General features: G+C 58.7%; 220 protein-coding genes, 3 tRNA genes, 4 pseudogenes and 1 riboswitch (1 of these 228 cut by a window edge). Of the genes and pseudogenes, 118 read left to right on the forward strand and 109 right to left on the reverse strand.

Annotated elements, in window-relative coordinates; all coding sequences use genetic code 11:
• Positions 1-204 precede the first annotated feature (204 nt).
• Positions 205-1496: pseudogene (locus MN186_RS11440) on the reverse strand (IS110 family RNA-guided transposase).
• Positions 1497-1634: 138 nt separating this feature from the next.
• On the opposite strand from MN186_RS11440, the pseudogene MN186_RS11445 reads away from it, so the two are divergent.
• Positions 1635-1988, forward strand: a pseudogene (locus MN186_RS11445) (integrase core domain-containing protein); the annotation flags it as partial.
• 219 nt (positions 1989-2207) lie between these two features.
• Here MN186_RS11445 and MN186_RS11450 read toward each other — a convergent pair.
• The gene (locus MN186_RS11450) at positions 2208-3155 is read right to left on the reverse strand and encodes a tyrosine-type recombinase/integrase (protein ID WP_242114505.1); all 948 of its coding nucleotides are present in this window, start codon (positions 3153-3155) and stop codon (positions 2208-2210) included.
• 295 nt (positions 3156-3450) lie between these two features.
• Positions 3451-3852 (reverse strand): helix-turn-helix domain-containing protein, encoded by a 402-nt coding sequence (locus MN186_RS11455; RefSeq protein ID WP_242114506.1) that lies wholly within the window; start codon positions 3850-3852, stop codon positions 3451-3453.
• Positions 3853-4037: 185 nt separating this feature from the next.
• Between MN186_RS11455 and MN186_RS11460 the strand changes: the two genes are divergently transcribed.
• The 5 genes from MN186_RS11460 (at position 4038) to MN186_RS11480 (ending at position 8350) form a co-directional block, all read left to right on the forward strand.
• Complete coding sequence (locus MN186_RS11460) at positions 4038-4529, forward strand: hypothetical protein (RefSeq protein WP_242114507.1); 492 nt, start codon at positions 4038-4040, stop codon at positions 4527-4529.
• 434 nt (positions 4530-4963) lie between these two features.
• Positions 4964-6334 carry a sensor histidine kinase gene (locus MN186_RS11465; protein ID WP_242114508.1) on the forward strand — a complete coding sequence of 457 codons (1371 nt, stop codon included), beginning with the start codon at positions 4964-4966 and terminating at the stop codon, positions 6332-6334.
• Positions 6335-6363: 29 nt separating this feature from the next.
• Positions 6364-6753: a response regulator gene (locus MN186_RS11470; protein WP_242114509.1), complete on the forward strand. Its 390-nt coding sequence runs from the start codon at positions 6364-6366 to the stop codon at positions 6751-6753.
• Between the two features lie 230 nt (positions 6754-6983).
• Positions 6984-7967 (forward strand): response regulator, encoded by a 984-nt coding sequence (locus MN186_RS11475; protein WP_242114510.1) that lies wholly within the window; start codon positions 6984-6986, stop codon positions 7965-7967.
• A gap of 11 nt (positions 7968-7978) precedes the next feature.
• On the forward strand, positions 7979-8350 hold the full coding sequence (locus MN186_RS11480; RefSeq protein WP_242114511.1) for an Hpt domain-containing protein: 372 nt from the start codon (positions 7979-7981) through the stop codon (positions 8348-8350).
• A gap of 578 nt (positions 8351-8928) precedes the next feature.
• On the opposite strand, the gene MN186_RS11485 is transcribed toward MN186_RS11480, so the two are convergent.
• The 18 genes and pseudogenes from MN186_RS11485 to MN186_RS11570 all read right to left on the reverse strand — a co-directional run bounded on the left by MN186_RS11485 (position 8929) and on the right by MN186_RS11570 (position 22232).
• Positions 8929-10055, reverse strand: a protein-coding gene (locus MN186_RS11485) for an IS3 family transposase (RefSeq protein ID WP_242114512.1) whose coding sequence is annotated in 2 segments (ribosomal slippage) — positions 8929-9791 and positions 9791-10055 — 1128 coding nt in all. Because the reading frame shifts where the segments join, the coding sequence is not laid out codon by codon here.
• A 62-nt stretch (positions 10056-10117) separates the two neighbouring features.
• Positions 10118-10264 (reverse strand): annotated as a pseudogene (locus MN186_RS11490) (transposase domain-containing protein); the annotation flags it as partial.
• Positions 10261-10670 (reverse strand): annotated as a pseudogene (locus tag MN186_RS11495) (transposase); the annotation flags it as partial. The pseudogenes MN186_RS11495 and MN186_RS11490, both read right to left, overlap by 4 nt.
• 733 nt (positions 10671-11403) lie before the next feature.
• Positions 11404-12042 (reverse strand): recombinase family protein, encoded by a 639-nt coding sequence (locus tag MN186_RS16565; RefSeq protein WP_242114513.1) that lies wholly within the window; start codon positions 12040-12042, stop codon positions 11404-11406.
• Positions 12043-13056: 1014 nt separating this feature from the next.
• The gene (locus MN186_RS11505; protein ID WP_242114514.1) at positions 13057-13593 is read right to left on the reverse strand and encodes a hypothetical protein; all 537 of its coding nucleotides are present in this window, start codon (positions 13591-13593) and stop codon (positions 13057-13059) included.
• Between the two features lie 206 nt (positions 13594-13799).
• The gene (locus MN186_RS11510; RefSeq protein WP_242114515.1) at positions 13800-14072 is read right to left on the reverse strand and encodes a hypothetical protein; all 273 of its coding nucleotides are present in this window, start codon (positions 14070-14072) and stop codon (positions 13800-13802) included.
• A gap of 306 nt (positions 14073-14378) precedes the next feature.
• Positions 14379-15335 (reverse strand): hypothetical protein, encoded by a 957-nt coding sequence (locus MN186_RS11515; protein ID WP_242114516.1) that lies wholly within the window; start codon positions 15333-15335, stop codon positions 14379-14381.
• Between the two features lie 388 nt (positions 15336-15723).
• A tRNA-Phe gene (locus MN186_RS11520) sits at positions 15724-15798 on the reverse strand.
• A gap of 80 nt (positions 15799-15878) precedes the next feature.
• Positions 15879-16073, reverse strand: coding sequence for a DNA gyrase inhibitor YacG (locus MN186_RS11525; protein ID WP_242114517.1), 195 nt, complete (start codon positions 16071-16073; stop codon positions 15879-15881).
• Complete coding sequence (locus MN186_RS11530; protein WP_242114518.1) at positions 16070-17113, reverse strand: ribonuclease E/G; 1044 nt, start codon at positions 17111-17113, stop codon at positions 16070-16072. The genes MN186_RS11525 and MN186_RS11530 overlap by 4 nt, the downstream gene beginning before the upstream one ends.
• Complete coding sequence (locus MN186_RS11535) at positions 17110-17697, reverse strand: Maf family protein (protein ID WP_242114519.1); 588 nt, start codon at positions 17695-17697, stop codon at positions 17110-17112. The genes MN186_RS11530 and MN186_RS11535 overlap by 4 nt, the downstream gene beginning before the upstream one ends.
• Positions 17698-17711: 14 nt before the next feature.
• Complete coding sequence (gene infA / locus MN186_RS11540) at positions 17712-17930, reverse strand: translation initiation factor IF-1 (RefSeq protein ID WP_021101650.1); 219 nt, start codon at positions 17928-17930, stop codon at positions 17712-17714.
• Positions 17931-18023: 93 nt separating this feature from the next.
• On the reverse strand, positions 18024-18500 hold the full coding sequence (locus tag MN186_RS11545; RefSeq protein ID WP_242114520.1) for an arsenate-mycothiol transferase ArsC: 477 nt from the start codon (positions 18498-18500) through the stop codon (positions 18024-18026).
• 2 nt (positions 18501-18502) lie between these two features.
• Complete coding sequence (locus tag MN186_RS11550; RefSeq protein WP_242114969.1) at positions 18503-18979, reverse strand: UPF0262 family protein; 477 nt, start codon at positions 18977-18979, stop codon at positions 18503-18505.
• Positions 18980-19001: 22 nt separating this feature from the next.
• The gene (hisD, locus tag MN186_RS11555; RefSeq protein WP_242114521.1) at positions 19002-20303 is read right to left on the reverse strand and encodes a histidinol dehydrogenase; all 1302 of its coding nucleotides are present in this window, start codon (positions 20301-20303) and stop codon (positions 19002-19004) included.
• A 3-nt stretch (positions 20304-20306) separates the two neighbouring features.
• Entirely contained in the window at positions 20307-20795 is a 489-nt protein-coding gene (locus MN186_RS11560; RefSeq protein ID WP_242114522.1) for a DUF2948 family protein, read from the reverse strand.
• Positions 20792-22057 carry a UDP-N-acetylglucosamine 1-carboxyvinyltransferase gene (gene murA, locus MN186_RS11565; RefSeq protein ID WP_242114523.1) on the reverse strand — a complete coding sequence of 422 codons (1266 nt, stop codon included), beginning with the start codon at positions 22055-22057 and terminating at the stop codon, positions 20792-20794. The genes MN186_RS11560 and murA overlap by 4 nt, the downstream gene beginning before the upstream one ends.
• A 13-nt stretch (positions 22058-22070) precedes the next feature.
• Complete coding sequence (locus MN186_RS11570; RefSeq protein ID WP_242114524.1) at positions 22071-22232, reverse strand: hypothetical protein; 162 nt, start codon at positions 22230-22232, stop codon at positions 22071-22073.
• A 90-nt stretch (positions 22233-22322) separates the two neighbouring features.
• Between MN186_RS11570 and MN186_RS11575 the strand changes: the two genes are divergently transcribed.
• The 5 genes from MN186_RS11575 to MN186_RS11595 all read left to right on the forward strand — a co-directional run bounded on the left by MN186_RS11575 (position 22323) and on the right by MN186_RS11595 (position 25777).
• A tRNA-Thr gene (locus tag MN186_RS11575) sits at positions 22323-22397 on the forward strand.
• Between the two features lie 80 nt (positions 22398-22477).
• Positions 22478-23221 carry a DUF6538 domain-containing protein gene (locus tag MN186_RS11580; RefSeq protein WP_242114525.1) on the forward strand — a complete coding sequence of 248 codons (744 nt, stop codon included), beginning with the start codon at positions 22478-22480 and terminating at the stop codon, positions 23219-23221.
• Positions 23222-23689: 468 nt separating this feature from the next.
• Positions 23690-24301 (forward strand): autoinducer binding domain-containing protein, encoded by a 612-nt coding sequence (locus MN186_RS11585; RefSeq protein WP_242114526.1) that lies wholly within the window; start codon positions 23690-23692, stop codon positions 24299-24301.
• A gap of 56 nt (positions 24302-24357) precedes the next feature.
• Positions 24358-24945, forward strand: a complete 588-nt coding sequence (locus MN186_RS11590) for an acyl-homoserine-lactone synthase (protein ID WP_242114527.1) — start codon at positions 24358-24360, stop codon at positions 24943-24945.
• A 247-nt stretch (positions 24946-25192) separates the two neighbouring features.
• Positions 25193-25777, forward strand: a complete 585-nt coding sequence (locus MN186_RS11595; RefSeq protein WP_242114528.1) for an outer membrane protein — start codon at positions 25193-25195, stop codon at positions 25775-25777.
• A gap of 90 nt (positions 25778-25867) precedes the next feature.
• Here MN186_RS11595 and MN186_RS11600 read toward each other — a convergent pair whose 3' ends face one another.
• On the reverse strand, positions 25868-27760 hold the full coding sequence (locus MN186_RS11600) for an acyl-CoA synthetase (protein WP_242114529.1): 1893 nt from the start codon (positions 27758-27760) through the stop codon (positions 25868-25870).
• 155 nt (positions 27761-27915) lie between these two features.
• Complete coding sequence (locus MN186_RS11605; RefSeq protein ID WP_242114530.1) at positions 27916-29712, reverse strand: ABC transporter transmembrane domain-containing protein; 1797 nt, start codon at positions 29710-29712, stop codon at positions 27916-27918.
• A 216-nt stretch (positions 29713-29928) separates the two neighbouring features.
• Here MN186_RS11605 and MN186_RS11610 point away from each other — a divergent pair, with 216 nt between their 5' ends.
• Together MN186_RS11610 and MN186_RS11615 are read left to right on the forward strand one after the other, a co-directional pair.
• On the forward strand, positions 29929-30273 hold the full coding sequence (locus MN186_RS11610) for a hypothetical protein (RefSeq protein WP_242114531.1): 345 nt from the start codon (positions 29929-29931) through the stop codon (positions 30271-30273).
• Positions 30270-30764 (forward strand): YdcF family protein, encoded by a 495-nt coding sequence (locus MN186_RS11615; protein WP_242114532.1) that lies wholly within the window; start codon positions 30270-30272, stop codon positions 30762-30764. Before MN186_RS11610 ends, MN186_RS11615 begins: the two co-directional genes overlap by 4 nt.
• On the opposite strand, the gene MN186_RS11620 is transcribed toward MN186_RS11615, so the two are convergent.
• From MN186_RS11620 to MN186_RS11640, 5 genes are all read right to left on the reverse strand, one after another.
• On the reverse strand, positions 30742-31182 hold the full coding sequence (locus MN186_RS11620) for a hypothetical protein (protein WP_242114533.1): 441 nt from the start codon (positions 31180-31182) through the stop codon (positions 30742-30744). The genes MN186_RS11615 and MN186_RS11620 overlap by 23 nt on opposite strands.
• Before the next feature lie 126 nt (positions 31183-31308).
• Positions 31309-31896 carry a rhodanese-like domain-containing protein gene (locus MN186_RS11625; RefSeq protein WP_242114534.1) on the reverse strand — a complete coding sequence of 196 codons (588 nt, stop codon included), beginning with the start codon at positions 31894-31896 and terminating at the stop codon, positions 31309-31311.
• Positions 31897-31918: 22 nt separating this feature from the next.
• Positions 31919-32239 carry an antibiotic biosynthesis monooxygenase family protein gene (locus MN186_RS11630; protein ID WP_242114535.1) on the reverse strand — a complete coding sequence of 107 codons (321 nt, stop codon included), beginning with the start codon at positions 32237-32239 and terminating at the stop codon, positions 31919-31921.
• Positions 32240-32336: 97 nt separating this feature from the next.
• Entirely contained in the window at positions 32337-32708 is a 372-nt protein-coding gene (locus tag MN186_RS11635) for a TFIIB-type zinc ribbon-containing protein (RefSeq protein ID WP_242114536.1), read from the reverse strand.
• Between the two features lie 93 nt (positions 32709-32801).
• On the reverse strand, positions 32802-33209 hold the full coding sequence (locus MN186_RS11640; protein ID WP_242114537.1) for a universal stress protein: 408 nt from the start codon (positions 33207-33209) through the stop codon (positions 32802-32804).
• A 317-nt stretch (positions 33210-33526) separates the two neighbouring features.
• Between MN186_RS11640 and ffh the strand changes: the two genes are divergently transcribed.
• The 20 genes from ffh (at position 33527) to MN186_RS11740 (ending at position 49628) form a co-directional block, all read left to right on the forward strand.
• The gene (gene ffh / locus MN186_RS11645) at positions 33527-35035 is read left to right on the forward strand and encodes a signal recognition particle protein (protein ID WP_242114538.1); all 1509 of its coding nucleotides are present in this window, start codon (positions 33527-33529) and stop codon (positions 35033-35035) included.
• 4 nt (positions 35036-35039) lie between these two features.
• Positions 35040-35594 (forward strand): GNAT family N-acetyltransferase, encoded by a 555-nt coding sequence (locus tag MN186_RS11650; protein ID WP_242114539.1) that lies wholly within the window; start codon positions 35040-35042, stop codon positions 35592-35594.
• Positions 35591-35887, forward strand: coding sequence for a chorismate mutase (locus tag MN186_RS11655; protein ID WP_242114540.1), 297 nt, complete (start codon positions 35591-35593; stop codon positions 35885-35887). Before MN186_RS11650 ends, MN186_RS11655 begins: the two co-directional genes overlap by 4 nt.
• Positions 35888-35933: 46 nt before the next feature.
• On the forward strand, positions 35934-36308 hold the full coding sequence (rpsP, locus tag MN186_RS11660; RefSeq protein ID WP_242114541.1) for a 30S ribosomal protein S16: 375 nt from the start codon (positions 35934-35936) through the stop codon (positions 36306-36308).
• 140 nt (positions 36309-36448) lie between these two features.
• Complete coding sequence (locus tag MN186_RS11665; RefSeq protein WP_242114542.1) at positions 36449-36598, forward strand: hypothetical protein; 150 nt, start codon at positions 36449-36451, stop codon at positions 36596-36598.
• Positions 36595-37107: a ribosome maturation factor RimM gene (rimM, locus tag MN186_RS11670; RefSeq protein ID WP_242114543.1), complete on the forward strand. Its 513-nt coding sequence runs from the start codon at positions 36595-36597 to the stop codon at positions 37105-37107. Before MN186_RS11665 ends, rimM begins: the two co-directional genes overlap by 4 nt.
• A complete protein-coding gene (locus MN186_RS11675) occupies positions 37104-37910 on the forward strand; it encodes a hypothetical protein (RefSeq protein WP_242114544.1) in 807 nt (268 codons plus the stop codon). Before rimM ends, MN186_RS11675 begins: the two co-directional genes overlap by 4 nt.
• A gap of 37 nt (positions 37911-37947) precedes the next feature.
• Positions 37948-38799, forward strand: coding sequence for a tRNA (guanosine(37)-N1)-methyltransferase TrmD (gene trmD / locus MN186_RS11680; protein WP_242114545.1), 852 nt, complete (start codon positions 37948-37950; stop codon positions 38797-38799).
• Between the two features lie 334 nt (positions 38800-39133).
• Complete coding sequence (locus tag MN186_RS11685; protein ID WP_242114546.1) at positions 39134-39301, forward strand: hypothetical protein; 168 nt, start codon at positions 39134-39136, stop codon at positions 39299-39301.
• 352 nt (positions 39302-39653) lie between these two features.
• Positions 39654-40028: a 50S ribosomal protein L19 gene (rplS, locus tag MN186_RS11690; RefSeq protein WP_242114970.1), complete on the forward strand. Its 375-nt coding sequence runs from the start codon at positions 39654-39656 to the stop codon at positions 40026-40028.
• 11 nt (positions 40029-40039) lie between these two features.
• Positions 40040-40261: a 50S ribosomal protein L31 gene (gene rpmE / locus MN186_RS11695; RefSeq protein WP_242114547.1), complete on the forward strand. Its 222-nt coding sequence runs from the start codon at positions 40040-40042 to the stop codon at positions 40259-40261.
• A gap of 203 nt (positions 40262-40464) precedes the next feature.
• Complete coding sequence (locus MN186_RS11700) at positions 40465-41277, forward strand: division plane positioning ATPase MipZ (RefSeq protein WP_289040712.1); 813 nt, start codon at positions 40465-40467, stop codon at positions 41275-41277.
• Positions 41278-41333: 56 nt separating this feature from the next.
• Positions 41334-42281: an ABC transporter permease gene (locus MN186_RS11705; RefSeq protein WP_242114548.1), complete on the forward strand. Its 948-nt coding sequence runs from the start codon at positions 41334-41336 to the stop codon at positions 42279-42281.
• Positions 42278-43102 carry an ABC transporter permease gene (locus MN186_RS11710; RefSeq protein ID WP_242114549.1) on the forward strand — a complete coding sequence of 275 codons (825 nt, stop codon included), beginning with the start codon at positions 42278-42280 and terminating at the stop codon, positions 43100-43102. Before MN186_RS11705 ends, MN186_RS11710 begins: the two co-directional genes overlap by 4 nt.
• Positions 43099-44676 (forward strand): ABC transporter ATP-binding protein, encoded by a 1578-nt coding sequence (locus MN186_RS11715; protein WP_242114550.1) that lies wholly within the window; start codon positions 43099-43101, stop codon positions 44674-44676. The genes MN186_RS11710 and MN186_RS11715 overlap by 4 nt, the downstream gene beginning before the upstream one ends.
• Before the next feature lies 1 nt (position 44677).
• A complete protein-coding gene (locus MN186_RS11720; RefSeq protein ID WP_242114551.1) occupies positions 44678-46117 on the forward strand; it encodes an aldehyde dehydrogenase family protein in 1440 nt (479 codons plus the stop codon).
• A 3-nt stretch (positions 46118-46120) separates the two neighbouring features.
• On the forward strand, positions 46121-47278 hold the full coding sequence (locus tag MN186_RS11725; RefSeq protein WP_242114552.1) for a winged helix-turn-helix domain-containing protein: 1158 nt from the start codon (positions 46121-46123) through the stop codon (positions 47276-47278).
• A gap of 55 nt (positions 47279-47333) precedes the next feature.
• Positions 47334-48074 carry an SDR family oxidoreductase gene (locus MN186_RS11730; RefSeq protein ID WP_242114553.1) on the forward strand — a complete coding sequence of 247 codons (741 nt, stop codon included), beginning with the start codon at positions 47334-47336 and terminating at the stop codon, positions 48072-48074.
• Entirely contained in the window at positions 48074-49060 is a 987-nt protein-coding gene (locus tag MN186_RS11735; protein ID WP_242114554.1) for a P1 family peptidase, read from the forward strand. The genes MN186_RS11730 and MN186_RS11735 overlap by 1 nt, the downstream gene beginning before the upstream one ends.
• 10 nt (positions 49061-49070) lie before the next feature.
• Positions 49071-49628 (forward strand): hypothetical protein, encoded by a 558-nt coding sequence (locus MN186_RS11740; RefSeq protein ID WP_338024993.1) that lies wholly within the window; start codon positions 49071-49073, stop codon positions 49626-49628.
• Here the strand turns inward: MN186_RS11740 and MN186_RS11745 are convergent.
• Positions 49625-50413 (reverse strand): alpha/beta hydrolase, encoded by a 789-nt coding sequence (locus MN186_RS11745; protein ID WP_242114555.1) that lies wholly within the window; start codon positions 50411-50413, stop codon positions 49625-49627. The two genes, MN186_RS11740 and MN186_RS11745, sit on opposite strands and share 4 nt — an antisense overlap.
• Positions 50414-50476: 63 nt before the next feature.
• Here MN186_RS11745 and MN186_RS11750 point away from each other — a divergent pair, with 63 nt between their 5' ends.
• Positions 50477-51955: an NAD-dependent succinate-semialdehyde dehydrogenase gene (locus MN186_RS11750; protein WP_242114556.1), complete on the forward strand. Its 1479-nt coding sequence runs from the start codon at positions 50477-50479 to the stop codon at positions 51953-51955.
• A gap of 51 nt (positions 51956-52006) precedes the next feature.
• On the opposite strand, the gene MN186_RS11755 is transcribed toward MN186_RS11750, so the two are convergent.
• Positions 52007-52447 carry a hypothetical protein gene (locus MN186_RS11755; RefSeq protein ID WP_242114557.1) on the reverse strand — a complete coding sequence of 147 codons (441 nt, stop codon included), beginning with the start codon at positions 52445-52447 and terminating at the stop codon, positions 52007-52009.
• 115 nt (positions 52448-52562) lie between these two features.
• A riboswitch (FMN riboswitch) is annotated at positions 52563-52695 on the forward strand.
• Positions 52696-52768: 73 nt separating this feature from the next.
• On the opposite strand from MN186_RS11755, the gene MN186_RS11760 reads away from it, so the two are divergent.
• Positions 52769-53647, forward strand: a complete 879-nt coding sequence (locus tag MN186_RS11760; RefSeq protein ID WP_242114558.1) for a DMT family transporter — start codon at positions 52769-52771, stop codon at positions 53645-53647.
• A 60-nt stretch (positions 53648-53707) separates the two neighbouring features.
• Here the strand turns inward: MN186_RS11760 and MN186_RS11765 are convergent, their stop codons facing one another.
• The 9 genes from MN186_RS11765 to MN186_RS11805 form a co-directional block, all read right to left on the reverse strand.
• Positions 53708-54160: an Hsp20 family protein gene (locus tag MN186_RS11765; RefSeq protein ID WP_242114559.1), complete on the reverse strand. Its 453-nt coding sequence runs from the start codon at positions 54158-54160 to the stop codon at positions 53708-53710.
• 121 nt (positions 54161-54281) lie between these two features.
• Positions 54282-55109 (reverse strand): trypsin-like serine peptidase, encoded by an 828-nt coding sequence (locus MN186_RS11770; protein ID WP_242114560.1) that lies wholly within the window; start codon positions 55107-55109, stop codon positions 54282-54284.
• 89 nt (positions 55110-55198) lie between these two features.
• Complete coding sequence (gene glcF, locus MN186_RS11775; protein WP_242114561.1) at positions 55199-56479, reverse strand: glycolate oxidase subunit GlcF; 1281 nt, start codon at positions 56477-56479, stop codon at positions 55199-55201.
• 1 nt (position 56480) lies between these two features.
• On the reverse strand, positions 56481-57605 hold the full coding sequence (glcE, locus tag MN186_RS11780; protein WP_242114562.1) for a glycolate oxidase subunit GlcE: 1125 nt from the start codon (positions 57603-57605) through the stop codon (positions 56481-56483).
• Complete coding sequence (locus MN186_RS11785; protein ID WP_242114563.1) at positions 57602-59035, reverse strand: FAD-linked oxidase C-terminal domain-containing protein; 1434 nt, start codon at positions 59033-59035, stop codon at positions 57602-57604. Before MN186_RS11785 ends, glcE begins: the two co-directional genes overlap by 4 nt.
• 85 nt (positions 59036-59120) lie before the next feature.
• Positions 59121-61217 (reverse strand): hypothetical protein, encoded by a 2097-nt coding sequence (locus tag MN186_RS11790; RefSeq protein WP_242114564.1) that lies wholly within the window; start codon positions 61215-61217, stop codon positions 59121-59123.
• On the reverse strand, positions 61214-63985 hold the full coding sequence (locus MN186_RS11795) for a DUF4159 domain-containing protein (protein ID WP_242114565.1): 2772 nt from the start codon (positions 63983-63985) through the stop codon (positions 61214-61216). The genes MN186_RS11790 and MN186_RS11795 overlap by 4 nt, the downstream gene beginning before the upstream one ends.
• The gene (locus tag MN186_RS11800; protein ID WP_242114566.1) at positions 63985-64842 is read right to left on the reverse strand and encodes a DUF58 domain-containing protein; all 858 of its coding nucleotides are present in this window, start codon (positions 64840-64842) and stop codon (positions 63985-63987) included. Before MN186_RS11800 ends, MN186_RS11795 begins: the two co-directional genes overlap by 1 nt.
• Entirely contained in the window at positions 64839-65843 is a 1005-nt protein-coding gene (locus tag MN186_RS11805; RefSeq protein WP_242114567.1) for an AAA family ATPase, read from the reverse strand. The genes MN186_RS11800 and MN186_RS11805 overlap by 4 nt, the downstream gene beginning before the upstream one ends.
• Before the next feature lie 116 nt (positions 65844-65959).
• Here MN186_RS11805 and MN186_RS11810 point away from each other — a divergent pair, with 116 nt between their 5' ends.
• Complete coding sequence (locus MN186_RS11810) at positions 65960-66523, forward strand: DUF1285 domain-containing protein (protein WP_242114973.1); 564 nt, start codon at positions 65960-65962, stop codon at positions 66521-66523.
• Positions 66524-66567: 44 nt separating this feature from the next.
• A complete protein-coding gene (locus MN186_RS11815) occupies positions 66568-67689 on the forward strand; it encodes a THUMP domain-containing class I SAM-dependent RNA methyltransferase (protein WP_242114568.1) in 1122 nt (373 codons plus the stop codon).
• Between the two features lie 58 nt (positions 67690-67747).
• Here MN186_RS11815 and MN186_RS11820 read toward each other — a convergent pair whose 3' ends face one another.
• Entirely contained in the window at positions 67748-68521 is a 774-nt protein-coding gene (locus MN186_RS11820; protein WP_420838931.1) for a transporter substrate-binding domain-containing protein, read from the reverse strand.
• Positions 68522-68660: 139 nt separating this feature from the next.
• Between MN186_RS11820 and MN186_RS11825 the strand changes: the two genes are divergently transcribed.
• Positions 68661-69389 (forward strand): amino acid ABC transporter ATP-binding protein, encoded by a 729-nt coding sequence (locus tag MN186_RS11825; RefSeq protein WP_420838938.1) that lies wholly within the window; start codon positions 68661-68663, stop codon positions 69387-69389.
• Between the two features lie 8 nt (positions 69390-69397).
• The gene (locus MN186_RS11830) at positions 69398-70171 is read left to right on the forward strand and encodes an amino acid ABC transporter permease (protein WP_242114569.1); all 774 of its coding nucleotides are present in this window, start codon (positions 69398-69400) and stop codon (positions 70169-70171) included.
• Between the two features lie 15 nt (positions 70172-70186).
• On the opposite strand, the gene MN186_RS11835 is transcribed toward MN186_RS11830, so the two are convergent.
• From MN186_RS11835 to acs, 7 genes are all read right to left on the reverse strand, one after another.
• A complete protein-coding gene (locus MN186_RS11835) occupies positions 70187-71602 on the reverse strand; it encodes a 3'-5' exonuclease (protein WP_255744185.1) in 1416 nt (471 codons plus the stop codon).
• A gap of 10 nt (positions 71603-71612) precedes the next feature.
• Positions 71613-72140 carry a hypothetical protein gene (locus MN186_RS11840; RefSeq protein WP_242114570.1) on the reverse strand — a complete coding sequence of 176 codons (528 nt, stop codon included), beginning with the start codon at positions 72138-72140 and terminating at the stop codon, positions 71613-71615.
• 28 nt (positions 72141-72168) lie between these two features.
• The gene (locus MN186_RS11845) at positions 72169-74004 is read right to left on the reverse strand and encodes a DUF294 nucleotidyltransferase-like domain-containing protein (RefSeq protein ID WP_242114571.1); all 1836 of its coding nucleotides are present in this window, start codon (positions 74002-74004) and stop codon (positions 72169-72171) included.
• Between the two features lie 102 nt (positions 74005-74106).
• Positions 74107-76068 carry a sodium:solute symporter family protein gene (locus MN186_RS11850; RefSeq protein WP_242114572.1) on the reverse strand — a complete coding sequence of 654 codons (1962 nt, stop codon included), beginning with the start codon at positions 76066-76068 and terminating at the stop codon, positions 74107-74109.
• 11 nt (positions 76069-76079) lie between these two features.
• On the reverse strand, positions 76080-76340 hold the full coding sequence (locus MN186_RS11855) for a DUF4212 domain-containing protein (RefSeq protein ID WP_242114573.1): 261 nt from the start codon (positions 76338-76340) through the stop codon (positions 76080-76082).
• Positions 76341-76401: 61 nt separating this feature from the next.
• Positions 76402-77082, reverse strand: a complete 681-nt coding sequence (locus tag MN186_RS11860; protein ID WP_242114574.1) for an adenylate kinase — start codon at positions 77080-77082, stop codon at positions 76402-76404.
• A complete protein-coding gene (acs, locus tag MN186_RS11865; protein ID WP_242114575.1) occupies positions 77082-79052 on the reverse strand; it encodes an acetate--CoA ligase in 1971 nt (656 codons plus the stop codon). The genes MN186_RS11860 and acs overlap by 1 nt, the downstream gene beginning before the upstream one ends.
• 484 nt (positions 79053-79536) lie before the next feature.
• Between acs and MN186_RS11870 the strand changes: the two genes are divergently transcribed.
• Positions 79537-80403 (forward strand): 2-dehydro-3-deoxygalactonokinase, encoded by an 867-nt coding sequence (locus MN186_RS11870; RefSeq protein ID WP_242114576.1) that lies wholly within the window; start codon positions 79537-79539, stop codon positions 80401-80403.
• A gap of 44 nt (positions 80404-80447) precedes the next feature.
• Here MN186_RS11870 and MN186_RS11875 read toward each other — a convergent pair whose 3' ends face one another.
• The 4 genes from MN186_RS11875 to MN186_RS11890 all read right to left on the reverse strand — a co-directional run bounded on the left by MN186_RS11875 (position 80448) and on the right by MN186_RS11890 (position 85483).
• Positions 80448-80882, reverse strand: a complete 435-nt coding sequence (locus tag MN186_RS11875; protein WP_242114577.1) for a universal stress protein — start codon at positions 80880-80882, stop codon at positions 80448-80450.
• A complete protein-coding gene (locus MN186_RS11880) occupies positions 80879-83491 on the reverse strand; it encodes a TRAP transporter permease (RefSeq protein ID WP_242114578.1) in 2613 nt (870 codons plus the stop codon). Before MN186_RS11880 ends, MN186_RS11875 begins: the two co-directional genes overlap by 4 nt.
• Positions 83492-83619: 128 nt before the next feature.
• Complete coding sequence (locus MN186_RS11885; RefSeq protein WP_242114579.1) at positions 83620-84588, reverse strand: TAXI family TRAP transporter solute-binding subunit; 969 nt, start codon at positions 84586-84588, stop codon at positions 83620-83622.
• A 31-nt stretch (positions 84589-84619) separates the two neighbouring features.
• On the reverse strand, positions 84620-85483 hold the full coding sequence (locus MN186_RS11890; protein ID WP_242114580.1) for a MurR/RpiR family transcriptional regulator: 864 nt from the start codon (positions 85481-85483) through the stop codon (positions 84620-84622).
• Positions 85484-85584: 101 nt separating this feature from the next.
• On the opposite strand from MN186_RS11890, the gene MN186_RS11895 reads away from it, so the two are divergent.
• The 5 genes from MN186_RS11895 to MN186_RS11915 all read left to right on the forward strand — a co-directional run bounded on the left by MN186_RS11895 (position 85585) and on the right by MN186_RS11915 (position 94702).
• Positions 85585-86904 (forward strand): aspartate aminotransferase family protein, encoded by a 1320-nt coding sequence (locus MN186_RS11895; RefSeq protein WP_242114581.1) that lies wholly within the window; start codon positions 85585-85587, stop codon positions 86902-86904.
• Complete coding sequence (locus MN186_RS11900; protein ID WP_242114582.1) at positions 86901-87674, forward strand: 3-keto-5-aminohexanoate cleavage protein; 774 nt, start codon at positions 86901-86903, stop codon at positions 87672-87674. The genes MN186_RS11895 and MN186_RS11900 overlap by 4 nt, the downstream gene beginning before the upstream one ends.
• A gap of 348 nt (positions 87675-88022) precedes the next feature.
• Positions 88023-90212 carry a C1 family peptidase gene (locus tag MN186_RS11905; RefSeq protein WP_242114583.1) on the forward strand — a complete coding sequence of 730 codons (2190 nt, stop codon included), beginning with the start codon at positions 88023-88025 and terminating at the stop codon, positions 90210-90212.
• Between the two features lie 27 nt (positions 90213-90239).
• Positions 90240-93632, forward strand: a complete 3393-nt coding sequence (locus MN186_RS11910; RefSeq protein WP_242114584.1) for a D-Ala-D-Ala carboxypeptidase family metallohydrolase — start codon at positions 90240-90242, stop codon at positions 93630-93632.
• Positions 93629-94702, forward strand: a complete 1074-nt coding sequence (locus MN186_RS11915) for a hypothetical protein (protein WP_242114585.1) — start codon at positions 93629-93631, stop codon at positions 94700-94702. Before MN186_RS11910 ends, MN186_RS11915 begins: the two co-directional genes overlap by 4 nt.
• 67 nt (positions 94703-94769) lie before the next feature.
• Here MN186_RS11915 and MN186_RS11920 read toward each other — a convergent pair whose 3' ends face one another.
• Positions 94770-96941 (reverse strand): OmpA family protein, encoded by a 2172-nt coding sequence (locus MN186_RS11920; RefSeq protein WP_242114586.1) that lies wholly within the window; start codon positions 96939-96941, stop codon positions 94770-94772.
• 366 nt (positions 96942-97307) lie between these two features.
• Between MN186_RS11920 and glnH the strand changes: the two genes are divergently transcribed.
• The 17 genes from glnH to modC all read left to right on the forward strand — a co-directional run bounded on the left by glnH (position 97308) and on the right by modC (position 114786).
• The gene (gene glnH, locus MN186_RS11925) at positions 97308-98045 is read left to right on the forward strand and encodes a glutamine ABC transporter substrate-binding protein GlnH (protein WP_242114587.1); all 738 of its coding nucleotides are present in this window, start codon (positions 97308-97310) and stop codon (positions 98043-98045) included.
• Positions 98046-98100: 55 nt separating this feature from the next.
• Positions 98101-98757, forward strand: a complete 657-nt coding sequence (glnP, locus tag MN186_RS11930; RefSeq protein ID WP_242114588.1) for a glutamine ABC transporter permease GlnP — start codon at positions 98101-98103, stop codon at positions 98755-98757.
• Positions 98754-99482: a glutamine ABC transporter ATP-binding protein GlnQ gene (gene glnQ, locus MN186_RS11935; protein WP_242114589.1), complete on the forward strand. Its 729-nt coding sequence runs from the start codon at positions 98754-98756 to the stop codon at positions 99480-99482. The genes glnP and glnQ overlap by 4 nt, the downstream gene beginning before the upstream one ends.
• Complete coding sequence (locus MN186_RS11940) at positions 99472-100491, forward strand: C45 family autoproteolytic acyltransferase/hydrolase (RefSeq protein WP_242114590.1); 1020 nt, start codon at positions 99472-99474, stop codon at positions 100489-100491. Before glnQ ends, MN186_RS11940 begins: the two co-directional genes overlap by 11 nt.
• The gene (locus MN186_RS11945) at positions 100439-101401 is read left to right on the forward strand and encodes a MurR/RpiR family transcriptional regulator (RefSeq protein WP_242114591.1); all 963 of its coding nucleotides are present in this window, start codon (positions 100439-100441) and stop codon (positions 101399-101401) included. The genes MN186_RS11940 and MN186_RS11945 overlap by 53 nt, the downstream gene beginning before the upstream one ends.
• Before the next feature lie 150 nt (positions 101402-101551).
• Positions 101552-102796: an ABC transporter substrate-binding protein gene (locus MN186_RS11950; protein WP_242114592.1), complete on the forward strand. Its 1245-nt coding sequence runs from the start codon at positions 101552-101554 to the stop codon at positions 102794-102796.
• Positions 102793-104763: an ATP-binding protein gene (locus MN186_RS11955; protein ID WP_242114593.1), complete on the forward strand. Its 1971-nt coding sequence runs from the start codon at positions 102793-102795 to the stop codon at positions 104761-104763. The genes MN186_RS11950 and MN186_RS11955 overlap by 4 nt, the downstream gene beginning before the upstream one ends.
• Entirely contained in the window at positions 104753-106009 is a 1257-nt protein-coding gene (locus tag MN186_RS11960) for a sigma-54-dependent transcriptional regulator (protein WP_242114594.1), read from the forward strand. Before MN186_RS11955 ends, MN186_RS11960 begins: the two co-directional genes overlap by 11 nt.
• A gap of 134 nt (positions 106010-106143) precedes the next feature.
• Positions 106144-107466: an ABC transporter substrate-binding protein gene (locus MN186_RS11965; RefSeq protein ID WP_242114595.1), complete on the forward strand. Its 1323-nt coding sequence runs from the start codon at positions 106144-106146 to the stop codon at positions 107464-107466.
• Positions 107467-107548: 82 nt separating this feature from the next.
• Positions 107549-109303 (forward strand): ABC transporter permease, encoded by a 1755-nt coding sequence (locus MN186_RS11970; RefSeq protein WP_242114596.1) that lies wholly within the window; start codon positions 107549-107551, stop codon positions 109301-109303.
• 19 nt (positions 109304-109322) lie between these two features.
• Complete coding sequence (locus MN186_RS11975) at positions 109323-110375, forward strand: ABC transporter ATP-binding protein (RefSeq protein WP_242114597.1); 1053 nt, start codon at positions 109323-109325, stop codon at positions 110373-110375.
• Positions 110375-110977 (forward strand): histidine phosphatase family protein, encoded by a 603-nt coding sequence (locus MN186_RS11980; RefSeq protein ID WP_242114598.1) that lies wholly within the window; start codon positions 110375-110377, stop codon positions 110975-110977. The genes MN186_RS11975 and MN186_RS11980 overlap by 1 nt, the downstream gene beginning before the upstream one ends.
• Before the next feature lie 110 nt (positions 110978-111087).
• Entirely contained in the window at positions 111088-111534 is a 447-nt protein-coding gene (gene msrB, locus MN186_RS11985) for a peptide-methionine (R)-S-oxide reductase MsrB (protein ID WP_242114599.1), read from the forward strand.
• Complete coding sequence (gene msrA, locus MN186_RS11990) at positions 111534-112043, forward strand: peptide-methionine (S)-S-oxide reductase MsrA (protein ID WP_242114600.1); 510 nt, start codon at positions 111534-111536, stop codon at positions 112041-112043. Before msrB ends, msrA begins: the two co-directional genes overlap by 1 nt.
• A 132-nt stretch (positions 112044-112175) precedes the next feature.
• The gene (gene modA, locus MN186_RS11995; RefSeq protein WP_242114601.1) at positions 112176-112997 is read left to right on the forward strand and encodes a molybdate ABC transporter substrate-binding protein; all 822 of its coding nucleotides are present in this window, start codon (positions 112176-112178) and stop codon (positions 112995-112997) included.
• A complete protein-coding gene (modB, locus tag MN186_RS12000; RefSeq protein WP_242114602.1) occupies positions 112994-113689 on the forward strand; it encodes a molybdate ABC transporter permease subunit in 696 nt (231 codons plus the stop codon). The genes modA and modB overlap by 4 nt, the downstream gene beginning before the upstream one ends.
• Complete coding sequence (gene modC, locus MN186_RS12005) at positions 113686-114786, forward strand: molybdenum ABC transporter ATP-binding protein (protein ID WP_242114603.1); 1101 nt, start codon at positions 113686-113688, stop codon at positions 114784-114786. The genes modB and modC overlap by 4 nt, the downstream gene beginning before the upstream one ends.
• Here modC and MN186_RS12010 read toward each other — a convergent pair.
• The 3 genes from MN186_RS12010 to MN186_RS12020 all read right to left on the reverse strand — a co-directional run bounded on the left by MN186_RS12010 (position 114783) and on the right by MN186_RS12020 (position 118314).
• Positions 114783-116084 (reverse strand): NAD(P)/FAD-dependent oxidoreductase, encoded by a 1302-nt coding sequence (locus MN186_RS12010; protein ID WP_242114604.1) that lies wholly within the window; start codon positions 116082-116084, stop codon positions 114783-114785. The two genes, modC and MN186_RS12010, sit on opposite strands and share 4 nt — an antisense overlap.
• Before the next feature lie 50 nt (positions 116085-116134).
• Positions 116135-117529, reverse strand: coding sequence for an aspartate aminotransferase family protein (locus MN186_RS12015; RefSeq protein WP_242114605.1), 1395 nt, complete (start codon positions 117527-117529; stop codon positions 116135-116137).
• A 131-nt stretch (positions 117530-117660) separates the two neighbouring features.
• Positions 117661-118314, reverse strand: coding sequence for a GntR family transcriptional regulator (locus tag MN186_RS12020; protein WP_242114606.1), 654 nt, complete (start codon positions 118312-118314; stop codon positions 117661-117663).
• 164 nt (positions 118315-118478) lie between these two features.
• On the opposite strand from MN186_RS12020, the gene MN186_RS12025 reads away from it, so the two are divergent.
• From MN186_RS12025 to MN186_RS12050, 6 genes are read left to right on the forward strand one after another with little or no spacing between them, the layout of a single operon-like run.
• Positions 118479-119564, forward strand: a complete 1086-nt coding sequence (locus tag MN186_RS12025; RefSeq protein ID WP_242114607.1) for a polyamine ABC transporter substrate-binding protein — start codon at positions 118479-118481, stop codon at positions 119562-119564.
• A gap of 57 nt (positions 119565-119621) precedes the next feature.
• Positions 119622-120767 (forward strand): ABC transporter ATP-binding protein, encoded by a 1146-nt coding sequence (locus tag MN186_RS12030; protein WP_242114608.1) that lies wholly within the window; start codon positions 119622-119624, stop codon positions 120765-120767.
• Positions 120764-121654: an ABC transporter permease gene (locus tag MN186_RS12035; protein ID WP_242114609.1), complete on the forward strand. Its 891-nt coding sequence runs from the start codon at positions 120764-120766 to the stop codon at positions 121652-121654. The genes MN186_RS12030 and MN186_RS12035 overlap by 4 nt, the downstream gene beginning before the upstream one ends.
• Positions 121651-122463, forward strand: a complete 813-nt coding sequence (locus MN186_RS12040) for an ABC transporter permease (protein WP_242114610.1) — start codon at positions 121651-121653, stop codon at positions 122461-122463. The genes MN186_RS12035 and MN186_RS12040 overlap by 4 nt, the downstream gene beginning before the upstream one ends.
• Positions 122460-123806 carry a glutamine synthetase family protein gene (locus tag MN186_RS12045; protein WP_242114611.1) on the forward strand — a complete coding sequence of 449 codons (1347 nt, stop codon included), beginning with the start codon at positions 122460-122462 and terminating at the stop codon, positions 123804-123806. The genes MN186_RS12040 and MN186_RS12045 overlap by 4 nt, the downstream gene beginning before the upstream one ends.
• 5 nt (positions 123807-123811) lie before the next feature.
• Positions 123812-125137 carry an NAD(P)/FAD-dependent oxidoreductase gene (locus MN186_RS12050; RefSeq protein WP_242114612.1) on the forward strand — a complete coding sequence of 442 codons (1326 nt, stop codon included), beginning with the start codon at positions 123812-123814 and terminating at the stop codon, positions 125135-125137.
• A gap of 69 nt (positions 125138-125206) precedes the next feature.
• On the opposite strand, the gene MN186_RS12055 is transcribed toward MN186_RS12050, so the two are convergent.
• Positions 125207-126733: a malonate--CoA ligase gene (locus MN186_RS12055; protein WP_242114613.1), complete on the reverse strand. Its 1527-nt coding sequence runs from the start codon at positions 126731-126733 to the stop codon at positions 125207-125209.
• A gap of 118 nt (positions 126734-126851) precedes the next feature.
• Here MN186_RS12055 and MN186_RS12060 point away from each other — a divergent pair, with 118 nt between their 5' ends.
• The gene (locus MN186_RS12060) at positions 126852-127409 is read left to right on the forward strand and encodes a flavodoxin family protein (protein ID WP_242114614.1); all 558 of its coding nucleotides are present in this window, start codon (positions 126852-126854) and stop codon (positions 127407-127409) included.
• A gap of 55 nt (positions 127410-127464) precedes the next feature.
• Here MN186_RS12060 and MN186_RS12065 read toward each other — a convergent pair whose 3' ends face one another.
• Entirely contained in the window at positions 127465-129036 is a 1572-nt protein-coding gene (locus MN186_RS12065; RefSeq protein WP_242114615.1) for a bifunctional metallophosphatase/5'-nucleotidase, read from the reverse strand.
• 179 nt (positions 129037-129215) lie between these two features.
• On the opposite strand from MN186_RS12065, the gene MN186_RS12070 reads away from it, so the two are divergent.
• The 3 genes from MN186_RS12070 to arsC are packed head-to-tail and all read left to right on the forward strand — an operon-like array spanning position 129216 to position 130953.
• Positions 129216-129554 carry a DUF952 domain-containing protein gene (locus MN186_RS12070; RefSeq protein WP_242114616.1) on the forward strand — a complete coding sequence of 113 codons (339 nt, stop codon included), beginning with the start codon at positions 129216-129218 and terminating at the stop codon, positions 129552-129554.
• On the forward strand, positions 129551-130615 hold the full coding sequence (locus MN186_RS12075; protein ID WP_242114617.1) for a quinone-dependent dihydroorotate dehydrogenase: 1065 nt from the start codon (positions 129551-129553) through the stop codon (positions 130613-130615). The genes MN186_RS12070 and MN186_RS12075 overlap by 4 nt, the downstream gene beginning before the upstream one ends.
• Positions 130612-130953, forward strand: coding sequence for an arsenate reductase (glutaredoxin) (arsC, locus tag MN186_RS12080; RefSeq protein WP_242114618.1), 342 nt, complete (start codon positions 130612-130614; stop codon positions 130951-130953). The genes MN186_RS12075 and arsC overlap by 4 nt, the downstream gene beginning before the upstream one ends.
• Here arsC and MN186_RS12085 read toward each other — a convergent pair.
• The 3 genes from MN186_RS12085 to MN186_RS12095 are packed head-to-tail and all read right to left on the reverse strand — an operon-like array spanning position 130950 to position 133263.
• Entirely contained in the window at positions 130950-132263 is a 1314-nt protein-coding gene (locus MN186_RS12085) for an MATE family efflux transporter (RefSeq protein ID WP_242114619.1), read from the reverse strand. The two genes, arsC and MN186_RS12085, sit on opposite strands and share 4 nt — an antisense overlap.
• A complete protein-coding gene (locus tag MN186_RS12090; RefSeq protein ID WP_242114620.1) occupies positions 132260-132775 on the reverse strand; it encodes a PaaI family thioesterase in 516 nt (171 codons plus the stop codon). Before MN186_RS12090 ends, MN186_RS12085 begins: the two co-directional genes overlap by 4 nt.
• The gene (locus MN186_RS12095; protein ID WP_242114621.1) at positions 132772-133263 is read right to left on the reverse strand and encodes a PaaI family thioesterase; all 492 of its coding nucleotides are present in this window, start codon (positions 133261-133263) and stop codon (positions 132772-132774) included. Before MN186_RS12095 ends, MN186_RS12090 begins: the two co-directional genes overlap by 4 nt.
• Positions 133264-133427: 164 nt before the next feature.
• Between MN186_RS12095 and MN186_RS12100 the strand changes: the two genes are divergently transcribed.
• From MN186_RS12100 to MN186_RS12130, 7 genes are all read left to right on the forward strand, one after another.
• Positions 133428-133796: a MerR family transcriptional regulator gene (locus tag MN186_RS12100; protein ID WP_242114622.1), complete on the forward strand. Its 369-nt coding sequence runs from the start codon at positions 133428-133430 to the stop codon at positions 133794-133796.
• Between the two features lie 251 nt (positions 133797-134047).
• Positions 134048-134449: a MerR family transcriptional regulator gene (locus MN186_RS12105; RefSeq protein ID WP_242114623.1), complete on the forward strand. Its 402-nt coding sequence runs from the start codon at positions 134048-134050 to the stop codon at positions 134447-134449.
• 11 nt (positions 134450-134460) lie between these two features.
• On the forward strand, positions 134461-136233 hold the full coding sequence (locus MN186_RS12110; RefSeq protein WP_242114624.1) for an acyl-CoA dehydrogenase C-terminal domain-containing protein: 1773 nt from the start codon (positions 134461-134463) through the stop codon (positions 136231-136233).
• Positions 136234-136261: 28 nt separating this feature from the next.
• On the forward strand, positions 136262-136474 hold the full coding sequence (locus tag MN186_RS12115; protein ID WP_242114625.1) for a hypothetical protein: 213 nt from the start codon (positions 136262-136264) through the stop codon (positions 136472-136474).
• Between the two features lie 24 nt (positions 136475-136498).
• Positions 136499-137134: a glutathione S-transferase family protein gene (locus MN186_RS12120; RefSeq protein WP_242114626.1), complete on the forward strand. Its 636-nt coding sequence runs from the start codon at positions 136499-136501 to the stop codon at positions 137132-137134.
• Between the two features lie 17 nt (positions 137135-137151).
• Complete coding sequence (locus MN186_RS12125) at positions 137152-138357, forward strand: acetyl-CoA C-acetyltransferase (protein WP_242114627.1); 1206 nt, start codon at positions 137152-137154, stop codon at positions 138355-138357.
• A gap of 15 nt (positions 138358-138372) precedes the next feature.
• Positions 138373-140577, forward strand: a complete 2205-nt coding sequence (locus MN186_RS12130; protein ID WP_242114628.1) for a 3-hydroxyacyl-CoA dehydrogenase NAD-binding domain-containing protein — start codon at positions 138373-138375, stop codon at positions 140575-140577.
• 79 nt (positions 140578-140656) lie between these two features.
• On the opposite strand, the gene MN186_RS12135 is transcribed toward MN186_RS12130, so the two are convergent.
• Together MN186_RS12135 and MN186_RS12140 are read right to left on the reverse strand one after the other, a co-directional pair.
• The gene (locus tag MN186_RS12135; RefSeq protein ID WP_242114629.1) at positions 140657-141304 is read right to left on the reverse strand and encodes a sulfotransferase family 2 domain-containing protein; all 648 of its coding nucleotides are present in this window, start codon (positions 141302-141304) and stop codon (positions 140657-140659) included.
• A 20-nt stretch (positions 141305-141324) separates the two neighbouring features.
• A complete protein-coding gene (locus MN186_RS12140) occupies positions 141325-142230 on the reverse strand; it encodes a DMT family transporter (protein ID WP_242114630.1) in 906 nt (301 codons plus the stop codon).
• A 116-nt stretch (positions 142231-142346) separates the two neighbouring features.
• Between MN186_RS12140 and MN186_RS12145 the strand changes: the two genes are divergently transcribed.
• Positions 142347-143993 (forward strand): AMP-binding protein, encoded by a 1647-nt coding sequence (locus MN186_RS12145; RefSeq protein ID WP_242114631.1) that lies wholly within the window; start codon positions 142347-142349, stop codon positions 143991-143993.
• Positions 143994-144073: 80 nt separating this feature from the next.
• Positions 144074-145090 carry a hypothetical protein gene (locus tag MN186_RS12150; protein ID WP_242114632.1) on the forward strand — a complete coding sequence of 339 codons (1017 nt, stop codon included), beginning with the start codon at positions 144074-144076 and terminating at the stop codon, positions 145088-145090.
• A gap of 5 nt (positions 145091-145095) precedes the next feature.
• On the opposite strand, the gene upp is transcribed toward MN186_RS12150, so the two are convergent.
• The 4 genes from upp to MN186_RS12170 are packed head-to-tail and all read right to left on the reverse strand — an operon-like array spanning position 145096 to position 148313.
• Positions 145096-145728 (reverse strand): uracil phosphoribosyltransferase, encoded by a 633-nt coding sequence (gene upp, locus MN186_RS12155; protein ID WP_242114633.1) that lies wholly within the window; start codon positions 145726-145728, stop codon positions 145096-145098.
• Positions 145721-146713 carry an adenosine deaminase gene (locus MN186_RS12160; protein WP_242114634.1) on the reverse strand — a complete coding sequence of 331 codons (993 nt, stop codon included), beginning with the start codon at positions 146711-146713 and terminating at the stop codon, positions 145721-145723. Before MN186_RS12160 ends, upp begins: the two co-directional genes overlap by 8 nt.
• On the reverse strand, positions 146710-147924 hold the full coding sequence (locus tag MN186_RS12165) for a phosphopentomutase (RefSeq protein ID WP_242114635.1): 1215 nt from the start codon (positions 147922-147924) through the stop codon (positions 146710-146712). The genes MN186_RS12160 and MN186_RS12165 overlap by 4 nt, the downstream gene beginning before the upstream one ends.
• Positions 147921-148313: a cytidine deaminase gene (locus MN186_RS12170; RefSeq protein WP_242114636.1), complete on the reverse strand. Its 393-nt coding sequence runs from the start codon at positions 148311-148313 to the stop codon at positions 147921-147923. Before MN186_RS12170 ends, MN186_RS12165 begins: the two co-directional genes overlap by 4 nt.
• A gap of 209 nt (positions 148314-148522) precedes the next feature.
• Between MN186_RS12170 and MN186_RS12175 the strand changes: the two genes are divergently transcribed.
• The 3 genes from MN186_RS12175 (at position 148523) to MN186_RS12185 (ending at position 154538) form a co-directional block, all read left to right on the forward strand.
• A complete protein-coding gene (locus MN186_RS12175; RefSeq protein ID WP_242114637.1) occupies positions 148523-150796 on the forward strand; it encodes an NADP-dependent malic enzyme in 2274 nt (757 codons plus the stop codon).
• A gap of 244 nt (positions 150797-151040) precedes the next feature.
• On the forward strand, positions 151041-152930 hold the full coding sequence (locus tag MN186_RS12180; protein ID WP_242114638.1) for a propionyl-CoA synthetase: 1890 nt from the start codon (positions 151041-151043) through the stop codon (positions 152928-152930).
• 54 nt (positions 152931-152984) lie between these two features.
• Positions 152985-154538, forward strand: coding sequence for a sigma-54-dependent transcriptional regulator (locus MN186_RS12185; RefSeq protein WP_242114639.1), 1554 nt, complete (start codon positions 152985-152987; stop codon positions 154536-154538).
• Positions 154539-154545: 7 nt separating this feature from the next.
• On the opposite strand, the gene MN186_RS12190 is transcribed toward MN186_RS12185, so the two are convergent.
• Positions 154546-155307, reverse strand: coding sequence for an NAD kinase (locus MN186_RS12190; RefSeq protein WP_242114640.1), 762 nt, complete (start codon positions 155305-155307; stop codon positions 154546-154548).
• A gap of 163 nt (positions 155308-155470) precedes the next feature.
• Here MN186_RS12190 and glyA point away from each other — a divergent pair, with 163 nt between their 5' ends.
• Positions 155471-156769, forward strand: coding sequence for a serine hydroxymethyltransferase (glyA, locus tag MN186_RS12195; RefSeq protein ID WP_420838932.1), 1299 nt, complete (start codon positions 155471-155473; stop codon positions 156767-156769).
• Positions 156770-156887: 118 nt separating this feature from the next.
• Here glyA and MN186_RS12200 read toward each other — a convergent pair whose 3' ends face one another.
• Complete coding sequence (locus MN186_RS12200) at positions 156888-157250, reverse strand: hypothetical protein (RefSeq protein ID WP_242114642.1); 363 nt, start codon at positions 157248-157250, stop codon at positions 156888-156890.
• A 125-nt stretch (positions 157251-157375) separates the two neighbouring features.
• On the opposite strand from MN186_RS12200, the gene MN186_RS12205 reads away from it, so the two are divergent.
• Positions 157376-158134 (forward strand): alpha/beta fold hydrolase, encoded by a 759-nt coding sequence (locus MN186_RS12205; RefSeq protein WP_242114643.1) that lies wholly within the window; start codon positions 157376-157378, stop codon positions 158132-158134.
• A 729-nt stretch (positions 158135-158863) separates the two neighbouring features.
• Here the strand turns inward: MN186_RS12205 and MN186_RS12210 are convergent.
• Both MN186_RS12210 and MN186_RS12215 read right to left on the reverse strand, forming a co-directional pair.
• Positions 158864-158939: transfer RNA gene (locus MN186_RS12210), tRNA-Ala, on the reverse strand.
• Between the two features lie 98 nt (positions 158940-159037).
• A complete protein-coding gene (locus tag MN186_RS12215) occupies positions 159038-159367 on the reverse strand; it encodes a TIGR02300 family protein (RefSeq protein WP_242114644.1) in 330 nt (109 codons plus the stop codon).
• 127 nt (positions 159368-159494) lie between these two features.
• Here MN186_RS12215 and MN186_RS12220 point away from each other — a divergent pair, with 127 nt between their 5' ends.
• The 4 genes from MN186_RS12220 (at position 159495) to MN186_RS12235 (ending at position 163116) form a co-directional block, all read left to right on the forward strand.
• Positions 159495-160226, forward strand: a complete 732-nt coding sequence (locus tag MN186_RS12220) for a M48 family metallopeptidase (protein ID WP_242114645.1) — start codon at positions 159495-159497, stop codon at positions 160224-160226.
• Between the two features lie 47 nt (positions 160227-160273).
• Positions 160274-160927: a GntR family transcriptional regulator gene (locus MN186_RS12225; RefSeq protein ID WP_242114646.1), complete on the forward strand. Its 654-nt coding sequence runs from the start codon at positions 160274-160276 to the stop codon at positions 160925-160927.
• Positions 160928-161116: 189 nt separating this feature from the next.
• Positions 161117-161551 carry a universal stress protein gene (locus MN186_RS12230; protein WP_242114647.1) on the forward strand — a complete coding sequence of 145 codons (435 nt, stop codon included), beginning with the start codon at positions 161117-161119 and terminating at the stop codon, positions 161549-161551.
• A gap of 20 nt (positions 161552-161571) precedes the next feature.
• The gene (locus tag MN186_RS12235; protein ID WP_420838933.1) at positions 161572-163116 is read left to right on the forward strand and encodes an alanine/glycine:cation symporter family protein; all 1545 of its coding nucleotides are present in this window, start codon (positions 161572-161574) and stop codon (positions 163114-163116) included.
• Between the two features lie 79 nt (positions 163117-163195).
• On the opposite strand, the gene lpdA is transcribed toward MN186_RS12235, so the two are convergent.
• From lpdA to mdh, 9 genes are all read right to left on the reverse strand, one after another.
• Positions 163196-164581, reverse strand: coding sequence for a dihydrolipoyl dehydrogenase (lpdA, locus tag MN186_RS12240; RefSeq protein WP_242114648.1), 1386 nt, complete (start codon positions 164579-164581; stop codon positions 163196-163198).
• 87 nt (positions 164582-164668) lie between these two features.
• Positions 164669-165058 (reverse strand): MAPEG family protein, encoded by a 390-nt coding sequence (locus MN186_RS12245; protein ID WP_242114649.1) that lies wholly within the window; start codon positions 165056-165058, stop codon positions 164669-164671.
• 60 nt (positions 165059-165118) lie between these two features.
• Positions 165119-165541, reverse strand: coding sequence for a hypothetical protein (locus tag MN186_RS12250; RefSeq protein ID WP_242114650.1), 423 nt, complete (start codon positions 165539-165541; stop codon positions 165119-165121).
• Between the two features lie 6 nt (positions 165542-165547).
• A complete protein-coding gene (odhB, locus tag MN186_RS12255; RefSeq protein WP_242114651.1) occupies positions 165548-167050 on the reverse strand; it encodes a 2-oxoglutarate dehydrogenase complex dihydrolipoyllysine-residue succinyltransferase in 1503 nt (500 codons plus the stop codon).
• Between the two features lie 3 nt (positions 167051-167053).
• Complete coding sequence (locus MN186_RS12260; RefSeq protein ID WP_242114652.1) at positions 167054-170032, reverse strand: 2-oxoglutarate dehydrogenase E1 component; 2979 nt, start codon at positions 170030-170032, stop codon at positions 167054-167056.
• 59 nt (positions 170033-170091) lie between these two features.
• A complete protein-coding gene (gene sucD, locus MN186_RS12265) occupies positions 170092-170976 on the reverse strand; it encodes a succinate--CoA ligase subunit alpha (RefSeq protein ID WP_242114653.1) in 885 nt (294 codons plus the stop codon).
• 42 nt (positions 170977-171018) lie between these two features.
• Positions 171019-171501, reverse strand: coding sequence for a hypothetical protein (locus tag MN186_RS12270; RefSeq protein ID WP_242114654.1), 483 nt, complete (start codon positions 171499-171501; stop codon positions 171019-171021).
• 38 nt (positions 171502-171539) lie between these two features.
• Positions 171540-172733 (reverse strand): ADP-forming succinate--CoA ligase subunit beta, encoded by a 1194-nt coding sequence (gene sucC, locus MN186_RS12275; protein WP_242114655.1) that lies wholly within the window; start codon positions 172731-172733, stop codon positions 171540-171542.
• Between the two features lie 267 nt (positions 172734-173000).
• Positions 173001-173963, reverse strand: a complete 963-nt coding sequence (gene mdh / locus MN186_RS12280; RefSeq protein WP_242114656.1) for a malate dehydrogenase — start codon at positions 173961-173963, stop codon at positions 173001-173003.
• Positions 173964-174121: 158 nt separating this feature from the next.
• On the opposite strand from mdh, the gene MN186_RS12285 reads away from it, so the two are divergent.
• The 10 genes from MN186_RS12285 to MN186_RS12330 all read left to right on the forward strand — a co-directional run bounded on the left by MN186_RS12285 (position 174122) and on the right by MN186_RS12330 (position 181990).
• Entirely contained in the window at positions 174122-174880 is a 759-nt protein-coding gene (locus tag MN186_RS12285) for a sulfite exporter TauE/SafE family protein (RefSeq protein WP_242114657.1), read from the forward strand.
• A gap of 111 nt (positions 174881-174991) precedes the next feature.
• The gene (locus MN186_RS12290; protein ID WP_242114658.1) at positions 174992-175840 is read left to right on the forward strand and encodes an HpcH/HpaI aldolase/citrate lyase family protein; all 849 of its coding nucleotides are present in this window, start codon (positions 174992-174994) and stop codon (positions 175838-175840) included.
• A 14-nt stretch (positions 175841-175854) separates the two neighbouring features.
• A complete protein-coding gene (locus MN186_RS12295; RefSeq protein WP_242114659.1) occupies positions 175855-176403 on the forward strand; it encodes an NnrU family protein in 549 nt (182 codons plus the stop codon).
• Positions 176404-176405: 2 nt separating this feature from the next.
• Entirely contained in the window at positions 176406-176609 is a 204-nt protein-coding gene (locus MN186_RS12300; protein ID WP_242114660.1) for a DUF1737 domain-containing protein, read from the forward strand.
• On the forward strand, positions 176609-177643 hold the full coding sequence (locus tag MN186_RS12305; RefSeq protein WP_242114661.1) for a MaoC family dehydratase: 1035 nt from the start codon (positions 176609-176611) through the stop codon (positions 177641-177643). The genes MN186_RS12300 and MN186_RS12305 overlap by 1 nt, the downstream gene beginning before the upstream one ends.
• Positions 177644-177895: 252 nt before the next feature.
• Positions 177896-178279 carry a succinate dehydrogenase, cytochrome b556 subunit gene (gene sdhC / locus MN186_RS12310; protein WP_242114662.1) on the forward strand — a complete coding sequence of 128 codons (384 nt, stop codon included), beginning with the start codon at positions 177896-177898 and terminating at the stop codon, positions 178277-178279.
• 10 nt (positions 178280-178289) lie between these two features.
• Positions 178290-178661, forward strand: a complete 372-nt coding sequence (sdhD, locus tag MN186_RS12315) for a succinate dehydrogenase, hydrophobic membrane anchor protein (protein ID WP_242114663.1) — start codon at positions 178290-178292, stop codon at positions 178659-178661.
• A gap of 18 nt (positions 178662-178679) precedes the next feature.
• Entirely contained in the window at positions 178680-180485 is a 1806-nt protein-coding gene (gene sdhA, locus MN186_RS12320; RefSeq protein WP_242114664.1) for a succinate dehydrogenase flavoprotein subunit, read from the forward strand.
• 12 nt (positions 180486-180497) lie between these two features.
• Positions 180498-181277: a succinate dehydrogenase iron-sulfur subunit gene (locus tag MN186_RS12325; RefSeq protein ID WP_242114665.1), complete on the forward strand. Its 780-nt coding sequence runs from the start codon at positions 180498-180500 to the stop codon at positions 181275-181277.
• Positions 181277-181990 carry a ZIP family metal transporter gene (locus MN186_RS12330; protein WP_242114666.1) on the forward strand — a complete coding sequence of 238 codons (714 nt, stop codon included), beginning with the start codon at positions 181277-181279 and terminating at the stop codon, positions 181988-181990. The genes MN186_RS12325 and MN186_RS12330 overlap by 1 nt, the downstream gene beginning before the upstream one ends.
• 14 nt (positions 181991-182004) lie before the next feature.
• Here the strand turns inward: MN186_RS12330 and MN186_RS12335 are convergent, their stop codons facing one another.
• The gene (locus MN186_RS12335) at positions 182005-184530 is read right to left on the reverse strand and encodes an ABC transporter permease (protein ID WP_242114667.1); all 2526 of its coding nucleotides are present in this window, start codon (positions 184528-184530) and stop codon (positions 182005-182007) included.
• The gene (locus MN186_RS12340; protein WP_242114668.1) at positions 184527-185195 is read right to left on the reverse strand and encodes an ABC transporter ATP-binding protein; all 669 of its coding nucleotides are present in this window, start codon (positions 185193-185195) and stop codon (positions 184527-184529) included. Before MN186_RS12340 ends, MN186_RS12335 begins: the two co-directional genes overlap by 4 nt.
• 81 nt (positions 185196-185276) lie before the next feature.
• Here MN186_RS12340 and MN186_RS12345 point away from each other — a divergent pair, with 81 nt between their 5' ends.
• Both MN186_RS12345 and MN186_RS12350 read left to right on the forward strand, forming a co-directional pair.
• Positions 185277-185876 (forward strand): arylesterase, encoded by a 600-nt coding sequence (locus tag MN186_RS12345; RefSeq protein WP_242114669.1) that lies wholly within the window; start codon positions 185277-185279, stop codon positions 185874-185876.
• 163 nt (positions 185877-186039) lie between these two features.
• Entirely contained in the window at positions 186040-186657 is a 618-nt protein-coding gene (locus MN186_RS12350) for a response regulator transcription factor (protein WP_242114670.1), read from the forward strand.
• A 4-nt stretch (positions 186658-186661) separates the two neighbouring features.
• Here the strand turns inward: MN186_RS12350 and ccoS are convergent, their stop codons facing one another.
• The 8 genes from ccoS to ccoN all read right to left on the reverse strand — a co-directional run bounded on the left by ccoS (position 186662) and on the right by ccoN (position 194765).
• Positions 186662-186823, reverse strand: coding sequence for a cbb3-type cytochrome oxidase assembly protein CcoS (gene ccoS, locus MN186_RS12355; RefSeq protein WP_242114671.1), 162 nt, complete (start codon positions 186821-186823; stop codon positions 186662-186664).
• Between the two features lie 3 nt (positions 186824-186826).
• Entirely contained in the window at positions 186827-189022 is a 2196-nt protein-coding gene (locus tag MN186_RS12360) for a heavy metal translocating P-type ATPase (protein WP_242114672.1), read from the reverse strand.
• 32 nt (positions 189023-189054) lie between these two features.
• On the reverse strand, positions 189055-189540 hold the full coding sequence (locus MN186_RS12365) for a FixH family protein (protein WP_242114673.1): 486 nt from the start codon (positions 189538-189540) through the stop codon (positions 189055-189057).
• 1 nt (position 189541) lies between these two features.
• Positions 189542-190954, reverse strand: coding sequence for a cytochrome c oxidase accessory protein CcoG (gene ccoG / locus MN186_RS12370; RefSeq protein WP_242114674.1), 1413 nt, complete (start codon positions 190952-190954; stop codon positions 189542-189544).
• A gap of 378 nt (positions 190955-191332) precedes the next feature.
• On the reverse strand, positions 191333-192205 hold the full coding sequence (gene ccoP, locus MN186_RS12375) for a cytochrome-c oxidase, cbb3-type subunit III (protein ID WP_242114675.1): 873 nt from the start codon (positions 192203-192205) through the stop codon (positions 191333-191335).
• The gene (locus MN186_RS12380; RefSeq protein WP_242114978.1) at positions 192202-192411 is read right to left on the reverse strand and encodes a cbb3-type cytochrome c oxidase subunit 3; all 210 of its coding nucleotides are present in this window, start codon (positions 192409-192411) and stop codon (positions 192202-192204) included. Before MN186_RS12380 ends, ccoP begins: the two co-directional genes overlap by 4 nt.
• Positions 192412-192423: 12 nt before the next feature.
• Entirely contained in the window at positions 192424-193149 is a 726-nt protein-coding gene (ccoO, locus tag MN186_RS12385; RefSeq protein WP_242114676.1) for a cytochrome-c oxidase, cbb3-type subunit II, read from the reverse strand.
• Between the two features lie 14 nt (positions 193150-193163).
• On the reverse strand, positions 193164-194765 hold the full coding sequence (ccoN, locus tag MN186_RS12390) for a cytochrome-c oxidase, cbb3-type subunit I (protein ID WP_242114677.1): 1602 nt from the start codon (positions 194763-194765) through the stop codon (positions 193164-193166).
• 212 nt (positions 194766-194977) lie between these two features.
• Here ccoN and MN186_RS12395 point away from each other — a divergent pair, with 212 nt between their 5' ends.
• Positions 194978-195817 (forward strand): universal stress protein, encoded by an 840-nt coding sequence (locus tag MN186_RS12395; protein ID WP_242114678.1) that lies wholly within the window; start codon positions 194978-194980, stop codon positions 195815-195817.
• A gap of 96 nt (positions 195818-195913) precedes the next feature.
• Here MN186_RS12395 and fnrL read toward each other — a convergent pair whose 3' ends face one another.
• On the reverse strand, positions 195914-196666 hold the full coding sequence (fnrL, locus tag MN186_RS12400) for a transcriptional regulator FnrL (RefSeq protein WP_242114679.1): 753 nt from the start codon (positions 196664-196666) through the stop codon (positions 195914-195916).
• Positions 196667-196744: 78 nt separating this feature from the next.
• Between fnrL and hemN the strand changes: the two genes are divergently transcribed.
• The gene (hemN, locus tag MN186_RS12405; protein WP_242114979.1) at positions 196745-198100 is read left to right on the forward strand and encodes an oxygen-independent coproporphyrinogen III oxidase; all 1356 of its coding nucleotides are present in this window, start codon (positions 196745-196747) and stop codon (positions 198098-198100) included.
• A gap of 12 nt (positions 198101-198112) precedes the next feature.
• Here hemN and MN186_RS12410 read toward each other — a convergent pair whose 3' ends face one another.
• Positions 198113-198883, reverse strand: a complete 771-nt coding sequence (locus MN186_RS12410) for an esterase/lipase family protein (protein WP_242114680.1) — start codon at positions 198881-198883, stop codon at positions 198113-198115.
• A gap of 78 nt (positions 198884-198961) precedes the next feature.
• Between MN186_RS12410 and MN186_RS12415 the strand changes: the two genes are divergently transcribed.
• Positions 198962-199423, forward strand: a complete 462-nt coding sequence (locus MN186_RS12415) for an NUDIX domain-containing protein (RefSeq protein ID WP_242114681.1) — start codon at positions 198962-198964, stop codon at positions 199421-199423.
• A 1-nt stretch (position 199424) separates the two neighbouring features.
• Here the strand turns inward: MN186_RS12415 and MN186_RS12420 are convergent, their stop codons facing one another.
• The 5 genes from MN186_RS12420 to MN186_RS12440 all read right to left on the reverse strand — a co-directional run bounded on the left by MN186_RS12420 (position 199425) and on the right by MN186_RS12440 (position 204810).
• Positions 199425-200561 carry a DUF8173 domain-containing protein gene (locus MN186_RS12420; RefSeq protein ID WP_242114682.1) on the reverse strand — a complete coding sequence of 379 codons (1137 nt, stop codon included), beginning with the start codon at positions 200559-200561 and terminating at the stop codon, positions 199425-199427.
• Positions 200562-200759: 198 nt separating this feature from the next.
• Positions 200760-202409 (reverse strand): chaperonin GroEL, encoded by a 1650-nt coding sequence (gene groL / locus MN186_RS12425; RefSeq protein WP_242114683.1) that lies wholly within the window; start codon positions 202407-202409, stop codon positions 200760-200762.
• A gap of 41 nt (positions 202410-202450) precedes the next feature.
• Entirely contained in the window at positions 202451-202738 is a 288-nt protein-coding gene (gene groES / locus MN186_RS12430; RefSeq protein WP_242114684.1) for a co-chaperone GroES, read from the reverse strand.
• A 196-nt stretch (positions 202739-202934) separates the two neighbouring features.
• The gene (locus tag MN186_RS12435; protein ID WP_242114685.1) at positions 202935-204059 is read right to left on the reverse strand and encodes a cytochrome-c peroxidase; all 1125 of its coding nucleotides are present in this window, start codon (positions 204057-204059) and stop codon (positions 202935-202937) included.
• An 82-nt stretch (positions 204060-204141) separates the two neighbouring features.
• Positions 204142-204810 carry a DUF2161 domain-containing phosphodiesterase gene (locus MN186_RS12440; RefSeq protein WP_242114686.1) on the reverse strand — a complete coding sequence of 223 codons (669 nt, stop codon included), beginning with the start codon at positions 204808-204810 and terminating at the stop codon, positions 204142-204144.
• 187 nt (positions 204811-204997) lie between these two features.
• On the opposite strand from MN186_RS12440, the gene MN186_RS12445 reads away from it, so the two are divergent.
• Complete coding sequence (locus MN186_RS12445; protein ID WP_242114687.1) at positions 204998-205918, forward strand: manganese-dependent inorganic pyrophosphatase; 921 nt, start codon at positions 204998-205000, stop codon at positions 205916-205918.
• Between the two features lie 83 nt (positions 205919-206001).
• Here MN186_RS12445 and MN186_RS12450 read toward each other — a convergent pair whose 3' ends face one another.
• Positions 206002-206847: a DMT family transporter gene (locus MN186_RS12450; RefSeq protein WP_242114688.1), complete on the reverse strand. Its 846-nt coding sequence runs from the start codon at positions 206845-206847 to the stop codon at positions 206002-206004.
• Positions 206848-207016: 169 nt separating this feature from the next.
• Here MN186_RS12450 and MN186_RS12455 point away from each other — a divergent pair, with 169 nt between their 5' ends.
• The 7 genes from MN186_RS12455 to MN186_RS12485 all read left to right on the forward strand — a co-directional run bounded on the left by MN186_RS12455 (position 207017) and on the right by MN186_RS12485 (position 211807).
• A complete protein-coding gene (locus tag MN186_RS12455; RefSeq protein ID WP_242114689.1) occupies positions 207017-207889 on the forward strand; it encodes a TIGR01459 family HAD-type hydrolase in 873 nt (290 codons plus the stop codon).
• 187 nt (positions 207890-208076) lie between these two features.
• Positions 208077-208520, forward strand: a complete 444-nt coding sequence (locus MN186_RS12460; RefSeq protein ID WP_242114690.1) for a MaoC family dehydratase — start codon at positions 208077-208079, stop codon at positions 208518-208520.
• Positions 208521-208627: 107 nt separating this feature from the next.
• On the forward strand, positions 208628-208927 hold the full coding sequence (locus MN186_RS12465; RefSeq protein ID WP_242114691.1) for a hypothetical protein: 300 nt from the start codon (positions 208628-208630) through the stop codon (positions 208925-208927).
• Between the two features lie 96 nt (positions 208928-209023).
• Positions 209024-209962 carry a bifunctional riboflavin kinase/FAD synthetase gene (locus MN186_RS12470; RefSeq protein ID WP_242114692.1) on the forward strand — a complete coding sequence of 313 codons (939 nt, stop codon included), beginning with the start codon at positions 209024-209026 and terminating at the stop codon, positions 209960-209962.
• A 7-nt stretch (positions 209963-209969) separates the two neighbouring features.
• Positions 209970-210260: a Dabb family protein gene (locus MN186_RS12475; RefSeq protein WP_242114693.1), complete on the forward strand. Its 291-nt coding sequence runs from the start codon at positions 209970-209972 to the stop codon at positions 210258-210260.
• Positions 210261-210305: 45 nt separating this feature from the next.
• Positions 210306-210758, forward strand: a complete 453-nt coding sequence (locus MN186_RS12480) for a YcgN family cysteine cluster protein (RefSeq protein WP_242114694.1) — start codon at positions 210306-210308, stop codon at positions 210756-210758.
• Entirely contained in the window at positions 210758-211807 is a 1050-nt protein-coding gene (locus tag MN186_RS12485; protein WP_242114695.1) for a threonine aldolase family protein, read from the forward strand. The genes MN186_RS12480 and MN186_RS12485 overlap by 1 nt, the downstream gene beginning before the upstream one ends.
• Here the strand turns inward: MN186_RS12485 and MN186_RS12490 are convergent.
• Positions 211804-212634, reverse strand: a complete 831-nt coding sequence (locus MN186_RS12490) for an alpha/beta fold hydrolase (RefSeq protein ID WP_242114696.1) — start codon at positions 212632-212634, stop codon at positions 211804-211806. The two genes, MN186_RS12485 and MN186_RS12490, sit on opposite strands and share 4 nt — an antisense overlap.
• Positions 212634-213233 (reverse strand): 2-hydroxychromene-2-carboxylate isomerase, encoded by a 600-nt coding sequence (locus tag MN186_RS12495; RefSeq protein WP_242114697.1) that lies wholly within the window; start codon positions 213231-213233, stop codon positions 212634-212636. The genes MN186_RS12490 and MN186_RS12495 overlap by 1 nt, the downstream gene beginning before the upstream one ends.
• Positions 213234-213339: 106 nt before the next feature.
• On the opposite strand from MN186_RS12495, the gene MN186_RS12500 reads away from it, so the two are divergent.
• On the forward strand, positions 213340-214353 hold the full coding sequence (locus MN186_RS12500) for a ribose-phosphate pyrophosphokinase (protein WP_242114698.1): 1014 nt from the start codon (positions 213340-213342) through the stop codon (positions 214351-214353).
• 140 nt (positions 214354-214493) lie between these two features.
• Here the strand turns inward: MN186_RS12500 and MN186_RS12505 are convergent, their stop codons facing one another.
• The 7 genes from MN186_RS12505 to MN186_RS12535 all read right to left on the reverse strand — a co-directional run bounded on the left by MN186_RS12505 (position 214494) and on the right by MN186_RS12535 (position 221259).
• Positions 214494-214904: a F0F1 ATP synthase subunit epsilon gene (locus MN186_RS12505; RefSeq protein WP_242114699.1), complete on the reverse strand. Its 411-nt coding sequence runs from the start codon at positions 214902-214904 to the stop codon at positions 214494-214496.
• An 11-nt stretch (positions 214905-214915) separates the two neighbouring features.
• Positions 214916-216340: a F0F1 ATP synthase subunit beta gene (gene atpD / locus MN186_RS12510; RefSeq protein WP_242114700.1), complete on the reverse strand. Its 1425-nt coding sequence runs from the start codon at positions 216338-216340 to the stop codon at positions 214916-214918.
• An 18-nt stretch (positions 216341-216358) separates the two neighbouring features.
• Positions 216359-217237, reverse strand: coding sequence for a F0F1 ATP synthase subunit gamma (locus MN186_RS12515; RefSeq protein WP_242114701.1), 879 nt, complete (start codon positions 217235-217237; stop codon positions 216359-216361).
• A gap of 15 nt (positions 217238-217252) precedes the next feature.
• Positions 217253-218791, reverse strand: coding sequence for a F0F1 ATP synthase subunit alpha (atpA, locus tag MN186_RS12520; protein ID WP_242114702.1), 1539 nt, complete (start codon positions 218789-218791; stop codon positions 217253-217255).
• Positions 218791-219351, reverse strand: coding sequence for a F0F1 ATP synthase subunit delta (locus tag MN186_RS12525; RefSeq protein WP_242114703.1), 561 nt, complete (start codon positions 219349-219351; stop codon positions 218791-218793). The genes atpA and MN186_RS12525 overlap by 1 nt, the downstream gene beginning before the upstream one ends.
• A 376-nt stretch (positions 219352-219727) precedes the next feature.
• The gene (locus MN186_RS12530) at positions 219728-220492 is read right to left on the reverse strand and encodes a class I SAM-dependent methyltransferase (RefSeq protein WP_242114980.1); all 765 of its coding nucleotides are present in this window, start codon (positions 220490-220492) and stop codon (positions 219728-219730) included.
• 101 nt (positions 220493-220593) lie between these two features.
• Positions 220594-221259, reverse strand: coding sequence for a DUF938 domain-containing protein (locus MN186_RS12535; protein ID WP_242114704.1), 666 nt, complete (start codon positions 221257-221259; stop codon positions 220594-220596).
• Positions 221260-221337: 78 nt separating this feature from the next.
• Here MN186_RS12535 and gloB point away from each other — a divergent pair, with 78 nt between their 5' ends.
• The 3 genes from gloB (at position 221338) to MN186_RS12550 (ending at position 225705) form a co-directional block, all read left to right on the forward strand.
• A complete protein-coding gene (gloB, locus tag MN186_RS12540) occupies positions 221338-222102 on the forward strand; it encodes a hydroxyacylglutathione hydrolase (RefSeq protein ID WP_242114705.1) in 765 nt (254 codons plus the stop codon).
• A gap of 157 nt (positions 222103-222259) precedes the next feature.
• Positions 222260-224584: an ATP-dependent Clp protease ATP-binding subunit ClpA gene (clpA, locus tag MN186_RS12545; protein ID WP_242114706.1), complete on the forward strand. Its 2325-nt coding sequence runs from the start codon at positions 222260-222262 to the stop codon at positions 224582-224584.
• Positions 224585-225450: 866 nt separating this feature from the next.
• Positions 225451-225705 (forward strand): hypothetical protein, encoded by a 255-nt coding sequence (locus MN186_RS12550; protein ID WP_242114707.1) that lies wholly within the window; start codon positions 225451-225453, stop codon positions 225703-225705.
• A gap of 639 nt (positions 225706-226344) precedes the next feature.
• On the opposite strand, the gene MN186_RS12555 is transcribed toward MN186_RS12550, so the two are convergent.
• The 3 genes from MN186_RS12555 to MN186_RS12565 all read right to left on the reverse strand — a co-directional run bounded on the left by MN186_RS12555 (position 226345) and on the right by MN186_RS12565 (position 229902).
• The gene (locus MN186_RS12555) at positions 226345-228081 is read right to left on the reverse strand and encodes a peptidoglycan -binding protein (RefSeq protein WP_242114708.1); all 1737 of its coding nucleotides are present in this window, start codon (positions 228079-228081) and stop codon (positions 226345-226347) included.
• A gap of 3 nt (positions 228082-228084) precedes the next feature.
• Entirely contained in the window at positions 228085-229284 is a 1200-nt protein-coding gene (locus tag MN186_RS12560) for a biopolymer transporter ExbB (protein WP_242114709.1), read from the reverse strand.
• Between the two features lie 78 nt (positions 229285-229362).
• Positions 229363-229902: a gamma-glutamylcyclotransferase gene (locus tag MN186_RS12565; RefSeq protein ID WP_242114710.1), complete on the reverse strand. Its 540-nt coding sequence runs from the start codon at positions 229900-229902 to the stop codon at positions 229363-229365.
• Between the two features lie 71 nt (positions 229903-229973).
• Between MN186_RS12565 and MN186_RS12570 the strand changes: the two genes are divergently transcribed.
• Positions 229974-230686: the 5' portion of a DUF2125 domain-containing protein gene (locus MN186_RS12570; RefSeq protein ID WP_242114711.1), read on the forward strand. Its footprint extends 289 nt past the window's final position; 713 of the gene's 1002 nt are visible here — the first part of the coding sequence; the start codon lies at positions 229974-229976; its stop codon lies off the right edge, out of view.

Here is a 230686-nt window from a genome sequence, read left to right on the forward strand (position 1 = left end):
AACGTCCTATGCGCGGAATGATGGGCTGATTTGGCATCAGGTCATGGTCATGCTGAAGCGTTCCAGCATGTTTTAATGTGTGTCAGTTCGGCGTTTCGGTCAACAACATGTCTCTCCCATAACAAACACAGAGTACGCTTTTGCGGCTCTCACCGTCCTTAAGACGAGATCTTCGGGTCGTTGAACAGAAGGCCTGAACATTATCTACGAGGTCGAAAGCTCGCCTCTACGGCCCTTACAGAGAAAGGTCCTTCTGCCGTCGATCATCCCTCAAAGAAGGGACGATATGGTTCGCCGCGTTTGATGATCCCATGTACGGTGCGGGCCATCTTGGCGGCGATTGCGGTATACGCCTTGCGGCGCAAATGTGTGTTTTGCCGATCTTTGGCGATGTAACGCTCGAACTTGTCGCGGAAGCTGTTGGTGCGCTGCATGATGGCCACCTGACCGGCCATCCAAAGCGTGCGGCGCAATCTGGCATTGCCGTATTTGGACAGCTTGGTTTGACCCCGGAATGTGCCGGATTGGATCGTCGCGAGGTCCATCCCGCAGAACTTCAAGAATTGCCGGTGATGCTGAAAGCGGCGCAAATCGCCCGCCTCGGCCAAGATGGTCAGCGCATTGATCGGCCCGATCCCAGGAATGGAGGTCAGGAGTTGATAGTCGATATTGTCCTTGAGCAGTTCAACAGCGCGATCCTCGATCTCGTTACGCTGAGCAATCAGACTGCGCCCTTCACTCAGGACCAACCGGAACATCCTGGCGGCGTCGGATGCTGGTGTAATTGGCAAGCCTACAGATGACTTGGCAGTCTGATAAATATCTGCAAGCAAACGTTCTTTTGAGACTTTGCGACCGACAACCTCCCAGGCGTCGGCAATGAATGCTTCTTGGTCCATGGCAGAGATAAAATGCGGTGAAGGATAGCGTTCGAGAAAGGCAAAGAACCAATCGCTGCGCGAGCTGCGATGGAAGCGTTCTGCCTCGGGCCAATATAGCGGCAGATAATGGGTCAGGATGCGATGCCACAACTCGGTCTTCGATCGGGAGACAATGTCGTGCGTTTTGGATAGTTCTTGGAGATCGTTTGTGCCGCACAACAGTGGATCGTGATAGAACTGCTCGTTCCCGATTTGCATCATATGCAAGATGACCTGCGCATCCTTGGGGTCGTTCTTGTCCCAGCTGTTGTTCAAGGCTTCACGGGTGCGCGCCAAAGCAACCGAAGACACCAGCTTCACGTCGAAACCAGCAGCGCCGAGCCGGTATGCTAAGGCGCGATGGTAATTGCCCGTGGCTTCAAAAGCTGCGCGGACCGGGCGATTATAATCCGACAGTGTGGCGATCAATCGGTTGAAGTCTTCGAGCTGGTTCAACACGGTCAATCGGCGGCGGCGCTTCTTGCCCGGAACGGCGATCAAAACTTCATGGCGTGCCTTTGCGATATCAATCGCAACCAAAACAGGCTCGGTCTGTGCAATAGTGGTATCGGTCATAGTCGGTCTCCCTTGCGGTGTGGTTTGTTGCAAAACCATTGTAGGGACCTGAGACCCGGCTATGATCACCTGCTGCGCTATTTGGGGGCTGCGCAGGCAATCATAGCCTCTAAATCAATGTCATTCCGAAAGTGTTACGGCACGGAGTTCACAAGCCGGGCCATCCTGAAATGGGCCGACCAGAACGATGTGCCGTGGCATTACATCGACCCAGGGAAACCGCAGCAGAACGCCTTTATAGAGTCGTTCAACGGCAGCCTGCGCGACGAGTTATTGAACGAGGAGATCTTTGACACTTTGGACGATGCTCGGCGAAAGCTGGCGCTATGGCGATATGACTACAACGCCGTCAGGCCGCATTCGTCGCTCGGAAACCAGACGCCACTGCAAGCGCGCCGAGCGCTTGAGCAATTTGAGGGCTCCGCGCCCGGCGCGCTTGCCCAAACCGAAACCCATGAGTATCAAAATCAAACCCGCAGACTCTCGTTATGAACGAGGGACCAGCGGGGGGCAGGTCACGAGCTATATCGACGGGTTCCGAACATGACTGCCTGACGTCAGCACTCGTGGGACAGAATTGAGATTTAGCTAACGGAGGATTTCTGGTTCACCGCAGCGACCAAGGAGCGAAACTATTGACACCCCTCGCGCAAAGTGTGTTTCGTGATCATGACGGCGGCATTGGATGCGTGACGCATTTTTGCGCTGTATCTACGCGGCCAACAGATCTCGCTCCAGTTTCTCAAACATAGACACATCTTCTTCCGCATTCTCGAAGAGGTGCCCATAGACATCCATTGTCATGGTGATCGATGCGTGCCCAAGAAGCGTCTGGATCTTCTTCGGCGTCCAGCCTTGCTCAATGAACAGCGATGCGGCGGCATGTCGGAGTGCATGAATGCCAAACTTTGCATTTCCTTCGTGATCGACAATCTCGTTCTCAACCAACATTGGTTTGAACACGCGGTTGTAGATATTTGAGTAGTTCTGCACCTTGCCAACCGTATTTGGGAAGACCAGATTCTGATCGCTCTTCAGCCTTAGCGCCTGCCAATCGCCTAGTGTGTTGAGCACCATCGGAGCCATCGGGATCACACGGTCCCCTGCCCGGCTCTTTGGCAAGCCGATCTCGCAATACTCATCTGCACGCTGGAATACGCGTATTACTTTACGATCGAAGTCCACAGCCTCCCAGGTCAGTCCCCTCAATTCGGAAATCCGCATACCCGTGAAGATAGCCGTGATGAACATGGCCCGATGTGTCTTTGGGGCATTGTTGATGATCTTCCGGATCTCTTCCTTGGTGGGAATGTCAGCGCGCTTCGCATCGCGACGTGAGCTTCGTTTGACTTTCACTTCAGCAGCAGCATTGTGGGTCGCCCATTCGCGTTCCACGGCTTCCGAAAGAATGGCTCGCAGGCTGACCATGATCTTCTTTACCAGCGCACGGGATACGTCTTTGTCAAGCAATTCATCGATGAATTCTCGGACTTCACCGCGCGACAGGTCATTGACCAGAAGATGCCCTATCTTCGGTTCAATATGGATCTTGGCATGACTTCGATAAGCCTTGAGTGTGGAGCGTTCGAGCTCATTACGCAGACAGGTCTTCAACCAGCTATTGCTGGCATCTGAGACGGTTTTCTTGGGCTTGCCCATATGCAGTTATCCCTTTCGATTGTTCTGAACATATTATAGCGAGGGTGGATTAAGCCGTCGGGTGTTTTCCCATCAAGAATCTAAGAAATCTCACCAAATTACAGGTGGTTAAGATTGACTGTATTGCGACCACACCATCGGACCCGAATTCAATTGAAACTCCATTTGTTTCGGCGACACTCTAGCCGGGGGCATAGATGGCAGAAGGCAAGCCATGCAGCTCGTTTACGTTGTGGCTACATAGATGCATAATACGCATGAGTAGCTCGGCTTGCTTTCTGACATCCCATCTGGCCTATCTACTTGCCGAAGCCAACTCAGCCATTTCCATCAAGCCTTCCAGCGCCTTCTTGAACGGCCCTTCAAGTTCGATATCGCCGCGCATACATGCCATGCGAAACATCAAGACCACGCCCATCTCAGCATCCGTAAGCGGCAGGCCAAGCACGTCACAAAGCACTTCGTGAACACCGGGGTGATATTCTTCAATTGCCACCAACAAGAACTTGCTCGGATCCATACCAAGCGTCTGAGCAAGCGCAGGGATGCGTTGCAGCGGAACGCGTGTCACCCCTTGCTTCATCATTGACAGAACGTTTGGATGGTTGAAACCAACCCGGTCGGCAATTTCGCGTTGGGTAAGACCTGATGCGTCGATCGCGTCAGATAGATTGTTGGCTGTGGGGCTAAAAGCCATGACTGCACTCCTCAAGACATTGTCGTTTCGATATCTTGTGTTAGCGAGCGAGTTCACATCCTTGCGATGCAGTTAATCCGCCGCATGATCAAACCAACCAGATAAGCCAGATCCTCTCTCAATTCAGGTTGCCAGCTGCCCCAAAATCCCTGACGATGGACATTTAGGTTCTTAGGATTAAATTAGTGAAACGACAAAATTCTGAGCCATCGGTTTTCCAGATTGGTTTCAACACGAAAACCGCCAGAACGCTGGCTTCACTTTTTGAACGAAACGGATATAGAGCACGGCATTGGTTGAATGGCTTTCTTGCTGAAGACATCGTGTATAGTAAGGCTACAAACACCAAACCGTTGGAAGGTTGGCCCCGCGCACATTTCTTTTCAGGATTGGATTCTGTTCATAGACTTCACCTGCCGCAGGTAGAAGGTTTCAAGGAGTTTCGCTTCTTGAGGGAGAGTTTTCCAGATGCGATTTTCATTTTTGACGAGTGCGATGCAGACGACATAATTGCGAGCAAATTCCTAATTCGAAATGGCGAGTACGCAGTTTCTCAAGCTCATAAACTTGGAACAGATATCACCGATCTACCAGAAATTTGGATGTCTGATTGGGAGGAACATCGTGCCAGTTGTACCAACTACTTTCAGGACTATGAGGTGCCCCTAGATTTGTAGACTCGTTGCCGCCGCTGTCACTGCCGATGCAACGTCCGGCCGCCAGTTCTTCTTGCGCTTACAAGAACTCGATCCATAGACGGAAACACATTCGGCACAGACGGAGAAATCAACCCATAACTGTATTGACGACATTACCCACAATTTATCATATACAGTGCGGATGAACCGCAAGCTGTGAAGTGACGTATGAAACAGCCTCCTTGTCTGACACCATGCTCATGCGGTGACTCACCCCGCATCGTCGCAGAGCGTTGCCAGGTTGAAACCTCGGGTGTCCAAATCGACCGCTGAACTCAGAAGGGCGCGAACTTGCAAATCGACATCACACGGGAAGCTCTTGCGCCCAGATTGGAGAACATTCTGCAGGACCGGTCAGCGGCATGAATATCTCATTGAAAACGCCGTTGATCTGGTTGGTAAAGCGCATACCCATGCGTGACTTTGTCGTGCTTGCGGACAAGCCTGGCAGTGGAAAGCGGCTCCAGAAAATCCGGTCAGAGCATCAGCTGAAAGACTTTGTCAAAGTCGGTATGAACCTGTTCTGGCAACGGCAGGCGATGTTCGCGGGTGTTGCCCTTTTAACGGCTTACTACTTCGACTTCTTCCTTGCCTCTATATGCTATTTGTTCCTCCTGCTTGCGGAAGCAACAGACCTTTGCATTTCCAAGAAAGTGATCGTTTGGAAAGGTGGGAGCGTTCGAGAGACTAGGAAATATCTCGCTCTGGTCATCATGAGCCAGATTCTAAGCACGCTCGCAATCGCTTCATTTGCAATAGTAATGTCATGGTCAGAGGGTCCAGCCCTACATTTCACGCCCCTGTTCCTGTTGTTTGCCGCAGCGCTTTTTGCCGCCGTCAATAATCACCAGATTCCACAACTCCTTCTCATTAAGCTGGTGATTTACGGTCTTGCTTTCATTTTCATTCCCGCGCGCGACCTGATTGTCGTCCGACCACCAATTGACTCCTATCTTTGGCTGCAGTTCATCACGGTCGGCTTTGTTCTATATTTCATTGTGGATTGTTCGCGGATATTTGTTGATCTCTACAGGAAGAACATGCGCCAGTTCGAGAGCTTGAAGCTGGAACGCGACCGGGCCATGAGAGCGTCCGAAGCGAAGTCGCAATTTCTCTCTACCGTGAGCCATGAACTGCGCACGCCGTTAACCTCGATCAAGGGGTCACTTGACCTGATGAGAAGTGGCGCAGCGAGCGAGATACCTGCCGAGTTATCGCCTTTGCTGGACATGGCGCAGCGAAACACGGATCGTCTGCTTCTTCTTATCGGTGAGCTTCTGGATCTTCAAAAGATGGAAGCCAGCCAGATTGACCTGCAGTTAGAAGCGGTGAACCTGGAAGAAATAGTCCAGGAAGCAGTTGATGCCATTTCGCATTATGCGCGGAATTCAAGGGTCGAGGTTGCTTTCGAAACCTCTGGTGAAGCGCTCATGATCCTTGGCGACAAATCACGCCTGCTCCAGGTGATGGCGAACTTGCTCTCGAACGCGATTAAATTCTCTGACGAAGGAGACATCATCCGCGTCTCGGCAGAGAATGAAGGCGGAATGGCCATTATTCGCGTCGCCGACCAAGGTATAGGGATTCCTCAAGAGGCAAGGGATAAACTGTTCAAACCGTTTTCACAGCTCGATGCTTCCGATACCCGGAAGTTTGGGGGAACGGGCCTTGGATTGCACATCACAAAACGCATCCTCGACAAACACGGTGCGAATATAGACTTTGAGAGCGTTGTTGGCGTCGGCACCACGTTCTCACTTGAGTTTGAAACACTGCCCGACTGAGTGCCAAACAACACAGGAACAACGTCAATATGACCGAATTGCAAAGAATCCTGCATGTCGATGATGACGCGGATATAAGAACGATTGTGGAGTTGTCTCTCTGTTCCATAGGTGGCTTGACTGTGCAGTCATGTAGTTCCGGCAGAGAAGCAGTAGCCAGTGCGTTGGCCTTCCAGCCAGACCTTTTCCTCCTGGACATGATGATGCCAGGGATGACCGGAGAAGAAACCTGGACGGAGTTGCGTCGTCTACCGGGCCTTGAACAAGTACCGGTGATCTTCATGACGGCTAAAGTCCAAAACGAGGTTTCAGTGACGCTCAAACAATTAGGAGCGCTCGACGTAATAGCCAAACCTTTTGATCCGGTTGGGTTGCCCACCCTGCTACACGCGGCTTGGCATAGAGCCGCAACTGAATAGCGTCAGCAATCAAGAATTTCCAACTGCTGGGTCTACCAGCTTCCTATCCCGGTTAAGGTTCTCGAAAAATAGCGACCTCAACTCCCCCAAAGATTATTCACTGCCAAATTGCAGCCTCAATTCCTATCTACAACCCAACATGGAAAAGCGGTAGTCACTCCGAATACTGGACTTAGGAATCACCTATGCGAGATTTGAGAGTTTCCTAAGAACGACCGGGAGACGAGAAATTGAAGATCCTTGCCGTCGACGATGACAAGTATGTGCTGGAACTGCTTGATGCAATTCTCAAGGCTGACGGCTTTGTCGAGCATACTCTCGTGAAATCAGCCACGGCTGCATTACGGGAAATTTCGAACGCCACGTCTCCATTTGACTGCATTCTACTAGATATTCAGATGCCGGAAATGGATGGAATTGAACTCTGTGGTGTTATCAGGGCACTGCCTCACTACAAGACATGCCCGATACTCATGATAACGGCGATGACAGACCGATCCTATATTGATCGTGCGTTTGCTGCAGGTGCAACAGACTACATCAGCAAACCATTCGATCCGCTGGAGCTTGGCACAAGAATCCGCTTGGCCGAGAAACTGGTGAGCGAGCAACGGATTGCAACCGGATCGGCACGCGAGCTTCAGTCGCTTAGAAACAAGGTCAGTGAGGCATTCAACTTCTCGATTGACGATGCGGTAACCATCGACGAAGTGCCAGGGGCAATAGATAAGTTGGTCTTGGAAAACTATCTCCTGCAACTGTCTCGCGGAAAAATCTTCCAATCAATGGTTATCGGGTTCGCAATACGTGATTTTGAGGGGCTTTGGTCGCGTTCCAACTTGAGCGACACCCACATGACACTTGTGGACGTGGCAGATGCGATAGCACTCAATATGAAGAGTAGAAGCTATCTATTGGCATATTGTGGACGCGGCCGATTTGTTTGCGTTACCCAGCGTATCATTTCGAGCGCGCTTGATGATCTGGCGCAGCGAATACAGGCAAGTATTGATGAGTTTGAGGCCGCAGACCACGACAAGATCCGGGTCATCATGGGAGAGCCGGTTACAATGTCGCTCCTGGCTTCCCGAAATCCCTTGAAGTTGATTGATGACGCCATTGCATCCGCAGATCAAAATGGCCGCACTGCTCAACCGACGTCAACCAAGCCAAGTATTTGGGACCGAATTAACGGTCTGTTTACCCTAAGATAAGTGTGTCAAATATGGAATCGACAGATTATACCGCGCTAAATGACGCAATCATCAGTATCCAAGCGGAGTATCTGCGAAGTCTCGACCAACACTTCGAGCACTTCAGCAACCTTCTTATTTGTATCGACACCGATCACGATGCTGCGCATGCCATCGTCAAGATAAAGGAAAGGGCTCATCGGATATATGGCCTCGCTGCCACGATAGGTCTGGAGCAATTGGGCGAGAACGCTAAGCAAGTGGAGATCACAGCTGCGAAGCTGGATCAGGCGACAACAAAAAGCAGGGAGCAGTCTATAGAGTTGGTTTCACTGGTCGAAGGATTGCTCGATTACATAAAGAACCTTCAACACAGTTATCTCGACGCCTCTCGCACTGAGTAGAGGTATCACCAGATTGCACGTGCTGCTGCGATAAAAGGCCGTTTCACGAGTGAGCATATTTCTTGCCAACTTGGTTCCAAGGACCCGAGTCTGCGAACCCAGACATATTTCGCAAAAATATGGAAACACCAAGCGCAATCTAATACGCCACCGGCATCAACCTCAGACGCTCCTCATCCATGCGGCCTAACATTGGTGATCACCCCAATACTTATCCCATCGCAACGCCCAGCCACCAGAAATCATCGCGCAACTAATGTCACCGCTCAGAGGTGAAACGCACCACGCCGCAGTTCGATTACCGACCGCGCTTCCATCGGAAACGCATCTCAGAGGCGGCCCATCTATCAATATATGTCCATGTCTACCGATTCCGTCAGCTCGTCCGAGCAATCTTACTAACGCATCTCTTGCCTCTACGGGGTCCGCGTTCGGACAGGGATGGCCTGATGAACAGGTTCCATCCATCTCACGCGCCGCAATGCCGGCAAGCCTTAGACGTGGCCCCTCCTTACACCAGACCGGCCCATCTCCGTCCCAAACGTGAGCAGCCCCACTTGAGTGGTTCAAATTGAAAGTTAGTGCATGATTGGCCTTTGGTCCATCGGAACGATGGCCTCAGGTGCGGGCGGGCGGTAGCCCAATGCACTGTGTGGTCGTTTGGTGTTGTAATGGTTCCTCCATCTTTCGATGACGATTTGGGCTTCACGCAGCGAGTAAAAGATCTCGCCATTCAGCAATTCGTCTCGCATCCGCCCGTTGAAGCTTTCGCAATACCCGTTCTCCCAAGGCGACCCAGGCTCGATGTATGCTGTCTTCGCTCCAACCGCTCTGATCCAGTCTCTGACGGCCTCGGCGATGAACTCGGGGCCGTTATCTGAACGGATGTAGGCAGGCACACCTCGCAAGATAAACAGGTCTGTAAGAGCGTCGATGACCTCAGCCGAGTTCAGCTTGCGTTTCACCCGGATTGCCAGACATTCCCGGCTGTATTCATCCAAGATGTTCAGTGTTCTGAACGCCCTGCCATCGTCTGTTCGGTGATGCACAAAATCATACGACCAAACGTGATTGCGATACTCAGGGCGCAGCCGCACACATGAGCCGTCATTGAGCCAAAGCCGCCCTTTCTTCTGTTGTTTCATTGGCACTTTAAGCCCCTCACGTCGCCAAAGCCGTTCGACACGTTTGTCGTTCACTTGCCAGCCTGCGTCTCTCAACAGGGCAGCAACCCGGCGGTATCCATATCGACCAAACTGGCGCGTCAGCTCAATCATGTCCTCAACCAAGCGTTCTTCGTCAGCGCGTCCACGTGGTAATCGGCGCTGTGTGGATCGGTGTTGGCCCAGAACGCGACAAACCCGTCGTTCAGAAACCTTGAACTGACTACGCACATGATTGATGCAGGCACGTCGGCGCGAGGGGCTCAGAAGTTTCCCGATGCGGCCTCCTTTAGGATCAGCTTATCCAATGTCAGGTCAGAAACCGCACGACGCAACCGCTCGTTCTCTTTCTGCAGTCGCTTCAGTTCCGTGAGTTGTTTCGTGCCCATTCCACCGTACTTCTTCTTCCAGCGGTAATAGGTTTGTTCAGTCACGCTGATCTGTCTGATTGCATCAATCCGGGGCATGCCTTGCCCCATCAGAACTTCAACTTGCCGTAACTTAACGACAATCTCTTCCGGCTTGGGTCTCTTAATCGCCATTTCTGGTCCTCCGCTTTCCTAACAATAGGGGCGGACCACTTCAAAGGGGGAGGCTCATACGGCTTGAAGTTCCAGGGCATGAGATTTTTGATATCTTCCTGCATATGCCCGTTCAGTATCTTGCTCAGGACATGTTCGAGATAGGCCTGTGGGTTGATGCCGTTGAGCTTACAGGTGCCGATCAGAGAGGCCATGCGCGCCCATGACGCGCATCCTCCTGCGCTCGGTGGCTTAACGGTTCCTTAAGCCATGCATAGAAGCCCGAAAAATGGACCCGCAGCACCCGGCACATGGCCCGGACGCCAAACTCCTCGCGATGCGCCCGAATGAAGGCGTACTTCATTGGGACTCGCGCGCGAAGTACGCCGTTGCCTTTTTTAGGATATCACGCTCCTCGGTCACCCTGGCCAACTCGCGCTTCAGGCGCCGGTTCTCGGCTTCGTGATCCACGCCGGCATTCTTCGGCACAGGATCGCCGAACAGCTTCATCCACTTGTACAGAGAATGCGTACTAGCGCCCAAACGACGGGACACCTCCCGAACCGGACATCCCCGCACCGTGATCTGATGCACCGCATCCCGCTTGAACTCGTCGCTGTAATTGCTTGTCCCCATGTTGGCCTCCTTGCCTCAAAATTAGGGGGCAAAGCGTCTACAAATCTAGGGGCACCTCACACCGACCAACCAACCATTGAACCAATCACACTCGATCGATCACCTCTCCAAGGATTGATGGTCAACCCGGATCCCCCTGGCGGCAATGCGATCTAATAGCCCCGCAACCTTTCTAGGACTTCGGACCTTGAGCTGGGATTGAGCGGTAACCGTCATCACCCCGGCTCACCCACCGCATTTCCCTGTGCAAATATCACCAAATTCGAACGGGTTTAGTGCGGGGTTAGATCGGGAGTGTGTTTAGGGTTTGAAATAGCTGGCACGAAGCCAACGCAACTGTCTGGAAACCCTAGATCAAAGAGGCAAACAGGATCACAGATTTCGACCGCATCAAGACATCGGAGACATTTGACCCCTGATGCGCTGAGGGGCGCGAGAGCGAGCGTAGAGCGCGACTACGCCTTCCCCTTAGGGATAGCGGGGAGCGGGGTAGCGCGTGTCTACGACGCTGTATGGCGCTTTGAAAGGCATTGGCGGTATCCGTATTTCCGAGCATGATTTCGACGGACATCTCAACCGGGGTTAGCATCGGTAGTGCAAGGCGGCCCCGGTAATCCGGAGCGCATACAATGCACACCGCTTCATACCAAACCAATGTTTGTAGCAGCTGAATATATCTGACCGGGTTAATCTGGAACGTCTCCCGAGAGAGCAATGTGTAATGGGTTTTCTGCTACTTTGTGGATTCTTCTATCCGCTTCAAAACTCTGCGCACGGAGCTTGCAGACCATTCCCCGCCCCGGGTGGTTTTGATCCCTTGTTCGTTTGCGTGCGCAGCAAGAGCCTTTGCACTGGTTGATCGGCCGCCTTTCTTGAGGCTTTCTTTCAGCTCCGCAAGTTCACGAGCCTTTGAATCCGCATTCTTGGTTCGGATGATCCTGGACACGGCAGCGGCCTTACGGGTCTGACGCTGCCTTTCCTCAAGTGGACGCTCTGCCCTAGGAACAGGCTTCAACTCGAACTTGATGGGGGAGCTGGCCGTTAACAACGTCATTTTCTGCAGTTGGGATAGCTCACCGATATGAGCTCGCAACTTTAAGTCTAGAAAGTGCCAGCCAAATTGCTCCAGTTCGGCGAGCAAATCAAACCGCAGCTTCTGCGGGCATCTTGCAAAGATCCTCCTATAATCATCAATGACCACTCGCCCTTTCTTTCCGTCAATCTGATCCAGCAGGTGCTTCAAGGTCGGTAAAGAAGACAAACCCTTAACTTCTCGCGCATAGTCATGGTAAACACCCAGTTTCTGACCCTCGAGTCGATCAGACAGGTGCTTCAAGTTTGTCAGTTGCTGGGTTACGGCGGGATAGCCCACGAGGTTATTACGCGGTCTGGGCCCGTGTGTTATGAGAGCATATCCAAATAGCTTTACCATACAAACATATCCCACTTTAGTATTTCGACGACATTTGGATATGACTGCCATCTTGACATTCGTAATCGCTGCCGAGAACGGCCCAAGAGCTCTCCTTATTCGAGACACACCAGTAATTGAAAGCCATTGGTCAGCGAACGAGAAACACTGAGCTTGTCATGTCTGGCTGCTGATGCTCTTTGACTCAGTTTATCGGGCCTCCGACTTTGTGCACAGCACAACATCTGAAGCTATCGAATGAAACTTGTACCGACTACAAACAACACCATGCGTGCGCCGAAGAAACCTCAAAGCTGACCTGCCATGCCAAATCTACGCGGGCTCGAAAGACAACCACGGCAAAGACGCATCCAATTGGCCCCAAACGTCAGCCAGAGGCCTCCGGTAGTTGCAACTCAACGTTGGCCGGGGCCATCCGTGCAGTCGGCACGCTCCTGAAGCGACCGGAGGCAGTTATTGAGTGCATCGACGATGTTGCAATTGACCAAGATGCAGCCAATGCTCCGGAGACCTTTAGAGCACTGAATTGCCGCAGGCAATTCAAGCTCTTCGCACTGTCCCGCAGGGGATCAGTGATGAACCTAAGTTCCGGAGATGACCAACAACGTTCTCAGGAACCTGCGTTCCCATCCGGGAGCGTCATTGTCTAACTCATTAGTTCGATAATAAGTTAAAACAATCTCAGTAGATGAAGCTATGGGTAAGATAAGGTAAATAACCTAGGCTTTAGATTAAATTGTTATCTTATATATATTGTCTCTCATTTCCCGCCGCTAGGAACCACACGGCAAAAAGACACAATATATCGGACACACAACTCAGCGACCACTATATATTGGTTCGATTGGAAGACCTAATTCACCTTGCCGAACCCGCAACTAGTCACTCAGCAAGGTGAATTATTTCCGGCGCGGAGTCAACATTTCGGCGCTAGGACGTCATTGATGCCCTACTTCAACCACGTGAAAGAACTTGCAAAGCCTTGCGGAATCTTGATCGTGGATTCCTTGAGCAGTGTTTGACATATGTCCCCACCAAGAACGCCGCAGGTTTGAATCTGTTCTTGATAACATCAGGTCTCTCAAACTCACCAAATATCAACCACCAAACTTGGGCAATTTCAGTTTGTGTTGGGTGCTCCCTCGAATAGAACTCTGTATAGGCCAGAAGCTCCTTCGCAACCATCGCACTCAACGCAGTCTTAAACACTTTCTCAGCGTTCAAGTTTCGACCGCGTCGACCGGCGCAAATCTTATCAAGATCAGCGCACAGAAATTGCCAGAATCGAACAATATCCTCGACAATCGTATCGGGTTTCATCCCTGACTTCAGCGGTCGTCTGCTAGCTTCCGGAAGATAAACACCCAACAGAACCACCGAGTATTCCGCTGCACGAAATACCGTCCAAATATCTGATCCCTGCGTCCTTAGAGTAGGAGAGTTTAATCCGCCATCTTCAAAACGCCTAGCCTTTATGGTTATCCATTTCATGGCCAGCAACAACCGTCTAGTCGCTAGGCTTTCCGGCCAAGGCCGATAGTGCCCTGGGAACTCCCAAAAGTATCTCAAAGGTTGCACGAACCTGGACCTACCTGAAGTAGGAAATGGGCAGATTGTAGTATTTCCGTTTATTGATATCCCTTCACTTGAGAAAGGTATGTCAATTTCAGACGTTCTAAGGCTTTTTGTTGTTTCGATCACCGTTTCATCCCTTCCAGCAATTTCTTATGCGGCAATTCCATGCCCATTAATGGACTCAGATCGCGGACGACCATCACGCCAGATTGATATTCTGCTCCGACGTGCTTCACAGCTAATGGTGAGGCGCTCCGGTATTGGCGGCAGTGATTTAGCGCAGGAAGATAGTCTAGCGATCGCCATAACATTACCGTAACGCTCAACGTCGCTGAGAAAGGACGCATAACTCTCATCAAGGGCTGCAAGATGCCGTCTTCCGTCAAGATCGACATACACCCCTTTGTCGCGAATGCAGCGCAGCAGGATATCTTTCCCACTTGCCACATATGAGACCCCTCGAAAGCCGGTATCTTGGCCAGCGATACATCTGGCTGGATCTCCTTTCTCGAGAATCCACTGCAAACCATCATGGCTAAGACGTGCCGACCGGTCTGAATTTAGGTAGAATACTAGCTGTTTTCTCGGTTTCATCGAGCAATACTCCTTTGTTCACGAAATCGCTTCGCGTCGTTGAATTCACTAAATTTGGGTGTGTTTGGATGGTGCGACCCAAGCGCCGTCAGGCTGTCAAGTAGCGGTCATGCAGAGGGCATAAGCTCATCTCGCGTGACGCGTCGCCATTCAACACAGCGAACGCGTGTCCAACGGCCTTCCGGTGTGGGTCGGCGCCACTGAGGAAAAGGCATCTTCTGAAGCGCCGACAAGGCCTCGTCGAAGTCGTCGAATTCTCGTTCTGCACCTTCGGCATCAATCAGATACTTCCCGTCTTTGATCAAACCCGCATGGAACATACTTCCGTCTTTCGCCACAGGAACAAATACGACTTCTCCCAGTCCCTCATCTGCCTCGACGATTGAAACAGCATCACACTGTTTGCGCCAGATCGAGTCATTGAAATCGCTCTGGGCCGACAGCCAGGCGGCCGCCTCTTCAGCTTCGATCCGCATTTGGGAGCCATTGATCTCAGCAGGATTGCCAGCAAGCTTGTTCTTGATTGTCTGCGGCGCACGTCCGGAAAGAACTGCAAGCTCTAAAGCAGTTACCGGTTCGCCGTTGTCAACTTTCCACCGCGCCAGTGACTTGCGAAGCACCGCGACCAGGTGTTCGTCATCCAACCCCCACACCTGTGACGGCAGCAGAGCAAGAAGTCGCTCAGCTTGTTGTATCTGGTTGGCCAAGAATTGATATCGCTGGTCATCGTCCCGAGCCGTTGCCAGTACGATCCCGAAATCTGCATAGGCTGTGAGGTCGTGAAGAAGGTTGCCGATTTGGGTTTCGGAATAGATACCACAATAGTCTTCATCAAGAATTTCACGCCAACCAAGGTCTGAGTTGTTCCGTTGGAAAGCACAGGAGACCATGGTGTCAAAGCCCCGGGACGCACATTCCTCTCCAAGATAGCTCGCGCATAGCTCGAACATGACCTCCAAGGACCGGATTACACCTTCCTCGAAGAAATCCTGGTTGCCGAACGAGTGTTCGAAATCGATCGTGCGCTCGTGAACGCGCTCTGCAATGTCATCATTCGCCTTCATCTTAACCCCTTTCAGTGATCAGTTATAATCTCTGATACTGATTTAGGGTAATTGCAGCGAATATTCAATAGCTTTATCAGTATAGATTTCGATACTTGATACTTGATAATTCTATATGGCTATTCACTAAATCTCTGTCGAACCGCACGCCCCTCAAGCATCAATACTCGTAACCTTGATCGGCAGCATGTTGGCTTGGATTCGACTAACTTTGACAAAGCTGTGCAACACCCAAGAACGATCCACGCTACTGTCTAGTCGGCTCTCACAAGATGCGACCAGCTGGAAACGAAACCCTGCTTTCGCGAAACAGAACGGATCCAAAGTGGAATCCAGCGCAAGGCAACTGCAAGGCAAGGGAGCGAAGACTGTGAGCTCTTGGAAGAAATGGTGCCCGGGGGCGGAATCGAACCACCGACACGAGGATTTTCAATCCACTGCTCTACCCCTGAGCTACCCGGGCACGGGTGAACGGTTCATCGTTCGGGTGGGCGGGTTGTAGACGCGGGTGGGGTTGGTGTCCAGAGGGAAAATGCAGGATTTTCAGTGCGGGCCGTGACTTTCCTTGCGTGCCATGTCCAGCAGCGCGTCGGCGGCCTCGTCCAAGTCTGCCGGGTCCTCTGAAGGGGCCGCATAGGACCCATTCAGCCAACGCCCCAAATCCACATCCGCGCAGCGACGTGAGCAGAAGGGGCGGTATTTCAGGTCGGTCTGTTTCTTGCAAATCGGGCAGGTCATTTGGTGCCTTTCAAGCAGGCCCGCAAGCTCATGCGTTCGCGTTTGCGTTGCAGTTCAAAATTACCCAGCGTCGTCCAGCCGACAAGCGACGTTTCAATACCGTCAGCCCGAAATGCGGCGCGCAGGGCTTGTTCGATCTGGCGGCGGTCTTTCTTCGGGCTTGGGGCGAAGTCAACGACGATCTGCCCACCCAATCCACGACACCGCAGCGCACGCGGCAAGGCATGGGCGGTGGCGATGTTGGCCTTCAGACCGGCGGCCGGGCTAGTATCGCCGCCGGTGTTCACATCCACCGCGACCAAAGCGCGGGTCGGTTCCACAAAGACAGTGGCCCCACCCGGCAACGGCACGCGGCTTCCCAGCGCTGCATCTATCATATCGTCGACCTCGTGACGGTCGAACGCGCCGTCCGCGGCATCAAGCTGATCGGGTTCGGGCCATTCGCGCCACGCTTGATGATGCGGGTCAGCACCGTCGATCAACAGCTCCGGCGTCGCGCCATCACCATCCTTGCGCACAGACCGTGACAGGTCGAGCATCTGGGCGATGTCCTCGGCAATCTCGTCATCTGATGCGGTGGCGGCGACGGATCGCAGGATCAAGCCTTCGTCGGCCTCCTGCATCACGTCGTGCGCGATCTCAAGCAACCGCACACGGTCGTCATCGTCGCGTATTGATCGGCTGACATTCAGGCCCGGCGCGTCCGGCGTCACGATTGCAAAGCGGCTTTTGAACAGCAGTTTCTGGGTCACGGGTACGGCTTTCACGTCCTCTGCAAATCCGGTGACCTGCACAAGGATCGCCTGGCCCGGCTTCAGCCCCTTTCCTTGACGCAGAAAACCGGTTTCCCCGTCTGGCAGGCGCAGCATCATGCCCCCCTGCCCTTTCAGCGGACGATCGCAGATCGCGCGAAAAATCGCGCCGGGCAGCGTCACACTTTCCGGTGGTTCGATCAGCAGATCTTCCAGATGGCCGTCAACGATACGTGCGGCGGCCATGCGCCCCTTGTAGCGGTCAAGCGCGATCACGCTGCCCTTCATGTGCACTCTCCATAGATCGGGTAGCCTGCGGCCAGCAACAGGTTCGCGGTTTCGGCCACTGGCAGGCCGACAACTGCCGTATAACTTCCCTGAAGCCACGTGACGAAAGCCCCGGCTGGCCCCTGAATGGCATATCCGCCCGCCTTGCCGCGCCAATCGTCTGATGCAAGATAGGCGTTCAGCTCAGCATCCGACAGACGTTTGAATTTGACTGTGGTCACGACATCGCGCGCCCATGTCTGTTGTGCATTGCGCACCACGACCGAGGTGATGACCCGGTGGCGACGCCCGGAGAGGGCCAGCAGAAACTCGGCCGCCTGCCCTGCGTCGTCGGGCTTTCCCAGAATGCGGCGGCCCAGCGCGACGGTGGTGTCAGCGCACAGTACGACCTCGTCCGGCGCCACATCCATCGCGGCGGCCTTCGCAGCGGCGATCCGGCGACAATAAGCCAGCGGCAGTTCGCCCTTCTCCGGCGTCTCGTCCACGTCCGGAGGGCGCACATCATCCGCAACAAGGCCGAGCTGCCCCAGCAACTCGGCCCGTCTTGGGCTTCCAGAGCCCAGAATCAATCGGGGTCGGGTCATGCCCGGCAGACCGCTTACTTGAAGCGGTAGTTGATCCGACCCTTGGTCAGATCATAGGGGGTCATTTCGACCTGCACCTTGTCGCCAGCCAGAACGCGGATACGGTTTTTGCGCATCTTTCCTGCCGTATGTGCGATGATCGTATGGCCGTTTTCCAGCTCGACCAGGAATGTCGCATTCGGCAGGAGGTCCTTCACGACACCGGGGAATTCGAGCAGTTCTTCCTTGGCCATGTTCACTCCTGTTTTTTCACTCACCCTTTGTGAGCGCCCTTTAAATGGGCGCAAACTTCCAGATTTTCAAGGGAAATCCTGCTTGCCTGCGGATTAGACCTCGGTTTCATCATCTTGGCGGCGCGGCAGACCGAAACGTTCAAGGATGTGACCGCGAATCTGGTCGCGGGTTTGACGATAGGCGGCCAGCTTTTCGTCCCGCCGTGAGCCCAGCCCGGTGGGGTCGAGAATCGGCCAGTATTCGACGTCCAGATGGAACAGCCGCGTCAGCTCCAGCGCACGCCGTTGGCTGGCAGGGGACAAGGCAACAATGAGATCGAAACTTGAAAGGTCGTCGCCCCATTCTTCCATCTGGTCAAAGCTGCGCACACGATGGTTGGACAGGGTGATCCCCAGCTCGTCACAGACCGATATTGAGAAGCCGTCAATATCCATGTCGCTGTGAACGCCAGCGGATTGCACATAAATATCATGCCCATAAAAGGCTTTCATCATCCCCTCGGCCATAGGCGAGCGCACCGCATTGTGGTCGCAACAGAACAGCACTGACTGGGGACGGTCTGCGGACATACTTAGCCCCAGTGCAGGACACAAATCAGTGTAAACAGGCGGCGCGCCGTGTCGATGTCGACATTGGCTTTGCCCTCAAGACGTTCCTGCAGCACCCGCGCGCCTTCGTTGTGAATACCGCGCCGGGCCATGTCGATGGCTTCAATCTGACTGGGGGGCAGCTTCTTCACGGCGTCAAAATAACTTTCGCAGATGGCGAAATAATCCTTCACCACCTGCCGAAACGGGCCAAGCGACAGGTGAAAGACCGCCGCCTGATCGCCGCTTTCGGTGCGGGCATCGACCACAAGCCGCTTTTCGCGGATCGCGAGCCCCAAGTGATAGGGACCATCGGGCGGGGTTTGCCCATCGCGCCCATTCAGTTCAAAGCTGTTATCTTCCAGCAAGTCGAAAATGGCGACTTTGCGTTCCTGCTCGATGGCTGGCGTGGGTGCGGCAAGGCCGGTATCGTCGATCTGGATGTCAGTGATGCGATTCATGGTCATCGGGAACCTCTGCGGGTCAATCATTCAGGGCGTCAAGCCGGGCGCGAACGGATAGCCCGTGCGCTTCAAGGCTTTCGGAAATGGCAAGCGTTTCGGCAGCGGGTCCAATAGCCGACAGTGCCGCCGGGGTCATCCGGGCCAGCGTGGTGCGTTTCAGAAAATCCATCACCGACAGGCCCGAACTGAAGCGGGCCGACCGCGCCGTGGGCAATACATGGTTTGGCCCGCCCACGTAATCACCGATCGCCTCGGGCGTCCATTGACCCAGGAAGATCGCACCCGCATGGATACATTTTTCTGACAGCGCTTCGGGGTCGGCCACGCACAGTTCAAGGTGTTCGGGCGCGATGCGATTGGACAGTGCGGCCGCTTCGTCCAGATCGCGCACGGTGATCACGGCACCAAAATCGCGCCAACTAGCACCAGCAATCTCGCGCCGTTCCAGCGTTTCAAGGCGCGCATCGACTGCCGCGGCCACTTTGCGCCCGAAGGCCTCATCCGTGGTAATCAGCAAGGATTGCGCGCTTTCATCATGTTCGGCTTGGCTCATCAAATCCAGCGCCAGCCAGTCGGGGGCGTTGTCGGCATCCGCAATCACCAGAATCTCGGATGGACCGGCGATCATGTCGATGCCCACCTTGCCGAACACCCGGCGCTTGGCGGCGGCGACAAAAGCGTTGCCCGGCCCTGTGATCTTGTCGACCGGTGCTACCGTTTCGGTCCCATAGGCCAGCGCCGCCACCGCCTGCGCACCGCCGATGCGATAGATTTCATCGACGCCAGCTATACGCGCGGCCAGAAGTACAAGCGGGTTCACGATGCCGTCCGGCGTGGGAACCGTGATGGCAAGGCGCTCCACCCCCGCCACCTTGGCCGGGATTGCGTTCATCAGAACCGAGGAGGGATAGCTTGCCAACCCACCGGGCACGTAAAGCCCTGCCGCACTGACCGCCGACCACCGCCAGCCCAAATCGGCCCCGGCGTCATCCGTCCAGCGTTCGTCCTTTGGCATCTGCCGGACGTGATAGGCGCGGATACGATCTGCCGCCAGTTCCAGCGCCGCGCGGTCCGTGTCCGAGACCTTGGCGCATTCAGCTTCAATCTCCTCAAGGGTAAAGCGCAGCGTATCTGCAGTCAGTTCCAGCCGATCAAATTTCGAGGTCAGCTCGATCACCGCCGCGTCACCACGGGCGCGCACGTCCGCGATAATGCCAGCGACGGTATCATCCACCTCGGGGCTGTCCTCGCGCTTCATGGACAGAACCTCGTTGAAACGCGCCTCAAAATCGGCGTCGGCAGAGTTCAGAAACTGGGGCATGGCTTATTCCGGATGCTCGGGGATGTGCCGCGAGGGCGCGATATAGGGGCGGGTGACGTCTTGCAGGGTGACATCCAGCGCCTCGACCTCAAGCGCGATGGCGCCGTCGCCCGCCAAGATCAGTTCGAGCCGCCCCATGCCATCTTCATGTTCAGTGAACGAGATGGACAAAAGCGACAGGATCATATCCTTATCGCCCTTCTTGATCCCTTGGCTTTGAACTTTCAGAACATCCGACACCGATAGCACTGACTGAATACGTTCGACCGGGCGGGCGCGTTTTTCGGCCTCGGGCGCATCCTCCCACCGGAAACGATTCAGCAGAAGTGCAAAGCGCCGCCGCGTCGCATCCCACGCCATTTCAGAAGCCGGAAAAACCGCATCCTGTGTCAACGCACTGATCACCTGCAAATCATCGGCATCCAGAGCCATCAGGCGCAGAGCCGCTTCGCCACCATCTTCGAATTTCGCATCGCGTTGGGTGTTGGTCATTCTTTGATCCGTTCAATTTTTGCCCCGATCGAGGACAGTTTGCGCACAACCTTCTCATACCCGCGATCAAGGTGATAGACGCGACTGACGACCGTTTCGCCTTCTGCCGCCATACCCGCAAGGATCAGTGACACCGAGGCGCGCAGGTCCGTCGCCATCACCGGCGCGCCCTTAAGTTTTTCGACACCCTTTACCGTGGCGGTGCCGCCCTGAACGTCGATATCCGCGCCCATGCGGGTCAATTCGGGGGCATGCATGAAGCGGTTTTCAAAGATGGTTTCGTGAAGGACAGATGTGCCGTCCGCCGTGCACAGCATCGCCATCATCTGGGCTTGCAGGTCGGTCGGAAAGCCGGGAAAGGGTTCGGTCGTCACATCCACCGCAGAAACACGCCCATTCTTGCGCGCGACCTTGAGGCCACGCGCGGTTTCTTCGACGTGAATGCCAGCCGCGTCCAGCTTTTCAACGAAGCTTTTGACCAAATCAATGCGACCACCCAGACACTCCACCTCGCCGCCCGCGATAGCCGGAGCCAGCATATAAGTGCCGAGCTCGATCCGGTCGGTGACGACAGGGTGTGTCGCGCCATGCATGCGATCAACGCCCTGAATGACAATCTCGGACGTGCCATCGCCTTCAATCTGCGCGCCCATCTTGCGCAGGCAGTCGGCCAGATCGACGATCTCGGGCTCGCGGGCCGCATTGCGGATGACAGTCGTGCCCTTAGCCAGAGTTGCGGCCATCAGGATATTCTCGGTCGCGCCGACAGATGCAAAATCCAGATCAATTTCGGCACCTTTCAGCCCGCCCGACGCTTTGGCGTGAAGATAGCCATCCTTCAGCTCAATTTCGGCACCCAGCTTTTCAAGCCCGAAGATGTGCAGGTCCATCGGCCGCGCACCAATCGCGCAGCCACCGGGCAAAGACACCACCGCATGACCCAGCCGCGCCAGCATCGGCCCCAGCACAAGATTTGACGCCCGCATCTTACGTACAATGTCATAGTCTGCGACGTGGTTATTGATGTCATGCGACGACATCGCCAACACCTGTCCGTCCTGCATCGCCGTCGCCTCGGCCCCAAGAGAGGCGAGTAATTCCGTCATCGTCTTGATATCCGACAGGCGCGGCGCATTGGTCAGTGTCAAAGGCTCCTCCGATAACAACGTTGCCGGCATCAGCGTCAGACACGCGTTCTTCGCCCCCGCAATGGGTATTTCGCCGTGCAGTTCACCACCACCGGTCACAACTATCGAATCCATCTGCCCGCCTTTTCTATTGGTCTTTTTCTGTCTGCGACCGATCGGCCTCGTTATCCGCCCGCGCCCGCGCCTGAGATTTACGCCGCGCCATGTTGGCCTTCAGCGCAGCTTTCAGCCGCTCATCACGATCCGCCCCTTTGTTTCGGGGTTCCTGAGGTGTCTTCTTACGCTTCATGCCCTCTTCTGTAACGCAGGTTGAAAAAAGGGTCCAGAATGCGCTTGCGTCGCCCGCAGATTAAAGCTAATCAGCCGCCCACGACAGGACGCTGCTGTAGCTCAGAGGTAGAGCACTCCCTTGGTAAGGGAGAGGTCGAGAGTTCAATTCTCTCCAGCAGCACCACTTTTTCCTCTTTTAGATCAAGAAGATGCTGCATAATAAGAGGATAACTGGCCTCGGGTGTTACACTGAGGTGCTACACCGTGGTCCTGCAGATGCCCCGTCCGTATAAACGAAAAAGCTCCGGTATCTACTATTTCAGGCAGAAAGTTCCTGCCGATTTGCGCGGAAAACTGGGAGATACCAGTGTAAGCTGCTCTCTCCGCACCCGTGACCCCGAAGAAGCCAAGGTCCGCAATGCTGAGAAGGTGCGCGAACAGGCGATGATATGGGAGGCTCACCGCAAGAAACCTAGCCCATTGCCGATGCAGAAAATTGCTGCACTATGCGGTGTTTTCTATCGTGATTATATGACGATGCTGGAAGTAGAGCCGGGAGAGGCAGAAGTTTGGCATGAAATTCAAAGGCTAAATGCTCAACTAGATGCGTCCGTAGGGAATGCCCCATGCAAGCTCTCAAAGTGGTATGCCCCAACTGTTGATGAGTTGCTCTTGCAGCATACACTTGTTGTAGACGAGCAAAGTCGGGAGCGCCTGTTGACACAAATTCACCAAACGATGCGATTGGCGTCAGAACAGCAACTGAAACACGCACAGGGAGACTACAGCCCCGATCCGAATCTTGATCGCTTTCCAGACGCCTCTGTGCTTCTACAGGACGCCGAACAGGCACCAATTGCCCGCCCAGCGCCGAAATCTCTCAGTGAACAGAATGACGCTGAATCCGTATCCATTTGGAAACCCTTCAAGCTGTGGGAGAAGGACCACCTTGCAGACGGTAAGTCCCTCACGACTGTTGGGGACTATAAAGGCCAGTTGGTTTTTTAAAGTTGGTGTAAGCGGGTTCTATACAGATTTTTTACTACCAAAGAGTGACAGTTGATCGATCAATAAATTTCCAAGCAGCAATACGGAAAGTCGAAGTTAGAAATAAGCCAACACGATCGCGGACTTATTGTAACGTTCTGCCTATGACGCCACAACGAGCTGCTACATCGCACCCGACCCACCGGCTCCACCACTCCCTTCCGTCTTGCCTTACCTCGCCCACCTTTCGATCATTTCCATCTGCGTTCTACAGCGCAATCCTCAACATTCGTTAGAACTGTTGCGCATCCACCAACAGTCAGCAATCTAAAGTTGTATTTTGAAGTCGAACATAGGTTTGCGCTTGCATAAGTAATTGTTCGATGAAAACCTGAGCCATCCAGATGTCGCGACACGCCTCGCGGCAATCTATTATTGCTGGATACAATTTAGGGTTGTGTTTTCTATGGGTGTAACCAAGTATTAACCATGAGCCGGAATCAAGCGATCGACTCGCTGCTAAATGAATTGGGATCAATGGCCCCGGCGGGATATTTCGTCGGGCTTCACATCCGTTTTGCAGCACCTCTCTTGACGTTCCAGACCTACCCTAAATCCTGGGCTGACCATTATACGCGCAACGCTTATGCGCTGCGTGATCCGATGCTGGCTTGGGGGATATCGCGCACCGGCGCCACGCGCTGGAGCGATATCGACTTACCCGATCCGTTCGGCATTCTGAAGGATGCCGCAGCGCATGGGCTGGTCCATGGTCTATGTGTGTCCTGCGGTAAAATCTCGTCACGGACGGTAGCGGGCGTGGCCCGGTCCGACCGGGAATTCACCGATGAAGAGGTCGCCGCAATCAGCGGTGTCGTGCTTCGGCTTCACCATATTGCACAACCCCCTGACACCTTGACGAAAGCCGAGATCGAGGCCCTGCATGTGCTGGCCTCTGGTGAACGGTATGCAAACGGTGCGGTTGTGCTAGGCATTTCGGAAAGCGCGCTGAAGGCGCGGCTGGCTTCTGCCCGCAAGAAGTTATTTGCACGCACCTCGGCCGAGGCCATTCAACGAGCTAAGGACTATCGACTGATCTAACCCCGGCTGTCGCCAGCGCGTGCTTCCTGTTTTTCTTAACCAAACTGGAGGATGTCATGCAGACGACCACACTTTCTTTCGCCAATCTACACAACCATAGCGAGTTATTTGCGAACCTACTTCGCGCTAGACGGCAAAGTTTTATTGTGCAGAACCGTTGGGATCTGCCGGAAGCGATGGGCATGGAGTTCGACCAGTACGACACACCTGCCAGCCGTTGGGTTGCTGTTCACGAGTTCGGGCGCGTGCTCGCAGGCATCCGGCTGACGCCGACGACGGCACGCTGCGGCATCTATACCTATATGATACGCGATGCGCAGCTGGGACTGTTGGATTCGATCCCCTCGGACCTTTTGTATGAAGAAGCACCCGTCGCAGAAAACATCTGGGAAAGCAGCCGCGTTTTCGTGGCGCATGATACGCCCCAGCGTGCGCGGCGGCTGGTTCATGCGCATCTGATTTCGGAAATGACGAAATCCGCCCGCGACCTTGGCGCGACTCAGGTGTTGGGCCTGATCCCAGCCAGTTGGCCGCGATGGTCCAAACGTGTCGGTTTGGACACATCTGCCGCCGGTCGTGTGATGGAGATTGACGGCATCGACAACCAAGTCGTGTCGATTGATCTGTCCGGCAAGCTGCACTAGCGACGTCGGGTCGAGTGCGGGGCATATTTCATTTCTTTTCAATTACTTCGTGGGCGCCATGGTTGCGCCCACGGACGTGATTAACCCGGCGGCGCCCAACCATATCGGCGGCTGCGCTCTTGTGCCTCACCATCGAATGCGCGGAGATACGCCGCGACCTCTTACAAACACGTTTGTTGATCTTATTTATGGTCCAGAGGTGCTAGAGCCTCGTATCAGGACCACACAAAACGAGAGGATGGACCAGATGTTGAAGAAATTTTCCTATGCAGCTGCTGCAGTTGCACTGACCACCACGACCGCTTTGGCAGGCAGCATGGATGCCCCGGTTGAAGAGCCCGTCGTAACCTACGCCGCAGTTCCTGCCGCAACCCCGGACTGGACCGGTGGTTATGTCGGTGGCGAAATCGGTTATGTCGATGTGGGTTCATCGCCAGCAGGCCTTGAAGGCGACGGTCTTCTCGGCGGTCTTGTCGCCGGTTACGACTTTGACATGGGCAACTGGGTTGCCGGTGTTGGCGTCGATTATGACTGGGCCGATGTGGACTTGGGCGGCGGCGTATCACTTGATAGCGTTCTGCGTGTGAAAGCGCGTGGCGGTTACAAAATGGGCAGCGGCCTGCTGTATGCAACTGCCGGTTACGCAAATGCGGACACCAACACGCTGGGTAGCAGCGACGGTTGGGTTGCCGGTGCTGGCTATGAGCATCAGGTCTCCAGCTCGTTCAACGTTGGTATCGAAGCATTGTACCACGAATTTAGCGACTTCAACGGCAGCGGTGTCGACGTTGACGCCACCACCGTTCAACTGCGCGGCACCTATCGGTTCTAATACCGGGTCCTAGCAGTACGTAAGAGCGGCGCGCCAGTTTTGGCGCGCCGTTTTTTTGTGCGACAGATGTCTAAGTATGGAACCCAAAGGTTAGTCCGTCCACTCGAACGGACGTGTAAATTCGCCCAGACAGTGCGACACGGCCTCGCGATCAACATCACCTGTCGCGCGCAAACGCGCGACCAAACCACGCTTCTTGTCGTCGATCACCTCGACCACTTGCGCGGCGTGTCCCGCATCGGCCAAGGCCTTGTTATACACGCGAGTGATCGCAGACTTGCGCAGTTCAGGCTTGAAGACTTTTCCAACAGCGGTCTTGGGCAGTTCGTCCACGATTTCGATATATTTGGGCAGAGCGGCTTTTTCATGAATGTGTTTCTTGGCAAAAGCCATAAGTTCATCATTTGTCACCGCTGCGCCATCCACCAATTCAACATAGGCGCAGGGCAGTTCGCCGGCATAGCTGTCGGGCTGTCCGATTGCACCAACGACTGCGACGGCTTCGTGACCGGCCAGCACCTCTTCGATCTCGGCAGGGTCGATGTTGTGGCCACCGCGGATGATCAGGTCCTTGGCGCGGCCCGTGATCCACAAATAGCCGTCTTCATCCAGCCGCCCCAGATCACCAGTGCGCAAATGGGTGCCATAAGCGAACAGGCCTTGGTTTTTCGCCTCTTCCGTATAAGTCGCGCCGGGCACGACGCCGGGGTTATACACGCAAATCTCGCCCACCTCGTCCACGTCATGTTCTTTCAGCACTTTGCCTGTGTCATCACATGTCAGGATTTTCACATCCGAATAGGGGAACGGCACCCCGACCGACCCGACCTTCTTGGCGCCCAAAGGCGGATTGCAGGAAACAAGGCACGTCGCCTCGGTCAGCCCATAGCCTTCGACAATCGTCACACCCGTCGCGTTGACAAAGCGATTGTAAAGTTCGATCGGCAGAGGGGCGGAGCCGGAAAACGCTGTCTGAAGCGACGAAACATCGGCATCAACGGGCCGTTGCATCAGCGCCGAAAAGGCAGTCGGGACCGAGATCATGAAACTGACCTTATAACGCTCGATCAGTTTCCAGAAATTGTCAAACACCCCGTCACCGCGATAGCCGGCCGGCGTCGGATGAACAAAATGGCTGCCCGCCGACAGGACCGACATCCAGATCACATGGACCGCAAACACGTGAAACAGCGGCAAAGGGCAGATGATCACGTCGTTTTCGTCAAACAGCAGGCTGGATCCCAGCCAGCCGTTATAGATCATGCCGGAATATTTGTGCTGCGCCACTTTCGGCGTGCCGGTCGTACCGCCCGTATGGAAGTAAGCCGCCACGCGATCTTTATCGCCGTCGGCAAAATCCAGTGTCGTGTTCTGGCGTGACATCTCGGCCACGAAATCCAGCACTTTCGCCTTGTGCGTCACCGGGTTTTTCGGACGCAACAACGGTACCAGCCATTTCTTGGGCGGAGTCAGGTAACGGTTCAGGTCTACCTCAAGCACCGTATGCACGTCAGGCGCCATGGCGACAGCCTTGTCCGCAAGCTGTGCCACCTCGGCCTTGGGAAAGGACTTCAGCGTAACCAAAACCTTGGCTCCGGTGTCACGCAAAATGCCCGCGACCTGTTCAGCATCCAGAAGCGGGTTGATCGGGTTCACGATCCCCGAGATGGAGCCACCCATCATGACATAGAGCGCTTCGTTGCAGTTGGGCAGAAGATAGGCAACCGTGTCCTTTTCTCCGATCCCCAGCGACCGAAACAGGTTGGCGGTCTGGCAGGTCCGTTCCAGCATCTCCTGCCAGGTGACGGTCTCTTTGTGGTCAGTCGGACCCGAGGTCAACTGATAAGAAGCCGCCGGGCGCTGTGGAAACGCTTTCGCCGTCCGTTCCAGTAATTCGTAAAGCGTGGTCGCCTTGTCACGCTCATCCCACGGCATCTCGGATTCAATCGCGTTGCGGTCATCCATCGAGCCAAAATCATACATTCTGTATCCTCCCCTTCACCCGTCCCGGCGGGTGGTCATTTGAACACAAGAATGATCGGAAACCCCCTACCCTGCAAGTGTGACGTGACGTGGCTGCCCAAGCTGACGCAACGAGAGTGCTGCGCGCATGTGCAGGCATGCAACCCGCTGCCCGGTCAGGCCATGCCCTCGGTGAACTGCAACCGCGCTAGACGTGCATATAGCCCGTCTTGCGCCACCAGTTCATCATGGGTGCCTTGGGCAACGATGCGGCCTTCGTCGAACACCACGATCCTGTCGGCCTTTTTCACGGTCGCCAGACGGTGCGCGACGATCAGTGTCGTGCGGCCCTGCGCGAGTTCGTCCACCGCATGCTGCACCAGACGTTCGCTTTCGGCATCCAGTGCTGATGTGGCCTCGTCCAGCAACAGGATCGGGGCGTCGCGCAGGATCGCGCGTGCAATCGCGATACGCTGCTTTTGCCCGCCTGACAGCATCACGCCCCGTTCACCAACGTATGTGTCATAGCCTTCGGGCAGTTTTGCGAGGAATTCGTGCGCAGCAGCGGCGCGGGCAGCGGCCTCGACCTCGGCATCGGTGGCATCGGGACGCCCGAAACGGATATTTTCAAGGGCCGAGGCCGCAAAGATCACCGCATCCTGCGGCACCAAGGCGACATATTGGCGGAAATCATCGCGCCGCATATCGCGCAGGTCGATACCATCCAGCTTCACCGCCCCTGACTCAGGGTCATAAAAACGCTGGATCAGTTGGATGATGGTCGACTTGCCCGCACCCGATGGCCCCACCAGCGCCACGGTTTCGCCGGGCGCGACCTGAAGGCTGACATCTTCCAGCGCGGCCAGATTAGGGCGTGCGGGGTAATGGAAAGTCACATCCTCAAACGCGATGGACCCTTGCGGGCGCTTAGTGATCGCGATGGGGTTGATCGGGTCTTTGACCATATCTTCGGCGTTCAACAGTTCAACCAGACGTTCGGTGGCACCGGCGGCGCGTTGCAGCTCGCTCCAGATTTCCGACAGGGCGCCGACGGCACCGGCGACCATTACGGCGTAGATCACGAATTGCACCAGCGCGCCGATGGTCACGTTGCCTTCGGTCACGTCGCGCATCCCGATCCACAGCACGCCAACCACACCCGAAAAGATCAGCGAAATGACGATCACTGTCATCACCGCCCGCGTCAGAATACGCCGTTTGGCGGACAGGAAGCTTTCTTCGGTCAGGTCGGAAAACGCCACGCGGCTCAGGTCTTCGTGGGTAAAGGCCTGGACTGTCTGAACGGACAAAAGCGCCTCGGACGCGTTGCCCGAGCTTTTGGCAATCCATTCCTGGTTCTCGCGCCCCAATACACGCAAACGCCGCCCCAGCACGATGATCGGTACGATCACCAGTGGCACGATCAACAAGACCAGCCCCGTTAACTTCGCCGAGGTTAAAAGCATCAGGATCATGCCGCCAAGGAAGATGAACACGTTGCGCAGCGCGACGGACACGGAAGACCCAATAACCGACAGGATCAGCGTGGTGTCGGTGGTGATGCGGCTTAGCACCTCGCCCGTCATGATTTTCTCGTAGAAGGCGGGACTCATACCGACCACGCGATCAAAGACGGCCTTGCGGATGTCAGCGACAATCCGTTCTCCCAGCCGTGTGACAAGATAATACCGCAGCCCCGTGCCCAACGCGAGAAGCGCAGCAACCAGAAGCGCGGCAAGGAAGTACTTGTCCAGAAGCTGGCTTGTTGCGGCGCCGAACCCATCCACGACCCGCCGCACAGCAATGGGCAGGATCAGGGAGATACCCGCAGTGAACAACAGCGCACCGAAAGCTGCCAGTATCCACAGCTTATAGGGGGTCATAAACGGCCACAGTCCGGCCAAGGCGCCGATGCGTTTCGATTTCTCGCGTTCGTTCATTTCGACGCTCGAGGCGCTCGCTTCTCTTGCCATATGACCTGCTCCTTTCGGGGACAGATAGCCGGGCGCGGCGTGGCGCACAAGCGGCTCTGTGGCGAACGGTTGTCGCAGGGTGGCAGGCTTGCAGGCGTCAGGCCTTTCACATGACACCCGATCAAGGTATCATTTGCTTGTTTGCAACCGGCTGAAAGGAACCGCCAGATGTCATATGCAAAGCGCACGTGTGTCTTGATTGGCCTGGCGTGTGTGTTGGGATTGGCCGCCTGTGCGACACCGCAACAACGCTGCGTTGCTCAGGCCACAGCGGATGTGCGCAGCCTACAAGCCCAGATCAAAACAACAGAAGCGACCATCGCGCGCGGCTATGCACTGCACCGACAGTCGGTGCCTTACACGCGCACGCGTATTTGTCACAATAAAGAAGGGCTTGCCTTCCCCTGTCACCGCACTGGGTTTCACCGCATCGAAACCCCAGTAACCGTCGACATCGACAACGAAAAAGCCAAACTGGCGCAAATGAAGGCCAAGCTTGCCAAGGTGCTGCCCAAAGCCCTGGCTGCAGCGAAACAGTGCCGCAAGACTTATCCTGAATGACGCGGGTCGCCATCGTTCTGGGGGCGGCGGTGCGCCCCGATGGCACCGCGTCGGCTGCGCTTTGGCGCAGAGCCACCAAAGCGGCCGATCTATACCACGCCGGGCAAGTCGAGCTGATCATCGCGTCCGGCGGCGTGCCCCGCGCCGGATGCAGCGAGGCCGCATTGATCGCTCGCATCTGCACCGACGCCGGTGTGCCAGAATCTCAGATCCTGATCGAGGACCGGTCCCAGAACACTTTAGAAAATATCAGAAACTCTTATCGGCTCTTGCCGCCTGACCCCAGGATCACGCTGATCACGGACCGCTATCACACCCTGCGCGCCCGTTGGATGGCGCAAGAGTTCGGACTTAGCACAAACAGCGTCTCGCCCCGATTGCCCGCCGCCGCTGCCCCGCGGGTGATCCGGGGATATATCCGGGAAGCCGTGGCGCTGACAGTCTATGCCACACGCCGTGCGCAGCGCGCTATTTTGCGGCCGTCACGTTGATTGCGGTGCCAGTATTGCCGCGCCCATAAATGCGCACGTACACCAACCCACGACCTTCCATCAACCGCTTGGCTGCTGTCGCATCAATCGAGCCGTTCTTGGCCATACGCTCCATGTTCTTGCGGTTTTTGATCGTGCCGAAGAAAGGGTCAAACTCGTCCCCCGGTTGGCTGATCCCGTAGCGATGGAAATTGGCGCGGTCCTGACGCAGAACTTGCCACGGCTGGGTCAGCCGCGCGCCCGTCTGGTCCACCAGATCCGGCTGCCCGATATAGGCCGTGTAGGACCCGATCAAATCCTGCGCCTGCGCCCCCACTGCGAAGACCGACGACAACACCAGCCCAGCAATCAAAGTCGTGGCGGCTGTGCGAACAGGTCGTTTTTGGGTCTTGCGCGACATCACATGCCTTTCGATCATTGGTAGTAACTGGGGACCGTCAGGTGTTGGGTCAATGGCGCATGGGGAAGGGCCGCCCGTTTTGACCGCCCTGTGCGACTTTGGCGCGACACATTGGCCGCGCCAACCGTTCTGTTGGTATGACGCTTACTTACCTGCCGCGACGGTCAGGCCAAGCATCCGCCAAGCGTGCATTCCGCCGCGATAATAGTGGATTTTCTCAGCCGGAAACCCCGCTTCGATCATCCGCCGCGCAGCGGTGGGCGATTGACCGCACCAGTTGCCGTTGCAGAACAGCGCGACGGGCTTGGCATCTTCACACGCGAACCCATCGAAATCAATCTCGCACCCCAACTCGTCCAGACGGTCGGGCGCCTCGTTATACGGGATCGAGATTGCACCAGGAATGGTGCCGCCGGCATGGTCTTGCGGTATGCGACTGTCGACGACAATCACATCGGGGTCTTGCAACATATCAAGCAACTCCAGCTCTCCGATCGTTGTGACACCAGGGGCAGGTGTCATCGGCTGAATGCAGAAACTTGGACAGGGGCGCGAGGTCAGCGCCCAGTCCCCCGTCAATGCGTTCTGCGGATCGGGGTTGCGCGAGATCTCGACCGGCCCACTGTGGGTGTCGACGGTCACGGATGCAATATCGGGGCGGATGTTCACCCCTTCGGCGAAGACCGGGCCAGCCAGCATCAAAGCGGCCACAAAAGACAAGACGGGTTTCATGGGCATCTCCTATATCCGGGTATCAATCAAATGTTTCGAACACATCATACATGACCGGTTCGAAGTTTTTGCAAAGACTTGCGATCTTGCGATTGCGCTCGCGCATTTCATCAGTACGCAACATGGCCTGGAAATCTTCGCGCCGCTTCCACTGGGAATAATTCGCGATCCGCGTTTGTGCGTCGTTGACATGCAGGCCAGCCGCGACAAAGCCCGGCTGCTTTGAGATGAACTGGTTATAGGCGTCAGACAATGCGTCCAGCAGGTCCTGACAGGTGCCGGGCGTCATCTCGAACGTGGTGATAACGGTTTGATAATCTGGGGCTTTGCTGATGGTTGGCATGGCTTCCTCCTGTTATGAGAGGAAGCCTAATACCTTTCGCACGACAGATGAACCTAGGATTTGGGTGTAGGCGCAAATAGTGCACACCAATCCGGGGTCAGTCGAAGTCGAAAATCTCGGACAGGATCGACTTGCGCTTACGCTTCTTGTAACGCCGCCCGTGGCGATAATCATCATCGTCATCGTCGTCCCGATAGCGACCGCGATCCGGGCGGTCACGATAGCGATCGTCTGACCGGCGGGTATCGCGATCAGGGCGCGGTTCGCGCGCAACGATGGGGTCGGGCATGGGCGGCGGTGGGGCGACCGGGTCAGGGTCGGGCAACACGACCGCAGGCGTCGCTTTCTCGATAATCTTGTCCAGCTCGCCACGATCCAGCCAAACGCCCCGACATTTGGGGCAATAGTCGATCTCGACCCCCTGGCGATCGGCCATCTTCAGTTCGGTTCCGTCGATCGGGCATTTCATGGGCTGGATCCTCCTTATTTGCCTTAATTTGATGTAGGCACGAAAAAGCGGGCCACAAGGACCCGCTTTGGCAACATCTGTATGATCGGCGGATTACCGCGAAACGTGCACGGCACAGGGCGCATGGCGCACCACACGCGCGGCGGTCGATCCCAAGAAGAAATCCGTCAAACCCGGCCGGTGCGAGGCAACAACGATGCAATCAATCCCATGCTGGCGGGCATAATCCACAATGGCGTGACCCGCGTGGCCCGACACAACATTGACCGCAATCATGTCATCGCCGGCCAATTCCTGCTTCATGCGCTGTTCTAGCTCTTGCACGTTTTCTTCCAATTGTCCTTCAGGCAGATACTGCGCAACATAGGCGGGCACCTCCTCCATCACATGAAGGGCTGTGATCTTGGCACCGTCTTCGGCAATCGCTCGGGCGATGCTCAACGCTTCCTTTGTGTCGCGCTCGTGATCCAGCGCAATCGGCACGAGGACATTGTGATACATCTCGATGCTCCTTTATCCATGTGATTTCGGTATTGTTTTCTGCTTACACCACGATCCTGACCGGAACCATGACGCAGGTCAAACGAATCTGATCAGGCGGGGTGCCGCAGAACGGACCGGTCTTTCTTGACAGGATCAAGCAAGGGGTCTATTTCCGCCCCAACTCCGGGAGTCGCAAAGCTTCCGGTCCCATGGCTTTTGCCGGGATCGCCCCCTGTCAGCGCGTCGCGCCCACAGGGGCATCACTGGTTTGAGGTTTGGATTTGCGCAGCCCCGCCCCTATTTAGGGGTAAATGAAACGGCAAAGGAGCCGAATTATGTTCGAGAGCCTGTCAGACCGCCTGTCCGGTGTCTTTGACCGCCTGACGAAACAGGGTGCGCTGTCCGAGGATGACGTGAAAACCGCGCTGCGCGAAGTGCGTGTGGCATTGCTTGAGGCTGACGTCTCGCTGCCCGTTGCCCGCGATTTCGTCAAGAAAGTGCAGGAACAGGCCACCGGTCAGGCTGTCACCAAATCCGTGACCCCCGGCCAGCAGGTCGTGAAGATGGTTCACGATGCATTGGTTGAGGTTCTGACCGGCGAAGGCGAACCCGGTGCGCTGAAGATTGACAACCCGCCTGCCCCGATCCTGATGGTCGGTCTGCAAGGTGGTGGTAAGACAACGACGACGGCCAAGCTGGCCAAACGTTTGAAAGAAAAAGACGGCAAGCGCGTGCTGATGGCCTCGCTTGATATTTATCGCCCGGCCGCGATGGATCAGCTGGCCGTTCTGGGCACGCAGGTCGGCGTGGACACTCTGCCCATCGTGCCCGGCCAGAAACCCGTCGACATCGCCAAACGCGCAAAGCAGCAGGCGACGATGGGCGGCTATGACGTCTATATGCTGGACACAGCAGGCCGTTTGCACATCGACGAAGTGCTGATGGGCGAGATGGAGCAGGTCTCGGCTGTTGTGAACCCGCGCGAAACACTGCTGGTGGTCGACGGCCTGACCGGTCAGGTCGCAGTCGAGGTTGCACAGGAATTTGACGACAAAGTTGGCATTTCGGGCGTGGTTCTGACCCGGATGGATGGCGACGGACGCGGTGGTGCTGCACTTTCGATGCGCGCTGTCACCGGCAAGCCGATCAAATATGTCGGCCTTGGCGAAAAGATGGACGCGCTTGAAACGTTCGAACCTGAGCGGATCGCGGGCCGTATCCTTGGCATGGGCGACATCGTTTCGCTGGTCGAAAAAGCGCAGGAAACCATCGAGGCCGAACAGGCCGAACGCATGATGAAGCGCTTCCAAAAGGGTCAGTTCAACATGAACGACCTGAAGATGCAGCTGGAACAGATGATCAAGATGGGCGGTATGCAAGGGATCATGGGGATGATGCCGGGCATGAACAAGATGGCCAAACAGGCCGAATCCGCTGGCATGGATGACAAGGTGTTGAAACAGCAGATTGCCCTGATCCAGTCGATGACCAAGCGCGAACGCGCCAACCCGCAAATCCTGCAAGCGAGCCGCAAGAAACGCATTGCCAAAGGCGCCGGCATGGAAGTGTCCGAGTTGAACAAGCTTCTGAAAATGCAACGCCAGATGGGCGACATGATGAAGAAGATGGGCAAGATGGGCAAAGGCAAGATGCTGAAACAAGCCATGTCGGGCATGTTTGGCAAAGGCGGCGGAATGCCCGACATGGGCGGCATGGACCCATCGTCGATGGACCCGAAGGCACTGGAAGCGGCGGCCAAACAACTTGGCGCCAAGGGCGGCCTGCCCGGTCTGGGTGGCGGCGGATTGCCTCCCGGCCTGTCGGGCTTTGGAAAGAAGAAGTAAGCCCGTGACTGTCACCATCGAAACCCCGCGCCTTAAGCTGCGCCAGCCCGAGATGGGCGACTGGGAGGCCTTCGCCGCCTTCCTCGGGTCCGATCGTGCGCAGTTCATTGGTGGCCCCTATGCCCGCCGCGATGCTTGGCGCGCCTTTGCGCACATGGTGGGTCACTGGACCCTTCGCGGCTTTGGCATTTTTGTCGGCATCGAGAAAGCTTCGGGCAAACCCTTCTGCTCTGCTGGACCGTGGTTTCCCAAAGGCTGGCCCGAGCACGAAATCTCGTGGTCCGTCTGGACCGCCGATGCCGAAGGCAAAGGTTTTGCCTATGAGGCAGCACTTGCGACCCGCGACTGGGCATACACCCAACTTGGTTGGCCCACAGCTGTATCGTATGTCGACACGGACAACATGCGCTCCGCCGCGCTGGCGGAGCGCATGGGCTGCGTGATCGACCCAAACGCCGCGCGTTTCGCCGATGACAAGACCGTGGATTATGACAGACCCTATCACGTCTGGCGCCACCCCGCGCCCGACAGCGATGGCAGCCCGGAGGCATACGCATGACAGACGCAGTTACCTGCACCGATGAACTGTTGAAAGATCATCGCCAGTCAATCGACCGGCTGGATGCGATCCTCGTCTATACGCTGGGTGAACGTTTCAAGCACACGCAAGCCGTGGGTAAATTGAAAGCCGAACACGACCTGCCACCGTCGGACCCCGCCCGCGAAGCCAAACAGATCGAACGTCTGGAAGACCTGGCGCGCCGCGCTGATCTGGACCCCGAATTCGCCAAGAAATTCCTGAACTTCGTCATCGACGAGGTCATCAGGCATCACAAGAAACACCAGGAATGATTGGGGCCATGCCCCGCTCAAATAGCTAGCAAAAAGGAAAACTCTCATGGCTATGAAACTTCGTCTTGCCCGTGGCGGCTCGAAAAAACGTCCCTTCTATCGCGTGGTCGCCACAGACTCGCGTATGCCGCGCGATGGTCGCTTTCTGGAAAAGCTGGGCACCTATAACCCGCAGCTGCCGAAAGATTCGGAAGATCGCGTAAAGCTGGATATGGAGCGTGTGCAATACTGGCTGGACCAAGGCGCGCAACCCTCGGACCGCGTGTCTCGTTTCTTGGAAGCCGCCGGCGTTCTTGAGAAAAAAGAGCGTGCGAACCTGAAAAAAGGTCAGCCGGGCAAGAAAGCCCAAGAACGCGCGGAAGAGAAAGCTGAAAAAGCTGCCGCAGCCAAGGAAGCTGCCGAGGCACCCGCCGAAGAATAAGCCCTGTGGTGCGATTGGTCTAATGCGTCCCGCCACAAAGGCAGGCACATACCCCTTGGACGAGGCGCTCCCGCACGGGTGCCTCGTCTTGTCTTTTCAGCCAGTCACCGATCTACATACAGGTGAAAGAAGAACGTCCCATGGGTTTGCTTTTTCGTCCCTTTCGGTTGATCCTGATCATCGGCGCCGGTTTTCTAGCCGGGTTGCTATTTGAACGAAACGCGATGACCGACCGCTGCCTTGATCGCGGCGGCGCGGTGGACCGGGGCATTTGTACAGGTGCAAAATGAGCGATGATCGAATTTGCGTGGGCGCAATCGCCGGGTCCTACGGCGTTCAAGGCGAGCTGCGTATCAAAAGCTTCTGCGCAGAACCCGCGGCGATTGGCGATTATGGCCCGCTTTGGGACGAAGCTGGCACGCGCCAGTTTGCCCTGACCCTGGATCGTGCGATCAAGAACGGCTTTGCAGCCACCATTGACGGCGTGGCAACCAAAGAAGACGGCGACGCATTGCGCGGCATGCGCCTTTTTGCTGATCGCGACGCCCTGCCCAGCCTGCCCGATGACGAATTTTATCACGCCGACCTGATCGGCCTTGACGTTCTGGACACTGGCGGGCGGGCGCTGGGACGTGTCTCGGCTGTGCACAACCACGGCGCGGGGGACGTGCTGGAAGTGCATGGCCCTGGTTTGAAAAACGGTGCCCTTCTGCCCTTCACGATTGAGGCCGTTCCGACCGTTGATCTGGCCGCGGGCCGCCTGATCGTCGACCCACCCGAAGGCGCCTTTCCCGAATGACGCACGTCATCGTTCATGCGGGTTTTCACAAGACCGGCACGACCAGCCTTCAGAATTTTCTGCACGAAAATCGCACGGCGCTATCGCCCTTTTTCGACTATTACGGTCAGCGCCAGTTTTTGAACGCAGGCGCTGCGGCGCGCCGATATGCTCAGCGCCCCTTCCCACATCGACTTTATCTGTTTCGCCGCGCGTTCCGGAAATTTCTGTCCGGCACGCCTGGCAAGGACGTTATCGTTCTGTCACGCGAGAGTTTTTCCGGTGGAATGCCGGGTCATAGGATGCTGGGCGGGCGGATGATCACCTCGTATCACCGCGCGGCCGTGAAGTTGGCTCGTGTGATCATCTCTGAACTGCGCCGCCGTTTTGGCAGGGATGTGCAGATCACCTTTGTCTACACCACCCGCAACCGCGCCGATTGGATCAGGTCGGTGCATGGGCATCTTTTGCGATCGATCCGGCTGACGGATGATCTGGACACCTTCACAGCCCGTTTCCCCGCACAAACCGGCCCACGGGAAGAAGCGCAGCGGATGGTTCGCACCTTGGCACCCATTCCCGTCACCGTCGCGGCACTTGAGGACTATGCCAACGCGCCGCATGGTACCGCCGATGCAATCCTCGATTTGGCACTTGTCCCGCAACAGGCCCGACATGGCCTTGTTAGTGCGCCGCATGTGAACCGGGGACCATCGGCAGCATTGCGCGCCGCATTTCTTGAGTTGAACCGCCAGCCCATGTCCAAACCCGACCGCAAGGCCCGCAAGGAACGGTTGCTTGCCGGGGGCGACCCGTGCCCCTGACTTTTCAGCCTCGCCGAAACCGGGTAAGGGACAGAGCATGAGCGATAAATCTGATCAAGCCCCTGCCGACAAACCCGCGCGCGCGATGAAGTCGCACGGTAAGTTTGCGGTGTCGCCATCCCTTAAACCGCGCGAGTTGATGACGGACACGCCGCACTTTGCCGGAGTATGGACGGCGCGCATTATTACGTTGTTTCCTGGTGCTTTTCCCGGTGTTTTGGGCGAAAGCCTGACTGGGCGGGCGTTGAAAGACGGTCTTTGGACGCTTGAGGCAATCGACCTGCGCCCCTTTGGTGAAGGCAAACATCGCAACGTTGATGACACACCCGCTGGGGGCGGCGCGGGGATGGTATTGCGCGCTGATGTTGTGTCACGCGCGATCGACGCTGCGCAATCCGGCGCACCAACGGACCGCGCCAAATGGCCTATCGTTTATATGTCACCCCGTGGCAGACCCTTGACGCAAGCCTTGGCGCACCGTCTTGCAACCTGCGAAGGCATGACCATTCTGTGCGGTCGGTTCGAAGGGGTCGATGAACGGGTTCTGGAAGAATACCAGATCGAGGAAATCAGCCTTGGAGATTTCGTCCTGACGGGCGGCGAGATAGCCGCCCAAGCCATGCTGGACGCGACCGTGCGCTTGCTGCCCGGCGTTCTGGGTAACGAAGCCTCGACCGAGGAAGAAAGCTTTTCGGCAGGGCTTCTGGAACATCCCCAATACACCCGCCCTGCCACTTGGCGCGGGCGAACCATCCCCGAGGTGCTAACATCGGGTCATCACGGCAAGGTGGCCAAGTGGCGGCGCGAGATGAGCGAACAGATCACACGAGACCGCCGGCCCGATCTGTTGGACGCGGCGCAAAAGGCGAAGGACGAGGATGGCGATTAGCGAGTTTCGCTCAAGATTGTCCTGATGTTGGATAAAGGCAAAATTGTGGCACTGCCCTCAATGTGATCAACAATCCTCCAACAGCGTCTTAACTGTTTCTAAAAAATCCAAAAAATCACATTTTGCACCCTTCCGTATTCGCCAGTTCTGGGGAGCCCGGAAAGGCGAATATGTGTTATTTCTGTGACGTGCCATTGTTGATCCACGTTAACCGAAAGATTTGAAATGTAAGACTGGATACCTGCGCTCAGACTTTGATTTGTTCCTTTTTGCGAAACCCAATTTCCCCCCTGACCCTCTACGTGACTGCCCAATGGCAAGAAAGGTGAACAAAATGACACTTCTGATGACAGCGCGGGAAAACCGCATCAAAGCTCTGACTGCGATCGCGGCCAGCAAATCCACCACCCCGACACCACGCCCCACGTTTAACCTGAAACGGTGCCTTCCGGTGTTCCGTTCAGCCCGACGCGAACTTTCGGCACCTCTGCTTCTTACCTGAGCAACACCACTCACGAACGCCGAAACAATGGGGCTGTGCGATAATTCTCCGCGCGGCCCCTTTTTCATTTTTTGGCCCGTCATTTTTGGCCCGTTTTGGCTGTCATATGACCCTTGATCGGCGGCGGCATTGGGCCTATACACCGCTCGTCTGCCACTCATTCGAGTCGCGCGGGCGTTTTTCTTTTGGGCAGGTGTGTTCTTCTGCACCCGACATCCCGCTGGAAGAGCTGACTAAAGAAACGACGGACGATCTCCTGCGGGCGCGATGCGGACCCGGTGAAGGCAAGGAGCTCTTGGACGGCACCAAACTTTGCGGACCAACCGCAAGCAGACAAATAGGAGATGGTCAGATGAACCTGATCGCAGAACTTGAGGCGGAACAGATTGCCGCCCTGGGAAACGAAATTCCCGATTTCAAAGCCGGTGACACGATCCGCGTCGGCTTCAAAGTGACAGAAGGCTCGCGCACCCGTGTTCAGAACTATGAAGGTGTGTGCATCAGCCGCAAGAACGGCGACGGCATTGCCGGAACGTTCACCGTCCGCAAGATTTCCTTCGGTGAAGGCGTGGAACGTGTGTTCCCCCTGCACTCGACAAACATCGACAGCATCACCGTGGTTCGCCGTGGTCGCGTGCGTCGTGCGAAACTGTATTACCTGCGCACCCGTCGCGGTAAATCGGCCCGTATCGCCGAAGACAGCAAATACAAACCCAAGAAAGCCTGAGGAGCGTCAACATGAAAAAGGATCTTCATCCCGGATACCACATGATCGACGTCAAGATGACTGACGGCACGGTCGTGCAAATGAAAACGACTTGGGGCAAAGAAGGCGACATGCTGGCGCTGGACATCGACCCCTCGGTTCATCCAGCCTGGAACGGTGGCACTTCGCGCCTTATGGACACCGGCGGGCGAGTGTCCAAGTTCAAATCGAAATACGAAGGGTTCGGCTTCTAAGCCACGCCTATCTGAAAAAAGAAACGCCGCCCCGAACGGGCGGCGTTTTTCGTTATGGTCTTCAAATGTGGGATAACGACGTAGCAGCCTATGGCACTGAAGACTCACAGTTGATTTGGATGTCAGCAACCTCTTTCCCCCATCCACCTTCGTATCTATAGTCCCCGCTCATAAAAAGCTGCTAAACAGTCGGGGATACAGGCGTGGCGCATATTATCGTGGTCGGGAACGAAAAGGGCGGGGCTGGAAAATCCACCGTGTCCATGCATGTGGCAACGGCGCTTGCGCGGTTGGGGCACAAGGTGGGTGTGCTGGACCTTGACCTGCGCCAGAAAACGATCGGCCGGTTCATTGAAAACCGCAAAGCGACCATGGCACGCGAAGGCGTCGAGCTGGCGACCCCCGAATATCATGACCTGCCCGAGGTTGACGCTGCCAGCCTGAAAGCCGGTGAAAACCCCTATGACCGTCGCCTGTCGATGGCCGTGGCAGCACTGGAGGCCGACCGAGACTTCATCATCATCGACTGTCCCGGATCGCATACGCGTCTTAGTCAGGTAGCGCATTCGCTGGCCGACACGCTGATCACGCCGCTGAACGATAGTTTCGTCGATTTCGATCTGCTGGCGCATATCGACCCAGACACCAACAAGGTCAAAGGCCCCTCGGTCTATTCCGAGATGGTCTGGAACGCCCGGCAGGTGCGCGCCAAGGCCGGATTGAAGCCCATCGATTGGATTGTCGTGCGCAACCGGTTGGGCGCGCAGATGATGCACAACAAGAAGAAAATGGGCAATGCGCTGGATGATCTGTCCAAGCGTATCGGGTTCCGCGTGGCCCCCGGTTTCAACGAACGCGTCATCTTTCGCGAATTGTTCCCGCGTGGTCTGACCTTGCTGGATCTGCGCGATATTGGCGTGGTCGGTCAGATGAACATCTCGAACGTGGCGGCTCGTCAAGAACTGCGCGAATTGATGAAAGAACTGAAGCTGCCGAATGTCGAGGTGAAGATCTAGCGCGCACGCGCAGTTTTCCCTTTTCGCCCCACCTGCCCGCGTCTAACCTCGCCGTCATGTTGCGTTATGTCCTGACCCGCGCCCTGTCGCTTGGCCTGAGCCTTGTCGTTGCCTCACTGGTGATCTTCGCAATGATTGAGGTCATTCCGGGCGACCCGGCATCTTTCATGTTAGGCCTGAATGCACAACCCGAAGCGGTCGCGGCCCTGCGCGATGATCTGGGGCTGAACGGATCGCTGGTCACACGCTATCTTGATTGGGTTGGTGGGCTGATGACCGGGGATTTCGGCATTTCCTACACTTATCGCGTGCCGGTGGCCGAGCTTGTGCTGGAACGTCTGCAAGTGTCCCTGCCCTTGGCGCTCTATGCGCTTGGGCTGTCCACCTTGATCGCCATTCCCGTGGGCATGTTCGCAGCCGCACGACAGGGTCGCACGTCTGATTACGCGATCATGGGGGCAACTCAGCTTGGCATTGCAATTCCGAATTTCTGGTTCGCGATGCTGCTGGTCATGCTTTTCGCCGTGCAGCTTCGCTGGTTTTCTGCCGGTGGGTTTCCGGGTTGGGACGAAGGATTCTGGCTCGCCATGAAGGCGTTGACCCTGCCCGCCGTGGCACTTGCCTTGCCGCAAGCATCCATTCTCGCCCGCGTCATGCGATCATCTCTTTTGGATGTGCTGCATCAGGACTATATGCGCACCGCACGCGCCAAGGGGTTGAGTATCGCGCAGGCCACACGCCACCACGCACTGCGCAATGCATTAATCCCGGTTCTGACCATTATCGGCTTGCAGTTCAGCTTTCTGCTGGCCGGTGCGATCATCATCGAGAACGTCTTTTTCCTTCCCGGTCTCGGGCGGCTGATTTTTCAGGCCATCACCCAGCGTGACCTTGTCGTAGTGGAAAGCGTGGTGATGCTGCTGGTCTTTGCGGTGATCCTTGTGACTTTTTTGATCGATGTGGCCTATGCGGTGGTTGATCCCCGCTTGCGGAGGCGCCGATGACCCGCTTGCCCGCCCAACTTTGGATCGGCGCGGTGCTCAGCGCCGCCTTGCTTGCCACCGCCCTTCTGTCCTTCCTCTGGACACCCTATGACGTGACCACGCTAAACATCGGCGCAAAGCTGAAACCACCTTCAGCAGAGTACCTTCTGGGCACCGACCATTTTGGGCGCGATCTTCTGTCCATGCTGATGGAGGGTGGACGCATTTCAATTGCCGTCGCGGTTCTGGCTGTCGGCATCGGCATGGGCGTGGGTGTGCCGCTTGGCCTTCTGGCCGCCGCCCATCGGGGTGGTTGGCTGGACGAGGTGATCATGCGCGGCAATGACCTGATCTTTGCCTTCCCGGCTCTGGTCATCGCAATTCTGATCACAGCCACCTTCGGCCCGTCGGCCACCAACGCGATCGTCGCCATCGGTATCTTCAATATCCCCGTTTTCGCCCGTGTGGCGCGTGGTGGCGCGATGACGATCTGGACGCAGGACTTCATCATGGCGGCACGTGTCGCGGGCAAGGGCAAGGTTCGGATCAGTGTCGAACACATCCTGCCCAATATCGCCAACCTTCTGATTGTGCAGGGCACCATCCAGTTTTCACTGGGTATTCTGGCCGAAGCAGGGCTCAGCTACGTTGGCCTTGGCGCCCAGCCCCCGATCGCCAGTTGGGGCCGGATGTTGGCCGAGGCGCAGACGATGATCTATTCTCACCCGCGCCTTGCCATCGCGCCGGGGCTGGCCATCGTCGTGATGGTGCTGGGCCTGAACTTGATGGGCGACGGGCTGCGCGATCTTCTGGACCCTCGAATCAGGCGGGCACGCACATGATCCGCATCGAAGACCTTGCCCTGTCCATCTTCGGCACCCCGATCCTGCGCGATGTGGACCTGACCGTCGCCGCGGGTCAGGTGTTCGGACTGGTGGGCGAAAGCGGATCGGGCAAGTCGATGACGGCGCTGGCCCTGATGGGGTTGTTGCCGCGCGGCATGACCACATCCGGGCAGATATGGCTGGACGATACTGATCTTACTAAGCTGGACGAAGACGCGATGTGCGCCATTCGCGGCCGCCGCGTCTCGATGATTTTTCAGGAACCGATGACGGCACTGAACCCGGTCAAGACCATCGGCGATCAGGTGGCCGAGACGCTTTTGATCCATGGCCGCGCCAGCCGCAACGATGCCCGCCGCATCGCCGCCGAAAAACTGACCCGCGTGGGTTTGCCGCAAGACCGCTTCCCGCTGGACCGTTACCCGCACGAACTGTCGGGCGGGCAGCGCCAGCGCGTATGCATCGCCATGGCTATCGCGCTGCATCCAAACCTTCTGATCGCGGATGAACCCACGACCGCGCTGGACGTGACCACACAAGCACAGATATTGGATCTGCTGAAGGAACTGGTCGCCGAAGACGGCATGGGGCTTTTGCTGATCACCCACGACCTGGCCGTGGTGGCTGGCATGGCCGACCACGTCGCCGTCATGCGCAAAGGCGAGATCGTTGAACAGGCTGAAACCGAGACCCTGTTTCGCAACATGTCGCACCCTTATACGCGGCAGCTGCTGGATGCCTCTGGCCACGTGCCCGACGGTCAGGCCATCCCGCAAGACACCCCGCTGCTTGAGGTGCGCAGCGCGGTGCGTGACTACCCCTTACCCCGCACGCACCTGTTTGGCCCGACCCCGCAATTTCGCGCCGTAGACGAAGTCAGCTTCACATTGAATAAGGGCGAGAGCCTTGGGCTGGTCGGTGAAAGTGGCTGCGGGAAATCGACACTCAGCCGCGCCATTCTGGGTCTGGAACCGTTGCAAAGCGGAGAGATCCTTCTGAATGGCACGCCCATCGCGCCCGACATGCCGCACGCCCGCCGCGCCGGGCTGCAGGTGGTGTTTCAAGATCCCTACGGCAGCTTCAATCCCCGCTGGACAGTGGAACGGCTGGTCGCCGAGCCCTTTCACCTGCTGGGCAGCCGCCCCCTCGACTGGCGCGACCGCGTGCGCGATGCGCTGGCCGAGGTGGGCCTGGACCCCGACGCCATGACCCGCTATCCGCACGAATTTTCCGGCGGTCAGCGACAACGTATCGCCATCGCTCGTGCCTTAATCCTGCGTCCGGAACTGATCATTCTGGACGAAGCCGTGTCTGCGCTCGATGTTTCGATCCGCGCCGATATCCTTGACCTGCTGGCAGAACTTCAGTCACGTCATGGCATGGGGTATCTCTTCATCAGCCATGACCTTGGCGTTGTGCGCTCGATCACTGACCGGGTGCTGGTGATGAAGGCGGGCAAGATCGTCGAGGACGGCGCGACCGAGGCCGTCTTTGCCGCGCCGCAACACACCTATACCCAAACCCTGATCAATGCCGCGCCGGTCATCCCGCCCGCATGGAAGGAGGCTTAAGATGAAAGAACTTTGGTTCGATCCGACCGAGATCCTGATTGGCGGTTCGTGGCGCAAGGCCGAGCGCACGCTGCCCGTCGAAGACCCCTCGACCGGCGAGGTTTTCACGCAGATTGCGCGCGGGGCGGCGGCCGATATCGACGCCGCAGTAGCCGCCGCACATACCGCGTTGGACAGCGACTGGGGCCGCATGACGGCAACCGAACGCGGGCGCATCCTGACCCGCATCGGGCAGTTGGTTGAAACGCGGGTGGAAGAGCTGACCGCGCTTGAGGCGCGCGATGTGGGCAAGCCCCTGACCCAAGCGAAGAACGACGCCGTGGCTCTGGCGCGATACTTGGAATTCTATGGCGGCGCGGCCGACAAGGTGATGGGCGAAACCATTCCCTATCTGGAAGGCTACACCGTCTACACGCTACGCGAACCACATGGCGTGACAGGTCACATCGTGCCGTGGAATTACCCGATGCAGATCATCGGACGGTCCGTCGGGGCGGCACTTGCGATGGGCAATGCCTGCGTGTTGAAACCAGCCGAAGAAGCCTGCCTGACCGCACTTGCCTTTGCGCGACTGGCCGAAGAGGCCGGGTTGCCGAAAGGCGCGCTGAACGTCGTCACGGGGCTGGGCGAGGAAGCAGGTGCTGCCCTGTCCGCCCATCCCGGTGTTCAACATATCAGCTTCACCGGCTCGGTGCCGGTCGGCGGGTTGGTGCAAGCCGCCGCCGCGCAAAACGTGGTGCCGGTGACGCTGGAACTTGGGGGCAAGTCGCCCCAGCTGGTGTTTGACGATGCCGATCTGAACGCCGCCCTGCCCTTTCTGGTGGGCGCATGCATTCAGAACGCGGGCCAGACCTGCTCGGCCAGTTCACGGGTGTTGGTGCAGCGTGGCGTCTATGACGACGTGGTGGCGCGGATGGGTGCGGCCTATGACGCCTTGAAAGTCGGGCCTGCGACTGCCGATCTGAATGTCGGCCCCGTGATCTCGCCCCGCCAGAAAGAGATCGTCGAAACCTTCCTTGCGAAGGGCCGCGACCTGCGCGTGGCCGGGCGTGGGCAGATCACAGATACCCCCGAAGGCGGGCATTACGTTGCACCGACCCTCTTTTCAGATGTGCCACCCGATCACCCGCTGGCGCGGGACGAGGTATTCGGCCCCGTGCAGGTCGTTATCCCGTTCGACACCGAGGATGAGGCGGCCAAGATCGCCAATTCCACCGATTATGGCCTGGTTGCGAGCATCTGGACCGCCGACGGCGCGCGCCAGATGCGGCTGGCGAAACAGTTGCGCGCTGGACAGGTGTTTATAAACAATTACGGCGCGGGCGGCGGGGTGGAGTTGCCCTTCGGGGGCGTTGGCAAATCCGGTCATGGGCGTGAAAAAGGGTTCGAGGCGCTTTATGGCTTCTCGCAACTCAAAACCATCGCCGCGAAACACGGGTGACACATGGGTGCGACGCTGAAAATCCCCAACCGACAGGCCCGCCATTTATGGCTGTGGACCAACGCGTTGTCGGACACGCCCACCGGCGCGCTGGACCTTGACGTAATCATCTGGCGGTTGGGGTTTGTGCAGATCGACACGATCCGCAACGTGACCCGCGCGCATAACCATATCCTCTGGAGCCGCAATCAAAACGTGCGCGAAGGGATGATCTGGGATCGGCTGGCCAAGCGCGAAGTGTTCGAGCATTTCACCCATGACGCCAGCCTGATCGACAGGCGTGTTCTGCCCTTCTGGCGGCGGCAGTTCGACCGTCTGGGCGCGCGGGTGGGGCGCCATGACTGGTATCAATCCGGGTTGGGACAAGCCCAGATCGCCGAAATCCGGCAACGCATCACGGACGAGGGCGCATTGTCCACCCACGCCTTCGACACCAAGGTTGAAAAGCGCGAGATGTGGGCGCGCCCACCGCACAAGAAAGCACTGGACCAGATGTGGTATGCGGGCGAACTGGCCACCTGCCACCGCGAAAACTTCGTGAAGTTCTATGATCTGGGCGAGCGGGTTTTCCCAACGCATGACCCGGCGGAGGATGCCCACGCCGTCGACTGGCTATGCTCTGCCGCGATGGATCGGCTGAGCTTCGGCACGAGCGGCGAAGTGGGTCGTTTCTGGGAGGCGATGAGCGCGCGTGAGGCGAAAAGCTGGTGTGACGCCGCCGAACTCGTGCCGGTTGAAATTGAAACCGCTGATCGCGGCAGCGTCACCGCCCTTGCCCATCCCGACATCGAAACGCGACTTGCTGACCTGCCCGCACCCACCACGCGGCTGCGCATTCTGAACCCGTTTGACCCGGCCATCCGCGACCGCACGCGGTTGGAACGTCTGTTCGGCTTCGATTACCGCAACGAAATGTTCGTTCCCAAGCCCAAGCGGCGGTGGGGCTATTACGTCTATCCTCTGTTGGAAGGCGACCGCTTCGTCGGGCGGATCGAGCTGAAAGCGGATCGCAAGACCGGGCATTTGACGGTCGTCGGTTTTTGGCCGGAAGCAGGCGTGCGCTGGACGCTCGGCCGGCACAGTAAACTGGACGCCGAACTGTCGCGATTTGCGCGGTTTGCCGGGTTGGATCAGGTGCATTGGCTGACCCCGCGCGGCTGACTTGCACCGCTGCCCAAAACGGCGCAAGCTTGGCGCAACAACTAAGGGGGATCGGATGCGACTTCATGGAAAAACGGCCATTGTGACCGGCGGGGCGTCGGGCTTCGGCGCTGGTATTGTTCGCAAATTCGCAGCCGAAGGTGCGCGCGTGATGGCCGCCGACCTGAACGACGATCTGGCTCGCACGGTGGCAGCCGAGGTGGAAGGTGTCGCCCATCACGTCGATGTCTCCAGCGGTGACAGCGTGGCCCAGATGGCGCGCGCCGCGCATGAGCTTTGGGGTCATGTGGACATTATCGTGAACAATGCAGGCATCACCCATTTGCCCAAACCGATGGAGGAGGTTGACGAGGGCGAGTTCGACCGCGTCTTCGCCGTCAACGCCAAGTCGGTCTACTTGATGGCGCGTTATTTCGTGCCCTCGATGAAGGCGGCGGGCACGGGCGCGATTCTAAACGTGGCCTCGACCGCCGGCCTCAGCCCGCGCCCGAACCTGAATTGGTATAACGCCTCCAAAGGCTGGATGATCACCGCGACCAAGGCGATGGCGGTCGAACTGGCCCCACATGGCATTCGCGTCAACGCGATCTGCCCGGTTGCGGGCGAGACACCGCTTCTGTCCAGCTTCATGGGCGAGGACACGCCCGAGATGCGCACGAAATTCCTGTCCACCATCCCGCTGGGCCGGTTCTCGACCCCCGAGGACATGGGCAACGCGGCGTGTTTCCTGTGCTCGGACGAAGCATCGATGGTGACGGGTGTGGCGATGGAAGTCGACGGCGGGCGGTGCATCTGATGAAACCCGGTCCCCGAAACCTGATCACTGACGTCGCTGGCCTGCGGGTCGGCAATGCCGAGGACGAGGTGATCAAAACCGGCGCGACCGTGCTGGTAAGCGACGCACCCTTCACCGCAGCCGTTCACATCATGGGCGGTGCGCCGGGCACGCGCGAAACCGCACTGCTGGCGCCCGACAAGCTGGTGCAACAGGTGGATGCGCTGGTGTTGTCGGGTGGCTCGGCCTTCGGGTTGGATGCGGCGTCAGGTGTGGCGGACGGCCTGCGCGCGCAGGGACGCGGGTTTCAGGTGGGCGACCAGCGGGTGCCGATTGTTCCGGGGGCGATCCTGTTTGACCTGCTGAACGGCGGTGACAAGGGCTGGGCTGAGAACCCCTACAAGGCACTTGGCCGTGCTGCGCTGGACGCGGCCAGCGGCACATTTCCCTTGGGCTCGGTCGGCGCGGGCACCGGCGCCACGGTCGATGGGTTAAAGGGCGGGCTTGGCTCGGCCTCGCTGGTGCTTGAGAACGGAATTACAGTCGGGGCGCTCGTCGCGGTGAACGCCTTGGGCGCGGTGACGATGGGCGACGGCCCTGCCTTCTGGGCCGCCGCGTGGGAAATGAATAGCGAGTTTGGCGGGCATGGCATCGGCACCCATGACCCGGCACAAGAACCGCGGCCAGAAGCACGCATGGGCGAAAACACCACCATCGCCATCATCGCAACCGATGCAGAGCTAACCCAAGCACAGACCACACGACTGGCCACCGCCGCCCATGACGGCATGGCACGCGCGATCCACCCCAGCCATACGCCCTTTGACGGCGATCTGATTTTTGCCGCCGCCACCAATGCACACGCCTTGCCGGACGCGGGCTTCGACGCGCTGCGGTTGGGCCATGCCGCCGCCACCTGTCTGGCCCGCGCCATTGCCCGCGGCGTCCACGCAGCGACCCCCGCCGATAACGATATTCTGCCCACATGGACTGAGAAGTTTTCTTAAGGAGGATCATATGAAACACATGCTCAAAACCATCGCCATCGCAGCGGTGCTGACCCCGGCACTGGCCCACGCAGATGACGTGACCGACACGCTTGAAAGCGCTTTGAAGGCGTATCAGGAAGGTGACATTAACTACACTCTGGAAGAGCTTGAATATGCGAAACAACTGCTGAAAGCGATGAAAACGGCGGACCTTGCCAAGTTCCTACCCGAAGCGCCCGATGGCTGGACCCGCGAGGTCTCAACCGAGATGAGCGCGGGCCTTGCCATGATGGGCGGGGGATCGGGGGCCGAGGCGACGTATTCCGACGGAACCGACGAATTCAAGATCACCATAATGGCGAACAACCCGATGGTTGGCGCGTTGTCGGGCATGTTGTCCAATGCCGGGCTGATGGGGGCCAAGCTGGAACGTGTCGGACGGATGAAATACCTTAACCAGAATGGCGACTTGTCGGGCATCGTTGACGGGCGGATTCTGATAAAAGCCGAAGGGGCCGATGCCGCGGTGATGATCCCCGTGTTGGAAACCATCGACCACCGCGCGCTGGAAGATTTCGGGCGCTAAGCCCCAGCTAAAAGCGCCGCCACCATGTCGCTGTTTGGGTCGGCCAGCGGGGCGATCACATCGAAATGGTGGCGGTTGGGGGCAATGGTCAGTTCTGCCTCCGGCCAGCTCAGCGCCAGATCGCGGGCCTGATCCAGAAAGGCGGGGCGTTCGTCAGCCCCCACCCAGACGGACGTCGCAATGCCCGCGCGCTGATCTATCAGCGTGGGGCTTTCGGCCCGGGCTTCGGCTTCATCAAGGTTAAGTGTGTCGTTCATTGTAGTCTGAATCAGCGGTCGCAAATTGCCCAGCGGCGAGATTGGCATGATCCGCGCGATCCGATCGCGGCACGCAAGATCCACATCAAGGCAGTTCATTCGCGCCACCAAATGCCCGCCCGCCGAATGACCCGCCAGATATATCGGGCCGTCGACCTGCTCTGCCGCGGTGTCGATCGCCTTCGCGACCGCCCGGGTGATATCTAAAATTCGCGCGCTCGGGGCCAGCGGATAAGACGGTAATGCCACCGCGAATCCCTGCCCCACCGCGCCCGCGGCCAGATGCGTCCAATCGCGGCGCCCGAACGCCATCCAATAGCCACCATGGACGAACACGACCAGACCTTTCGCCATGCCGTCCGGCAGCACCAGGTCAAATGCATTCGCAGCATCTTCACCATAGGGTACGTCCAACCGAAGATTGTTGTGCGATCTGCGGAAATCACCCGCCATTTTCTGCCATTTCGCAGGGAAGTCAGGCCCATTCGGGATGAAATCCGCGTTCGCATAGGCTATGTCAAAATTCATGACTAATATCCTGTGATTGCGTCGGGCCAGTCCCGAACGACACATGAGCTATGGGAGAGCAAAATGGCCGCCAATGCAACCGAGCTTAAAGAGCTTCTGAAAGACCCGTCGCTGCTTGAGACCCGCGCCTATGTGAATGGCGAATGGATCGATGCTGAAGATGGCGCAACCTTCGACGTCAAAAACCCAGCGCGCGGCGACGTGATCGCCAAAGTGGCCGATCTGTCCCGCAAAGAGGTCGCGCGCGCCATCGAAGTGGCCGACAAAGCAGGCCGCGAATGGGCCAAGCGGACGGCGAAAGAGCGCGCCAACATCATGCGCAAATGGTTTAACCTGATGATGGAGAACCAAGGTGACCTTGCCACGATATTGACCGCCGAGATGGGCAAGCCACTGGCTGAAGCCACCGGAGAAATCGCCTATGGCGCCAGCTTCATCGAATGGTTTGGCGAAGAGGCCAAGCGCATCTATGGCGAAACCATCCCCGGCCACCAGCCAGACAAACGCCTGATGGTGATCCGTCAGCCGATTGGGGTTGTCGCCTCGATCACGCCGTGGAACTTCCCCAATGCGATGATCACCCGAAAATGCGGCCCGGCCGTGGCTGCGGGCTGTGGTTTCGTGGGCCGTCCGGCGGCGGAAACGCCGCTGTCTGCCACCGCTCTGGCCGTTCTGGCCGACCGCGCAGGCATTCCGGCGGGGGTGTTCAACATCGTGCCCAGCTCGCGCAGTTCGGACATCGGCAAAGAGTTCTGCGAGAACCCCTTGGTGCGCAAACTAACTTTCACCGGGTCCACCAATGTTGGCCGCATCCTGCTGCGTCAGGCCGCCGATCAAGTGCTGAAATGCTCGATGGAGCTGGGTGGCAACGCCCCCTTCATTGTGTTTGATGACGCCGACCTGGATGCCGCCGTCGAAGGCGCTATCGCCTGCAAATTCCGTAATAACGGCCAGACCTGCGTCTGCGCCAACCGGATCTATGTGCAGGAAGGCGTCTATGACGATTTCGCTGCACGCTTCGCCAAAGCCGTGTCCGCCCTGCCCGTCGGTGACGGCCTGAACGAAGGCATCGCCCTTGGCCCGCTGATCTCTGAGGACGCGGTTCAGAAGGTGCGCGAGCATATCGCGGATGCGACCGACAAAGGTGGCGAGATCATTTTGGGCGGCACGGAACATGAAAAGGGCGGGTTGTTCTTTGAACCCACGATCATCAAGAACGCTACGCGCGAAATGGATGTCGCCACGGACGAGACCTTCGGCCCCATGGCGCCCTTGTTCAAGTTCAAGGACGAGGACGACGTAATCGCACAAGCCAATGACACGATCTTTGGGTTGGCGTCTTACTTCTACGCCAACAACCTCAGCCGCGTTTACAAAGTGGCCGAGGCGCTGGAATACGGCATCGTCGGCGTGAACACCGGCATCATCTCGACCGAGACCGCGCCGTTTGGCGGCGTGAAGCAGTCGGGTCTTGGCCGCGAAGGTTCGCGCCACGGGATCGAGGATTTCCTTGAGATGAAATATATCTGCATGTCGGTCTAGTCATATCTACAGGATGGACAGGAAAACGGAGGGGCAACCCTCCGTTTTTGGTTAAACAGGGACAGCATCTCTTGTCATCAATGTGATCATTTCAACTTGATCTCTGTTATAGCCATAAGTGAAGTGGGTTGCGTGATCTTGGAACTTAAACAGATCCCGGGCTCCCATCTCACCCAGTATCGGATCCAGAAATCGGTTGCCGGTTTTGTATGGATCACCAAATGCGTCTAATACCTCGGTGCGCGAGAGGCGGAAGAGCGGTTCGAATTCAGAGTAACCACCAAACTTTTGAGAATACGCAAAAATAGTCGTTATCTTACCATCGGCAGCACATCTCAACTCAAGACCGTTGACTGGAAAAGTATAAACACGGTCCAAACAATAAGCAGGGTCCAGAGGCTCGAGCTGACGGGGCCAATGCTTGTATGGCTCAGTCTCCAGTAGTTTAGATGCATCTTTTCCCAGAAAGCTCTTTAACCGCTGTCTGCTCATTCTGAACGATCCGCTTTGTGTAGCTTCAATTAGCAGGCGAAGGTCCCGTCCGGCAATACACTTGACCCTTCCCCTCCCCCATCCTACTTTCCTATCGCTACCCCTGCCGGGGTGGCGACATTCTCAGGGCGGGGCGAAATTCCCCACCGGTGGTCACAGCCCACGAGCGGCCTTTTGCGAAAAAGGTGTCAGCAGACCCGGCGAAATTCCGGGGCCGACGGTTAAAGTCCGGATGGAAGAGGATGGTCTGAGGTGCGCGGCTGACGTGTGCCTTGTCCTTCTGCCTTGGGTCAACGCGTAAGGAAGAAAGGACACTGCGCAATGGCTCAACAACTGACATCGACCGCGCCTGTCAAGGCGGCTGGTCTTATGGTTCTGGCGGGCGCAAGCTTCGCGGTCGTGAACACCGCCCTGCAAGGGGCGACTATGAAAATGGGGGCGTCCGCGCCCTCGGTCACATTCTGGCAATATCTGATTGCATTGGGGTTTTACCTACCGTGGGTGGTTCGCCACCGAGCGGCAGCGATGAACACCGGGCAGATCTGGCTGCATATCCTGCGCGTGGCATTGGCCGCCGGGGGCGTGCAGCTTTGGACGCTGGGCTTGGCGCATGTGCCGATCTGGCAGGCCATTGCGCTGATCCTGCTATCACCCTTTTTTGTAACCTTTGGCGCGGGGCTGGTTTTGCGCGAAACTGTGTCCATCCACCGCTGGGGTGCGGTCGTTCTGGGCATCATCGGCGGCGCAGTAATCCTTGAGCCTTGGTCTGACCGGTTTCAGATTGCCGCCCTTTTGCCCGTTGGCGCTGCGGCACTTTGGGCCGCCAGCTCGGTCATCACAAAGTTTCTGACCCGCGCTGACGGGCCTGAGACAGTGACGATCTATCTTCTGGTCCTGCTTGGCCCATTGAATGCTGCGCTGGCGCTGGGGTCGGGCTTTGCGCTGCCGGCGGACGCGATCTGGCTGGTCGTGGGGGCTGGGCTTCTGACGGCGTTTGCCCAACACGTATTGGTGCGCGCCTATTCCCTGGCCGATGCGGCATACCTGCAACCTTTCGATCACTTGAAACTGGTGTTCAACGTGCTGCTGGGATTTGCGGTGTTCGGCTTTATGCCCACCGGGTCGATGTGGCTAGGCACGGCGATCATCCTTGCGGCCAGCTTTTATTTGCTGGAACAGGAACGTCGCCACCCCGCTTAAAAGCAAAAGGCGCGGAGGTACCCCCCCGCGCCCGACTTCTACATACGACTGATGGGCTGATTAGGCCTCGATCGTTTTGTGTTCCACGTCGTTCGATTTTGAAATCTCGATCCGGCGTGGTTTCAGGGCCTCGGGCACTTCGCGAACAAGGTCGATATGCAACATGCCGTGTTCGTGGGCCGCGCCGGTTACGCGCACATGATCGGCAAGATGGAACCGACGTTCGAACGCGCGGGTAGCAATGCCACGATGCAGATAGGTCCGCTCTTCCTCGTCCGCCTTTCTGGCCGAGATGATCAGCGCGTTTTCACGAACCTCTACCGACAATTCGTCATCCGTAAAGCCCGCCACGGCGACCGAGATACGCCAGCCGTCTTCTGCTGTCTTCTCGATGTTATAGGGCGGATAGGTTTCGCGGCTCACGTCATTTGTCAGCACACGATCCATAAGATCGGCAACCTGATCGAAGCCAACGGTGGCCCGGTATAGGGGCGTTAGGTCAAAGTTACGCATTATGTCCTCCTAAAAGCGACAATGGTTGGGCCTTCCCTTTGTTGGGACAGGCAATTGAGCGGGCCCGGCCATCCGGCACCCGCAGCATAGATTTAAGACGGAATTTCAGCCCTTCAAGGGGTCAGGGGCGCAGGAATTTTGCGCCACCCGGCCCCGCGGCACCGGTGCCAAAGGTGCTGACCGGCGGGCGTGACACCGTCTGCGACCGCGTGAACACGCCGTCGCCATCGGCCAGCATTTTCAAAAGCTCGGCCAGTGGCGTTTCCAGGTTCGTGCCCAGCGACACTGGAATATCACGTACCATCGCCTTGGCCGATATGACCGATACAATCGCAGGTGTTCCGTCCTGCACCACGAAAACAGGCGCGCCGGATGATCCGAAGTCAACCGAGCAGCTCATCACCAGCGCGCCGCTTTGGCGGGCCAGAACCTTGCACATTTCCTGCAATGCCGGGCTATCAGCACGATCACGAGCATAGGAGACGACACCCACCTCGGCGCCCTTGCGCGGGCGCGAATGAACCGCGAACGGCCTGACCGAGTTCTTACGGATCGGTTGGTCCAGCTCAAGCACCGCAAGATCGTTCACAACCCGGGCCGCCTTGTCGTTGCCCGCAAATTCGAAACCGGGATGCACGACGGCGCGCCGCACCCCGCGATAGGCAGAGGCCCGGCCATTTCGCCACCCGGCCAGAAATTGGATATCTTCGGGCCGGACACGTTCGCGGGTGGTCTTGTCGAACATGCAATGCCCAGCGGTCAGCACCAGATTGTCGGCAATCAATGCCCCCGTGCACAACCCGCCCGCGCCGATATTCAGCCGCCCGACACCTTCCCAGCCGCGACTTTCGTCACTGGTCATCAGCGTCCGAAGGGGGGACGGGTCCGAAGCGACCAAGGGGCTGGCAAGCCCCAATGCCACCACCATCAATGCAATTAGCTTCTTCATGTTTCTGCCTCTGGCGGGACGTTTCAGGCGCCCTCTGACCATATGTCTACGGCGAAAACAGTCGTAAGAGAAAGGAAAAACTAGCACGATCAGCCCAATTTACGCGGCTGTGGCCCGCCGGTGGCCCAGTCCAGCAACTCGACTGTGTGGACCACAGGAACGCCGGTGCCGGACCCAATTTGCATCATGCAACCGATATTACCAGCGGCGATGATCTCGGGCGTCTTGGCTTCCAGATTGGCGACCTTGCGGCGTTTCAGCTCTTGCGAGATCGCGGGTTGCATCAGGTTATAAGTCCCGGCAGAGCCACAGCACAGATGCGCATCGACGGGTTCGACGATCTCGAACCCTGCCCGTTTCAGCAAGGTCTGGGGTTGGGTTTTAACCTGCTGACCGTGTTGCAGACTACAGGCGGAATGATAAGCGACCCGCGCATTCATCTGCGCTTCGGGCAGGTCGAGTTTCATCAAAAGCTCGCTGACATCCATGGCCAGCGCAGACACTGTGGCAGCGTCTTCGGCCAGCGCATCGTTGCGGAACATGTGCCCGTAATCCTTGACCGTCGTGCCACAGCCCGAGGTGTTGATCACGATTGCGTCCAGCCCGTCGCCTCGTTGTTCTGCCATCCATGCGTCGATGTTGGCGGCGGCCTGCGCGTGGCTGTCGTCGACTTTGCCCATGTGATGGGTCAACGCGCCACAACAGCCCATGCCCTTCGCCACGACAACCTCACAGCCCAGACGTGTCAGCAGGCGGATGGTGGCGTCGTTGATATCCGTATCCAGCGCCTTTTGCGCGCAACCCGTCAACAGCGCCACCCGCATCTTGCGCTCGCCCTTGGCCGGGAAGGTCTGCGGGGTGTCGTTCGAACTGGGACGCGGCAGCTTTGGTGGTGCCATTTCCAGCATCGCCTTCAGACGCGGGTCGGGCATGAACCGGCGCAAAGGTCGCCCCAGCCGCGCGGCCTGCATCGCCAGCCGGAACCGGCCCGGATAGGGGATGATCTGCGCCAGCATCCAACGCAGCATCCGGTCAAACAGCGGGCGTTTATAGGTCTGTTCGATATGCGCGCGGGCGTGGTCGACCAAATGCATGTAGTGCACCCCCGATGGGCAAGTCGTCATACAAGCAAGGCAGGACAGGCATTTGTCCACATGCTCGACCGTTTTTTTGTCGGCGGGGCGTCCGGCCTCCAGCATATCCTTGATCAGATAGATGCGACCGCGCGGGCTGTCCAACTCGTCGCCCAGCACTTGATAGGTTGGGCAAGTCGCGGTGCAGAACCCGCAATGCACGCAGGACCGCAGGATTTCATTGGCGCGCTTGATCGCGGGATCTTTCAACTGCTCGTCTGTGAAATGCGTTTGCATGTCAGGCTCCCATCAGGCCGGGGTTCAGGATGCCGCGCGGATCGAATTTTGCGCGCAGGCCGCGGGTCAGCGCCGCGATGGGGCCGGGTTCTGGCTGGAACACCGGCACCGAGGCGCGCGTTTCCGCGCTGGCCCGCATCAATGTGGCGTGGCCGCCGATATGGCTCAGATCGTCGCGGATCATCTGGGCGCCTGCATCGCCTTCGTCGGCCACGCGCAGCCAGACCAGCCCACCGCCCCAGTCGTAAATTGCGTCTGGCGCCAAAGCGCCCAGCTCTCGGACAAGCGTTGGCCCATCGGACGGTTTCACCGAAATGCGCCAGACCGCGCCATCTTTTCCGGCAAAAGGTGTGACGTCGCGCAGGTCGGACCAGAGGGTTGCGGACGCCGCGCCCTTGACCATATCGAAACCTTGAAGCACGCCGTCCCGCAGAGCTTTGGCACGATAGGACACCGATTGTTCCAAGCCTTCAAGCCGCACCGTCGTCTGCCCGTTCATCTGCGCAGCCCCGGTTACATCGAACGGCGACCCCAGCGCTGCGGCCATCGACGTCACAGCGGTTTCCGCCGATTGTCCGTCGCAGATCAACGTGGCCTCGGTTTCAGGAATGGCGAGCACCTTCAGGCTGACCTCGGTCAACATGCCCAACGTGCCCCAGCTTCCGGTCATCAGCTTCACCAGATCATAGCCGGTCACGTTTTTCATCACCCGCCCGCCGTTTTTTAGGACCCGCCCCTGCCCGTCCACGAAACGGACGCCAAGGCAGAAATCACGGGCCGCCCCAACTTGGATGCGGCGCGGGCCAGAGGCATTGGTTGCGATCACCCCGCCGATGGTCGACCTCCCCTTGGTGCCCAAAAGTGCGCGCAAGTCGCCCGGTTCAAACGCGAGCCGCTGACCTTCGCCCGCCAGCAGTTCTTCGATCTCGGTCAGCGGTGTCCCGGCGCGCGCCACTAGAGTCAGCGCGCCGGGTTCATAGAGGGTGACCCCAGTCAGGCCGCGTGTCGAAAGGTCCGCACCATCAACCGGCGCGCCGATATCGCGGGTGCCTCCGCCCCGGATGCGCAGAGGGGCGTTCGCGGCGGCAATCACCTCGGCCAACTCTGCTTCTGTTGTCGGGGTCATGACGCGCGCCTTGTTTCCGTGGACGCCAAGGGGAACACCTTGGCCGGGTTCAAAAGCCAGTTCGGGTCGAACACGTCTTTCACCGCCAGTTGTATCTCCAAATCACTTTGATTGTATTGTGAAGCCATCAAGTCCCTTTTTTCTACTCCCACGCCGTGTTCCCCGGTCAGGCATCCACCGACCTCGACACAAAGCTTCAGAATGTCGGCGCCGAAGGCCTCGCATTTCTCGAGATCGCCGGGCTTGTTGGCATCAAACAGGATCAGCGGGTGCATGTTACCATCGCCCGCGTGAAAGACGTTGCCCACGTCCAGGCCATATTCCTTCGACATCTCGTCAATGCGCCGAAGCACCAAGGGCAGTTCAGACACCGGAATTGTCCCGTCCAAGCACATGTAGTCGTTGATTTGCCCCATCGCGCCAAATGCCGATTTGCGGCCCAGCCAGATCTTCGCGCTTTCCTCGGCCGATGTGCTTTCACGCAGTTCCACCGGATTGTGGGTGCGCGCGATCTTGACGATGCGCGACAGTTGGTCGTCGATTTCTGCGTCCGAGCCTTCGACCTCGATGATCAACAGCGCCTCGCAATCGGGGTATCCTGCGCCCGCAAAGGCTTCGGTCGCGCGGATGCAGGGGCGGTCCATAAATTCGATCGCCACAGGCAGGATGCCGGATTTGATGATGTCCGAGACACAGGCACCCGCGACCTCGTTTGAATCAAAGCCGATCAGCACTGGCCGCGCGCCTTCAGGTTTGGCAAGGATGCGCAAAGTTGCCTCGGTCACGATGCCCAACTGGCCTTCGGACCCACAGATCAGCCCCAACAGGTCCAACCCGCCCGCGTCCAGATGCGCGCCGCCGATTTCCAGAACCTCGCCGTCGGCCATGACCATGGTCACGCCCATCAGGTTGTTGGTGGTAACACCGTATTTCAGGCAATGCGCCCCACCCGAATTCATCGCGATGTTGCCCGCAATCGCGCAGGCTAGTTGAGAGGACGGGTCGGGCGCATAGAAGAACCCTTCTTCCTCGACAGCGCCTGTGACCGACAAATTGGTGCGCCCCGACTGCACGCGGATGATCCGGTTGGCATAATCCGTTTCCAGCACCGCGTTCAGCCGGGCCACGCCAAGGATCACGCTGTCTGCCGTGGGCAATGCGCCACCTGCCAGCGATGTGCCTGCCCCGCGCGGCACAACCGGCACGCTTTCTTCATGGCAAATGCGCATGACGGCAGCGACCTCGGCGGTCGACGTCGGCAGAACGGCGCAGAGCGGTGGACATTTGTATGCGGTCAGCGCGTCACATTCGTAAGCGCGCGTCTGGATCGGGTCATGCACCACCGCCCCCTCTGGCAACACCGATTGCAGGCGCTTCACGATCTGATCCTTGCGCGCGAGGATCGCGGGATCGGGGGTCGGCATCTGCATAGCGTGTCTCCTTTGCTCGGCATGAGACAAGAATGGAAGTCCCCACGTCTTTTCGCAAGTGAAAGGCGCGGGGGCGGGGCGTAGATTAGCTGCGCGACCTATCGACCCCGCGCCGCGCGCCCCCGCGCCCTTCGATCAGCCAGGCCCCGATCAGCGACAACGCAGCAAGCGCCAGCATCAGCCAAGGCGGCGCCAGCGGAATAACCCGGATCGCCTGCGTTATATAGGCGTTGCGCGGCGTGTATCCAACCCAGCCACGCCCGTGAGCTACCTGCCCGACGCGCACCGGGCGCAGACCGGGCACGCCGTCTTCGATCCGTTTGACAGTGCCCCCGGTCGCGTTGCCAACAGGGGCAAGCGGGGCAGCATCGGCGACCGGCTGTTCAAATTCGCGCAACGCAGCCAATCCGCGGACCACGACGGTCGTCAATTCGCCCTGATCGACACGATAGAGCCCTTGTTCGGCGGCCTCCACATCCGCGACAAAGACGCCGGGCGCCTGTTCGGTCAGGGCCAAATCGGCCTGCGTCCCATCGGGCGCGGTCATGGTAACGTCAGGCAAGCTGTCGGCCATCGTGCGCCGGGTGATCTGCAACCCCGTGTCGGTGGCGGTGGCGGTCAGGGCTTCTTCCTCAAGCTCGGGTTCGCGCATCAACCAGTGGGCCAGACGGCGCAGCAGCTCAAGTTGGGGCCCACCGCCCTGATAGCCGCGGGCCCACAGCCACGCGTGATCAGATCCCAGAAGCGCGACGCGCCCCTCACCAGCCCGGTCCACGATCAAAAGCGCTCCGTCATCGGGGCCGGTCAGGATCGTGTGGCCGCCGGTTGGTTCCATCTCGACCCGGCGCAGCCACGGGCCCCAGCCGTCTTCGGGGGCAAAATCGGCCAGATCGCGCGTGATTGGGTGGCGGGCACCGGCGTCGTTGATAGCGGGGCGAAACGCGTCCTCGACCAGCCGACCGGTCGGGAAAGCGGGCAGGATGCCCGACAGGGCGGATCGCGCGATGCTTTCCGCCCCGCCCAGCGATGGCCCAGCCGCGATCAGAATTGCGCCGCCCCGTTCGACATAGGATCGCACGCTTTCCAGATAGCCGCCGGGCAGGATACCGCGCAGGCGGTAGCGGTCGAAGATAATCAGATCAAATTCGTCGATCTTGTCGACGAACAACTCCTGCGTCGGGAAGGCGATCAGGCTCAGTTCATGCACCGGCACGCCGTCCTGCTTATCAGGTGGGCGCAGAATGGTGAAATGTACAAGGTCCACTGCCCCGTCAGATTTCAGCAGGTTGCGCCAGGTCCGGGTGCCGGGATGCGGCGTACCCGACACCAAGAGCACCCGAAGCCGATCGCGCACACCGTTGATTTCGATCACGGCGGCGTTGTTGCGGTCGGTCAATTCGCCCTCGGTCGTGGGCAGGGTCACATGGATCAGATTGCGCCCGGCATGGGTCAGCGTGATGGGCAGTACAAGTTCGGCCCCGATCCGCGCTATAACAGGTTCGGGCGTGCCGCCATCGCGCGACACCAGCAATTCGACAGGCCCTTCGACCGGGGGCGTGGCGCCCAGCGCATCGACCCGAAGGCGAATTTCGGTCGGCTCGTCCAGAATGGCGAAGGCTGGGGCTTGGGTGACGGACAGGCGCAAGTCCCAATCCGCCGCACGGCCCGTCAGCAAGGTCTGGAACGGCGCAGGCAGATCGGGTGCCAGTCCCGCGTCATGCACCACACCGTCTGTGACCGCGACCACCCCCGCCACGCGGTCGCGCGGCAGGTCGGCCAGGGCGGCCGAGATGGCCTGCATCAGATAAGTGCCGTCCGGCGTTGCGGGGCGGGCGAATTCGGACAGCGTGCGTTCGGTCAGCTCCAACCCCGTGCGGGCGGCGACCTGAGCGCGCAAGACCTCAAGCGCCGCGGCATTCTGGGCGGCGCGGTCGGACAGGTCTTGCGAGGCGCTGTCATCCACCATCACCAGCAGGATATCGGACAGGGGGGATCGGTCTTCTTGTTGCAGGGATGGACCCGCAAGAGCCACCAGCACCGCCAGCGCGGCCACACCCCGCAGCGCCCAGCCCGTCAGCCCGCGCCAGATCGCGACGATCAGCGCCACAAGGGCCAGCACCGCCAGCGCTCCGATCACCGGCCACGCAAGCCCGGGTGAAAATATGACGTCGGCGGCAGTCATTCCCCCAACCTTTCCAAAAGCGCAGGCACGTGCACTTGGTCGGATTTGTAGTTGCCCGTCAGAACATGCATCACAAGGTTGATGCCAAAGCGCACCGCCATTTCGCGCTGTCGTTCACCCGCCTGCCCCCGCCCCACGGGAAACATCGGCGCGCCGTCGGAGCGGATGGCCCAGGCACCGGCCCAGTCATTGCCGCCGATGATGACCGGGCTGACCCCATCGTTCAGGTTGCGAAACGGCATGCCTTCGGCGCGTTCGGCGTTTGGGGGGGCAGCCTCGACCCACGCAGGGCCACGGGCGCGACCGGGAAATGCCTCAAGCAGATAGAAGGCGCGGGTCAGCACATGGTCGTGCGGCACCGGTTCCAGCGGTGGCAGACCCAGCGGCAGGGCGATTGAGCGCAAGCGGCGGGTCGCGGTGCTTTCGCCACCGAACCCGGCGTCGCGGGTGTCAAACAGGATGAAACCACCAGCGGCCAGATAGGATTTCAGCCGGCCGTAAGCCTCGGGGCTGGGTTGTGTGCTGCGGTCGGTCACAGGCCAATACAGAAACGGGTAAAGCGCCAGATCGTCGCTTTCCAGATCAAGCCCAACGGGTGGCGCCGGCTCGACCGAGGTGCGCGCAAACAGCTGGTCAGACAAGCCCAGAAGCCCAGCCTTCGCGACATCGTCGGTGGCGGCGTCTCCGCTCAGGACATGGGCCAGCGTCACGGTGCTCGCAGCGTCAATCGCACGGCTGGTCGCATCGGTTGACTGTGCCCGCGCGTCAGGCGCATGGGCAACCAGCACTGCGACGGCCACTATCCCGGCACTGATCGCCCGTTTGGTGGATCGCCGCCACAGACGGCCCGAGACCCACAAGCTGGCAAACACGTCCAGCGCGCCAAGGATCAGCGCGGCGGCCAGAAGATAGGGTGCCAGAGGACGAGCCGCGCCCATCTCGTCCCAAGTTGGCGTAATCCGGGCGGGCCATACCGCGGGCGACATCTGCGCATCCGGACCCAACGTATTGACCGCCAGCACGCGGTCATCGTCGACATACAGGCCCGGTGGCACCTCGGCCCGCGCGCCTTCCAGAAGCTGGGGCCCATCGACCCCTACCTGCGCGCCGCCCGGTCCAAGCTGGCCGAACGCATCCAGCAGCCGGTCAGCCTGCCACTGCGTGCCTTCAAGCGCCTGCGCCTTGATCTGTCCGGGTCGGGTCGAGACCGCGAGCCGCTCGAGCATTTGAACAAACAAACCCGACAGCGCCAGCGACGACCATTCCGCATTGGCCGAGATATGAAACAGCACCACCTGCCCGTCACCCAGCGCCTTGCGGGTCACAAGCGGCGTCCCATCGGCCAGCGACGCGATGGTGCGGTCCGCTAGATCGGGGCCCGGTTCAGCCAGGATTTGGGCGCGGACAAACACGTCTTCGGGCACCGACAGCCCGAAAAAGGGCGAGGTTTCGGGAAACGGTGCCAGCGCGCGGGGGGCGCCCCAGCTCATCGCGCCGCCAACCACCCGACCGCCTGACCGCAGGGGCACGGGCAACAGGATATCCTCGACCCCGCGTCCGGTATCCGCTGCGGCCAGCCGGGGCCCGGCAAAGCGCAGCAAAAGCCCGCCCTCGGCGACCCAGGCGGCCAGTGCCTTCTGATCAGCCTCGGCAAGGCTGGACACGTCAGGCAGGATCACCACCTCGGGCCCCGCGTCGACCAGGATCGGGATGGCGTCATCCTCGATCACCTCGGCGGACGGAACCAGCGCCTCGCGCAGATAATGCAGGGGGGACAGAAGCTCCAGCCCCTCGCGCGATTGGGTGCCGGTCAAAAGCGCAACGCGGCGGCGGCGCAGGCTGTCGTCAGCCAATGTCACCGCGCCCGATGCACGATGATCGGTCAGTTGAAATCGGGTGATGCGGTTGCGCAGCTCGGGCGGCAAGGTCATCTGCGCCTTGGCGCGCGTGGAGCCAGCCGTGAAGGTCACTGGGGCCGAGGCCAGCACCCGTTCCACTCCGGTCGGATCGGGGCCGATACCCTGCACTGATAGCGTGGCCCCCTGCCCCGATACGCTGCGCAGGGCTTCGACGACCAACGCGCCGTCCTGCGGGGTCGCAGGCAAAAGACCGTATCGAGGCGCGGTGGGCTGTAAGACCTCGACCTTACCCTTGGCTTCGAACGCGGCCAAAAGATCGGCGCGTCCGTCGCGGGTCAGACCATCCGACAGCCAGACAGTATCAGCGCCCTCTACATTCGCGGCCCAACTGGGCGCGACCCCGTATGGCGCATCCCAAGACACCGGGGCCAATCCGGGCAAACGTGCACGCCAATCCCGGGCGCTGAGCCATTGCGGCACAGGCGTGTCGTCCTTTGTCACCTGGTGCGACAGAACCACCGCAACGGTGCGCCCAGCCTGTGCGGCTTGGTCCAAGTGCCCCTTGATCGCATTTATACGCTGGGGCCAATCAGATGCCGCTGGCCAATGGGCATCGACGAAAATCAGAAGCGGACCACGCCCCGGTTGGCGGGTGTCAGGGTTCAGGACCGGCCCCGCGAACCCAAGGATCAGCGCCGCAACCGCCAGCAAGCGCAACAAAAGCAACCACCACGGTGTCCGGTCGCTTTGCGCATCACGATCTTCCAACCCCAACAGCAGCGTGACCGCGGGGAACCGCCGCCGGATCGGCGCAGGTGGCACCGCGCGCAAAAGCCACCACAGAACCGGCAGCGCGGCCAGAGCGGCCAGCAGCCACGGGGTCGTGAAGGCAAGGGGCAGGCCAAACATCACCTGTGTCCTTCAATCGCGTGGTAAAGCCACAAAAGCGCGGCGCTGTCGGCGTCGCCCGTGTGGTGGGTGTGAAACTGCCAACCCGTCTGGCGCGCAAGGTCAGACAGTTCAGCTTTGCGGGCGGCCAGTCGGGCCAGATAACGGTCGCGCAACTCGTGCGCCTCAAGCGTGTCGTGTTCCAGGCTGCCGGTCATGTCCTCGAAAATCATGCGTCCGTGGAAGGGAAAGCCCTCTTCCACCGGGTCGAGGATTTGAAACAATACACCGGTGACACCGCGATCGGCGGCGCGGGTGACAGCACGGCGAACGGGTTGGGTATCGCCCAGAAAGTCCGACAGGAACACCGCGCGGGAACGGGCGGGAAGTTCTGCAAAATCGGCATCGGGTGGCGACTGCAGGGCCCCGGCCAAGCGCGACAGGGCAAGCTCTCCGCGACCGGCGGGCGCGGGGCTGGTGGCAAGCCCGACCCGTTCGCCCCCCCTGACCAGAAGCACGGCCAGCGCCATCGCGATCAACCGCGCCACATCACCCTTGCGAGGCAGATCAGCCGATGAGCAAAAGTCCATCGAGGCCGCAGGCTCCACCCAAAACAACACGCTTTGCGCCGCTTGCCATTCCTTTTCCTGAACATAGTGGTGGTCAGATCGGGCCGAGCGGCGCCAGTCGATCCGGTGAGCGGGATCACCGGGCTGGGCGGGACGAAATTGCCAGAACGCATCCCCCTGCCCCGGTTTGCGTCGCCCATGTTCGCCCAACTCGACACTGGCCGCCAAATGCCGGGCGCGTGCCAGAAGGGGCGGCAGCCGCTGGGCCAACCCCTCGGCACGGCTGCGCAATGTCGGATCGGGGGTCACGCGGCGGCCTGCGTGCGCGTGGTCTGATCAACCACCGCGTCGATCACATCGGCAAGATGATGCCCCCCGGCACGTGCGCCATAGCTTAGCGCCATACGGTGGCTGAGAACCGGGCGGGCAAGCGCGCGCACGTCGTCGATGCCCGGCGCCAGCCGCCCATCAATCAGCGCGCGCGCGCGTGTCAAAAGCATGAGGGCCTGAGCCGCCCGCGACCCCGGCCCCCAACTGACGGTTTCGCGCACGATTTGCGCAGCACTGTCATCATCGGGCCGACAGGCGCGCACCAGGTCAAGGATCGCATCAACCACGTTTTCACCAACCGGCATCCGGCGCAAAAGCTTCTGCGCGGCGACAAGTTCCGCTGCTGAAAAGACCGGTTCGGCCTGTGCGTCCTCGGTGCCTGTGGTGGCCAGCAAAATATCACGCTCGGCATCGCGGTCGGGATAGCCCACATCGACCTGCAACAGGAAACGGTCCAACTGCGCCTCGGGCAGCGGATAGGTGCCTTCCTGCTCCAATGGGTTTTGCGTGGCGAGGACATGGAAGGGGGCGGCCAGTTCATGGGTCTGACCCACGACCGACACCTGATGTTCCTGCATCGCCTGAAGCAGCGCCGATTGGGTGCGCGGGCTGGCGCGGTTGATCTCGTCTGCCAACAGAAGCTGACAGAAGATCGGGCCTTTCAGGAACCGAAACGAGCGTGTCCCTTCGGCGCTTTCCTCCAGCACTTCAGCGCCAAGAATATCTGAAGGCATCAGGTCGGGCGTGAACTGTATGCGCCCCTCGTGCAGGCCCATCACTGTGGACAGCGTTTCCACCAGCCGCGTCTTGCCCAGCCCCGGCAGCCCGATCAAAAGCGCGTGTCCACCAGCCAGAAGCGCAGACAGCGTCAGGTCAACCACCTGTTCCTGCCCGATAATCCGACGCGCAATCACCGACTTTGCGCGCGAAAGCGTATCGCCCAGCGCCTCTATCTCGTTCACAAGGGGGTCGTTGGTCATGGAAAAATCTCCGCAGCACTATTACATTTCATTAAACGGCAAACGCATCGGGGGAACAAATGACAAAAGCGGCAAGTGACGGAAAATCGCCGGAAAAAGACGCCACCGGCAAGAACATGACCGAGGCATTGGCCGATGCAGCCCGCAAGGCGGGGAAAAAAGGTCCGCCGCCCGTGCATCTGTGGAACCCCGAATTCAGCGGCGATCTGGACATGCGGATCGCGCGGGATGGGACTTGGTTTTACCTTGGCACCCCCATCGGGCGGCACGAGTTGGTGAAGCTGTTTTCTTCCATCATTCGCAAGGACGGCGACGACTATTTCCTTGTCACACCGGTCGAAAAGGTGGGAATCACCGTGGACGACGCGCCCTTCGTCGCCGTCGACTTCGAGGCGTCAGGCAAGGGCCGCAACCAAGTGCTGACCTTCACCACCAATGTGGGCGATGAAACCGTGGCGGGGCCGGATGCACCCATCCGCATCGAGCGCGACCCTGAAACCGGCGAGCCGTCACCCTATGTGCTGGTGCGCGTCAATCTTGAGGCTCTGATCGACCGCAAAAGCTTCTATCGTCTGATCGATCTTGGTGCGCATGAAGAACACGAAGGCGATCAGTGGTTCGGACTGTGGTCCAGCGGCGTCTTTTTCCCGATTATCCCATCGAAGGAATTGAAGGTCTGACAATATACCTCGCCCCGCCCGCGCTCTTGGGCTAGGACACCGGCATGAGCAGCTTGAACAATCTTGAAATTTTCCTTGTCGCCCCGCCGGGCTTGGAACCCGTGCTGGCGGATGAGGCTCGCGCCGCAGGTTTCGCCACCCCCACTGCCGGCCCCGGTGGTGTTACAACTCATGGCGGCTGGGACGAAGTCTGGCGCGCCAACCTGACCCTGCGCGGGGCCACACGTGTGCTTGTGCGGCTGGGCAGCTTTCGGGCGTTTCACTTGGCGCAGTTGGACAAACGGGCACGGAAGTTTCCGTGGGGCGATTTCCTGCGCCCCGATACACCAGTCAGGGTCGAGGCCGTGTGCAAACGGTCAAAGATCTATCACCACAAGGCCGCCGCCCAACGGATTGAAACCGCGATCAGGGAAGAGCTGGGCGCGCTCGTGTCAAAAGACGCAGCGCTGGTTCTAAAGGTGCGGATCGACGACAATCTGGTGACGATCAGCCTCGATAGCTCGGGCGAGAGCCTGCACAAACGGGGCTACAAGACGGCCACCGGCAAGGCCCCGATGCGCGAGACTTTGGCGGCCCTGTTTCTGAAGGCCGCGGGTTATGACGGACGCGAGGCAGTTTTGGACCCGATGTGCGGGTCGGGCACCTTTCTGATCGAGGCGGCCGAGATGTCAGTGGGTTTGCTGCCCGGTCGCGCCCGCGACTTTGCGTTTCAGCAACTGGCCAGCTTTGATGCCAATGCCTTCGCGAAAATGAAAGCGGCGGCTAAGGTCGATGTCACGTCCAGCACGCCCCGCTTTTTCGGGTCTGACCGCAATGCCGGCGCGATTGCCAACAGCCAACAGAATGCCGAAGCCGCCGGGGTCGCCCTGCTGACCGTTTTTACAGAAGCCACGATCAGTGACCTGCAACGCCCAGACACGCGCCCCGGTTTGGTGATTGTAAACCCGCCATATGGCGGCCGAATCGGCAATAAGAAATTGCTTTTCGCGCTCTATGGCACATTGGGTAAAGTGCTGGCCGAACGGTTCGCGGGGTGGCGCGTGGCAATCATCACCAGCGATGGCGGGCTTGCCAAGGCGACCGGTCTGCCCTTTTTGCCGCCCGGACCTCCGGTTGATCATGGCGGCACCAAGGTCAAGCTCTACCAGACCGACACGTTACCATGACCTAAGAAAGCCGGGGTTTTTCCCGGCTTCTCATTAGCGTGGCCTAGATCTGAGCTGTTCAAAATCCCCACTTCGCAGCAAGATCGGTGAAAAACCCCTTTGATGACTTCAACGCCACCCAGTTGTTTACATAGTTGATCCAAACCTGATCGTTTTGCGGCAACATCATCGCAATCGGCGTTGGCGCGCGGGGCGTTTCCACTGGAATTTCTGTGACTTGCGGGAATTTCTCTTTCAATGTTGCGCCTTCGATGTTCGACGTGATGAAGACATCTGCGCGTCCCGCTATCACCTCTTGATAGCCACGCGCCGGGGCTTCGACGACCTTGATATCTGCATCGGGGAACCATTCACGGACCATCATCTCGAACGACGTGCCAAGCGTTGTTGATACCTTCACCTCGGGTTTGTTAATGGTGTCCCAGCCATCGTAATTCGCGGACTTGTCAGACGTCGTGAACGGCAGGATCTGAACCGCGATGTAGGGGTCTGAGTAGCCCGCGACCTTCATGCGCGACGGCGAGATAGAGGCCGACCCGGTCATGTGATACTTGCCCGCGACGATCCCGTTCACCAGCGTTTTCCAGTCCGTCGGGACGAATTCAACCTCGACCTCAAGATCTTTGGCAAGCTCGGTCATGACGTCGATGTCATAGCCACGATAGTTATCGGTCGCGGGGTCTTTCATGGTCATCGGGTTCCAGTCGCCCGTGGTGCCAACCTTCAGGACCCCGCCAGAAAGAATATCGTTGAGCGCCGACTGGGCCTGCGCCCCGCTAGCCAGCATCGTGATTGCCAGAAGCCCGGCTCCCAGAGTTCGCAGAAAATTCATCGCACGCGTGTCCTTTTTGGTGGTTATCAAGTTTGGAGCATGTCCATATACAGTAGATACCTTACGAGGCCGGGCAGCACTTGGATGTGGTGCTCACAATCAGTTGAACAGATCACGGACAAAAGAACCAGTGGCGAACATTGACCAAGGCACCCACGCGATAACGTTGCAAGACGTGAGCAAGTGGTATGATGACTTTCAGGTGTTGAGTGACGTGACCCTGACAGTTGATCCCGGTGAAAAGCTGGTGATCTGTGGTCCCTCGGGGTCAGGGAAATCAACGGTCGTACGCCTTTTGGCTGGGTTAGAGGCGCACCAATCCGGAACGATCCGCGTCTATGGTCGCCCTGTGGGCGCACAGGGGCGCGGCGATGTCGGTATGGTGTTTCAGCAGTTCAACCTGTTTCCACATCTGACGGTATTGGAGAATTTGATGCTTGGCCCGGTTCGCGCTATGGGAACGTCGCGACGCGACGCCCGCGACCGCGCGATGGCCTATCTTGAACGTGTCCGCATTCCAGAACAGGCCAACAAACGCCCCGGCCAATTATCAGGCGGACAACAGCAGCGCGTCGCAATCGCACGTTCGCTGTGCATGGACCCCAAGCTAATGCTGTTTGACGAACCGACCTCAGCGCTGGACCCGGAAATGATTGCTGAGGTGCTGGAGGTGATGGAAGATTTGGCGCGCGACGGCATGACCATGATCTGCGTGACCCACGAAATGGGCTTCGCGCGCCGCGTAGCAGACCGGATCGCCTTTATGGATGGCGGCCAGATAGTCGAGGTTGACACACCCGAGGTCGCCTTTTCGGCCCCGAAATCAGCGCGTTTCGCACTGTTCCTTGACAAGATTCTGAAACACTGAGGGGCGTGATGATAACCAGAATTCGTCTGTCCGTCGCGCTATTGTCGCTGTGTACATTGGCGGCTTGTTCGGCCCCGGTGGGAACGTGGGGATGGTATGTGATCGACCCATTCACACCCACGGGCTGGACCAACATAAAGTTTCTGTTCCGTGGATTTTCATCGACTATCCAGCTTTCAGTCCTTGCGGCGGTGGCGTCGATCATCATCGGATTGGTCGTGGCCCTGCCGGCTTTCGCACAAAGCCGCTGGCTGCGCCTTCCCAACCGCATCTATGTCGAATTCATTCGCGCCATCCCCCTGCTGCCAATGCTGTTTTGGGTTTTTTACGGGCTGCCGGTCGTGCTGCGAACAATGGGCATCAACTTGTCTATTGATCCGTTCTGGGGCGCGGTAATCACCTTGGCCTTGTCAGACAGCGCATTCACAGCCGAGATTTTCCGATCCGGTATTCAAGCTGTTCCTCGCGGACAAGCCGAAGCCGCGCAAACCATAGGGCTAAGCCGCGCACAGGCGATGCGTTATGTGATTCTGCCGCAAGCAGTGCGACGCATCCTGCCACCGCTGGCCAACCAGTTCATCTATATCGTGAAAATGTCCGCTTTTGCGTCCGTCATCGGGATGGAGGAGCTGACCCGCCGCGCCAATGAATTGGTCGTGACCGAATACCGACCACTGGAAATCTACACGCTTCTGATTCTGGAATACCTTGTGCTGGTGCTGATCATCTCGGCCGGTGTGCGGTGGCTGGAACGTCGGATGAATGCGGATGAAAGCCGCTGATTGTCCGCGCGCACGTCAATTCAGATCGTCCAACAACCGCTTGTGCTTCTTCGCTTCTTCAATAGCACCCGCCAAAGTCTCGATCCCGCGGGAATGCAGCATAGCCAACATTTTGCACAGCACCTCGGCGGTTGCCTGGGCATCACCAAGGGCCGTGTGGCGCAAGTTGGTCGGGATCGTGACGCCCAGACGTTGGCATACGGCATCCAGCGTATGTTCCTCCGTCGTACCAAACAAAATCGCCGAGAGCAGCACCGTATCAAGGATCGGATGGCTCCATTCAACGCCGCAATCATTTGCGTGGCGGCGCAAGAAAGCCATGTCGAACGGCGCGTTATGGGCAACCAGAACCGCACCGCGCGCAAAGTCGTGCAGGTATTTTCCAGCCACCTTAATGGTCGGTTGCCCGCCCACCATCGCGTCGTTCACGCCATGAACCTTAGTGGATGACGCGGGGATTCTGATTTCTGGATCAACCAATTGATTGATTATCTCACCCGGTACGATTTTGCCTTTCACAACCCGAACCGCTCCGATCTGGACCACTTCATCCTTGTGGGGCAACAGCCCTGTGGTTTCAGTATCGAACACGACATAGGTCAGGTCGTTCAGGTGCATATCCATCAGGTTGTCGGTGGCCTGCCCCTCCATCAAATCAAAATCAAAAACGACAGGGCGGCTTTCATCGGGCGCAATGTTGGCATGCGCGTCGTCGATGGTGACCAGATATCCTTCGCCCGGTCCAAGCGGTTTAAGGCGCGTGTCGAATTGTAGTTCGTTGACCGTCGGCAAAGCGTCAAAGCTTTGCTCTAACCCGCTGGAAGCCATCTTCTTATACGCCGCCAAGAACGCGCCTTTCTGAAAATAATCAAAGATCGATGAGTTCAGGCGCGGTGGACTGACCTGCGACAACACACCTGCCGCCTGCGTGTCATAAAGCACGATCTGGTGCGAGGCGTTCACCAGGATCATCGCCACCGGGATGTCCGACAAAAGGGCTGTCAGGCGTGCTTTATCAGCCGACAGGCGCGCCGTTTCCGATGCGACGACGCTGGCCTGATCCATTGTGGTTTTCAAAAGCTGTTCCGACACTGCTTCGGCCGCTGGGGCAAGATCGCCCAAATAACGCGCGGCGTGCCGGTCGACCCCACCCGCGCCTGCATGGGCGCGCGACCGCAAGCTCGTTGCCAACCGATTGATCGGACGCGCAACATTTTCATCAAACAGAAACCAGATCCCGGCAGTCAATGCCAGCAGCCCGAAAGCAGACAGTACGCCCGCGAATACAAAACCTGACGCAACACCCGCACTGCCCGCCCGCGCATATCCGATGGTCAGCGCAACCGCCACCAGCACCACCCCAGAGACTGCCAGAAACGCGAAAAACAGGAAAATTCGCAAGCGCAAGGACAGGGTGGTCAGGATTTTCATGGCTTCACCTTCAGGTTACAGAGAGGTTACAGATAGCGGTCAATATCGGGTCATCATCGGGCACTTTGGTCCATTCAACACCCGATACCTGACCCGAAGCATCAAATTCGACCGCATCAATCAACGGCGCGCGTTTGCCCGCTGCACAATCGCCCAGAACGACCATCTGGCGGGCTGGCGACCAGCGCCCCATATAAAGCAGATCGACCATACGCAGCTCTGATCGCACCGCATGAGTGCGCAGCGAATGTTCGTCCATCGCGACAAAGCGTTCCACGAATGGCACCGCATAAGTCCAAGGGCGATACAGCGATGTGTTTTCGACCTCCATCACGATGGTCATGCCTTCGGGCAGCAGGTCGCGTGTGCGATCATACCACGCGTATTCGGTGGCGACGGTGGTCGCGATCATGGCCAGCCCCGCGCCCACCGGCATCGCCCATTTGGGAAGCCTGCCGCCGGTCAGCTTGTTCAGTATCAGCACCAGGCCCGCCCCGACGAAGGCAGAAACCAAGGTGGCGATCATCTCGTAAAACATTCAGTGTCCTTCCTGCGCGCGCCCGGCGTCAGCCCAGCATCCCGCGCCCGTGCCCAATGGCACTTTGCATTGATTTCACCACAACGAACGCGTTGCGCAAATGGCTGCGGTCGAATTCTGACAATGTCGCAGGCGCAAGGTAGTTATCGGGCGCCAACCCCGCCTTGACCTGCGCAGCTTGATGATCCAGCCGCGTTTCCGCAATCAGGTCATAGGCATCCAGCAAGTCCTGCCCGCCCGATTGGCTTAGCCCGCCCGCGTTCATCGCCGCAACCAGACGGGCGCGGGTGTTAACCTCGGTCAGTTGCGCTTGAAGCGCATACAGACGCCCCAGATCGACGATTGGCACGACGCCGTTATGCTTCATGTCCAGATGGTCCTTATGTTCGCCCGACCGGATCGTCGCGAACCCGCGCAACAGCCCCAAGGGCGGCGTGTGTTTCAGCCCGTTGGACACCATATGCGCTACAAAGATCGAGTTCTTAGCGGCCATGCCAAGCGTGTCGGCCTGAAGGTCGGAAAACAGCGTCTTGTCCCCCGCAATCGGCCGTAAATCGAACATGACCGAGGCCAGCATCTGCGCCTCGGGCACCGGTTTGTTGATCCAGCTTTCGAAATACCCCCGCCAAACCGACAGCGGCTGACACCAACGCGGGTTTGTCGCCATCATGTCGCCGGGGCAATAGACGTAACCGCAGGTGTCCAGCCCATCGCAAACAAATTTGGCCAGTTCTGCGAAATAGCCGGTGCGGTCGGCATCCGTTACATCGTTGGACAGGATCAGGCAGTTATCCTGATCAGACACGCCGGTTTGTTCTTGCCGCCCTTGACTGCCACAGGCCAGCCAAAGATACGGCACCGGAGCGGGGCCGAGTTTTTCCTCGGCCAGCGCGACCAGACGGCGAGTTGCCGTATCTGCAATATCAGTGATCAAGCGGGTGACGACCTGATGGGGGCTACCACCTGCCACAAGCTGAAGCAGCAGTTGTGGAATACGCTTGGTGACGGTGCGCATTTCCTGCGCGTCGGCGGCTTCGGCGATTTCACGCACCAATTCGGCCGAGCTGACGGCCTGAAACCGGGTCAGATCCGTCTGACTGACAATGCCCACAAGCTTGTCGCCCTCCACGATTGGCACATGGCCGATACGTTTTTCCATCATCACATGCAGCACGTCCGAACCGATATCGGACGGCGACAAAGTGATCGGATCGGGCGTCATGACCTGATCGACGGGGGTGTCGGTCGGCAGCGCCTCGGCCAGCACCTTGCCAGACATATCACGGATGGTCAGGATACCAGTCAGCCGGTCGCCTTCGGTCATGCACAGGCACGACACGCGATGGTCGCGCATCAGGATTGCCGCCTCGCGCACCGTCGCATCAGGGGGTGATGTAATCGGGTTGCGGGCCATGAAAGTGTCCACTTGGGTGGTCGCAAGGCTTTGCTGGGCTTGCCTGTCGGGCTTATCGGCACGGCTTCGGTCAAAGAAACGGCGCACCGGGTCGTATTGGGCCAGCAGCGTATCGAATGTCGCGGCGGGAAGGACCAGCACGGTCGCATCCGTCACCGCACGGGTCGCCGTCATCGCCCTGCCGTCGCGCAGAAGCCCTCGTTCGCCAAAGGAATTTCGCACACCCAACTGGCTGACGGCTTCGCCGTGTTCGTCTGTAACCTCGACCTCGCCTTGATAGATCAGGAACAAGCCAGGCAGTTCGGTGTCCAGATCGTAAATCCGGTCATCCGCCGCAACCGCGCGCGGTTCGGTCCGGGCTGCAAGATCGCGCAGCGCGTCCGGCGGCAGAACATCATAGGGGTGCACGGATTGCAGAAAGCGAAGGATCTGGTCCTGGTTCAACGGCATTCAATCGGGCCTTTACAAAAAAGAAATATCCCGCCCGGTGTGGACCGGACGGGACAGGATTGGAAGGGGGCGGGGCGCCGCAGGGCCACCCCGCCCAAACCTTTAGTGATCCTGAGCCGTGCCGGCGCCACGCGGCACGCGCACGCTTTCCACCAACTCGCGGATATGTGCGGGCGTCGGCTTGGTCATGCCGGCAACCACATAGGCAACCGTGAAGTTGATCATTGCACCAACCGCACCGAACGATGTCGACTTGATCGTGCCCAGAAGCGGGTTTGCATCCGTGAAGCTGTTCGTGCCGGGCACGAAGAACCAGCCTTTATGCAGGAAGATGTAAACCAGCGTCACAATCAAGCCCGCCAACATGCCGGCAACCGCGCCGGTGTTGTTGATCTTGGTCGAGAAGATGCCCATCATCAGCGCCGGGAAGATCGACGCCGCTGCCAGACCGAAGGCCAAGGCCACGGTTTGCGCAGCAAAGCCCGGCGGGTTCAGACCAAGATAGCTTGCCACGACAATGGCAACTGCCATAGCGATCCGCGCGGACAGAAGCTCACCTTTTTCCGAGATGCCGGGATTGAACGACCCTTTGATCAAGTCATGCGATACCGCTGACGAAATCGCCAGAAGCAGACCGGCAGCAGTCGACAGCGCAGCGGCGATACCACCGGCGGCCACCAGACCGATCACCCAACCGGGCAAGTTTGCAATCTCGGGGTTGGCCAGAACAAGGATGTCGCGGTTGAATTCGACGAATTCATTACCGTTCCAGCCATTTTCAGCAGCCTTTTCCTGCATCGCCGCATCACCATCGTTGTAGTATTGGATCAGACCGTCGCCGTTCTTGTCCAAGTGGTGCAACATCGCACCGCCAGCGATCAGGCTTTCGACCTCGGTCTGGACCTCGGTCACCGGACGGCCATCCGCAACGACCGTCACCAGATTGTGGTTTTCCTCGCGCAGAGTTAGCACAGCCTGAGAATTATCGGCCAAGAATGTTGCAGCGGCACCAGCGGTTTCAGGGGCAAAGCTCAGCAAGCCGGTCTTTTCCCAAGTCTCCATCCAGTCGTATTCGGCTTCGGTTTCGACCTGCTCGACGGTCACGGCACCACCTTCGATGCCACCATTGGGCCACATCAGTTCCGAGATATTCAGACGCGCCATGGCACCAACAGCGGGCGCCGTCAGGTAAAGCAGCGCGATGAACACCAACGCCCAGCCAGCCGACCAACGCGCGTCCGACACTTTGGGAACGGTGAAGAAGCGCATGATCACGTGCGGCAGACCAGCAGTACCAATCATTAGCGACAGGGTGAACAACACCATGTTCAGTGTATCCGCATGGTGGGCCGTGTATTCGTTGAAGCCCAACTCGGTCACGACCGCATCAAGTTTTGCCAACAGCGGTTCGCCCGATGCGACGTGATCGCCAAACAGGCCAAGGGCCGGAACCGGATTGCCCGTCAGTTGCAGCGAGATGAAGATAGCCGGGATCGTATAGGCCATGATCAACACGACATATTGCGCCACCTGCGTATAGGTTACGCCCTTCATGCCGCCGAAAACGGCGTAAGCGAACACAACCGCCGCACCGATCAGAAGGCCGGTGGTGTTGTCGACTTCAAGGAAGCGACCAAAGGCCACGCCCACGCCGGTCATCTGACCGATAACGTAAGTCGTCGAGGCAACGATCAGACAGACAACGGCCACGATACGGGCAGTTTGGCTGTAGAAGCGATCGCCGATGAATTCCGACACGGTGTATTTGCCAAACTTACGCAGATAAGGCGCAAGAAGCAGTGCCAGAAGCACATAGCCACCGGTCCACCCCATCAGGTAGGTCGAGTTGTCATAGCCTGTGAATGCGATAAGACCCGCCATCGAAATGAACGAAGCCGCCGACATCCAGTCAGCCGCCGTTGCCATCCCGTTAGTGACGGGGTGAACACCACGCCCAGCGGCGTAGAATTCCGAAGTTGAGCCCGCGCGGGCCCAGATTGCAATGCCGATGTAGATCGCGAAGCTCGCGCCGACAAACAGCAGGTTGATCGTAAACTGATCCATATGTTTTTTCCTTACTCTTCGTCGACGCCGTGTTCACGGTCGAGCTTGTTCATGCGCCAGGCATAGTTGAAAATCAGAATGAGGAAGACGATGATCGACCCCTGCTGAGCAAACCAGAAGCCCAGATCCGAACCGCCGACAGCGATGCCCGACAGCAATGGGCGCAGCAGAATGCCGAACCCGAAGGAAACGATCGCCCATATCACAAGGCTGATCAGAATGATGCGCACATTGGCAGACCAATATGCTGAATTGGATGAGTTTTCGGCCATGAAGCCACCTCCCTATCGTTCCAGTGACGGGGGGCTCATGCCGCCCCGCCTGTCCCTTTCCTTATGCAATCGCGTCCTCAACGATGGCATTCAGGTTGCCCGCGATCTCGTCGATGCCAAGCATCGCGTTGACCGTTTTCAGGCTGCCCTTGCCCTTGTAATAGGCAATGAGCGGTGCCGTTTGCGCGTGGTAAGCTACTAGGCGACTTCCCACGGTTTCGGCGTTATCGTCGGCCCGGCGTTTCATGTCCGTGCCGCCGCATTTGTCGCAGACGCCATCCTTGGCCGGCTGCTTGAATTCGTCGTGATATCCTTCACCGCATTTTCCGCAGGTGTAGCGACCGGAAATCCGGCTCACCATCGCTGCGTCGTCAACCTCAAGGCTGATGGCGGCATTGATCTTCTGACCGTTTTCGGCCAAGAGCGCGTCCAGCGCCTCGGCCTGAACGGTTGTGCGGGGGAAGCCGTCAAGGATGACGCCCCGGGCGCAATCGGGGTCTGCCAAGCGGTCGCGCAGAATGGCGATTACGATGTCATCAGACACCAGTTCACCCGCCTCCATCACCGCTTTTGCTGCCTTGCCTGCATCCGTGCCAGCCGCCACAGCCGCGCGAAGAAGGTCGCCGGTGGATAGTTGCACAAGACCGAACTTTTCCTCAAGCTTCCGGGCTTGCGTGCCCTTCCCGGCCCCGGGGGGGCCAAGAAGGATCAGCACCGGCGCGTTCTCATTCGCCGCGCTCATCACGCGTCACCCTTTTTCAGGCGGTTGTCGATCAGATCATCCACCACCGAGGGATCAGCCAAAGTCGATGTGTCGCCCAACGCGCCGAAGTCATCTTCGGCAATCTTGCGCAGAATACGACGCATGATCTTGCCCGAACGGGTCTTGGGTAGGTCCGGCGCCCATTGGATATGATCCGGGCTGGCAATCGGGCCGATTTCCTGACGAACCCAGTTGCGCAGTTCGGTTTTCAACTCGTCAGTATATTCGACGCCCTCAAGCAGGGTGACATAGCAATAGATACCCTGCCCCTTGATCTCGTGCGGGAAACCGACCACGGCGGCTTCGGACACCTTGGCGTGGGCGGCCAGCGCGCTTTCGACCTCGGCGGTGCCCATGCGGTGGCCAGACACGTTGATCACATCGTCCACCCGACCGGTGATCCAGTAATAGCCATCCGCATCGCGCCGGCAGCCGTCACCGGCAAAGTAATACCCTTTATAATCCGAGAAATACGTCGCCACGAACCGCTCATGATCGCCGTAAATCGTGCGCATCTGGCCCGGCCAGCTGCCTTTGAAGCACAGCACGCCTTCGGCTTCGGTTTCGTGAATTTCCTCGCCCGTGGTGGGTTCAAGGACGACCGGCTGCACGCCGAAGAACGGTGTCGTAGCAGAACCCGGCTTGGTCGGGGTTGCACCCGGAAGCGGTGCCAGCATATGCCCCCCGGTTTCCGTCTGCCACCACGTGTCGACGATGGGGCATTTGCCCTTGCCAACCACGTCATTGTACCAGTTCCAAGCTTCAGGGTTGATCGGCTCACCCACTGTGCCCAACAACTTCAGGTCGCTCAGGTCATATTTGGTCACGAATTCATTGCCACGCGCCATCAGGGCGCGGATCGCAGTGGGGGCGGTATAGAACTGGTTGACCTTGTGCTTTTCGCACACGGCCCAGAACCGGCCCGCATCCGGGTAGGTCGGCACGCCTTCAAACATCAACGTAGTCGCGCCATTGGCCAGCGGGCCATAGACAATATAGCTGTGACCCGTGACCCAACCCACATCGGCCGTGCACCAATAAACGTCGCCGTCGTGATAATCGAACACGTACTCGTGCGTTATCGCCGCATAAAGAAGATAGCCAGCTGAACAGTGCTGCACGCCTTTCGGCTGTCCGGTAGACCCTGACGTGTACAGGATGAACAAAGGATCTTCGGCGTTCATCTGCTCCGCTGGACAATCCGCCGACGCGTCCGCCATCATCGCGGTATAGGAATGGTCGCGGCCTTGCTTAATGGGCACATCGCCGCCGGTGCGCTCCACAACCAGAACCGGCGTATTGCCCAGATCGCCATGTTCAAGGGCAGCATCCACGTTGGTTTTCAGAGGCGTGTTGCGCCCACCACGAGGGGCTTCGTCGGCGGTGATCACCAGTGACGCCTGACAGCCATCAACACGAGCGGCCAGCGCCTCGGGCGAGAATCCGGCGAACACGATGGAATGGATCGCGCCGATGCGCGCGCAGGCCAGCATGGCGTAAGCTGCTTCGGGGATCATCGGCAGATAAAGAACGACGCGATCGCCTTTCCCGACACCCATGCCCTTCATGACATTCGCCAGTTTCGAGACTTTTTCGTGCAGCTCGCGATAGGTGATGCTTTTCGACAGATCGGGATCATCGGCTTCCCAAATGATCGCCACCTGATCACCGCGCGTTTCCAGATGGCGGTCGATGCAATTTTCGGCAACGTTCATTTCACCGTCTTCGAACCATTTGATCGACACGTTCGGGTGTTCAAACGTGGTGTTCTTGATCTTGGTCGGCGTCTTTGACCACGTCAGGCGGGTCATCTGATCGGACCAAAATGCTTCCGGGTCATTCACCGAAGCGGCATACATTTCCTTGTATTTCGCAGCATCAATATGAGCGTTCGCGACAAATTCCGCAGACGGGGCATAGGTTTTGTCGGCCGTGTTTTCCAACGACATGCAGGGTCCTCCAAATAAATCCTCTGGGTCGCGCGTGCCGCGCGGTCCATGGGCGCAGCTCTGGTTAACAGCGTTTTCCCAATGGTTTTGAAAATAGGGGGACAAACCCGCGCCAAACAACAGTTTTTCTGTAAATTTATTTAACAGGCTGCGGTGATGATTGTTAATATTTTTCGAATAGTGGCGATTTCTTGCAGAAATGCTGGTATTTGCATGTGAATGACGCGCCACAGGGGGTGTAAAAAAAGTACACGCTATTTCGAAGCGTTGTAGAATGACGAACCCTGAACATGACGCTTTTTGCTCGCTGTCGGGCATAGGTTGTGAGTCTGCACACGGGTGGGACTTGTCGCTACGTAAAGATAAACGGCTGTGCTGCACCTGTAGGCCGCAACAAAAAGGCGGCTGAGGTGTCGCGACTGGCTGGACCGTCGGATCAAAGGTGAATATCACCGCAACATCTACAGCCGCCAAGGAGCACCATATGCCCAACCCGCATCCCGCCTGGATCGCCGTCAACTGCACCCCGCATCGACTTCACGTCTGGTTGATGGACACTGCCTGCGCGACGCTGGAAAAACGCGTGGGTGAACATTGCGGTCGTCCCGTCGCAACGCTGCACAACATGCTGGCGGATGTGTTGTGCGACACGCCCCTGTTCACAATGGCATGTGGGTTATCAAATGCTGGCGCCCCGCCGCACTTCGTGCCTGTGCCCAGCGCGCCCCCGGGCCGTGCGGCCGCGACACGGGTCACGGCGGGGGGATTGGATCTGCATCTTCTGCCCGGTCTGCACCAAACCGCCCCTACCGATGTGATGTACGGGGACGAAACTCTGATCGCCGGGTTTCTGGCGGCAGAGGCCGATTTTGACGGCATCCTGTGTCTGCCCGGCAACCACACAAGATGGGCCCATATCAGCGCAGGCGAGGTTGTGAGTTTTCGTAGTTTCATGACAGGCGAATTATTCGGGCTGATCACAGGCAAATCGCTTTTGCGCGAAACAGTCGCCGGGGGCGGTTGGGATCAGAGTGCCTTCAATACGGCACTGGCAGATACCATGTCGCGGCCGACCGATCTGGCGGCGAAGTTCATGTCTTTGTATGCCGAAGGCATGCAAGACACCCTTCCCCCCGCGACCGCCCGTGCGCGGCTGTCAGCCGCGTTGGTGGGTGCGGAACTGGGGGCGGCGAAACCCTATTGGCTGGGTCAACAGGTGGTGATCCTTGGGCAAACCGATTTGGGGGCGGCCTATCACGCCGCGCTGGCCGCGCAAGGGGTGGCAGTGCGTATAGTTGACGCCACGGACCTCCCCCTTGCTGGCCTGATCGCGGCTTATTTAGACGACTGAAACGCCCATTGGCGCCAGACCACCGGCAGACCGACGCTGACGTGTTAGTGGCGCACCACATAGACCGAACATTTCGAATGGCGTACCACGCGCGCCGCGTTCGGCCCCAGAAGATAATCTTTCAGGTCAGGGCGATGCGCGCCAATCACGATCAGATCGGTATTGCTGAGTTTCGCGGCGCGCAGCACCTCTTCATAAACCGAGCCCATCGCGACGATATGGCGAACATCGGTGTCCTGATCCGGCCCAAGTACGTCCTTGGTCATCGCCTTCAGCAGATCACTTGCGTCATTCTTGGCACTTTTTATGTGATGGTCCTGAAAATAGGCACCAACGACCGTCATGCCAAAATCCGGCACGACGGTGATGACATCCAGTTGCGCATTATCCATCCGGGCCAGCTTGGCCGCCGTGTTCAGAACGTCTTTTTCTTCGTCGGGACGGTTGATGTCGACGGCACACAAGATGGTCTTGGTCATGCCACTTCTCCTTGCAGTGTTTCATCTTCAGCGCGGCGCGATTGCAGAAAGGCGATAAGGGCCAACAGCATCAGCGCAGGGATGAAGATCAGTTCTTTTGGCAATTGACTGGACGGGGCTTTCACTGTGGCGATCTGCACCGGTTCGTCGCCATAGAAATCAAAGGTCGACAACTTATCCGACAGGAACGTGCCGAACATTGGTTCGTCCAGTTTGATCGTATCACCTTCGGGCACGATCATAATACCCAGATTGTCCATCCGGGCTTGGGCATCTGCAGCCTCGGGCACTTCGAACACAACGGTCAGGTCCTTGCTTTCCAGCGTATCGAAATCAGGGCCACGGATCACGGCGCGAAGCTGGTCGCCGGGCGATGCCTCGCCCAATGCGGTTTCGAACTGCGCCGGCGGGATTTCCGCAAATGGCGGCTGAATCTGGTTCATGAAGAACCCCGGACGGAACAGCGCGAAGGCGATCAGCAGCAACGCCACCGTTTCCCAGATGCGCGATTTCGTCAGGAAGAAGCCCATCGTACCTGCGGTAAAGACCAGAATACCGATCGTCGCCACGACAAACACGATGATCCCCTGCATCCACGTCACGTCGATCAACAGAAGATCGGTGTTGAAGATGAACACGAAGGGCAGCGCCACGGTTCTGAGTGAATAGAAGAACGCCGTGAACCCGGTACGGATGGCATCACCGCCCGACACAGCCGCCGCCGCAAAGCTGGCCAGCCCCACAGGCGGCGTCACATCGGCCATGATCCCGAAATAGAACACGAACAGGTGCACCGCGATCAAGGGCACAACCAGCCCCGATTGCGCGCCCAGTTCGACCACCACTGACACCATCAACGACGACACGACGATATAGTTCGCCGTGGTCGGCAGGCCCATGCCAAGGATCAGCGACAAGATGGCCACAAACACCAGCATCAGGATCAGGTTGCCACCCGATAGGAACTCGACGAAGTCGGCCATCACCTGTCCGATCCCCGTCAACGACACGGTGCCAACAATGATGCCCGCCGTGGCAGTCGCCAGGCCGATCCCGATCATGTTGCGCGCACCGTCGATCATCCCGCCGATCAGGTCCATAAAACCTTCGCGCAGCCGCCCGACCGGATCACCTTCGCCGCGGAACATCGCCTTAAGCCATTTCTGCGTCAGCAGGATACCGAACAAAAGGAAGGTTGCCCAGAAGGCCGACAGACCTGGCGATTTCCGCTCGATCATCAGGAAATAGACCAATACGATAATCGGCAGCAGGTAATACAGCCCCGCCTTGTAGATCTTGGCAACATCGGGCAGTTCGACGACCTCTGCGTCGGGGTCGTCCTGTTCAAGGTCCGGCACCTGCGCGGCCAGATAGATCAGCGCGACATAGATGGCAAACAGCAGGATCGACAGAACCCAGCCCGATCCGGACGGGAAAAACGACACGATCCAGCCCACAGGGTATTGCGTGGCATAGCACAAAAGCGCAAAGCCCGCGAAGAACAGAAACATGCCGCCGATGGTCTTACCCATCGACACCACCTTGTTGCCGATGGTCGGCATACGGTTTTTCACCGCCTCAAGATGCACTATATAGACCAGCGCGATATAGCTGATAATCGCGGGCAAGAAGGCGTGGGTGATAACCTCGACATAAGAAATGCCGACGTATTCCACCATCAGGAAGGCAGCCGCGCCCATGACGGGTGGCATGATCTGACCATTGACCGAGGATGCAACCTCGACCGAGCCGGCCTTTTCAGCTGAAAAGCCCACGCGTTTCATCAACGGAATGGTGAACGTGCCGGTCGTCACGACGTTTGCGATCGACGAGCCTGAAATCAGGCCAGTTGCAGCCGAGCCCACGACGGCGGCTTTGGCCGGTCCACCGCGAAGGTGGCCCAGCGCGCCGAACGCCATCTTGATGAAATAGTTGCCAGCACCTGCCCGATCCAGCAGCGCGCCAAACAGAACAAACAGGAACACAAACTTGGTGGACACGCCAAGCGCGATGCCAAAGACACCTTCGGACGTGATCCACATATGGCTCATCGCCTTACGAAGCGACGCGCCCGCCCAACGAATCTGGTCGGGCACAACATCTGACGAGCCGAAAAAGACATAAAAAAGAAACACCAGCGCCAGCGCCACCATTACAGGTCCAAGCGTGCGGTAAGCTGCCAGAAACAGAAAGCCCAAGGCGATCAGCGACACGATGGCGTCGGTATCATCGGCCAGGCCCCCATTGCCCACGATCTTCTCGTAAAAGAAATAGCCGTACAGGGCGAGCAGCGCACCCCCGATACCAAATATCCAGTCATACCACGGGATGTAGTTCCTTGGGCTGGATTTGAACAACGGATAGGCCATTGCGGCCAGAAAAATCGCGAATGCCAGGTGAATCTGGCGCGAGTTGTTGATCAGATCCCCCGGCAAAACATAAGGCGCCACCGGCGAGGCCAGCAGCACCTGAAAGATCGACCAGATCAAAGCGACCGCAGCGATCATCAGCCCGATCGACCCTTTGGGGTTACGGGCGCCTGTATCGCTAGAGGCGACCAGTTCTTGTAGTTCGTCTTCGCTGAGTGCGCGATCTTGCTTTGTGGACATCTGTCCCTCCCTTGGCTGCACGGGGCAGCCCGCACTGGTTTAATTCTTGATCACATGCCCAGTCTTTGCGCCGGGTCAGAGTGCTTGGGGGCAGCGCACTGCCCCCAAGTATCTTGTCTGAACCGAGCTTACTCGATCAAACCTTTTTCTTTATAATACTTCACGGCACCGGGGTGCAGGGGGGCCGACAGACCGGCCGATGCCATCTCTTTCGGGTCAAGATTGGCGAAAGCCGGGTGCAGACCTTTGAAGTCTTCGAAGTTTTCAAAGACCGACGAGACAACGGCATAGACGGCCTCATCCGACACCTTGTCCGAGCTGACGAAAGTTGCGCCCACACCGAAGGTCTGGGTGTCTTCGTCGTTGCCGCGATACATGCCGCCGGGAATGGTCGCGATGCGGTAGAACGAATTGTCTTCGACCAGCTTGTTCACGACATCGCCGGCAACTTCCACCAGCACGGAATCACAAGCAGTGGTGGCTTCCTGGATCGACCCCGAAGGGTGGCCGACGGTGTAAACCATCGCGTCGATCTGGTTGTCACACAGCGCTGCCGACTGCTCGGCGGCTTTCAGTTCGGTCGCGAGCGAGAAATCGTCGGTGGTCCAGCCCATTGCATCCAACAAGACTTCAATGGTGCCGCGCTGGCCCGAACCGGGGTTGCCGATGTTGACGCGCTTGCCCTTCAGGTCTTCGAACGTCTTGATGTTGCTGTCCGCGCGGGCCACGACCGTAAAGGGTTCAGGGTGCACCGAGAAAACGGCGCGCAGACCTTCGAAGGGGCCGTCATCTTCGAAACGCGAAGACCCATTATATGCGTGATACTGCCAGTCAGACTGGGCCACACCAAACTCCAGCTCGCCTTCGCGGATGGTGTTGATGTTATAGACCGAGCCACCGGTCGATTCGACCGAACAGCGCACTCCGTGGTCCTTGCGGCCCTTGTTCACCAAGCGGCAAATCGCGCCACCAGTGGGGTAATACACTCCGGTCACACCGCCGGTGCCGATCGTGATAAACTCCTCGGCCATTGCGGCCGGGGCCATCATCGCGGTTGCCGCGACCCCCACGAATGCCATTTTGAAGTTGTTCAACATCATTATACTCCCTTGTTTTGATGTGTTGATGTTACTCGCACCACACTTCGGCCAGTTGCCGATTGCGCAGTTCGACTTCTGCAATACGCTCTTGTGCCACTGCACCCGAGCGCGCGACAACCATTCCAATGATCGTTTCGATCAGGAACAGGGTTGTCACGTAGGATGAATAGAAATTCGCGCTGTCGGCGGTAACCACGAAGCTGATGGTCGCATATTCCAGCGCAGGGCAGGCATGGGTGTCGGTGATGACAATTACATTCACCCCCATCTGATGGGCCAGTTTCGCCGCCTTGATCACGTTCGAGGCAAAAGGTGGCTTGGTCACGATCAAAAACGCGTCATCCTCCCCCATTCCCGACAGCGCACCCCCCAAAGATGCGCCCATTCGATTCGCCAGAAACCAGTTATCCGAGCAGAAATTGGCCATATATGACATATATTCCACGATACCCGTCGACCCCAGCGCACCCAACAACAAAACCTTACGTGCATTCACCAACACCTCGACGCTGCGATCAAGGTCTTTTTCATTCAGCGAGGCAACAGCGCGGCTGAGATTGGACTGACAAGCCGTAAAATGCTTGTCGATAAAGCGATCAGTGCCGTCGCCATGCTGCTTCTGAAGCTGACCAGCGCGGGCAGCGAAATTGTTCACGCGGCGGTCAATCTCGGCGCGCATTTCTTCGCGCAATTCTTCGAAATCCGCATAGCCCAGCGCCTTCGCAAGTCGCGAGAACGACGCCGGCGACACCCCGCTATTGCGCGCCACTTTGCGCAAGGGCCGCGTCACCACATCCAATGGGTCCGCCACCAGAACGTCGGCGGCGCTGCGCAGCGCAACGCTTAGGTCGGCGTAGGCCGATGCAAGCCTCTGATCGAAGCTTTTATTCAAGATGTCCCCCCTTATTGGACAAAAATTAGTGTTCTCTTTGTTTCAGAGATTGTCAATCATCGTTTTATTTGTTTCAGTGTCGAAAGGATTGAGAGGGCACCATGTCACACGTATTCCCCAGACACACCAAGGTCATTCCCCCCGTCGCCATCAAGGGCGATGGTATTTATATAACTGATTCAGAAGGAAAACAGTACCTTGACGGGTCCGGCGGTGCGGCCGTTTCCTGTCTGGGTCATTCCGACCCGGACGTGACGCAGGCGATCAAGACTCAGGTCGATCAACTGGCCTTCGCCCATACCGGGTTCCTATCCTCGGCCCCTGCAGAATCGCTGGCTGATCGCCTGATCGCTCACGCGCCCGAGGGGATCGAGCGGGTTTATTTCGTCTCGGGCGGGTCGGAAGCCGTTGAAAGCGCGCTGAAACTCGCGCGGCAATACATGATCGAGATCGGCCAGCCGCAGCGCACCCGGTTCATCTCGCGTCGGCAAAGTTATCACGGCAATACGCTGGGCGCGCTTGGCACCGGTGGCAACGAATGGCGGCGCGAGCCGTTTTCGCCAGTGATGGTGTCGGCCTCGCATATCTCGCCATGCTATGAATACCGCCACCGGCACGATGATGAGACTCAAGAAGAATACGGCCAGCGCGCCGCCAACGAGCTTGAGGCCGAATTGCTGCGCCAAGGCCCGGAGAACGTCATCGGCTTCCTTGCCGAACCTGTCGTGGGCGCAACCGCAGGCGCCGTGCCCGCCGTGCCCGGCTATTTCAAACGCATTCGCGAGATTTGCGATCAATACGGCATTCTGCTGATCTTGGACGAGGTCATGTGCGGCATGGGTCGCACCGGCACCTTATTTGCCTGCGAACAGGACGGCATCGCCCCAGACATGATCACCATCGCCAAGGGGTTGGGCGCAGGCTATCAGCCCATCGGCGCGATGCTGTGTTCGGGCAAGATCTACGAGGCGATCGAGACCGGCAGCGGCTTTTTTCAGCACGGTCACACCTATATCGGCCACCCGGTTGCCTGTGCGGCCGCTGACGCGGTGGTGCGCAAGCTGACCGATGGAGGGCTGACCACGCGTTCGGCCCAGATGGGCGAAAAGCTCATGGAGGCGCTGACCGCCGAGTTCGGCCAACATCCCAATATCGGCGACATCCGCGGGCGCGGCATGTTCCGGGGGCTTGAAATCGTCGAAGATCGCGAGACGAAGTCGCCCTTCGCACCCGAAAAGGCCATCGCCGCGAAGCTGAAGAAACAGGCCTTCGCCAACGGGCTGATCTGTTACCCGATGGGCGGCACGATTGACGGGCGGCATGGCGATCACATCCTGATTGCTCCGCCCTTCATCATCACCGACGCACAGATTGACGAGTTGGTGGAAAAGCTGTCCACGTCGCTGGGGCAAGTGCTGTGACCGGCCTGCCCGCCCTTATGGTCGCCCCCAACGGCGCGCGGTTGACCAAGGCCGATCACCCGGCCCTGCCGATGACCCTGCCCGAAATCATCGCCACGACGCGCGATTGCCACGACGCTGGCGCCGATGGCTTGCACCTGCATCTGCGCGACCGCGAAGGCGGTCACCTGCTGGACGCCGGCGCCTACCGCGAAGCGGTCGAGGAACTGACCACCCAACTGCCCGCCATAGCCGTGCAGATCACCACCGAGGCGGTCGGCAAATACGAGCCACCGCACCAACGCCAGGTCGCGCTGAATTCAGGCGCGTCGATGGTGTCGGCGTCGGTCCGCGAACTGTGCCGCGACCCCGAAGATGTGACCCGCGCCTTTTATGAGGACTGCGCCGCGCGCGGCATCGCCATCCAGCATATCCTGTATGACCGCGAGGATGGCGAGCTGCTGGCGCGCACCCTGCCCGATGGACTGCTGACCGCCCCCGACCTGCAGCTCTTGTTCGTGCTGGGGCGCTATGCGGCGGATCAGAACTCGGACCCCCACGATCTGGATGATTTCCTTGACTGGATGGGCGCTGCGGGGCTGTCGCCCGACTGGGCGGTTTGTGCCTTCGGGCAAAACGAAACCGCTTCGCTGGTCTATGCCGCAAGCAAAGGCGCCAAATGCCGGGTCGGGTTTGAAAACGCGCGGGTTCATGCGGATGGACGCGTGGCAAAGGACAATGCCGAAAGGGTGAAAGCGGTGCGTGACGCCATTTCGGCCAAGATGAACTGACCCGCGCAGCACCGCGAGGCGCTTTTATGCCTTCGACAATGCCGCAGTATAATCATGTCGTCAGAATGGCCGCGCTTTGCCGGATCATTCCCTCATAGGCCCGTTGGTGGCCAGCCCCAATATGGTCCTGTTGTTGCCCGGTTGGTATAGACGCGAGCTGTCGCAGATGCGCCAAGCCCACCAACCAACTCACTGAACACGCTTGCTTTATACGAGATCCCGCTGCCTTATTTTGAGCGTCAGCAATTTTCTGGTATAAACAATCCATATTATTTTCTGGTATTGTTTATTTCTAACACCTGAGTTTTCTGATTGGCGGTTGTCACGATGGCCGGTTTTACGCGCTCATTGATCAACACTGCCGGCGTTCGCGCCGATTGGGTGGACTTGCGCGATCAGGATTACGTCCCCAACCTGACCGTGTTGCGCGATACGGTATCGCTGAACCCGAACCTGCTGGCGCGTGACCCGGCAACCGGGTTGCAGGTGCCGATCTTCGGCGCGCGCAATCAGGGCAGCAGCGGGCGCTGCGTCGGCTTTGCGCTGGCCAACCTGATCGACATCCAGCGTCACTTGCAACATCTGCGCCGCACACCCAGTGTAAGCGATCTGCCCGAACCTGATCTTTCCAAGGTGCAGGAGGACATCGTCAGCGCGGATATGCTGTATCGGATGGCGTCCTTCCATGACCGCTATCCCGAACTGGAAAACGGCGAGGTTCTGGCCGAAGAAGGTATCCTGACGCTGAGATCCGCAATCAAGGGCTTTTATCACCACGGCGTGTGCCGCGATTGGCCGTTTGGCGAACCCGCCGCCGATGACGGACGGTGGCAAAGCGAATGTTATGCCAAGGACGGGCCGGACAAGGGACGCAGGTTCACCACGGTCAACCAAGCCAAGAAGGCGCGGGAAATCGGGCTGGGGGCGTATTTCCGGCTGGCCTCGATCCTCAATCATTTTCACGCCGCATTGAACGATGCCGAGGCGATCCTGACCACCGCGAATGTGCATGACGGCTGGTTGGCCGCTACGCCGGACAACAACGGGGTGATCACTTGGCCGCCTGCGCAGGGCAAGATGGGCACTCATGCCTTTGTCATAACGGGCTATGATGAAAATGGGTTCCATGTCCTGAACTCATGGGGGCCGGACTGGGGCGGCTATCAGGGGCAAGCTGGGATCGCACTTTGGCCCTATGCCGATTGGGCGCAGAACGTGGTGGACAGTTGGGTCTTGCGCCTTGGAGTGTTCGCGCCATCAGCGTTCGGGGCATCGGTCGGCGAAAAAGGCACCAAGGGGGATACTGGCCCGATCCAGTCCGGCTCGACCCCCTGTTTCGAGCTTGTGGGCCACTATATGCACCTGGACGATGGATATCATGTGGCAACAGGCTCGTATCCGTCGTTCAAGGATGGCTGGACGCGCACCCGCAACTACCTGTCCGAACGTCTGGACCCAAAGGCAAAGCCGGGCAATGCCGACAACCGCTATCGCGGCGTATTGCTGTGGATCCCCGGAAGCCTCGAAGGGATCAAACCCGCCTTTGCAGACGCGGTCGGGCGCAAGAACATGATCAAGGATCTGGGCCTTTACCCTTACACGGTTTTCTGGTGCAACAGCTTTGTCGAAAAGTCGCTTGAGGTGCTGCAAAGCCTGTTTGACAGTTGCGAAGAGCAAGCTGGCGAAAACGCCGCCCATCTGGACGAACTGATCGAAGACCGCGTGCGCGGTGTCGGGCGTGCCTTCTGGCGCGACATCGAGCTGGGCGCGCGCCGCGCACTCAGGGGCACCGAAGAGCTGCCCTATGAAGATTTCGAGGCAGAGGACCAGACCCAGATCAAGACCGGCTTTGTCGGCAGTCTTCTGATGGACCTCTTGGACCTGAAGAAGCAGACCGGGGGCGAGTTGCACATCGTCGCGGAGGGCGCAGGCGCCTTGGTGGTGCACGAGATATTGTCCCTGCTGGAACACGACATGCGCTGTTTCGACCCGGCCATGCTGAGCCCTGGCGGTTTGGACCGCTTCGACACGCTGCACCTGATCCACCCGGCCATTGGAATGCCGCGCGCGAAGAAGCGGCTTATCCCGCTGATCCAGAACATGAACGGACCGGCGACGGGCAAACGTAAACGCAAAAGCACCTCGCGCAGCCCCGTAGTGCAGGAATATCTGACTTACGAGACACCGCCGCGCGCGCGCATCTACGTCCCAACACCGAAGCTTGAAGAGCGCGTGAATTTCGGTGCCTATGGGAAGTCCATCCTGCATCTTGTGTCCCGCGCGTTCGAGGATCGATACCCATTGCCGCAAGACGCCGATGACACCTCGGCCCCCTATCTTCTGCGGCCCCGCCCGTTTCTGGGCATGTCGAACGTCGCGGACGACCGCGCATCCCCGGTGCGGGGCGCGGTATTTCAGCTGAACCGTATCGCGGCACAGAAGCACGATCTGGACCGCGTCCCCCAGACCGCCCTGAACGACGACCCAACCATCACCAACAGCATATTCGATAGCATCAGAGGATTTCAGAAAACGTAACGCTAGACACCACAAAGGAGAGATACATTGACCAAGATCACAGTAGAGCAACTGATGTCGAAAATGGCGGACCTGGACGCCGATGATACCGCGTTCTCAGAGTATTTCATCCTGGACGAAGACAGGTCCGGCCCCTTTTCGCCGCGTTTCAAACTGAACCCGGCGACAGTACAAATCCCGCGCGGGGCCAATGCCGCCCACCGATCAGCAGCCGCGATGAATGGCGCCAACTGGTTTGCACGAATGAGCCGAAGAAACGTGTTTTACCAAAAGCTGGCGCGGGGGTATGACGGCCCGATCATTGTGTCCGAAGGCGACAGTTGGTTTCAGTATCCCATCCGCCTGCGCGACACGATCGACCACCTGATGCACAGCTATGCGATCTATTCCCTCGGCGCGGCGGGCGATCTGTTGAAGCGGATGGCCGACAAGCAGGAATATATCGGCGCCTTGCAAGATACGGGCGCGGAAATCCTGTTGCTCTCGGGTGGCGGCAACGATCTGGTCGCCGGTGGCGCCTTGGCCGCCCATCTTGAGGCTTTCGACCCAGACCTTGCCCCCGCCGACTATCTGCTCCCGTCCTTTCAGGCGCTTCTGGACGACGCGCTTGGGCATTACGGGCGAATGTTTCGGCAGGTTCACCAAGTGCTTCCCCATGTCAGCATTCTGTGCCACGGCTATGATTACCCCGTGCCCAACAAGGACAAGTGGCTGGGCAAACCGATGGAGTCCCGCGGCATTCGCGACCGCGGGCTGCAAATGGCCATCGCGGCCGAGATGATGGACCAGTTCAACCGCCGCCTGCGCCGCCTTGCGCGCTCCATGCCGCATGTGACCTATATCGACTGCCGGGGCGTGGTGGGCAATCACCGTTGGTTCGACGGGCTGCACCCGACAGGCGCCGGCTATGGCGATGTCGCGCAGAAATTCCGTCGCGAAATCAACCGCATCGCCAATGCCCGCAGCGGCCCGCCGGTGGTCATCGGTGGCCCCTTCGGGTCCGCAACCGAATTGTCGCGCGCCCTTCAGACCCCGCCGGTCATCGCTGGTGGACGGGCCAAGGGCATGTCTCTGCATGTGGGTGTGAACACCGTCGACCCCAACCATTATGACGGGTGGGACGGTCAACTGACGGCGTGCGAGGCGGACGCCCTTGCCATGCAAGACATCGCCACAGCCGAGGGATTCCAGCCCGAACTTCTGCTGACAAGCGACGCCACCCGCCAGAACGTCGTCGACCAGATCGAGCGTGCGGCAAAAGACCTGTCGCCGGGTGATATGTTCCTGTTCACCGTGTCGGGCCATGGCGGTCGGGTGCCTGATTTCAATCAAGACGAAGACCATGACGACGACAGCCAGCGGATGGACGAAACGCTGTGTCTGTATGATTTCCAGATTGCAGATGACGAGCTTTACATGCTCTGGACCCTGTTCCGCGATGGGGTCCGCGTCCTGATCATGCCAGACACCTGCCATTCGGGCTCGATGGCGCGGTTCGGACCGACCGCCCCGACCGAGCTCTTTGGCCGCGCCATGCCGCAAGACCCGCGCATCCGGGCGATGCCTCTTTATGTCGAAGAACGCGTCTGGCGGGCCAACGAAGCCGCCTATCGGACAGCGTCAAGGTCATATAGCGCGATGAAAGAGAGCGTGATGACCGCGCCGCTCAGCAGTCCCATTCAGGCGTCTGTCCTGAACCTTGGGGCGTGCAAGGACACGCAATACGCGATGGACGGCCCGCAAAACGGGGCCTTCACCGGCGCGCTTCTGAAAGTCTGGGACGGCGGGCGGTTCACCGGCGACTACCGCGCCTTCCGCGCCGCCATCGACGCCGAGATCGACAGCGACAGCCAAACTCCGCAGCTGTTTGAACGCTTGTTGAAAGAACCGAATTTTGTTCTGGATCGGCCCTTCACGTTACAACCCGTTGGCATGCCGACCGGCATGTTTGGCGACACGCCAAAATCGCGCGCGGCGCCAATGGCTCCAGCCCAAGAGGACGAGGATGAAGGCGAAGAAAACGATCTTCTTCCCGATGCCGAGGTCGAAGCGATCCTGTCCGCCAAGGCCCGCGGTGCCGGGTTTCGCAGCGCCACAGCAGCGCTGGAATGGGCGGACTACGCAGATTTTGATGGGTTCATCCGCTCGCTCGGGCTGCGGAACTTCAGCACGGACGAGTTCCTGATACTTGGCGGCGGGCACTCCACCCCCGGCGGGAAATGTCAGGGCAAGAACACCTATCCGCCGCGCAGCCTTTGGACGAATATCGCCAAGACCGCGCAGGCGCTGGACCATTTCCGCGATCGGATCGGCAAACCCATCGCCATCACCAACGCCTATCGCGGGCCGACCTATAACGCCTGTATCGGTGGGGCAAAACAAAGCCAGCACATGAAATTCTGCGCGCTGGATTTCAAGGTATCTGGGATGCCCGCCCCCGAAGCCGCACGCGCCCTGCGTTGGCTGCGCGACAAGGAAGGGTTCTTTACCGGCGGAATTGGCCGTTATAACAGCTTCACCCATATCGACACGCGCGGCATCAACGCCACATGGCCGCCCGCGTTTCGCGATGACAAGCTGTCAGGCTCATCGCCTTTGAACAAACGCGAGCCGCGCGATTTGGCGGAGCGTATTGCGGTGCTGATCTCGACCATTCTGGCGAAGCCCAGATCCGCGCCGGGTGCTAAATCCCGTGGTTCGGCCTTTGCTGACCCGGTCAGCCGGTCGGGCGACGATTTCGACCCGACCTCGGAAAACGCGGCGCATCAGCAATCGCTACAAGCCGCCGTCAGCGCATCCAGCGTGATTTCCTTCGTTGAAAACCTGACGCCAAGCCAGAAAGAAGACGTGCTTCTGTCAACACTGTTTGCCCAGCGCGCCGCGGACGCCAAGGCCGATCCGATCAAGGAACGCGAACTATGGCAAGCAACCTATATGGACATGCTCAGCCTGATGGGCTGGTCGCGCGAGGCCGCCCCATTCGAGGCCAGCCAGAAGATGAAAGGCAATGGCAGTTTCGACAAGGTGGTTCTGGCCACGCTGGCGCAGGTCGCCACCGGCAACCAGTTCAAGATCGTCGAAAGCGCGATGGAAGCGTTGCGCGGGCTTGCGGCGGATGACGGCAAGATCAAGCTGTTCGACTTTGAAACCTCGTCCTCCACCGGCGGCAATTTCCAGATCGGCAGCGCCGAGGCATCTGGCGACGTGATCTCGATGGCGCTTGGCGCGTTCAACTTCAGCTTCAAGGACAAGAAGCAGAACATCCTGTTCGTGTCCTGGGGCAAGAACGAACTGGATTATTGGCTGTCGGCGCAAAAAGTGGCCCTTAGCCCGACGATCTATGCCGATGTGCGCGAGATCATTCGCGACAAGCTGTCGGACACGCGCAAAACCCTGATTGCGGATATCGACATCGGATGACGCGCCCCGGTGATCTCCAAGCTCTGCAGCCACCTCTGGGTCGGCTGCAGATCGCGCCCAAGCATTTGTTAATTCTGCTGCTGCCGGTCGCCGTCCTGATCGCGTCTGAATATCTGCTGGGCACGTTCGGCGACACGGCGGTCGTGGTCCCCGACATCACGCTGAACCAAGTGTCGCCGCTGGTCGAATTGGGCGCACGGTACAAGTTTCTTGCGGCCCTTTTCTTCTTTGCCGCCGTGACCATCACCCTGACCGGCATCTTTGTGGTCGAGCTTTGCGCCCGCCACACGCTGCGCTCGATCGGGTATACGCTGGTCGGGATTGTCGTGGTGATTGCGGTCTCGCTCAGTTTTTCGACATTCGAACCGGACTGGATGCCGGCCGGTTTTGAATCCCACTATCTTCTGGGCGACAACCTGTTTCGCACCGCGCTTGGCATCGGAAAGTTACCGGGATGCGCACCGGGCGGGGCCTTGGCCGAGGCTTGCGCGGGTCAGGGGGCGTTCTTTGCGATGAAATACCTTTTGAACCATGTGAATATCCTGACCTCGCTGTCGGCGGCGGCCATTATTGCAGGGATGGTCTTGTGCTTGGCGCGCCCACCAAAGGCCGATCTGACCACGCAGGACGGGCTGATATCCGAAGCCCACGCCTTGCAGACGGCGCAAGAGACTGCACAGCGCTATCTTTACTGCTCGGGCGTGCTGTTGACGACTGGCATGGTGCTGGTCTTGTCGTGGATGTCATGGCCGAACGCCATGATTGTGGATGACCAGGTGCGCGCTGCGCATTCGGGGGTCATCAACGCCTTGTCAATGTTTCGCGGCGTGACCTATTCAGTCCTGATCTTGTCCTACTACATGCCGGTCAGCCTGATCCTGAAAGTCAGAATCGAGCGTTTCAAACGGGCCGCCAGCCGCGTTGGACAGGCTGACCTTGGCACCGAGCTAGAGGGGTTCAACATCAACCGCATCGACAGTCTGGACGCGTTCAAATCTATTCTGGCGATTGTCTCGCCAATCCTTGCCAGCGCCATCGGCTCGTTCGCCGATCTATCGTTTCTTCAGTAGATCTGAAACACAAAAAAGACCGACAAGGGATGCCTCGCCGGTCGCTCTTTACAATATCGTCCCGGGTTTAGTTCGCAGCCTGCCGAAGCAGTTGCGTGATCCGGCGCACGCTGGCGCGACGGTTGGCGCGTTCGTCACCTTCGGTCTGAACCTTCAGGAAGCCCTCGCCGTAGCCCTGAACAACAAGGTTTTCCGGCGGCACATCAAAATATTCCGTCAGGGCCAGCGCAACTGATTCCGCACGGCGATCAGACAGCGCAAGGTTATACGCGGCCGAGCCTACGGCGTCGGTGTGACCTTCAATCAGGAACACCTCGTTCCGGTCCTCTTCGACATACCTTTGAATAAGCTTGCCCAACCGCGACAGCGACTTGGCCTGATCAGGCCGGATCGCCGCTGACCCGGTTTCAAACGTGATCGCGTCAAGGTCGATCACCGGCACAAGGGCGCGCACTTCGGCGATGTTGCGGATCTGGGCCAAGCTGAAGCGACGTTCAAAGGCGGCTTCCTGTGCCAAGGCTTTGCGCAACGCCTCTTCATCCGCATCAGCGGACAGATCAGGTCGCGGGGCGGGGGCAGGCAACGATGCTACATCCACCGGTTCCACATCGACTGTATCGTCGATCAGATAGGTTTGCGTGCCATCCTTAGCCACATGCACGCGACGCAGCACACGGTATTCAGCATCACGGATGGTCACGATTTGCGACCCGTCCTCGCGCGTGATCGTGGTGCGGGTCGATCCGTCGCCGAAGGTTTCCGTGCGCAGTTTCGATCCGGGCTGACGCAGCAGCGCATTGTCGTCTTTGATGACCTCAAAGCTGCCATCGTCGCGCGTCACGACCACCCTGTCGCCCGAGTTCAACGCCACCTCGCGATTGTTGGACAGAATGGCGCCCACAGCGACTGCGCCCAAGCCCAGCAGCATGGCCGTTTCGCCTTTCGACAGGCCGCCCTTGTCTTTCGCAGCGGCTTCTGGCTTGGCTTTTTTCGAGTCCGCAGGTGTCGCGGTTTCGCCGACCTTGTTGGCAAAATCTTCATCGGACGAGCGCGCGGTTTCTTCCGTCACCACCTCTTCTGTGATTTCGGCAACCGCATCGCCGTCAGCGGGTGCATCCGCTGCGGCAGTAGCGGGCGCTTCGCCGCTTTCGGCTTCGGGCTGGACGGGCAGGTCCGGGACGGGGGCCTCGGCTTGCTCGGCTTCGCCTTCCGCGGCGCCCTGCGTTTCATCACCTGCCTTTTCCAAAGCCTCTGCCAGCGCGGCTTCGTCTTCGGTGGTCGCATCTTCAGGCGTCACGTCTGTCGGTGCCGGCGCGGGTGCCGGCGTTTCCGCAGGGGCCGCAGATTGTTCTTCTTCAACAAATGCCTCGTCAGCCGGGACCTCGGCACCCTCGGTTTGATCGCTTTCACTTTCAGACGGCGTCACGGGATCGGCCGGCACGGGCTGCGGTTCTGCCGGAACCTCGGTCTGTGTCTCGGCGGGTGCTTCGGTCGGCGCTTCAGTGGGAACGTCTGCTGGAGCCTCGGCAGGAGTTTCTTCCGGCACCTCGGCGGGTGCTCCTGCAGGGGCTTCGCTCGGAGCCTCGTTCGGCACTTCCGTCGGTGCCTCTTCCGGGGTTTCCGCAGGCTGCTCTTCCGGAACTTCCGCGGGCTGCTCGTCAGGCGCTTCCGCTGGTGTTTCTTCGAGGGCTTCTTCGGGCTGCTGGACAGGCGCTTCCGCCGGAGCCTCTGCCGGTTCAGCCGGAGGTTCTTCTGTGGGCGCAGCGTCGGGAGTGTCGCTGGCGGCACCTTCGGCCTGTGCCTCAGCCTCAGCCTCGACGGGCGGAGTCTGGGCGGAGTCTTGCGGCGCTTCTTCCACCTCGGGCTGTTCCTCGGCGACGTCCTCGGCGCTCGCCGCAGCCGCTGCGTTCTGGCGCATCGCTTGCAATTGCTCGGCCATCTCAGGGCGCAGGGTGGCCGCGACCCCCTCGCCGCATGGAAGACTCTCGCCGTTTTCGCACACCATCGCGGTTTTCGGCACCGCGAACACGCCATCAGCACAGGGCAAAGGCGCGCCGTCTTCACAAATCATCTGGGCTGTCGGCACCTTCTTGACCCCATCGGCACAAGGAAGATCGCTGCCATCAAAGCACAAGAATTCGGGAACCGCCGCTTGGTTTGTTTGCGCAACCATCGGTGCTGGAAAGGCCAGCGATATGGTCGCGATCAGGGCGGTTGAGGATTTCCAGGACTGGCGCATATCGGCATCTCCAATTCATCAGGGTCTAGTTTGCTTTAATTCCTACAACGTCCACGCGCCGGGTTCGTTCCATTTGGTAAACGGACAGCAAGTTCGGCGCGATTTCGCCTTGCTGGGCAAGTGGTGGCGGTTTGATGCATGATTCGGACGTTGGGCGGCGTGCCAGCAACGCCTATCCAAGTTCCACGCGACCCAGACGCCGAAACGTTCGCCCCATTTTTGCCAGCGGTATGAATTGCTTAATCCGTTCGCCGACCACACGCTCCGCACTTTAGCAATTATATTTGCACTTTTTCTTTACATGCAAATAAATTTGCAGCCTAATTGCGCAAGGACATGATGTCCGGATAAATAAAGGGAGATCACATGAAACCGCTTAAAAAAATTGTTGCTGCAGCGGCCTTTGCCCTGACAGCCACAACCGCAATCGCTGACGATCTAATCGTCGCTACAGACACCGCGTTCGTGCCGTTTGAATTCAAAGAAGGCGACACCTATGTCGGCTTTGATATTGATATGTGGGACGCCATCGCCACCGAAATGGGCGTCAGCTATGAACTACGCCCGATGGATTTCAACGGGATCATTCCGGCACTGCAAACCGGTCAGGTCGATGTGGCGTTGGCTGGCATCACCATCAAGGACAGCCGGAAAGAGGTCATCGACTTCTCGGACGGCTATTATGACAGCGGCTTCCTGCTGATGGTACCGACCGACAGCGACATCACTGGCGAAGCTGATCTGGCAGGGAAATCCATTGCTCTGAAAACTGGCACATCCGCCGCCGATTACGCCGCCGATAACTTCAAGGATACCGAGGTTCGCCTGTTCCCCAACATCGACAACGCCTATCTTGAACTGCGCACAGGCCGCGTCGACGCCGCCATGCACGATACGCCCAACGTCCTGTACTACATCGCAAATGCCGGCAATGGCGAGGTCAAATCCGTGGGTGCCCAGATGCAGGCGCACCAATACGGCATCGGCTTTCCTAAAGGCAGCGCGCTTGTCGAAGACGTGAACGCCGCCTTGGCCGCGATGAAAGAAGACGGCCGTTATGACGCGATCTACGAGAAATGGTTCGGCACGAAACCTGCCGAATAAGCGTTAGCCCTCAAGCCCGTGCCTGATCGGCACGGGCCCATTTATCGGAGATCCCATGCAAGTTGACTGGTCCATCATACCCGGCTTTATCCCGCAGCTTATCGAAGGTGCGAAAGTCACTATCTATATCACCGTTCTTGGCCTGATCGGCGGCATCATCATCGGGCTGATCGCCGGATTGATGCGCGCCTATGGCGGCAAGATCATCAACGCCATCGCGTTCACCTATATCGAACTGATCCGCGGCACACCGATCGTCGTGCAGGTGATGTTCCTTTATTTCGCGTTGCCGGTTCTGGCCAATATCCGCATCGACCCGATGTCAGCGGCGATCCTTGCGATCATGGTGAACGCGGGCGCTTATATCGCGGAAATCGTGCGTGGTGCGTTCCTGTCCATTTCGAAAGGGTTGACCGAGGCCGGGCTGGCCATCGGGATGCCGCATTGGAAGGTTCTGGTCTATATTGTTGGGCCTCTGGCCTTTCGCCGCCTGATCCCGCCGCTGGGCAACCAGTTTATTGTCAGTTTGAAAGACACGTCCCTTTTTATCGTCATCGGGGTCGGAGAACTGACGCGCACCGGTCAGGAGATCATGGCCGCCAACTTCCGCGCGGTCGAAATCTGGACCGCCGTCGCGATCTGCTATCTGATCCTGACCGGGACCATGACCATCGCCCTTCGGTTTATTGAAAAGCGGATGAGGATCCTATGAGCTTTATCGAATTTCGTAAAACCCTGAAAAAGTTTGGGGAACTGACTGTCTTGCAGGATGTGGATCTGTCCATTGATCAAGGCGAAGTCGTGGTGCTTGTTGGGCCTTCGGGGTCAGGCAAATCGACCTTGCTGCGCTGCATCAACGGGCTTGAAACCATCTCGGGCGGCGATCTGATCGTGGATGGCTTATCGGTGAAGGGCGGTAATCGACAATTGCGCGAGATCCGGCAAGAGGCCGGCATGGTCTTCCAGCAATTCAACCTGTTTCCACAGATGACCGCGCTGCAAAACGTGGCTTTGGGGCCGCGTAAAGTGCGTGGCGTCGCCAAGGCCGAAGCCATGCGTCAAGCGGAGGATATGTTGGCCAAGGTCGGCCTGTCGGACAAGGGCGGGCATTATCCGTCTGAACTGTCAGGCGGGCAGCAGCAACGCGTCGCCATCGCCCGTGCACTCGCTGTAAAGCCCAAGGTCATGTTGTTTGACGAACCCACCTCGGCGCTGGACCCGGAATTGAAGCAAGAGGTTCTGAACGTCATGCTGCAACTTGCCAAGGAAGGCATGACCATGGTTGTCGTCACCCACGAGATGAGCTTTGCCAAACAGGTCGGCACGCGCCTGATCTTCATGGAACATGGCAAAATCGCCGTCGATGGCAATCCGCGCGATGTGATCGACAACCCTCCCAACCCGCGGATGAAGGATTTTTTAAGCCATGTCGAATGAACCGAATCCAATCGGCTGGCTGACCACCCACGGCGCCGCGTTTCAGATCGGGCAGGCCATGGGCGCACAGGGGCGGGACGCGGTGCATCGGCATCTTGTGCCGTCCAAAATCTGGGCAACTGTCACCCACCCTCGCCACGACACCACGATAGAGCGGCTGATGCTACATACCAGATCCCGCTTCCCGCACATCTGGGACGAGCTTTGCGGCATTGCCGAGGGGCTGCAGCTGCCGCAGCGGGATGTGTTTGCTTGGAACTGTCGGGGGGACATCCTAGCCTCGGCACCCGATGGCTGCACGACCATCCAACAACCCGGCCCAAACATCGGAATCGCACATAACGAAGACGGATTGCCCTTCTTTCGGGGGTCGTGCTTCATTCTGGACGCCCGGCCCGAGCTTGGCTTGGGGTTTCGAGCATTCTGCTATCCCGGCTCGTTGCCCGGCCACACGTTTGGCTGGAACGACGCTGGTCTCTGTCAGGCGGTAAACAACTTGCGGCTGACCGGCATCGCCCCGGACATTCCGCGTATGGTGTTGGGGCGGGCTGTGTTGGGTTGCGCAACTTTGGACGAGTCCATTCGCATCCTGTCAGACGCGCAAAGCGGCGGGTTCCACATGTCGCTGGCGCAGGTCGGTGATCCACGGCTGCTGAGTGTCGAATACGGCGGCGGCCAATCTGTGGTCCGGCAGATTACCCAGCGGGCCGCCCATGCCAATCACGCCCTGCATCTGGATGCCCCGGACCAGATCGTTACCGGGTCATCGCACGACCGGCAACAGCGGGCCGACCAGCTTGTTATACAGTCCGAGTCCAGCGCGTTGGACATCCTGCGTGACGAGGCACCGACCGGCCTGCCCATTCGGCGCGACGACCCGGCTGACCCCGACCACGAAAACACTCTTGCCACCTGCGTATTCACGGTTTCTAACTCCGGCATTGATTGGAGGGTTTATGGCGAAAAACAAGGCGGAACAGCCTATCAAAGCGAAAGTTCGCGGGTCTGACAACGCCCCCGCGTCACTTGAGGAAATTCGGTCCCTGCTGATCGACATCACAAGGGGCGATACCGATGTGGCCTTGGGTACGAAGGCCCGCAACGTGCTGGGTCAGATCCTCGATCTGCAGGGCAGTCCCGACCTGTTGTCGATCACGACGCTGGCCAAACGAGTAGGCACGAACCCGTCGACCATCACCCGGCTGGCACGCGGCCTTGGGTTCCAGAATTTCGGCGCGTTCCAAAAAGCCCTGTTCACCACATCCACCGCACAGCCGGGGGCGTTTTATCTGAAACAAGCCCAGACCGCATTGGACAGCGGCGATCAGACGACCAAACAGCGCGCCGCCCAACTGTGCCACGAAAATCAGGCCAATATCGACCGGTTCGTGGAAACCTTCGATCCCGAGAGCTTTAACCGCGCCGCGACCATGATCGCCAAGGCGGGTCGGGTCACGGTCTTTGGAATCCGGCAATTCCAATCACTGGCCGCATTTCTGGCCTATGGCCTGCGGTTGATCCGGTCAGACGTGTCCCTCCTGAACGCAGTCGGTCTTGGCATTGCCGAGGAGCTTGCGGCAATGCGCCACGGCGATGTGTGCATCGTCGCCAGCGTCGCGCCCTATTCAAAGCAAGTGGTCAATGTCGCCCAGATTGCTGCCGAACAGGGGCTGACGGTGATCGCGATCACCGACCGGGCCAGTTCGCCCTTGGTGGCACATTCCACCGCGGCGATATTTGTGTCACATCAAAGCAGCTTCATCTCGAACTCGATCACCAGTTTCTTTGCGGCGGCAGAATGCCTGATCAACGCGGTCGCCGCGACTGTGCCAAAAGAGACCAAGCTGGCGTTGATGAAGCGCCAAAAACTGATCGAACGTTTGAATATTGAAGATGGCGATGGCGGCAAAACGGGCTGAGGCCCGGCCCAACAGCCCGCCGCGCTTATTCCCTTTGCTACCGTTCATGATTGTCACCGTCGCAAATACACTTATGTGTCAAAATTGACCCAATCGTATAACATCAACATCTTGGGCTGTTTTTTTCCGCGCGCTGCGTAAAGTTACGGAATGCACCTGCTTCGCCTTACCTTGATCCTGTTTTTCCTGACGCTGCCCCGGATGGGGGCGGCACAAGAGCTTCGGGTGTTGACTTCGTTCCCACCGGAATTCTCGACCCCATATGTGGCGATGTGGGACCAAGCCGCGCCTCAGACCGATATCCGCGTTTTGAACAAGAATACCGTTGCCGGAATTGACGAAATCTTGCGGGGGAACACACGCGGCTTCGACGTATTCTGGGCCTCGTCCCCCGAAGCGTTCGAGCTGTTGTCGCGCCATGCAGCCTTTGCTGACCCGGCAGTATGCGGCAAGGGTGGCCCGCGCGCGGTCGAACCTTTCGCGCTTTCCTCGGTCGGCTGGGCGCGGCGCGTAGACAGCAGTCTGTTCATGCCGGCGGATTGGGACGATCTGCTGCGCCCGATCTATCGCGACAAGATTGCAATGGCACGCCCAACCCGGTCAGGCACAACACACATGATGCTTGAGCAAATCTTGCAGGTGCGCGGGTGGAACGATGGCTGGGCTTATATCCTTGAGCTTGCGGGCAACATCTCGACCCTGACGGCGCGCAGCTATGGCGTGCCGGACGGGCTGAAGACCGAACGGTTCGACATCGGACTCACCATTGATTTTTTGGCGCAATCGCAACGCGGTGTGCTGGATTTCCGCTATGGGCGGCCGGTCGTGATGACGGCAGCACGGGTCGGTATCCTTAAGGGCGGCCGCGCTTCAAGCGCGGCCTGCGACTTCGTACACATGCTGCTGTCGCCCAAGGGCCAGCGCACGCTCGTTGCCCCCGAGATATCGCGCATCCCTTATAACGCCTCGGTCAGGTCCGATGTCGCACCCGAACTTCCCGACGGCATTGTCGAGGCATTGGACCGCGCCCGACTGGATTATGACGCGGGCCTGTCGTCAGATCGGTATTGGGCGGTGAACACGTTGTTTGATGTCATGGTCACGGATATGCTGGTCGAACGTCGCAATTTGTGGCGCAGATTTCATGCCTTGGCCGACACGCATAACGGCAGTGATCTGCGCGCGATCAGGGCGCTTTTGACCCGCGTGCCTGTCACTGGGAACGAAGCGATCAAGGCCAGCGAGCAAACACAAAATGGCGTAGCCACATCCACGCTGACAGGCGTTGGCGCACTTGGGCGCAATTTGGTGCAGGATTGGCGCGACCGGGTCATGGACGTGACGCAGCAAACAGATCACGCCTTGCGCGCGCTGGAAGAACAGGCTGACCGATGAGGCGCCTTTGGGACCGCATCGCGCCCAAGATCTGGACGCGGTTGTTTCTGATGGTTGTTGCAGCAATACTGTTGACTTGGATCGTGGTTGGCGCCTCGTTTTATTGGCTGGGCAGTGCGCGGGGCGTGGTCACGAACCTTAGCACAACACAGGTGCCGCGTCTGGCACAGACATCGCGCTTATCGGCAAAAACGGCTGACCTCGCGATGCTCAGCAATCGCATTCAGGCAGACGGCGCCGAGCGGCCCGAGGTGCTTGAGGCGATGCTGAGAAACTCGGTCGCCGAGTTGAGCGACTTCATCAACGACGGCTTCGACACAGCGATCACCCGACAGGACGCGGACGCCTTGCAACACCATTTGGCGAAAGTCATTCGTAAGGTAGACGAGGCCCAGAAAATACAGGCCGATCTGTCATTCAAAATTGACCAATTGCGCTGGCTGAACGCGGATGTGCAGGACGAAGCCGCCGCCGTGATGGCCGATTTCGCTTTCAACATCGAGGTTCTGACCCGCCGCCTGACCCGCGAAGCCGATCCCGGCATCCGCCGCGAGATGGCACAAATGTTGACGGACGAGCTGGCACTGCAAACCACGTTCTCGAATATCGGAAACGACACGGGGGCGGCGACAACGCTGGCCATCCAGATCGCGACAAGCCAGTCAGCCGCGCAGCTTGAACAGTTTGAAAACCTGGTGGCAGACGCATTGGCGCGCGTGAATGCCAGCGTTACCACCCTGCCCGCCAAGGCCGAATATTTGTTCCTGCGTCAAGCAGCCGAGGCATTGGGCCGCATGACGACCCAACCCAACGGCGTGGTCCGGGACCGCAAGGCGTGGCACCAGACCCGCGTCACAATCCAGACCGAACTGGACACGGTGCTAACGCTGTTGACCCGGATGCAGCGCCAGCTGCTGGTGCAAACCGAAACGCAACGGGCCGACATTACGACGCTCAGCCGGAATTTTTCGGCAAATGCGACGGTCACGCTGCGGTTATTGCTGGCGATGACCGTTCTGGCGGCGGGTGGTGGTCTGGCGATCCTGTTTTATTATGTCCGGCCGTCAATCATCCAGCCGATGGTCACGCTGACCACCGCCATGCGTCAGATTGCCGATGGTGAAACCCCCGCGCTGGATGGCCTGCCTGTCCGCAACGACGAAATCACGCAACTGGCATCGGCTGTAACGGCGTTCCAGAACTCGGTTACGGAACGTGATCAGGCCATCGCCAAGCTGCGCCAAACTCAGAGCGAGCTTGTGCAGGTCGGCAAGATGGCCGCATTGGGGAACCTTTCGGCCGGAATCAGTCACGAACTGAATCAGCCCCTAGGCGCCATCCGACAACGGCTTCGACTGGCGCAGATGGCAGCCGAAAAGGGCGATATGGCGCGGCTGACAGCGCAAACCGAAACAATTGATGCGCTGGTCACACGGATGGAACGCATCATTTTACATTTGCGTCGGTTTGCCCGACGGTCGGAATACCAGCGCGAAACCGTACCGTTGGCCCGCGTCATTCGAAGCGCTCAGGAGCTTCTGGCGGCTCAGATTGCAGACCACCAGATCAAGTTTCGCATCGACCCCGACCTTGAGGATGCCACGGTGATCGCCGACGCAATCCTGCTGGAACAGGTTCTCGTCAATCTGTTGTCCAACTCCTGCGACGCCATCGCTGCGACCGGACAGCCCGGCAGCATTCTGATACGGCACGAGGACGGAGGGAAGGATGATCTGAGCTTTTCTATCGTCGACACGGGGATCGGGCTGGGCGACCTGCCCCCGGAACGTGCGTTCGATCCATTTGTGACCACCAAAGACCCCGGTGCCGGGCTGGGTTTGGGCTTGTCGATCTCGTTCAATATCATCACCGGGATGAACGGCACGCTTTCACTGGGCGCACGCGCCGATGTCGGCACCCGGGCCACGGTGACTTTGCCAAAAGGGGGGGACGCACATGCGACATGATACGCACCAAATCTATGTTGTCGATGATGACAAGGATTTCCGCGAGGCCACCTGCGAACTTTTGCAGGAAGAAGGGTTGATGCCGCGCGCCTTCTCGGACGGGCAGGCGATGCTTGATTTGCTTGACCCTGAATGGGGCGGAGTCGTGCTGTGCGATATCCGCATGGCCGGGCTGGACGGGTTCGACGTTCTGAGACGCGTGCGCCAAGCCGCACCTGACGTCCCAGTGGTGATGATCACAGGCCACGGCGATGTGCGCTTGGCCATCGCTGCGATCAAGGCAGGGGCTTATGACTTTCTGGAGAAGCCGGTGCAGCCCGATTTCCTGATCAGCATGATGAAACGCACGCTGAACGCGCGCAAGTTGGTGATTGAGAACAAGCGGCTTCGCAGGCGGATAACACGCCGGGGCGGGCTGGCAGGGCAATTGGTCGGCCGCTCGCATGTCATGAAACAATGCCGCAAATCGTTGCTTGATTTGGCCCCGCTGCCCATCACAGTAACACTGTTTGGCGAAACCGGCACCGGTAAATCGCTTGCTGCCCGGATGCTGCACGAGTTCGGCGAGGGTTCAGGCGGGTTTCACATTATCAACTGCGCCTCTGTCCGCGCCGATGGTATACAGGCCGAACTGGACGCCATCGCACAGGACGCCGACACACTCTACATCCGTGCGGTGCACAAGCTGGATATCACTTCCCAAACGCGCCTTGCCGATTATCTAAGAAGGCGCGAACGCCCGCGCGTGATTCTGTCTTATACAGGTTCGCTGATCGACCCGACTGACACCAATGCCCTTAGCGACGAACTTCTGTATCTGGTCAATGTCGCAACGCTTGAGATGCCCGCGCTGCGCGACCGTAACAAGGACATCTTTCTTTTGCTGGAAACCTTCCTTCGCGAAGCCGCCGAGCGATATGGGAAGCGTTTGCCAAAGATCACTAAAGATATGTTGGACCCGCTTGGAAAGCACGACTGGCCCGGCAATGTCCGCGAATTGCGCAACGTGGCCGAGCGCATGATCATCGGTCTGGCTGTGGATTTGAAACAGACCAAATCGGGCGAGTCTCGGGCGCAACTGTCATATGATGACGCGATGGCACAATTCGAACGCAGTCTGCTGGAACATACCCTGCGCGAAACGGCAGGCCGCAAGGGTGAGGCCGCACAGCTTCTATCGATTCCCCGCAAACGGCTTTATCTGCGGATGAAGGCCGTCGGGCTGCTTTCACCGGGTCAGAATTAACCCAAAGCGCGGGTCATTACTGCCCCATTAACGGCCAAGATGGATGATTTCACGGGAAAATTGACGGTTCTGCACTGCGCTGTGACCTTTCGGAGATGCGCTGGAGGAGCGCAAATATCTATTGGGAGGCAACCATGAAAAAAATACTCTATTCATCCATCGCAGCAACGGCGCTGTCAGCGGGCGGCGCTTTGGCCGACGGCAAAATCACGGTCATCACGTCTTTCCCGGACTCGATGACCGGCCCGATCGAAGCGGCGTTCGAAGCCGCACACCCGGAATTTGACCTTGAGGTTCTGAACAAGAAAACGTCGGCCGGGGTAAAATACATCCAGGAAATCGCGGGCAAGAACACTGCTGACATCTTCTGGGCGTCAGCACCCGATGCGTTCGAGGTTCTGAAAAGCAGCGACCTGCTGGCTGGTGTCGAAATCAAATCCGAAGGTATCCCCGAACGTATCGGCGCTTACCCCCTGAACGACCCGGACGGCAAGTATTTCGGTTTCGCGGGCGCCGGGTACGGCATCATGTGGAACGAACGTTATCTGAAAGCGAATGATCTTGAGCCGGCCACCGAATGGGAACAATTGGCCCAAGCCAAATATCACGGCCATGTGGGCATGTCGGCCCCGTCGCGGTCCGGCACCACGCACCTGACGGTCGAAACCCTGCTACAGGGCGAAGGTTGGGACAAGGGCTGGGCACAGTGGAAGCGTATCGCCGGCAACTTCTCGACCGTGACGGAACGCAGCTTTGGCGTGCCGGATGGTGTTAACACCGGCAACTTTGGACTGGGCATCGTGATCGACTTCTTCGGGTTTTCGTCCAAGGCGTCAGGCTTCCCGGTTGATTTCGCCTATCCGACCGTGACCGCGCTGGTTCCTGCCAACGTGGCTGTCGTCAACAACGCCCCGAACGAAGCGGGCGCCGTGGCCTTCATCGAGTACCTGCTGACACCCGAAGGGCAGTCGGTTCTGCTGGACCCGGCGATCATGCGTCTGCCGATCAACCCGGCCACCTATGAAAACGCGCCCGAAGGCTTCCCCAACCCGTTCGAGGATTCGACCATCGGCGCAACGGTGGAATTTGACGTCGAGAAATCGGGGGCACGCTATAACCTCGTCAACTCGATGTTCGACGTGATGATCACCTATCGTCTGGCTGATCTGCGCGCCGCCGTGGGGGCAATTCAGGCTGCCGAGGCCGCTCATGTGGACAGCGGTAACGAAGAAGCAAAAGCTCTGATCACCGAGGCGTGGGCCCTGATCGACGCCAACCCGATTGACGAAGCAAAAAGCCTTGATCCCGAGTTCGCGGGCGTCTTCACCAAGAAGCGGAAGAAAGCCACCGACGAAGTCGAAGCACGTCAGGCCGAGGTTGAACAGGAATGGGATGCGACCGTCGTCGCAAACTATGCGAAAGCCAAGGAATTGGCTGACAAAGCCGCCGCGATGTAATCCTGTTCGTCGGACCTGACACAGGTTCGATCATGCTGCCACCACTGCAAACGTGGTGGCAGCCCCTAGGAAAGACCTGATAATGTCAAAAACCCCTTCCCCGGCGGCGCGCGCCAGCGCGGGCCTTGCAGATCGTTTGCCGCGCTGGCTGGTGCCGAACCTGACAGGTGTACATCTTGTCGCCATTTTCATCGCGCTCTTGCTGATCGGGCTGTTGCTGGTGCCCGTCGCGCAGGTCATGATCGTCGCGTTTCAAGACCCTGCAACCGGCGCGGCCACATTGCAGAACTTCGTTGATTTCTTCCGCACGTCGTTGTTTCGCGAAAGTTTCTGGAACTCGTTCTATGTTTCGGCCATGTCGGTGGTCGTAGCCACCGCAATCGCGCTGCCCTTGGCTTACATTACCACACGGTTTCACTTCTCAGGCTCGATCCTGATCCAAAGCCTTGGGTTTATTCCGCTGATCATGCCACCTTTCGTCGGCGCTGTGGCGATGCAATTGATCTTTGGTCGCAACGGCACGGTGAATCTGCTGCTGCGCGACTGGTTCGGTTTTGACATCCCCTTTATGGAGGGGCTAAACGGCGTCATTCTTGTCCAATCCATCCACTATTTCCCCTTCATCCTGATCAACCTGTCAGCATCCCTGCGCAACATTGATCGGTCGATGGAGGAAGCCGCACAGAACCTTGGCAGCCACGGTCTGCGTCTGTTTCGGCGCATTGTCTTCCCGCTTGCCATGCCCGGCTATATCGCCGGGGCGGCGCTGGTCTTTATCAAAGTGTTCGACGATCTGGGCACGCCGCTTTTGCTGAACGTGAACAACATGCTGGCACCGCAGGCGTTCCTGCGTATCTCGTCCATTGGGATCAGCGATCCGATGGGCTATGTGATCTCGGTCATTCTGGTTGTGTTCTCGGTCATGTCGCTGTGGGCATCTTTTCTGTTCATGCGCGGGAAGGAATACGCCACCGTACAGAAAGGCGGGGGCGGCATGGCAAAACGCTCTCTAAAGCCCGCCGAGAAAGTGCTGGCCTATGGTGCTGTGATCTTCATCCTACTTCTGGTCTTGTCGCCCCATATTGGCCTGCTACTGCTGTCTTTTGGCACAATCTGGTCCTTCGCGCCGTTGCCCGACGGCTATACGCTGCAGAACTATGTGACTATGTGGGAAGGGTCCAAAACCTTCATCATGAACACTGTTCTATATGCAGGCATCGCCGCCACGCTGGACGTGATTATCGGCACCGCGATTGCCTATATCGTATTGCGCACACAGATTTTCGGTCGCAAAGGGCTGGATTATCTGGCCACCGCGGCGCTGGCGGTGCCGGGGGTGGTGCTGGGCATCGGCTATCTGCGCACATTCCACGCAATCGACGTGCCCTTCACCGACAAGCCAATGGCAAGCTGGTGGGTGATTATCGCTCTGGCCTTGATGATCCGGCGGCTGCCCTATGCCCTGCGTGCTTGCACGGCGGCCCTGCAACAGGTCAGCCATGCGCTTGAGGAAGCCGCAGAAAGCCTTGGCGCAACCAAGCGCCGGTCGATTCAGAAGATCGTGATCCCGCTGATGACCGGCGGCATTCTGGCGGGCTTTGTCACCAGCTTCGCCACCGCCGCGGTCGAGCTGTCGGCAACGATCATGCTGGTCAGTTCCAACAACGACGCCCCGCTGGCATACGGCATCTATCTGTTCATGCAGACCCCGTCAGGTCGAGGCGCAGGCGCCGCGCTTGGCATTGTCGCCGTCATCGTCGTGGCAATCGGCACCATCGCATCGCAGATCATTATCGAGCGTGACAAGAAACTGAAGTCATCGGGCGACGCCCACTGAACGGCAGAGGAAACAAGACATGAAAAAAGCTGGTATCACGATTGAAGACCTTCACCTGTCTTTCGGCGACACCGAGGTTCTGAAGGGCGTCAACCTTGACATCCGACCCGGCGAGTTCTTCGCCTTTCTTGGCCCATCCGGGTCCGGCAAATCCACGCTTCTGCGGGCGATTGCCGGGTTTGGCCCAACGCCCAAGGGACGCATCTTGATCGGAGAACGGAACGTGGTCGGGCTGGACCCGTGGAAGCGCAATGTGGGGATGGTGTTTCAATCCTATGCGCTGTGGCCACATATGTCGGTGCGCGACAACGTGGGTTTCGGGCTGAAGGAACGCAAAGTGCCATCCGCCCAAATCCGGGCCAAGGTCGATGCGGCGCTTGAGCTTGTTGACCTTGCGCATCTTGCGGACCGGATGCCCAACCAACTGTCGGGCGGGCAGCAACAGCGCATCGCACTGGCCCGCACCGTGGTGGTCGAACCGGACGTTTTGCTGTTGGACGAACCACTGTCCAATCTGGACGCATCTTTGCGCGTCCATATGCGGCGCGAGCTTTTGCGCCTGCAACGGCAATTGGGTCTGACCACAATCTTCGTGACCCATGATCAGGAAGAGGCAAACACCACCTGCGACCGTATGGCCGTTCTGGACATGGGCATAATTCAGCAGATCGGATCGCCTTTGGAACTGTATGACCAGCCCGAAAATCTGTTCGTCGCCAACTTCCTTGGCACCGCGAATATTCTGGAAGGCCGAGTCGAGGTCGACGGGGGCGCAAGGCGCTTTGTGACAAAAACGGGCGACCACCTGTCCCTGCCCGATGGCAACATGGATGACGGCCAAAACATTGTTCTGCGCCCGCAAAACATCGCGATCAGCCGCACCCAGGCCAGCGACTCGCTTCCTGGCACGGTGCAACACAGCGAGTTTCTGGGCAGCCAGATCCGATATCTTGTATCCGCAGGGGGCACTGAAATCGTGGTTGATCAAAGCCACCGCGCCGGGCAGGACTGGATCGAAACCGGTGCCGATGTGCATCTGGTAGCAAACACAAGCAGCGCGGTGGTTTTGTAATGACGCAACTTCCAGAACTGAACATGGCACATGACGTTTTTCTTCTGCGCCACGGCGAAACCGAATGGAACAAGGTCCACCGGGTGCAGGGGCATAAGAATTCGAACCTGACGGAACTGGGCCGCGCGCAGGCCCGCCAACAAGCCAAAATCCTCAGCACGATACGCCCCACCCTTGGTGCACACACACTGTGGGCCAGCCCGCTGGGGCGGGCGCAGGAAACGGCAAGGCTGGCCTTCGATGGCACAGCCTTTTCCACCGACGCCCGTCTGTCAGAAATCAATTGCGGCGCGTGGGAGGGCACAACCCATGAGGATCGGGTCGCGCGTGATCCCGACGTTGTTGCGGGGCTTCAATCGGAATACGACATGTATACCAGCGGTCCGGGCGGCGAGCGCACGAAAGAACTTGCTGCGCGGCTTTCTGCGTTCCTGTCAGAGCTGAACGGCCCCGCGATCATCGTGTCGCACAAGGTCGCCATCGTCGTCATGCGGGCGCTTCTAACGGGCGACGATGACGGACTTCATTGCAACCTTGTCCCGGCGCAGGGCAGTGTGTTGCAGATCTCGGGCCGGGTGCCGGTGACGCATCAGTTGGACTGAGCCGAAACAAAGCGGCCCGCACTTCTTTGCGGGCCAACCGCACTGCGTATGGAAAACGCACCTGCGAACCCCCATATTCATGTCACGCAGCAAGACAAAGGGGATCGCTTTTGACCACCTATGAAAAATCCAAAGACGCCATCGGCAATCTGTCACCCGAACAATACCGCGTGACGCAGGAAAACGGCACTGAACGACCCGGCACCGGTGAATATCTGGGCAACAAACAGCCCGGCATCTATGTTGATATCGTCTCGGGCGAGCCGTTGTTTGCGTCGTCCGACAAGTATGACAGCGGATGTGGATGGCCCAGTTTCACCAAGCCAATCGAAACGGCCCATATCAACGAACTTCGCGACGACACGTTGGGCATGGTCCGTACCGAAGTCCGGTCGGCCCACGGCGACAGTCATCTGGGTCATGTGTTCCCGGACGGCCCGCAAGATCGCGGTGGCTTGCGATACTGCATCAACTCTGCCTCGCTTCGCTTCGTTCATCGTGACGAGATGGAAACAGAAGGCTATGGTGCGTACCTGGATCAAGTGGAGGATATCTGATGGCACAAGAACGCGCAGTCCTGGCCGGAGGTTGCTTTTGGGGTATGCAGGACCTGATCCGCAAACTGCCCGGCGTGATCTCGACCCGCGTGGGATACACTGGCGGCGACGTGCCCAACGCAACCTATCGCAACCACGGCAGCCACGCTGAAGGGATCGAGATCACCTTTGATCCCGCCCAGATCAGCTATCGCAAACTGCTGGAGTTCTTCTTCCAAATCCACGACCCGACCACGCCGATGCGGCAAGGCAATGACGTGGGTGCTTCTTATCGGTCGGCAATCTATTACGTGAACGGTGCGCAGAAGGACGAGGCGCTGAATACCATCGCCGATGTGGACGCCTCTGGGCTGTGGCCCGGCAAGGTTGTGACCGAGGTCGAACCGGTCGGCGATTTCTGGGAGGCAGAACCCGAGCATCAGGATTATCTGGAGCGTATTCCCAACGGTTATACCTGCCATTTCGTGCGTCCCGGTTGGGTCTTGCCCGAACGCGACGCGGCGGAATGAAAGACGCGGCGGAATGAAAACTGGCCCGGCCTGCGACACTGATGGCGCTGGCCGGGGTTTCGCGGGCCGAACCGCAATGTCGCAGCGACGGCCCTTGCCGCCCGGCCCGACTTGCCGTTATCTGCCTGTGTCATGACAAAGTTCTTCTTACTTCGCCCCACCGCGGCCCGCATTCGTCACCTTCCCGCACGCTACGCCACAGCCGCCCTTGCGGCCATCACGGCCTGCGGCCTGTCCGTGCAGGCCGCGCAGGCCGATCAGATCACGGTCTTTGCCGCCGCCAGCCTGAAAGATGCGATGGATGTCGCGGCCAGGGACTTCGAAGCCGAAAGCGGGCATGACCTGACGATCTCCTATGCTGGATCGTCGTCACTTGCGCGCCAAATTTCGCAGGGTGCACCGGCGGATCTATTCATCTCGGCCAATGTGACGTGGATGGACGTTCTTCAAGACGACGGACAGATCCTGCCTGAGACACGGGTTGACCTTCTGGCCAACACCCTTGTCCTAATCGCTCCGACCGACGCCACCCCACCCACAGTGAATGAGGTCAAGGACCTGGCCGGGTATCTGAACGGCCGCCGTCTTGCCATGGGGCTTGTCAACGCCGTGCCGGCCGGCATTTATGGCAAAGCCGCACTGGAAGATCTTGGTCAATGGGACGCACTCGCCCCCCTTGTGGCGCAGGCCGATAACGTCCGCGCCGCGCTGGCGCTGGTCGCCTTGGGCGAAGCGCCGCTTGGCATCGTCTATGGCAGCGACGCACAGGCCGAACCCAAGGTGCAGGTCGCCATGACCTTTGACCCCGCAGGCCACGCCCCGATCCGATATCCCGCCGCTGTGATCAAGGGTCAGAACGAGGCACCGGCCACCGAGCTTCTGAATTGGCTGCAACAAGACGCCGCCAAGCAGATCTTCTTTGATCACGGTTTCTCGGCGTTGGACGGGTCATGAGCGATTGGCTTGGCCCGGATGAATGGCAGGCAGTCGCGCTGTCGTTGAAGGTCGCGGGCTGGGCCACGCTTTTATCTTTGCCCCTCGCGATCTTCGTCTCCCACGCACTGGCGCGGTGGCAGTTTCCGGGCAAACAGGTCGTCAATGGCCTTGTGCATCTTCCGCTGATCCTGCCACCAGTCGTCACCGGCTATCTTCTGTTGCTGGTCTTCGGTATGAAAGGCCCCGGTGGGCGGCTGCTGGACGCGTTGGGACTTGGCATCGCGTTTCAATGGACGGGGGCGGCCCTAGCCGCCGCGATCATGGGATTTCCGCTGATGGTGCGCGCCATTCGCCTGTCGATCGAAGCGGTCGATCAGCGGCTTGAGGACGCTGCCGCCACCCTTGGCGCCCCACGTCCACTGGTCTTTGCCACCGTCACCCTGCCGCTGGCCCTTCCGGGTATCCTGACCGGTGCCGTCCTTGGGTTTGCGAAAGCCATGGGCGAATTCGGGGCGACGATCACCTTTGTGTCGAACATTCCGGGGCAGACGCAGACCCTGCCGTCGGCAATTTATAGTTTTTTGCAAGTGCCCGGTGGTGAAACTGCAGCAGTGCGTCTGGTCATCGTCTCGATCATCATCGCGATGGCCGCGCTGATCCTGTCCGAAGTCTTCGCCCGCCGCCTGTCCAACGGGATGGAGGGCGCATGACCCCTCCCGCCCTGTCCGTCCATCTGCATCAGGCGCTGTCCGGCTTCACGCTCGACGTGGACTTCGACGCACCCGCCGGGCTGACCGTGCTTTTCGGTGCCTCGGGGTCCGGCAAGACCTCGGTGATCGACGCGGTGGCAGGGCTAGGCCGGGCCGCAACCGGGCGCGTTGCCTTGGGCGACCGGGTGTTGATGGACAGCGCGCAGGGCCTATATCTGCCGCCGCACAAACGACGCCTCGGCTATATCTTTCAGGATGCCCGCCTGTTTCCACACATGAGCGTCGAGCGCAATCTGGACTATGCACGACGGATCACCCGCGCGCCCAGTGACCGCCCCGCCTTTGACCGCGTCGTCGAGATGCTGGGGATCGGCCCACTTCTGGCACGCCGGCCCAGCCGGTTATCGGGCGGCGAAAAGCAGCGTGTCGCCATCGGGCGCGCCCTGCTGGCCCGGCCCCGGCTGATCCTGGCCGACGAGCCCCTTGCCGCGCTGGACGACGCGCGCAAGGCGGAAATATTGCCGTATTTCGAGCGGTTGCGCGACGAAAGTGATGTGCCGATCCTCTATGTCACCCACGCCGCGACCGAGGTCGCGCGACTGGCCACCACCGTCGTCGCTTTGGACGCTGGCCGCGTAATCCGCCAAGGCACCGCCGCCGAGGTGCTGGGCGACCCCAGCTTTACCCCCGGCGGCGACCGCGCCATGGGCGCGGTGATCGAGGCCGTGGTGAAGACCCACCATGATGACGGCTTGACGGAACTGGATGCGGGCGGCGTACCCTTGCTGCTGCCACATATCGACCAATCACCCGGCGACCGGCTGCGTCTGCGCATCGCCGCGCAGGACGTGATCCTGTCCAAGACCCGGCCCGAGGGGATGTCGGCCCTGAACATCCTGCCCGGCACCATTGCCGACATCCATTATGGCAACGGTCCGCGGGCGGTCGTGTCGTTGGACAGCCCGGCAGGCCGAGTGCTGGCGCGGCTGACCAAACGATCCGTTCACGCGCTGGATCTGCGCGCGGGCGTCAAGGTCTTTGCGGTGGTGAAATCGGTGGCGGTTGCGCCGGGCGATGTGGGCGGGCCTGCCCGCTAAAGCTTGTCGCGCAGCGAAAACCAAAACATTGCCGCCACCAACAGCGGCCAGCGCATCGCCACCCCGCCGGGAAACCGGGGCGTGGGGACCGATGCCATCAGGTCAAAGCGCTCTGCTTGCCCCGCAATAGCCTCGGCCGCCATTTTGCCGCCCAGTGTCGCCATGGACACGCCATGCCCGGAATAGCCCGACGCCGTCAGCACATTGCCCTGAAGCCGCGCGAAATGTGGCATTCGGTTCAGGGTGATCCCCAACGTCCCGCCCCACGCATAATCGACCTTGGTGTCCTTCAGTTGCGGGTAAATCTCCAACATCGGTTTTGACACCAGCTTCACGATGTCTTTCGGGAACCGATAGCCATAGCTTTCCGCCCCACCGAACAGCATCCGGTTATCCGCAGACAGGCGGAAATAGTTGATCACGAACTTGCTGTCGGCGACCGCGTGCCCCTCGCGGATCAGCTCTTGTGCGAAGGCTTCATCCAAGGGTTCGGTGGCCAGGATATAGTTGTTGATTGGCATGACGCGGGCGGCGATCTGCCCCTCAGCATGGCCAAGGTAACCGTTGCAGGCCCAAAGCACGTGTTTGGCGGCGACCTTGGCGGTTTCGGTTTCGATCTGCACGGTTGCACCGTGGCTCAGGCCGGTGACGCGGCTGAGTTCGTGAATGCGCACGCCCTTGGCGGTCGCGGCCCGTGCCAACCCGAAGGCAAAGCGCAGCGGGTGGATATGCCCGCCCCCCATATCCAGCGTGCCGCCGTGATAAGCGGGTGAGCCGCAAAGGTGCCGCATCTCGTCCCGGTCCACGGGCCGGATCAGGTCATAGCCATATTCATCGTTCAGCTTGCGCGCATAGGCATGACTGTCGGGCACGAAACGCGGGCGGTGATCGGCGTGCAAGATGCCATCCGTGAAATCCGCGTCGGGTGCATGGGCTGCCACCAGATCGCGAACAAGCTGGACGCTTTCCAGCGATAAATCCCAAAGCTTGCGGGCATCGCCCTTCCCGACCATCTCCTCTAACGCGTCTTGTTCCAGCCGTTGACCGGTGCCGACCTGCCCACCATTTCGGCCCGAGGCGCCGAAGCCGACGCGCTGAGCCTCAAGCAGCACCACGTCAAAGCCACGTTCTGCCAAGTGAAGGGCGGCTGACAGCCCGGTAAAGCCGCCGCCGATGATGCAAACATCGCAATCCAACGCCCCTTTCGCGACCGGATAGGGGCCGGGCGCGTCGGCGGTTGCAGCATACCACGACTGCGGGTATTCCCCGCGCCGGTCATTGGCAGTCAGTAAATCCATGCGCCCCCCGAAGGCGAAGGGGCCGGCAGTCTCCCGGCCCTGTGGTCAGGTCAACCCGCGACCATCAGTCCTTTTTCTTTTACGATCTCATAGGCTTCATCCAACGACGTGCGGGCCCGGTCGATCAGCGTGTCGATCTCGGCCTTCGTGATAACCAAAGGGGGCGAGATCACCATCCGATCACCCACGTGGCGCATGATCATGTTATTGGCAAAGCACCGCTCGCGGGTGATATAGCCCACCGTCCCAGCGTCGGCAGCAAAGGGCGCGCGGCTGTCCTTGTCTGGCGTTAGGGCAAGCGACGCCATCATGCCGACAATCTTGGTTTCGCCCACAAAAGGGTGATCAGCCAGCGAATGCCACTTTTCGGCCAGATAAGGCGCTGTTTCCGCACCCACGCGATCCACGATCCCCTCTTCTTCCAAGATACGCAGATTTTCCAGTGCAACCGCACAGGCCACTGGATGGCCGGAATAAGTATAGCCGTGGTTGAACTCGGTCGCGGCAAGTACGCTTGCCACCTTGTCTGACACAATCGAGGCGCCGATGGGGACATAGCCCGAGCTGAGCCCCTTCGCGACGGTGATGATATCGGGGGTCAGGTCGTAGGTCTGCGTGCCGAACCAATTACCGGTGCGGCCAAAGCCCGTGATCACCTCGTCCAGCACCAGAAGGATATCGTATTTCTGGCAGATGCGCTGGATCTCGGGCCAATAGCTTTCGGGGGGGACGATTACCCCGCCCGCGCCCTGGATCGGCTCGCCAATGAAGGCCGCAACGCGGTCCGGGCCAATCTCTTTGATCTTGGCTTCAAGCTGGCGGGCGCGCTCCAGGCCGAATTCCTCGGGCGCCATGTCGCCGCCTTCGGCATACCAGTTGGGCTGGTCGATAAACTCGATCCCCGGAATCGGCAGGCTGCCCTGCCCATGCATCCCCTTCATGCCCCCCAACGACGTGCCACCGATGGTCGACCCGTGATAGGCGTTCCAGCGCGAGATGATGACATCCCGTTCCGGCTGGCCTTTTTCGGCCCAATAGGTGCGGATCATGCGGATATTGGTGTCATTCGCATCTGAGCCGCCATTGGCATAGAACACATGATTCAGATCGCCCGGCGCAAGTTCAGCCAGTTTCTGCGCCAGCGCGATGGCCGGCACATGAGTGGTTTGAAAAAAGGTGTTGTAATAAGGAAGCTCGCGCATCTGGCGGGCGGCGACATCAGCCAGTTCATCCCGACCGTAGCCGATATTGACACACCACAACCCGGCCATCGCATCCAAGATCTGCTCGCCTTCGCTATCCTTCAGCCAGATCCCATCAGCCGAGGTGATGACACGCGCGCCATGCTGCTTCAGGTCGTTATCCGTGGTGAACGGGTGCATATGGTGGGCGGCGTCGATGGCCTGAAGCTCGGCCGTAGGCAGGTGATTGGTGATCTTGTTCATATCATGAACTCCTAAAACAGTGCGCGGCAAAGCGGAGGGGGAATCGTCCACCCTGACCGCCTGCGAAAAGCTTGCGCCAGAATATGATCAAAAAACGCAGTGTCAACGACGACTCGCCAATATGATCAAATCTACTCCGCCAGCAAGGTCTGCCGAACCTGGGCGATTCCCTGTTCGATATCGCCGCGCACGGCGGCGGCAACGCGGTCGGCATCGCCCGATTCCAGCGCCTCAAGCGCCTCGATATGTTTGTCAGGCAGGTTGGTGGTGCCGTAGCGCCCCAATACAACACGCAAGGACGGACCGGCACGCAGCCACAGCATGTTTGCGATGGACGACAGAACCTCGGAATTCGCCAGATCGTAAAGATAGGCGTGGAACCGATAGTTATTTTCCAGATACCCCCGCACGTCGCCCCGGTCGATCGAAGCGTTCAGTTGATCATCATAAGCAACCAACCGATCAATATCCGCTGCACCTATGTTTTTCGTAGCCAAACGAGCCAACTCCGGCTCGATGCTCAGGCGTGCAAAGGCAATATCATTCCACTGCGCCATGTCCGGCTGCGGAACGGATACGCGCCGGTTGCCTTTAAAAACCAGCGCGCCTTCCGAAGTCAGCCGCCGGATCGCCTCGCGCACCGGGGTCATGCCGACATCGAGCCCCCCGACCAGCCCCTGTATCGTCACCGGCTGGCCCGGCGCCAGTTCGCCAAACAGAATCATCTCTCGCAGTTGGCGATAAACGCGTTGGTGGTCAGGCAGCTTGGCGGGTTTGTCGGACACATACGCCCCTTTCATCACAAGTGTTTGCCAATTCCGGCAGCAAAGATAATCTTTGAAAGCAATCTACTATGCCATCCGCAATTTTACCATATTGCGCCAAAGGTATTTATTTGATCAAATGTTGCAAAATGGGGCGTGCCCCAAAAACAGGGAGAGAACGAGACATGAAAAAGACTTGGGTAACATTAGGTGCCGCACTGGCCTTGGGGGCAACAGCCGCCACCGCCGAAGAGGTGCGCGTTTACAACTGGTCAGATTACATTGACGAAGATCTGCTGTCGCAGTTTGAGGAAGAAACCGGGATCGACTTGATCTATGACGTATTCGATTCAAACGAGGTTCTGGAAACCAAGATGCTGGCTGGTGGATCGGGCTATGACGTCGTAGTGCCGACCGCGTCCTTCATGGAGCGCCAGATTACGGCGGGTGTGTTTCAAACACTGGACAAGTCGAAGCTGCCCAATATCGACAACCTTTGGGACGTGATCGCCGAACGCACAGCGCAATTTGACCCCGACAACGCCTATTCGATCAATTACATGTGGGGCACGACGGGTATGGGGGTGAACGTCGAGAAGGTCAAAGAGGCTTTGGGCGACGATGCTGCAATTGACAGCCTCGCCCTGATCTTTGACCCGGCCAACATGGAAAAGCTGGCGTCCTGCGGCGTTCATATTCTTGATGCCCCCGACGAGGTGGTGCCAGCCGCACTGACCTATCTGGGCGAAGATCCCAACAGCCACGACCCGGAAGTTCTTGCCAAGGTCGAGCCGCTGATGTCGGCGATTTCGCCCTATGTTCAGAAATTCCACAGCTCGGAATACATTAACGCGATTGCCAACGGCGACATTTGTGTTGCCTTCGGCTGGTCCGGTGACATTCTTCAGGCACGTGACCGCGCGGACGAAGCGGATAACGGTGTGGAAATCGTCTATAATGCCCCGAAGGAAGGTGCACTGATGTGGTTTGACCAATTGGCCATTCCGGCTGACGCGCCCAACCCCGAAGGCGCGCACAAATTTCTGAACTTCATGCTAGATGCGAAAAACATGGCGGCGGCATCGAACTATGTCTATTACGCCAACGGCAACAAGGCCTCGCAAGAGTTTCTTGAGGAAGACGTAATCGGCGATCCCGCGATCTATCCGACGGAAGAGGCAATGGCGAACACCTATGTCAAAGGTGCGTATCCGTCCAAGGTCCAACGGGTCGTCACCCGTATGTGGACCGCGATCAAATCGGGCACCTAAGCCCGCCCGACCCCTCGCACGCAGTTGCGAGGGGTCTTTCACTCACCCGAGGTTTCCATGTCTGACACCGCACGTGCACCGGTCTGCGTTTTCGCGCCCTGGGACGATATCCAAGCCAAACCCCTGATCCAGTTTCAGAATGTCACCAAACGGTGGGGGGATTTTACTGCAATTGATGACCTGTCCATCGACATCTATGCTCAGGAATTCTTCGCGCTTCTGGGGCCGTCGGGCTGTGGTAAAACGACAATGATGCGGATGCTGGCCGGGTTCGAGACCCCAACCGAGGGCAAGATCCTGATCGACGGACAGAACGTCGCGCCCATCCCGCCCAACAAGCGGGCGGTGAACATGATGTTCCAAAGTTACGCGCTGTTTCCGCACCTGTCGGTGGCCGATAACATCGCCTTTGGGCTGAAACGCGACAAGATGCCAACAGACCAGATCACCGCGCGGATCGAAGAGATGTTGTCCTTGGTGCAGTTGAACAAGTTTGCCAACCGCAAGCCGCATCAAATATCCGGTGGGCAACGTCAGCGCGTGGCGCTCGCGCGGTCACTGGCCAAGGCGCCCAAGCTTCTGCTGCTGGACGAACCCCTTGGTGCACTGGACAAGAAACTGCGGCAGGACACACAGTTCGAATTGATGGACATTCAGGAAAAGACCGGCACGACCTTTGTGATCGTCACTCACGATCAGGAAGAGGCAATGACCGTCGCCAGCCGCATCGCCGTGATGGATCACGGCAAGATCATTCAGGTCGACACGCCTGCTAAAATCTATGAAGAGCCCCGCTCGATTTATGTTGCTGACTTTATCGGTGATGTAAACCTGATCGAAGGCAACGTATCGCGGACCACCGAAGGCCACGCGACCATCAGTTGGGCTGAGGGTCAGAACGAACTGACCGGCATTGCGCGCAATGATATCATTCCCGGCTCGGTTGCGACGCTGGCGGTGCGGCCCGAAAAGCTGAACATCTACACCTCGCGTCCCAAGGATCAAAGCAACGTGATCAAGGGCAAAGTGCTGGACATCGCCTATCTGGGCAACATGTCCACCTATGTGATTGAGACACCGACCGGCCAGCAGATCAAGGCACAAGTCGCCAATACGCGCCGCATCCAACGCCGTCAGATCACGTGGGAAGACAAGGTCTGGCTCAGCTTTACCGAAACGGCTGGCGTGGTGCTGAACCAATGAAACGCCTTGGCCTGATCCTTGTCCCTTATCTGTGGCTTTTGGCCCTGTTTCTGGTCCCCTTTCTGATCGTCTTGAAAATCAGCCTTTCGGACACCGAACTGGCCATCCCGCCCTACACCCCCACGCTGGACATCGCCGAAGGGTGGGAGGGGATCAAGACTTGGTGGGCCGGGCTTGATCTGGAAAACTACACTTGGCTTGCATCCGATGACCTCTACTGGAAAGCCTATCTGTCCAGCCTGAAGATCGCCGTCATCTCGACCCTGCTGACGCTGATTGTCGGCTATCCGATCGCCTACGGGATGAGCCGCGCGCCCGATGAATGGCGCCCCACCCTGATGATGCTGATCATCCTGCCCTTTTGGACCAGCTTTCTGATCCGCGTCTATTCGTGGAAGGCAATCCTGTCGAACGAAGGACTTTTGAACCAACTTCTGATTTATCTTGGCATCATCACGGACCCGCTGGTCATCCTGAACACCAACGTCGCCGTCTATATCGGCATCGTCTACACCTATTTGCCCTTCATGGTGCTGCCGATCTATTCTGCGCTGGAACGTCTGGACGAAAGCCTGCTGGAAGCGGCCGAAGACCTGGGCTGCTCGCGTTTCACCGCCTTCTGGCTGGTGACAATGCCCCTGTCAAAACAGGGCATCATCGCGGGTTCGTTCTTGGTCTTCATCCCGGCCATGGGCGAGTTTGTGATCCCGGCCCTGCTGGGCGGGTCAAAAACCCTGATGATCGGCAAGGTGCTGTGGGAGGAGTTCTTCTCGAACCGTGACTGGCCCGTTGCCTCGGCGGTTGCGGTCGTGCTGCTGCTGCTTCTGATCATCCCCATCGTCCTGTTCCAGCGGAACGAGGAAAAACAGCGCGAGGCCCAGAAATGAGACGTCTTTCGTGGTTCAACACCGTGTCCCTGTCGCTGGGCTTTGCGTTCCTCTATCTTCCGATGATCATCCTGATCACCTACTCCTTCAACGAAGGGAAACTTGTCACCGTCTGGTCGGGCTTTTCGACCAAGTGGTATGGCGAACTGTTCCGCAACGAAGCCTTCCTGAACGCCGCTTGGGTTACGTTAAAGGTCGCGGTGATGTCATCATCCATCGCCACCGTTCTGGGCACCATGGCGGCCTATGTCATGGTGCGCGCGGGCCGCTTTCCGGGACGCACGTTGTTCTCGGGCATGATCTACGCGCCCCTTGTGATGCCCGAAGTGATCACCGGCCTGTCGCTGCTGCTGCTGTTCATCGCCATTGGGCTGGATCGTGGGGTGCTGACGATTGTTCTGGCGCACACGACCTTTTCGATGTGCTTTGTGTCGGTCGTGGTCTCGTCCCGCCTTGTGACATTCGACCAATCGCTGGAAGAAGCCGCGCTTGACCTTGGCTGCACGGGGTTCGAGGCGTTTCGTCTTGTCACACTGCCCATCATCATGCCTGCCGTCGTCTCGGGTTGGCTTCTGGCCTTCACCCTGTCACTGGACGATCTGGTAATCGCCTCTTTCACCTCTGGCCCCAGCTCGACGACCTTGCCGATCAAGATTTTCTCGGCCGTCCGACTGGGGGTCAGCCCCGAAATTAACGCCCTGTCCACCATCATGATCGGTCTTGTCACGGTGGGGGTGATTGGCGCCTCGCTCACCTCGAAACGATCAATAGCCAAACGTCAGAAAGACGAACAAGAGGCCATCCAATGAGCAATTTTCTAGCCGAGTACGCCGCCTATTGCGAAACACATGGCCGCCCCGACCGGATCGAGCTGATGCTGTGCGACATCAACGCCGTTTTGCGCGGCAAATGGCTGCCGGGAGACGATGAAAAGAAAATTGCCGAAGGCGCGGTGCGTCTGCCCCTGTCGACCTATGCACCCAACATTCTTGGGGCCGAGGTTTCGGAAACGGGACTTGGCATTGTCGTTGGCGACCCTGACGGACGGATCGTGCCCATCCCCGGGTCATTAAAACCGGTGCCATGGGCCAAGGGCAACATGACGCAGGTGCAGGTCGAAATGCTTGACCCGGATACGGGGAAGATCAGTGAACTATCCTCGCGCAAGTTGCTGTCCAACATGGTCGACCGGTTCCACGACAAGGGCTGGCATCCGGTTCTGGCCAGCGAATTGGAGTTCTATCTGATCCAGCCCCGCAAAAGCGAAGACGAAGCCCCAACCCCGCCCGACCGCAGCCCGGACGCGCAGAACTATGATCTTGAAGTGCTGGAACGCACCCAAGACGTTCTGGACGACATTCTGGAAATGTGCGCCATTCAGGGTATATCCACCGACACGCTGATCGCCGAATACGGGCCGGGACAGTTTGAAGTCAATTTTCACCACACGCATGACGTAATGAAAGCCGCCGACACCGCGCTTCTGTTCAAACGCCTTGTGCGCGGCGTGGCGCGCAATCACGGTATGGAAGCCACTTTTATGGCCAAACCCTATGCCGACTTTCCTGGCAACGGGATGCACCTGCACGCCTCGGTCGTTGATACGGACGGCAAGAATATCTTTGACGATGGCAGCGGCAACGCCTCGGCCACGCTGCTTGCCGCCGTTGGCGGTGCTTTGAACACGATGCGGGAATTGCAGGCGATCTTTGCGCCGCATCTGAATTCTTATCGCCGCTATCGCCCGATGAGCTTTGCACCTTCGGCCCCCGACTGGGGATATGATAACCGCGCCGCCGGTGTGCGCCTGCCGGAAATCGCTGGCCCCGGTGCCCGGCTGGAGCATCGCATCGCAGGGGCAGATGTAAACCCGTATCTGGTTATCACGGCTATTCTAGGGGGCATGTTGCACGGGCTGGAAACAAACCCCGAATTACCCTTGCCACTTGATGATCCAAAAGCCGAAGCCGCCCCCCGTCTGACTGCCGACTGGATCCGCGCGGTCGACCGGTTTTCGCAATCAGACATCGCCGCAGACATCTTCGGCGAACGCTATCGTGACATCTATGCCGCCGTGCGGCTGGACGAGATTGACCAACTGACCAACGAGATCAGCCAGATCGAATACCGCGCCTATCTCGGCCGCCTCTGACGCCCGTGCCGCGCCGCATCTACGAAGACTACGCCTATGGCGACGCGGCGCGGGCCGAATGCATCTGGCCGCTGCCCCAAGGGCACTGGCCAGCGCTGGAAGGCGACGCGAGAGCCGAAGTCGCCATCATCGGCGGTGGCTACACCGGCCTGTCGGCAGCCCTGCACCTTGCGCAAGCGGGCGCTCACGTCACGCTGCTGGAAGCCCACAACCCGGGCTGGGGCGCTTCGGGACGGAACGGAGGGTTTTGCTGCATCGGCGGCGACAAGCTGGGCATCGGCCCCATCCGCAAACTTTTCGGAGCCGATGCGGCACACGGCTATGTCACTGCCCAGCGCGCCGCGATCGATCTGGTGCGCGATCTTCTGACCACCCACAACATCGACGCCGACACCCACTCCGACGGCGAGCTGCAGCTGGCCCACCACCCCCGCGTCATGTCGGCCCTACAAGCCGAACAGGACGAATGGGCAAACTATGGCGTAAAGACGCGGCTGATCGAACGTTCAGATTTGGCCGCAAAAGGCGTGACGGGCGCCTTCCACGGTGGGCTGCATGTGCCGCTGGGCTTCGCGCTGAACCCCGGCAAATATGCCGCCGGCCTTGCCGAAGCCGCCTGCAAAGCCGGTGTAACCGTCCATGCGCACAGCCCGGTCACCAACATCACCCGTTCAGAAGGCACCTACCTGCTCGAAACACCAACCGGGCGGCTGACTGCCGACAAACTCATCCTCGCCACCAATGGTTATGGCACCGACGGCCTGCCTGACTGGATGACAGGTCGCTACCTGCCGCTGCAATCCAACATCCTGGTGACGCGCCCCCTGACAGACGAAGAAATCAAGGCACAAGGCTGGACCACGGACCTGATGGCCTATGACAGCCGCCACCTGCTGCACTATTTCCGGCTGCTGCCCGACCGGCGCTTTCTGTTCGGGTCACGCGGCAACATCCGCGCGACCCAAAAAACACACGCGACGATGCGCGCGCGCCTGACCCGCGAATTCGGCGCACTTTTCCCCGCATGGGCCAAGGTCGAGACACCTTATTTCTGGTCAGGCCTCGTCAGCCTGTCGCGTGACCTGCTGCCCTATGTAGGCCCGATCGGGGACTGGGAAAACGCATGGGCGGGTATGAACTATCACGGAAACGGCGTCGCGATGGGCACTTGGGTTGGGGCAAAATTGGCTGATATGGCGCTTGGCACCTGCCAACAGGAACCCGTCCACACACGCCCCCTGCCCCGCTTTCCATTCCCCGCAATCCGCCGTGCCTATCTCTACCCCGCACTTGCGCGCTACCGCCTGCAAGACGGCCCGCCACCACGCTGACCCTGCGCGGTTTCTTCTGGCCCGAAATATCCTGGGGTGAATGCGCGACAGCGCAGAGGGGCAAGGCCCCTATTTCCCCAACACCCCGGCATAAATCTGACGCATTACGTTCTTCTGGACCTTGCCCATCGTATTGCGCGGCAAAGCCTCGACAACAACCACGCATTTGGGCTGCTTGAACTTTGCCAGACGCCCAGCAAGACCCGAAAGCACACTGGCCTCATCCAACGCAGCGCCAGACTCAGCCACCACGACGGCGACAACCGCTTCGCCGAAATCGTCATGCGGCACACCGATGACGGCACTTTCCTCCACACCGGGCAGATCGTCGATCACGGCCTCAACCTCTTTCGGATAGACGTTGAACCCCCCGGTGATGATCAGATCCTTGCTGCGTCCGACAATGGTCACATAACCCTCAGCGTCAATCATCGCCAGATCGCCCGTGATGAACCAACCGTCGGGGCGCAACTCCTCTGCCGTCTTGTCCGGCATTCCCCAATAGCCCGCAAACACGTTGTCGCCGCGCACTTCAAGCACACCGATCTGACCTTCAGGCAGCACAGCGCCGGTTTCAGGTTCGCAGACTTTGACCTCGACCCCTGGCAGAGCCAGCCCGACGGTCCCGGCGCGCCGCGCTCCGTCGTAGGGGTTCGAGGTGTTCATGTTGGTTTCGGTCATCCCGTAACGTTCAAGGATCGCGTGGCCCGTGACCTCGCTCCACTGCGCATGTGTCTCGGCCAGAAGTGGGGCCGAGCCAGACACGAACAGCCGCATATTCCGCGACGCCTCCGTCAAGCGGGGATCTTTCAGAAGCCGGGTATAGAAGGTCGGCACCCCCATCAGGGCCGTTGCGCTTGGCATGGCCTCAATGATCGCATCCGCATCGAAACTGGGCAGAAAAATCGCCGCGCCGCCTGCCATCATCGTCACATTGGTCGCCACAAACAGCCCATGGGTGTGATAGATCGGCAGCGCGTGAATCAGTACGTCCCGGTTCGAAAATCGCCAATAGTCGCACAGCGTCATGCTGTTTGACGCCAGTGCGCGATGCGTCAGCATCGCCCCTTTCGACCGCCCCGTGGTGCCCGAGGTGTATAGGATCGCCGCCAGATCCCGCGGGCCGCGCGGGATCGCTTTGAAACCGCTAGACTGCGCATCGCGTTGGTCGATCAGGGTCCCATCACCCCCCGCACCCAGCGTCAGGATACGGGTCACATTTGCCTGCTGCGCGACCGGGCTCAGCCCGTCTACTTGCGCGGGATCACACACGAAAACATGGGGGCTGGCGTCGTCCAGAAAATACGCGATCTCATCGGCTGTATAGGCCGTATTCAGCGGCAAGAACACGCCACCTGCCAGCACGGTGCCGACGTAAAGCTCCAGCATCTCAGGCGCTTTCTGGGCCTGCACTGCGACGCGATAACCGGGGCGAAGCCCCAACGCGACAAGGGCGGCGGCCATGCGTTCGGCATTGGCCCAGAACTGCCCATAAGTCGTCTCCGCTTCGGTCTGCCCGTTGATCAGGAAGGGGGCATCGTGGCGTCCGTCTGACCCGGAAGTGATCGCGCGGGCAAGGTGGTTCTGGTCGTACATTTTGGCCTCCTGTCGTTGGATCGGGATTAGCGGCGCAGGGCGTGCGGGTCAATCGGGCCCGAAACGGGGCGGGGTATGATCAAATTGACAAACCTTTCAATTATCCCATGTTGGGCGCATGAAAGACCCTAACATCTGCATCCCCTATTTCTCGGGCTTCGGCCATACGCGGCGCATCGCACAGACGATTGCTGAAGGTGCCGCCGCGCCCACCCGCCTGATTGATGTCGAATATATCACATCCGAGGATTGGCTGGCGCTGGACGCCGCAGACGCCATCATCTTTGGCGCACCCACTTATATGGGGTCGGCCGCTGCGCGCTTTTCCCTGTTTCTTGAACAGGTCGACACGCGGTGGGAACACGGGCATTGGGTCGACAAGATCGGCGCGGGCTTCACCACCGCCATCCACCCCTCGGGTGACAAGCTGGCGACGCTGCAACGTTTATCTGTCTTTGCCGCGCAAATGGGGATGATCTGGGTCGGTCCGTCAGATATCGGCGCGCCGGTCAAGCCGGACCGCCCAGGCCTGAACCGATACGGAAGCTGGCTGGGCCTGATGGTGACGGAACAACTCGGGGCAGCGGACGACCTGCCAGCTGATGACCTTGCCACGGCGCGCAGGTTTGGCAAACGGGTCGCTTCGGTCACGCAACGTTGGGCGGCGGGCTGCTGACAAAGAAAAACCCCCGCCACTGTTGCGGCAGGGGTCACGCGACAAAGATGCCGACTTATTTTTGAGTGATACGACCTTCTACCGTGGGCGCGACAGGCGCGGTCTTAATCATGTATTCGGCCAGAACATCCGCCACATCCGGCCCGAAATCATAGGCGTTTTCAGCGTCGCGGAACATCTTGTAACCGTCGCCGCCGTTGCGCACATAGTTGTTCGAAACGATACCATAGGTCTTGGCCGGATCAATCGCGACCCATTCACCATCTTGCATCACCAAAACCTCGGACACACGTTCGCCAACGGGTTTCGACGGATCGAACGTGTATTTCAGCCCGGCCACCTGCAGAAAGCGGCCTGCGACTTCTTCGTGCTGGCTGACGCCGTTTTCAAGCGCCTCGACGACAGTTTCACCGCTGACCTGAAAGGTGGACAGGGTGTTCTGGAAGGGCAGTACGGTCAATACCTCGCCCATTGTCACATCACCCGCGTCGATTGAAGCACGAATGCCGCCGCTGTTCTGGAGCGAGATCTGGATGCCCTGGTCCTTGACCCTGTCCAACATAGCGTCGGCAATCAGGTTGCCCATCGCGCATTCGACGGCGCGGCAGGTTTCGCGTTCGCCATCAATAACCTCCGAGGTTTCGGCAACGACCTCGTTGCGAATTTCATCCAGAGGCACGGCGGCTTCTGCGATGCGAGCGACAGTCGCTTCATCCTCGGCAACCGAGCCGTCCATGATGATCGGTTCGCCCTTAGCTTCGGTGATCTTGCCGTCGTCATCGAAGGTGACGTTCAACTCGCCCAGAAACTTGCCGTAAGCATAGGCCTGAACGATGGCAGTGTCGCCCACCATGGTCGGATAGGGGCCAACGGCATCCTCGTTCGTGTTGGACAAAAGCGTGTTGGTGTGGCCGCCCACGATGATATCGACACCGGTCGTTTCCTCGGCAACTCGTTGGTCCACGCCATAGCCAGAGTGGCTTAGAACGATGATCTTGTTCACACCCTGCTCGGTCAACTTGTCGACCTCGCCCTGCACGGCGTCCGCCGGATCGGTGAAAATCACGTTGGGGCCGGGCGATGCCAGTTCATCGGTATCTTGCGGGGTCAGGCCGATCAGGCCCAGTTTTTCGCCGCCCTGTTCGATGATCGTGGATTTTGCGAGCTTGTCGGCCAGCAATTCCTCGCCTGAAAAATCGGCGTTGGACATCAGGACCGGGAAATCCACCGCATCCATGAAGCCGCGCAGCACTTCGGGGCCGTCGTCGAATTCGTGGTTGCCCACGGTCATCGCGTCATATCCCATCTTGTTCATCATCTCGGCGGCCAGCTTGCCCTTGTAATAGGTATAAAACAGCGATCCTTGGAACTGGTCGCCGCCATCCACAAGGATCGAGTTGTTGGACCGCGCGCGCGCTTCCGCGATGGCGCTGACCAAACGGGCCGAGCCACCGAAGCACTTGCCTTCGGCGTTATCCTCGGCCGAACACCCCGCATCGTATTTGCTGATCGGTTCGAACCGGGCGTGGAAGTCGTTGGTGTGCAACACGGTCAGCGTGTAATCTGCTGACGCCGCCCCTGCGGTCACGGCCAGCGCCGCAACCGTTGTCATGAAACGTATAATCATTCGAAAGCTCCCTTTTATGGACAATTTGCAAACAGGTTGGCGCAGCCGGGCCACCTTGTCAAAGACCGTGATACGGGAGGTGTGTTACAGAGCGCCAGCTGGCCTGCCACGCGCAGTCCATTTGCACAGATAAACCAATGCAGCTTGACGACACGGCGCCAGCGCGGCACATCAGGATTATGCAGATTTACAAAATTCTTCGCGCCGATGAATGGCAAATGTTCCAGAATGCAGGCCAGACGCACGGTGCGCCGGTCGATCTGGCGGATGAGTACATTCATTTCTCAACCGCCGAACAGGTGCGCGAGACCGCCGCCAAGCACTTCGCAGGCGAGGACGGGCTGGTGCTGGTCGCGTTTGAGGCTGACGCCATGGGCGCGCAGTTGAAATGGGAGCCTTCGCGCGGCGGCGCGCTGTTTCCGCACCTGTATCGTGAACTTCTACTGTCCGAGGTGCTTTGGCACCAAGACCTGCCTATTAGTCCTGATGGACATATCTTCCCCGAGACAATGGCATGACCCAAATCGAAAAACTCGCGCTAAAGGCGCTGCACCAGATGGACCCCGAGCGGTCGCACGCCCTGTCACTCACGGCGCTAAAGGCAGGCGTCGTGCCCTTGCCGGGGGTGGTGACGACCGACCGGCTGAAGACCAAATTCTGCGGCATGGACCTTCTGAACCCCGTAGGGTTGGCGGCGGGCTACGACAAGAATGCAACCGTCGTCGACGCCCTGACCCAAGCGGGCTTCGGCTTTGTCGAGGTCGGCGCGGTAACGCCCCACGCGCAGCCCGGCAACCCCAAGCCGCGCTTGTTTCGACTGACCGAAGATCAGGCCGTTATAAACCGCTTTGGCTTCAATAACGAAGGCATGGACGCCGCTGCCACGCGTCTGGGCCGCCGGTCGCGGCTTCGCCCGGTGCCGGTGGGATTGAATCTGGGGGCTAACAAGGACAGCGACGACCGCGCGGCGGACTACGTGCGGGTTTTGGAAACCTGCGGCCCAGTTGTCGATTTTGCCACCGTCAATGTCAGTTCGCCAAACACGGAAAAACTGCGCGATCTGCAAGGGGCAGATGCGTTGCGCGGCCTGTTGTCCGGCGTGCTTGAGGCGCGCGAGGGGCTGGATAAACATACGCCGATCTTTCTGAAGATCGCCCCCGACTTGACCGATGCTGAACTGGCCGAAATCGCAAGCGTCGCCCAAGAAGTTAAAGTTGACGCGATCATCGCCACCAACACTACCCTGTCACGCGACGGCCTGCGCAGCCACCACAAGGACGAGGCCGGCGGCCTGTCCGGCCCCCCTTTGTTTGAGAAATCCACCCGCGTGCTGGCGCGCTTGTCGGAATTAACCGAAGGAACGATGCCGCTGATTGGTGTCGGCGGCATAGCCTCGGCCGAGGACGCATATCAAAAGATCCGCGCGGGCGCCTCGATCGTGCAGCTTTATTCGGCACTGGTTTATCACGGCATCAGCCTTGTCGAGAAAATCGCGCTGGGTCTTGATGAATTACTGGAACGCGACGGCTTCGAGCATGTCTCGGACGCCGTGGGCACAGGACGAAAGGATTGGCTATGACCGAGATCTGGCACAACCCCCGCTGTTCGAAATCGCGCCAGACGTTGGCGATCCTGGAAGACCGCGGCGAGAACGTGACCGTGCGTCGATATCTGGACGACCCACCTAACGAAGCCACCCTGCGCGCCGTTCTTGCCGCGCTGGATGCGGCACCAATCGACATCACCCGCACAGGTGAGAAGCGATTTAAAGAGCTGGGATTGACCAAGGACACGCCTGACGACGATTTGATTACCGCGATGGTCGCCCATCCGATCCTTATCGAACGCCCCATCGTGATCAAAGATGGCAAGGCTCGTGTGGGGCGCCCGCCGGACCGCGTCACAGAAATCCTTTAGGTCGATGCCTCCAAAGCCGGATAACGCAGGCCCAGCGTGACGCCGCGCGCTATGAACGACACCAACAGCGCCAGCCAAAGCCCATGATTGCCGAAAAGCGGCATCAGCGTCAGCACGGAGATGATATAGATCACGGCCGTCACAATCATCATGTTGCGCATGTCGCCCGTGCGGGTCGCGCCGATAAAGATGCCGTCCAGCATCCATGACGGCCACCCCACAAGCGGCGCGAACACCATATAGATCAGGAATACCCGCGCCGTCACGCGCACGTCTTCGGCGGTGGTCATCAGGTCTATCGCCGCCCCCCCGAACAACAGAAACCCCAACGCCAGCAGGGCCGAAATCCCGGCCCCCCATTGGCTGGACATGATCGCCGCCCGACGTAACGCGGCCTTGTTGCGCGCGCCCAGCGCCTGGCCCACGAACGTCTCGGCCCCAAAGGCAAACCCGTCCATCGCGTAAGCCGTTACATTCAGGAATTGCAGCAGGATCTGGTTGGCCGCGAGTTCGACATCCGAAAAACGTGCGCCAAAGAACATGAAGCTGGTGAAAATTGCAGTCAGCAGCAGCGAACGGATCATGATATCGGAGTTGACAACGGCCATACGGGTCAAGATCACTCGGTCCAGAACCCGTGCACGCTCGCGCCACGCCGGGTTGCGGAAAGCGTCCCGGCACAGCCACAACCCCAGTGCCGCTCCGCCAAATTCGGCGATCAAGGTGGCCACGGCCACGCCTTCGATCCCCCAGCCCAGACCAAGGACGAACCACAGGTCCAGCGCGATATTGATACCATTCATAGCGACCTGCAGCACCAGCACGGATCTGGCGCGCTCAAGCGCGATCAGCCAGCCGGTCAGCGCATAGATCGAGATGGCAAACGGCGCGCCCCAGATCCGGATCGAGAGATAGTCGCGCGCCATACCCTCGACCTCGGCCGAGGCTGGTGCGATTTGAAACGCCGCCCAGAACAGCGGGATTTGCAGCACAACGACCGCCAGCCCAGCCGTTCCCGCGATCATTAAGGCGCGGGTCAGCATCGCCGATACCTCGCCTGATCGCCCGGCGCCATAGGCTTGTGCCGTCAGGCCCGTGGTGCCCATTCTGAGAAAGCCGAACAGCCAATAGAACGTCGTGATCACCACCGCACCAATGCCAACCGCGCCAATCGGCGCGGCTTCGCCCAACTGTCCGATAACGCCGGTATCCACGACGCCCAGTATCGGCACGGTCACATTGGACAAGACAATCGGCCCCGCGACCGCAAGAATCCGGCGGTGGGTGATCTGCACGGCGCGTGCGGTCATTGCTGGGGCATCAGGAAATGGCCCGTCGCCTGTGCGTAAAGTTTGTTACGTTGGTCCTGCCATGCCTCGACATGCACCGACGCATAGCGCCGCCCTTGCCGCACGATCCGCGCACGCGCATAGGCGTCACGCGGCAGGCCCGACCGCAGGTAGTCGATCGAGAAGTCGATAGTTTTCGGCAAATAGGGCAGGTTGTCGGGCCCAAGCGTGCCGGGGTCCAGCTTGCCTGTCTCCATGTCCTCCCAAAGTGACACCCAACTGAGTTCGATCACCGCAGCCGTTTCCAGAAAGGCCGCCGTGACACCACCGTGGATGGCTGGCAGCAGGGGGTTGCCGATCAGCTGTTCGGAGAACGGCAAAACTGCGGTCAGCTCATCCCCGTGCCGCTCCACCGTGATGCCCAGAAACTGAAGATAGGGTACGCAGTCCACAATCGCCGACAGGGTGTCGTCACGGCGCTTCTTGACCACCTCGACCGATTCGGGGCGCAGACGCTTTGGCGGGATGCTCATGGTTTGTCGCTCCCGCTGATCTCGGTCGAGATCTCGGTAGATCTCCGTTTCGGGTCGCCATCTGCTGAAAATGCGCCGGTTGCCGTGGCCACGGGCCGACTTTCATCTTCATCCAACGCCACAGCGCGCACGAAGGCAACCGATCGCGTGACGTGATAACACGTGGCGCGGGCAGTGATCCTTTGGCCGGGCGTCGCGGGGCGCATATAGTCGATACGCAGATCAATGGTGGCGGTGATCGCCGGGGCGTCAGGGTGGCTCATCACAGCCGATCCGCAACAGGTATCCATCAGCGCCGACACAGCGCCGCCGTGGATCACGCCGGAACGCGGATCGCCAATGAAACGCTTGTCGTATGGCATGGACATCACCGCCTCGCCGTCCCCCAGTTCATCAAGGGTCATCCTCAGAGCTCCGCAATGGGGAATGGCCTCGGTGAACTTCCGTGCAATCTCGGCCTTCTTTTCCGGCGTCAGATTCTTGATCATCACGCAGCCCCTTCTGGTTGTTCGTGCCATTTATTGGCAATGGCTTACCGCGCGTCCAGCCCCAACTTTGATAGGCACCGTTGGCGGGGCCGTGGTTCTACGCAATTGCACCGCCAGCGCGGCTCGACTAGGTTGTGCGCAACAGGATAGTTCATGGGGCACCGATGACCGACGATCGACTGAACTTCAAGGAAATGTGCGCGAAGTTCGACGTCACGCCGCGCACGCTCAGATATTACGAGTATATTGAGCTTCTGAGCCCCGAAAAAGAAGGCCGCGCCCGGTTCTACACCCCACGCGAAGTCGCACGCATGACACTGATTCTGCGCGGGCGGCGCTTCGGTTTTTCATTGGAAGAACTGCGTCAGTGGCTACTGATCTATGATGAAAAAGGCACCGAGGCGCAAAACCGCGCTTGGGTTGAATTGGCAGATCGCCAGTTGCTCGGCCTGCGCGCGCAGCAAGAAGATCTGGCGGAAAGCATCCGCGACTTGCAAAAGTTGCGCGACGACGTGGCCCAGGCGCTGGACTGACCCCAAGGCCGATGGCCCTTGTTTTCAAGCCGCTGTCCGCGCATCATATCGGAAATCCCAGCTTGGCTTGACCTAAAGAAAGCCCGGCGCATGGTGGACATCGCAGTCTTATGGCACGTGTGAAGATTTCGACGTGACGTAACGACAACAAAACTTCTGACGTCACGTTTCATTTACGTTAACGTAAACCTATATTGTATAACGTGCTGGTCAGACAACGCGACCGGCGTCGGGTAATGATTGGAGAGAGTATGACCGACCAACTTTTGACCATTCGCCAAATGTGTGACGCTTATGGCGTTACCGCACGCACGTTGCGGTTTTACGAGGCGAAGGAACTGATCGCCCCTATTCGCGAAGGGCAGAAACGCCTGTTCACAAGGCGCGACCGCGCGCGGTTAAAGCTGATCCTGCGCGGCAAGCGCTTCGGCTTCTCGCTAGAGGAAATCCGGCAGTTGTTGGATCTGTATGACCGTGGCGATCAGCAAAAAACGCAGCTGCAACGCACATACGCAGTGGCCTCAGGTCATCTTGCCGACCTGAAACGGCAGCGCGAAGAATTGGACGACGCCATCGACGATCTGACCGAACAATTGAAGTGGGTGAGCGATAGAATCGCCACGCTTGACGATGACACAAAAGACCAAGGATAAGGACGCCCCATATGCCCAGCTATACCGCGCCAACCAAGGACATGAGCTTTCTTCTGCACGAAGTGTTGAAGGCCGAGAAACTGGAAATACCGGGATATGACGAACTTGAGCCCGACTTCACAGCGGCAGTTCTGGAAGAGGCCGGCAAGCTTGCTAACGAGGTTCTGACACCCCTCAACGTGGTGGGAGATCAAGAAGGGTGCCGACTGGAAAACGGCGTGGTCTACACGCCGTCAGGTTTCAAGGATGCGTTCGAAAAAATGAAGGAAGGCGGCTGGACCGGGCTGGACATGCCCGAAGAATTCGGCGGCCAGAATATGCCGGTCCTGCTGGGAACCGCAGTGGGCGAGCTGTTTTCCGGCGCGAACCAGGCCTTCACCATGTATCAGGGCCTGACCCACGGTGCGGCCTCGGCCATTCTGGCGCATGGCACGGATGAGCAGAAGGCGACCTATCTGCCTAAGATGGTCAGCTGCGAATGGACCGGCACGATGAACCTGACCGAACCGCATTGCGGCACCGATCTGGGTCTGATGCGGACCAAGGCCGAACCGCAGGACGACGGGTCATACAAGGTGACGGGGCAAAAGATCTTTATCTCGGCCGGTGATCACGACATGGCGGATAACGTTATTCACCTTGTGCTGGCGAAAATCCCGGGCGGGCCGGATGGCATCAAGGGCGTATCGCTGTTCATCGTGCCGAAGTTCAACGTGAACGAAGATGGCTCAGTCGGAGCGCGCAATGGTGTCAGCGTCGGTAATATCGAACACAAGATGGGCATCCACGGCAACGCGACCTGTGTGATGAATTATGACGAGGCAACCGGCTATCTTCTGGGCGACATGCACAAAGGCATGCGCGCCATGTTCACCATGATGAACGAGGCCCGTCTGGGCGTGGGCATGCAAGGCTTGGCGCAAGCCGAAGCTGCGTATCAGAACGCCGTTGAATATGCCAAAGACCGCCTGCAAGGGCGCGACGTGACGGGGCCAAAGAACCCCGATGGCCCCGCCGACCCTTTGATCGTGCATCCGGATATTCGCCGGTCCCTTATGGATCAGAAAAGCTTTGTCGAAGGCGGACGCGGCTTCCTTCTGTGGGGGGCGCAACTGATCGACCAAGCGCACCGCGCAGAAGATAAAGAGGCGGATGGCCTTATCAGCCTGATGACCCCGGTTCTGAAAGGCTTCCTGACAGATCAGGGCTTTGACATGACCGTTCTGGCTCAGCAGATCTATGGCGGGCACGGATATATCGAAGAACATGGCATGAGCCAATTTGTCCGCGACGCCCGGATCACCCAGATTTATGAGGGGGCAAATGGCGTTCAGGCTTTGGACTTGGTGGGCCGGAAGCTCGCCGCCGATGGTGGCAAGCCGATCATGGCGTTCTTCGAGCTGATCAAATCGTACTGCAAAGAACAGAACGGCGACGAGATGAAGGATTTCATCGAACCACTGAAAGAGGCATCCAAACACCTGCAAGCCGCGTCAATGTACTTCATGGAAAACGGCATGAAGAATCCCAACAACGCGCTCGCTGGCAGCTATGACTTCATGCACCTGTTTGGCTATGTCTGCCTGGGCTACGCTTGGGCGCAACAGGCGCGTGCCGCGCTGGACGCCCTTGCAGCCGGTGCCACTGACGCCACGTTTTACGAGACCAAGCTGACCACCGCGCGTTACTATATGGCACGCCGCCTACCCGCCACGGGGATGCATCTGGCGCGCATCGAAAGCGGTGCAGATACGGTCATGGCACTGGACGCGGAGCAGTTCTGAGCCACGCCAACCAAGCTGAGGAGAGACAATGCCCAAACGCTTCAAACTGACCCGCCGCTTCCCGTGTGCGATGACCGAAGACGGCTATCGCCGCCTAAAGCGTTTCGCGCGTGAGGCCGGGCTTGATGAAGGCGAGGCTTTGTCTTTCCTGTTCGAACATTTCGACAGCGTGACGGATCACGACAACCTGACCGCACGCTTGCGGCTGTTCAATTCGGAACTGGACGCGCGCAAACGCTGATTGGGCCACGCCCGGAGGGACCAGATGACGATCAAACTTTACTGCTTTGGTGAAAGCGGAAACGCCTATAAAGCTGCGCTGACACTGGAAATGTCCGGCCTGAAATGGGAGCCCGTCTTCGTCGATTTCTTCAACGGCGAAACCCGCAGACCCGAGTTTCGCGAACTGAACCCGATGGGCGAAGTGCCGGTGATGATCGACGGGGATGTGACATTGTCGCAATCTGGGGTCATTCAGGACTATGTGTCCTCGAAATCCGGCAAATTGGGCGGGCGCAGCGCGAACGAGCGTCGCGAAATCCTGCGCTGGCTGTTCTGGGACAATCACAAGTTGTCCGGTCAGGCGGGCATGACCCGGTTCCTGATAAACTTCATGGCCGAAGACAAGCGCCCGGCCGAAGTTATCACCTTCATGCAAGGTCGCCTGAAATCCGCCTATGAGGTGCTGGAAGGCGAGCTGAGCAAGAACGACTGGCTGGTTGGCGACGCCATCACGCTCGCTGATATCTCGTGCTCTGGCTACCTTTTTTACCCTGAACCCTTCGGCTTCGACCGCGCTGAATGGCCCGCAATCGACGCCTGGCTGACCCGCATTGCGGACACGCCCGGCTGGAAACACCCCTATGACCTGATGCCCGGCTCCCCTGCGGACCGTGCGTGATTTCGAAAGGACGAATAATGACCGACGCCTATATCTATGACGCCGTGCGCACCCCGCGTGGCAAGGGCAAGAAAGATGGCACCTTGCACGAGGTGACCGCCGTGCGCCTCTCCGCAATTGCGCTGAACGCACTGAAAGAACGTAACAACCTTGAAGGCCACGCCGTCGAGGATGTAATCTGGGGCAACGTCACCCAAGTGGGCGAACAGGGCGCATGTCTGGCCCGTTCCTCGGTGCTCTATTCCGATCTGGACGAACGCATTCCGGGCGTGTCGATCAACCGCTTTTGTGCATCAGGCTTGGAAGCCGTGAACATGGCCGCCAACCAAGTCAAAGGCGGCGCGGGCGACGGCTATATCGCCGGTGGCGTAGAAAGCATGAGCCGTGTGCCGATGGGCATGGATGGTGGCGCGATTGCCGCCGATCCGTTCCTAGCGATGAAAGCGTATTTCGTGCCGCAAGGCATTTCGGCTGACATCATCGCGACCGAATTTGGTTTCAGCCGTGACGATTGCGACGCTTATGCCGTCGAAAGCCAGAAACGCGCCGCTGCTGCGCGTGCCGATGGCCGCTTTAAGTCGATCATTCCGGTGAAAGATCAGAACGGGCTTGAGATCACGTCCGAGGATCAGATGATCCGCGAAACCACGATGCAGACGCTTGGTGGACTGACCCCCTCGTTCAAAGCGATGGGCGAGGCGATGCCGGGCTTTGACGCTGTGGCCCTGCTGAAATACCCGCATCTGGAAAAGATTAACCATGTGCACCACGCGGGGAACTCGTCGGGTATCGCGGATGGCTCTGCTGCGATCCTGATCGGCAACAAAGAATTCGGCGAACGTCACGGGCTGAAGCCCCGCGCGCGCGTGCGCGCGACCTCGAAAGTTGGCACCGATCCCACGATAATGCTGACCGGACCCGTTCCCGCGACCGAGCGTGTTCTGCAAGCCGCTGGCATGTCGTTCGGTGATATCGACCTGTTTGAGGTGAACGAAGCGTTTGCCTCTGTCGTGCTGCGCTTCATCCAAGCATTCGATGCCGACACGAACAAAGTTAACGTGAACGGCGGCGCCATCGCAATGGGCCACCCGCTGGGCGGCACCGGGGCGATGATCCTCAGCGCCCTGCTGGATGAAATGGAGCGGTCGGACAAGGAAACCGGTCTTGCCACGCTTTGCATCGGCTCTGGCATGGGCGCGGCAACCATTCTTGAACGCGTATAAGAAGGAGACGTTAAAATGGCTGATTTTCACTATTCCGTGGACGCCGATGGCGTCGCCACCATCACTTGGGACGTGCCGGAAAAATCCATGAACGTGCTGTCCTATGACGCCCTGCGCGAGTTGGATGCACATATCGACACCATACTGGCAGACGACGCCGTAAAAGGCGCAATCATCACATCCGGCAAGAAAGATTTTGCCGGAGGCATGGACCTGAACGTTATCGCGCAAATGAAAAACGACGCGGGTGACAACCCGGCGAAGGGTCTGTTTGACGGTGTGATGGGTATGCATGGCGTGCTGCGCAAGATCGAACGCGCAGGCATGGATCCCAAGACCAACAAAGGCGGCAAACCAATTGTCGCTGCCCTGCCCGGCACCGCGCTTGGCATCGGTCTGGAAATCCCGCTGTCCTGTCACCGCATCATCGCAGCGGACAACCCGAAGGCCAAGATCGGCCTGCCGGAAATCATGGTCGGAATCTTCCCGGGCGCAGGTGGCACCACGCGCCTTGTGCGCAAGATGGGCGCGATGGCGGCTGCTCCATTCCTTGTGGAAGGCAAGACCGTCGCCCCGGACAAAGCGAAAACGGCTGGCCTGATCGACGAGGTTGTCGCACCAGACGAACTACAGGCCCACGCGAAGGAGTGGGTGCTGAACGCCACTGACGCCGACATCGTGAAACCGTGGGACGCCAAGGGCTACAAAATGCCCGGCGGCGCGCCCTATCACCCTGCTGGCTTCCAGACCTTTGTGGGCGCGGCAGCGATGATCCACGGTAAGACCAATGGCGTCTATCCGGCCGCCAAAGCTTTGCTTTCGGCGGTCTATGAGGGCGCTTTGGTGCCGTTTGATGACGCGCTGCGCGTGGAATGCCGCTGGTTCGTGAACGTGCTGATGAACCCGTCCTCCAGCGCAATGATCCGGTCGCTGTTCATCAACAAACAGGCTTTGGAAAAAGGCGCTGTACGTCCAAAAGATGTGGCTGATCAATCGGTTAAGAAGGTCGGCGTGTTGGGCGCTGGCATGATGGGGGCTGGCATTGCACTGGTATCCGCCATGGCAGGGATCGAGGTCGTTTTGATCGACCAGACCCAAGAAGCAGCAGATCGCGGCAAAGCCTATTCCGAGGGCTATCTGGACAAAGGCATAGCCCGCAAAAAGGCAACGCCTGAGAAGAAAGAGACCGTGCTGGCCGCGATTACTGCAACGACGGATCTGGACGCGCTTAAAGGTGCCGATCTGATCATCGAGGCGGTCTTTGAAGATGTAGGCGTAAAAGCCGAAATGACCAAGAAGGTCGAGGCCGTCGTGGGCGAAGATTGCATCTATGCCACCAACACCTCGACCTTGCCGATCACCGAGCTGGCCAAGGCGTCGGAGCGGCCCGATCAGTTCATCGGCATCCACTTCTTCTCGCCCGTCGAGAAGATGATGTTGGTCGAGATCATCAAGGGTAAGGAAACCGGAGATCGCGCGGTCGCCAAGGCGCTGGATTACGTGCGCCAGATCCGCAAGACGCCGATTGTGGTCAATGACGCGCGCTTCTTCTACTGCAACCGCTGCATCATTCCCTATATCAACGAAGGGATGCGCATGGTTGGCGAAGGCGTTGCGCCTGCGCTGGTCGAAGGGGCTGCGAAACTGCTTGGCTTCCCGGTGGGGCCGCTGCAATTGGTCGACGAGACCTCGATTGATCTGGGGGTCAAGATCGCCAAGGCGACCAAGGCCGCGATGGGCGATGACTATCCCGACGAAGCGGTGGACGAAATCATCTTCTGGATGGCCGATCAGGGACGCATGGGTCGCAAGGCCAAAGCGGGCTTTTATGACTATGACGAAAAGGGCAAACGCAGCGGTCTGTGGGACGGTCTGGGCGAAAAATTCCCGCTATCGGAAGATCAGCCCGACCTGTCCGAGGTTAAGCATCGCCTGATGATGGCCCAAGTTCTGGAAGCCGTCCGCGCGCTGGAAGACGGCGTATTGGAAGACATCCGCGAAGGTGACGTGGGCGCGGTTCTGGCTTGGGGCTTTGCACCGTGGTCAGGTGGCCCGTTCAGTTGGCTGGACATGATCGGCGCGAATAAGGCGGTCGAGATCTGTGACGGTCTGACAGACGCCCACGGCGCGCGGTTCACCACGCCTGCACTGCTGCGCGATCTGGCCGACAAGGGCGACACGTTCTATGGCCGGTTCGATACTGCAAAAGACGCGGCATAAGCGAACAGGTTATTGATTTCAAACCGGCCCGGAGCTTGCTTCGGGCCGGTTTCTTTTTACCAGCCAACCCCGCCTTCTGCTAAAATACATAACCAAACCGCCTGATATCCGGCGCGCAGATATCTGCGATAAGTTCGGCGTCTTCGTCGTTGTAATAAGTGCGATAATCGGCATCCCGGTCTGATCGGTTCTCATGCGGCATGCGACCGAATTGAAATCCCAGATGCGCCTCGAACGGGGCGAGGTCGGCGGGCAATGCCTCCATCCGGGCAAACAGGTCACATCGCTCGTGCCCATGCTGATCGGTGACATAGGATGCAAAGGGGGCGTTGGCAAAACTGTCTTGTGTGAAGGGGTGGTTCAAGAATTCCGAGAATGTCAGCGCATGGGCCAGATCGACGGCTGGGTGGTCGAAATGCTGCGCCTTCAGCCAATGATAATAGCTGACCATCCTGTCCCACGGGTTGCGCACCAGTGTCACGACAAAATAACCCTCGATCTGTTGTGGCGTCACCAACCCCACGATGTCGCGCAGCGTCGAATGTTTCCACAACCGTCCCGCGCTTTGGACATGCTTGAAGCGCCGCCGTCGGCGCATCGCCTTGGGGGTGTCGCCCAGCAGAATGTCGTCTTTCATCGCGCGCGCCTCCAGCGCCAAGGCCAGAGACGTGCCGCCGGTTTTGGGCGGATGGATGAAGATATAGCGGCGACCGTGCGAGATGATCATGCGCCAATCCTAGCCGCCTTTCACCCCGGGTGCGAGCGCAGCGAGATGATGACGCCCGATACGATGATCAATGCCATCCCCAGAATGGCCCGCAGCGGAACAGGATCGCCAAACAGCACCAGCCCCCAACCGGCGGCGAATGGCAACAACAGATATTCATAGATCCCGACCTGCGCGGCATCGGCCAACTGATAACCCCTGAAAACAAGCCCGACTGCCACAAGGGACCCCACCGCTTGCATCAAGGTCAGCGCCCAGCTTTGCGCCGTGGGCCAGACCAGACCGCGCAGGATGAAACCTTCGGCCCCGGCAGGCGCATTCTGCGGCCAGATTATCAACGTTAGACAGCCCAACAGGCCGAAAAAGCCCAGCGCCAGAAAGAAATACAAAAGCATCGACAACGCGCTTTCGCCTTCGCACCACTGACGCGTGGCAATCCCGCCGATGGCATAGAAAAACCCGGCCGCCAGCGGGACAAGCGCCACCGGATCAACACCATTTGCGAACGGATCAAGGACGATCAAGACGCCCGCGAACCCGACCAAGGCCGCGATAATCCGCGTTGCGCCGATGGGGTGGCCCAGAAACACCGCACCGATCAACAGGATCCAGATGGGTGCCGTAAACAGCCCCGCCGCCACTTGGCCCAGCGGCAGAAACCCAAGGCAACCGAAGTAAATCAGCATCGCAAGCGCTGCAAACCCGCCGCGCAACATCACCGCCCATCGCCGCATAGGCGTCAGCCGCGCGCGCGCCAGCGCCGCCACGACACCCAGCACACCTACCGCCATGATCGTGCGGATCAAGTGAAACTGCCACAATCCAAGATCGCTGGCTATCAACGCAACGAAGCTGTCAAAGAACCCCAACAGAAACATCGCCAAGCCGATCGTGTTTGCTGCCGCGATGGTGCGATTGGCTGTCATGTCGGTTTCCGCCCTCTTTCGCGTGTTCAAGACATTGACCGCGTTGGGCCGGTCTGGTCTGCTTCAACAATAACTTGCACGGCAAACGATGCGCGACAAGACAGGGAGTTACACCGATGGGCTGGATGAAGGACGAGACCGGACTCGAAAAATGCGCGGCAAATTTCGTGCCTTTGACGCCGCTTTCGCATCTCAGACGTGCCGTCCGCGTTTTCCCTAATCGCGAAGCGTTGGTGTATGGCAACAGACGCTTCACTTATGGAGCTTATTTCGAACGGGTGTCGCGGTTGGCGTCAGCTCTGACCAAGCTTGGCGTCGCACCCGGCGACGTGGTCGCCACGCTTCTGCCCAACGTGTTGCCCCATGTGGAAGCCAGCTTCGGCATCCCCGCCTGCGGGGCTGTCTTGAACACCATAAACATTCGGCTGGATGTGGACACCGTGGCCTATATTTTCGGCCATGGCGAAGCCCGCGCGGTTCTTGTGGACACACAATTCCTGCCGCTTGCCGAAAATGCCATCGCAAAGATGAACGCAGACGGCGCCTCTCAGACGCCAACGATAATCGAAGTCGCAGACCCCGACGCAGGCTTTCCGGCGACGGGGCAATATCCGGAATACGAGACCCTCGTCGCCAGCGGCGATCCCGACTTTGACTGGATCATGCCACAGGACGAATGGGAAAGCCTTGCGCTAAACTACACGTCTGGCACCACTGGGCAACCCAAGGGCGTGGTCTATCACCACCGTGGCGCCTATCTGATGACTATGGGCACGCCGATCAGTTGGGGCATGACGCTCTATCCGCGCTACCTGACTATTGTGCCCTTGTTTCATTGCAACAATTGGAACCACTGCTGGATGATGCCTGTCCTTGGCGGCACGATCATATGCTGCCGGGATATCACCGCAAAAGCCATCTATGACGCAATCGCGGATGAGGGTGTGACCCATTTCGGCGGCGCCCCAATTGTGCTGAACATGCTGATAAATGCGCCAGAGGCCGACCGCCGAAGCTTCGATCACGTGGTCGAGGTATTCACCGCCGGCGCGCCACCAGCCGCCGCCACGCTGGCGGCGATCGAGCCGCTGGGCTTCAATGTCACGCAGGTCTATGGCCTGACCGAAACCTACGGCCATGTCACTGAATGCCTTTGGAATGGCACCGAATGGGACGACCTTCCGCAAGCCGAAAAGGCTTCAATCAAAGCGCGCACCGGTGTCGCAATGCCGCAGATGGAGCACATCACGGTCATGTTCTCTGAGACGATGGAACAAGTGCCGATGGACGGCGAAACCATTGGCGAGATCATGATCCGCGGCAATCCGGTGATGAAGGGTTATCTGAAAAACCCCGATGCCACCCGCGAAGCTTTTGAGGGCGGGTATTTCCATTCCGGCGACATCGCGCATCAGACCCCGGACGGCTATATCCGCATCACGGATCGCGCCAAGGACATTATTATCTCGGGCGGCGAAAATGTCAGTTCAGTCGAAGTTGAGGGCGCGCTGATGCACCACCCGGCGGTCAGCCTGTGCGCGGTGGTCGCCAAGCCTGACGACAAATGGGGCGAAGTGCCATGCGCCTTTGTCGAATTGAAGCCCGGCGCCACCGTGACCGAAGACGAGTTGATCGCCTTCGCGCGCGACCGGCTGGCCGGGTTCAAGACGCCCAAGATGATCGAGTTCTGCGAACTTCCCAAGACCTCGACCGGGAAGATACAGAAATTTGAATTGCGCGAACGTGCACGTAACGCGACCTGACGCTGTGGCGCATTGCCCGACGATCGGCAACGCGGTATCCTTGACCTAATGATAACGAGCAGACGAGCCGCGCGCCGAACATGACGGCCCTGACAAAATATGACCGGCTGGAAGCCACCGGACTATGGCGTGCGTCCCCCGATGCGCAGCGCCGTGATGTAGTCGTGTCGCTTGGCAATGCGACGCTGACAATTTCCGACATGCACGATACGGCGCTGGCCCATTGGTCCCTGCCCGCCATCATCCGGCTGAACCCCGGCGAACGCCCTGCCCTGTTTTCCCCCGGCGAGGACGCGACCGAGGAACTGGAACTGGACGACGACACTTTGGTCAAAGCGATCGAGACCGTGCGCAAGGTCGTTGCAAAACGCCGCCCCCATCCGGGCCGGTTGCGCCACTGGATCAGCGCGGGCATCATCGGCCTGCTCGTCGCGCTTGGCGTATTCTGGCTTCCCGATGCGCTTCGGGATTATACGGTGTCGGTATTGCCCGAACCCACGCGCGCGACCATTGGGCAACGTATCCTGAACCGTATTGGCCGCGTGGCTGGCAAGAAATGTAGCGACCCAAACGGGCAGACGGCGCTGGAGCTTTTGAATACCCGCATCCTTGGTCGTGACGCGCCGCGCGTAGTCGTACTGTCTGGAGGCGTGCAGTCCGCCGCCCACCTGCCGGGTCGGATCACCCTTCTGAACCGCGCGCTGATCGAAGACTACGAAGAGCCGGACGTGGTCGCCGGATTCATCTTGGCCGAGGACATGCGCAGGCAAACCACCGACCCGATGAACGCAATGCTGAAACATGCAGGGCTCAGGGCCACCGGGCAGCTTCTGACCACGGGCGATCTGCCCGACGGCGTTATTGACAGCTATGCAGAAGACATCCTGACCACGCCCCCTGCCGACCTGACGGATAAGGCTTTACTGGCCCGCTTCGGCGACGCAGGCGTGCGGACGACGCCTTATGCCTATGCGCTGGACCTGACCGGCGAAACCACGCTTGAGTTGATCGAGGCCGATCCGGTCGCCCTGCCAGATGCCACGCCATTGCTGACGGATGCCGATTGGGTGCGTCTACAAGGTATTTGCGGCGAATAACGCGCCTACTTGGTGCCAAACATCCGATCGCCCGCGTCACCCAGACCGGGGATGATATAGCCTTTTTCGTTCAGTTTTTCATCCAACGCTGCGGTGATCACGGGCACGTCGGGATGCGCCTCTTTCATCCGCGCAACGCCTTCGGGGGCGGCAAGCAGGCACATGAACCGAATGTTGCGCGCCCCGGCCTGTTTCAGCAGATCAATTGCCGCGGCCGAGCTGTTGCCGGTGGCCAACATCGGGTCCACGGCAATGACCAGACGATCCTCCAGCGTTTCCGGCACTTTGAAGTAATATTGCACGGGTTGCAGCGTCTCCTCGTCGCGATACAGCCCCACGAAGCCAACGCGCGCGGATGGTATCAACTCGAGCACCCCATCCAGAAGCCCGTTACCCGCCCGAAGGATCGACACCAACGCCAGCTTGCGCCCAGCCAGAACCGGCGCATCCATTTCCTGCATCGGTGTCTTGATCCGCTTTTCCTCCATCGGTAAGTCGCGCGTGACCTCATAGGCCAGAAGCTGGCTGATCTCGCGCAGAAGCTGGCGGAAGTGGTTAGTCGACGTTGCCTCGTCGCGCATCAAGGTCAGCTTGTGCTGAATCAGCGGGTGTTTCACAACGGTAAGATGGTCAGACATCCTGGGTCTCCAAAATCTTGCGCACACGGGCGCGGGTCGCGTCGTCACAGAACGCAGCGCCAATCGCGCTTAGGTTCAGCGCCTTGAAATCCGTCGCATCCCAGCCGAACTGGCGCGACAGGTTTTCATATTCCTTTACCATATCCGTGCGGAAAAAGGGCGGGTCGTCGGTCGACACTGTCACTTTCACGCCACGGTCGCGCAGCTTGGCAATCGGATGGCTGGCGAGGTCAGGATAGACGCCCAGAAACACGTTTGATCCGGGGCAGACCTCAAGCGTGATGTCATCTTCGATCAGCCGCTCCACAAGCGCGGGGTCTTCGAAGGCGCGCACGCCGTGCCCGATGCGCTGCACGCGCAGATCGTCCAAGGCAGCGCGCACCTCGTCCGGGCCGTTCCATTCGCCTGCATGGGTGGTCAGGTGCAACCCTGCCTCGCGCGCCATGTCGAAGGCATAGGCGAAATCGCCCTGCGTGCCGGATTTTTCGTCCCCGCCCATGCCAAAACCAGTGATGAAGCCACCCGCCGTTTCCTGCGCACAACGCGCGGTTTCGCGCGCCGCATCCGGCCCGAAATGGCGCACCGCTGTCACGATGCCACGCAGGGTGATGCCCATGTCGCGCTCGGCCTCGGTGGCCGCGTCCTGAATGGCAGAAAGATAGTCGCGCCAAGCGGAAACATCGCGCCCCCCGCAAAAATCGGGCGAAATGAAGGTTTCGACGTAAATCACACCAGCCTCAGCGCAGTTTTCCAGAAAAGCACGGGTCAGCCGCGCGTAATCCTGCGGGGCTTTCAGCACGGACGTGGCGGCCTCGTATACCTCAAGAAAGTGCCAGAAATCACGATAGGCATAGCCACCATCTTCGGTGAATATGCCTGACAGATCAACGCTTTGCTCTTTGGCCAGGCTGCGGATGAAATCGGGTGGCGCGGCGCCTTCGATATGAGTGTGCAGCTCGACCTTCGGCAGTGATTTATAGCTCATAGAAACGATGTCCCCGCGCCGCGCGCGTCTAATCCAAGATGAGCGGCCACAGATGCCCCAATGTCGGAAAAACCGCAAATACCAATTTCGCGAGCGCCCAGCCCGGCGCCGATCACCGGCACCCTTTCGCGTGTGTGATCGGTGCCGACCCATGTCGGATCATTGCCGTGATCGGCGGTGAAGATCAGCAAGTCGCCATTACGCATCTTGTCAAACAGACGCGGTAGTTCACCATCAAACCATTCCAGCGCACGGGCATAGCCGGACACATCGCGACGGTGGCCATATTGGGAATCAAACTCGACAAAATTAGCAAACACCAGATCGCCATCCTGCGCGGTGTCCATCGAGGCGACCAGATGCTCTATCAACTCTGCATCCGCGCCCTTTTTCAGCGTGTCGATGCCCCGGTGGGCAAAGATATCGCCAATCTTTCCAATCGCATGGACCTTTCGCCCCGCATCATGCACCCAGTCGCACAGGGTCGGGCTGGGCGGGGTCATCGCGAAATCGCGGCGGTTGGTGGTGCGTTCGAAACCCTCGGCCTCGGACCCGATGAAAGGCCGGGCAATGGCGCGTCCGACCTGCATTTTGTGCACGATGGGTGCAATTTCCTCGCACAGATCAATCAGCCGTTTGAGGCCGAATGTAACCTCATGAGCCGCGATCTGGATGACACTGTCGACCGATGTATAGACGATGGGCTTGCCGGTGCGCACATGCTCTGCCCCCAGATCTTCGATGATCTGTGTGCCGGAGGCGTGTTTGTTGCCCAAAATACCATCGACACCCGCGATCTCGCATATCGTCCGGGTCAGGTCTTCGGGAAACGCAGGCTCAGTGTCGGGGAAATAGCCCCAGTCCCACGGCACCGGCACGCCGGCAATTTCCCAATGACCCGACGGCGTGTCCTTACCATTCGAAACCTCCTGCGCCGCACCCCACAAGCCTTGCGGGCGCGCGTCCAGTCCCGGCGTATCATCGCCAGAGGCCAAGCGGATTGCAGCGCCCAGACCAAGCTCGTCAAGATGTGGCATCTTCAAAGGGCCAGAGCGCCCGTCCTCGGCACGCCCATCCGCACAGGCTTGCGCGATATGGGCCAACGTGTTGGCACCCGTGTCAGGCACGGTCTTATCATTGAAAAACGCGTGCGCATCGGGTGCGCCGCCGCAACCAGCACTGTCCAGAACGATCAGGAAGGCACGGGTCATGTGATCACCATATGCTCAGGCCCGAAGGCGCCCGGCAGAAGCTCGGCCACGGTCATGGTCAGGCTTTCACCGCCCATCGTCATCATCGTGACGGTCGCATCCGCGTCCGCGAACTCCGCCAACTTCTGGCGGCACCCCCCACAAGGCGTGACCGGTAGGGGCGCATCGGCGATCACGACCACCTCGACCACCTTGCGATCCCCACCCAACGCCATTGCTGCAATTGCGCCAGCTTCGGCACAAGTGCCTTCGGGATAGGCGACATTTTCGACATTGCAGCCCGCGTAAACGGCGCCTGAGGCACAGCGCAGCGCAGCGCCCACCTTGAAGGTGGAATAAGGCACATAGGCGTTTTCACGGGCGGCTTTCGCAACGTCCAACAGCGACATCTGACCTCCTGATCCATCATGGTTCTTATACCTCATCACCGTGGCGCGCAGGGGCGCCGGATGCAAGACCAAACCGTGCACGTATTGACCTGAGCGCCATTACCTGCGCTAAGCTGTAATTGTGCAAGCAGACTTGATCGCGAAGGGATGCCTATTGTAAGGCTGTGTCGCAGATAGTTTAAAGCTAAACCTCTCGGAGGAGGACACCCTTGAGCGACGACAATTACCCCCGCAAACGCGCCCTTGATTACCATGAGTTTCCGCAGCCAGGGAAGCTGGAGATCCGCGCAACCAAGCCCATGGCAAACGGTCGTGATCTGAGCTTGGCTTATTCCCCGGGGGTGGCTGAGGCGTGCATCGAGATTCAGAAAGATCCAACCGCTGCAAGTCGTTACACGGCGCGTGGCAACCTGGTTGCGGTGGTGTCGAACGGAACCGCCGTGCTGGGGCTGGGCAATATCGGGGCGCTGGCCTCAAAGCCCGTGATGGAAGGCAAGGCCGTCCTGTTCAAGAAGTTTGCCAATATCGACTGTTTCGATATTGAGCTGGACCAGAATGATCCCGAAAAGCTGGCCGAGATCGTTTGCGCGATGGAGCCAAGCTTCGGCGCGATCAATCTGGAAGACATCAAGGCTCCGGATTGTTTTATCGTTGAACAAATATGCCGCGAGCGGATGAACATTCCCGTGTTTCACGACGACCAGCACGGCACCGCCATCGTTGTAGGTGCTGCGGCCACCAACGCGTTGCGCGTCGCGGGCAAATCGTTTGATCAGATCAAGGTTGTGTCCACCGGCGGGGGGGCTGCGGGCATTGCCTGTTTGAACATGCTTCTAAAGCTGGGCGTGAAGCGCGAAAACGTCTGGCTGTGTGATATCGATGGGCTGGTCTATGACGGGCGCAAGACTGATATGACACCGCAAAAAGCAGCCTTTGCGCAAGGGACAACTCCGGCAACGCTGGACGAAGTAATTGACGGCGCTGACCTGTTCCTTGGCCTGTCTGGACCTAGCGTATTGAAGTCCGAAATGGTTGCCAAGATGGCGAAGCGCCCAATCATTTTCGCTCTTGCCAACCCTACGCCCGAGATCATGCCGGACGAGGTGCGCGCGGTTGCGCCCGACGCCCTGATCGCGACCGGGCGGTCGGATTTTCCGAACCAGGTCAACAACGTCCTTTGTTTCCCGTTCATCTTCCGCGGCGCGCTTGATGTTGGCGCGACCGAGATCAACGACGCGATGCAACTGGGTTGCATCGAAGGAATCGCGGCGCTCGCCCGCGCCACCACATCCGCAGAAGCCGCCGCCGCCTACAAGGGCGAGCAGCTGACATTTGGCGAGGATTATCTGATCCCCAAACCCTTCGATCCACGTCTGATGGGGGTTGTCGCGACTGCTGTCGCCAAGGCAGCAATGGAAAGCGGTGTCGCAACGCGACCTGTGGATGACATTGACGTTTACAAAGAAACGCTGGACGGCTCGGTTTTCCGCTCGGCCCTGATCATGCGCCCGGTATTCGAAGCCGCCGCCACCGCCGAACGCAGCATCGTCTTTGCCGAAGGCGAGGATGAGCGGGTGCTGCGCGCCGCCAATGCGATGCTCGAGGAAACCACCGACGCGCCGATCCTGATCGGGCGACCAGATGTGATCGCGCAGCGTTGCGAACGCGCAGGTCTGTCGATCAAGGCCGGCCGTGACTTCCAGATCGTGAACCCGGAACGCGACGACCGGTATCGCGACTATTGGGGGGCTTACCACCAGATCATGGCGCGCAGTGGCACCACGCCCGACCTTGCCAAGGCAATCCTGCGCACCAACACCACCGCGATTGCTGCGATCATGGTGCATTTGGGGCAAGCCGACAGCATGATTGCCGGCACGTTCGGACAATACCTATGGCACCTGAATTACATCCGGCAAATCTTGGGTACGGATGGATTGCACCCGGTTGGCGCGCTTAGCCTGATGATCTTGCAAGACGGCCCTCTGTTCATCGCCGACACCCACGTTCACAACACGCCCAGCGCGCAAGAGATTGCCGAAACCGTCTGCGCCGCCGCCCGCCATGTCCGCCGCTTCGGGGTCGAACCGAAGATCGCGCTGTGCTCGTATTCTCAGTTCGGCAACCATGCCGGCGACAGCGGCATACGCGCGCGCGAGGCGTTGGATATTCTGGACAGCAAGCCGCGCGACTTTGCCTATGAAGGCGAAATGCATGTGGACGCAGCCCTTGATGTCGATGTGCGCAACCACATCTTCCCCGGCGCCCGTTTTGACGGGCCTGCGAATGTGCTGGTGTTCACCAATGCCGACGCTGCCAGCGCCGTGCGCAACACGGTCAAGGTCAAGGGCGGCGGGCTTGAGGTCGGGCCGATCCTGATGGGCATGGGCAACCGCGCCCATATCGTGACCCCGTCGATCACTGCACGTGGGCTTCTGAACATGTCGGCGGTCGCGGGCACGCCGGTTGCCAAGTATGGCTAACGCGCGTCGATCCGGGGCGACTCGGGTCTGACAGCCTTTGCAAGGTGGGGTTTGCAAGTTTGCAAATTCCACCTTTTTCAAATTTCCAGGGCCTGTTCTTCTGAGGTTTGCAAAAATTTGCACCACACTCAGCCATTAATTGCAAATTTGACTGCTAAACCGTCGCACCTTAAAACGCCGCGCTTGCCCTGATGGCGGGCAGAAGCGTAACAATTTGTCTAAGGGAAACTGGAGAAAGTGCACCATGGCATACAAAGACGTATACGCAGCCTGGCAGGCCGACCCCGAGGCCTTCTGGATGGACGCCGCCCAAGCGATCGACTGGGATAAACTCCCGTCCAAGGCGCTTTTTGACGAGAACGCGCCGCTTTACGAATGGTTCTCGGATGGCATGGTGAATACCTGCTACAACGCGGTCGACCGGCATGTGGAAAACGGGCGGGGCGATCAGGTGGCGATCATCTATGACAGCCCGATCACTGGACGTCAGGCCAAGATCACCTATGCCGAGCTTAAGACACGCGTCGCCGCGCTGGCCGGCACCTTGCAAGAGAAGGGCGTTGAGAAAGGCGACCGCGTCATCATCTATATGCCGATGGTGGCTGAGGCCCTGATGGCGATGCTGGCCGTCACCCGCATCGGTGCGATCCATTCGGTCGTGTTCGGCGGGTTTGCATCCAAAGAACTTGCGGTGCGGATTGACGATGCGAAACCCAAAGCGATCATCGCGGCATCCTGCGGGATCGAGCCGGGACGCGTCGTCGCCTATAAGCCGCTTCTGGACGGTGCCATCGACATCGCCGAACACAAGCCCGATTTCACCATAATCCTTCAACGCGAAGAAAGCCCCGCTGATCTGATCGAGGGGCGCGATCACGATTGGGCCGACCTTGAAGCAAGCGCCACTCCTGCCGATTGCGTTCCGGTCGAAGGTAACCACCCGGCCTATATCCTCTATACCTCTGGCACGACCGGGCAGCCAAAGGGCGTCATCCGTCACACCGGCGGGCATCTGGTGGCGCTGAACTGGACCATGAAAAACATCTATAACGTCGATCCCGGCGATGTGTTCTGGGTGGCGTCCGATGTGGGCTGGGTCGTGGGGCACAGCTATATCGCCTATGCGCCGCTGATCCACGGCAACACCACCGTCGTGTTCGAGGGCAAACCCGTCGGCACCCCCGACGCCGGCACTTTCTGGCGGGTAATCTCGGAACATAAAGTCAAAAGCTTCTTCACCGCCCCCACCGCCTTTCGCGCGGTGAAGCGCGAAGATCCCAAGGGCGAGTTCATCAAGAAATACGATCTGTCCTGCCTGAAACAGGTCTATTTGGCGGGCGAACGCGCCGATCCGGATACCATCGTCTGGGCGCAAGAGCAGTTGCAAATGCCCATCGTGGATCACTGGTGGCAAACGGAGACCGGTTTTGCTATCGCCGCGAACCCGCTGGGGATTGAAGAGTTGCCGACGAAGCTTGGCTCGCCTTCGGTGCCGATGCCGGGTTATGACGTGCAGATTCTGGATGAAGGCGGGCATGAATTGCCTGCGGGCGAGTTGGGTGCGATTGCCATCAAACTGCCCCTGCCCCCCGGCACTTTGCCCAACCTATGGAACGCCGAAGAACGGTTCAAATCCAGCTATCTGAACACGTTTCCCGGTTATTACGAAACGGGGGATGCGGGTTACAAGGATGAAGACGGATACCTTTACATCATGGCCCGCACCGACGACGTGATCAACGTCGCGGGCCATCGCCTGTCCACCGGCGGGATGGAGGAAGTTTTGGCCAGTCACCCGGACGTCGCCGAATGCGCGGTAATCGGCGTGACCGATACGTTGAAAGGTCAATTGCCGCTTGGGCTGATCTGCCTGAACGCCGGCACCGACCGCCCGGACGATGAGGTGGCGGCAGAATGCGTCAAACTGGTGCGCGAAAAGATCGGGCCCGTTGCGGCATTCAAATTGTGCGTCGTCGTGGACCGACTACCCAAGACACGGTCCGGCAAAATTCTGCGCGCCACCATGGTTTCGATCGCAGACGGCACGGATTACAAGATGCCGGCGACCATCGACGATCCAGCCGTTCTGGACGAGATCCGCGATGCACTGCAAAGCCTTGGGTATTCGCAGTAAATGCTGGCAAATTCGCACCAAAATCTCCTCTGACAGCGGTTCGGAGGAGATTTTTTGGATTTTTACCCCCTATATGAATACAACCATATCGTAAGGGGTAAATATCTGTGGGTGGAGCGATGGATTATGGACGAACATGCTGACTGCGCCGACGCGGCGCTGACGTCTGCTGGTCGTGTCGCTGATGATACGCAACCCTTGGCGATGGTTCTGGCGCCAGCGCGCACAGTTGATCTATTTCCGGAAACGGCATTTGACGAACTTGGCTGCATGGCGACCTACGCCGATACGATCGACGATGCAAAGGCCATCTGCGCGCGCGATAAAATTGATCTGATGGTCCTGCCGTTGCGCATGGATGATCGCAACGTGCTGCCGTTTATCCGCGACGTTCTGATGAAACACGAAGATCAGGCGATCGTAGTCGTATCGCAAAGCGATCAAATCGACGACGCGGCCGAGGCGATGCGACTGGGCGCACAAGACTGCATTTTCATTCCGTTCACCGAAAACCGGTTAAAGAAGACCATTAGGACCGTGCTCCAAAAACAGGCGCGGCGCTTGGGTCGACAGGTTTCTCATGGTCAAAAGGGGCAGCCGCTCGCGCCCCGCCCCGCGCCAACGCCGCCCGACACGGCCTTGTCATCAGTCCCGGCTACATCCGAACAGCGGCACGGGATGGTCTTGTCAGATCTGTCAATGAAACCTGTTTTGCGCGCGCTCGACAAGATCGCGTCTTCTTTGGCACCGGTCTTCATCAACGGCGAAACAGGCACGGGAAAAGAGGTTCTGGCCCGCGCCATTCATGCCGAAAGCCGCCGGTCGAGCAACCCGTTTGTGGTGATCGACTGTGCGCGGCTGACCTCGGAAACACTGGGACAAGAGGTTTTTGCAGATCACCGCAACACGTCCGACGGCGCAGCAAGGACCGCCGACGGCAGGACACTTTTTCTGGATGAAATTGCGCGCACGGACCTGGCCGTGCAAAAGCAGTTGCTGCGTTTTCTGGACAGCGGAGAGATCGCCCCACAAGGCACCCTGCAAGCATCGAAAGTAGACACGCGCATCATCTGTTCCAGCACGGAAAATCCCCGCGCTGAGATCAAGGCGGGACGGTTGCGCGCGGACCTGTTTTACCGGTTGCATGTGGTGCCGATCACTCTGCCCGCCTTGCGGGACCGCGGCGACGATATCCTTGCAATCGCCCATTCCAAACTGCTTCAAACCTCCCGGCATGAAGGCCGGAAATTTCATGGGTTTAGCGCAAGTGCAGTTGATATCCTGACCCAGCACTCATGGCCGGGCAACATTCGCCAACTTATAAATGTCATCTGGAATATTGTGCTACATCATGATGCGGAATGGGTCACAGCTGACATGCTACCAGACGAAATACTGACTGATCACCAAGCCCCTGGCGATCAAACCCTGCCTGCACCCGCATTGACTGCAAGCGGGCTGGTAGGACGCCCGCTAGCCGAAATCGAACGCATCGCGATTGAGGAAACAATCAGGTCACAGGGCGGTTCCATTCCAAGGGCCGCGCAGGTATTGGGGGTGTCACCGTCGACCATCTATCGCAAGCGCGACGGCTGGGAGGATCTCTAGCCGTCGGTCAGACGAATTGCTCTCGAATCAACCGCTCCTCCAGCCCGTGGCCGGGATCAAACAGGATACGGTGGGCGATCTGGTCGTTCGATTGGATTTCGACTGACACGACGTTGCGCACCGACCGCCCATCCGCGTCCGCCATCACCGGACGTTTTTCATGTTGCAGCACGTCGAAACGCACCAGCGCATCTTTCGGCAGCAGCGCCCCCCGCCAGCGCCGCGGGCGAAACGCGGCAACGGCGGTCAGGGCCAACACGTCCGACCCGATGGGCAAGATCGGGCCATGCGCGGAATAGTTATAGGCGGTCGACCCCGCAGGCGTGGACAAAAGCGCACCGTCGCAGGCCAGTTCATCCAGCCGCATCCGCCCATCGACACTGATTTGCAACTTTGCGGCTTGCGGACCAATCCGCAGCAGGCTGACCTCGTTGATTGCCAAGCCGGTATGCACCTTTCCATCCGCGTCCTCGGCACGCATGGAAAGCGGGTTTATCACCTCTTCTTCGGCAGCGATCAGCCGTTCGATCAGGTCGTCGGGCGAATATTCGTTCATCAGGAAACCAACGGTGCCGCAATTCATCCCATACACCGGCGCGCGCAGATCCTGAGTGTCGTGCAACGTCTCTAACATGAAGCCATCGCCGCCCAGTGCCACGATAATATCCGCCCGGTCCGGTTTCACCGTGCCGTATCGTGCAACCAGCTCATCCAGTGCCGCCTGTGCGATTTCGGCATCGCTTGCGACAAATGCGATCTTACGGCTCATGTGTGGGTTTCCTGATTGACTGCCTTCGTTTCCGAAAGAAACACAAGTTTCCGCAAAGTGCCAGAAATTGCCGCGTCTTTGTCCGTCCACGTCGCTTTGAGGGCTTGTGATTGGCGGGGTTTCCGATAGGAAATCCCAATATCCGGCCTCCAACCTAAGGAAGATGCGCATGACTGCCACACGTGACCAAGGTTTCTTCACCGAATCTCTCGCCGCCCGCGACCCTGAACTTTACGGCTCAATCACTGACGAACTGGGCCGCCAGCGCGACGAGATCGAACTGATCGCATCGGAAAACATCGTGTCCCGCGCCGTGATGGAGGCGCAAGGGTCGGTTCTGACCAACAAATATGCTGAGGGCTACCCAGGCCGCCGTTATTATGGCGGGTGCCAATATGTGGACGTCGCCGAGACTCTGGCGATCGAGCGCGCCAAGGAACTGTTCGGCTGCGAATTTGCCAACGTGCAGCCCAATTCGGGGTCGCAGGCCAACCAAGGCGCGTTCATGGCGCTGATCCAACCCGGCGACACGATCCTTGGCATGGATCTTGCGTCGGGCGGGCATCTGACGCACGGCGCACGGCCCAACCAGTCGGGCAAGTGGTTCAATGCCGTGCATTACGGTGTGCGCAAACAGGACAACCTGATCGACTACGACCAGATGGCCGAGCTTGCCAAGGAACATAAGCCGAAGCTGATCATCGCAGGTGGGTCCGCCATCCCGCGCCAGATCGACTTTGCCAAGTTCCGCGAGGTCGCCGACAGCGTCGGTGCCTATCTGCTGGTCGACATGGCGCATTTCGCCGGGCTGGTGGCGGCGGGCGAACATCCCTCGCCGTTTCCCTATGCGGATGTGGCGACCACGACGACCCACAAGACCCTGCGCGGCCCGCGTGGCGGTATGATCCTGACCAATCGCGAGGATCTGGCCAAGAAGTTCAACTCGGCCATCTTCCCCGGATTGCAGGGCGGCCCCCTGATGCATGTGATCGCCGCCAAAGCCGTCGCCTTTGGCGAGGCGCTGCGCCCTGAATTCAAAACTTATCAGAAACAAGTGCGCGCCAATGCGGTCGCGCTTGCCGATCAGTTGATGAAGGGCGGGTTGGACATCGTCACCGGCGGCACCGACACGCACCTGATGCTGGTCGATCTGCGTCCCAAGGGCGTGACGGGCAACATCGTCGACAAGGCGCTTGGCCGCGCGCATATCACCTGCAACAAGAACGGGATTCCATTTGACCCGGAAAAGCCCACCGTGACCTCGGGCATTCGGCTGGGCACTCCCGCCGGCACCACACGCGGCTTCGGCGAGGCCGAATTCCGCGAGATCGGCGATCTGATCGTCGAGGTGGTCGACGGGCTGGCCGCCAACGGGGAAAACGCCAATGACGCGGTCGAGGAAGCTGTGAAAGCCAAAGTGGCCAAGTTGTGCGCGCGTTTCCCGCTTTATCCAAACCTCTGATCAAGCCCGCAGGCTGCGCGTCGCTTCGCACAAAACGATTATTAGAACACTGAAAGGCCCCGGTACATCGCCGGGGCTTTCACTTTTTCAACATCTGACAGTTTTCAAAGGGCCATGCCTAGATCAGCCCCCGCCAGGCGATCATGCCCGCCACCAAAAGAGCAACGACAAGAAGGCTGAACAACACACTGGACGCCACGCTGATCAGAACAGCCCGGCGCCTGTCCCATGGGTCGACTTGATGCAAATAATGTTCCAGCGCGTCGGCGGATTTCGCTAGCCGCTGCGCGTCGATCTGCCGTCCGAGTTTGGGATGCGACGACAGATGCATGGCTTCGACCAGTGCAGCCCCATCCCGACGCAAATGTCGCGGCAACAGACGCCCGGCGCGGCGAAGCTTGGTTTCAAAGTCCGCGCCGCGAACATCCAGCCGCCGTTCCAGCAATTGGCTCAGCCGCTCTGTTCGTGCATGCAGATCCACATCGCGCCCCTTACCTTTCGCATCCCCTCTTCGCCGCCAGCATAACGACACACCTCATAGGACGGAAAGGGCCAAAGCGCGGAAAAAGGGGTTCAAGCGCACGCGAAGGAGCGTTATCAAGCAACATGCTTGAAATGCTGACATATGGTACCGATACGGTGCAGCCTCCGATCCTGATTGCACATGGTCTTTTCGGCTCGGCGCGCAACTGGGGTGTGATCGCCAAACGTCTTTCAGAAACGCGCCGCGTGGTCAGTGTGGATATGCGCAACCACGGGCAAAGCCCTTGGGCGGCCAGCCATACCTATCCTGACCTTGCCGGCGATCTGTCCGAGGTGGTGGCCAGCATCGGCAAGCCAGCCGATGTAATTGGGCATTCGATGGGCGGCAAGGCAGCGATGGTGTTTGCCACCAGCCAACCGCAGATGGTTCGTCGCTTGGTGGTGGCTGATATCGCGCCTGTCGCCTATTCTCACAGCCAGCAATCCATGATCGATGCCATGCGTGGTATCGACCTGTCACAGGTCAAGACCCGTGGCGATGCCGAGCGACAACTGGCGCAGTTGATTGACGAGCCATCCGTGCGGGCCTTCCTGCTACAATCGCTGGACGTGAAGGCGCAGAAATGGCGACTGAATCTTGATGTTCTGGACCGGGACATGGATCTGATCACCGGTTTTCCCGACATAAATGGGCAGTTCGACGGTCCGACACTGTTCTTGTCTGGTGCAGCGTCAGATTACGTGCGCCCTGACCACCGGCCCAAGATCAAACAAATGTTTCCTAAAGCTCGCCACGCCAAAATCATCGGCGCAGGTCACTGGTTGCACGCAGACAAACCGCGAGAATTCGAAGCATCAATAAGCGCGTTTTTCAGCACTTGAGCAGAGGGCATGGCTGGCTTGAAAAGTTGAAAACTTGCCGCGACCCATGAGGTGAAATGCTGCGCCGCTCAGGAAAACGGCTGATTTAGGCATGCAATCTTCCGGGAATCTGCGGGGCAAGCTGAGAACAAGTTTTCATTCAGGTCAAAGACCACAGCTCAGCAGCAAAGCGTGGCAATCGTTTCTTAGCAAATATAATCTTGATACCAGTATAAGCAGATGAGCAACATGCTATGACAACCCACTTGCAGAGAGCTTTATCCACGCATGGAACCGAGAGCGGGTCTGACGGCGGACATCCACCATACGTGACGCTGAAGGCGTTAGCCGTGTTCAATTACACCGAGGTGCTTTCCAATCCAACACGCAAACACACCAACAACGGTATACTGTCGTCCGTTTCAAGAAACCGATAATAAGCGCTGCAGGTATCTAGGAAGCCAGACACGCCTCCATTTGAACCTCGCGTATCGGTGGTTCCGTCGCCTTGTGTTTATGCACCAAGTGACATTTTTCCGGCCAAGGAATGCCGCCTGCATTCTGTAGTTTCTGCCGCCCAGGATGACGCCCTATAACCCATAACGACCGACATCCCTAAAGCCGCGAGTTTCTTGACGTCACAGACTATGCAAAGTTCCTAGCTGAAATGCCGATATTTCTGGGGCCACGTGCGATGCAATCCGCCATGTGCGGCAAAGCTGGCTCTGGCCCAGTTAAAAACGAGAGGGATGGTGGAGCCTAGCGGGGTCGAACCGCTGACCTCTTGCATGCCATGCAAGCGCTCTACCAACTGAGCTAAGGCCCCATCCAGTGGCGTTTCCGCCGTCTTTGCGCGGTATCTATGCAAAGGCGCCTATGGGTTCAAGACCAAAAAAGCGCCTTTGCGAAAAATTCGATACCAGCTTAGTCGTCGTCGTCCGCGGCGACGTCGGCAATCTCGTCCAGCGGCACGTCAGCGTCGTCTTCGTCGTCCAGAACGTCATCGCCCAGATCGACATCTGCCGCATCTTCGTCGTCGTCATCTTCCAGAACCGCATCGGCGTCATCCACCAGATCGTCCTTCGTTGTCGCCTTGTCTTCCTTGTCGGCAACCATAGTGCGCGATGCTTTTCCGGTTTCGAGGTTCACAACCTCACCCGTATACGGGCTGACCACCGGATCGGCGTTCAGGTCGTAAAAGCGTTTACCGGTCGTTGGGCAGACGCGTTTAACGCCCCATTCTTCCTTGGGCATGTAAAACCCTTTCCGTTCTGTCTAAGTCGTGCGAGATTTGCGCCAACTGACACATGAATGCAGGGGTGTCAAAGCCTTTTCCCATCATGGGCGAATACCGTGGCATTTGTAAGGAAAAAGGGACCGAATGTTCTGGTCAAAGAAGACGGACCGGCTGACCAAGGCCGAGCGGATTGATCTGGGCGAAGCGCCCTCGGTTGCGGTTCTTTTGCGCCCGTCGACGCGCGCGAGGCGTTTGTCGTTGCGAGTGTCCAAGCTGGACGGACGTGTGACCCTGACGGTGCCACAAGGCGCGTCCCGGACCGAGGCGGTACGCTTTGCCAAAGACCGCGCTGATTGGATTCGCAAGCATCTGGCCGACACCGTGCCCGAACTGCGGCCCATGATCGGTGACAACATTCCGTTTCTGGGCCAGCCCCACCAGATCGTCACCGCCCCCGTGCGTGCCGGGCGCGTTGAGGACGGGCAGATCCTTTTACCACAAGGCGATCGCACGCAAACCTGTGCCCGACTTGAGGTATTGCTGAAAGCCGAGGCCCGCAACCGTCTGTCACGCGCAAGCGCGCGATATGCCCGACAGGTGAACCGTGATTTCGGACGGCTGACGCTGCGCGACACGCGGTCGCGATGGGGGTCGTGCAGTTCTGAGGGGAACCTGATGTATTCTTGGCGTTTGGTGATGGCACCGGAAGGGGTGCTGAATTATGTCGCCGCACATGAGGTTGCGCATCTGGTCCATATGAATCACTCGGCCGCCTTTTGGGCGCAAGTGGGCGACATTTACCCGGGTTATCAAACGCCGCGAAAGTGGCTCCGTGACCACGGTTCACTTCTGCACCAGTACCGTTTTCGCGACTAGGGCAAGGCACTGTTGACGTTGGGCGGCTTTGTGATCACAGTTGGAAAATGCCTGCCCATTTTCGACAAAACCCTGACACCTCAAGCGCGCATGATCGCGTGTATCGCAGCCTGCGATCGCGTATCATGTATGGCGAACTGGATCCGGGGCAAAGCCTGACAATACGGGGCATCGGCAAGGAATACGACGTCTCGATGACCCCAGCGCGCGAGGCAGTGCGCCGCTTGGCCGCAGAAGGGGCGCTGACTCTTTCCAGCTCGGGCCGGGTCTCAGCTCCGGATCTGACGGGGGAACGTATCGAAGAATTGGCCGCCCTGCGATCCCTGCTGGAACCGGAATTGGCCGCGCGTGCCCTGCCCCGTGTGCATATGGCGCTGATTGATCGGCTTCGCACGATCAACGGGCGCGTTTCCGAGTGTGTGACGAACAAAGACGCGGTCGGCTATCTGCGCACCAATCTGGAGTTTCACCGCACGCTCTATCTGCGCGCGCAGGCCCCCGCGATCCTTGCGATGGCCGAAACGGTGTGGTTGCAGCTTGGCCCAACAATGCGCGCCCTATATGAGAGGCGCCAGCGTACCGATTTGCAAAAACATCACAGAATGATTCTGTCGGCGCTGGCCGCTGGCGACGAACCCGCACTGCGTCTGGCCGTGCGAACGGACGTAACCCAAGGGTTAAGAATGCTGGTTCCAGAGTGACTTGCATCAAGTCCGCAACCAAATGAAAAACTCAACAGCTTGAACATTCTCGCCGGGATTTCGACCAACAATCCCGCCAGTCCTGATTGGTCGCAACTCATGATCTCCAAAAAAGGCTAACGTTTCCGTTGGGGCAACTGTTAAGGTTAAATACTTAACAAGTGATGCACTCACCCAAGGGAGGATAAAATGCCAAAAAAGATCGTTGTCGGATACGATGACAGTGACAGCTCGAAAGCGACGCTGGACTTCGCTATCGAGTTGGCCAAATCGCAAAGTGCGGCCATCGTCATCGCGCATGTGCTGGAGTGGTCGCCCTATTCATTCCTGACACCAAACGAGATTGAAGAACGCCATAAACGCCGCAATGAAGAACTGCATCGCGCCGAAACTGCCGTCTTGGCCCCCGTCGTCAAAGGGTTAGAGGGCAGCGGGGTCGAGGTCTCGACCGCGCTGAAATACGGCGGCATTGCCGACACATTGTGCGACATCGTGAAGGCCGAAGGCGCAGTTCAGATCGTCGTTGGGCGGACCGGGAGTTCCGGGCTTTCATCGCGCATCTTCGGCTCGGTCGCGGGCACATTGGCACAGATTTCGCCAGTGCCCGTCACCATTGTTCCATGAATAAACCAACAGGTATTGTTATGAAAAGAACACTCAACGCCGCGGCGATGTCCGTGTCGGCCATGGCGGCAGCAACTACGCCGGCCATGGCGCAATCCATTGATGAAAAAGTAAATCAAATCTTCTCAAGTGCGACCGGTTGGTTCGTGACCCTGATCTTCAGCCCCTTCCCCGGCACCACATTTCCGTGGATTGTCGCTTGGCTGGTGATCGCAGCCGCCGTTTTTTCTATCTATTTCGCACTGATCCAGTTTCGCGCCTTTCCGCACTCGATCGCGCTGGTTAAAGGCGATTATTCCGACCCCGATGACGCGGGCGAGGTTAGTCACTTTCAGGCCCTCGCAACCGCTTTGTCAGGCACGGTCGGGCTGGGCAATATCGCAGGCGTCGCTGTGGCAGTCGGCATCGGTGGGCCGGGGGCGACTTTCTGGATGATCCTTGCGGGCTTGTTGGGTATGGCAACCAAGTTCACCGAATGTACGCTGGGTGTGAAATACCGCAACGAATACGAAGATGGCACCGTATCCGGTGGCCCGATGTATTACATGACCAAGGGCTTTTCCGAACGCGGCCTGCCTGCGGGCAAGTTCATGGCGGTTCTATTCTCGATCTTCTGTATCCTCGGCTCGCTGGGTGGCGGCAACATGTTCCAAGCCAATCAAGCCCATGCCCAGATCGCCAATGTGGTCGGCGATTACCCAGGCTGGATCACCGGCATCATCTTCGCAGGCATCGTATTCGCAGTCATCATCGGCGGTCTGAAATCCATCGCCAGCGTGACCGAGAAAGTCGTACCGTTCATGGGCGTCCTTTACGTGCTGACCGCCTTGGTCATCCTTTTAATGAACGCCAACATGATCGGCTGGGCGTTCGGTCAAATTTTCGCTGGCGCCTTCACCGGACTGGGCGTGGCCGGCGGCATGGTCGGCGCCCTGATCCAAGGCTTCAAACGTGCCGCATTCTCGAACGAAGCTGGCGTGGGGTCAGCCGCCATCGCCCACTCGGCCGTGCGCACCAAGGAGCCGATCACCGAGGGCTTCGTGTCCCTGCTTGAGCCGTTCATCGACACGGTCGTAATCTGTACGATGACGGCGCTTGTGATCATCATCACCGGCCAACTGATCAGCGACCCCGCAACCGGCATGTACTTGCTGGATGAAGGCGGGACGACCATTCAGACGATCGACGGCAATAAGGGCGTGGCGCTGACTTCGGCGGCGTTCTCGGCTTCGTTTGGTTGGTTCAAATACGTGCTGGCAATCGCGGTGGTGCTGTTTGCCTTTTCGACCATGATCAGCTGGTCCTATTACGGCCTCAAGGCTTGGACCTTCCTGTTTGGCGAAGGCCACACGAAAGAGGTCGTGTTCAAGGTGATCTTCTGCATCTTCGTGGTGATCGGTGCCTCGGCCAATCTTGGCCCGGTGATCGACTTCTCGGACGCAGCGATCTTCGCGATGGCAGTGGTCAATATCGTGGCGCTGTATTTCCTGATGCCAATCGTAAAGCGCGAGCTTCACAGCTATCAATCACGCCTGAAATCAGGTGAGATCAGAAAGTTCCACTGACCTAACCCGCCATCACAACGGGTTAAAAAGCGAAAGCCACCGGCGCAAACCGGTGGCTTTCTTTCTGTCAAATCGCCGCTTACGCGTGGATCGCGCCATCCCCGCAGGCCAGTGCCGCTTCGCGCACCGCTTCCGAGAAGGTCGGGTGGGCGTGGCAGGTGCGGGCAAGATCTTCTGCCGAGCCGCCGAATTCCATCAAGACGCAAGCCTCGTGGATAAGATCACCCGCTGCAGGCCCGATGATATGCACACCCAGAACGCGGTCAGTGTCCTTGTCCGCCAGGATTTTTACAAATCCTTCGCCCTGAAACATGGCTTTCGCGCGGCCATTGCCCATGAAGCTGAACTTGCCGATTTTGTAGTCGCGGCCTTCGTCCTTCAATTGCTCCTCTGTCTTCCCTACCGAGGCAACCTCGGGCGCGGTATAGACCACGCTTGGTATGACGTCGTAGTTCACATGTCCCGCCTGCCCGGCAATGACCTCGGCCACGGCCATGCCTTCGTCTTCAGCCTTATGGGCCAGCATCGGGCCTTCGATCACGTCGCCAATGGCCCAGATGCCATCCACGGATGTTTTCCAGTGATCCGTGGCGATCTGCCCCCGCTCGGTCATCTTGACGCCCGCAGCCTCAAGCCCCAGCCCATCCACGAACGGGCGGCGACCCGTGGCGACCAGCACAACATCCGCGTCAATCGAATGATCGCTGTCATCCTTACGCAGCTTGTAGTTCACCGTCGCCTTGGTTTTCTTGGCATCCACATTCTGAACGGCCGCACCCATAACGAAGTTCAGGCCCTGCTTTTTCAGCGACCGCTGGAAAGTCTTGGCCAAATCCTTGTCCATGCCCGGCGTGATCATGTCGAGGTATTCGACCACCGTCACCTCGGACCCCAGGCGCGCATAGACCGAGCCCATCTCAAGCCCGATCACACCCGCACCGATGACAACCATCTTCTTCGGGATTTTCGGCAGCTCAAGCGCACCGGTCGAAGTCACAACGATCTTTTCGTCAACCTCTACCCCCGGCAGGCTGGACGGCTCGGACCCCGATGCGATCACGATATTCTTGGCGTTGTGAACGTCGTCGCCCACTTTCACCTGACCAGCGGCGGGGATCGACCCCCACCCTTTCAGCCAATCAACCTTGTTTTTCTTGAACAGAAACTCGATGCCCTTGGTGTTCTGGCCGATCACATCGTCCTTATAGGCCAGCATTTCCTTCCAATCGACGGACGGGGATTTCCCCTTCAAACCCATCTTGGCAAAGTTATGTTCGGCTTCATGCAGGCTGTGGCTGGCATGAAGCAGAGCCTTAGACGGGATGCAGCCGACGTTCAGGCAGGTGCCGCCCAACGTCTCGCGCCCCTCGACGCAGGCAGTTTTCAAGCCAAGCTGAGCGCACCGGATCGCGCAGACATAGCCGCCTGGGCCACCGCCGATGATGATTACGTCATAGTCTGCCATGAGTCTCGTTCCTTTCATTTGGGGTCTGGACGTGGCGCATGTCGGCCATCGTCCCGCTCACCCCGGAGCATGTTTAACTAGTGATATTCATATGAGCGCCGAGATCAACATCACCACCGTCGCGATGAAGCCCACGAACCAGATCAACGACCGCCACGGCGTCCAACCGAACAGATAGGATGGAAGATACAAAAGCCGCGCGCCTAGATAGATATAAGCGCATGTCGCGGTCGTTGCGGTGGACTGGTCTGACATCGTGACAACCACCACAGCGGCAGTGAACAGGATCAACCCCTCGAAATGGTTGTTCAACGCCCGCTGCGCCCGGCCCGCCTTGCCCGTCAGTTCACGCGGCTTATCACGGGGCGAGGCCGCGTATTTCGACCCCACCTGCATCTGTGCAAGCGCCGAGTAAATAGTGAACTGGACCACTTGGAATAGGGCCGCGAGGGCGAGGATGGTGAGTTCGGGGGTCATGCTAATTTATCCACCATTTCGGCCTATCGACGGATCACCTCGCTAGGCACACGTGCGTTATCAACGACTCTTTCGCGCTAATTCTTTTAAGACCCCGTGCGGATCACTTAACTTTTTCTCGGTATACTCACACTCATTGTTGTCGCAACTAAACCGATGCCATTCCACGCCGTAGTGGAGCGCTCCAAATTGAGTGTGTGGTTCTTTTCTTTCTAAACCGAGACGTCCACTGCGACACTTAGGACAATACTCACCATTGAGAGCTTCATCCAAACGCCGCTGAACTTGAGCAAGCTTGTCATCCTTTTGTGAGATTGCCAACTTCGCATCCGAAAGCGCCATTTTGGCTTCTGCCAATGCTGACATAAGCTCCGCCAGCTTCATTTTGTAAGCAGCCTCATCGACAGATTTATCGATCTCGCGAAGATCGTTCGCGAGATCGATAGCTAGTTTCGCTGCAGTGAGGCCGCCGACAATATCCATCGTAGCTTACAAATCCATCAACAACCGACGCGGATCTTCCAGCGCCTCTTTCACGCGCACCAAGAACGTCACAGCACCTTTACCGTCCACAATCCGGTGGTCATAGGACAGCGCCAGATACATCATCGGGCGGATGACGACCTCTCCGTTGATCGCCATCGGGCGGTCCTGAATTTTGTGCATGCCAAGGATACCCGATTGCGGCGGGTTCAGGATCGGCGAGGACATGAGCGAGCCATAGACACCACCGTTCGAGATGGTGAAGGTGCCGCCCTGCATTTCGTCCATCGACAGTTTGCCGTCACGGGCGCGGCGACCCTTTTCGGCAATCGCTTTCTCGATGGTGGCAAAGGACATGCTGTCTGCGTCCTTGATCACCGGAACCACAAGACCCGTGGGGGTGCCAGCGGCGACGCCCATGTTCACGTAGTTCTTGTAGACGATGTCGGTGCCGTCGATTTCGGCGTTCACCTCGGGCACTTCTTTCAGCGCGTGACAGCAAGCCTTGGTGAAGAACGACATGAAGCCCAGACGCACGCCGTGTTTTTTCTCAAACTCGGCTTTGTATTCGTTGCGCAGGGCCATCACCTCGGTCATGTCCGCCTCGTTATAGGTGGTCAGCATGGCGGCGGTGTTCTGGCTGTCTTTCAGACGGCGCGCGATGGTCTGGCGCAGGCGCGTCATCTTCACACGCTCTTCGCGCGACGCATCACCGGCGGCACGGGGGGCGGCAGGTGCAGCTGCGGGCGCAGAAGCGGCAGATTTCGTCGCCGTTACGGCGGCGGCCACATCATGCTTCATCACGCGACCGTCACGGCCTGTGCCTTCCACATCGCCCGATTTCAGACCAGCCTCAGCCATCGCTTTCTTGGCTGACGGGGCGTCTTCGACGTCCTTGCCCTTGGCGGCGGGTTCTGATTGCTCGTCACTCGGGCGCGGGGCGGGTTCGACCGTGCCATCCGCGCCACCGCTGATCACCGCCAGCTTGGCGCTTGCATCAACCGTTGTGCCTTCGGGGGCCAGAATTTCGGCCAGAACGCCACCTGCTGGGGCCGGCACTTCGACCGAAACCTTGTCGGTTTCAAGTTCGCACAGCATTTCATCCTGCGCGACCGCATCGCCGACTTTCTTGAACCAGCTTGACACCGTCGCCTCGGTCACACTTTCGCCAAGGCTGGGAACCATGACATCAATCGGTGCGGCGTCATCGTCCGATTTTGCTGGGGTTGCGTCGGATTTCGGCTCGGCCTTTGGCGCGGGGGCCGCTCCTTCGCCTTCGCTGATCGTAGCCAAAAGCGCGTCGACACCAACCGTTTCGCCTTCGGCGGCGACGATTTCGCCCATTGTGCCAGCGGCGGGCGATGGCACCTCGACGGTGACTTTATCGGTCTCAAGCTCACACAGCATTTCATCGACCGCGACCGCATCGCCCGGTTTCTTGAACCATGTGGCGACGGTCGCTTCCGTGACGCTTTCACCCAGCGTGGGGACCCTTACTTCAATGCTCATGGCTTAATTTCCTTCCATGTTCAGCGCCGCGTCCACGAGCGCCTCTTGTTGTTCTTTGTGGGTTGAGGCCAGACCCGTGGCAGGCGAGGCCGCAGCCGGGCGCCCCGCATAATTGGGGCGCGTATGATCGGCCCCGATCCGGGTCAGTACCCATTCGATATTCGGCTCAACGAAAGTCCAAGCACCTTGGTTCTTGGGCTCTTCCTGGCACCAGACGATCTCGGCCTGCTTGAAACGTTCCAGTTCCTTCACCATCGACATCGCGGGGAAGGGATAGAATTGTTCAAGGCGCAGGATATAAATATCCTCAATCCCGCGTTTGTCGCGTTCTTCCAGCAGGTCAAAATAGACCTTACCCGAACACATCACCACGCGCTTGATCTTGTCGTCCTTAACCAGCTTGGCGTCGGACCGGCCCGTCCCGTTGTCGCGGTCGCCATCATCCCACAACACGCGGTGGAAGCTGGACCCTTCGGTGAAGTCTTCGGCATCCGACACCGCCAGTTTGTGACGCAGAAGCGATTTCGGCGTCATCAGGATCAGCGGCTTGCGGTATCCGCGGTGCATCTGGCGGCGCAGAATATGAAAGTAGTTGGCTGGCGTCGTGCAGTTGGCGACGATCCAGTTATCACCACCACACATTTGCAGGAAACGTTCCAGCCGGGCCGAGCTGTGTTCCGGCCCCTGCCCCTCATAGCCATGCGGCAGAAGGACGGTCAGACCCGACATGCGCAACCATTTGCTTTCGCCCGAGCTGATGAACTGGTCAAACATGATCTGCGCGCCGTTGGCAAAGTCGCCAAACTGCGCCTCCCACATCACCAAGGCGTTGGGTTCGGCCAGCGAATAGCCATATTCGAAACCAAGCACCGCGTATTCTGACAGCATCGAATCTATCACCTCGTAACGGGCTTGCCCGTCACGAATGTGGTTCAGCGGATAGTAACGTTCTTCGGTTTCCTGATTGATCAGCCCCGAGTGCCGCTGGCTGAATGTGCCGCGCGTTGCGTCCTGGCCGGACAGGCGCACCGGAAATCCCTCGGTCAGCAATGACCCGAACGCCAACGCCTCTGCGGTGGCCCAGTCAAAGCCCTTACCGGTTTCGAACATTTCTTTCTTGGCGTCCAGAAGGCGGCCAACGGTCTTATGTAGCGGAAAATCTTCGGGCGCCCCGGTCAGCGCCTTGCCAACCTCGGTCAGGGTTTCCGACGCAATCTCGGTTGTGCCGCGCTGATATTCCTCGTTCTTTCGACCCAGATGCGACCAACGCCCGTCCAGCCAATCAGCCTTGTTCGGTTTGAAGTCTTTTCCGGCCTCGAACTCATCATTCATCTTGGCCTGGAAGGCGGCCTTCATGTCCTCAATCTCGCCTGCCGGAAGCAGCCCGTCGTTCACTAGCCGATCCGTGTAGATCTGAAGCGTTGTCGGGTGCTTCTTGATCTTCTTGTACATCAGCGGGTTGGTGAACATCGGCTCGTCACCTTCGTTGTGACCGAACCGGCGATAGCAGAAGATATCCAGAACCACGTCCTTGTGGAATTTCTGACGGAACTCGGTCGCGACGCGCGCGGCGTGGACCACAGCTTCCGGATCATCCCCGTTCACGTGGAAGATTGGCGCTTCCACCATCAGCGCAATATCCGTGGGATAGGGCGACGAGCGAGAGAAGTGGGGGGCCGTGGTAAACCCGATCTGGTTGTTCACGACGATATGCATCGTGCCACCGGTCTTGTGACCGACCAGACCTGACAGGCCAAAGCCTTCCGCCACAACACCCTGACCAGCAAACGCGGCATCCCCGTGCAACAGGATCGGCAGCACCTGATCACGGTTTTTGTCGTTCAACTGCTCTTGCTTTGCACGCACCTTGCCCAGAACAACCGGGTTCACGGCCTCAAGGTGGGATGGGTTCGCGGTCAGGCTGATATGCACGACATTGTCGTCAAATTCACGGTCAGCGCTGGCGCCAAGGTGATATTTCACGTCGCCCGAGCCATCCACCTCTTGTGGTTTGAAACTGCCGCCCTGAAATTCATTGAAGATCGCACGGTAAGGCTTTTGCAGGACGTTCGCCAACACCGACAGGCGCCCGCGGTGCGGCATCCCGATGGCGATATCTTTCAGACCAAGCTGACCACCGCGTTTGATGATCTGTTCCATCGCAGGGATGAGCGCCTCGCCGCCATCAAGGCCGAACCGCTTGGTGCCCATGTATTTGACATGCAGGAACTTTTCGAACCCTTCGGCCTCGACCAACTTGTTCAGGATGGCCTTTCGACCTTCGCGAGTGAACGTGATTTCGCGGTCAAATCCTTCAATGCGTTCCTTCAGCCAAGCTGATTGGACCGGGTCCGAGATATGCATGAATTGCAGTGCAAAGGTACCGCAATACGTACTTCTGACAATTTCCAGGATTTGTCGCAGCGATGCGATCTCCAGCCCCAACACGTTGTCGATGAAGATTGGGCGATCCATATCCGCTTCGGTGAAGCCATAAGAGGCTGGATCAAGCTCTGGATGTTCGCTTTCGTCGCGCATGTTCAGCGGGTCAAGATCAGCCGCCAAGTGGCCCCGAATACGGAAGGCCCGGATGATCATCAGCGCGCGAATACTGTCCAGCACGGCCCGCTTGACCTGATCGTCCGACAGCTTCACGCCCTTCTCAGCCGCTTTCGCTTCGATCTTCTTCCCTGCCGCTTTGGCATCCGCTTCGGGCGCTTCAGGCCACTGTCCGTCCAGCGCGTGAACACGGTCCCCACCCGGCATCGGGGGCCAATCATTACGCGCCCATGACGGCCCGGCCGCCTCGGCGGTCACATCCGCGCCATCGTCCCCAAGCTCGGCAAAAAATGCATGCCATGCGGCATCGACTGCATCGGGGTTTTTGATATATTGCGCATATAGCTGCTCAAGATACTCGGCGTTGTGGCCTTGCATGAAACTTGAGGCATGGAAAAGGTCGTTCGGGCTCTGATCCGTCATGGGTGTCACCTGAAAATTAGTAAACGCACGCCCCGGGAAAGGGCGCGCGAAGTGCTTGCTTATTTGCCGATCGCTTCCAGCACGGCCTCGCCCAGTGTAGCGGGGCTGTCGGCGACCACAATACCTGCCGCGCGCATGGCTTCGATCTTATCCTCGGCCCCACCTTTACCGCCAGCGACAATCGCGCCTGCATGGCCCATCCGACGACCCGGAGGCGCCGTGCGGCCCGCGATGAAGCCTGCAACTGGCTTCCAGCGGCCTTTTTTCTTCTGGTCAGCCAGGAATTCAGCCGCTTCTTCTTCGGCCGAGCCACCGATTTCACCGATCATGATGATCGACTGGGTCTCGTCGTCGTCCAGGAACATGTCCAGCACGTCGATATGCTCGGTGCCTTTGATGGGGTCGCCACCGATCCCGACAGCGGTCGACTGGCCCAGACCAATATCCGAGGTCTGCTTGACAGCCTCATAGGTCAGCGTGCCGGAACGCGACACAACACCAACCGAGCCACGTTTGTGGATGTGGCCGGGCATGATGCCGATCTTGCAGGCATCCGGCGTGATGACACCGGGGCAGTTCGGGCCAATGAGGCGGCTTTTTGAGCCGTCAAGCGCACGCTGCACACGCATCATGTCCAGCACCGGGATACCTTCCGTGATGCAAACGATCAGCTCCATCTGCGCGTCAATCGCTTCAAGGATCGAGTCCGCTGCGAAGGGCGGCGGCACATAGATGACGCTCGCGTTCGCTTCGGTCTTGGCTTTCGCCTCGTGCACCGAGTTGAAGACCGGAAGGTCCAGATGCGTCTGCCCACCTTTGCCCGGCGTCACACCACCGACCATCTTGGTGCCATACGCAATGGCCTGTTCCGAATGAAAGGTGCCCTGCGAGCCAGTGAAGCCTTGACAGATGACCTTGGTGTTTTCGTCGATAAGGACTGCCATTTGGGAGTCTCCTTTATGTGCGGGGTGCCGATTGAGGCACCATTATTTTAGTGCGCGTAGGGCCCAAATGGGTCCGGTGCTGTTTCCACCGGCGACCTCTAGAGTGAGTTTCTGGGCGCCGTTGGAAAATACAGCGCGGCTGGAAGCGCCCGTTCCGGAAAGCGGCCCACCCGAGATCGGTAGATTTTGGCCGGTTGGCTTGAACCCTGCTTGCTGCAACTTTGACGTTATCGCGATGTTCATGACCTCATTACGTGGCCAGACGTTGCCAAATGACATTCGGCAATTATCATCGGGCTCTGTCCCTGCGTGAACCCAAGTCCGATGTCCGATCTTGCGACCGGATGCAAACACGCCTTTTTTAAGCCCCTTCGAAGTCATCACCGCCTCTCGATTATCAGAGGCAAGAACCACTGGCACGCAGATCGAAACAAAATTCTGGGCCTTGCTCGTAATCGTTTCTGCCGCGGAACGAGTCGCAGACCCGCTCTGGTTCCCCACACAGGCGGCAAGCAGCGCGCTCATTCCTACGACGGTGGCTATAAGAGTAAGGCGACGCTCCATCAGCCCTTCACCGCTTTCACGATTTTCTCAGCCCCGTCCGACAGGTTATCTGCCGCGATGACGTTCAAGCCAGAACCGTTGATGATGGCTTTGCCCTCATCCACGTTGGTGCCTTCAAGGCGCACGACCAGCGGAACTTGCAGGCCGACCTCTTTCACAGCCGCGACAACGCCTTCGGCGATGACGTCACAGCGCATGATGCCGCCGAAGATGTTGACCAAGATGCCTTTGACCTGTGGGTCCGAGGTGATGATCTTGAAGGCCTCGGTCACTTTGTCTTTGGTCGCGCCGCCACCAACATCAAGGAAGTTGGCGGGTTCAGCACCGTACAGCTTGATGATGTCCATCGTGGCCATCGCCAGACCAGCACCGTTCACCATGCAGCCAATCTCACCGTCCAGAGCGATGTAGTTCAGGTCGTATTTCGACGCTTCCAGCTCTTTGGGGTCTTCTTCGGTGGTGTCGCGCAGCTCGGCAATGTCCGAGTGACGATAGAGCGCGTTGCCATCAAAGCTAACCTTCGCGTCCAGCACTTTCAGATCGCCGCTGTCGGACACGATCAGCGGGTTGATCTCCAGCATCTCCATGTCTTTCTCAACGAAAGCTTGGTAAAGCTGGCCCATCAGTTTGACGCATTGCTTGATCTGTGCGCCTTCAAGGCCCAATGAGAACGCGATGCGGCGGCCGTGGAAGCCTTGGTAACCCGTCGCCGGATCGACCGAAAAGCTCAGGATTTTTTCAGGGGTCGCGGCGGCGACTTCTTCGATGTCCATGCCGCCCTCGGTCGAGCAGACGAAAGAAATACGCGAGGTCTGGCGATCCACCAGCAGAGCGAGGTAAAGTTCACGCTCGATGCCCGAACCGGCTTCGATATAGATGCGGTTGACCTGTTTGCCCGCCGGGCCAGTCTGGTGCGTGACCAGCGTGCGGCCCAGCATCTTCTTGGCCTCTTCGGCGGCTTCTTCCACCGATTTGGTCAGGCGCACACCGCCTTTGTCGCCTGCGCCGGCTTCCTTGAAGGACCCTTTGCCACGGCCACCTGCGTGAATTTGCGCTTTGACCACCCAAAGGGGGCCGTCGAGTTCACCTGCGGCGGTCTTGGCTTCTTCTGCTCTCAGAACAGCGCGCCCATCAGAAACGGGGGCGCCGTAGGATTTCAGAAGGGCTTTCGCCTGGTATTCATGAATATTCATGAAGTCATCCTATCCAGTTGGTCCATTTGGTCGGGGACACCATGCACAAAAGGAGCGGTTGTCGAAAACACTTTCTGCGGATTTTAAGGTTTTAACGCTAAACCCGTCTTTTTTGTGATCACACGTCAAAACCTGTGATCACAAAAACCTTCACCTGCGCAACATTGCCTAATTCGCTTGATTCTAAGGGTACACGGGCAAGCGTGGCAGCCAAACAAAAAGGGCGTCCCAATCAGGAACGCCCAATTTTGTGATCGACAGATCGACTTAAGCCAAAGTGTCGTCAATGCCCTTGCAGGCCGAAACCAGACCTTTAACAGCGTCGACAGATTTGTCGAACATCGCTTGCTCGTCCTTGTTCAGCTTGATCTCGACCACTTTTTCGATGCCGTTGGCACCGATGACGGTCGGGACGCCAACATAGAAGCCGTCCAGCCCGTATGCACCGTCCACATAAGCCGCGCAGGGCAGCAAGCGTTTTTGGTCATTCAGATAGGCCTGTGCCATCTCAATCGCGGAGGCTGCGGGAGCATAGTACGCCGACCCAGTTTTCAGAAGGCCCACGATCTCGGCACCTCCGTCACGGGTGCGTTGCACGATGGCGTCCAGTTTTTCCTGGCTGGTCCAACCCATCTTGACCAGATCCGGCAGCGGGATACCACCAACGGTCGAATAACGGGTCAGCGGGACCATGGTATCGCCGTGGCCGCCCAGAACGAACGCGCTGACATCGCGCATGGATACGTCGAATTCTTCCGCCAGGAAGTGACGGAACCGTGCCGAGTCCAGAACGCCGGCCATGCCAACGACTTTGTTGTGCGGCAGGCCCGAGAACTCGCGCAGCGCCCAAACCATCGCGTCCAGCGGGTTGGTGATGCAAATCACGAACGCATCGGGCGCGTTGGCCTTGATGCCCTCGCCGACAGATTTCATGACTTTCAGGTTGATGCCCAACAGGTCGTCGCGGCTCATCCCCGGTTTACGCGGCACGCCGGCGGTGACGATACACACATCTGCACCAGCGATGTCAGCGTAAGATGTCGTGCCGGACAGCGCGGCGTCGAACCCTTCGACGGGGCCGCTTTCAGCGATATCCAGGGCTTTCCCCTGCGGGACACCATCTGCGATATCAAACAAGACGACATCGCCCATTTCCTTCAATGCAGCAAGGTGGGCAAGAGTGCCCCCAATCATGCCGCTGCCGATAAGCGCAATCTTAGGTCTGGCCATGAGGTTGATCTCCGATCAGTTGTTTTCGGGCGCATGCGTAGTCCTTATGCGCCCTTCGCGCAAGGGCGCTGCGCTGCGGCATGGGGTGGCTGTTGCAACCGACCGCTTCACGCGATAGCGCTAAAACTGTCATTTTCCAGCGGTTTGAGGGGACCACGATGCCCGAGGTACTTGACCTGACATTCTTTGCCTTCGCGATCCCTGCGGTTATCTTTGCAGGCATTTCGAAGGGCGGCTTCGGGTCTGGCGCTGCTTTTGCAGCCACGCCGTTGCTGGCGCTGATTCTGGAACCCGGTGCGGCGATCGGGCTGATGTTGCCACTGTTGATGATGATGGATGTGACCGCGCTGAAACCCTATTGGGGCAAGTGGGATGCCCCGTCGGCGAAAGCGCTGTTGTTGGGCACGGTGCCGGGTGTTGCGATCGGGGCGGCTTTATATTCTTTCGCAGAGCCCGACATCTTTCGGTTGCTGATTGGCCTGATAGCGGTCGGGTTTGTTGTGTTTCAAGTGGCGAGGGCACGCGGTTGGATCACGCCGGCGCCAAAGCCGATGTCTGCCGGTCTGGGCGGGTTCTGGGGGTTGGTTGCAGGCTTCACCAGCTTCATCAGCCATGCTGGCGGACCACCTGCGGCGGTGTTTCTGTTGTCGCGCCGCCTTGATAAAACAACGTTTCAAGCAACGACAGTAATCTGTTTCTGGGCAATCAACCTTTTGAAATTTATCCCCTATTTCGCTTTGGGGATTTTCACATGGCAAACCGCCAAGGCAGATCTGTTCCTGATCCCATTTGCCATCATCGGCGTCTGGATCGGCGTTCATTTGCATCACCGGCTGTCAGAACGGGTCTTCTTTGCCTTCACCTATTTGTTCCTGATCTTGACTGGCGCGAAACTGATTTGGGAGGGGCTGACCTAGCCCGCCGCATCCCGGCTTCGGCAAAAATTTCTGCGCCGCGGCAAATCTGGCCTTGCGAAATGGTGCGCAGATGTGATCCCTTGCGCAACAATATTGCGGAGGTCCAGAATCATGTCCACTCGTCCATATCGTTCCGTCCTGTATATCCCCGGCTCGAAAGAGCGTGCGCTAGAGAAAGCACGCGGGTTGCCTGCCGACGCGATCATCTTCGATCTGGAAGACGCCGTCGCGCCCGATGCGAAGGTCGCGGCACGTGCAACATTGAAAGCCGAACTGAACAAGGGTGGTTACGGCAACCGCGCCAAGATCGTTCGCATCAACGGGTTTGACACCGACTGGGGCAAAGACGACGTGGCCGCCTTCGTTGGCGCGGATATCGACGCGATCCTGATGCCAAAAGTTGATTCAGCGGCGCAGCTGGATGAACTGGCCGCCCTGATCCCCGACGTGGATCTGTGGGCGATGATGGAAACGCCGCTTGGCATGTTGAACGCCGCCGAGATTGCTGCCCACCCGCGCCTGAAGGGGTTTGTGATGGGCACCAACGACCTTGCCAAGGAACTCAACACCCGCTTCCGCGCTGATCGTCTGCCGATGATGGGCGGGCTGCATCTGTGCCTTTTGGCGGCCAAGGCACATGGCGTGGTGATCATCGACGGTGTCTATAATGCCTTCAAGGATGACGAGGGGCTGAAGGCCGAATGCGATCAGGGTCGCGACATGGGGATGGACGGGAAAACCCTGATCCACCCTGCGCAACTGGACATCGCAAATACCGCCTTTGCCCCATCCGAAGATGAGATCGACCTGGCCCAGCGCCAGATTGCCGCGTTCGAGGAAGCCGAGGCGTCGGGCCAAGGCGTCGCGGTTGTGGATGGTAAAATCGTCGAAAACCTGCATGTTGTGACGGCAAAAGGAATTCTGGCCAAGGCAGACGCTATCGCCAAGACGGCCGGCTAAAGCGGAGAACACACATGACCATCCTGATTATCGGCATCGCCCTTTGGTATGCCGGGCATTTCTGGAAACGCGCCCTGCCCGCGCGCCACGCCGCCATGGGCGACAAGGCGAAAGGTGTTTCGGCCCTGATCCTCGTCGTCAGCATTGTCGTGATGGTCATCGGCTATCGCAGCGTGGAAAGCTATGACCTGTTTGCCTATCCGTCTTTCCTGAAACATATCAACAATCTGGCCATTCTGTTCGCGATCTATTTCATGAGCCCCGGCCCGTCGAAAGGCGCGCTGTTTTACAAGATGCGCCACCCGATGCTGACTGGCTTCATCATCTGGAGCGTGGCGCATATCGTGGTGAACCCCGACTTTGCCTCGATCATCCTGTTCGGCGCCCTGACAATCTGGGCAGTCGCCGAAATCATCGTGATCAACCGGGCCGAGCCGGATTGGACCCCGCACCCCAAGGGCACTATCGCCAAGGATGGCATGTTTCTTGCGGCGTCAGCGATCCTGACCGTGATCATCGGCTATATTCACGGGCTGGTCGGCCCCGCAGTGTTCGGAGGGTAGCGATGAAGCTTTATCGACTGCTGACCGAAGACGACACATCGGCGTTCTGCCACAAAGTCACCGCCGCCCTGAACAAGGGGTGGGAGTTGCACGGCGACCCCGCCTATGCCCACGACGCGGCCTCTGGCAAAATGCGCTGCGCGCAGGCAGTCGTGAAGGTCGTTCCCGGCGACTACACCCCTGATACGAAACTGGGAGAGCACTGATGGCGAAAACCAACCCCGGCCGCTTTTTCGAAGACTACAAGCTAGGCGATGTGATCCACCACGCCGTGCCGCGCACGGTGGCCGAAGGTGAACGCGCGCTGTATCATGCGCTCTATCCCGCCCGTCATGCGCTGTATTCATCGGACGAGTTTGCAGGCAATTGCGGGCTGGACGGCTCGCCCATTGATGACCTGATCGCTTTCCATATCGTGTTCGGCAAGACGGTTCCCGATATTTCCCTGAACGCCGTGGCCAATCTTGGCTACGCCGAAGGGCGGTGGCTGAAACCGGTCTATCCCGGCGATACGCTGCGGTCCTCGTCCGAGGTGATCGGGCTCAAGCAGAACTCCAACGGCAAGTCCGGCGTCGTCTGGGTGCGCACACGCGGCGTGAACCAGATGGACGAGCCGGTTTTGGAATATGTGCGTTGGGTGATGGTCCGCAAAGGCGATCTGGACGCTCGCGCACCCGACACCGTGATCCCCGACCTGAAAGATGTGGTTGACGCGGGCGATCTGGCGATCCCCGCCGGGCTGTCCTTCGAAGGGTATGATTTCACCCAAGCCGGCGAGGCGCATCGCTGGGGCGATTATGAGGTCGGTGAAAAGATCGACCATGTGGATGGCGTAACAGTCGAAGAAGCAGAACACATGCTGGCCACCCGCCTGTGGCAGAACACAGCCAAGGTTCATTTCGACGCCACATTCCGTCCTGACGGGCATCGGCTGATTTATGGCGGGCATGTGATCTCGATGGCGCGGGCCTTGTCGTTCAACGGGCTGGCCAATGCGCAGATGATCGTGGGCCTGAACGGCGGCGCACACGCGAACCCCTGTTTCGCAGGTGACACGATCCGCGCCTGGTCCGAGGTGCTGGACAAAGCCGACACCGATGCCCCGGGCGTAGGTGCGATCCGGCTGCGTCTGGTTGCCGTCAAGCACGGAACGACCGATTTCGCGCTGAAAGGCGACGACGGCAAGTATCTGCCCGGGGTCATGCTGGATCTGGATTATTGGGCGTTGATGCCGAAATAAGCGCCAAGTGAGATGTGGGACCCGCGTCGGCTGCACAGGCCAAGACGCAGCGACCCCGAGTCCCTGATTTTTTCAGTCAGACTTACGCGGACCAGGAACTGTGATCACATCCAGAATTTTCGTGATCACAAACCCTTCATTCCCATCTTATTCGTGTAAATTCCATGTGTTTTCCAACGCACAAGGCGTGACTCTGTCCGATAAGGGGGTTATGCCTGTCGTAACTGTCTAAACTGACGAAAGGACGCCGTCATGGCCGACGTGAATAGGGGTGATCGCCCTCTTTCTCCGCATTTGCAAATTTACCGTCCGCAGTTGACCTCCATTACCTCGATCTTCGCAAGGATCACGGGAATCGCTCTGTTGGGTGCCGCGGTTCTGGTCGTCTGGTGGTTCGCCGCGGCAGCGATAGGCCCGGAGTATTATGACGTTGTGAATGGTCTGATGACCTCGTTCATCGGTGATGTGATCATGTTCCTGGCGCTTTGGTCGCTGTGCTATCACGCGCTGTCCGGCCTGCGTCACCTGATTTGGGATATCGGCATCGGCCTGGACATCGAAACCGCCGAAAAGATGGGCATTGGTGTCATTGCCGGGTCCGTCATTCTGGCGATCATCGTCGCCGTGATCGTGTAAGGGGGCAGACATGCATTATTTGACCGACCGCAAACGGGCTGAGGGCAAAGGGGCCTCTGGCTCTGGCACCGAACACTTCTGGGGTCAGGCGATTTCGGCCGTTGGCCTGCTGATCCTGATGCCGCTTTTCGCGCTAACGTTCGGCAGCGCCCTTGGCATGCCATATGAAGAGGCGCTGGCTTATTATCAACGCCCCTTCCCCGCCATCATTGCCGCCATGACACTTGTGACCGCGATGGTTCACTTTCGTCACGGCATCCAAGTGGTGATCGAAGATTATTCTCGCGGCCTTACCAAAAAGGCTCTCGTGATACTTTTCACCGCCCTATCCTATACCACGCTTGCAGTTGGCCTGTATGGCCTAGCCCGCATCGCGTTCTAAGACCGGAGAGCAACCCAAATGGCAGCTTACGAATACGAAACGCACGATTATGACGTGGTCGTGGTCGGTGCCGGTGGCGCTGGTCTGCGCGCGACGCTTGGTATGGCCGAACAAGGTCTGCGCACCGCCTGTGTGACCAAAGTGTTCCCGACCCGCTCACACACTGTCGCCGCACAAGGCGGCATTGCCGCGTCCCTGTCCAACATGGGCCCGGACAATTGGCAGTGGCACATGTATGACACCGTCAAAGGCTCGGACTGGCTGGGCGACACGGATGCGATGGAATATCTGGCCCGTGAAGCGCCTAAAGCGGTTTATGAGCTGGAACATTACGGCGTCCCCTTCTCGCGCACAGACGAGGGCAAGATTTACCAGCGCCCGTTTGGCGGACACACCACCGAATTTGGCGACGGCCCCCCCGTGCAACGGACCTGCGCCGCCGCCGACCGGACCGGCCACGCCATCCTGCACACGCTGTATGGCCAGTCGCTAAAGAACAACGCCGAATTCTATGTCGAATACTTCGCGATCGACCTGATCATGTCTGATGACGGCGAATGTCAGGGCGTTGTGTGCTGGAAGCTCGACGATGGCACGATGCACGTTTTCAACGCCAAGATGGTCGTTCTGGCCACGGGCGGTTATGGGCGCGCGTTCTTCTCGGCGACCTCGGCCCACACATGCACCGGCGACGGTGGCGGCATGGTGGCACGCGCGGGCCTGGCCCTGCAAGATATGGAGTTCGTGCAGTTCCACCCGACCGGCATTTACGGTTCGGGTTGTCTGATCACCGAAGGTGCGCGCGGCGAAGGCGGCTATCTGGTGAACAGCGAAGGCGAACGGTTTATGGAGCGATATGCGCCCCAATATAAAGACCTCGCCCCGCGCGATTACGTGTCCCGCTCGATGACGATGGAAATCCGTGAAGGGCGCGGTGTTGGTCCTGAAAAAGATCACATCTATCTGCACCTCGACCACCTGCCAGCCGAAGCGCTGGCCGAACGCCTGCCCGGCATTTCGGAAAGCGCCAAAATTTTTGCTGGCGTTGACGTGAATAAGGAACCGATCCCGGTTCTGCCCACCGTTCACTATAACATGGGCGGTATTCCCACGAACTATTGGGGCGAAGTGTTGAACCCGACCAAGGACGACCCAACCGCTGTTGTGCCGGGCTTGATGGCCGTAGGCGAAGCGGGCTGTGCATCTGTGCACGGGGCGAACCGGCTTGGCTCGAACTCGCTGATCGACCTTGTCGTTTTTGGCCGCGCCGCTGCGATCCGCGCGGGCAAGGTGGTGGATGCGGAAGCATCGAACCCGGTTCTGAATCAGGCATCTGTTGATAAGGCATTCGATCGGTTCGATGGGTTGCGTCATGCCAAGGGCAGCGTGCCCACCGCCGAATTACGGCTTGAGATGCAGAAAACCATGCAGGCCGACGCCGCTGTTTTCCGCACCGCCAAGACCATGAAGGAAGGCGTTGAAAAAATGACCGAGGTGGCCGCCAAGCTGGACGATCTGGCTGTCACCGACCGGTCGCTTATCTGGAACTCGGACTTGATGGAGACATTGGAACTGACCAACCTGATGCCCAACGCGCTCGCTACGATCCACGGCGCCGTCGCGCGCGAAGAAAGCCGCGGGGCGCACGCCCACGAGGATTTCCCCAAGCGTGACGACGAAAACTGGCGCGTTCATACCGTCAGCCGCGTTGATGGCAACAAGGTTGACCTTAGCTATCGCCCCGTGATTACTGATCCGCTGACCACCGAAAATGAAGGTGGCATCAGCCTCGAGAAAATCGCGCCTAAAGCGCGGACGTTCTAAGGAGGACACGATATGGTTCAATTCAAGCTTCCGAAGAACTCGACCATCCGCACAGGCAAGACTTGGCCCAAGCCCGAGGGCGCAAGCAATGTCCGCAAGTTCCAGATTTACCGCTGGACGCCGGATGACGGCGAAAACCCGCGCGTCGACACCTATTTCGTCGACATGGACACTTGCGGGCCGATGGTTCTGGACGCGCTGATCAAAATCAAGAACGAGATTGATCCCACCCTGACCTTCCGCCGGTCGTGCCGCGAAGGGATCTGTGGGTCATGCGCGATGAACATTGACGGCATCAACACGCTGGCCTGTATCTATGGCATGGACGAGATCAAGGGCGACGTAAAAATCTACCCCCTGCCGCACATGCCCGTGGTGCGCGACCTGATCCCGGACCTGACGCATTTCTATGCGCAGCACGCCTCGATCATGCCGTGGTTGGAAACCAAGACAAATCGCCCCGCGAAAGAGTGGAAGCAATCCATCGAGGATCGCAAAAAGCTGGATGGGCTCTATGAATGCGTGATGTGCGCCAGCTGCTCGACCGCTTGCCCCAGCTATTGGTGGAACGGCGATCGCTATCTTGGGCCAGCCGCGCTGCTTCATGCCTATCGCTGGATCATCGACTCGCGCGATGAGGCAACTGGTGAACGGCTGGACGAGCTAGAAGACCCCTTCAAGCTGTATCGCTGCCACACGATCATGAACTGCACGAAGACGTGCCCGAAAGGTCTGAACCCGGCCGAAGCGATTGCGTCAATCAAGAAGATGATGGTCGAACGCCAACTGTGATGAGCGATCTGATCTATGCAATATCATTGGCCGCCCTTGCCGGGGCGGCCATTCCTTTTGGGGCGTGGCTTGCCGGATTTGATCGGCTTTTACCCGGCTGGATTCGCAACGAAACAAACCATTGGGTCATGGCGTTCGGGGCCGGTGCGTTGTTATCGGCGGTGGCACTGGTTTTGATCCCGGAAGGCATCGACCGCGTACCCGGCTTAATCGCGGTCGTGCCGGTGCTTCTCGGGGCGCTGGCAGCTTTGGCCGCCGATATTGCGCTGTCTCGCCGCGGTGGGTCCAAGGCGCAGTTCATGGCAATGCTGATGGATTTCATCCCCGAGGCCATCGCGATGGGCGCCATCCTGACCGCTAAACCCAGCCTTGCCCTTCTACTTGCCGCCCTGATCGGCGCACAAAACCTGCCGCAGGGGTTCAATGCTGATCGCGAGCTGGTGGAAACGTCATCAAAGTCGCATGGCAGGCGGCTGTTGCTATTCGTTGCGCTGGTGCCTGCCGGGCCGATTGCCGCCACCCTTGGCATGACACTGTTTGCCAGTGCGCCCGCCCTGTTGGGCATCTTGATGCTGTTTGCAGCGGGCGGAATTCTGTATCTGATGTTTCAGGACATCGCGCCGCAGGTGCCGGTCGAACGGGAATGGTCCCCGCCCTTGGGCGCTATCCTTGGGTTCGCGTTGGGGCTGGGCGGGCATATCCTGACGCTGTAAGCGATCCGAGGGGATCATTCGCGCGCGCGCAGCACCTGTGCGGGGCGGGACGACAGCGGGCGCCACGCATAGAACAGCCCCGCCAACACCGTCGCCAACACACCGCCCGACACAATCGCAATCGCGTTCCATGCATCAAAGGCAAAACGTTCTTCCATGATGTAATGCGTGACGGCCCATCCCGCCAAGCCGCCCGCCAGCACCGCGATCACACCAGCCGCCGCACCTAACACGGCCGAGCGGATGGCGAAATTCGTCAGGATCGCAGGACGCGTGGCGCCAAGGGTTTTCAGCACAGCGGCTTCGTATGTCCGCGCACGTTCACCCGCAGCCGCCGCGCCCATCAGCACGACAAAACCGGTCAACAAAGTCGCCATCGCACCATAAGTGATTGCGGCGGCCACCTGCCCCATGATCCCCGTCACCTGCGTGATTGCGTCGCGCACCGAGATCAGCGTGATATTCGGATAGGCCCGGCCAAGTTCACGCAAGATCGCCCCCTCGCCTGCCTCATCGGCATAGATCGTGGCGATATAGCTGTGTGGCGCGCTTGCTAGCGCAGTGGGATTCATGGTCATCACAAACCCCATCCCGGCCTGGCTAAAATCGACCTCACGCAGGCTGGTGATTTGACCGGTGATGTCACGGCCCAAAATATTCACGGTCAGGTTATCGCCAATACCTATGCCCATTTCCTGCGCTTCTTCAGCGGCGAAGCTGATCTGAGGCGGACCCTCGTAATCCTGGGGCCACCATTCACCAGCGACAACCGTGGTCCGGGTCGGGGTGGCGGAATAGGTCAGGCCACGGTCCCCGCGCACGACCCAATGTCCGCCCGCGACCTCGCGCGCCGGGCGGTCGTTGATGCGGGTGATCATGCCGCGCAGCATTGGTGCGGTGTCAATCCGACTAACCGCGGGGTCGTCTGCCAGCCGTGCAGTTACTCCGTCGATCTGGTCGGATTGGATATCGACCACGAAAAAGCTGGGGGCAACGTCTGGCAGATCACGAGCGATAGCACCGCGCAAATTATTGTCGATCTGGCCAACGGCTGCCAGCACCGACAAGCCAAGGCCCAACGACATGACGACCGCCCCAGCCTCGCCGCCCGGGCCGCCAACCGCCCCCAGCGCCATGCGAAGTGTAGGCCAGCCGCGCAGGGCTTTCTGATGGCCCAGCCATCGCGCCGCGCGTCGCACCGCCAACCCCGTCAGAACAAGCGTGGCAAAGGCTGCGGCAAGGCCCGCAAAGCTCCAGATTGCCAATCGGGGCATCCCGGAGAGATGCGCGGCAGACCAGATCAGCAGCGCAAGGATCATCACGGACAACCCAACAAATACCGGACGCGGCAAGCGCGATATTCCAAGGGCGGCATCACGGAACAACGCCGTCGGCGATACTTGCTCGGTGCGTGCAAGCGGCCAAAGCGTGAACAGAAGAGCGGCCAGTATACCGTAAAGCGCAGCCTCAAGCAGCGGTCGGGCGTAGATCGAGATCTCGGCCGTGATGGGAAGCGTCTGTGCAATCAGGGGGGCGAGCGCGACGGGGATCAGAACGCCCAGCAGAAGCCCAACCGCAACGCCAACCAAGGTCAAAAGGCCAATTTGCAGGAAGTATGTAAGAAATAAGATGTTCCGCGACGCTCCCAGCGCACGTAAGATCGCAATTGTCTCGGTCTTACCATCCAGATACACCCGAACAGCAGCCGAAATTCCGACCCCGCCGACGGCAAGCCCGGCAAGCCCGACCAGCACAAGAAATGCGCCCAGCCGATCCACCAATTGCCGCAGCCCGGGGGCTCCGTTGCGAGCGTCCCGCCACCGGGCGCCATTGGGTTCCAGGGTCGGCATGATGGTCGCCCGGACCGCATTCAGGCTGGCGCCTTCGGCCAATCGAAGCTTGTAGTGGCTGTTAAACAACGTCCCCTCTGTCAGCAGCCCCGATCCATCCAGCGCAGTCCGGCGGACGATCGTCCGTGGGCCAAGGCTGAAGCCCGCGCTAGCATTGTCTGGCTCTTTCACCAGTTCAGCCATAAGAACGAACTCGGCACCCCCCAGTTGAAACCTGTCGCCCTTGTGCAGGCCCAGACGCGTCATTAACAGATCGTCCATTACCGCACCGGGCAGACCGCCCTGCCCGTTCAACGCAGCCCGCAAAGACATGGGCGGGGCGAGTTCAACCTCGCCAACCAAAGGGTACGCATCGTCGACCGCTTTGATCTGAGTTAACCCGCGATCGTCGCCCACGACAGCCATCGACCGGAAATCGGCGGTGACGGTCATCGCGTCGCTGTTTGCGGCCAGTATTGCTGCCTCATCCTCGCCCGCGAACCGATAAGTAAACGATACCGACGCATCGCCCCCGAGCAGCACCGCCCCTTGCGTGGCAAGCCCGGTGCGCAACCCTTCCCGCACACTGCCAACGGCGGCGATGGCAGCGACACCAAGGACCAGACAGGCCAGCAGAATGCGAAAACCACGCACACCGCCGCGCATCTCGCGCCGGGCCAGACGCACCGCCATGGCAAGGCTTTGCATCATGTCAGCAATCCATCCTGAATATGCAAAATCCGATCACAGCGTTCGGCAAGTTCGGGCGCATGGGTGACAAGGATAAGCGTCGCGCCGTGGCGGTCGCGCAGGTGAAACAGAAGGTCCATGATGCCTTCGCCGGTCGTGCGGTCAAGGTTGCCAGTGGGTTCATCCGCCAGCAGAATGTTGGGCCGGGGGGCGGCGGCGCGGGCCAAGGCCACGCGCTGTTGTTCGCCGCCGGACATCTGACTGGGATAGTGGTCCAGTCTGTGGGACAGGCCGACAGCGTCCAATTCCTGCGCCGCGCGCTCGAAGGCATCCGCAGCGCCGGCCAGCTCCAACGGTGTTGCGACATTTTCCAGCGCGGTCATGGTGGGGATCAGGTGGAACGACTGAAATACGATCCCCATATTATCCCTGCGAAACCGCGCGAGATCATCCTCGCCCATCGCGCCCAGATCGTGACCAAGAACGTGAACCGACCCAGCGGTGGCTTGCTCTAGCCCGCCCAATAACATCAGAAGTGAAGATTTACCCGACCCTGACGGCCCAGTTAGACTCACCGTTTCACCCATGTTCACATTCATGTCGATGCCCTTGAGGATCTCGGTTCGTCCGGCATTATGACCAAGCGTCAGACAGGCGTCGGTCAGCGTTATGATCGGCTTTGTCATCGAAAATCCTGTTTGGGGGAAATGATGTTGATACCAAGTGCATATGGGGTTTTGACCCGGCTTCTCAAGTGTTTGGCCATCATGGTTGCGTTGTCCGGGGTGGCACGGGCCGAGGGCGTGACCATATTGGCGCTGGGTGACAGCCTGACCGCAGGATACGGGTTGCCACAAGAGGATGGCTTCGTGCCGCAGATGGAGGCCTGGCTGAACGGCAACGGCGTCGAGGCCACGGTGATCAACGCTGGTGTATCGGGTGATACGACGGCGGCAGGCGCCGCGCGTCTGGACTGGGTTCTGACGGACGAGGTTGACGCGGTGCTGGTCGCATTGGGGGCCAACGACATGCTGCGCGGGGTTGATCCTGCCGTTACGCGCGACAACCTTGACACCATCCTTGCGACGCTGTCGACACGTGACTTGCCGACGCTTTTGATCGGAATGCCGGGGCCAGCCAACTATGGCCCAAAATACAAGGCCGAGTTTGAACAGCTTTTTGTCGACCTTGCCCAAACTTATGATGTCCCATTTTTTCCGAGCTTTCTGAAGGGACTGACAGATGCGGCGGGATCGGCCACGGATGCGTTACAATATCTTCAACCTGACGGCCTGCACCCATCCGCAGAAGGTGTATCTTTAATTGTGCAGGCGATGGGCCCAGCTGTGCGGGCCGCTTTGCCGTAACCTGCCCGCGCCCGGTGGATGGTCGGCGGCAGGGTAAAACCGACTTTCGTATATGTTTTTCACCTTGAAACCTATCCCTACTGACACCTGTTCGTGGCGGCGTCACTATGCGAATGTTGCGCCTTGAACAATTGGCTTTGCCGGAAGCCGACCCAATCACACGATGCGGAGCGCCCGAGTGGACATCCTTCTATTGACCGAGGATCTTGCAATCCAACGCAGCTTTCACACTGCGCTGGAAACAGGGCGCGATGATCTGCTTTCGGTCTGTGTCACGACACGAGAGGCCGAAGCCTGGTTACACGATCACCAGAAACCAGCGGTTGTCGCAGTCGATTTCGGCACACCGGGGTTGGGTGGGCTGAAGGCCTTGGGCCGGCTGATCAAGCTTGCACCGCGCACTCGGTTGATCCTGTTGACCCATACGCCATCGGTTGCTGTGGCCCGTCAGGCGCTGCGGCTGGGGGTTGTGGCATGCGTACCCGCATCCCTTACGCCCGATGATCTGCCCGCGATCCTGACGCTTGTTCAGCGACCCAACGACGTGATCGTATTGCCACAAGGGGCGTTCGAGACGCCCGTTAAGGATCGTTTGCTATCGCGTCGTGAACGACAGATCTTGGCTCTGTTGTGCGATGGCCAGCAGAACAAGGAGATCGCCCATACGTTCGGCATTAAAGAGGTCACCGTAAAAATGCATATGCGGTCGGTGATCCGCAAGCTGGGCGCGCGCAACCGCACCCATGCGGCGATGATCGCCCGCGACCGCGGATTGGTCTGATCGCTTATTCCTCGGGCGGGGCGTCATCCCAACGGTCGCTAAGGATGCGGTGGCTGTCACCCTCGGGGTCTTCGTATTGCTCGCTTTTCAGGGTCCAGAAAAACGCGGCCAGCCCAAGACCCCCAAGCAGAAGCGAGGCGGGTATCAGATAGACAAGCACGTTCATAGGTCAGCCTTTCCTCAGCCTTAGCGCGTTCAGTGATACTGTCACCGACGAGGTCGACATGGCAAGGGCCGCCGCCAGCGGTGTGGCCAGCCCGATTAGGGCAATCGGGATTGCGATGGCGTTATAGCCCGCCGCGATAGCAAAGTTTTCCTTGATCCGGCGCGTGGCGGCCTTGGATAGATCAATCGCAGCGGCCAGCGGCTCCATCGACTTGCCCAGTAGCACGATGTCGGACACGACGCGCGCGGCCTCAAGCGCCGAGGCGGGCGAGATTGAGACATGCGCGGCGGCCAACGCAGCCGTATCGTTCAGCCCATCGCCCACCATCAAGACCTTCTTGCCCGCGTTGCCCAGACGGGCGACATATTCGGCCTTGTCTTCGGGCAATGTGTCGGCCTGCCATTCGGAGATGCCCACACGCCCAGCAATGTCTGCAACAGCGGCGGGGACATCGCCTGAAATCAGCGTGACGCCCATGCCTTTGGCCTTCAGTGCGGTGATCGCCTCGACCACGCCTGGGCGCAACGCGTCGGTGAAGGTAAACGCCACAGGCCGCGCGCCGGACACCGCCAGATACGTCGCCGTTTGCCCAACCGAATTGGCGCCCAGCCATTCGGCGCGTCCTAGACGGACGGTCTTGCCCTGCCATTGGCCTTCGACACCGCGGCCCGGAACTTCGCGCACCTGTGTCACCTCGGCAGGTTGAAAACCGGCGGCGCGGGCTGCGTGGGTCAGGGATTGTGCCAAGGGATGGCTGGACCCTTCGGCCAACGCCAATGCCACCTGAACATCGCGGTCCTTGTGATTGGACAGCGCGTCGAGCGCGGGCTTTCCTTCGGTCAAGGTGCCGGTCTTGTCAAAGACAACGTGATCAACCTCGGCCAACCGCTCCATCGCGGTGGCGGATTTCAGCAGCATGCCTTGCTTGAACAGCCGCCCCGACGCCGCCGTGGTGACGGCAGGCACCGCAAGCCCCAGCGCGCAGGGGCAGGTGATAATCAGGGTCGCGACCGCGATATTCATCGCCATACGCCAGTCGCCGGAAAACCACAGCCAGAACAAAAACGCAGCCAGTGCCAACAGATGCACAACCGGCGCATAGACCGCCGCAGCCTTGTCGGCGAGCGAGGTATATCGGTTGCGCGCGGTTTCCGCGATGGCGACAAGATCGGCCATCCGGTGCAGGGAACTGTCACGCCCCGCCGCTGTCACACGCACGGTCAGGGGGCCGGTCAGGTTCACCTCGCCCGCCGACACGATACTGTCAGCTGCGGCGGCGACCGGCAGGCTTTCCCCGGTCAGAAGTGAGCGATCAAGCTCGCTTTCCCCCGACACCACGATCCCGTCCACCGGCACGCGGGCACCGGGCACAACGCGGACGATATCACCGGGCGACAGGTCAGAGACCGCCACCTGTTCATCGGCCTGACCGGGAATGACGCGGGCCGCGCGGGGCACCTCAAGCGCTGCAAGTTCTTCGGCTGCCGATCGCGCCACGGCGCGTGTGCGGTAATCAAGATACCGCCCGGCCAGCAAGAAGAAGGTCAGCGACAGGGCCGCATCGAAATAGGCGTGTTCGCCGGAATGCATCGTCTCGTAGATCGACATGCCCAAGGCCAGCAGGATCGCCAGCGAAATCGGCACGTCCATGTTCAGCCGCCCAACGCGAAGCGCGGACCATGCGGATCGGAAGAACACCTGGCTGGAAAACCCGATGGTGGGAATGGCAATGGCCGCGCTGATCCAATGAAACAGATCGCGCGTGGCGTCCGTCGCCCCCGACCAGACCGCGACGCTCAGCAACATGACGTTCATCATGGCAAAACCCGCCACGCCCAGCCGCATCAGCAGGTCTTTGCCCTGCTTGTCTGTGGCGGTCGAGGTCAGTTGCCCCGGATCAAGCTCATAGGCCTCAAACCCGATGCCGGTCAGGTAATCGGCAAGTGTTTGCGCCTCGACCCCCGGATCGGTTTCCACCGTGGCCCGTTTCAGCGTCAGGTTCACGCGCGCAGAGCGGACGCCATCCTGACTGGCCAAGCTCCGTTCAACCCCCGAAATACACGCGGCGCAATAGATCTGGGGCAGCGACAGAAGCACGCGCTGTCCCTCGGCCCCGTTGCCGCGATAGCCCTTGCCTGCTTGCGCTTCGGCAAGCGGTGCTGCGTCACAGGCGGGGCAGGCTGAAATCGGAGTGCCCATCTTGTCATTCCTTCCTTACACGCAGACCCGCGTCACTTGGCCGAGATATAAATAGGGATGCGGCGTTGAAAGCTGGTGCCATTATCGGCGATGACGTTCAGACGCAGGTTCCAGTTGCCTGCGCCCAACGGGCCGACCTGCGCCAGATACAGGCCATTCGAACCCTGATTGAAATCGGGTTCGCGATCTTCCTTGACGTGCGTGGCCCGGCCCAGCAGACCATAGACGGATTTCACCGTGACCGCGTCGCCGGCCTGATCCTTGATATCAAGGATCAAAACCTCTCCATCGACTTCGGCGCTGACATCCCAGCCCAACGCGTCCTGCGCGGCCTTTTGCGTGTCGAACTTCTGGCTGGCCACATAGGAATTGTCGGTTTCCAGCCCCGGAAAGGTGCCGATCGCCGAATACGCCATGAAGATGTTTACGCCGATGATCACTGTAAAGGCGGAAACGACGATCGCCAACACATGCTTGCCGGTCAGTTCGAACTCGGGTTTGTCTGTCTTGTCAGCCATGTTAACGCCCCCGTCCATTGAACACCGTATCCATATAAGTTCGGTCGCCTGTGACACCATCCACCACCCAGATGCGCAAATCAGTGCGACTGGTTCGAGCGGCCTCTGACCCCGGAGGGGCAACGACATACAGACGCTGTTTGGCTTCGGTGTCAGGCGGCGCAACCAGCACAAGCTTGTCGCTGCCTTCTAGTTCCACCGTCATCGGACTGTCTTCTGCGACCGAGAAATAATAGGGCCATTCCTCGCCATGGCGGTTGCGAACGCCGACATCATAGGTGTTGCGGATCGAGCCGTCCGCCAGCGTGACATAGGTCGGGTTACGCACCGGGTGGATGGTCACGTCGACTTTCGGGCGCACAAACAAGGCCACGGTCAGTGCGATGCCCACCAGCGCCCAAAGTGAGGTGTAAAGGATCGTGCGCGGACGCAGCAGGTGTTTTATGACCGGAATTTTCTCGTTCCCGGCGCGTTCGTGGCTTTCATCCGACAGGGCGAGGTAGTCAATCAGGCCGCGCGGTTTGCCGACCTTGTCCATGATCTCGTCGCACGCGTCGATGCACAGGCCGCAGGTGATACATTCCATCTGCTGACCATCGCGAATGTCGATACCCATAGGGCAGACGTTGACGCAGGCGTTGCAGTCGATGCAGTCACCCATATCGTCACGCACCTTGCCTTTGCCCCGCGGCTCTCCGCGCCAGTCGCGATAGGCGATGGTGATCGTGTCCTCGTCCATCATAGCGGCTTGAATGCGCGGCCATGGGCAAGCGTAGATACAGATTTGTTCGCGCGCGATGCCGCCAAAAAAGAATGTTGTCAGCGTCAGGACCCCAATGGTCGAATATGCCAGCGCGTGCGCATTGCCCGTCAGCAGATCGCGCAGCAGCGTTGGCGCATCCGCAAAATAAAATACCCAAGCGCCCCCCGTGGCGACGGCGATAACGATCCAGATCGCAAACTTTACGACGCGCTTACGGATCTTCTCGGCGTTCCATTTTTGGCGGTGCAGACGCAGGCGGGCGTTTCGATCGCCCTCGATCCAACGCTCGACCAGAATGAAAAGGTCAGTCCATACCGTTTGCGGACAAGTATATCCGCACCAAACCCGCCCCGCGGCCGAGGTAAACAGGAACAACCCAAGCCCCGCCATAATCAAAAGCCCCGCGATGAAATAAAACTCATGCGGCCAGATTTCGATCCAGAAGAAATAGAAACGGCGGTTGGCCATGTCCACTAGAATTGCCTGATCGGGCAGGTTCGGCCCCCGGTCCCAACGGATCCAGGGCGCAAGATAATAGATGCCCAGCGTGATCCCCATGATCCACCATTTAAGGCTGCGAAACGTGCCCTTTACCCGCTTGGGAAAAATTGGCTCGCGTGGGGCGTAAAGCTGTTCAGGGGTGTCAGACATGGACGACTTCCAATCCGGAGTTTCAAGTTAACCTTGGAATTAAGAACTATTCTACATTGCGGCAATGATGTGGATCAAAGATTTCACCACGGTCACTCAGACCCTTTGGCCTTAGTCATTGATAATTATCAAGCTTTCAATATGTCGCAGCGCCATCGCGCCGCATCCGGTCAATTGGCCGCACCCGGCCGCGACACAGATCGCCGGCATATCGCATCGACACCGGCGCCAGCCTGGTAACTGCAAGACCCCGCCCGCCTGCGCGACCGGGGTCTTAAAGAAGGTGGCACCGACCCCAGAGAAACGCGCGAACAGGATCAGGGATCGGTGCCGTTGACCGGGGAGTGAGCCCCGGAACCGTGATAGCTGGCCGGTGGCTTATTCGCCGCCGCCCAACTGATGAACATAAGCCGAAACAGCGTTGATCTGGCTATCGGTCAGCTTACCGCTCCAGGCGGGCATGACGCCGAAGGGACCAGTCGCGATGATCTGGGTGATCTCTTCCCTCGTGTCACCATACAACCAGATCGCGTCGGTCAGGTTCGGCGCGCCCTGGCTGCGATCGCCTGTGCCATCTTCCATGTGGCAGGCCGTGCAGTTGTCGGCAAAGACCGTTTCACCGTCTGCCACCAACGACATATCGGCGTCGGGCTTGGTCACCGGCGACAGAGACATGACATAGGCCGTAACCTGATCAATTTCCTCGTCACTCAGATAATCGTCGCCGAAGACCGGCATTTCGGAATACCGCGTATCGTCATCGTCTTCCGACCGGATTCCGTGGCGCAGGGTATATTGGATTTCTTCCAACGTACCACCCCACAGCCAATCGTTGTCCAGCAGGTTGGGATATCCGATGTTACCTGCCGCACCTGATCCGTGACACTGCGAACAGAAGGTCGCAAAGGTCGCCCGGCCCGACTGGATCGCATAGTTATGCAGATCAGTGCCGGGTTCCAAAGTGTTCAGTTCGACCGAGGCCAACTGCGCTTCAAGTTCGCCGTTCATGGCAGCGAAGCGATCGATTTCGGCGGCGACTTCTGCGCGCGTCGAATAACCCAGATAGCCAGCTGTCGCACCTTTGATCAGCGGCCAAGCCGGATAGGCAATCGAATACCAGACACCCCAGATGATCGTCAGATAAAAGACCCAGACCCACCAGCGTGGCAGGGGGTTGTTGAACTCCTGAATACCATCCCACTCGTGGCCGGTCGTCTCAGGTTCTTTCTTTTGTACAGGTTTCTTACTCATTGCCGCTTCTCCTCCTGATCTGAGCTTCCGGTTTCCCGGTCATCGGCAGGTTTGTCTTCGTGGCGGAAGGGGATGTTGGCCGTGTCGTCGTGTATCTTGCGGCTGCCGGGGCGAAACGCCCAGACGACAACCCCAATAAAAAACAAGAACATGGCCAGAAGCACCCAACTGTCAGCGATTTGTCTGAACAGGGAATAGGTGTCCATCATCCCTACTCCTTACCGGCTCGGGTCAGGTGTGAAGGTCGAGAAGTCGACCAACGTGCCCAACATCTGCATGTAGGCGATCAAGGCGTCCATTTCCGAAACCCCCGGCGCACCGTCGAAGTTGCGCACCTGCGCCTTCGGATAGCGTGCCAAAAGCCCATCATAGTCGCTGTCAGGATCGGCCTGTGCCAGCCAGTCGGCTGCGGCGTTTTCCATCTGCTCGTCGGTGTAAGGCACACCGACGATCTGATTGGCTTTCATCAGGTCTTCGATATAGGTCGGCTCGATCAGGCGGTTCGCCAGGAAGGCGTATTTCGGCATCACCGATTCCGGCACGACCGACTGCGGATCTTTCAGGTGATCCACATGCCATTCGTCCGAATACCGGCCACCGACGCGGGCCAGGTCAGGCCCGGTCCGTTTCGATCCCCACTGGAACGGGTGGTCATACTGACTTTCCGCGGCAAGGGAATAGTGACCGTACCGCTCTACCTCGTCACGCATCGGGCGGATCATCTGGCTGTGGCAGACATAGCAGCCTTCGCGCACATAGACCATCCGACCTTCAAGTTCGAGGGGCGAGTAGGGACGCATCCCCTCTACATCCTCGATCGTGTTTTCCAGATAGAAAAGCGGCGCGATTTCAACGATGCCACCAACAGCAACAACCAGAAGGCTACCGACCATCAGAAGCGTTGCGTTCTTTTCAAGAACGACGTGTTTGTCGAGAATTCCCATTGGTCCTTCCCTCCTTATTCAGCCGGTGCCGTTTGGGCGTCGCTGGCAGTCTCGGCTGCAGGCGAACGCATAACGGTCATCCAAAGGTTGTAGCACATGATCAGAGCACCCGTGAGGAACAGAACCCCACCCATGCCGCGCACCACATACATCGGGAACTTGGCGGCAACGGTGTCAGCAAACGAGTTCACCAAGAAGCCTTGCGCATCAACTTCGCGCCACATCAGGCCTTCCATGATGCCCGTGACCCACATCGAGGCTGCGTAAAGCACGATGCCAATCGTGGCGAGCCAGAAGTGCCAGCTGACCAGTTTCAGGCTGTAAAGCCCTGCACGGTTCCACAGACGAGGCACAAGGAAATACAGCATCCCGAAGGTGATCATCCCGTTCCAGCCCAGCGCACCCGAGTGCACGTGACCGATGGTCCAGTCCGTATAGTGTGACAGCGAATTCACGGCGCGGATCGACATCATCGGGCCTTCGAACGTGGACATGCCGTAGAAGCCGATAGACACAACCATCATGCGGATAACCGGATCGGTGCGCAACTTGTCCCATGCGCCCGACAGGGTCATCAGACCGTTGATCATACCGCCCCAGCTCGGCATCCACAGAATGACCGAGAACACCATGCCCAACGTGCCAGCCCAGTCAGGCAGCGCGGTATAGTGCAGGTGGTGGGGACCAGCCCAGATATACAGGAAGATCAGCGCCCAGAAGTGGATGATCGACAGCTTATACGAGAATACCGGACGTTCGGCCTGTTTCGGCACGAAATAATACATCATCCCCAAGAAACCAGCGGTCAAGAAGAAGCCAACGGCGTTGTGGCCGTACCACCACTGCGTCATCGCATCTTGCACACCCGAGAAAAGCTGGATGGATTTTGAACCGAAAATCGACACCGGCATCGCCAGGTTGTTGATGACGTGCAGCATGGCAATGGTGATGATAAAGGCCAGATAGAACCAGTTGGCCACATAGATGTGGGGCTCTTTCCGCTTCATCAGCGTTCCCATGAACAACACAAGATAGGCCACCCAGACGATGGTCAGCCATACATCAGTAAGCCACTCGGGCTCGGCGTATTCTTTCGATTGAGTCGCGCCCAGCAGATAGCCCGAAGCAGCCATCAGGATCACGATCTGATAGCCCCAGAACACAAACCACGCCAGATTGCCGCCCCAAAGGCGGGCGCCAGACGTGCGTTGCACGACATACATTGACGATGTGACCAACGCCGTGCCACCGAACGCAAAGATTACCGCCGAGGTGTGCAGCGGGCGCAGGCGCCCGAAGTTCAGGTAGCCTTCTGCCCAAGCAAAGTTGAGGTTCGGGAAGGCCAACTGAAACGCGATAAACGTCCCAACCAGAAAGCCAACCGCCCCCCAAAAGGCAGTCAAGGCAACGCCCACGCGAATGGGGCCATCCATATAGCCGGTTTCTACGACTTTCACTTCACCCACGCGGCGAAGTGAATAGATAAACAGGCCTGCTGCGATCAACATAATCAGGATGGCGTGCACCTGATAAGCGATGTCGCGGGCATAACTTGCAGCGATTACGGCCAGCACTGCGATGAGGCCGTAGATCGCCAATTTGAGGTAATCCCACATTTTGCGTCCCTTCGTCTGATGTCACTTGCCCCCTCCCACGACCGGCTGGGGCAGTTTTTGACTTTCGTCGGTTTGGACCTATCCCCACAAGGGTGCTTTGATCCACATCAAAAACGCGTGATCGCCACAGTTTTCCCCGGATTGACCCATGTCAAAGCGTCGCAGGTTCGGTGCAGGCAACTTTACAACTATGCCAACCCGGAGGCCAAGCGATGAATTACCGCACCGTAACCACGATTATGACCGATACCAACCACTGCAAAGGCGCGCTTGAGGCCGCAAAGACTGTCGCCACCCAGCACGACGCGCATCTAGAGGTGCTGTGCTTGGGAATCGACCGTTCGCAGCAAGGGTTTTACTATGCAGGGGCGTCGGCGATGGTTGTGCACGACAACCTTGAACAGGCCCGCGATGACGCAGCCGAGCTGGAAGCCTGCGCTCGACAAGCCCTGTCGGCACACGCTCTACCGTGGTCGACTGCCGCATTGACGACGCAGTTGGTCGCCCTGAACGGCGTTGTGGCCCACCGGACGCGGTTTTCCGATCTGGTCGTCCTGCCCCGCCCGTATGGCGAAGGGCGCGGACATGATGCGGAAGCAATCGTCGAGGCTGCATTGTTTGACGGGGCTGTTCCCGTTCTGGTGTTGCCCGATGGTGCCAAATATCCGCACGCTGTCAGCAAGATCGTGGTGGCGTGGAACGAAAGCCCCGAAGCCCTGTGCGCGGTGCGTCAGGCGATGCCATTCCTGCAACAGGCCGATTCGGTTTCGGTTGCCATCATCGACCCGCCGCAGCACGGCCCTGAACGGTCCGACCCCGGTGGGGCGCTGTGCCAGTTCCTGGCCCGCCATGGCGTGCGTGCCGAAGTATCGGTGCTGGCTAAAACCATGCCGCGCATTTCGGACATTCTGAACCGACACGCCAATGATCGCAGTGCCGACATGATCGTCATGGGGGCCTATGGGCATTCGCGCTTCCGCGAATCCATCCTTGGCGGTGCCACCCGACATATGCTTGAGGTAGCAGAGGTACCGATCGTGCTGGCACACTGATCTGTCCGGCTCACACCTCCTGAAGACAACGAAGGGCGCCACACTCGGCGCCCTTGATCCGGTATCGCAAGGCGATATGCCCGCGCGTTGCAGGTTTCAGGTGATCGGCGCGCCATCCATATCGTCGCCAGCCTCCGTAATCAGGGCCTCAAGGTCGGGAATAATGACACGGCGCTTGCCTTCAAGCTTGATGACGCCCGATTTCTTCAAAGCTGACACCTGACGGCTGACGGTTTCCAAGGTCAGCCCCAGATAATCTGCCATCGCCTCGCGCGTCAAAGGCAACTCAAAGCTCATCCCGTCGCGCGGGGGAACCTTGTGCAGCGCGGCATCGCGACGTGCCACAATGGCCAGAAGGCTCGCGATTTTTTCGCGCGCCGTCTTCCGCCCAAGCACCAGCATCCATTCCCGCGCGCTGTCCAGTTCGTCCAGCGTCATCTGCAACAGCCGCGTACCGATGGCCGGCGTCCGCTCCATCATGTCCTCGAACGGTTTCTTGCGAAAACAGCACAGGGTCAGATCCGTCACCGCCACAACATCGAAAGGGGTCGTGTCGCGTCCCGGTCGTCCGATGAAATCAGACGGCAGCAGCAGACCAACCATCTGAGTGCGCCCATCCTCCATCGTTTGACTGAGTGTGGCGATACCGCTGACCACGCTGGACACGAATTCCATCGGGTCGCCCGACCAGATCACAGGCTGCCCGGCTTCGAACGTGCGATAGTATTTGATTGCGTCAAGCTGCTCCAACTCGTTCGGTTCGCAGCGTGCACACACAGCACGGTGACGGATTGGGCATCCGCCGCATTCACGTGTATTAAGGCGAGTATTAAAACTGATGTCGTTCATGTTTTTTTTAACAAGATATCTATCTTGTCTTGATCCTGATCAATGATGCGCGCGAGTTTCTGGTTCAACTCTATGCGAATGGAGACTTATTCGCAACTTAAACGCCTTGGTCTTTTTGACGCGCGCGTGCCCCGCTATACCAGCTATCCGACTGCCCCGCATTTCAAGCCGGGGGTCGGCGCTGAAAATTTGTCCGACTGGATTAAAGCCATCCCCGCCGGTGACGCGATTTCGCTTTACGTGCATATCCCCTTCTGTCGGCGGCTGTGCTGGTTCTGTGCTTGCCGCACACAAGGCACTTCGACATCGGAGCCCGTCGCCGCCTATGTCGAGACGCTTAAGCAAGAGCTTGAGACGATTCGCGGCCTGCTGGCGCCCGGGATCAAGCTAGAGCACCTTCACTGGGGTGGCGGAACGCCCACGCTTCTTCTGCCCGAAATGATCGCGGACCTGACCGCGTCGATTCTGGATGTGACGCCGCTGGCGCAAGACGCCCAGTTCTCGGTTGAAATCGACCCATCGGAAATCGACGACGCGCGGCTGGATGCGCTGGCCCAAGCCGGTATGAATCGCGCCTCGATCGGGGTGCAGGATTTCGACCCGATGATTCAAGAGGTCATCGGTCGCCCGCAAAGCTACGAGATCACGAAACAGGCCGTGGACGGATTGCGTTCGCGCGGCATCAACAGCCTGAACATGGATATCCTGTATGGCCTGCCGCACCAGAACACGGCGCGGATCACCGATTCGGTCGAAAAGCTGATCAGCCTTGGCCCAGACCGCGTGGCGCTGTTTGGCTATGCTCACGTTCCGTGGGTCGCACGTCGTCAGACCTTGATCCCGACCGAGGCGCTGCCCAGCGCCGAAGAACGGCTTGGCCTTTACAACACCGCCCGTGATCTGTTCATCGCGGCAGGCTATGATGAAATCGGAATCGACCACTTCGCCCTGCCCTCGGACGGACTGGCCAAGGCACACAAAGCGGGCACGATGCGGCGAAATTTCCAAGGCTATACCGAGGACGCATCGCAGGTGATGATCGGGGTCGGCGCAAGCTCGATCGCGCGCTATCCGCAAGGCTATGCCCAGAACGAGCCTGCAACCTCGAAATACCAAGCGGCGGCCCGCGACGAGCGGCTGGCGGGGGCGAAGGGGCACGTCTTTACCGCCGAAGACATCGCCCGCGGTCGCGTCATCGAAGAACTTTTGTGCTATTTCCGCGTCGACTTTGCCAAATTGGCGGACGAGCTATCGCGGCCTGTCGATAGCTTTCTGTCGATGGTCGACGGGCTTGAACACACCATGCCCGAAACCACGGATCTTGACGGCACCATCTTGTCCATCCGACCACAGGCACGCCCGGTCGCCCGTATGATCGCGCGCCATTTCGATAATTACGAGATGAACGAAAGTGGCCACAGCCAGGCGGTTTGATAACCGCCTGCGCTATTTGTCCTTGCGCAATGTGCGTTCGGGATATCCCGCTTCGGTGGCGATATCGTCCAGCACTTGCACAAGAGTCTTTTCGTGATCAAACTTGCCGTTTTGCAAGAATTCCGTGACCTGCGCGATCACCAACGGGTTCACCATCATGAACGTATGTGTGACAGGCAGGACGATGTGATCATTCATGCCCTCAATTCGCGTGCTATCGACGGACACTTTTCCATCATCCGCCCCTTCTATGACCGCCGAATAGATCGGGTTCAGTGATCTGTTACCCGCGATCACGCCCAACTCGAACGCGGCTTGACCGACTCGATTAGGCACGGAATCCTCGCTTGTACCCAATTGAAGACCCGCGGGGCCATTTAACCACTCGAATGGTTCCAAATCGCCAAAAGCATCGACCAGCTGCGATCCCCGGTTTGGCGGTGCCAACATCACCACGCGCCCCATATCTGCGGGCCGATGATCCTGCAGCCAAACACGCGCCAAAATGCCACCCATTGAGTGGGTTACGAAATGCACCTTCTGATCACCGCACGCGGCCAGCGCAGGGGGGATCGCCGACTGAACCAATTCACCAATCGGCGCCTTGGTAGAGGGATAACCAAGGTTCACAACTTGATAACCAGCGACAGTCAGGCTTTCCTCCATCACCCAAAGGGACGACGGGGAGCGGGCAAGCCCGTGCAACAGCACGACGCATTCTGCACGCGCGATGCCAGTCAACGTGGTCATAAGGCCAAGGGTCAGGGTCAGTAGTTTTATCATACCGGATAGATACGCGTCCCATAGGCCGGTTGCGAGTGGCAACTTGCCACGGATTGACAGATAAGCAACTCTCGGCGCATGTCGATTACATTCAACACCCCCCGTTTGGCCGTTCGCGCGCTGCTTCTGCACGAAAACCGTCTGTTGATGGTCAATGCCTATGGCGGCCGGAAATCAGGTCTTTTGTGCCTGCCCGGCGGCGGGGTTGAGCCAGGCACCAGCCTGCACGATAACCTGACCCGCGAAGTGCATGAGGAAACCGGGCTGGGCATTACGGTCGGCGATCCTGCCTTGGTGAACGAATTTCACGACCCCGACAGCGGGTTTCATCAAGTCGAAATCGTGTTCCGATGCACTTTGGTCAGCGGGCGACTTGACCCCGGGTGGCAAGACCCCGAGGCAATCGTCACCGACCGGCGCTGGGTCACGCACGAGCAGATCGCGGGGCTGCATTTCCGCCCATTGTCCCTTCCCGCACTGGCATGGGGCGACCCTAAGGCCGCCCCATCATATGACGCATTGGAAGCGATTGTGCGATAGCTCAGCGCACCTCGGTATAAAACCCCGGTGCAAACCAGCGGATGATCAACGCCCCTGCCCCGGTGATGGCAACCGCAAGCATGGCGATCCAGCCGATATAAGGGATCAGCGCCAAAAGTGTGATCGCCGCAGCGCCGACCAGTGCAGCCAACGCACGCTCGACCAGAGTTTCGGGCAACGGGCTGTTCAACAGACCCATCACGCCAACGCCAAGGATATAAGTGCCGATCACATAGCCCGCGAGGCCCAGAAGTAACGCCAATACAATAGATGCCGGTATCAACAAAATGCCGACACCAGTCATCGCAAACAGGAACAGCGATCCAGCCAGCGCCGAGATGGTCAGGAACCCTATCCACAACGCGCGCACGGGTGATTCCAAAGTGCGCAACCGCAGGGCCAACAAGAAGGACGGCGTGATCGCGGCGATCAATGTCACCAGAACCGTCAGGATCAGAATGCCGACGATTTTGTCCAAGAGCCACCCCGCCCAACCATATCCGGCCCCATCGCGCGTGGCACCGCCATCGGGGTCCGCGCCAGCGTCGAAGGCCCGGGTTGGGTGGCGCTCGATCCGGTCGGCAGTCACCACCGTTTCCGGGATTACAATGTCGTCGGGATTGTCGGCGTAAATAAACAGCTTGCCGTCAATACGGGCATCGCCGCCGAAGCCGATGTTCTTGGAAGAAAAGCTGGCATCGCCTGCAATCACTCCTGTCAGCATGATATTTTCGGCCGCGATCAACGCGCTGTCGCCAACGGCTCCGTTCACCTCGACCCGTTGTGCGGCAACGCGAAGGTCGCCCCCAATCGCATCACCAATCAGCACTGTGTCACCGGCCAGTTGCGCATCCCCACCAACGCCGCCCGCAACGTTCACATTCATACCGGCGGCATAAAGGCTCTGCCCGACAGGTGCCAGAATCGACACTGACCGCCCCCCCGCATGGGCGCTGCCGCCGACAGGGGCCGAGATCACCACCGTATTGCCAACGATAAAGGCGTCATCCACCGGGTCGCCCGACAAGGTCACGTTGTCGCCCGCCATGTAAGCATCATCACCGAAGCGATAGACTTCTTGCGCGCTGGCAGGCAGCGCCAGAAGCGTGACGAAGAAAAGAATTAAGGTTCGAAACATGGCTGTCCCTGCCCATTATTGATGTTATGCCCGTTAACATAGACGGCACTTCCCCGTTTGTAAGGGGGACACCAAAAAATTCCACCACAAAAGAAAAGGGCGCCCATATGAGCGCCCTTTAGACTTTGTATACTTTACGACGAAGGGGCCCGGCGGCCAATCGCCGTTCGCATCCGATTTTCCTGATGGAAAATCAGATTACATCATGCCGCCCATGCCGCCCATGCCGCCCATGTCGGGCATGCCGCCGCCAGCAGGGGCGTCTTTTTGCGGCTTGTCGGCAACCATGGCTTCAGTGGTGATCAGCAGACCGGCAATCGAGCCTGCGTCTTCCAAAGCAGTCCGCGTTACCTTGGCGGGATCAATGACGCCGAACTTGAACATGTCACCATATTCTTCAGTCTGCGCGTTGAACCCAAAGGTCACGTCATCGCTTTCACGGATCTTGCCAGCAACCACAGCACCATCGACACCAGCGTTTTCTGCGATCTGGCGCAGCGGAGCTTCCAGAGCCTTGCGCACGATGTTGATGCCGGCGTTCTGATCGGCGTTTTCGCCTTTCAGATCGACAAGCCCTTTGGCGGCCTGAACCAGCGCAACACCACCACCGACGATCACGCCTTCTTGCACGGCCGCACGGGTCGCGTTCAGAGCATCGTCCACACGATCTTTACGCTCTTTCACTTCCACTTCGGTCATGCCACCGACGCGGATCACGGCAACACCGCCTGCCAGTTTGGCAACGCGTTCCTGCAGCTTCTCACGGTCGTAGTCGGACGTGGTTTCTTCGGCTTGCGTGCGGATCTGAGCGACACGCGCTGCGATCTCGGCTTTTTCGCCAGCACCGTCGACGATGGTGGTTTCGTCTTTGGTGATCTGGATTTTCTTGGCCGAACCCAGCATGTCCATGGTCACGCTTTCCAGCTTCATGCCCAGATCTTCCGAGATCACTTGACCACCAGTCAGGATCGCGATGTCTTGCAGCATGGCTTTGCGGCGATCACCGAAGCCCGGCGCTTTGACAGCAGCGATTTTCAGGCCGCCGCGCAACTTGTTCACAACCAGGGTTGCCAGCGCTTCGCCTTCAACATCCTCTGCGATGATCAGCAGGGGCTTTTGCGATTGGATCACGGATTCAAGAAGCGGAACCATCGGCTGAAGCGACGACAGCTTCTTTTCGTGCAGCAGAACAAGGCAGTCGTCCAGCTCGGCAACCATCTTGTCGGGGTTGGTGACGAAGTAGGGCGACAGGTAGCCGCGGTCGAACTGCATACCTTCAACGACGGTGGTTTCGGTTTCGAGGCCTTTGTTTTCCTCGACCGTGATGACCCCTTCGTTGCCAACTTTTTGCATCGCGTCGGCGATCTGGCGGCCGATTTCCGATTCACCGTTGGCCGAGATGGTGCCGACCTGTGCGACTTCGTCCGAGTCCTTCACTTCGCGGGCCATATCGCGGATGCTTGCGACAACAGTGGCGACAGCGGTGTCAATGCCGCGCTTCAGGTCCATCGGGTTCAGGCCAGCAGCAACCTGTTTCAAGCCTTCGCGTACGATCGACTGGGCCAGAACGGTGGCTGTGGTGGTACCGTCGCCGGCTTCGTCATTGGTGCGGCTGGCGACTTCTTTCACCATCTGCGCGCCCATGTTTTCGAACTTGTCTTCCAGTTCGATCTCTTTTGCGACCGTCACACCGTCCTTGGTGATGCGTGGGGCACCGAACGACTTGTCCAGAACCACGTTGCGGCCTTTCGGGCCAAGGGTCACTTTGACAGCGTCAGCGAGGATATTGACGCCACGCAGCATTGCATTGCGGGCATCGGTGCCGAACTTTACGTCCTTAGCAGCCATTTAGCTTACTCCTGTTAATACGTGTAAATCGGGTCAGACAATCAGGCGATAATGCCCATGATGTCGGATTCTTTCATGATCAGCAGCTCTTCACCGTCGATGGTGACTTCGGTGCCGGACCATTTGCCGAAAAGGATTTTGTCGCCTTCTTTGACGTCCATGTCGATGCGATCGCCGTCTTCATCGCGCGCGCCCGCGCCAACGGCGACGACCTGGCCTTCGGCAGGCTTTTCCTTGGCGCTTTCCGGAATGATCAGGCCGCCTGCTGTTTTCTCGTCGCTTTCGACGCGGCGGACCAACACGCGGTCATGCAGTGGTGTAAATGCCATTTCTGAGACTCCCTAAGCTCAGTTTCACTTTCTTAGCACTCACCGGATGCGAGTGCTAACGGCAGAGAGTTAGGGCGTCATTTTGCGACTGTCAAGTAATCGGGCGCGCAATCATGTCTGCGCAGGGTCAGATTTGCAGCAACGCCATCGCACAGCGTGACCCAAAGGGCAACCAACCGTGTGGTGGCGGGCTGAGTCACTCCGCTAACAGATGCTCGTAACGGGCGTCGGTCAGCGTCTTCATAAACGCAACCAGCGCATCAATGCGCTTGTCATCCAGCGCGGGACCGTGAATCAGCTCCGTCACCGCAAGGTTTTGCGGAATTTCCGGCATCGCCCAAGGCTTGTTCGTTTCGGGGTTGATCTGGCGGTCTTTGTCCAGCGTGTTGTATTTGTTGTAAAACAACACGACTGTCCGCAAATCTTCGAAAACGCCGTTATGCATATAGGGGCCGGTCACGGCGATATTGCGCAGGGTCGGCACCTTGTAACGCCCCCCCGCATCGGCCGTGTCGATGTCCGGATTTGCCAGAAGGCCAAGATCCGGGCCTTTCACCCCGTTGACCGCGCGCACCGCAGCGTTCGCAGGCGTCCCGATGTTGTGATATTCATAATTGCTAAAGGTCTCGTCCTGCGCGATGGGCGAGGTGCGCAACTGGTGACACAGGTTGCAATTTGTGAACTGCTCAGAGAAGAACAGGACACGGCCCAGTTCCTCCTCGTCCGTCAGCTTGACGTCGCCACGCAGGAAACGATCATACTTGCTGTCGAAGGGTGAAAACAGATCGGTGCTTTCGAACGCAGCAATCGCCTGTGTCATTGCATCATAAGCGGCAGCGTCATCATCCCAAACATCGTCCCCGAACAGAGCTTTGAAAGCCATCACATAGTCGCTGTTCTCAGACAACCGCGCGACCACGGATGCCTCGTCAGGCATTCCCATCTCGATCGGGTTCAGGGGTGGCCCGCCCGCCTGTCCGGCCAGCCCGGCCGCGCGCCCGTCCCAGAACATGCCCCCGCGCCAGGATTTCTTATCAAGTTGCTCGAAATCAGGTGTGAACCTGGCATAGGTCGCTGTCGGCGCGGTTCGGTCACCTAAGCTGATTCCATCGTCGCCCAGCGACACCGCACGCCCCACATCTGTTTCGCGCGGATCGACAAAACCGTATTCCGGGTCGTGGCAGGTTGCGCAGGATTGTGTGCGGTTTTTCGACAGATTTACATCAAAAAACAACGCCTCGCCCAATTCTTCAGGACTGTCGAACGCCGCGACCGGCGTTGCCAGCCCCATCATCAGAACCGAGGTCAAAAACACGCGCATAAGATCAAGCTCCAGTTGATAATTGGCAGCACTTAACCGAAAATCGCGGTGATGAAAATTGATCCTGATCAAAAAAGTCGGATTATTTATTCACAATCCGGTGCGCCAAGGCCTCGTGGCCGTCTGCCGTCAGGGCATAGACGCCACGTTCCACTCGTTCAAACCAGCCATAGTGATTGATTGCCATCATCCGCGTCGCGGATTGAACCCCCGTGACTTTGGCAAGCGCGGCACCTTTCATCGGCCCCTTTTTCGCCAAACACGCCGCAAGTTTCTCGGCGTCCTGCCGATAGGCCGTCACCACCTTGCCTTTCGTGCCGCCGGTATTAGGATCACCATCGCGCCGTGCAAACTCCGACAACAGACGCCTAGACTTGACTTGGGACTTGCGCGGGTGGAAAGGGCCGGGATCGGCATGGACCTGCACCAGCCCATCTTTCAGACGCACCGACAGAACCCCAACGCCAAGCCGTTTGCACAGGCCCACATTGCCCTTGAACGCGCGCCAACCGGGTTTACCCGACCAGCGCGGCACCGCCACATAAACCAGATCACTGACCGCCTGACGCGCAACGGCCTGCTGCAACAGCGTCAGAGAAAACCCCGCCTTCAGTTCCACGATCACCGGCGGCTGACCCGCGCGCAGGGCGACTACATCAGCGGCGCCGATTTCGGCTTTCACCTCGTACCCCGCATGTTCCAACCAGGATTTAACGGGGCCATAAAGGGCAGTCTCGGAAGGTTTCGACATGCACCCTTTCTAGCGCCAACACACCGGCGCGGCCAAGCCGTTTACGCACGACATCTGTTCCTCTTTTCGGGCATCCGCACCTGGAAACCTCGCCCGCTCCGATGCTGCAATGCAGCACGTGACAAGAGCGGGCGCGCATCTTATAAGGCTGGCGAAATAAGCGACTCTTACAGACGGACAAAACACTATGACCACCCTTGTTTTCGGCCACAAATCGCCCGACACCGACTCGACCGGATCGCCCATCATCTGGGCTTGGTACCTGAACGAGATCAAAGGCATTAACGCCGAGCCCGCGTTACTGGGCGAACCCAATACCGAAGCCGCATGGATGCTGACCCGCTGGGACCTGCCCAAGCCGCGCATCATTGCCGATGTGGACGATGGCCAGCCCTGCGTGATCGTCGATACCAATAACCCTGCCGAGCTGCCCGCCAATATCAACGGCGCAGATGTGCAAGCGATCATCGACCACCACAAGCTGGTCGGCGGGCTTGAGACCAAAGGCCCCATCGACATCACCATCCGTCCGCTCGCGTGTACCGCGACCATCATGTATGACCTGATGGGCGAAGACGCGGCCAAGATGCCAGAGGCCATCAAGGGCGCGGCGCTGACTTGCATCCTGTCGGACACGCTGGAATTCCGTTCGCCCACCACCACCGACCGCGACCGGGAAGTGGTCAAGGTTCTGGCGAATGATCTGGGCGTGAACGTGACGGAATACGCAGCCGAGATGTTCGCCGCCAAGTCGGACGTGTCCGAGTTTTCCGACGCCGAGCTGATCCGCATGGATTCGAAGGAATACGAAGTCGCAGGCACCAAGTTCCGCGTCAGCGTTCTGGAAACCACCGCGCCGGAGATTCCGTTGGGCCGCAAGAACAGCCTGATGGAGGCCTTCAAGGCCGTCGCAGCCGAAGATGGCGTCGATCAAGTGCTTCTGTTCGTCGTGGACATTCTGAAAGAGGAAGCCACCCTGCTGATCCCGAACGACGTTGTGAAGGGCGTGGCCGAGAAGAGCTTTGGCGTAAAAGTAGAGGGCGACGCGGTTGTCCTTCCGGGCGTGATGAGCCGGAAGAAGCAGATTATTCCGAATTTGGCTATTTAAGCCGAGGTGGATTAAGCACTTACAAGGCCCGCGCGACGTCGCGGGCCTTTTGCGTTGGAGACGATGGGTCCGCGCGGCGCACTCTATCTGGCAAAGCGCAGCAGCACCGCCCCCAGCAAGGTTGTCAGCGTCGCAAAGACCTTTATCAGGTCCAGCCTTTCCTTCAGGAAGAACACGCCGATCAGCAGCGCGAAGATAATGCTGGTTTCGCGCAGGGCCGTCACAAGCGCAATCGGGGCTTGGGTAAAGGCCCATGTTACGATGGTATAGGCGATGAAAGATGCGCCCCCGCCCAGCACGAAGGCCCGCCGCCCCGTCGTTGCCACGACCCTCAGCGTCATGGGCGATCTGATCGCAAGGTACAGCGCCATGATGGCCCCGTTGCAGATCGCAAGCCAGCTGAAATACCCCACTGATGTGCCCGCAAGCCGGGCGCCAAGGCCATCAACCAACGAATAGCTCGCGATGAACAGCCCGGTTATCAGCGCCAGCCCCGCCGCAGTTTTGTTGAATTGTCCGTCGGCCCGTCTGACCAGCGTCAGGCTAATGATCCCGCCCCCGATGATCAGAACCGCAAGCATTTGCATCGGCGCCAAATGGACGCTCAGAACCGTCACCGAAACCAGCGCCACGATCAATGGCGCAGCACCCCGTGCGATGGGATAAACCTGCGTCAGATCACCGGCCTCGTATGATTTCAACAAGAATATGTGATAGCCAGCATGAAGCACGATGCCCGCGGCCAGATATGGCAAGCTTTCAGCCGCTGGCGCGGGTACAAAAAGCAGGGCGATCAGCGCAAAGGGAATGTGCCCGATCACAACCGCGCCCATGCTCAGCATTTTATCTGCACCGCCTTTTACCAAGGCGTTCCAGACTGCGTGCAGCAAGGCGGCCCCGATAACGGCAACGAATACGATCATGCTCATGGGTGGAAATCCTAGTTTGCGCCTAAGCGGACTGTAGGCGAAATGCGTGACAATACAATCAATCTTGCCAGGGTCCGCTTCGCCCCACATCGCCCCGCATGAACGCAACCTTCCCCTAGCCACCCCCCTCTGCCTCTGCCATATCTTCCATTAACGAAGGAGATCCGCCATGACCCGCATTATCGAAAGCCTCACCGACATTTCCGCGACCTACGACGCTTATTTCGTTGACCTGTGGGGCTGCGTGCATAACGGCGTTCATGCCTTCGACGAGGCCGTTGCGGCCCTGCGCAAGGTCCGCGCGGATGGTGGGTTTATTGTTCTGGTCACCAACGCGCCACGTCACCGAGCGTCGGTCGAAGGGCAGTTGGATCAGATCGGTGTGCCGCGCGATTGCTGGGACACTATCGCGACCTCGGGCGACAGCGCACGGGCGGCGATGTTCACCGGGGCGGTCGGCCAAAAAGTCTGGTTCATGGGCGAGGCGCACGACCGATCCTTCTTCGATCCGATGGCAATCATCGACGATCCCGTGCGCATCAAAGAGGTCGCGCTGAAGGACGCCGAGGGTATCGTTTGTTGCGGGCCATTCGACCCACACGCCCACCCCGATGAATTGCGCCCCCAATTGCTGCTGGCCAAGCAAAACGGCTTGAAACTGCTTTGCGCCAACCCTGATATCGTCGTTGATCGCGGGGGGCAGCGGGAATGGTGCGCGGGTGCCATTGCCCAGCTTTACACCGAGATGGGTGGCGAAAGCCTGTATTTCGGCAAGCCCCATCCCCCAATTTACGACCTTGCGCGACGTCGCATGATCGCCGAAGGGCGTTCGGTATCGGATAATCGCATTTTGGCCATTGGGGATGGGATCGCCACCGACATCAAAGGTGCCTTGGGCGAGGATATTGATTCTCTTTTCATCACGGGCGGTTTGGCACGCGATGAGACAAAAACCCATAACCAGCCTGATCCAGACGCGCTGGACCAATACATTAAGTCCGAGATGATCACGCCCACCTTTGCAATCGGTTATTTACGTTAATACAATACGTTGTTTTAAATAGACATTCCTGAGACCGTCGGGCGCTAAACTTGTGCTGACGTGGCAGCCTGCAGAACAATCTGCCGGGTATTTTCCCGAAGGTTTCCCCTTGATTTTCTGCAACTGCAAAGTAATGTTATTACCAATAGGGGCGCGCTTTCATCTTTTTATTTCCCGGAGGACCCTGATGTTGGACAATTTGCCACGCGGAACGATCTGCATAGAAGAGCTGGAAATCGGGATGATGCGCCATGTCACGAAAGAAGTGACCGACCGCGATATAGAGATGTTCGCCGAGATTTCGACCGATCGGAACCCGGTGCATCTGGATGACGACTACGCCAACGACACGATCTTCGAGGGTCGCATCGCGCATGGGATGTTAACCGCTGGCCTGATCTCGGCGGTGATTGGTGAACAACTTCCGGGCCACGGCACAATCTACATGGGCCAAAGCCTGACGTTCCTTGCCCCTGTGCGCCCCGGCGACACCGTGCGCGCCGAAGTTACCGTGATGGAGATTGAACACGCAAAACGCCGCGTGACGCTGAAAACCGAATGCCTTGTAGATGGCAAGCCGGTTTTGAAAGGCGAAGCGAAGGTGCTGGCGCCCTCGGCCAAATTTGACTGAATACAACTTTTAGTTTATTAAGTAAAAACCCTGCAATTTATGATTGCAAATTGGTAGAGGCTTTTATAAGCTGCCGTCGGATCACTACTGCTTATAAGGGTTTAATTATGCGTAAATTTCTGCTGATCGGCTGTATTTTCTCGTTAGGCGCATGCGCTGCAGGGATGGAAGCAACACCGGTCGTATCGCAATATAATGGCGACAGCGTCAGCATCCAGCTTGACGGAAACCAGATGGCAATGCTTGATAGCGCAAGCAAAGAAGAAGCATTGCGCAAAGCTGACGCCGAAGCCGCGCGTATTTGCAGCAAGGGCCACAAGAAACGCGCAGAATATACAAGCCATCGGAATATCCCGACATCTCAGTACACCACAGTTGTAGAACGTCTGTACCTGTGCCTCGGCTGATCTGGCGGGGCACGTCGGGGGCTGATTTTCTCGCCAAATCGCCCCTACCCGCCCGTCGGACTTGCACCTGTTCGCTGTGGACGCTAAGGCCACGTCATGCGGATCGTTCGGGATTATCAGTTTGTTGAAAAAGCGGATCGCGGTGCCTCGGCCGCGATTGGCAATTTTGATGGTGTGCATCTGGGCCATCAGTATGTAATCGACATCGCTCGCACGCAAGCTGAGGCCGATCAGACGCCGCTGGGTGTAATGACGTTCGAACCCCACCCCCGCGAATATTTCGCCCCCCAAAGCGGCCCTTTCCGTTTGATGAGCGCGGATGCCCGCGCGCACCGGCTGGAAAAGCTTAGGGTCGAGCGGTTATATGAACTCAGCTTCAACGACACCCTGTCGGCGTTGACCCCGGAAGACTTCGCTCAGCGCGTGGTCGTGGACGGGCTGGGCCTGAGCCATGTGGTCATTGGCGAAGATTTTCACTTCGGCAAGGGGCGCGCGGGCACATCCGCAGACATGGTTGCTTTGGGTGCGAAGATGGGTTTTGGCGTAACCGTCACACCGCTCATGTCGGACGGGGTGGGCGAGGTCAGTTCGACCGCGATCCGGCAGGCGCTCAGCGATGGTTGTCCTCGCGACGCCGCACGCATGTTGGGCCACTGGCACCGGATGGAGGGCGAGGTTGTTCGCGGCCATCAGCGCGGGCGTGAGCTGGGATATCCGACCGCCAACATGTCCATCGCCGGTCTGCACCCGCCCAAGTTTGGCGTCTATGCGGTTCAGGTCGATATCCTGACCGGCCCGTACCAAGGCAGTTACAACGGAGCGGCGTCGATCGGCACACGGCCGATGTTCGGCGAAAACCTTGCAAACATAGAAACCTTCATTTTCGATTTCACGGGCGATATCTATGGCGAGCAGATCTCGGTCGCGCTGATCGACTTTCTGCGCCCCGAAGCCGTGTTCGACGACGTCGATGGGCTGGTCGCCCAAATGGGTGCCGACTGCGCCCGTGCCCGTGACATTTTGGCGAGCTTATGAGGTCAACATGATCCGTCATATCGTATTTTTCACAGTAAAGCGCCCTGAGGACCGTGAGACGGTTCGCGAAGGGTTGGAATTGTTAAAGGACATTCCCGATTGCCGCCTGCTGGAAGTCGGTGTCAACCTTGCCGATGATCCGATCCCTGGTCCATCGCCTGACTTCGTCGTGTATGGCGAATTCGACGATGCGGCGCAGTTGGCCGCCTATAAGGCCCATCCGCTATATCAACAGGCCATCGAACGGGTCCGTCCGCTGCGCGAGTTGCGGATCGCGGCCGATTACACCGCGGGCTGACTAATCCGCCATCGCCCCCAATCCGGGCATCAGAAAAGGCCACGCATGACCAAATCTCTGCGCAAGAAGTTCTGGGAGCTACCGCTTGATCGTCTGACCCCCACCGAGTGGGAGGCGCTGTGCGACGGCTGCGGCAAATGCTGCCTAAACAAGCTTGAGGATGCGGATACCGGCGAGATCGTGTTCACCCGCGTTGCCTGCCGTTTGCTAGACAACGAAACTTGCCGCTGTGCGCAATATGACATTCGCCTGCAATTCGTACCGGAATGTATCGTCCTGACCCCGAAGAACATCGGTGAGACGGCTTATTTCATGCCCGCCACCTGTGCCTATCGCCTGCGCCACGAAGGTAAGCCGCTTTACGACTGGCACCATCTGATATCCGGCGATCCTGACAGCGTGCACAAGGCTGGACAAAGCGTGCAAGGCTGGACCGTGCCGGAATTTGAAGTACCTGAAGATGAATGGGAAGACCACCTGATCGAGGAGCCGCATTGATGTTTTTCGCCTCTGACAATTCCGGACCAGCCCATCCGAAGGTGATGCAAGCCTTGGCCCGCGCCAACGACGGTTACGCCATGCCCTATGGCGCCGATACCCTGATGGACGAGGTCCGCGCGCGCATCCGCGAGATATTCGAGGCACCACAAGCCGCCGTCTATCTGGTCGCCACCGGCACGGCAGCCAACGCGATTGCGCTGGCGACGCTGTCGCAGCCGTGGGAGACCATCTTTTGCACGCCTCAGGCGCATATCCACCAAGATGAATGCAACGCGCCCGAGTTCTTCATGGGCGGCACGAAACTGACCCTTGTCCCCGCCGATCACGCCAAGATGACCCCTGCCAGCTTGCACGCGGCGATCGCGGCCGAGGAAAGCCGCGGTGTGCACGGCCCCCAGCGCGGCCCCGTGTCGATCACCAATGTGACCGAGCGTGGCACGGTCTATTCGGTCGCCGAGTTGGACGCTTTAACCAAGGTCGCCAAAGAGTTCGGCCTTGCCACACATCTTGACGGCGCGCGCTTTGCCAATGCGCTGGTTTCGCTTGGCTGCACACCGGCCGAAATGACGTGGAAAGCCGGTATTGACGCAGTCAGCTTTGGCGGCACCAAGAACGGCTGCATGGGGGTCGAGGCGGTGATCTTCTTCGACCCGAAACACGCGTGGGAATTTGAGCTGCGGCGCAAGCGCGGCGCGCATCTGTTTTCAAAGCATCGTTACTTGTCGGCACAGATGCTGGCCTATCTGACCGACGACCTGTGGCTGGACCTTGCCCGGCGGTCGAATAATGCCAACGCGCGGCTGGTGCGAGGGTTGAAACAGATTGAGAGCGTGCATTTTCTGCACGAACCCGACGCGAACATCACCTTTGCGGGCTGGTCGCGTGCAGGGCACCGCCGTTTGCACGACGCGGGCGCTGCTTACTACGTTTGGGACGACAATCTTGCTGGCGATGACCCGGACGAGGTTCTGACAGCCCGCATGGTCGCCGATTGGTCGATGAGCGAAGCCAACGTGGACAGGTTTCTTGACTTGGTGCGGGGTTAGGCAACAACAGGCCCGGCTTCGCGCAGGAAGGCCAGAATGCGATCCCCCACCTGGATGGGATGGGTGACTGGTGCCATGTGTCCCGCCCCGTCGATCACATGACGCCGGACATTGGGCAACCGGGCTTCTAGCGCGTCATGCACAGCGCTGATCAGCGCGGGCGAACGTGCTCCCTCCATCAGCAAAACGGGCACGTCCAGACGCTCCAACGCACCGGGCGCAAGTTGGCCGTGGATGTCGTCATGGGTGACGGGCTTGCCTGCTGGAATCAGATGAATCCGGCGCGCCATATCCTCGCGCTGGGACAGGGGCAGAGATTGCCACGCCGCGTCGCGGCCCCACAACATATTGAACAGCCGCGCAGCCTCCATCCGGTCACCATCTTGCACGGCTTGCGCAAACGGGCCGTTCATCAACGCTGTATTTTCAGCATAAGCCGGATGATTACGGGCCGCAGAAAAGAACACGGGTTCGAACATTGTCAGGCTGCGGACCCGTGCGGGGTTTCGCTGGGCCAGACGCATGGCAATCGTGCCGCCATAGCTGTGCCCGATCAGATCAACAGGCCCGGTGGTCTCGCGGTTCAACAACGCCTCGGCGATATGAACGCTTGTGTCCTGATAGTCGCCGACCCCGTCCCAATCGGCGCTGCGCCCGTGGCCCGGAAGGTCAAGCGCAAGCATTTTCAATTGTTCTGACAAGACCCGCTCGACCCCGCGCCAGGCGCCGGAATGGGCCAGAGAGCAATGCACCAGAAGCGCCTCTCGCGCGCCCTGCCCCGCCCTGTGCCAATAGGTTGGGTGCCCGGCAAGAGGTTCGACTACCATCAGGTTTTGGCTCCCAGATGGCGGTCCAATGCGTCCAACCGATCCTGACCCCAGAATTTTGCGCCATCATCGACAACATAGAACGGCGATCCGAAAACGCCTGCGCTGACGGCATCTTCAAGGTTGCGCCCGTAAGCTTCCGCCCCCGCAAGCAGACCACTGTCGGCCAACGCCCGATCATAACCCGCATCCGACAGGCAGGCTTTGATCACGGCATCATCGGCGATGTCCTTTTCTTCAGCCCAACAGGCCCGCATGATCCCATGCACCAACCCACCCAGGTCGCCGCCACCGACCGATTGCGCTGTGATGATTGCGTAAGACGCAGGCGCGCCGTTGGTGGGCCAATGGGCCGGGGTGTAGTTCATCTGCATGTCCAGCGCGCGGGACCAGCGTTTCAGCTCTTGCATCCGGTAGTCCATTCGCGATGGGTGCCGATCCTTGGGCAACGTCCCTCCGGTGCGGGCAAAAAGCTGTTCGACATCTAGCGGCTTATACGTGACGGTCGCCCCGTGACGGTCCGCGATCCCTTCAAGCCGCGATCCGGCCAGATAGGCCCATGGCGACAACACCGTGAAATAATAGTCGATATGGCTCATTTTTCGGCCCCCTGTTGCGCCAATGCTGTTTCAAGGAACCTATCCCGATGTTATGGGGTGTCAACGTCACGATTCTGTCATACCGATCACGCCGGGAACTGCTGCCATGCCATCCTCAACCGAACCGAAACTTATTTCCGGCAATGCCAATCGGCCCCTTGCCAAAGCTGTCGCCAAACGCATGTCGATGCATCGTGGATCGCCGGTCGGGCTGGTCGATGCACGGGTCGAGCGTTTCAACGATCAAGAGGTCTATGTCGAGATTTACGAGAATGTGCGCGGTGAGGATATGTTTATCATCCAGCCGACCTCAAACCCGGCGAATGACAACCTGATGGAGCTTTTGATCATCGCGGACACTCTGCGCCGGTCGTCAGCCTCGCGCATCACCGCTGTGATCCCCTATTTCGGTTATGCCCGGCAGGATCGTCGCTCCAGGGCACGCACACCGATTTCGGCCAAACTGGTGGCAAACCTGATCGCCCAGTCGGGGATCGAACGGGTGTTGACGATGGACCTGCACGCCGCCCAGATACAGGGGTTCTTCGACATCCCGGTGGACAACCTTTATGCCAGCCCGATTTTCGCGCTGGATCTCAAACATCACTTCAAGGATTGCATGGACGATGTGATGGTGATCTCGCCCGATGTGGGCGGCGTCGCACGGGCCCGTGAATTGGCCAAACGCATCAACGCGCCTTTGGCCATCGTCGACAAGCGTCGTGAAAAGGCCGGCGAGATTGCCGAGATGATCGTGATCGGCAATGTCGAAGGCAAGCGGTGCATCATCATCGACGATATCTGCGACACGGCTGGCACCCTTTGCAAAGCGGCCGAAGTTCTGATGCAGAACGGCGCGCAAGAGGTGCACGCCTATATCACCCACGGTGTCATGTCCGGTCCGGCTGTCGAACGTGTCAGCAATTCCGTGATGAAGTCACTGGTCATCACCGATTCGATCGAGGCGACCGACGCCGTGAAAAACGCTCCCAATATCCGCATCGTGCCCACCGCACCGATGTTTGCACAGGCGATCCTGAACATTTGGGGCGGCACCTCGGTCTCGTCGCTGTTCGATCACGAAACGTTAGAACCGCTATACGAGAGCTTGTATTCGTAATAGGATTGCGTTGTTCACCAAATGTCAAAGGCCCTTCGGGGCCTTTTTCTTTTGCCGCTCATAGCTGTCGCACCAACACGAAGAAATAAAAGCCCCGCCAACTGGGCGGGGCTTTTATTGTTATCATGATATTGGCGGGCTCAGGACTTGACCGAAAGGCCTAGTTCGCTGCCCATAGCCTCGATATCCACCGAGCGCTTGGCGAGTTCGTCCAGGTTTTCAGGCGTCGCGTTTTGCGATGCAGCGGCGGCGTCGGATACGAATCCATCCAGAACATCTTGTGTCATTTCCGACACCGGAACAGCGCGTTCGGCCAGAATCGATGTGCCGACCGCTGTGATTTCCGCAAAGCCTCCGGTCACGGCAAATTCGGCGTTTCCCTCAGGCGCTTCGACGCGAACGATACCAGGACGCAACGTCGTGATCGTCGGTGCGTGGTTCGGCATCGCCGTCAGGTCACCATCAGCGCCCGGGAGCTGGACCGCTGTCGCCTGAAGTGAAGCCAGGCTTCGTTCAGGGGATACCAGATCAAATTGCATCGTATCAGCCATTCAGGGCCTCCTTAGGCAGCGTCTGCCGCCATTTTTTCGGCTTTCGCGATCACTTCTTCAATGCCACCAACCATATAGAAGGCGCCTTCGGGCAGGTGATCGTATTCGCCAGCCACAACCGCTTTGAACGACGAGATTGTGTCTTCCAACGGAACCTGAACACCGTCCGAGCCGGTGAACACCTTAGCCACGTCAAACGGCTGCGACAGGAAACGTTCGATCTTACGCGCGCGGGCGACGGTAAGTTTGTCTTCTTCCGACAGTTCGTCCATGCCGAGGATGGCGATGATGTCCTGCAGCGACTTGTAACGCTGAAGCACCTGCTGAACGTCGGTCGCGACCTTGTAATGCTCGTCGCCGATGATCAGCGGATCCAGCAGACGCGAGGTCGAACCCAGCGGGTCCACAGCCGGATAGATCCCTTTTTCCGAGATCGCACGGTCCAGAACGGTCGTCGCGTCAAGGTGAGCAAACGAAGTTGCAGGTGCAGGGTCAGTCAAGTCATCCGCGGGAACATACACGGCCTGAACCGATGTAATGGACCCCGATTTGGTCGACGAAATACGTTCTTGCATGGCGCCCATGTCGGTGGCCAGCGTCGGCTGGTAACCAACCGCCGAAGGAATACGACCCAGAAGTGCGGACACCTCGGAACCGGCTTGCGTAAAGCGGAAGATGTTATCGACGAAGAACAGAACGTCGGAACCGGTGTCGTCGCGGAACTGCTCCGCCAGCGTCAGACCGGACAGGGCCACACGCATACGGGCTCCGGGAGGTTCGTTCATCTGGCCGTAGACCAGCGCAATTTTAGATTTCTCAAGATCGTCAGGAACGATAACACCGGATTCGATCATCTCGTGATACAGATCGTTACCTTCACGGGTCCGTTCACCAACGCCAGCAAACACGGATACGCCCGAGTGCACTTTTGCAATGTTGTTGATCAGTTCCATGATCAACACCGTCTTGCCCACACCGGCACCGCCGAACAGACCAATTTTACCACCCTTGGTATAAGGGGCCAGCAGGTCGATAACCTTGATGCCGGTGGTCAGGATTTCGGTTTCGGTCGACTGTTCGTCGAATGCAGGTGCGTCGCCGTGAATGGGTCGGCTGTCTTTCGACTTCACTGGGCCTTTTTCGTCAACCGGCTCGCCGATGACGTTCAGAATACGGCCCAAAGTCGCGTTGCCAACCGGCATCGAGATCGGGGCACCGGTATCGGTCACGTCTTGACCGCGCACCAAACCTTCGGATGCGTCCATGGCGATACAGCGCACGGTGTTTTCACCGAGGTGCTGCGCCACTTCCAGAACCAGATTGTTGCCGTTGTTGTCCGTGGTCAGGGCGTTCAGAATGGCCGGTAGGTCATCCTCGAACTGAACGTCCACAACGGCACCAATCACCTGTGTGATCTTACCTTTAGCGTTAGCCATTGTTGTTTCTCCGGTTTCTTAGAGCGCCTCGGCGCCCGAAATAATTTCGATGAGCTCGTTGGTGATCACAGCCTGACGCGAGCGGTTGTACTGAATGGTCAGTTTGTCGATCATCTCGCCAGCATTGCGGGTTGCGTTGTCCATGGCAGCCATACGCGCGCCTTGCTCGGATGCCGCATTTTCCAACAAGGCCGAGAAGACCTGAGTGGCCACGCCAGAGGGCAGAAGCGTTTTCAGGATGCCTTCTTCCGACGGCTCATAGTCGTAGACGGTCGATGCCTCGGCCCCCTCTTCGGGTGCGTCGAAACTGGCCGGAATGACCTGCTTCTGGGTCGGAACCTGCGTGATCACACTTTCAAAGGTGTTGTAGAAGATCGTCGCAATATCGAACTCATCCTCGTTGAAGCGATGAATCAGGTCGTTGGCGATCGACTGCGCGTTGTCGTAGCCGACATTGCGCACGCCCGACAAATCCACATGGCCGATCATGTGATCACCATATTCACGCCTCAACTGCTCGCGACCTTTTTTGCCGACAGTCAGGATCTTCACAGTCTTGCCAGATGCCAACAAGTCAGCTGCCTTGGCGCGCGCCAGTTTGACGATTGACGAGTTGAAACCACCGCAAAGTCCGCGTTCGGCGGTCATGACCACCAGCAGGTGGACCTGATCGGAACCCGAACCCGCCAGCAGTTTGGGCGCACTGTCCCCGCCTGTTGACGCGGAAGCCAACCCACCCAGAACGGCGTTGAACCGCTCTGCATAGGGGCGCCCAGCTTCGGCAGCCTCCTGCGCCCGCCGCAATTTCGCGGCGGCCACCATCTGCATGGCCTTCGTGATCTTACGAGTGTTCTTGACACTCTGGATCCGGTTTTTGAGGTCCTTAAGGTTGGCCATCGTTCAATGCCCCCCTTAAGCGAAGTCAGCGGCGAAGGCGTCCAGCGCAGCTTTGATTTTTTCCTCAAGCTCACCTTTAACCTTGCGGTCGTTGTTGGTGATGTCGTCAAGCAGGTCAGCATGTTTCTGGCGCAGATGGTTCAAAAGGCCATCCTCGAAACGCCCCACGTCGCCAACAGCAATCTTATCAAGATAGCCGTTGGTGCCCGCATAAATGACGCACACGATTTCCGCGTTGGTCAGCGGCGAGTATTGCGGCTGCTTCATCAACTCGGTCAGACGTGCACCACGGTTCAGCAGCTGTTGCGTTGCCGCATCAAGATCGGACCCGAATTGTGCGAAGGCTGCCATCTCGCGATACTGAGCCAGCGACAGTTTCACCGGACCGGCAACCGAAGACATGGCCTTGGTTTGCGCACTTGAGCCAACACGCGACACCGACAGACCGGTGTTCACGGCAGGGCGAATACCCTGATAGAACAGCTCGGTCTCAAGGAAGATCTGACCGTCGGTGATCGAAATGACGTTGGTCGGAATAAACGCAGACACGTCGCCGCCTTGGGTTTCGATAATCGGCAGAGCTGTCAGCGACCCGGAACCGTAATCTTCGTTCAGCTTGGCCGAACGCTCCAACAGGCGCGAGTGCAGATAGAAAACGTCACCCGGATAAGCTTCACGGCCCGGCGGGCGGCGCAGAAGCAGCGACATCTGGCGATAAGATACCGCCTGTTTCGACAAGTCATCATAGGTGATCAGGGCGTGGCGACCGTTGTCACGGAAATACTCGGCAATTGCGGTCGCGGCATAGGGGGCCAAGAACTGCATGGGCGCCGGGTCAGAGGCGGTTGCGGCCACAACGATAGAATATTCGATTGCGCCGCTTTCTTCCAGCTTCTTCACCAGCTGGGCGACGGTCGAACGCTTCTGACCAATAGCCACGTAAACGCAGTAGAGCTTCTTGCTCTCGTCATCGCCAGCCGCGTCGTTGTACGACTTCTGGTTCAACATGGCGTCCAGTGCCACGGCAGTCTTACCAGTTTGGCGGTCGCCAATGATCAGCTCACGTTGGCCACGGCCAATCGGGATCATCGCGTCAACCGATTTCAGGCCGGTTGCCATCGGTTCATGAACCGATTTGCGCGGGATGATGCCCGGCGCCTTCACGTCGGCCACGCCCCGCTTTTTCGCGTTGATCGGACCCTTGCCGTCGATCGGGTTGCCCAGACCGTCCACAACGCGACCCAGAAGCTCGTCACCGATTGGCACGTCCACGATCGAGTTCGTGCGCTTGACAGTGTCGCCTTCTTTAATGTCACGGTCCGACCCGAAGATAACAACACCAACGTTGTCGGCTTCAAGGTTCAGGGCCATTCCGCGGATACCACCGGGGAATTCGACCATTTCACCAGCCTGGACCTTATCAAGACCGTAGACGCGGGCGATACCATCACCCACTGACAAAACGCGGCCGACTTCGGCCACTTCGGCATCTTGGCCGAAGTTCTTGATCTGGTCCTTCAGGATCGCAGAGATTTCTGCAGCTTGGATACCCATTATCCGACCTCTTTCATGGAATTCTGAAGTGCATTAAGCTTCGCCCGGATCGAGGTATCGATCATGCGCGAGCCCACTTGGACGACAAGGCCACCGATGAGGGTTTCATCGACGGAAAGGTTAATGTTCACATCCTTGCCGATAGAAGCCTTCAGGGCCTTGGCAAGTTTGTCTTGTTGCGCCTTGGTCATGGATTTGGCGGCGGTCACCTTGGCGGTAACCTCACCCTTATCCTCGGCAATCAGGTCCCGCAGGGCTGAAATCAGTTGCGGCAGAACAAATAAACGCCGCTTCTGAGCCATCAGCCCAAGCGTATTCACGACCATCGGCGAAATTTTCATCTGTTTGGCGACAGCAGAGATTGCGGCACCCTGTTCATCCCGGCTGTAAACCGGTGAACTGATCAGGTCGCGAAGATCTTCGCTATCGGCGAGAGCAGCCTCAAGCGCGGCAACGTCCGCCTCGACTGCTTTCAGTTTCTTACCCTCTTTGGCCAAGTCAAAGACGGCAGTAGCATAACGCTGGGCAATGCCAGTTGAAATCGAGACTGGTTCGGACACGTCCACCCTTCCGATGTCTTTAGCCCCTTTGTGATCTGCCGGTTGGCAAATCGGGGCGGCCTACAGATGCCGCAAGTTCTCGCGTGTCATCTAAATCGTCGAAGCGTTTAGCAGGGATATGCGCCCCTCGCAACAGGCTTGCATGGGTTATCGCCAACATAAGCCCGCCTTTTTCAGGCTTCTGCCGGCGGACGGGTGGCAGACCCTTTGACCCAAGGGAAAAAACCGCCCCACAACGGCGCGAAGTGTCACATCCCGGTTACAGTCGCGCGCGATGCGTCCTGCGCAAATTCGCGGCTGACCGCGTGACCCGTTGCGCCGGATGCCCGCAACCCGGTCGCTGATTCTGCCTTTGCAAACTAAAGGCGCAAACGAATTAGTCAGCAGATCGCGAGGCGCTGGGTTCAGGGGCACCCAGCCCCCCCAACACTTTCAGGGGGCGCTTGACCGCTTGCGCAAGGCCCGGCCGTTTGGGTGCGGGGATCTGTTTTGACACCTCGACCATCAAAACGCCGCCTGCGGGGATCAGAGGCAACTGCACGCCAACGCGCTCCCAGAAATTACCGGTCTTCAGCCAAAACCGCTTGGACGAGGGTGGCTGATGCAGCGCCGACAGATGACGTTCGACGCGAAAACCATTTTCTTTCAACAACCCCTCAAGCTGGGTCAGCGTATAGGGACGACCATAACCGAAGGGTGTCGCGTCCGATCTGGCCCACAGCCCAGCGCGATTCGGTGTAATAAACAACGCACGGCCACCGGGGCCAAGCACACGGTAAGCTTCTTGCAGCATAATGGCCGGGGTCTCGGATGTTTCAAGCCCGTGCATCACCACAAGTTTGTCCACCACGCCGGTATCCAGCGGCCACGCCGTATCCTCGACCAAGACCGAGACATTCTTCATCCCTGCTGGCCAAGCCATCACCCCTTGCGGGGCCGGCATCAGCCCCAGCACCCTGCGCGCCGACGTCAAATATGGCCGCAAAAGGGGAACGGCAAAACCAAAGCCCGCAACCGTCTGCCCCTTAGTTCGTGCAGGCTGCCACATCTCGACCACCTTATCACGAATGGCCTTTTGCGCCGCACGCCCCAGCATACTGCGATAATAGAAGTTTCGAAGATCCTGCACATCAAGATGCATGATACTTTCCGCCGCCTGCCCGGTTTCGATGGTCAAAGACTATCTGATCATTTTCAAATTGGAATGCGCGGCGCTCAGAAATCGTTCGCGCCGACGTTTTTTCAAACGTCGGACCGCGCCAAGTGCGACCGCGTCTGGCGCATCACCAATGCCAAATTATTCGCTGGCATCTCGATCAAATCGACACGCGTCAGTCCGGCGTCGGCGGCCCACGTCTCGACTGCTTCGATGTCTTTATAGCCGGCACCTGGGTTTTGGTCGGTCAGGGATGCATGAAAGACGCGGTCCCCGTCCGACCGAAACGCGCCACCGATACGAAAGGGGCCATACAAAAACCAATGGCCGGAAGGCGACAGATTGCGCGCCACCCCATTGATGACCGCCTGCGCGGCTTGGATATCAATCAAGTGCATTAAGTTTACCGTCATCACCATCGCGAACGGGCCGGTACGCCAACTGGGGGCGGTTGCATCCAAAACCTGCGCAACGCGCATGTTTTGCGCGCCTTTGTGCGCCCGCCACGCATCAATACTGATCAAACGTTCCGCGTCGATATCGGTGGGTTGCCAGATCGTATCGGGGAATGCCCGCGCCATGGCGACCGCATGTTCGCCAGTGCCTGATGCAATCTCAAGCGCGACGCCACGGGGGGGGACAAAGGGTCTTATCGCTGACAGGATCGGTGCCAGATTACGCGCCGCCGATGGCGCAAACAATCGCCCATCATCTTGCCCTTCCGCCGTTGGATGCGGCAGTTCTTGTGCCATATCAGCCCCCCAGACTGCCTGCAGTATTGAGCCTTGACCCCGTTTGGGCAAGAGTAGAGATGAAAACCGGAGAAACACATGCTTACCTTGGTCACAATCCCCTGCCTAACCGACAACTATGCCTTCCTGTTGCATGACAAGGAAACCGGGCGCACCGCGCTGATCGACGCACCCGAAGCGGCTCCGATTCTGGCCGAAATATCGACGCGCGGCTGGGAACTTTCGGATATCTGGCTGACCCATCATCACCCGGACCATATTCAGGGCGTCGCCGACGTCGTCACGGCAACTGGTGCGCGGGTGATTGGCGCCAAGGCCGATGCCCATCGCCTGCCCGATCTGGCCCTTGCCTGCGACGATGGCGACAACTTCGACTTTGCGGGGCATGACGTACATGTAATGGATGTATCCGGCCACACCATTGGCCACATCGCCTTTCACGTACCCGATGCGGACGTGGTCTTTACCGGCGATAGCCTGATGGCGTTGGGATGCGGGCGCTTGTTTGAGGGTTCCCCTGATCAGATGTGGGCCAGCCTTTCCCGGCTTTCGGCACTACCAGCGGACACCTTGGTCTGCTCTGGCCATGAATATACGGCTTCAAATGCCGCCTTTGCCGCCACGATAGAACCTGAAAACGACGCTTTGAAACAGCGGATGGACGACATCACGAAGCTGCGCGATGCCGGTCAGCCCACGGTGCCATCGCGTCTGACTGACGAACTTGCAACCAATCCTTTTCTGCGCGCCCACTTGTCCGACGTGAAAGCCGCCCTACATATGGAAGCCGCCACCGATACCGACGTGTTTGCCGAAATTCGGCGCCGCAAAGATAATTTCTGACAGTCAAATTCGATCAATCACGCCTGCGAGAGCGAAAATTGACAAGAAAAGGCTTGAAGAAGCGGCCGGAAAACCGAACTTTAATTATATGAGGCGACGGTAAAGGCGGCGAACCGCCACGCGGCAGATCCCGCACTAATTACGAGGAGTGTTCAACGTGCCATCTTTCTCAAAACCGCTCGAAGAAGCCATTCACCACGCATTGGCGTTGGCGAATGAGCGCAAGCACGAGCTGGCAACGCTGGAACACCTGCTTCTCGCGCTGCTGGACGAACCCGATGCTGCCCGCGTGATGCAGGCCTGCTCGGTCGATCTGGACGTGCTGCGCAAAGTTCTGGTCGAATTCATCGACGACGAACTGACCACGTTGATCACTGATCTCGAAGGCAGCGAGGCCGTGCCGACCGCCGCCTTCCAACGGGTCATTCAACGCGCCGCCATACATGTTCAAAGCTCTGGCCGGACCGAGGTCACAGGCGCCAACGTGTTGGTCGCGATCTTTGCCGAACGCGAATCAAATGCCGCCTTCTTCCTGCAAGAGCAGGACATGACACGCTATGACGCGGTAAACTACATCGCCCACGGTGTGGCGAAAGACTCAAGCTTCGGTGAAGCTCGCCCGATCTCTGGTACGCCGGATTTTGAAGAGGACGTGCAAGACGCCCAGCCTGCCGAAGAAAACGACAGCGCGCTGGCGAAATACTGCGTCGATCTGAACGCGAAAGCCCGTGAGGGCGAAATCGACCCCCTGATCGGTCGCGCCCACGAGGTTGAGCGCTGCATCCAGGTGCTGTGCCGCCGCCGCAAGAACAACCCGCTTCTGGTAGGCGATCCCGGCGTGGGCAAGACCGCAATTGCTGAAGGTCTGGCGGCCAAGATCGTCGGCGGTGAAACACCCGAAATCCTGTCGGAAACGACGATCTATTCGCTGGATATGGGCGCGCTTCTGGCGGGCACCCGATATCGTGGTGACTTCGAAGAGCGTCTGAAGGCGGTGATGAAAGAGCTAGAGGATCATCCCGACGCAGTTCTCTTCATTGACGAGATTCACACCGTGATTGGCGCCGGGGCCACATCGGGCGGGGCGATGGATGCCTCGAACCTTCTGAAGCCCGCGCTTCAGGGTGGCAAGCTGCGGTGCATGGGCTCGACCACCTATAAGGAGTTCCGCCAGCATTTCGAAAAGGATCGCGCGCTTAGCCGCCGGTTCCAGAAGATCGACATCAACGAACCGACCGTCGATGATGCGGTGAAGATTCTGAAAGGTCTGAAACCCTATTTCGAAGATCACCACAGCGTTAAATACACCGCGGATGCGATCAAAAGCGCGGTGGAGCTTTCTGATCGCTATGTCAATGATCGCAAACTGCCCGACAAGGCCATTGATGTGATTGACGAAGCCGGGGCTGCACAGCACCTTCTTGCACAAAGCAAGCGGAAGAAGACCATCGGCGTCAAAGATATCGAAGCGGTCGTGGCCAAGATCGCCCGCATTCCTCCGAAAAGCGTATCGAAAGACGATGCAGAAACTCTGCGCGATCTTGAGAAATCGCTTAAACGCGTCGTGTTTGGGCAGGACACGGCGATCGAATCGCTGGCTTCAGCCATCAAGCTGGCGCGCGCGGGATTGCGCGAACCCGAAAAGCCCATCGGTAACTACCTGTTTGCCGGTCCCACGGGTGTTGGCAAGACCGAGGTTGCCAAGCAGTTGGCCGACAATCTAGGGGTCGAGCTTCTGCGCTTTGACATGTCCGAATACATGGAAAAGCACGCAGTTTCACGCCTTATCGGTGCCCCTCCGGGCTATGTCGGCTTTGATCAGGGTGGTCTGCTGACTGATGGCGTTGATCAACATCCCCACTGTGTGCTGCTTCTGGACGAAATCGAGAAAGCACACCCGGATGTTTACAACATCTTGTTGCAGGTGATGGATAATGGCGAGTTGACGGACCACAACGGGCGCACCGTCAGCTTTCGCAACGTGGTCTTGATCATGACCTCGAACGCGGGTGCTGCGGAATTGGCCAAATCAGCCATCGGCTTCGGTCGCGACCGTCGCGAAGGCGAAGACACCGCCGCGATCGAACGCACCTTCACGCCGGAATTCCGCAACCGTCTGGATGCAGTCATCAGCTTCGCACCACTCGGCAAAGAAGTGATTCTGCAAGTGGTCGAGAAATTCGTACTGCAACTTGAAGCCCAGCTTCTGGATCGCGGCGTCAGCATCGAACTGACACGCGCCGCAGCCGAATGGATTGCTGAAAAAGGCTATGACGATCGGATGGGCGCCCGCCCCTTGGCGCGCGTCATTCAGGAACACATCAAGAAACCGCTGGCGGAAGAACTGCTGTTTGGCAAGCTGTCTAAAGGCGGTCTGGTGCAGGTGAGTGTGAAGAACGGCAAGCTGGATTTGCAGATGGACAAGCCAAAAGACCCGCAGTTGGGATCGCGCAAACGCCCACCGCTTCTGACAGCCGACTGACGGCACCTGAAATGAACGACAAATAAGGATCGCGAACGTCCTCCAAGCCCCTTATCGGATGTGTTGAAAGGCCTCGGCAAGCAGTCGGGGCCTTTCGTTCGTTATCTGCCGGCTCCGCTACTGGGCACAGGGACTGCGGGAAACCTTCGATCAGTCTCGCTGATCACCGCGTTTCCGTAGTCGGACCTGCCTTTCTGGTTCCTCATCACACCACACAAGCAAAGAACTATGGCAGGTTTTTATCATCCAAGGCCTTCTGGAAAGACTGCCGGTTGATGAGCGCACGAAGATGGCCCAATTTCTCGTGTCCTAGGCCAAGCGCAATCTTTCCACGGTCCATTCCCAAATCCAGCGTGAAGAGCTGAGTATGAAGCTGATCAAATCCTCCGGGACAGTTGGCGAAGATCGGCCTCAACCGCCGAAGAGATCACGTTCGCAGATATTTCACTTGGCAGCCCTATTCCATTGCCGGGGTCGTTTCGTGTCGCGTGATCCCATCCAGTTGTGATGAAAGCAAAGATTTCGATGATACTGACCAGCGTTACGGGCATTTAGCGGAAGTGCCAGTCTACGGTCCCGCCATTCGCACTCGGTGTCGAGAGTGGACGTGGAGCAGGATGAACGTTGCTTCGGATCATGTAGAAATAGCTGTCGACGCTCAGAGGGGTGCCAATGCACATCAACAGCGCGCATCGCTCGATCGAAATATCCGGCCGATCCGACTTGAGATCAATGACACGGTAGAGTTCTGACTTGGTGTGATAAGGCCAATCAAATGGCGCGGCACGCGGTCGCCACGCAAGCCGCCTCAAGATCTCGCTGTCGAACTTCGAAACCATGCTGCGAAGCATCAGTGAGGGGGCGAATTGATGGATGTCCTGCCGCACGAAGCCGCTTTCGTGAGGCAACCGAAGGCCGAGATCAACAGCCGCAAGACCCTCGCAAACGATCTCGGCCCCAGCGGTGACCTTATCGAGGTATTTCTTGAACTCGGACCCCGTCCAGAAACGCTCATGGCACCACCAGCAGTGGCCTTTTGCCAGATATCATTGGCCGCCATATCCACTTTGATCTTCGCCATATCGCCCGAGGATCGAACCGGAGTTGCCCAAGGGCGATGAAGCCCGAACTGCGTGCGCAATGCAGAGGTGCTGCACGGCTAGCGACGTGCGCCTCTTGCGGTCGGGCCGGCCACCGTGTCTCTTCCAGTCATCATCTTGAAGATTACCGGCCTGGTGGTCGGTGACCTGCCGAATTCGATTACAGAGGGAATCCAACTCTTGGTAGACGCCAGGTGGCGCAACATCGGCAATCTCAATGATCCTCGATAGAGAGGTTCCGTGAACTAGAAGGTTCCGGATCTGCCCCGTCTTGGCTTGCCGCCGATGATTGCGTGCTGGATATCCGAGGGCAAACGTAGATCGACACCACGTGCGGGCGTAGCGCTGATGCCAGGCCTTGGTCCGTCAGTCTTCCCGCAAAGATCGCGCCGCTTCTCGGCGGTCTTGCCGTGCAAGACGCACTGCGCATTCCGGTAAGAGCCCACATCTACGCCGACAAACCGTAGTTGAATGCGTCCTTTCAGGGCTATTGCAGATGTTCCGCACGACGGACTTCACCCGACACGTCCTTGATGGGTTCGTTCAAGTCGCGTTTCTAAGGATAAGGTTGACCGCAATGTGACCAACCGAAGTAGTTTCGCCATCACATCTGGCAAAGAGGCTTGGGCAGCCTCTTTGCCTTCCATTCCATGAGTGGCCTCAGCGTTCGGTGAGTTTCAACTCGATTCGTCGGTTTTGCGCGCGGGCTTCGGGCGTGTCGGCGGTGGTCACAGGACGATATTCGCCAAAGCCTGTCGCCGCCAGACGGTCGGGCGGGAAGCCCAGATCGTTGATCATGTATTCCACTACCGACAAAGCGCGCGCTTGGCTCAACTCCCAGTTGTTGCGGAATCGTCCGGTGCCGGACAGGGGCACATCGTCGGTATGGCCATCGACACGAATGATCCAATCCACCTCGTCCGGAATCTCGTCGGCCACATCTGACAGAAGCGCCGCGACATTGGCAACCTGCGCGCGCCCCTGAGGTTGCAGGGTCGCATCGGCGCTGGTGAACAGCACCTCGGACGAGAACACAAAACGGTCGCCCACGATCTGCACACCTTCGCGATCACCAAGCACCTGTTTCAGCTTTCCGAAGAACTCGGACCGATAGGCGGCAAGCTCTTTCGCTTCGGCCTCCAGTCGTTTGCGTTCAGCCTCCTCTAACGCAGCGCGCTTACGTTCCTCTGCCGCCGCCCGGGCCAACGCCGCGTTCAATTCCGCGCCCAGTTTCTGAATTTGCACCTGCGCCGCCAGATCGCGCGCCTGTCCATCATCCAGAATTGCCTGCAGGCTTCCCAACTGCGTGCGCAGCGCCGCGACCTGTTCATTCAACAGCGCGATCTTGCGTTGGCTTTCCGCGCTTGCCGCCTGCTCTTCGGCCAGGGCCGCATTTGCCTCGGCCAACAGACGCGCGCGTTCTTCGGCCTTGGTCAGCGTTTCATCGGCCATGTTCTCGGCTTTCAGGCGCGCGGCCAACGCGGCCATCAACTCCTCCTCCAGATCAGCATTTTCGGCAACCTGACTGCGCTGTTCATCAAGCTGCGTCAAAGCCGAGGCCAGACGTTCTTCCAGATCAACCCCTGCCGCCCGTGCCGCCGCCAACAAGGTCAACGTGTCTTCAGCGCGCTTGCGTTCTGCCTCCAGCGCCAAGGTCATGGCGGTCAATTCGTCATCCGCGGTCCTGAGCCGCTCGCGCAGCGCCGCTGCGGCGGCCGCCTCCGCAACGCGGGCGGCTTCTTCTTCGTCCAACGCCGCAGCGCGCTCGTCGGCCTTGGTTTCCAGATCGGCGACCAACGCCTCAAGCGCCTCGCGCCGGGCGGCGGCCAACCGGGCCGCCTCGGCGTTCGCGTCCACCTCGCCCCGTGCTTTGGCCAGCGCCAAGGTCAGCGCCTCTTGCTCGGATATCATCCGCTCTTGCGCCGTCTCAAGTTCCTTGACCGTGGCTGACAGGGCGGATCCCTCGGCCAACGCCTGATCGCGTTCGGCCAGAAGGGTCGCAACCTGCGCTTCGAAACTGGTGATCTTCGCAGCCTGCTGGGCCAAGTCATCCGCCTGCGCTTCGGTCTGCGCTCTAAGTTGCGCGATCAGCGCCGTCTGCGCGTCAGATGCCGCGCGCGCCTCGGCCAATGTTGCATTCAACGTGCCCAATTCATCCTGCAACGCGGCGCTGCGCGATCGTTCCAAACCCAGCGCATCGGCCAATCCCGCGACTTGGCTGGACAACTCGTCCAGTTTGTCTGCCTGTCCCGAAATGGTCTCACGCAAGATGAACTGGACAATCATGAAGATCGTCAGGACGAACATCAGAACCAGCAAAAGCGCGGTCATTGCGTCAACGAAGCCCGGCCAGATCGAGCCGCTCATCCGTTGCACCGATCGACGGGTCAATGCCATGCGTCAGCCCTCGTCCTGGCCCGAGGCGACGCGGATCGAATGAATCAGCGTCGCCATATCGCCACGCAGATCCGCAAGGCTTTCCTGTCGTCCCGCCTGCATTTCTTCCAGAATGCGCAACAACTGCACGTCGATCGACCGCAAACGCATACGGCTTTCCGCATCGGGTTCTTGCTCGGCCTCGTCGCGTTGCACTTGCAAGGTTGCGATCAGCCGTTCTTGCCCCTCGGCCAGCCGTGTCAGCGCCTCGCCCACCCCCGCATCGCGCCCCAGATGGGTCGAGACAGCGTCCAGCTTTTCGGCAAGCTGGCCAAGCCGATCATCCAGCATCGCGCGCTGCACGTCGGTATGAGTGAACAGCGATTGCATGGCTTCGATCTGTTCCGCCAACACGCCCAGATAGACGCTGACCCCGGCTTCGTCCGTGTCCCCATCACCCGAAGCAAAGCTAATCCGGGTGAACGACGACAGCCATTCCTCTAGCTCGCGATAGAATCGGTTTTGGCCATGGCCTGCGAACAGTTCCAGCAGCCCCACCACCAGCGACCCCGCCAGCCCCAGAAGCGACGACGAAAACGCCGTGCCCATGCCGCCCAATTGCGCCTCAAGCCCTGTCATCAAGCGGTTGAATACCGTGACCCCGCCTTCGCCTTCGCCGGGGGCAAGTGACCGTATCGTTTCGACCACGGCAGGAACCGTTGTCGCCAACCCATAAAACGTGCCCAGAAGGCCCAAGAAAATCAGGAGGTTGACGATGTATCGCGTAATATCCCGCGCCTCGTCGATACGGGTGGCGACACTGTCCAGAATAGACCGCGATGACGAGGAACCAATCTGTAACTGCGCCTTACGGTTCGATCGCAAAAGTGCGGCCAACGGCGCCAAAAGGCGCGGTGAGCGCGCTGGGTCATGCCCGTCGCGATCCCGCACATAAGATTCGATCCAGCCCACGGACGAAAAAACCTGCCAGACCTGCCAGAAACAGGCTAGCAGCCCGATCACGAACACAAACAAGATGAACGCGTTTAAATATAGGTTGGCCTGAAACACCGGCATGACCCGCGGCAGGGCGATGAACACACCAAACCCGACCAGCCCAAGCACCACCAACATCAGAAAGATCTGGCGGATGGGATGTGTGAAAGACGGCTCGACCCCGTGTTTTTTGGGCGCAGTCAGCGTCCCGCGATCCGGATGATCCATGCGGGCAATTCCTTGTCGCCATTGTTGTTGCGCTCAGGATAGGGGCAACGGAAGCAGGTGCCAAGTGCTGTCTGACCGCTATTGTCCCGTCAGCGCGCGCACCTGTTGCGACAGCCAGCTAAGGTCTTTATCCTCGATGCCTAATTCGGTCAAATGGGTTGCCGTATTGAACAGATACTCGGTGTTCGGCCCACGCCCGCCGACCGCGCGCGCGATGATTTGCGCCTGCTCATCAAGATCGATCTGGCAATATTGCACGTGCACCGGGTCGATCACGTATGTCACCGCCTCGACCGCACGGCCATCGCGAAGCGACACAGTCAACCGTTTTTCGAGATAGGCCGATGATACGAGCTCGCGTTCGCGCAGATCAGCAAGCGTCTTGTCATAGCTTTTGGGACACGCGCGAAACGCCAGACCCTGACAATGCGCGCCGTTCATCTTGTCCAGCGCCAGCACAAGGCCGGGGGTGTCTTCTGTGCCGCGATGATGGATGGACCTCATGCAAAAGCTACGGTGATAGTCGGGCAAGCTCGCCACAACCGCCTCGGTGTGATCGAAACCGGGGTTCCACATCAACGAACCATATCCAAAGACCCAAAGATCCTGCGTGCTCATTTCACTCGCTCTTCATCATTTGTCGCGTTAGATACCCCAATAACAACGCAGGCGGGCAAGAGGAAAGAGTGATGCGTAAATTGATCGTGATTGCCCTTCTTCTGGCGGGACTGTGGGGCGGATATTGGTTCATTGGCGCGAAAGCGACCGAACGGGCGTTTGCCGGCTGGATTGCCGCGCGGCAAGCCGACGGCTGGGTCGCCGAGGTCGATGACCTGACGACACAGGGCTTCCCCAACCGGTTCGATACGATCTTCACGGGGCTGGAATTGGCTGACCCGGACACCGGCCTGTCATGGATCGCGCCTGAATTTCAGATTCTCGCACTGTCATACAAGCCTCATCACGTGATCGCGGCTTGGCCAGGCACGCAAATCATCGCAACCCCACTGCAACGGATCGAGGTGTCAGGCCGCGATCTGAAAGGTTCGATACTGGTCGCACCAACGCCCGCGCTGACCTTGCAGCGCAGCTCCATCGTGCTTGAAGGCGTCAATCTATCCTCCTCGGCTGGCTGGACCTCGGGGTTGGAGCGTGGACAATTCGCAACCCGGCAGCTCGATAGCGGCCAAAACCGTCACGAAGTGCACTTCGAAGCCGTCAATCTGACCCCTGCCTTGTCCTTCGTACAATCCAAGGACGAAGATGACTTGCTGCCACCGGTGTTCGAAGGGGTCACCCTGAAGGCAAATGTGGATTTCACCGCCCCTTGGAACCGTGCCGCGATTGAAGAGGCGCGCCCTCAAATCACCCATATCGACCTGACCGAGTTCAAAGCGAAATG

Origin of the sequence: Aliiroseovarius sediminis (genome assembly GCF_022678485.1) — a bacterium.
In the GTDB taxonomy this organism is placed as follows: Bacteria; Pseudomonadota; Alphaproteobacteria; order Rhodobacterales; family Rhodobacteraceae; genus Aliiroseovarius; species Aliiroseovarius sediminis.

What these genes read in the sequence shown, in the direction of transcription:
- MN186_RS11450 (WP_242114505.1), bottom strand. Translation starts at nt 3,155, where the DNA reads ATGGGCAAGCCCAAGAAAACCGTCTCAGATGCCAGCAATAGCTGGTTG.
- MN186_RS11455 (WP_242114506.1), bottom strand. Translation starts at nt 3,852, where the DNA reads ATGGCTTTTAGCCCCACAGCCAACAATCTATCTGACGCGATCGACGCA.
- MN186_RS11465 (WP_242114508.1), top strand. Translation starts at nt 4,964, where the DNA reads ATGCGTGACTTTGTCGTGCTTGCGGACAAGCCTGGCAGTGGAAAGCGG.
- MN186_RS11470 (WP_242114509.1), top strand. Translation starts at nt 6,364, where the DNA reads ATGACCGAATTGCAAAGAATCCTGCATGTCGATGATGACGCGGATATA.
- MN186_RS11480 (WP_242114511.1), top strand. Translation starts at nt 7,979, where the DNA reads ATGGAATCGACAGATTATACCGCGCTAAATGACGCAATCATCAGTATC.
- MN186_RS11505 (WP_242114514.1), bottom strand. Translation starts at nt 13,593, where the DNA reads ATGAAATGGATAACCATAAAGGCTAGGCGTTTTGAAGATGGCGGATTA.
- MN186_RS11510 (WP_242114515.1), bottom strand. Translation starts at nt 14,072, where the DNA reads ATGTCGATCTTGACGGAAGACGGCATCTTGCAGCCCTTGATGAGAGTT.
- MN186_RS11515 (WP_242114516.1), bottom strand. Translation starts at nt 15,335, where the DNA reads ATGAAGGCGAATGATGACATTGCAGAGCGCGTTCACGAGCGCACGATC.
- MN186_RS11525 (WP_242114517.1), bottom strand. Translation starts at nt 16,073, where the DNA reads ATGACCTGCCCGATTTGCAAGAAACAGACCGACCTGAAATACCGCCCC.
- MN186_RS11530 (WP_242114518.1), bottom strand. Translation starts at nt 17,113, where the DNA reads ATGAAGGGCAGCGTGATCGCGCTTGACCGCTACAAGGGGCGCATGGCC.
- MN186_RS11535 (WP_242114519.1), bottom strand. Translation starts at nt 17,697, where the DNA reads ATGACCCGACCCCGATTGATTCTGGGCTCTGGAAGCCCAAGACGGGCC.
- infA (WP_021101650.1), bottom strand. Translation starts at nt 17,930, where the DNA reads ATGGCCAAGGAAGAACTGCTCGAATTCCCCGGTGTCGTGAAGGACCTC.
- MN186_RS11545 (WP_242114520.1), bottom strand. Translation starts at nt 18,500, where the DNA reads ATGTCCGCAGACCGTCCCCAGTCAGTGCTGTTCTGTTGCGACCACAAT.
- MN186_RS11550 (WP_242114969.1), bottom strand. Translation starts at nt 18,979, where the DNA reads ATGAATCGCATCACTGACATCCAGATCGACGATACCGGCCTTGCCGCA.
- hisD (WP_242114521.1), bottom strand. Translation starts at nt 20,303, where the DNA reads ATGCCCCAGTTTCTGAACTCTGCCGACGCCGATTTTGAGGCGCGTTTC.
- MN186_RS11560 (WP_242114522.1), bottom strand. Translation starts at nt 20,795, where the DNA reads ATGACCAACACCCAACGCGATGCGAAATTCGAAGATGGTGGCGAAGCG.
- murA (WP_242114523.1), bottom strand. Translation starts at nt 22,057, where the DNA reads ATGGATTCGATAGTTGTGACCGGTGGTGGTGAACTGCACGGCGAAATA.
- MN186_RS11570 (WP_242114524.1), bottom strand. Translation starts at nt 22,232, where the DNA reads ATGAAGCGTAAGAAGACACCTCAGGAACCCCGAAACAAAGGGGCGGAT.
- MN186_RS11585 (WP_242114526.1), top strand. Translation starts at nt 23,690, where the DNA reads ATGAGCCGGAATCAAGCGATCGACTCGCTGCTAAATGAATTGGGATCA.
- MN186_RS11590 (WP_242114527.1), top strand. Translation starts at nt 24,358, where the DNA reads ATGCAGACGACCACACTTTCTTTCGCCAATCTACACAACCATAGCGAG.
- MN186_RS11595 (WP_242114528.1), top strand. Translation starts at nt 25,193, where the DNA reads ATGTTGAAGAAATTTTCCTATGCAGCTGCTGCAGTTGCACTGACCACC.
- MN186_RS11600 (WP_242114529.1), bottom strand. Translation starts at nt 27,760, where the DNA reads ATGTATGATTTTGGCTCGATGGATGACCGCAACGCGATTGAATCCGAG.
- MN186_RS11605 (WP_242114530.1), bottom strand. Translation starts at nt 29,712, where the DNA reads ATGGCAAGAGAAGCGAGCGCCTCGAGCGTCGAAATGAACGAACGCGAG.
- MN186_RS11615 (WP_242114532.1), top strand. Translation starts at nt 30,270, where the DNA reads ATGACGCGGGTCGCCATCGTTCTGGGGGCGGCGGTGCGCCCCGATGGC.
- MN186_RS11620 (WP_242114533.1), bottom strand. Translation starts at nt 31,182, where the DNA reads ATGATCGAAAGGCATGTGATGTCGCGCAAGACCCAAAAACGACCTGTT.
- MN186_RS11625 (WP_242114534.1), bottom strand. Translation starts at nt 31,896, where the DNA reads ATGAAACCCGTCTTGTCTTTTGTGGCCGCTTTGATGCTGGCTGGCCCG.
- MN186_RS11630 (WP_242114535.1), bottom strand. Translation starts at nt 32,239, where the DNA reads ATGCCAACCATCAGCAAAGCCCCAGATTATCAAACCGTTATCACCACG.
- MN186_RS11635 (WP_242114536.1), bottom strand. Translation starts at nt 32,708, where the DNA reads ATGAAATGCCCGATCGACGGAACCGAACTGAAGATGGCCGATCGCCAG.
- MN186_RS11640 (WP_242114537.1), bottom strand. Translation starts at nt 33,209, where the DNA reads ATGTATCACAATGTCCTCGTGCCGATTGCGCTGGATCACGAGCGCGAC.
- ffh (WP_242114538.1), top strand. Translation starts at nt 33,527, where the DNA reads ATGTTCGAGAGCCTGTCAGACCGCCTGTCCGGTGTCTTTGACCGCCTG.
- MN186_RS11655 (WP_242114540.1), top strand. Translation starts at nt 35,591, where the DNA reads ATGACAGACGCAGTTACCTGCACCGATGAACTGTTGAAAGATCATCGC.
- rpsP (WP_242114541.1), top strand. Translation starts at nt 35,934, where the DNA reads ATGGCTATGAAACTTCGTCTTGCCCGTGGCGGCTCGAAAAAACGTCCC.
- MN186_RS11665 (WP_242114542.1), top strand. Translation starts at nt 36,449, where the DNA reads ATGGGTTTGCTTTTTCGTCCCTTTCGGTTGATCCTGATCATCGGCGCC.
- rimM (WP_242114543.1), top strand. Translation starts at nt 36,595, where the DNA reads ATGAGCGATGATCGAATTTGCGTGGGCGCAATCGCCGGGTCCTACGGC.
- MN186_RS11675 (WP_242114544.1), top strand. Translation starts at nt 37,104, where the DNA reads ATGACGCACGTCATCGTTCATGCGGGTTTTCACAAGACCGGCACGACC.
- trmD (WP_242114545.1), top strand. Translation starts at nt 37,948, where the DNA reads ATGAGCGATAAATCTGATCAAGCCCCTGCCGACAAACCCGCGCGCGCG.
- MN186_RS11685 (WP_242114546.1), top strand. Translation starts at nt 39,134, where the DNA reads ATGACACTTCTGATGACAGCGCGGGAAAACCGCATCAAAGCTCTGACT.
- rplS (WP_242114970.1), top strand. Translation starts at nt 39,654, where the DNA reads ATGAACCTGATCGCAGAACTTGAGGCGGAACAGATTGCCGCCCTGGGA.
- rpmE (WP_242114547.1), top strand. Translation starts at nt 40,040, where the DNA reads ATGAAAAAGGATCTTCATCCCGGATACCACATGATCGACGTCAAGATG.
- MN186_RS11705 (WP_242114548.1), top strand. Translation starts at nt 41,334, where the DNA reads ATGTTGCGTTATGTCCTGACCCGCGCCCTGTCGCTTGGCCTGAGCCTT.
- MN186_RS11710 (WP_242114549.1), top strand. Translation starts at nt 42,278, where the DNA reads ATGACCCGCTTGCCCGCCCAACTTTGGATCGGCGCGGTGCTCAGCGCC.
- MN186_RS11715 (WP_242114550.1), top strand. Translation starts at nt 43,099, where the DNA reads ATGATCCGCATCGAAGACCTTGCCCTGTCCATCTTCGGCACCCCGATC.
- MN186_RS11720 (WP_242114551.1), top strand. Translation starts at nt 44,678, where the DNA reads ATGAAAGAACTTTGGTTCGATCCGACCGAGATCCTGATTGGCGGTTCG.
- MN186_RS11725 (WP_242114552.1), top strand. Translation starts at nt 46,121, where the DNA reads ATGGGTGCGACGCTGAAAATCCCCAACCGACAGGCCCGCCATTTATGG.
- MN186_RS11730 (WP_242114553.1), top strand. Translation starts at nt 47,334, where the DNA reads ATGCGACTTCATGGAAAAACGGCCATTGTGACCGGCGGGGCGTCGGGC.
- MN186_RS11735 (WP_242114554.1), top strand. Translation starts at nt 48,074, where the DNA reads ATGAAACCCGGTCCCCGAAACCTGATCACTGACGTCGCTGGCCTGCGG.
- MN186_RS11740 (WP_338024993.1), top strand. Translation starts at nt 49,071, where the DNA reads ATGAAACACATGCTCAAAACCATCGCCATCGCAGCGGTGCTGACCCCG.
- MN186_RS11745 (WP_242114555.1), bottom strand. Translation starts at nt 50,413, where the DNA reads ATGAATTTTGACATAGCCTATGCGAACGCGGATTTCATCCCGAATGGG.
- MN186_RS11750 (WP_242114556.1), top strand. Translation starts at nt 50,477, where the DNA reads ATGGCCGCCAATGCAACCGAGCTTAAAGAGCTTCTGAAAGACCCGTCG.
- MN186_RS11755 (WP_242114557.1), bottom strand. Translation starts at nt 52,447, where the DNA reads ATGAGCAGACAGCGGTTAAAGAGCTTTCTGGGAAAAGATGCATCTAAA.
- MN186_RS11760 (WP_242114558.1), top strand. Translation starts at nt 52,769, where the DNA reads ATGGCTCAACAACTGACATCGACCGCGCCTGTCAAGGCGGCTGGTCTT.
- MN186_RS11765 (WP_242114559.1), bottom strand. Translation starts at nt 54,160, where the DNA reads ATGCGTAACTTTGACCTAACGCCCCTATACCGGGCCACCGTTGGCTTC.
- MN186_RS11770 (WP_242114560.1), bottom strand. Translation starts at nt 55,109, where the DNA reads ATGAAGAAGCTAATTGCATTGATGGTGGTGGCATTGGGGCTTGCCAGC.
- glcF (WP_242114561.1), bottom strand. Translation starts at nt 56,479, where the DNA reads ATGCAAACGCATTTCACAGACGAGCAGTTGAAAGATCCCGCGATCAAG.
- glcE (WP_242114562.1), bottom strand. Translation starts at nt 57,605, where the DNA reads ATGACCCCGACAACAGAAGCAGAGTTGGCCGAGGTGATTGCCGCCGCG.
- MN186_RS11785 (WP_242114563.1), bottom strand. Translation starts at nt 59,035, where the DNA reads ATGCAGATGCCGACCCCCGATCCCGCGATCCTCGCGCGCAAGGATCAG.
- MN186_RS11790 (WP_242114564.1), bottom strand. Translation starts at nt 61,217, where the DNA reads ATGACTGCCGCCGACGTCATATTTTCACCCGGGCTTGCGTGGCCGGTG.
- MN186_RS11795 (WP_242114565.1), bottom strand. Translation starts at nt 63,985, where the DNA reads ATGTTTGGCCTGCCCCTTGCCTTCACGACCCCGTGGCTGCTGGCCGCT.
- MN186_RS11805 (WP_242114567.1), bottom strand. Translation starts at nt 65,843, where the DNA reads ATGACCAACGACCCCCTTGTGAACGAGATAGAGGCGCTGGGCGATACG.
- MN186_RS11810 (WP_242114973.1), top strand. Translation starts at nt 65,960, where the DNA reads ATGACCGAGGCATTGGCCGATGCAGCCCGCAAGGCGGGGAAAAAAGGT.
- MN186_RS11815 (WP_242114568.1), top strand. Translation starts at nt 66,568, where the DNA reads ATGAGCAGCTTGAACAATCTTGAAATTTTCCTTGTCGCCCCGCCGGGC.
- MN186_RS11820 (WP_420838931.1), bottom strand. Translation starts at nt 68,521, where the DNA reads ATGAATTTTCTGCGAACTCTGGGAGCCGGGCTTCTGGCAATCACGATG.
- MN186_RS11830 (WP_242114569.1), top strand. Translation starts at nt 69,398, where the DNA reads ATGATAACCAGAATTCGTCTGTCCGTCGCGCTATTGTCGCTGTGTACA.
- MN186_RS11835 (WP_255744185.1), bottom strand. Translation starts at nt 71,602, where the DNA reads ATGAAAATCCTGACCACCCTGTCCTTGCGCTTGCGAATTTTCCTGTTT.
- MN186_RS11840 (WP_242114570.1), bottom strand. Translation starts at nt 72,140, where the DNA reads ATGTTTTACGAGATGATCGCCACCTTGGTTTCTGCCTTCGTCGGGGCG.
- MN186_RS11845 (WP_242114571.1), bottom strand. Translation starts at nt 74,004, where the DNA reads ATGCCGTTGAACCAGGACCAGATCCTTCGCTTTCTGCAATCCGTGCAC.
- MN186_RS11850 (WP_242114572.1), bottom strand. Translation starts at nt 76,068, where the DNA reads ATGGATCAGTTTACGATCAACCTGCTGTTTGTCGGCGCGAGCTTCGCG.
- MN186_RS11855 (WP_242114573.1), bottom strand. Translation starts at nt 76,340, where the DNA reads ATGGCCGAAAACTCATCCAATTCAGCATATTGGTCTGCCAATGTGCGC.
- MN186_RS11860 (WP_242114574.1), bottom strand. Translation starts at nt 77,082, where the DNA reads ATGAGCGCGGCGAATGAGAACGCGCCGGTGCTGATCCTTCTTGGCCCC.
- acs (WP_242114575.1), bottom strand. Translation starts at nt 79,052, where the DNA reads ATGTCGTTGGAAAACACGGCCGACAAAACCTATGCCCCGTCTGCGGAA.
- MN186_RS11870 (WP_242114576.1), top strand. Translation starts at nt 79,537, where the DNA reads ATGCCCAACCCGCATCCCGCCTGGATCGCCGTCAACTGCACCCCGCAT.
- MN186_RS11875 (WP_242114577.1), bottom strand. Translation starts at nt 80,882, where the DNA reads ATGACCAAGACCATCTTGTGTGCCGTCGACATCAACCGTCCCGACGAA.
- MN186_RS11880 (WP_242114578.1), bottom strand. Translation starts at nt 83,491, where the DNA reads ATGTCCACAAAGCAAGATCGCGCACTCAGCGAAGACGAACTACAAGAA.
- MN186_RS11885 (WP_242114579.1), bottom strand. Translation starts at nt 84,588, where the DNA reads ATGTTGAACAACTTCAAAATGGCATTCGTGGGGGTCGCGGCAACCGCG.
- MN186_RS11895 (WP_242114581.1), top strand. Translation starts at nt 85,585, where the DNA reads ATGTCACACGTATTCCCCAGACACACCAAGGTCATTCCCCCCGTCGCC.
- MN186_RS11915 (WP_242114585.1), top strand. Translation starts at nt 93,629, where the DNA reads ATGACGCGCCCCGGTGATCTCCAAGCTCTGCAGCCACCTCTGGGTCGG.
- MN186_RS11920 (WP_242114586.1), bottom strand. Translation starts at nt 96,941, where the DNA reads ATGCGCCAGTCCTGGAAATCCTCAACCGCCCTGATCGCGACCATATCG.
- glnH (WP_242114587.1), top strand. Translation starts at nt 97,308, where the DNA reads ATGAAACCGCTTAAAAAAATTGTTGCTGCAGCGGCCTTTGCCCTGACA.
- glnP (WP_242114588.1), top strand. Translation starts at nt 98,101, where the DNA reads ATGCAAGTTGACTGGTCCATCATACCCGGCTTTATCCCGCAGCTTATC.
- glnQ (WP_242114589.1), top strand. Translation starts at nt 98,754, where the DNA reads ATGAGCTTTATCGAATTTCGTAAAACCCTGAAAAAGTTTGGGGAACTG.
- MN186_RS11940 (WP_242114590.1), top strand. Translation starts at nt 99,472, where the DNA reads ATGTCGAATGAACCGAATCCAATCGGCTGGCTGACCACCCACGGCGCC.
- MN186_RS11945 (WP_242114591.1), top strand. Translation starts at nt 100,439, where the DNA reads ATGGCGAAAAACAAGGCGGAACAGCCTATCAAAGCGAAAGTTCGCGGG.
- MN186_RS11950 (WP_242114592.1), top strand. Translation starts at nt 101,552, where the DNA reads ATGCACCTGCTTCGCCTTACCTTGATCCTGTTTTTCCTGACGCTGCCC.
- MN186_RS11955 (WP_242114593.1), top strand. Translation starts at nt 102,793, where the DNA reads ATGAGGCGCCTTTGGGACCGCATCGCGCCCAAGATCTGGACGCGGTTG.
- MN186_RS11960 (WP_242114594.1), top strand. Translation starts at nt 104,753, where the DNA reads ATGCGACATGATACGCACCAAATCTATGTTGTCGATGATGACAAGGAT.
- MN186_RS11965 (WP_242114595.1), top strand. Translation starts at nt 106,144, where the DNA reads ATGAAAAAAATACTCTATTCATCCATCGCAGCAACGGCGCTGTCAGCG.
- MN186_RS11970 (WP_242114596.1), top strand. Translation starts at nt 107,549, where the DNA reads ATGTCAAAAACCCCTTCCCCGGCGGCGCGCGCCAGCGCGGGCCTTGCA.
- MN186_RS11975 (WP_242114597.1), top strand. Translation starts at nt 109,323, where the DNA reads ATGAAAAAAGCTGGTATCACGATTGAAGACCTTCACCTGTCTTTCGGC.
- MN186_RS11980 (WP_242114598.1), top strand. Translation starts at nt 110,375, where the DNA reads ATGACGCAACTTCCAGAACTGAACATGGCACATGACGTTTTTCTTCTG.
- msrA (WP_242114600.1), top strand. Translation starts at nt 111,534, where the DNA reads ATGGCACAAGAACGCGCAGTCCTGGCCGGAGGTTGCTTTTGGGGTATG.
- modA (WP_242114601.1), top strand. Translation starts at nt 112,176, where the DNA reads ATGACAAAGTTCTTCTTACTTCGCCCCACCGCGGCCCGCATTCGTCAC.
- modB (WP_242114602.1), top strand. Translation starts at nt 112,994, where the DNA reads ATGAGCGATTGGCTTGGCCCGGATGAATGGCAGGCAGTCGCGCTGTCG.
- modC (WP_242114603.1), top strand. Translation starts at nt 113,686, where the DNA reads ATGACCCCTCCCGCCCTGTCCGTCCATCTGCATCAGGCGCTGTCCGGC.
- MN186_RS12010 (WP_242114604.1), bottom strand. Translation starts at nt 116,084, where the DNA reads ATGGATTTACTGACTGCCAATGACCGGCGCGGGGAATACCCGCAGTCG.
- MN186_RS12015 (WP_242114605.1), bottom strand. Translation starts at nt 117,529, where the DNA reads ATGAACAAGATCACCAATCACCTGCCTACGGCCGAGCTTCAGGCCATC.
- MN186_RS12025 (WP_242114607.1), top strand. Translation starts at nt 118,479, where the DNA reads ATGAAAAAGACTTGGGTAACATTAGGTGCCGCACTGGCCTTGGGGGCA.
- MN186_RS12030 (WP_242114608.1), top strand. Translation starts at nt 119,622, where the DNA reads ATGTCTGACACCGCACGTGCACCGGTCTGCGTTTTCGCGCCCTGGGAC.
- MN186_RS12035 (WP_242114609.1), top strand. Translation starts at nt 120,764, where the DNA reads ATGAAACGCCTTGGCCTGATCCTTGTCCCTTATCTGTGGCTTTTGGCC.
- MN186_RS12040 (WP_242114610.1), top strand. Translation starts at nt 121,651, where the DNA reads ATGAGACGTCTTTCGTGGTTCAACACCGTGTCCCTGTCGCTGGGCTTT.
- MN186_RS12045 (WP_242114611.1), top strand. Translation starts at nt 122,460, where the DNA reads ATGAGCAATTTTCTAGCCGAGTACGCCGCCTATTGCGAAACACATGGC.
- MN186_RS12055 (WP_242114613.1), bottom strand. Translation starts at nt 126,733, where the DNA reads ATGTACGACCAGAACCACCTTGCCCGCGCGATCACTTCCGGGTCAGAC.
- MN186_RS12060 (WP_242114614.1), top strand. Translation starts at nt 126,852, where the DNA reads ATGAAAGACCCTAACATCTGCATCCCCTATTTCTCGGGCTTCGGCCAT.
- MN186_RS12065 (WP_242114615.1), bottom strand. Translation starts at nt 129,036, where the DNA reads ATGATTATACGTTTCATGACAACGGTTGCGGCGCTGGCCGTGACCGCA.
- MN186_RS12070 (WP_242114616.1), top strand. Translation starts at nt 129,216, where the DNA reads ATGCAGATTTACAAAATTCTTCGCGCCGATGAATGGCAAATGTTCCAG.
- MN186_RS12075 (WP_242114617.1), top strand. Translation starts at nt 129,551, where the DNA reads ATGACCCAAATCGAAAAACTCGCGCTAAAGGCGCTGCACCAGATGGAC.
- arsC (WP_242114618.1), top strand. Translation starts at nt 130,612, where the DNA reads ATGACCGAGATCTGGCACAACCCCCGCTGTTCGAAATCGCGCCAGACG.
- MN186_RS12085 (WP_242114619.1), bottom strand. Translation starts at nt 132,263, where the DNA reads ATGACCGCACGCGCCGTGCAGATCACCCACCGCCGGATTCTTGCGGTC.
- MN186_RS12090 (WP_242114620.1), bottom strand. Translation starts at nt 132,775, where the DNA reads ATGAGCATCCCGCCAAAGCGTCTGCGCCCCGAATCGGTCGAGGTGGTC.
- MN186_RS12095 (WP_242114621.1), bottom strand. Translation starts at nt 133,263, where the DNA reads ATGATCAAGAATCTGACGCCGGAAAAGAAGGCCGAGATTGCACGGAAG.
- MN186_RS12100 (WP_242114622.1), top strand. Translation starts at nt 133,428, where the DNA reads ATGACCGACGATCGACTGAACTTCAAGGAAATGTGCGCGAAGTTCGAC.
- MN186_RS12105 (WP_242114623.1), top strand. Translation starts at nt 134,048, where the DNA reads ATGACCGACCAACTTTTGACCATTCGCCAAATGTGTGACGCTTATGGC.
- MN186_RS12110 (WP_242114624.1), top strand. Translation starts at nt 134,461, where the DNA reads ATGCCCAGCTATACCGCGCCAACCAAGGACATGAGCTTTCTTCTGCAC.
- MN186_RS12115 (WP_242114625.1), top strand. Translation starts at nt 136,262, where the DNA reads ATGCCCAAACGCTTCAAACTGACCCGCCGCTTCCCGTGTGCGATGACC.
- MN186_RS12120 (WP_242114626.1), top strand. Translation starts at nt 136,499, where the DNA reads ATGACGATCAAACTTTACTGCTTTGGTGAAAGCGGAAACGCCTATAAA.
- MN186_RS12125 (WP_242114627.1), top strand. Translation starts at nt 137,152, where the DNA reads ATGACCGACGCCTATATCTATGACGCCGTGCGCACCCCGCGTGGCAAG.
- MN186_RS12130 (WP_242114628.1), top strand. Translation starts at nt 138,373, where the DNA reads ATGGCTGATTTTCACTATTCCGTGGACGCCGATGGCGTCGCCACCATC.
- MN186_RS12135 (WP_242114629.1), bottom strand. Translation starts at nt 141,304, where the DNA reads ATGATCATCTCGCACGGTCGCCGCTATATCTTCATCCATCCGCCCAAA.
- MN186_RS12140 (WP_242114630.1), bottom strand. Translation starts at nt 142,230, where the DNA reads ATGACAGCCAATCGCACCATCGCGGCAGCAAACACGATCGGCTTGGCG.
- MN186_RS12145 (WP_242114631.1), top strand. Translation starts at nt 142,347, where the DNA reads ATGGGCTGGATGAAGGACGAGACCGGACTCGAAAAATGCGCGGCAAAT.
- MN186_RS12150 (WP_242114632.1), top strand. Translation starts at nt 144,074, where the DNA reads ATGACGGCCCTGACAAAATATGACCGGCTGGAAGCCACCGGACTATGG.
- upp (WP_242114633.1), bottom strand. Translation starts at nt 145,728, where the DNA reads ATGTCTGACCATCTTACCGTTGTGAAACACCCGCTGATTCAGCACAAG.
- MN186_RS12160 (WP_242114634.1), bottom strand. Translation starts at nt 146,713, where the DNA reads ATGAGCTATAAATCACTGCCGAAGGTCGAGCTGCACACTCATATCGAA.
- MN186_RS12165 (WP_242114635.1), bottom strand. Translation starts at nt 147,924, where the DNA reads ATGACCCGTGCCTTCCTGATCGTTCTGGACAGTGCTGGTTGCGGCGGC.
- MN186_RS12170 (WP_242114636.1), bottom strand. Translation starts at nt 148,313, where the DNA reads ATGTCGCTGTTGGACGTTGCGAAAGCCGCCCGTGAAAACGCCTATGTG.
- MN186_RS12180 (WP_242114638.1), top strand. Translation starts at nt 151,041, where the DNA reads ATGGCATACAAAGACGTATACGCAGCCTGGCAGGCCGACCCCGAGGCC.
- MN186_RS12190 (WP_242114640.1), bottom strand. Translation starts at nt 155,307, where the DNA reads ATGAGCCGTAAGATCGCATTTGTCGCAAGCGATGCCGAAATCGCACAG.
- glyA (WP_420838932.1), top strand. Translation starts at nt 155,471, where the DNA reads ATGCGCATGACTGCCACACGTGACCAAGGTTTCTTCACCGAATCTCTC.
- MN186_RS12205 (WP_242114643.1), top strand. Translation starts at nt 157,376, where the DNA reads ATGCTTGAAATGCTGACATATGGTACCGATACGGTGCAGCCTCCGATC.
- MN186_RS12215 (WP_242114644.1), bottom strand. Translation starts at nt 159,367, where the DNA reads ATGCCCAAGGAAGAATGGGGCGTTAAACGCGTCTGCCCAACGACCGGT.
- MN186_RS12220 (WP_242114645.1), top strand. Translation starts at nt 159,495, where the DNA reads ATGTTCTGGTCAAAGAAGACGGACCGGCTGACCAAGGCCGAGCGGATT.
- MN186_RS12225 (WP_242114646.1), top strand. Translation starts at nt 160,274, where the DNA reads ATGCCTGCCCATTTTCGACAAAACCCTGACACCTCAAGCGCGCATGAT.
- MN186_RS12230 (WP_242114647.1), top strand. Translation starts at nt 161,117, where the DNA reads ATGCCAAAAAAGATCGTTGTCGGATACGATGACAGTGACAGCTCGAAA.
- MN186_RS12235 (WP_420838933.1), top strand. Translation starts at nt 161,572, where the DNA reads ATGAAAAGAACACTCAACGCCGCGGCGATGTCCGTGTCGGCCATGGCG.
- lpdA (WP_242114648.1), bottom strand. Translation starts at nt 164,581, where the DNA reads ATGGCAGACTATGACGTAATCATCATCGGCGGTGGCCCAGGCGGCTAT.
- MN186_RS12245 (WP_242114649.1), bottom strand. Translation starts at nt 165,058, where the DNA reads ATGACCCCCGAACTCACCATCCTCGCCCTCGCGGCCCTATTCCAAGTG.
- MN186_RS12250 (WP_242114650.1), bottom strand. Translation starts at nt 165,541, where the DNA reads ATGGATATTGTCGGCGGCCTCACTGCAGCGAAACTAGCTATCGATCTC.
- odhB (WP_242114651.1), bottom strand. Translation starts at nt 167,050, where the DNA reads ATGAGCATTGAAGTAAGGGTCCCCACGCTGGGTGAAAGCGTCACGGAA.
- MN186_RS12260 (WP_242114652.1), bottom strand. Translation starts at nt 170,032, where the DNA reads ATGACGGATCAGAGCCCGAACGACCTTTTCCATGCCTCAAGTTTCATG.
- sucD (WP_242114653.1), bottom strand. Translation starts at nt 170,976, where the DNA reads ATGGCAGTCCTTATCGACGAAAACACCAAGGTCATCTGTCAAGGCTTC.
- MN186_RS12270 (WP_242114654.1), bottom strand. Translation starts at nt 171,501, where the DNA reads ATGAGCGCGCTGCTTGCCGCCTGTGTGGGGAACCAGAGCGGGTCTGCG.
- sucC (WP_242114655.1), bottom strand. Translation starts at nt 172,733, where the DNA reads ATGAATATTCATGAATACCAGGCGAAAGCCCTTCTGAAATCCTACGGC.
- mdh (WP_242114656.1), bottom strand. Translation starts at nt 173,963, where the DNA reads ATGGCCAGACCTAAGATTGCGCTTATCGGCAGCGGCATGATTGGGGGC.
- MN186_RS12285 (WP_242114657.1), top strand. Translation starts at nt 174,122, where the DNA reads ATGCCCGAGGTACTTGACCTGACATTCTTTGCCTTCGCGATCCCTGCG.
- MN186_RS12290 (WP_242114658.1), top strand. Translation starts at nt 174,992, where the DNA reads ATGTCCACTCGTCCATATCGTTCCGTCCTGTATATCCCCGGCTCGAAA.
- MN186_RS12295 (WP_242114659.1), top strand. Translation starts at nt 175,855, where the DNA reads ATGACCATCCTGATTATCGGCATCGCCCTTTGGTATGCCGGGCATTTC.
- MN186_RS12300 (WP_242114660.1), top strand. Translation starts at nt 176,406, where the DNA reads ATGAAGCTTTATCGACTGCTGACCGAAGACGACACATCGGCGTTCTGC.
- MN186_RS12305 (WP_242114661.1), top strand. Translation starts at nt 176,609, where the DNA reads ATGGCGAAAACCAACCCCGGCCGCTTTTTCGAAGACTACAAGCTAGGC.
- sdhC (WP_242114662.1), top strand. Translation starts at nt 177,896, where the DNA reads ATGGCCGACGTGAATAGGGGTGATCGCCCTCTTTCTCCGCATTTGCAA.
- sdhD (WP_242114663.1), top strand. Translation starts at nt 178,290, where the DNA reads ATGCATTATTTGACCGACCGCAAACGGGCTGAGGGCAAAGGGGCCTCT.
- sdhA (WP_242114664.1), top strand. Translation starts at nt 178,680, where the DNA reads ATGGCAGCTTACGAATACGAAACGCACGATTATGACGTGGTCGTGGTC.
- MN186_RS12325 (WP_242114665.1), top strand. Translation starts at nt 180,498, where the DNA reads ATGGTTCAATTCAAGCTTCCGAAGAACTCGACCATCCGCACAGGCAAG.
- MN186_RS12330 (WP_242114666.1), top strand. Translation starts at nt 181,277, where the DNA reads ATGAGCGATCTGATCTATGCAATATCATTGGCCGCCCTTGCCGGGGCG.
- MN186_RS12335 (WP_242114667.1), bottom strand. Translation starts at nt 184,530, where the DNA reads ATGATGCAAAGCCTTGCCATGGCGGTGCGTCTGGCCCGGCGCGAGATG.
- MN186_RS12340 (WP_242114668.1), bottom strand. Translation starts at nt 185,195, where the DNA reads ATGACAAAGCCGATCATAACGCTGACCGACGCCTGTCTGACGCTTGGT.
- MN186_RS12345 (WP_242114669.1), top strand. Translation starts at nt 185,277, where the DNA reads ATGGTTGCGTTGTCCGGGGTGGCACGGGCCGAGGGCGTGACCATATTG.
- MN186_RS12350 (WP_242114670.1), top strand. Translation starts at nt 186,040, where the DNA reads ATGCGGAGCGCCCGAGTGGACATCCTTCTATTGACCGAGGATCTTGCA.
- ccoS (WP_242114671.1), bottom strand. Translation starts at nt 186,823, where the DNA reads ATGAACGTGCTTGTCTATCTGATACCCGCCTCGCTTCTGCTTGGGGGT.
- MN186_RS12360 (WP_242114672.1), bottom strand. Translation starts at nt 189,022, where the DNA reads ATGGGCACTCCGATTTCAGCCTGCCCCGCCTGTGACGCAGCACCGCTT.
- MN186_RS12365 (WP_242114673.1), bottom strand. Translation starts at nt 189,540, where the DNA reads ATGGCTGACAAGACAGACAAACCCGAGTTCGAACTGACCGGCAAGCAT.
- ccoG (WP_242114674.1), bottom strand. Translation starts at nt 190,954, where the DNA reads ATGTCTGACACCCCTGAACAGCTTTACGCCCCACGCGAGCCAATTTTT.
- ccoP (WP_242114675.1), bottom strand. Translation starts at nt 192,205, where the DNA reads ATGAGTAAGAAACCTGTACAAAAGAAAGAACCTGAGACGACCGGCCAC.
- MN186_RS12380 (WP_242114978.1), bottom strand. Translation starts at nt 192,411, where the DNA reads ATGGACACCTATTCCCTGTTCAGACAAATCGCTGACAGTTGGGTGCTT.
- ccoO (WP_242114676.1), bottom strand. Translation starts at nt 193,149, where the DNA reads ATGGGAATTCTCGACAAACACGTCGTTCTTGAAAAGAACGCAACGCTT.
- ccoN (WP_242114677.1), bottom strand. Translation starts at nt 194,765, where the DNA reads ATGTGGGATTACCTCAAATTGGCGATCTACGGCCTCATCGCAGTGCTG.
- MN186_RS12395 (WP_242114678.1), top strand. Translation starts at nt 194,978, where the DNA reads ATGAATTACCGCACCGTAACCACGATTATGACCGATACCAACCACTGC.
- fnrL (WP_242114679.1), bottom strand. Translation starts at nt 196,666, where the DNA reads ATGAACGACATCAGTTTTAATACTCGCCTTAATACACGTGAATGCGGC.
- hemN (WP_242114979.1), top strand. Translation starts at nt 196,745, where the DNA reads ATGGAGACTTATTCGCAACTTAAACGCCTTGGTCTTTTTGACGCGCGC.
- MN186_RS12410 (WP_242114680.1), bottom strand. Translation starts at nt 198,883, where the DNA reads ATGATAAAACTACTGACCCTGACCCTTGGCCTTATGACCACGTTGACT.
- MN186_RS12415 (WP_242114681.1), top strand. Translation starts at nt 198,962, where the DNA reads ATGTCGATTACATTCAACACCCCCCGTTTGGCCGTTCGCGCGCTGCTT.
- MN186_RS12420 (WP_242114682.1), bottom strand. Translation starts at nt 200,561, where the DNA reads ATGTTTCGAACCTTAATTCTTTTCTTCGTCACGCTTCTGGCGCTGCCT.
- groL (WP_242114683.1), bottom strand. Translation starts at nt 202,409, where the DNA reads ATGGCTGCTAAGGACGTAAAGTTCGGCACCGATGCCCGCAATGCAATG.
- groES (WP_242114684.1), bottom strand. Translation starts at nt 202,738, where the DNA reads ATGGCATTTACACCACTGCATGACCGCGTGTTGGTCCGCCGCGTCGAA.
- MN186_RS12435 (WP_242114685.1), bottom strand. Translation starts at nt 204,059, where the DNA reads ATGCGCGTGTTTTTGACCTCGGTTCTGATGATGGGGCTGGCAACGCCG.
- MN186_RS12440 (WP_242114686.1), bottom strand. Translation starts at nt 204,810, where the DNA reads ATGTCGAAACCTTCCGAGACTGCCCTTTATGGCCCCGTTAAATCCTGG.
- MN186_RS12445 (WP_242114687.1), top strand. Translation starts at nt 204,998, where the DNA reads ATGACCACCCTTGTTTTCGGCCACAAATCGCCCGACACCGACTCGACC.
- MN186_RS12450 (WP_242114688.1), bottom strand. Translation starts at nt 206,847, where the DNA reads ATGAGCATGATCGTATTCGTTGCCGTTATCGGGGCCGCCTTGCTGCAC.
- MN186_RS12455 (WP_242114689.1), top strand. Translation starts at nt 207,017, where the DNA reads ATGACCCGCATTATCGAAAGCCTCACCGACATTTCCGCGACCTACGAC.
- MN186_RS12460 (WP_242114690.1), top strand. Translation starts at nt 208,077, where the DNA reads ATGTTGGACAATTTGCCACGCGGAACGATCTGCATAGAAGAGCTGGAA.
- MN186_RS12465 (WP_242114691.1), top strand. Translation starts at nt 208,628, where the DNA reads ATGCGTAAATTTCTGCTGATCGGCTGTATTTTCTCGTTAGGCGCATGC.
- MN186_RS12470 (WP_242114692.1), top strand. Translation starts at nt 209,024, where the DNA reads ATGCGGATCGTTCGGGATTATCAGTTTGTTGAAAAAGCGGATCGCGGT.
- MN186_RS12475 (WP_242114693.1), top strand. Translation starts at nt 209,970, where the DNA reads ATGATCCGTCATATCGTATTTTTCACAGTAAAGCGCCCTGAGGACCGT.
- MN186_RS12480 (WP_242114694.1), top strand. Translation starts at nt 210,306, where the DNA reads ATGACCAAATCTCTGCGCAAGAAGTTCTGGGAGCTACCGCTTGATCGT.
- MN186_RS12485 (WP_242114695.1), top strand. Translation starts at nt 210,758, where the DNA reads ATGTTTTTCGCCTCTGACAATTCCGGACCAGCCCATCCGAAGGTGATG.
- MN186_RS12490 (WP_242114696.1), bottom strand. Translation starts at nt 212,634, where the DNA reads ATGGTAGTCGAACCTCTTGCCGGGCACCCAACCTATTGGCACAGGGCG.
- MN186_RS12495 (WP_242114697.1), bottom strand. Translation starts at nt 213,233, where the DNA reads ATGAGCCATATCGACTATTATTTCACGGTGTTGTCGCCATGGGCCTAT.
- MN186_RS12500 (WP_242114698.1), top strand. Translation starts at nt 213,340, where the DNA reads ATGCCATCCTCAACCGAACCGAAACTTATTTCCGGCAATGCCAATCGG.
- MN186_RS12505 (WP_242114699.1), bottom strand. Translation starts at nt 214,904, where the DNA reads ATGGCTGATACGATGCAATTTGATCTGGTATCCCCTGAACGAAGCCTG.
- atpD (WP_242114700.1), bottom strand. Translation starts at nt 216,340, where the DNA reads ATGGCTAACGCTAAAGGTAAGATCACACAGGTGATTGGTGCCGTTGTG.
- MN186_RS12515 (WP_242114701.1), bottom strand. Translation starts at nt 217,237, where the DNA reads ATGGCCAACCTTAAGGACCTCAAAAACCGGATCCAGAGTGTCAAGAAC.
- atpA (WP_242114702.1), bottom strand. Translation starts at nt 218,791, where the DNA reads ATGGGTATCCAAGCTGCAGAAATCTCTGCGATCCTGAAGGACCAGATC.
- MN186_RS12530 (WP_242114980.1), bottom strand. Translation starts at nt 220,492, where the DNA reads ATGCATCTTGATGTGCAGGATCTTCGAAACTTCTATTATCGCAGTATG.
- MN186_RS12535 (WP_242114704.1), bottom strand. Translation starts at nt 221,259, where the DNA reads ATGGCACAAGAACTGCCGCATCCAACGGCGGAAGGGCAAGATGATGGG.
- gloB (WP_242114705.1), top strand. Translation starts at nt 221,338, where the DNA reads ATGCTTACCTTGGTCACAATCCCCTGCCTAACCGACAACTATGCCTTC.
- MN186_RS12555 (WP_242114708.1), bottom strand. Translation starts at nt 228,081, where the DNA reads ATGGCATTGACCCGTCGATCGGTGCAACGGATGAGCGGCTCGATCTGG.
- MN186_RS12560 (WP_242114709.1), bottom strand. Translation starts at nt 229,284, where the DNA reads ATGGATCATCCGGATCGCGGGACGCTGACTGCGCCCAAAAAACACGGG.
- MN186_RS12565 (WP_242114710.1), bottom strand. Translation starts at nt 229,902, where the DNA reads ATGAGCACGCAGGATCTTTGGGTCTTTGGATATGGTTCGTTGATGTGG.